Below are 230686 nucleotides of genomic sequence, written 5' to 3'. Positions count from 1 at the left end.
ATCGTCGACAGCCTGGAGCGCGACGGGCTGGTGGAGCGAGTACGGCACCCGCACGACCGCCGCGCCTTCCTGCTGCGCCTCACCGAGCGGGGCGTGGAGTGCCACCGGGAGGCGGAGACGGTGGACCGCCGCGCCCTCGCCGAGGCCACGGCCGGACTGAGCGGCGAGGACCGCGACCGGCTGCGTGCGCTGCTCTCGCGTATCCGCGAGGCCACGGTCTGAGGGCGGGTCATCGGTACGGTGCGCGCCGCAGGGCGGTGCGGTCGCCAGGCACAACAGGGCCAGGGCGCATGCCATCCGTCGGGGGTGTGACGGCTGGACGGGGCGCGCGCGAAGGACGCGCTTGACGACGGCCGCGGTCTGACAGCGGTCATCATCAAGGCTGTGTGTTCGGCCCTGGCCATCTTGGTGTCGACGAATCCGAACCGGACCCTGGTGACACTCACCTCGTGCGGACGCAGGGCCAATCTGCGGGTGCCGATAATGATCCGCACTGGTCAAGCGACATGTCGGTATTCGTGAAGGACGCCGCCAGCGCGCGAACCGTGGCGCCTGGGAAGACGCAATAATCGCCCGAGAGGCGCTCCACTCGATGTATCGCCAGGCTGGTGAGGGCGGAGAGCCTGTGGATCCGACTTGGCGGCGGGTCCTCCCGGATGCGAGGACCATGGTGCTGGGCGCGCAGGGCGCCAGGCCGTCTACGCGGCATCGGCCCTTCGGTTTGCGGTCACGGCCGTCATCATGCCAGCCGCACACCTATGCAGCCAGGGACAAAAGCGAAGCTCAGGCTGACCGGGGTGGTGTGGCTCAATGAGTAGAAGTACTCATGACACCCACCGAGCTGCGGGGAAGGATCGGGGGGTGACGACACTGAGGAAGACGAGAGCCCGGCTCGGGATGCTGCCGTTAGCGGTGATGGTCCTGCTGACGGCGGGGTGCGGAACGCAGCGGGCAGGGGATACCGCCGACGCGTACCGGCGTTCGCATCCAACTCCGACCGGTATATCGACGCCGAGTACACCAGCGGACTTCACCTGCCCCGGCGAGAGCCCCAAGCCAACGGCGCCCACGGCCGCCACTACCCCCAGCTCAACCGTGCCGCCGACCGACCACTACGCCGAAAACCACGGCTTCAGAGTTCCCATCCCACTCCACGGCCAGAGCCGCTGCGACGGACTCACCGCCGTCGGACGCGTCAAGAGTGCACTCGAACTGCTGCGCCAGCGCGACGATTTCGCCCCGGACAGCGTCCGCAACGCGCTCGCTAGCCTCGGCTACTCCGCCGGGAAGGTGCAGGCGTACCAGGACGGGTCAGCCGGGGTCGGCTTCCTCATCGACATCGGCGCCTCTCCCTGGTGTGTGGAGGGCACGATGAGCAGTGACTCCACCAAGGCGGATGCCTTCGGCGGCTACCCGGACGGCACCGGCTGCGAGCCCCCGAGCGGCGGCCACTGACCATAGTGCTGCAGATCAAGGTTGGTCGTTGCCGTGATGGGAGGGCGGCGGGGTCGAATCCGGGTCGAATGTGCCTTCCTTTCGCTCCGTTCGGTGGGTTGTTGCAGGTCAACGGCATGATCAGGCGTCATGGCGCCGGGTCGCGTGAGCGGCTGCTGGACCCGGAGGGCCGAGGGGCGGTCGCCGGCAGGTTCTTCGTCTGTCGGCGGTACAGGCCGTGCAGGCCTTTGACCACCACATCGAACGTCGCCCCGGCCGGCACGGTGTCTCCGACGCCGTGGGTAGGTGACCTTGCCGCCCTGTACAGCGAAGCGCCCGGGCCGTCCACCGCGACGGACCCGGGCGCCTGCCGATGTCACCGGCTACTGGCTCATCGCACCTGCCGTGCGTACGGCGCCACGGTGATCCGGTCGATCAGCGGCGCGTAGCGGGAGCGGAGCAGCACCCCCGGGAAAGTGTCCGAGGCGTAGGTGGTGCCGTCGAAGTTCGGTAGTTCCTCGGAGCGGAAGGTGACCGTGTTCTGTCCCTTCTTGAGCTGGACCGGCACGGTCAGCTCCCAGAAGTTGTTTTGGTGGAAGGTGTGGGGGAAGCCGACGCGCTGTGTCCCGCCGCCGTTGACGCTGATGTCCGCGTGGCGGGCCAGCGGGTCCGGGTTGTAGTGGGTGGCCTCGGACTGCTCGGGGTTGGAGTAGCGGACGCGCAGCGCGTACAGGCCGGCCTTGTCCGCGGTCACCGTGAACGTCGCGGTGTTGCCGTTGCCCGGGTCACCGCCGACGCCGGTGATCGCCGTGCCGTCGGTGGCGAGGGACAACGGGGTGAGCGTGGCCGAGCCCGCGAGTACGGCGTCCTGTGCCTCGTAGACACGCGTCTTGAGCGCGCCCTCGGTCGGTGTGACCGTGAGGCGGTCGACGAGCGTGGGCGACGAACCGCCCGTCACGGTCACCTTGTTGATGCCGCCGGAGAGGGAGACCGCGACAGCGCTGCGGCCCTTGGCCAGGCGCAGCACCTCGTGCCCGTTGACGGACAGCCGTGCGCCGGCACCGCCGAGGGCGTCGACGTCGAGGGTGGCCTCGCGGTCGGCGGGGGAGTACACCCAGAACGTGGCGGTCTGGCCCTTGGCGACACGGGCCGCGCCGGAGCCGCTGGCCGCCTGCTTCGGCAGGTTGTAGACGGCCTGTGCTCCGCCCTCCAGCCAGGCCAGTTCGCCCTCGTCCACCTGGGTGCCGGCCGAAGCCGTGGGAAGGGTGAGGGTGAGGCGGTCGACGATGGCGTCACCCTTCGTGACCCGCTTGCCGTCGAGGCTCTTCGCGGCGAGCGTCAGGGTGTGCTTGCCCTTGGTGAGCTTCACCTTGGTGTCGGTGTGGTCCCACACCACCCACTTGTAGCCGACCGGCAGATACAGCTGCTGCTCGCTGTCGGCCTTGCCGTCCACGCGCAGGAAGACGTTGGTGGGCCCCTGCTCCTTGACCTTGTCGAAGGTGTTGAGGGAGTTGGCGAAGACGCTCAGGTCGTAGGTGCCGTCCTTGGGCACGTCCACCGTGAAGTCGAGCGTGACGTCCGAGCCGGTGCGCAGACCGCCCACGTCGTAGCCGCCGGAGGTGTAGAACTTCGACACGTCCGAGGTGGAGCCCTCGGGGCCGTTCTTGGAGTAGCCGGAGCCCGTGTGGGCCGCGTCCTCCGCCTCGTACGACGCCTGCCAGCTCACCGGCGGCGACTGTGTGCCCTTCGCCTTCCCGGCCGGGCTGAGCACGATCTCGTACGCCGAGGACTCCTTCAGCTTCGGCAGCACGCCGTCGCCGAAGTCGACGGTGACCGTGCCGTCCTGACCGACCTTCAGATTCTGCTCGGTCAGCAGCTTGGGGCCGGAGTTGTCGCCGACCTGCCCGCTCCACTCGATCTCCCGCACCCAGGCGTGCACTTGAGCCCCGAAGAGTTTCTTCGGGACGCCCGCGAAGGTGATGTGGCCCTTTCCGGTGGAACCGCCGAAGAGCAGCCGGGCCTGCTTCTTCTTCGGGTCGAGCGTGGCCACGCCCTGCATGGTGTAGTTCTGGCTGGGGAACGGCGGGGTCACCGCCACGGTGTGCCCGGTCATCGAGGCGTACGAGTTGAGCAGCCACCACTGGCCGTTGCCGCGGTTGGACTGCACCGCGGAGTCGGAGAGGTTGCCGTCGATGTTCCAGTACGCGATGTCCGCGTCGACCTTGGACTCCTCGATCGCGGAGACCCACTGGATCATCTGGCCCGGGACGGAGGTGTGGTAGTTGAACGCGTACTCGTTGATGTTGATGGGCAGTTGGGTGTCCTCGCGAGAGGTGCCCTTGAACAACTCCTTTTCCCACGCCCGGTACTTGGCCACACTCTCGCGCACCGCCTCCGGGTGGCTCAGCTCGTGCCAGGTGATGACGTCCGGGAGGGTGCCCGCGGCCAGGGCGTGGGTCAGGAAGCCCTTCACCTGGTCGTACAGGACGCTGGTGTTGGGGCCGGCGATACGAGCATCGGGCATCTTGCCCTTGATGAGCTTGTAGGCGGAGTCCCAGGCAGCGAAGTAGTCGTCCGGGTCGTTCAGCCAGCTGACCTTGTCGTAGCTCCAGTCGCCGGTGCCGAACATGTTGCCCTCGGGCTCGTTGAACGGCACGAAGACGATGTTGTCCTGGTACTGCTTCGGCAGCTTCAGGACCTGGTCGACCTGGGTCGCGATCTTCTCCTCGTACAGCTTGAACTTCTCCTGCGGAGTGCTGCCCGGCCACTCGTAGGGGAAGCCGCGGTGGATGTCGGTCATGTAGATGTACACGTCACCGTCGGTGGAGTCGGCCAGCGGCTTCACCACGTCCAGCGCGTCGGCACCGGGGTGCTGCGGGCCGTCCTGGGCCTTGGTGGAGACTGTGCGCAGGCCCATGCCCTCGATGAGGTTGTTGGTGGGGACGTCCGGTCCGTACACGCCGTAGAGGGTGCCGGAGGCGCCGCCGTGGAACGCGCCGGTGTCCGAGCCGAGATCGACGGTGAGCTGGCCCTCGCGGACCACGGTGACGGTGGCCTGCACCGCGCGCCCGGCCGCGGTTCCGGCCACCGTGAAGGTCCCCGGCCCGGCGTACTTCTCGGGCGGTACGGCGTCCCAGACGATGGAGGTGTCGCGGTCGTAGCCGTCGGAGAAGGAGGAGCGGACGGTGGAGGGGAGGGACGGGGCGGTCCCGTCGGTCGTGCGGACGTCGAAGGACGTCGCCGAGAGTGCCTGGAGGGTCGGCACGGGCCCGGCCAGACCGGCCACCTGCTCGGCGCTGAGCGCCGCGTGCCACACGGTGAAGTCGTCGATCGCGCCCTTCAGCAGCGGGTCCGGGTACAAGGACTTGCCTATGTAGCCGGCGGCGGTCGCCGAACCGTCCAGCAGGTCCTTGGCCTTGATGCCGGTCGCGGCGGAGGAGACCGCCACGCCGTCGAGGTAGGTGGTGAGCCGGCCGGCGACGGTGTCGAGGGTGACGGTGACCGTCCGCCACGCGTCCGCGGGCAGCGGCGTGTAGCCGCGGACCTGTGTCTCCGCGCCCCCTCCGCCGGTGGTCACGGAGGTCTGGAACAGCCCGTTGCTGTTGTACGGCGTGCTGAAGAGGTACTTGGTGGTGTCGGTGCCCAGATCGAAGATCCGCTGCCAGGACGACTTGTCGCCGCTCCACTTCACCCGGGCGGAAACCGTCAGGTCGCTCGAGTCGCCGACCACTTCGCGGGGCAGGCGGACGTAGGCACCGTCGGAGGTGGGCGCCCCGCCGGGCAGGGCCAGCGCCTTGCCGCCGTCAGTGCCCGCCACGGCCTGGGCGGTGGAGCCGTTCACCAGGGTCGCCGTCAGGCCGTTGCCGGAGCTGTCGGTGATCTGTCCGGAGGCGAGGTCGTCGTGATCGAAGGCGTAGTGGGCGGCGGGCTGGGGCGTATCAGCTGCCCGCGCCGGGACCGCCGGCACGGCCAGCAGGCCCGCCCCGAGAACCAGCGCCACGGCGGCCGGCACCCGGCGCCGGGCTGATCTGTCAGCGGATGGCATTGCGTCCTCAATCCTTGAGTGGCGATGTACATCGAACCGGTTCGGTGATGTGGCAGGAAGAAGCGGGGAAGGTCCAGGGCGGCGGGGTGCCGGCCCTGCGTGTCCTGGGGGAGGGTGGAGAGGGGCCTCTGGCTGCCGGAAGGATCGCTTCATCGAACCGGTTCGGGGAAGCTAGCACCGGGGCTCCCAGCCATCAATCCCTTGGGCAGAAAGTTTCCGCGGCGGCATCATGGGTCGGGAAAGTTCGTCCGGCGGTATTGACAGGGTTGGAGGCAGTTCCTACCTTCACTTCACGCGAACCGGTTCGACAGCCGGTCTCCGTTCTTCGTTCCAGCCCCTACCCTCACGACCGGCGGGCGCTTCCTCTTCCGAGGGGGCGAACCGGTTCGAGCAAGGAGTCGCCGTGAACATCGGTGAGATCGCCCGGCGGGCCGGTGTCTCGCGGAGCACGGTGTCGTACGCCCTGAGCGGCAAGCGCCCGGTCTCGGACGACACCCGCCGGAGGATCCAGGAGGTCATCGACGAGCTGGGCTACCGACCCAACGCCAGCGCCCGCGCCCTGGCCAACGGCCGGACCAGCACCATCGGCCTGGTCTTCCCGCCGGCCGGCAGCCACTACACCGGGATGCAGCTGGACTTCATCGGCAGTGTGGTGGAGGCCGCCGCGGCCCACGACTACGACGTGCTGCTCTCCCCGAGCGGCGTGGACAGCGACCGCTCCTTCCAGCGGCTGCTGGGGGAGCGGCGGGTCGACGGCGCGATCCTGATGGAGATCAGGCTGGCGGACGACCGGGTCGATCACTTGGCTGCCCTCGGCTTCCCCTCCGTCGCCATCGGCCGCACCGCCCATCCCGAGAGCGGCTGGTGGGTGGGCCTGGACCACACCGCCCTGGCGGCGGCCTGCGTCCACCATCTGGCGGATCTGGGCCACCGCCGGGTCGCCTTCGTCAACCGTCCCGAGCAGTTGCTGCGGGCCGGTTACGAGTCCGCGCAGCGGGGCCTCGACGGCTTCACCAAGGCCGCCGCCGAGCGCGGGCTCACCGTGCGGACGTACTGCTGCGGGGACGACGCGGCGTCGGGCCAGGCCTGCCTGGAGCAGATCCTGCACGACGAACCCGCCACCACCGCCCTGGTCACATTGAACGAAGCAGCCCTGGGCGGCCTCTACCGAGGGCTCGCCCAGGCCGGCCGCCATGTACCGCGCGACTTCTCCGTCACCGGAATCGTGGCCGGCCGCTGGGCGGAGACGGTGACCCCGCAGCTCACCGCGGCCGACGTACCGGCGGAGGAGATGGGCCGGCGCGCCGTCGACCTGCTGGTGGAGCGGCTCGACCATCCCGACGCGCCGCCCCGCCACCATCTCCTCACGCCCCCGATCTCCCTGCGGGCCAGCACCGGGCCCGCCGCAGCCGGTACGGCGTCCTGACCGCACCGACGTAACCCTCTTCACTCACACAGATCTCCTCACCTCACCGGCCGCTCGAACCGGCCCACAGCGCCGTTCGCCGTGTCCGTTTCTCCTCATCACCCCATGCCTCGGCACCCGCACGCCCAAAAAAGGAATCCCGCGATGAACGCCTCCTCCAGACGGCGCCGTCTGACCGCCGCCGCCCTCACCGCCCTGGCCGTCGCCGTCAGCGCCACCGCCTGCTCCTCCGGCTCGGGCAGCACCGACACCAAGGGAGCCGGCAGCGGCACGTACACCATCTGGGACCCCTACCCGCAGTTCGACAAGAGCTCGGCCTGGGCGAAGCTGCTCGACCAGTGCGGTGCCAAGGCCGACGTGAAGATCAAGCGGACCGGCTTCGACACCAGCGACCTCGGCAACAAGACGCTGCTGGCCGCGCAGCAGGGCAACTCGCCGGACGTCCTCATCGTCGACAACCCGGTCGTGTCGACCCTGGCCGAGGCCGGCGTGCTCACCACGACCGCGGACAACAAGCTGGACACTTCGAAGGCCGACCCCAACCTGCTGGCGGCCGGACAGTCGGGCGGCAAGACCTACGGCACGCCGATCGGCGCCAACACCCTCGCCCTCTACTACAACAAGAAGGTGCTGAAGGAGGCTGGCGTCGACATCGCCTCGGTCAAGGACTGGACGTCACTGACGGCGGCACTGGAACAGGTCAAGAAGGCGGGCAAGAAGGGCATCACCTTCTCCGCGATCGGCACAGAGGAGGGCAGCTTCCAGTTCCTGCCCTGGTTCTGGGGAGCGGGCGCCAAGCTGACCGAACTGGACTCCTCCCAGGCCGTGTCCGCGCTGTCGCTGTGGAAGGACTGGCTGAAGAACGGCTACGCCCCCAACTCGGTGCTCAACAACACCCAGACCACCAGCTGGCAGGAGTTCGCCAGCGGCGACTACGCGTTCAGCGAGAACGGCACCTGGCAACTCGGCAACGCCAAGAAGGCCGGCCTCGACTACGGGGTGCTTCCCATCCCGTCCGCCACCGGAGGCAACGCCTCGGCCCCGACCGGCGGAGAGTTCATGACCATCCCGGTCCAGCAGGACACCGGCCGCTACGCCACCTCCCAGAAGCTGGCGACCTGCCTGACCAGCACCGACAACCTGTACGACACCGACACCACCCTGTCCTACGTGGCTCCGACCGGCGAGGTCCAGGACAAGCAGGTGGCCGCGAACACCGAACTGAAGCCGTGGGTGCAGGCGGTCAAGGCGGCCAAGGGCCGCACCAGTGACGATCTGGGCACCAAGTACCCCAAGATCTCCGAGCAGATGTGGAAGGCCGTCCAGTCGGCCCTCAGCGGGTCCGAGTCGCCCAAGGACGCGCTCACTTCGGCGCAGGCCGCGGCCAAGTGACGTGCGTCCGATGAAACTGACGACACATCCGCCGGATCACCGGTCCGCGCACGTCCGGAACGGGACGGCCCCCGCCTCCCCGCCCCCGGCCCGCAGCGGGAAACGCCGCCGGCCCATCTCCACCCAGTGGGCCGCCTGGGGGTTTCTCGCCCCGGTGACCGTCTACCTCGCCCTCTTCTACGCCTATCCGCTCTACCGCAACCTCGACCTGAGCCTGCGCAACTACACCGTCCGCTCCTTCGTCCAGGGCGACGCCCCGTTCACGGGCCTGAAGAACTACCGCACCGTCTTCGATGATCCGACCTTCGCCCCGGCCCTGCTGCACACCGCCATCTTCACCGCCGTATGTCTGCTCTTCCAGTACGCCATCGGCCTGGCCCTCGCGGTCTTCTTCAACCAGCACTTCCGGCTCTCTGCCACCCTGCGCGCGCTGTTCCTCGTGCCCTGGCTGCTGCCACTGATCGTGTCGGCCTCGACCTGGTCGTGGATGCTCAACAGCGAGTCCGGCGTCGTCAACGCCACCCTGCACGCCGTCGGCATCGCTCCGGTGAACTGGCTGACCTCGCCGTCCTGGTCGCTGGCCTCGGTGATCATCGCGAACATCTGGATCGGTGTCCCGTTCAACCTGGTCGTGCTCTACAGCGGCCTGCAGTCCATCCCGGTCGGTCTGTACGAGGCCGCCGCTCTCGACGGCGCGAACGCCTGGCAGCGGTTCTGGCGCATCACCTTCCCGCTGCTGCGACCGGTGTCGGCGATCACGCTGCTGCTGGGGCTGGTCTACACCCTCAAGGTCTTCGACATCATCTGGATCATGACCAAGGGCGGCCCGGCGGACTCGTCCACCACCTTCGCCACCTGGTCCTACCAACTCGGCTTCGGCAACCTCCTGCCCGCCTTCGGCCCGGGCGCGGCCGTCGGCAATCTGCTCGTCGTCGCCGCGCTGCTCTTCGGCCTGGTCTACGTACGGGTGCAGAGAAAGCAGGCGCTGTCATGAGCCGAAACCGCAGGCGTACGTGGGGAAAGACCACGATCGGCGTGCTGCTGACCGCGATCATGCTCTTCCCGGTCTACTGGATGCTCAACGTCTCCGTCACCCGCGACCAGGACATGCGCAAGAGCCCGCCGGACCTGCTGCCGGTCCACGGCACCCTGGCCGGCTACCGCACCGTCCTCGACGAGCAGCTGCCCTACCTCGCAACCAGCCTCGTCGTCGCCCTGGGCACTGTCGCGCTGACCGTGGCACTGGCCGCCCCCGCCGGATACGCGCTGGCCAAGCTGCGCCCACGTGGCGGTGGCGTCCTGAGCTTCGTCCTGCTGGCCGCCCAGATGATCCCCGGCATCATCATGGCGATGGGCTTCTACGCCATCTACCTCAGCCTCGGCGTGCTCCAGTCCGTCCCCGGCCTGATCGTCGCCGACTCCACCCTGGCCGTTCCCTTCGCAGTGCTCATCTTCACCGCGTTCATGTCCGGCATCCCCGGCGAGCTGCTCCAGGCCGCCAGGACGGACGGCGCCGGGCCCCTGCGCACCTTCTGGTCGATCGTGCTGCCGATGAGCCGCAACGCCGTCGTCACGGTGTCGCTGTTCGCGTTCCTGTGGTCCTGGTCCGACTTCGTCTTCGCCGGCACCCTGGTCAACGGCGGCGCACACGAGCCGATCACCCTCGGCATCTACCACTACATCGGCAACAACAACCAGGAGTGGAACGCCATCATGGCCACCGCCGTCGTGGCCTCGCTGCCCGCCGCGGTGATCCTCGTCCTCGCCCAGCGCTACGTCGCCGCCGGCGTGACCGCCGGTGCCGTCAAGGACTGAGTCCCCCCGACCCCACCACGACGGCTCAACCCTCCGTACATCAGTCGACGTTGCCTCCTGCTCCAGAAACGAGTCACGCCACATGACCGCCGCCTCGTCCGGCCCGGCCTTCTCCGTCCACGACATCCCCTTCAGTACCTACGGATCCTGGTTCGACATCTCGCCCGTGGTGGCGGAGAAGACGTACGCCGAGGACCTCCACCTCGTCTCGCACCAGAACGGCATGCACGCCGTCCTGCGCCTGGCCCCCCTGAACACGACTTCGGGCGAACGTGCCGAGACCCGCGTCGAGGCGATACCGGGCCTGCTCAGCTGGATCGGCGAGAGCGGGCGCGTCGACCTCGCCTACGAGTCCGCGGACACCGTTCGTCTGCGGGGGAGCGGGCTGGGCGTCGATGTCTTCGCCGCCGCGCACACCCTGACTCCGTTCAGCGGCACGTACTTCTTCCACGACCCGGCGGCTCGGGCACACGTGTTCACCTCGTACGAGACCGGACGCCGTTACCGCGTCACCCTGCTGTCCGGCACCATCGCGGAGCCGGCCGGAGATCAGGCGCTGAGCAGCAGCGACCGCGGTCTCACCGTGACGGCACAGGCGGGCGGGACCTGGGAGATCGCGATCGAGGAACTCGACACCGCCCGCCCGCCGTACGCGTCCTCGGCGGCCTTCGACGACATCGTGGAGTCCGTTCGGGGCGCGTTCGCGGATTTCGTCGACGCGGTGGCCCCCTGGCGCTCGTCCGCCACACCGGCCGCCGAACTCGCCGCCTACGTCGTCTGGTCGGCGACCGTACGCCCGGCGGGCCTGGTCAACCGGCCCGCCGTGCTGATGTCCAAGCACTGGATGGACAAGGTCTGGAGCTGGGACCACTGCTTCAACGCCCTTGCCTTGGCATCCGGTTACCCCGAACTCGCTCTGGACCAGTACCACCTGCCCTTCGACCACCAGGACGACGGCGGCGCCCTGCCCGACTCGGTCACCCACTCCGAAGTGCTCTACAACTTCGTCAAGCCGCCCATCCACGGCTGGGCCTTCGCTCACCTGCGCCGCCTGTTGCCCCCTCCCCACCAGGACGAATTGGCCCAGACATACGCCCGGTTGGAGCGCTGGACCGACTTCTGGCTCACCGCGCGAAGAGCCCCCGACACCCAACTGCCCTACTACCAGCACGGCAACGACAGTGGCTGGGACAACGCCACCACCTTCGATCCCGAGCGGGTTGTCGTCACCGCCGACCTCGCCGCCTTCCTCGTCCTCCAACTGCACGAACTCGCGGCATTGGCTGAGGAGTTGGGAAAGTCGGAGGAGGCGCGCCGGTGGACTGCCGCAGCCGAGGCGACCCAGACGGCGCTGTTCGACCAACTCTGGACCGGCGACAGGTTCGTCGCCCGGTCGGTCGCCACCGGGGACACCTGGAGCAGCGCCAGCCTCCTCGACCTGATGCCCATCGTGCTGGGCGAGCACCTGCCCGGCGAGGTCGGCAGCGCGCTGGCCGATCACATCAAGGCCCATCTGACCCCGTACGGCCTCGCCACCGAACTGCCCACCTCACCGCACTATCTCGCCGACGGCTACTGGCGCGGCCCGATCTGGGCCCCCGCCACCGTCCTCGTCGAGGACGGCCTGCGCCGCGCCGGCCACCAGCGCCTCGCGGACGACATCAGCGCCCGCTTCCGCGCCCTGTGCGAAACCCACGGCTTCGCCGAGAACTTCGACGCCCTCACCGGAACGGGCCTACGCGACCGCGCCTACACCTGGACCGCCAGCAGCTACCTCCTGCTGGCCGAAGCACACGCCCACCGAGAGAGCCGCTGAGCGGCCGCCTCCCGTCGCCCCGGGGCCGTAACGAGTGAACGGTGAGCCTTGGTCGCTTGTCGGTGATGGTGCCGGCCCGCTGTCGGAAGATCGCGACGTCCACCGGTGACGGGCCGGCGCCCCGCTCAGGCGGGCACCGTGAGTTTCAGGTCCAGCACAGGGATGTCGACGCGGCCGTCACCGTCGGTGTACCAGCGCCAGTGCGCGTCCTGGGCTTCCCCGTAGACGAGTCCGGTCCAGCCCGCGCCGCCCGGGCCGCACAGGGCTGCCAGTTCGGCGGCCTCCCGCCCGTTCGGCGTACCCGCCACCACGACCAGGCCCCTGAGCGGCCGGCGCGCGGCGGCGGCGCGCACCGTTCCGTGTGCGGGGACCGGAACGGCCACGGCCTGGGGGGTGACCTGCGGCAGCTGCTGGAGGCTCGGCGATACGGCGAGCGGCGGAGCGTCGGCCGTTCCCCGCAGTACGGTCACCGGTGTGCCGGGGCGGGTGCGGGCGATCTCCGCCAGCAGGTTCTGTACGACGTCACGGGCCACTGTCTTCTCACCGGTCACGCTGAGGACGCCGTCCAGGCGGCTGAGGTCGACGAACACGGGCCGGTTGCCGTCGTTCGTGCCTGCCCGGACCAGACAGGCCGTGGTGGGAACAGCGGGTGAGGTCACGCCGCCGCCGTCGCCGGGGACCTGCAGGCCCGGCGCGGCAGCGGGGCCGCGGCGAGGGCGACGCGCTGGAGGTCCGCCCAGTCGTGCCAGTGCCCGAACCGTTCGTGCACCGGGTCCAGCAGCCGCGCCAGTTGCCACGCGTGGCCGCCGAGCCCGGCGTCCACCGACTGCCGCACCACTTCCAGCAGGACGAGCCGCTCCGCACTGAACCAGCTGAGGGCGGACTCGGCGTCCCCCAGGGCCACCGGGGTCCCCGTTGTCTCCGGCGACGGGGTCGGCGAGGGGAAGACACCCGCCGGATCGAGAAGGGGGGCGCTGGCATGCGCGGTGAGCAGATAGTGATCGAGCATGCGGCACAGTGCGTCGCGCCGTTCCTCCTCGCTGTCCCCCTCGCCGTCCTCGGCACGGGCGAGTTCGTTCGCATACGCGCGCAGGAGGTCATGGAAGCGGTATCGGCCCGGGGCCTCCTCGGTGAGGAGGTGCGTGCGCGTCAGTTCGGCCAGCAGGGAACGGACCCGGACGGTTGGGCGGTCCGCGAGTGCGGCGGCCGCGTGTGTCCCGATGTCCGGCCCGGGATGCAGGGACAAGAGCCGGAACAGCCGGGCCGCTTCGCCGGTCAGAGTGCGGTACGACCAGCCGAACACTGTCCGCACATCTGTCGCCGCGTCGAGGCCGTCGAAGGCGTCGAGGCTTCCGTTCGCCTCCATGAGTTCCGCTGCGATGCCGGACAGGGGGAACGTCGGGTTCATCAGGGCGCGGACCGTGATGATGGACAGCGCCAGTGGCAGCCCCCCGCAGAGGGAGATGATCGTGTCGACGGCAGCAGGTTCGGCGGCCACCCGGTCGGCCCCGAGACGTCGTACGAGTGACTGCCTGGCGTTTTTCGGAGACAGCAGGTCCAGGGTGAGGGGGTGCGCGCCGCCGGCCACCACCAGGCTCGTCAGCTGATTGCGACTGGTGATCAGGACCAGGCAGCCGGCGGCGCCGGGCAGCAGCGGACGTACTTGGTCGGCGTCGCGGGCGTTGTCCAGCAGGACCAGGACGCGTCGGTCCGCGAGGAGGCTTCGATACAGAGCCGCCTGGGCTTCCAGGCTGTCGGGTATCTGCTTGCGGCTGACTCCCAGGGCCTCGAGGAAACCGCGTACGGCTTCCGCCGGGTCCATGGCCGCGCCGTGGAGATCGAATCCCCGCAGATTGACGTAGAGCTGGCCGTCCGGGAATCGGTCCGCCACCCGATGGGCCACCTGGACGGCCAAGGTGGTCTTGCCCACTCCGGCCATGCCGCCGATCGCGTTGATCACCATGGTGGTCCCGGGTCCACCGTGGCCCTGGACGGCCGGAAGGCGGTGCAGCATGTGGTCGATCTCGGCCTCGCGACCTGCGAAGTGTTCGTAAGCGGCCGGGAGTTGGGCCGGCCGGGGCAGCGGCACGAGCAGGTCGTCACGAGCCGGGGAGGCCGTCTCGGGAGCAGCGGCCCGGCCGGTTGAGCCATCACTGTCCGAGGCCGCGAAGGGCGTCGGGGGAGTGGGTGCGGACCGCGCACTCAGCACTTCGCGGTGAGCGGCCAGCAACTCGGAGGAGGGCTCGACGTCCAACTCCTCGGCCAAAAGCACCCGGATTTTCTGATAGGTCTCCAGAGCCTGGGCCTGCTGGCCCGTCAGCGTCAGCGCCCGGATCAGCCGGCTGTGCAGCGGTTCGTCAAGGGGATGGTCGTCGGCCAGGCCCTGGAGTTGAGCCAGCACCGGTTCCGCGCGGCCGCAGCGCAGGGCCGCGTCGGCGGCCTCCTTGACCGTGGCCAGACGCTCGCCGTCGAGTCCCGCGAACACGGGGTGGCTGCGAGCCTGAGCCGGTATCCCGGCCGCCGCGTGACCGCACCACAGCGCCAGGGCTTGCGCGTACAGCTCGAGGGCGTACGCAGAACCGTCCACCCGGTCGGCCGCACGCGCCTGCGTGCGCAGGTCACGAGCGCAGCAGGTCAAGTGTGGTGACGCCGACGTTCAGCCGGTATCCGCCGCCCTCTCGGAGCAGCCATCTTCCGGTCGCCATCCGAGGCAGCCCCGGCTCCAGCACGCGGCGTAGCGCCCCCACATAGCGGCGTACGACATTGACCGCGCTCGACGGCGGATCCTGCCCCCACAACATGTCGACGACTTCCGCGACGGTGACGGGCCGACCGGCGCTCGCCAGCAGCAACGCCGCGAACGCCTGCTGCTGCGGGGGCCCCAGGCGCAGCTCGACATCGGCCCGCCAGGCGCGTACCGGACCCAGCACGGCGAAGTGCAGCGTCTCCCCCGGGGGGCGGTGCTCCCGACTGCCGGAAGGACCGGTCGTGGGCCTGGCTGAGGGTCTCCGCGTTTCGGCCGCGTGCGTCATATGGCGGTCGGCCGAGCACGATGACCGGCGAAGCCCGAGCCGGTGCCCGGACAGGCCCTTGCCCTGCTGAACGCGTAGAGCACCATGGTCATGAATCTCCCCATTTCGAGGCCCCGACCCGCCCTCACCGCCCGCGACCGATGCGCGTTCCAGCTGTGTCGTCTGGGACCTCCCCATTACCGTCTTCCTCTGCCCCGCAACGGGGTTCCCGGCCTCCGGGACCGGCATGACTTCGTCCCCCTGTCGTTGATGATCCGGGGGGTGGTGTCACCGGGCCCGGAGGCACTGGTAGACCGCTGATTAGGGGCATGACCACCGACTCCCTCCGGGGAGGCTGGGAGGCTCTTCGTAATGTGGATGCCGGCAACTGGTGCCGCAGGTGAGGCCGGGACGGGTACGACCGGAGAGTGCACGTGATCGACACCAGTGACATCGGCGCTTTCCTCGGCCTGGACGTCGGCAAGGGCGAACACCACGCCACCGCGCTGACCCCTGCCGGGAAGAAGGCGTTCGACAAGCGACTGCCCAACAGCGAGCCGAAGCTGCGCGAGGTCTTTGCCAAGCTACAAGCCAAGCACGGCACCGTACTGGTGGTCGTCGACCAGCCTGCCTCGATTGGTGCCCTGCCGCTGGCCGTGGCCCGCGACACGGGCTGCAAGGTGGCCTATCTGCCGGGCCTGACCATGCGGCGGATCGCCGACCTCTATCCCGGCGAAGCCAAGACCGACGCCCGCGACGCGTTCATCATCGCGGACGCCGCCCGCGCCATGCCGCACACGTTGCGGTCCATCGAGCTCGCCGACGAGACGATCGCCGAGCTGGAGATGATCGTCGGCTTCGACGACGATCTCGCCGGTGAAGCCACCCGCATCAGCAACCGGCTGAGGGGCCTGCTCACCCAGATCCATCCCTCGCTGGAACGGGTGCTGGGCCCGCGCATCAGCACCCGGCAGTGCTGCTGATGCTCCAACAGTTCGGCTCCCCCGCCCAGTTGAGAAAGGCGGGACGCCGTCGGCTGGTCAATCTGATACGCGCCAAGGCCCCGCGGATGGCCGAGCGTCTGGTCGACGACACCTTCACAGCCCTCGACGAGCAGACCGTCGTCGTGCCCGGCACCGATGCCGCGGCCCTGATCGTCCCCAGCCTCGCCGACCAGTTGAAATCCGTGCTCGACCAGCGCAAACTCCTCGCCACCCGCATCGAGGAACTGTGACCGGACACCGGGCCGAGGCACGGAACGTCTACCGGGACGTCAGTACGCGACTCGTCGATGAGCTGGGTCTGGACCCGGGCCCGGAACTCCTGGCCGCCGAGCAGCAGTTGCCGCGCAGCGCCGCCTCCACACCGCCGGGCCGGTCGGGGACCGGGAGCGGTGCTCGCCGAGAACAACGCCCCCCAACTGCCGTACGGCGGGGCCTCGGTGCCGGAGATCTCCACCGAGAGGACGGGTTCGCCAGACGGCATGACATGGGTCCGGCCCGCACAACTCCCGCCCGACGTGCGTATGTTCATCGGCCGCCGCGCCGAACTGGGCCGGGTGCACACCCTCTTGTCGCCGTCGGACGATCGGCCGAACGCCGTGGTGATCAGCGCGATCGGCGGCATGGCGGGCGTCGGCAAGACCAGCCTGGCGGTGCACTGGGCCCACCAGATCGCGGACCGCTTTCCCGACGGCCAGCTGTATGCCGACCTGCGCGGCTTCGACCCGTCGGGTTCGATCGCGGATCCCGCGGAGGTGATCCGCGGCTTTCTCGACGTCCTGGGTGTCCCCGCGCACCGCGTACCGGCCGGCCTTGACGCCCAGGCCGCCCTCTACCGGAGTCTGCTGGCCGGCCGCCGCGTCCTGGTGCTGCTGGACAATGCGCGCGACACGGAACAGGTCCGCCCGCTCCTGCCGGGCTCCGCCGGATGCCTGATCGTCGTCACGAGCCGCAACCACCTGCACGGACTGGTCGTCGTGGACGGCGCCCATCCCCTCTCGCTCGACCTCCTGACGGCCGCGGAGTCCGGGGAGTTCCTCATAAGGCGACTCGGCACGAAGCGGGTCGCCGAGGAGCAGGCGGGCGCTGACGAGATCGTCGCGCTGTGCGGCTCCCTGCCGTTGACACTGGCCATCGTCAGTGCCCGTACAGCGGTGCATCCTGGCTGGAGCCTCTCGTCCATTGCCGAGGACCTGCGCGAGACCCGTGGCAGCCTCGCCGGCTTCACTCACGATGATCCCGCCACCGACCCCCGCACGGCGTTCTCGTGGTCCTACGACGCTCTCACACCAGGTGCGGCGAGACTGTTCCGCCTCCTGGCGCTCCATCCCGGCCCCGACGTGTCCACCGCGACCGCGGCGGTTTTGCTGGGCCTGCCTCTCAAAGACATACGCCCTCTGCTCGCCGAACTGGTCGGCGCGCATCTGCTCACCCAGCGGTCCCCGGGCCGCTTCGGTTCACACGAACTGCTGCGGATCTACGCCGGGGACCTGGCGGAATCACACGACACCCCCGAAGAGCGGGACGCCGTACGGCACCGGTTGCTCGACCACCTCCTGCACACCGCTCACCGGGCCGACAGCCTGCTCGCACCCCACCGGGAGCGTCTCACCCTGTCACCGCAGGTCGCCGCCGGGGCCAGTCCGGTAGCGTTCAACAGCCAGGAGAAGGCGGCAAATTGGCTGGACGCCGAGCGTCCGGTCCTCCTCGCAGCCGTGCAGGAGGCGGCGCGATCCGGCTTGGGCGCCCACTGCTGGCAGCTTGCCGCGACACTGGAACTCTTCCTCGACCGGCACGGCCGGTGGCAGGACCAACTAGTCGTTCAGGCCGCGGCGTTGCATGCGGCCGAGGGACTGGGCGACCTCTCGGGACGCGCTCACGCGCACCGGGCCCTGGGCTTCGTGAACGGGCGTCTGGAGCGCCCCGCCGAGGCACGCGAGCACCTGTCCACCGCGCTGGAACTGTTCGCCGCCATCGGCGACTTGCCCGGCCAGGGGCGCGTCCACCGCTACCTGGCCTTCCAGGCCAACCGCCAAGGCCATCACCACGAGGCACTCGACCACTACCGCGAGGCGCACTCGCTGTACGAGGCGGCCGGTCATCGCAGCGGACAGGCAGGCATCTGCAACGAGGTCGGCTGGACCCACATTCTGCTCGGCGCGTACGAGGAAGCCCTGGCCGACTGCCAACGGGCGATCACCATGAACCAGCAACTCGGCGACCGCAACGGGGAGGCCGCCGCCTGGGACAGCCTCGGCTACGCCCACCACCACCTCGGCCAGTATCAGCAGGCCCTCACCTGCTACGAACACGCGTGACGGCATACCGCGAGATCCACGACGACTACCTGGAAGCGGACACTCTCGTCCACATCGGTGACGCGTGGGAGGCCGACGGCTGCCAGGAGCGGGCGGCGGGCGCCTGGCAGCAGACACTGGAGATCCTTGTGACCATTGCGCACCCCGATGCCGAGCACGTACGCGACAAGCTCCGGCGCCCCGACGTCACATGACTCGACACCGAGGCGTCCCTCCGCGGCCGAGAGCACACGTACGCGGGGCTCAGCAGCCGCACTCCGCCGGTCCGCCGCGGTCGCCGTACTGCCATGACGGCGACGCCGGTACTCAGGGGCCACGGCGAACAGCACGAAGCCTGCCGGCGGACCACCCGGCCGTGGAGGGGTACTGACGAGGCGGACGGGGCCTGTCCGCCTTCTCCGCAGCCTTGGGTCACCCCACGAGGTCAGCAGCACCCGGGGACGGCGCCGCCAGGGCATCGGGGCGAGTCTCACGGTGGCAGCGTCGAGGCGGGTCGCGACCGTGGCCTGCACGTGGTGACCCTGCAGGCCGGCACGGCGGGCGCGTCGGTGTACCGGCGCGTGGGGTTCGAGACGGTCGCCCCCTACCGGCTGTTCACGCTGCCGCAGGAGTGAACGCTCAGCCGAGGGGGGTGTTCACCTTCTTGGCACGCTTTGCACACTCCGACCCGCTTACCGTCACTCGACAGCACGCAGCCTTCCCCGAACGGCCCGGAACGCCGGAGGAAAGCACACAAGAGTTGATCAGGAGCCACCGCAGTAGAGGCGACCTGACACGGCTCACAGTGCACAGATAACTGATCGGTTGAATCCTGTGGGGGGACCGTGCCTACTTTGCCTGGTGGCGAGATGCCAGCCATGCGAACGAAGCATCTTCTGACCAGGGTGGAGGACGACCCGCACGTCCACCTCGGCGGCCGACTCCACTGGGCTGCGGCGCTGCTCTTCCTGTCGCCCCACACGGTGGATCACCACCTGCGCCACGTTTTCCAGAAGCGGGAGCTCAGGTCACGCGTGGAGCTTGCCGCACTGCTGACCAGGTTTGCACGGCCGAGTGTCAATCCCCTGGTTGCGTAGAGACGTTGGTTATGCGGCCCGGCCTTCCTGATCGGTCCGGGCTCGCGCTTCCTGGATGATCCGTTCGAACTCGACGGGCGGGTTCCCGCCGGCCGCGCTGTGACGACGTTTCGTGTTGTAGAAGTCCGCGATCCACGTGGCGGTCTTCAGCCGGGCCTCGGCGCGGGTGGCGAAGGTGTGCCGGTGGATGTACTCGACCTTGAGGACCGAGTGGAACGATTCCGCGGCGGCGTTGTCCAGCGCCGACCCGACGCGGCCCATCGACTGCACCACGCCCCAGCGGCCGCACAGCTGCTGGAACGCCTCGGAGGTGTATTCCTCAGGTTCAAGGAGTCGTTGCAACACTGTCTGTCAACAAGCGTAGCTGCTCGCTCAATGCCTCGCCGGGCGTCTTCCAGGCGAGGGTCTTGCGGGGGCGGCTGTTGAGCGCGAGAGCGACGGCGTTGAGCCGGATCGCGGTGGAAGAGGTGCGCCCCGCCCAGGAGGGCGAGGGGAAGCGCGCGGTGTGCACGGGTGGACGCCGGGCCATGCCCGCCGCCGAGGACCTCGGCGGCGTGTGGGGACTGGCCGAACTGCTCCAGCGATACGAGGACGGGGAACGCCCGCGCCCCGTGGTCGTCCAGGACGGGGGCGAGGACTGGGTCGAGTACGACGGCCTGCGCGACGAGGTGCTGGCCGGCCTGTACGAGGAGGGCTTCGACCCGGCCGCCTTCGACCCCGCCGAGGTCACCCGGGCGCTGGCCGGGGTCCGGCTGCGGCGGGTGCCGGGCACGCGGCGCGGCGTACCAGTGGGCATGTACCGCTGCGGGTGCGGCGAACTGCATCCCCTGACCGGCGGCGCGGGCCAGCCCGCCGACGCCGACCGGGAGGACGCGGTCGGCCGGGAGGACGAGGAGGGGGCGCTGTCCGACCTCCTCGGCGTCGCGGACGTCCGGTTGCCCGCCGTCCGGCTGCCCGGCGAGGCGGAGCTGGCCCGCGCGGTGCCCGCCTTCATGGCGGCGGTACGGCTCGGGCACTGGTGCGGCGGAGGGCAAGGGGCCCGAACGGCTTCCGCGGAAGGGCGGTCGCGGGAGACGGGCGGGCGGGAGCTGACCCCGAAGGGGCTGCTGCGGCCGAAGCTCGCCCGGCAGGCCGTGGAGGAGGCCGAGCTCTGGCGCATCGACCCCGAGGAGTGGGGCGATGCCGAGGTGCGGGCCGCGCGGCTGGCGAAGATCCGCAGCGCCGGCGACATGGAGGTGTTGGACCTGCCCTGGGAATGGGCATTGAACTGCGGCTTCGTCGAGGTGGACGGCGCTCGCGCACGCGCCGGCGCCGACCTGCCCGACGAGGACGACGACGCGGCGCTGCTGACCGCGTGGCAGGGCGCCGTGGCGGGCGCGGCGGCCGAGCTCTCCGTCGCTCTCCCCCTGCCGGCCGGGCCGCTGGGCGGGCTGCCGCAGCTGTGGGCACTGGCCGACGAGGTCCCGCCGCTGGTGTTCTTGATGCTGCTCACGGCGTACGGGCTGCCGGAGGGAGAGTGGCTGGACGTCGCCGGCTTCACCGACGGTCTGGAGGGGTTGCCCGAGGGTCCGGCCCGGATGCTCGTGTCGGCGCTCCTGGCCGAGCAGTACGAAGAGACCGCGGGGGTACTGGAGCTGTTCGGCGCCGCCGAGCGGGAAGGCGGCGAGACCGGGGAGGGCAGCGCCCTCACCCTGCTCCTCGGCGGCGGCGGGCCTGACCCGCTGCCGGCCGGCCGCTTCCGGCTCACCCCACTGGGCCGCTCCGGCCTGCACACGCTGCTGGTGCGCGTGGGCATCCCGGCGCCGGTGATCGGCTCGCTCGCCGAGGCCGACGCGCGCGAGCTGCTGGCCTCGCTCCCCTCCTACGCCTCCGAGACGGACGCGGCCAAGGAGGTGGCGGACTGGCTCGCGGCACGCTCCGCGGCGGACGCCGCCGTGCAGGTGGTGGACGCCTGCGTCGGTACGGAGCCGGCCGACGCGCTGCGCCGCCTGGAGGCTCCGCGGGTGCTGGCCGCCGTGCTGGAGACGGACACTGCCGGGCGGGCGCAGCAGGTCCTGCACAAGGCGGCCGTCTCCACGGTCACCGGTTGCTCGCACGCGGCGGCCTCGATGCTGCGCCGGATCGGGGAGCCCGCTGAGGGCGAGGCGGCGTGGGGCCTGGAGTGGATGCTGGTGGACGGCGCGCTGCCGATTGCCCGTCGGGGGGAACAGGCGTTGCGTGAAAGGTTGTTGACGGGCCCCGAGGACGGGCCGCGCCCACTCGGCCAGGTGGCGGAGCGGGCCGACGACCTGTGGCGGGCCGGCCACCCGCACGCCGGCGAGGTGCTCGGCGCGCTGGCCGACGCCGTCAAGCCGGTCGACCAGGCCCTGGCCAAGCGGCTGCGGAAGGCCGCGTTCAAGGCGGGGAGCGCCAAGTGAGCCTGCTCGTGAGGGAGATCACCGACGAGGCCGCGCCGCTCGCGGATCCCGCCGGCGCCGCCTGGGCGCGCGAGCACCTCGCCGACGGCGGCTGGGCCGCCGTGTTCGCCCCCGCCGAGGCGGGGCAGCCGGCCCGGCTCGGCCGCCTGGTGTTCTACCGGCCCTCCGCGACCGTCGGCCGCGTGCCCGCACAGGTCGCCGCGCCGGGGACGGTGGAACGGGTCCGGCTCGCGCTGGTCCTGCCGCACGGCCGCGGGGTGCGCACCCGCACCGTGGAGGGGTGGGCGCTCAGCCCCGGCAACGCGCTCGCCCTCCTGCTCGATCTGCCCGCCTCCGGCGTCCATCCGTCGCTCGCCGCGTGGGCTGCCGTCGCTCGCCGCGCGCTGGAACTGCTCGGCGAGGGGCGCCTGTATCCGGCGCTGACCTCCGACACGTACACCACCTGGCGGTTCGGGCCGCCCGGCGCGCGCGGCAAGCGGGACCTGGACGCGCTGGCCGCCGCCCTGCCGCCGTACGCCCACAACCTGCCTGCGCCCCCGAGCGGCGACAGGACACCGCGCATCGTCGAACCGGCCGCCCTGGTGCGGGAATTCTGCGACGCGCTCGCCGACACCCTGTCGCGCACCCCGGCGGCCGGGCATGCGGTGCCCGGCAACCCGTACGCCGACCGCGCCAGTGCCCTGCACCCGAAGCTCGCCCAGTGGGCGGCCGAAGCCGCGGCCGAGCGGGCCGCGCAGGTGAGCGTGGAGCTGAGGGTGGAGCCCTGGCCGGGCGGCGCCGCGACTTCCGGGCCGTGCTGCAGCTGCGTACCGCGGCCGACCCGTCGCTGGTCCTGGACGCGGCCGAGTTGTGGGCGGACCCGGTTCGCGCGCAGCGCCTGCTCGGCCCGCACGCCGAGGCCGAGGTGCCGCTCGCGCTGCGCCGCGCCGCCCGCGCCTGGCAGCCGCTGACCCGGCTGCTCGCCGAGGCCGCCCCGAGCGCGCTGGGGCTCGACGACGAGGAGGCCATGGAGCTGCTGGGGGACGCCACCGACGCGCTGCGCACGGCGGGTGTGCGCGTGCACTGGCCGCGGGAGCTGGTCAAGGACCTTCAGGCGCGGGGGGAGGTCGGAGCGGCCACCGCGCCCGGTGCGACCGTGGGCACCCTGCTGGGCCGCGATGCCCTGCTGGACTTCTCCTGGAATGTCGCGCTCGGCGGCGAGAAACTCACCGAGGCCGAACTCGAGCTCCTCGCCGAGTCCCGCCGCCCGTTGGTCCGGCTGCGCGAGCAGTGGGTGGTCGCCGACCCGAAGCTGGTGGCCCGCCTCAGGCGGCGGCGCACCGGCGCGCTCGCCCCGCTGGAGGCGCTCCAGGCGGTGCTGACCGGGGAGATGGAGTGGGCGGAGGACGGCGAGCGCGTCGCGGTGGAGGCGGCGGGCGCCTTCGCCGACCTTGTCGCCCAGCTGCGCGACCCCGAAAGCCGTGCCCCCGTAGGCGTACCGGAGGGACTGAGGGCCACCCTGCGCGGCTACCAGCAGCGCGGCCTGGCCTGGCTGGCGGACATGACCCGCCTCACCCTCGGCGGGATCCTTGCCGACGACATGGGCCTCGGCAAGACGATCACCCTGCTCGCCCTCCACCTGCACCGCCAGGAACAGCCCGACACCGCGGGACCCACCCTCGTGGTGTGCCCGGCCTCGCTGCTCGGCAACTGGCAGCGCGAGGCGGCCCGCTTCACCCCGGCCGTACCGGTGCGCCGCTACCACGGCGGCGAGCGCACCCTCGACCATCTCGCCGGAGACGAACTCGTCCTGGTCACCTACGGGGTGCTGCGCCGCGACCGGGAGCGGCTCGCCGGCGTCAAGTGGTCGCTCGTGGCCGCCGACGAGGCCCAGCACGTCAAGAACCCCTACGGCACGACCGCCCGCGAGCTGCGCGCCCTGCCCGCCCGTGCCCGCGTCGCCCTCACCGGCACCCCGGTGGAGAACAACCTCTCCGAGCTGTGGGCCCTGCTCGACTGGACCACCCCCGGCCTGCTCGGACCGCTGTCCGTCTTCCGCGACCGCTTCGCGAAACCCATCGAACGCGGTGTCCTCGGCGCCGACGGCGACGAGGAGGCCGCCGACCGGGCGCGGCAGGCCGCCGGGCAACTCGCCCGTCTCACCCGCCCGTTCCTGCTGCGCCGCCGCAAGTCCGACCCCGGCATCGCCCCCGAACTACCGCCCAAGACCGAGACCGACCATCCGGTCGCCCTCACTCCCGAGCAGGCCGCCCTGTACCAGGCGCAGGTCCGCGAGACCATGGCCCGCATCGAGAAAGCGGACGGCATCGCGCGCCGCGGACTGGTCCTCAAACTCCTCACCGCGCTCAAGCAGGTCTGCAACCACCCCGCGCACTACCTGCGCGAGACCGGCCCGCTGCCCGGCCGCTCCGGCAAGCTGGAACTCCTCGACGAACTGCTCGACACGGTGGTCGCCGAAGACGAGGGCGCCCTGGTCTTCACCCAGTACACGCAGATGGGCCGGCTGCTGGAGCGGCACTTCGCCGATCGCGGCGTCCGCGCCCGCTACCTGCACGGCGCCACGCCCGTGCCGCGGCGCGAGGAGATGGTCGCCGCTTTCCAGCGGGGCGAGTTCCCCGTCTTCCTGCTCTCCCTGAAGGCCGCCGGCACCGGCCTCAACCTCACCCGAGCCACCCATGTCATCCACTACGACCGGTGGTGGAACCCCGCCGTCGAGGACCAGGCCACCGACCGCGCCTACCGCATCGGCCAGGGTCGGCCCGTCCAGGTCCACCGGCTCACCACCCAGGGCACCGTCGAGGACAAGGTCGCCCGCCTGCTCGGCGCCAAGCGTGCCCTCGCCGACCAGGTCATCGTCTCCGGCGAGGCCGCCCTGACCGAGCTCTCCGACGCCGACCTCGCCGAACTCGTCGCACTCTCCAAGGAGTTCGAGGTATGACCCCCGCACGCAGGGCTCCCTCCCGCACGGCACCCCGCACCGGCAGCCGCGCCTTCGCCGCCACCTGGTGGGGGCAGGCCTGGGTGGACGCCCTGGAGGCCTCCACCCTCGACGCCGGCCGCCTCTCCCGCGGCCGCACCTACGCCCGCAAGGGCATGGTCGGCCCGGTCACCGTCGCCCCCGGCGTGCTGCGCGCCGAGGTCGAGGGCAGCAACCCCTGGCCGTACGACGCCGCGGTGCGCCTGCGGGTCCTCACCGACGCCCAGTGGGACGCCCTCCTCGACTCCATCGCCGCCCGGGCCGGCCGCACCGCCTCGCTCCTCGACGGCGAGATGCCCGCTGACCTCGTCGACGACGCCCGGGCCGACGGCGTGCCCCTGCTGCCCGAGCCGGCTGAACTCGATCCCGAGTGCTCCTGCCCCGACTGGGGCTACCCCTGCAAGCACGCCGCCGCCCTGTGCTACGCCACCGCCGCCCATCTCGACAACGACCCCTTCTGGCTCTTCACCCTCCGCGGCCGCACCAAGGACGCCGTCCTGGCCGCGCTGCGTGCCCGCCGCCAGGCCCACACCGACGCCATGTCGTCCACCGGCGACGACGCGCCACGCGACCAGGGCGTGCCCGCCCACGAGGCGTTCACCTCGTGGAACGGGGCTTTCACTCCGCCAGCCCCCCATACCGCCGAGAGTGTGCCCGGCGAAGGCGACACGGCCCCCGCCCCCCTCACCACCACGCCCCCGCCCGGCGCCCCCTTCACCCTCGACGACCTCGAAGCGCTCACCCGCGACACCGCTCAGCGGGCCCGCCGCCTCGCCGCCGGGCACACCGCCTCACTCACTGCCACCCCGCTCGACGACGCCGTACACCTCGCCGCGAGCGGCATCAGCGAGGACTGGTTCCACCGGCTCGTGCGGGCCACCGGCCTGCCCCCGCTCGACTTCGCCCGCCTGGTCCGCGCCCTGCGCCACGGCGGCCCCGCCGGCATCACCACCGCCCGCACCCCCCTGACCCCCGACCCCGCCGCCATGGCCGCCGCGCGCACCGCCCTCACCGAGCCCGACAACACGGACAACCCGGAAGACACCGGCGGCACCCCGCGGCTGCGTGCCTGGCGCAACCGCCTCACCGCCGACGACGAGGGCGTCCAGATCCGCCTCGGTCCCGACAACCGCTGGCACCCCTACCTCCGCGAAGGCCGCGGCGCCGACACCGCATGGTGGCCCTGCGCCCCCGCCACGGCCGACCCCACCGCCGCCCTCCTCGCCGCCCGCACCGCCGCCGCGGGCGCTGATCCGGCCACGACCGGAGCAGCATCCGCCTCGCCGCCCGGAAGCCCGGGGCCTTGACCGCCCGGGGCATGGACCGTGTGTGCGGTGGGCGCGTGACCCGGCCCGCGACGCCCCGCGCCGGACCGCCCGCTGGAAACAAGCCGCCACGCCGCCCGCTGCGCACCCTGGCTGACCGCCCGGTGGGCGGCGTGGGTGCGTGGGGTGCCCCGAAGCTGTCCGGACAGGGACCCAATAGGGTTGCCCTGAACAGGAAACGAAGAAGCAAGCAGTGGCGCCACCCAGCATGTATTCACCGGAGTTCCGCGAGGAAGCGTGCGACTTACCTGACCCGCGAGGCCGCTCGGTAGGACATCACCCGCTACATCGAATTCCGGTACAATCGCAAACGCCTCCATTCGGCCGTGGTTTACCGCCCTCCGTGCGAAGTCCACACCGAGTATGAGAAGTTGCGAATCTCTGCGTGAAATAGACAGTCAGACGCCTGTCCGGAAAACGCGAGGCCCCTCAGGAGTTGTCACAGATCGTATGGCTGCGCGGTCTTGGTTGATGATCTGACAGCAACGTGTGCCGCGGCAGGCGGAACGGTGTCCCTGCCGTCATCACCGCGCGGCAACGCTTCTTGCACGCCGACGTGCTTGCCCGTCCCCCTCGACAGCTGAAGTGAGACCATCCATGAATCACCCGGAACAGCTCGGGATCGCCGAGGTGCCTTCGACGGCAAGGATCGCCACGCTCGAAAGCCTTCGGGAGCATCTGCAGTGGGCGATCGAACTGGAACACGCCACTTTGCCGCCGTATCTCTGCGCGCTCTACTCGCTCGAACCGTCGCGGAACCCGGATGCCGTTCAGGTGATAGCCGGCGTCTTCGTCGAGGAGATGATCCACCTGTCGCTGGCGGCGAACCTCCTCAACGCGGTCGGCGGGCAGCCTCGCCTGGACACGCCGCAGATGCTGCCTCGCCACCCCCGGTCCCTGCCGCACGGCGACCGCTCCCTGGAGTTGTCACTCGTCCCGTACGGCGCGAAGGCACTGGAGATGTTTCTCCGCCTCGAACAGCCGGCGCTGCCTGGTGCTCCGGCCGAGGGCGACAACTACGAGACGATCGGGCAGTTCTACGACGCGATAGAGGAAGGACTGCGTCACCTGTGCGCCGAAATCGGCGAGCGGGAGGTCTTCTGCGGTGACCCTGCTCGCCAGGTCACCGCCGGTCCCTTCCTCCACACCGGCGGACAACTGGCTGCGATCACCGATCTCGCCTCGGCTTTGACGGCGCTGGAGGAAATCGTCGAGCAGGGCGAAGGTACGGCACGCGGCGAAGTCTGGGACGGCGACCAGGACATCTTCCACCCCGAGCGCGACGAGGTCTCGCACTACTACCGCTTCCAGGAGCTCAAGTTGGGCCGGCGATACCGGCGCGGTGACACGCCGCAGTCCGGCCCCACGGGTGCAGCGGTCGCGGTCGACCTCGCCGACGTCCGCCCGATGCGCCCCAATCAGCGCATGGCGGATCACCCTGTGGGCAGTCCGATCCGTACCGCCCAGGAGGAGTTCAACCGGACGTACTGCGGACTGCTCCATCTCCTGGATCAGGCCTTCAACGGCAGTCCGAAATCGCTCGGGGCCGCGACCGGCATGATGTATGCGCTCAAGGCGCAGGCGCAGGGCCTGATGGAGATGCCCGACGCGGACGGCACCACAGCCGGCCCGACTTTCGAGTACGTCGCCCCCGAGTCCCGCCGGTGAGCGGCGACGAGCGGCGCCGGATCGTCGTACTCGACAATGGCCCGTACGTGGTCTACGGGCGGATCCCGCTGAGACGCAAACGCAAGATCGTGTCCGAGCAAGACGATTCACTGGGCTGGGAAACACGTGAGACCCTCCAGACCGAGGAAATCTACGTGCTGTGCCGCTGCGGACGCTCGGGCTCGAAGCCGTTCTGCGACGGGACTCACGCCGTGATCGGCTTCGACGGCACGGAGTCGGCGGATGTCCGTCCCTACGAGGAAGTGCAGCACGTTCACGACGGAGTGGGCATCTCAGCCAAGCGAGTCGGCGAGCTGTGCATCCACGCCGCCTTCTGCATCGGCCGCACCAGGCCGATCGCCGAGATGCTCGCTGACACCGACGACAGCGACGTACGTTCCAACGTCATGGGACGGATCGGCGACTGCCCGTCCGGGTCGTACAGCTACGCCCTTCAGCGCGACGGCAACCCGATCGAGCCCGACCTTCCGCAGGCGATCTCGGTCCTCGAGGAGGAGAACGGTCAGGCCAGCGCGTTGTGGGTCACTGGCGGAGTGCCTGTGTTCAGGGCGGACGGTCAGCCACTGGAGACCCGCATCAGGATGACGCTGTGCCGCTGCGGCCACTCAGACAACAAGCCACTCTGCGACGGGACCCACCGCAAGATCGGGTTCCGCGATGAGAACACCGTGTCGGGAGGCACGCCCGAGTCCGACACATAGGGGCTTTGGCCTCTGGGGCCTTGACTCAAGGCCAGGTACTCACACAGCGTCAGGTGAACTGGCAGTTCACCACCCACGACGCACGCATCGAACTGCGCCACCTCTACCCCAGAAATTGGCCGCGACAGTCTACAAGGGACTGCCGTTGTAGGTTTTGGCCGTGGTGGTCCGATCAACTGCCTTGGTGGCCATCGTGTCGAAGGCGGTGCTACGACTCTCGGCGACGCCGATATGCAGCCACAGGGCTGAGCGACGCCTTGCAAGCCGCAAGGACTGTGCCCGACTTGGTGGCATTGCCGATGTGCAAGAAGCCGTACCCGTCCAGCCGCTGAAGTGCGGGCCAGCGCAAGCGATCTCACCCCCGCCATTGTCGGAGCGGACGCCGGAGGTCGTTGTCGACAGTGTGAACAGTGTGGTTCCGCTCTCGAACCCACCGTTGGTCATCGCAGATGCGACCACCGGCAGCGGGGACCGTCGTTCTTGAGTTGATGCAAGTTCAACTCCCTGTATGCGGGGGCGGCATGGCCTTCGTGGCAGACAAGTCGGGTGAAGTGACGGGTCGGCAGGGGATCGGATGGCCTGCCTTCCGAAGCGAGACGCCCTGCCGTCTACCCGGCCTGCTGCTGATCGTTCGAGAGATGGCAGAGCTTTGGTACTGGTGGCGCGGCTTACCGAGCCTGCCGGACGATTCGCTGCGCCGCGCCGCCGCGGATCCCCCTGCCGGGGATGGAGATCGCTCACTCGTAGCGGAGGTTCTGTGGGTACGAGGACCGCCAGAGTGTGGGGAGTGTCAGCATGGTCACCGCAACGCTGGCGACAGCGCCGATGCCGGCTATCGCCAGCATACTGCTCCAGTCGTACACCGCTGTCTTGCCGATGAGACTGAGCAGTGCGCTACCGAGGGTGGTTCCCACCAGCCCTGCGACGAGTAGTCCCATCGCGACTGGCAATGCGGTCTGCCAGAGGATCGAGCGGCTGAGGGTGCGCCGCGGGGTGCCGAAGGCGACGAGTACGGCCAGGACGCGTTTGCGGTCCCGGACTTGTTCGAGGGCCCCGAGCAGCATGCTTGCCGCGATCAGCAGCAGGACGGCGGTCACGCCGGCCAACAGGGCGCGCCTGATCCCGTCGAGGGCCGTGTCGCTCTTCGCCTGTGTGGGGAAATCGATGGTGAAGGAAGGGTCCAGCTCGGCGGCTGTCGTGCGAAGCCGGTCTTGGATGTCATCGCTGAACGCCGAGTACGTGATGCTGATGGTGCTGACAGCGTGTGTCATCGCCGTGGAGCCGGCTGCCTGGGGGGTGGCGAGCAGCATCTCCTCGGGGAACTCGCCTTGCAGACTGCTGCTCTTGGCCTCGGCGGAGGTGGTGATGTGTGGCACCTTCCACAGGGGGCCGTTCAGGTCCACGCGCATCGTCCTGCCCGACGTCCATACGGTCGTGTCGGCGGCACCGTCCGCACCGTGGGGGGTGACGGCGAAGGCGTCCCCGTCCGTGCAGGTGGGGAGCGAGGCAAGCAGCCTCAGTTGGGCGCATCCGGCGACGCGGACCGTCTCCGGGACACCGTCGTCGGGTGCGCTCACCGACAACTCCGCGTAACCGATCGCTTGTTGAACGCCGGGCGTTGAGGAGAACACTGAGGCATATCGCTCTGCGTGCCCCTTGCCGTCGTCGAGACGGGCGACGCCGATGTGCGTGCTCGACGTAGGACTGTTGCCAGCTGCCCGGCTGTCGCGGTTCTGGCCGTGCGCGATGCCGGTGAAGAGGGTCTGCAGTGCTATGGCACCGGCCACAGCGACCACGATCCCGTTGACCGAGCGGGTGGAGGCTTCGCCACTCAGCTGCAGTCGACGGACGGCCAGTTGCCAGGAGAGGGGACCGAATCCGCCGGACACCCTGGTGAGCTGATCCAGGATCCAGGGCAGAACGGCGGTCACGCCGATGAGCAACGCCAGCATTCCGACAACGACCAGGACGATGCTGGTGGCGTCGGGTATGTCAGATCCGTCCCCCACGGATGTTCGGAGCAGAAGCAGGCCGAGTACGGGCACGGCGATGCGCCACCACAGCCGTCTCCTGGCACCACCGGAATGGCGAACCACCCCGAGGGGTTCGACAGCCACCCCGTTCATCGCCAGCCTCGTGACGGCGAGAGACAACCCAACTACGCCGGCCACCGTGAGCGCCGCCAGGACAGGTTCCGGGGTGAGATCCACAGTGAACACACTGAGCCCCTGCAGGTCCACCAGCTCGATGAACTGGCGGCCGATCATGAACAGGACTGCGCCCAGAACGACGCCGATCAGCGCGCTGGCCAGCGTCTCACCTGCGGCGATACGGGCTGTCATCCGACGGTCCGCGCCTACCAACCGTAGCGCGGCCAGCCGCCGGTCGCGGTGTTCGCCGCCGAACCGGACGGCTGCGGCGATGAACACCGCGACCGGTGCGAGCAGTACGACTATGCCGACCACGCTCAGCAGCACGAGCTCGGGGGCGAGAGGTTTCTCCGAGTAGACCTTGCCGAAGTGGTCCAGCCGACGAGCTCCTGCGACACCGTCCGCCATGTGCTCGCCGCCCAAGTAGAAGACGTACTCGCCGGGTCCGAGCAGGCCCCCATCTGCGACTTCGCCCGTGATGGGATGGTCGAGGCGCTCGCGCAGCAAGTCAGTCCCGGGCGCGGCCAACAGCTTCCGGAGCGCCGGCGACACGACCATCTCCCCAGCACGCGGAAAACGGGTGACTCCGGGAGGCAGCGGCGCCGCAGGCCCCTCGGGTTCCAGCATCCTTCCCCGGATTTCCCTGCCTCGGAACACGGTGTCGATATCACTGACCAGCACTGTCCTGCGCGAGGGCGTGATGACCCGGTCGTCGAGATTGGTGTCGATCCGGTGGTGAATCCGTTCGTCACGGTGGTATCTGGCGGTGGGCACGCACGAGGCCACCAGCAGCAGGGCGACCCCCAGTCCGATGCCTGCGGCCATCAGGACGGTGCGCACCAAGCCGTCCCGGCCGCCGGTCACGGCGAGCCGTGCTCCGAAACTGAGAGCACGAAGACTTCCGAATCGCCGTCGACGACTCGGAGCTGATGGGGGGGCAGTCTGTCGTGCGTTCTGCCGGCGTGGGTTCACTGGCATCCTCTCGTGCTGGGCGCGGAGCGCCGACGGCCAAGCCCCTGGGCCGTGGGGTGACAAGCCACCCAAGGTGTGCCCGCCAGGACAGTGTGCAGGACAGTGTGAAGGACCGATGCCTGAGGCTTCTGGCCCACAGGCCACGCTGTACAGCAGCTCACCTTGTGCGCATCGAGGCATGCAGCAGCCGGCGACCAAGAGCGCCGCCTGGCATGCTCCTGACCATACACTGAGGGTATAGATGTTGTTGTGAAGCTTGCAGTGCCTGTGTGGCGCTTCTATCGACCATGGGTTCAACAGGGCGTTGCCAAGTTGACTGGGGGTGTCTGGCTGATGGGTGCGCCAGGGTGTGGTGGGGCCGGGTGACTGGTCTTGGCTCAGGCTGCCGTGGGCAGGGTGGTGACGCCGGTGATGCGGTCCCGGACGGCGAAGCGGGCGGTTGACAAGGCCCCGGCAGACCTTGCGGCGCTCAGACCACGATCTTGCGCGGGTTGAAGTTGCCGCCCGGGTCGGCAGCGTCGAAGAGGCCCGCCATGACCGCGACGCCCTGCGCCGAGATGTCCTCCTCCAGCCACGGCGCGTGCTCCAGTCCCACCCCGTGGTGGTGCGAGATGGTGCCGCCGGCGTCGATGAACGCCTGCTGGATCGCGCGCTTGACCGTGTCGTACTCGCCGAGCGGGTCGTCACCGAACACGAAGGCGAAAGTGAAGTAGAGGCAGGCTCCAGAATGGTACGAGTGCGACATGTGCGACATCGTCCAGCCCGTGTGGCCGATCTTCTCGTAGGCACGGTCGGCCGCCTCGTAGACCGCCGCGTGGATGCCACGCAGCTTCGACCACGGACCGGCGGTCTCGCTCACGTCGCCGGCGGCACCGCGGTCGAGCAGGAAGTCGCGGATGTACGGCGTGTCGAATTTCTTCTGGTCGTAGAGCGCACCCGGGCCCTTGCCGACGCCGATGCCGTGATGCTTGCGCACGATCCGGTCGACGAGCGACTTCTGCCGTTTCGCGTGCGCCTCGCCGCCCTCGAAGCCGATGAAGGAGAGACACATCTCGTCGAGGTCCCAGCCACGCCTCTTGAGATACGCCATGAGGCCGGCCTGCGCCTTCTTCTGAATGCCCTTCGACTCCTTGCCCGTCGCCAGCGAGAAGCCCGTCTCGTGCGCGTCCGAGATACGGGTGACCGAGGGCGAGACGTCGCTCTCGGCGATCTCCTGCATCGCGGCGAGGCCGTGGTCGAGATTCTTGAAGAAGTAGGCGTAGATGGCACGCTTCTCGGGGAGCCGGCGCACCTGCACCGTGACCTCGGTGATGACGCCGAGCCGCCCCTCCGAGCCCACCACCATCTCCCGCACGCTCGGCCCGGTCGACGCACTCGGAACGGCACGGATCACGAGGACCCCACCGGCCCGCACGACACGCAGTCCCTTGACGATGTCCGCGATGTCGCCGTACTTGTCCGACTGCATGCCGGACGAGCGCGTGGCGACCCACCCGCCGAGCGTCGAGTGGGTGAACGAGTCGGGGAAGTGCCCCATCGTCCAGCCGTCCCGGTTGAGTTGAGCCTCAAGATCGGGGCCCAGCGCTCCGGCCTGGATGCGCGCCAGGCCGGAGTCGGCGTCGATCTCCAGCACCCGGTTGAGGCGGCCGAGGTCGAGCGAGACGACCACCCGCGACTCGTCCGGGTGCGGTTCGAGGCTGCCCGCGATATTGCTGCCTCCCCCAAAGGGGATGATCACGGCGTCCGCCTCGACGGCCGCGTCGACGACGCTTTGCACCTCCGCCTCGTCGGCCGGGTAGACGATCACATCGGGACTGCGCGCGATCTCGCCGGCTCGGATCCGGACCAGGTCACGCAGGCTCTTGCCGTACGTGTGGACGACCCGGGACAGGTCGTCGACGACGGTGTTCTCTGCTCCGACGATGCCGCTCAGGACGGTGACGAACTCCTCCGGTGCCGTCGAATCCGGCACCTTCAACTGCGAGAAGTCGGGCCGTTCGGTGCGCTCTCCCGCCAAGAGGTCGAGACCGACGGCCTTCTGTACGAACGGCGCGAACCCGGGCTTGTCCTCGTGATGGAAGCCGACGCCTTCTACGCCCCAGCCCCACCACTTCATGTGTTTCACCTCACCGGTGCGCATCGCGTCGGTGCGGCGGGGGGATTCGGTCACGAACGGTCTCCTTCAAGTACACGACGGGAGGTGGTATTCGAGCCGAGGATATGGTCGGAGTGCTCCTCGGCCAGGGCGACGATCGCCGAGCGGATGCGTTCGGTGAAGTCGCTCCTCAACTCCCCGGGATGGGCAGTGAGCGGTTCGCCGAAGACAACCCCGACCGGCAGGCGGCCCGGTTTCGGCCAATTCGATCCGCGAGGATGCGCCGCATGCGCGCCGATGACCGCGACGGGGAGCACCGGCACCTCGGCCGACGAGGCGAGCGCCGCCACCCCCGGCTTGAACGCCCCGAGCGATCCGTCGCGCGAGCGGGTACCTTCGGGAAAGATCAGGAGCGGCACTCCCCGGTTCAGCAAAGCCTTGGCGCTCACTCCGCGCGTGTTCGCTCCGCTGCGGTCGACCGGGAAGGCGTTGAAGAAGAGAGCCGTGAGGCCGCGCCGCCGCCACACGTCGAAGAAGTAGTCGGCGGCGGCTCCCACCGCGAGGTAGCGCGCCAATCGGCGGGGCAGCGCGCCCATGATGAGCGGTGTGTCGAGGTGCGAGCTGTGATTGGCGACGACGACATAGGCGTCCTCGACGTTCTCCAAGCGCTCGCGCCCCAGTACCGTGACGCTGGTCACGCTCCAGACGACGGGCTTCAACAGCCCCCGCTGCGCGACGAAACGCGCCGCGGCGTGAGAGCGTGACGTGAAACGGTCGCGCATCGTCGCAGGCATCCGCTTCCTTCCGGTGCGGGCTCGCCCGCACTGATTCTTTCAGTGAGTGAGACTGTCGTTGCGGCTGGAGGAGATCCGTCGCGAGATCCACCGCACCGTGTGGCGCGGAAGGTGACGTGTGAACCAGATGAGCAACCGGTACCGGAAGCTCGGCATGGAGATCACCCGTCCGCGGCGCACGTCGCGCAGACTCGCCTCGACGAGTCGTTCGGCGTCGAGCCAGAGGAAGTTCGGAATGCTCGACGACCGGATTCCGGCCCGCATGTGGAATTCCGTGCGGACCCAGCCCGGACAAAGGGCCGTCACGGTTACGCCCGTTCCATGGAGCTCGTTCGCCAGCCCCTCCGTGAGCGAGGTCACGAAGGCCTTGACCGCCGAATAACTCCCCATCGTGACGAACCCAGCCGTGCTCGACACATTGACGATCGCACCGTGTCCGCGTTCACGCATGGCCCGCCCAGCGGCGCCGGCGAGCACCAGCACCGCGCGCCCCATGACCTCGATCGCCCGGTCGTGCGGAGCGGTGTCGGCCGAGGTTATCGGCGCGTGCACGCCGAAACCGGCGTTGTTCACGAGCATGTCCACCGGACGGGCGGGGTCCTCCAGCCGGGCGACGACACGCTCGACGTCGGCGCGATCGGACAGGTCGGCGGGCAGTACCTCGACGGCACGGCCCCGGGACTCGAGCTCGACCGCCATCCGGCCGAGCCGCTCCCTGTCGCGCGCCACCAGGACAAGGTCCCATCCACGGTCCGCCAGAGCGCGCGCGAACGCCGCTCCGATACCCGACGTAGCGCCGGTGACAAGTGCGACCCCCATACGGCTCAGCACAGTTTCATATGCCATCCACTTGACATCCGAGTTCCCCGCTCACAGCTATTACGTGGGGTGGCGAGCGGGTGCACGTCGCCGAGCCCGACACCGGCCTTCCGAGTTCGCCGACCGACGAGCCAACTCAGGTGAATCGCTACGGTCGTGCAGCAGCCGACGGCTGAGTCCTCGCGCATGACACACCTTTCATTACTCGGCTCATTCCCTTAGACCGGGCACGCATCCGTCTTGTGACACCAGATTCCGCACGTGCTCATACGGACTCAGGAATCGCCCTCTGACCTCGATCCGTCAGCTGGGGCGGGTAGTTGATCGGCTCGGCGGTTCGCCCGTAATGTCCTCTGCCGTTCGAGAGTGGGCCGTCGCGTGACGCTGCGGGGTGCGCCGGGGTTCCACGTCTCCCGGGCTGGTGCGGTCCTCTCCTTTTCGGTCCTCGTTGGGGCGGATGTGGGTGGTCAGGTGATGGCTGGGAGGGCGGTCAGTCGTCCAAGGCGGTGGTGAACGCGTCGGCCCATGGCCAGGTGTGTTCGATCCGCGGCCATCGGCGACGGGCGTGTTTCGCGAGGCGGGCCGGGAGGTGGTAGAGCCGGAAGCACATGGTGTCCGGTACGACCTAGACACTCGCATCCATGCAGGTCAGCGGCACCTTTCTGCTACCGGGGCGTCAGATAACCCAATTTAGGCCTCAGGCCACGTGTCACACATGCGCCGGTTGCTCGGTCTGACGTGACGGCCCCCGACAGTTTTTCGCACGTTCCGGGGCCTCTGCAGAGTCCCCCCCAACTCCCGCCCCAGAAAGCCGGCGCATGAACTCAAACGACGAGGCGACGACCGCGCCGCCCGAGACAGCGGGCTTCGACGTGCGTGAGTTCGCCCGTACGGCACACGGCAGCCACCGCGAAACGCTCGATCTCGGGGCGCTCGCCGAAGAGCCGCTCGACGCCGAATCCGTCCGGCTCGTCCGCGCGCTGCGCGACATGGAACGTGCGACGCTGCCCCGCATGAGCGACCTGCTGCTCACCGCGACTCACAGGGACGCCCGGGTCACCGCGTTCCTCACCACGTGGATGTTCGAGAGGTTCTGGATCGCCGACGCCCTCGACGCCGTCCTGGATGCCTCTCCCGCCACCCGCGACCTCCCTTCGAGCGCCGGTCCGGCACGGTGGGTACTGGCGGAGCGCCGCAAGCGCCGCGGCCCGATCCGTCACGCCCTCATCGCCAACATCACTGGTACGCAGATCGTCGCCGCACACGTGACGACGGGCCTCGTGGACGAATGGATCACGCAGGCGGCCTACCGGCGGCTGGCCGGCGCCTCCCGCGTCATGGCGTCGATCATCAACCCCGTGGTGGAGATCAAGCATCGTCACATCTACTTCCTCGCCGAGGAGACGGAACGGCGACTCCGATGCTCGGCCCGCGCCCGGCGCATCACCCGTCGCGCCCTCCGGCACGCCGCCTGGCCGCTCGGCTCGGTCGATCGCTCCAAGCACGAGCGAACCTTCTTCGAACGCCATGTCTTCGGCGACCAGAGCGGACGGGCCGAGGCGGGCCGTATCCGCGCGATGGTCGCCGCGCTCCCCGGCATCCGTCCCGGTGTCGCATCCACCGTGGAATCGAGGCTCCTTCCGTGACACTGCACAACGCGAAGACCGAACTCGGCAACGCACACGTCCTGTTGACGGGCGTGACCGGCTTCGTCGGGCAGGCCGTCCTTGAGCGGCTGCTCACCGATCACCCCGCCACCCACATCTCGCTCCTCGTGCGCGGGAAGGGCACCCAGACCGGGCAGGACCGACTCCAGCACCTTCTGCGCAAACCCGTGTTCGAGCGCTGGCGGGATGCCGTGGGCGCCGAAGAGGCGGAGCGCATCGTCCGTGAGCGGATCACCGTGCTCAACGGCAGCATGACCAGCATTCCCGAACTGCCTTCCCACCTCGACGTCGTCATCCACTCGGCGTCGACCGTCTCGTTCGACCCGCCCATCCACGAGGCGTTCGACACGAACGTCAACGGCACCGTAAACCTCTACGAGGCCCTGCTCGCCTCCGGATCCGACCCGCACGTCGTCCATGTGTCGACCTGCTACGTCGGGGGACTGCGTCGCGGCGTGGTGCCCGAGGCCAAGCTCGAGCACGACGTCGACTGGCGCACCGAGTGGACCTTGGCGACACAGACCCACGAGCGCACCGAACTCACCTCGCGGGAGCCGGCGATGCTCGAGCGTTTCATGTCCCGCGCCCGCGGAAACCACGGCAAGGAGGGCCCGATCGCGGCGGCCCGCGCCAGCGAGGACGCGCGGCGCGAGTGGGTGCGTTCCCAGCTCGTCTCCGCCGGCCGGCGGCGCGCGCAGAGTCTGGGGTGGACCGATGTCTACACGCTGACGAAGGCACTCGCGGAACGTGCCGCGGAAGACCTCTGGGGCGAGGCCGGACACCGGCTTTCGGTGGTCCGGCCCTCGATCATCGAGAGCGCCCTCCAGCATCCGTTCCCCGGCTGGATCGACGGCTTCAAGGTCGCCGATCCGCTGATCTTCGCCTACGGTCGCGGCCAACTGCCGGACTTCCCGGGGCTGCCCGACTCGATCCTCGATGTCATCCCCGTCGACTTCGTCGTCAACGCCATGCTGGCCGCGGCGGCCAACCCGACACCTGTCGACGAGCCGAAGTACTTCCACATCGCCTCGGGCGCGTCGAATCCGCTGCCCTTCCACCGCATGTACGAGAACGTACGCGACTACTACACGCAGCACCCGCTGCCCAAGGGCGACGGATTCGTCAAAGTACCGACCTGGAAGTTCTCGGGCGAGCGCAAGTTCAACCGAGGTCTGCTGCTGGCGAAGAGAAAGGCCGACCTGTGGGACGCCGCTCTGCGGCTGATGCCGAACGACGAGCGTAAGCGCGCTCTCGCGGCCGACAACGCCAAGCTGCGCGCCGGCATCGCCACCCTCAGTAACTTCATCGACCTCTACCGCGCGTATGCGCAGACCGAGATCATCTTCGACGACCGCAACGCCCGCGCGCTGAACAACGCGCTTCCGGCCGCGATGCGCGAGGACCGCGGCTTCGATGTGGAGCGGATCGACTGGGAGGAGTACCTGCAGAAGGTGCACCTCCCCGCCATCAGCGAGCTGACAGCGGCCTACCTTCGCCGGAAGGCCGCGACCGCCCGGTCGGCGAACGCCCACCCGAAACGCGAACTGCCGCAGCGTACCGACGTGCTCGCCGTCTTCGACCTCGAACGGACCGTCGTCGACTCCAACATCGTCGAGCAGTACCTCTGGGTACGCACCTCGGGCTTCCGTAAGGCGGCCTGGCCGAAGGAGGCAGCGGACCTGCTCGCCTCGCTGCCCGGCTACCTCCGGGCCGAGAAGCGTGACCGCGGCGAATTCATCCGTGCGTTCCTGCGCCGCTACCGCGGCATGCCCATCGCCCGTCTCGAGGAGGTCGTGAGGCGCGGCTACGCCGACACGATGCTGCGGCACACGAGCGCGGACGCCCTGGAGCGCATCCGCGAGCACCGTGCGGCGGGTCACCGCACCGTCCTGGTCACCGGCTCCATCGGCCTTCTCGCCTCTCCGCTCGCCGACCTGTTCGACGAGGTCGTCGGGAGCTCCATGCACATGAAGGACGGTGTGCTCACCGGCTACCTCGCGAAGCCGCCGCTCGTCGACGAGGCGAGGGCCGCGTGGCTCCGCCGGTACGCCGAGGAGGGCGGCTACGACCTCGCGGCCTCCTACGGCTACGGCGACAGCCACTCCGACCTGCCGTGGCTGTCGCTGCTGGGCAAGCCCTCGGCGATCAACCCCGACGCCGAACTGGCCCGCGAATCGCACAAGAGGAACTGGAACATCTACCGCTGGAAGAGCGGCGGTTCGGGGGTGCGCCGCGACGTCATCGCGGCACGGGCGACGATTCCGACGCGCACCGACGAGAAGAGTGTCTGATGGCTTTCGACATAGACAAGTACACGAAGAACTCCACCGGCGTGCAGTGGGCCGACCTCGACTTCGACGAGTTCGAGCGCGACCCGCTGTCCGAGGAGACGCTGCGCACACTGCGCTACATGTGCGACGTCGAATACCACACGGTCTGCTACATGCGTAACCTGCTGACGACCCCGTCTCACAACGAGCCCGCGGTGGGCGCTTTCATGACGATGTGGAACCGCGAGGAGTTCTGGCACGGCGAAGCGCTCGCGGCCGTGCTGGGGCGCCACAGCATCCGAGTCGACTTCGACGAGCTCAAGGCGACCCGACTGAAGCTCGGCTGGAGGGATCGCTTGGCGCCGGTGAAGCTGACGGCGATAGGTCGACTGGTCGGAAACGACTTCGTCGCCGTGCACATGGCGTGGGGCGCGGCGAACGAGTGGGCGGCGACAGCGGCGTACCACCGGCTCGCGGCGCTGGAGACCCACCCGGTGCTGGTACCGCTGCTGAGGCGGATCGCGCAGCAGGAGACGAAGCACGTCGCGTTCTACGCGTCGCAGGCGCGTGACCGGCTCGCGGCAAGCAAGAAGGCCCGCGTGATCGCCCGCTTTGCGCTCGAGAAGGCCTGGGGCCCGGTCGGCTCGGGCGTCATGTCCGAGGACGAGGTCACCCACGTCATGACGCACCTCTTCGCGGGTTCCGAGGGCCGCAAACTCATCCGCGACATCGACTCGCACATCGCGAAGCTGCCGGGTATGGACGGGCTGCGCATAGTCGAGGACTCCATGGACAACCGCGGCATCGCTGCCTGACGCCGCTGGCAGAACGGTTTCGGTCACCGAGGGCATGACTTGGCACCACCATCGGTCGCGGACCGGGCCCGCTGAACTCGCCCACCGGCCCTGGGCCCAGCGGGCCATGACAGCACGTCGCACGTCACGCCCCACCGTGAGGAGACCGCCCTCCTCGTTCAAGGCTGCCTGGAGCTCCTTGACCGCTGCCTGGGGAAGGTCTCTCACACGCCCACTGTTGGGCCGGTACCGAAGGTGGTATGTGCCACGCGGTCCGCGTGCTCCACGATGACGGTCGTCAGATGACGACGATGCCGCACCTTCCCGCACGCCCCCTCCGCACAAGCTCTGCGGAGCCGGGGAGGCCGCGTCGTCCGACACAAGGGGCAAAAAAGCATCGAGCATGCGGCCCCGAGCGCACCGGGCAACGCCGGCCCTTCCGACCGAGGCCCTGGTTCCGCCTGAGTGCGGATACTCAGGCGCGATGGTTGCTGGTGCGGATGAGGCACGTGATGAACGAACGCTACGGTGCTTCTCGATCACCAAAAGGATGCTGTCGCACCTTCACATCCGCTCGTCGGTGCACGACGAGACACCGGGAGGGGGCCACGCATGGCGTGGGACGAGTGGGAGCAGCTCAAGACCGCGGCGTCCGAGCGACACACCACACGGATGCAGCTCAACCAGCTGTCCGCCGGCCCCGGAGGCTCCACCCCAGGGGGCAGCGGCGGGGGTATCGACAAGCTGAGGTCCGACAAGGCCGCGTGGACCAAGGCGGGGGAAGGCGTCGGCGATCTGCGGGACAAGATCGGGCGGGGACTTTCGCGGGTACGCGCTGCGGCCGACTGGATCGAGAACGCCGTCACCCGCGGCGAGGTCGACCTCGACGAGCAGCTTCAGAAGCCGCTGAAGGGCGTCTCCCGCTCGCCGTCGTCGTAGTGCTCGCCGCGCAGGTTCGGAACGATCCTCCCGGCCGTCGCGACGAACTGCGCGCAGGCCGCGACCAGGTCCGTGAACTGCGCGCTGTGTTCCATGCGCCGCAGCTGACCAGGGACCTCCTCGGAGACGACTGCGGCACTCGCGTCCGCGCCTTCGCGCCGACTCGGCAGGCGTCACGAACGCAAAGCGGCGGCCTCGGCGATCGATGCGAGCTGCTTCATGGACAACGGCGGATTCGCCCGGTTTGCCGGGAGGCCGAATGCCATTGCATTGAGCTCGCTGACTACAACGCGCCGTCCGTCGCCGTAGAGGGCGTCGGCATCCCACTCGACGGCGTTGCGACCGCCGCTCGTGGTCGGGTACTGGCGAGTGACCAGCCTGTTCCCGGACCTGTCGGGTTTGGCGTTCTTGAAGATCTCATTCAGTTGTTCCTGCTGGGGAGGCCAATCCTGGACGGTGATGGTCAACAGGGCTTCTGTACGGCCGTCGTCGAGCAGAACGTCCACATATCCCTTTTCGGAACCGCCCTTCCGCACCGCGTGAACGCCGCTCGGCAGGGCGCCGTCGAGAGCGTCGAGAATGGTCTGCTTGCCCAGCACCGCTTGGCTCGGGGCCGCGGGGGGCTCGGCGGGGCGAGAAAGCCCGTCGATCAGTGACGCCCAGCCCGGGGCGGAGGCGAGTGAATCGCCCCGGGTTCGATAGAGATCTCAGATTATGGTTGTGACCTGGGGTTTCGTGGATTCCATGTAGTGGTTGGCTTTGTACTCGACGGGCGGAACGTGCCTTATCTCACCGTGGAGTCGGCGGTGGTTGTACGAGTCGACCCACTCTGCGGTGGCCGACTCGACCTGGGAGAGCGACTTCCAGGGCCGTTGGGGCTTGATCAGTTCGGTCTTGTACAGGCCGATCGTGCTCTCCATCAGGGCATTGTCGTAGGCGTCGCCGACCGATCCGATCGAGGCGGCGATGCCGGCGGCGTCCAGATGCTCGGCGAGCCGGAAACTCGTATATTGCGACCCGGCATCCGAGTGGTGGATCAACTCGCCTGGCTGAACTGGGTGTTGGTCGCGGTCACGTTGCCACACGGCCATCTCAAGGGCGTCCAGGACGAAGACCGTTTCCTTCACGGTGGCCGCGGACCAGCCGACGATCCGGCGGGAGAAGGTGTCCACGACGAAGGCGACGTAGACGATACCGGCCCAGGTTTTCACGTGGGTGAAGTCCGCGACCCAGCAGCGGTTCGGGGCGCCGGCGACGAAGTCGCGGTCCAGCAGGTCCGGCGCCCGTTCGGCCTGCCCGCCGGGCAGCGTGGTGATCACGCGTTTACCACGGACCGCCCCAGCGATGCCGAGTTCGCGCATCAGGCGTTCGACGGTGCAGCGGGCCACGCGGCGGCCCTGCCGGTTCAGCTCACGCCAGATCTTCCTCGCCCCGTAGACGTGGTAGTTGGCCTCGAAGACCTCGCTGATCTGTTTCTTCAGTTCGGCATCCCGCACGGTCCTGGCCGACGGCGTGCTCCGACGTTTGTGGTGGGCGTAGTAGGTGGAAGGGGCGATCCTGCAGTCGTGCTCGGTGAGCGTCCTGCAGATCGGCTCGACGCCGCCGAAGCGGTCCCGGTGCTCGTCGATGAACGCTACGAGCGTGTGTGTGGCCGGTCGGGCTCGGCCGCGAAGAAACTCGCCGCGGCCTTCAGGATCTCGTTGGCCCGCTTGAGTTCGGCGTTCTCCTTCTTCAACGCCTTGAGCTGGGCGGACTCCTCCGTCGTTGTCCCCGGACGTGTCCCCGCGTCGATCTCGTGCTGCTTCACCCAGTTCCGCAGCGTCTCGCGGGAGCTGATGCCGAGCTTCTCGGCCACCGCCTGCAGGGCGGCCGTCTCGTTCGGGTAGTCGTCGCCTACCTCGGCGACCATGCGCACCGCGCGACGGCGGAGCTCAAGCGGGTAACGGGAAGGTCGTGCCATGACTCGATCCTTTCATGAAATCGAGTCTCCATTCGAACCGGGGCGATTCAGTTATTGAAATACGGGCCCCCGGGCGGACAGAAAATTGCCAGATCGGTGTCTTCGCCGCCTACGCCACCACCCGCGGCCATGCCCTGATCGATCGCGAGCTCTACCTGCCCAAGTCCTGGACAGGCGACCGGGAACGCTGCCGAGCGGCCCGCATACCCGACGAGCGCACCTTCGCCACCAAGGGCGAGCTGGCTCGCGACATGATCTTGCGCGCCCTGGCCTCCCCGCTGCCCGTCGCCTGGGTCACTGCGGACTCCGCCTACGGACAGGACTCGTGCTTCCGGCGTTTCCTGGAAGACACCAAGCTCTCCTACGTTGTTGCCGTCCCCAAGTCGCAGCAGGTGAACGGCCCGCGCATCGACCATCTCATCACCCAGGCCCCGCCCGAGGCGTGGCAGCGTCTGTCGGCGGGGCCTGGAGCCACGGGCGAACGGTTCTACGACTGGGCCGGTGCCCGTCTGCCCGCCGTGGCCGAGTCCGACGGCGGCGAGCCGACTCGGCAGCGGTGGATACTGGCCCGCCGCAGCATCAGCAAGCCCGACGAGATCACCTACTACCTCGCCTGCGCTCCACTGGACGCCACCGTCGCCGACCTGGTCCGAGTCGCAGGATGCCGATGGAAGATCGAGGAGTGCTTCCAGAGCGCGAAGAATGAGTGCGGACTGGACCAGTACGAGGTCCGTCGCTACGTGGGCTGGTACCGGCACATCACGCTTGCCATGCTCGCCCACGCGTTCCTCGCGGTGATGGCCGTGCAGGAGCGCGAAAAAGGGGTGTCGAGGCCGACACACCCGACCTCGTGGACCTCACACCAGCCGAAATCCGTCGTCTGCTGGCAGCTCAACCCGGCCGCCATCCTGCACGCCGCGACCACGCGGTGAACTGGTCCCGATGGCGGCGTCGCCACCAGGCACGTGCCCGACGCTGTCATTACATGCGGCGCGGGCACTCGTTGGGGGGACGGTCGGCCCAAGACCGACCCACCCATGCCAAACCCTCGCTACACTCCCCACCGCCAGACCGTTGAGCAGGAGAAATGCAGAAGTCCGGCTGGAGTACTAGCCGAAGAGCCTGTACGACGCGCGGTAGACGGGGTCTGTCTGCGCGAGGATGTCCCGGCGCACCTCGTGCATCTGCCGGTAGAGACGGTGGTTGTCGGCATCGGGGCGGAAGACCGCTCCGGGGCGGACCATGGCGTCGACGGCGTCCTCGAAGGTCGCGTACAGGCTCACGCCGACCGCGGCGCAGATCGCCGCGCCGAGGCCGGCGGCGTTGTTGACCGCGGCGCGCAGGGCGGGGACGCCGAAGACGTCCGCGAAGATCTGCATCATCAGGTCGGAGTGGGAACCGCCGCCGGAGACGATGGTCTGCCGGTAATCCGTGCCGAGCTCGGCGGCCATCGTCGTGCTGTGCCCGTGCACGGTCAGGGCCAGTGCCTCCAGGATCGAACGGTAGATGTGGAACCGGCCCTGCCGGCCGTCGAAGCCGAGGATCGAGCCCTTGCGGTACGGGGCGTCGGTGGGGGCGAGCCAGTCCAGCATCGTCATCAGGCCGTCCGAACCGGCCGGAACGGCGGCGGCTCCGCGGTTCAGAGCTTCTTCGACCGACATCCCGTCGCGGGCCGCGGCCTCGGCCGCCTCTTCACCGAGCAGGTCGCGGAACCAGCTGACGGTCCACATCCCGCGCCGTACGCCGAAGCTCTCGTAGAGGTACTCGTGGGGCCGGCTGGCGTAATTGGTCCAGAAGCCGGTCGCGTCCTTGACGTTGCGGGCGCCGGTGGCCATCCCCGTCACGTAGGTGCCGAGGGACACCAGCAGGGTGCCGGGGTCGCTCAGACCGCAGCCGAGTGCCTCGACGGCTTTGTCGTTGGCGGTGGCGACGACCGGCAGGCCGGCCGGGATCCCGGTGTGCGCGGCCGCCTCGGCGGTGACCTGCCCGAGTACGTCGCCGGGCTGCACCGTCTCGAAGAGCATCTCCCGGGGGACGCCGCACTTGGCCAGCTCGGCGTCGTCGGTCGTCCACCGCCAGGTGTCGGAGTCCATCGGCCACATGCCCGCGTAGTTGGCCGCGGTGTCCTTCCACTGACCGGTGAGTCGGCGGGTGATGTAGCCCGAGGAGGTGGTGACGTAGCGCACCTGCGGGTCGGTGTGTTCGTACGGGCGCGAGACGCGCTCGTCCATCCAGCTCATCACCGGGCTCGCCAGGGTGCCGTCGGCGCGCAGCAGGGCGCGGCAGAAGCGGATGGTGCACAGGCCGACACCGACGATGTCCGCGGGGTCGCCGGGGAAGGCGGCCAGGGCGCGCCGGCTGGCCTCGCCGATGGAGGTCCACAGGTCGTCCTGCGGGTGTTCGACGACCCCGGGGCGTGGGGTGTCGTAGGGGCGCAGTGCCTGACGGCCTTCGCACACGGCGGTTCCGGACTCGTCGAAGATGGTGACCTTCGAACTCTGCGAGCCGTTGTCGATGCCGATGAGGTAGCGCGCCATGCCTGTGCTCCGTGTGCTTCCTGGGCCGTGTGCGGCCGCCGGGCCTGTGGGGACGGCGCTCCGCGGATGCGGGGTGCCGCCGTCGGGGGCCGTGCGGACGCGGCCCGGTCGCAGCGTCCGCACGGCGTGAGGGCCGGACCGGTCGGCCGGTCCCGGCCTCCGTCAGCCGCCGATCGGGAAGATCGTCCCCTTGTTCATGATCCCGTTGGGGTCGAAGGCCGCCTTGAGCTTCGCCAGTATGTGGTACGCGCTGCCGTGCTCCTGCTCGGTCCAGGCGGTGCGGTACTTGCCGATGCCGTGGTGGTGGACCATCGAGCCGCCGACCTTGAGGGCCTCCTCGACGATGATGGCGTTGATCGGGATGTGGTACTTCTCGATCTCCTCGCGCGGCTCACAGTCGATGGAGTAGTCGTACACGAAGTAGAGGTTCGTGCCCGTCTGGTAGCTGTGGGACGAGTGGGCGCCCAGCATCGTGAGGTCGCCGGCGTGCGGGTACTCGGTGCGGATGCGGTGCATCACGTTGTTGTAGAGCTCGACGGTGCGCGACCAGTCGGCGGAGACCTCGGTGGTGTAGCCGAGGTGGTTGTCGGCGAGCATGCTCGCCTTCTCCGCCTCGATCTTGTCCGTGCCCCAGTTGAGGTTGTCGAACCAGGCGCGGATGAGCTCCGGATCGACCTTCTCGTGGGGGTGCCGGCCGATGACGCGCTCGATCTCGTCGCTGGTGGCGCGCACGATGCCCTTGGGGCCCTCGGCGACGAAGACCACCACGCACTTGCCCTGGTAGAAGTGGGCGAAGTGCTGGCGGGCGTCCTCGGGCGAGTACAACCGGACGACCGAGGGCCGGAAGCCGTTGGTGACGACCTCCCGGATGACCGCGACGCCGGTCGCCACGTCGTCGACCAGGAAGCCGTGGAACTCGTTGTTCTCCGGCATGTACTTGAAGACCTTGACGGTGACCTCGGTGACGTAGCACAGGGCGCCCTCGTTGCCGATGACGATGTGCCGGATGTCCGGGCCGGTCGAGCGGCGCGGGACGTTCTTGATCCGGCTGACCGTGCCGTCGGGGAAGACCGCCTCCAGTCCGACGACCATGTCCTCGATCGCGCCGTAGAGGGTTGAGAACTGGCCGATGGAACGGGTCGCCACGAGGCCGCCCATCTGGGCCAGCGGCTTGGACTGGGGGGAGTGGCCGGTGGTGAGGCCCTGCGCGCGCAGGGTGTCCTCCAGCACCTGGAGCGGCACTCCGCACTGGGCGGTCACCTGCATGTTCTCGGCGTCGATGGACACGATCCGGTCGAGTCCGGAGCCGTCCAGGACGATGGTGTCCTCGACGACGGTCTCCAGACCGCCCTCGGTCCCCGTGCGGCCGGTGCGCGCCACCACGTTGATGCGGTGCTCGTCGGCGAAGGCCAGGACGGCCGCCACGTCCTGCGTGCTGGTCGCCTCGACGATCGCGGCCGGGATCGGCCCGTCGAAGATGCCATGCACCGACTGGTACTTCTTGAACCGGTCGACGCTCGCCAGGCGCAGCTGCTCTTCGTCGGTGACCACGCGGGAGGCGTCGACCAACTCCCTGAGGCGGGCGACGATCTCGTCGCGGCTCAGCTTCGATGCGGACTGGACCATGTGGATCTACCTCGTTCTTGCGGGGAAAGCCGGGGAGCCGGGGGAAAAGGGGGTGCTGAACCGCTCAGCGGACCAGGTATCCGCCGTCGACGGCCAGGACGTGGCCGTTCACGTAGTCGGAAGCGCGGCTGGCGAGGAACACGGTCGCGCCCATCAGGTCGGCGACCTCTCCCCAGCGGCCGGCGGGGATGTGGTCCAGGACGCGCTGGTTGGTCTCGGGGTCGGACCTGGTCGCTTCGGTGATCTTCGTGGCGAAGTAGCCGGGGGCGATCGCGTTGACCTGGATGTTGTGCTGGGCGAGTTCGTCGCAGTACGCCTTGGTGAAGCCCACGATGCCGTGCTTGGTCGCCGCGTAGGCGGGCGACCACTGGCCGCCCAGGAAGGAGAACATCGACGCGATGTTGATGATCTTCCCGGAACGCTGCGGGATCATGTGGGCGATGGCCTCGTGCGCCAGCTCGAACGCGGCCGTGAGGTTGACCGAGATCATCGGGTCCCACTCGGCGCGGCCAAAGTCCTCGACCTTGGCCAGCTTGGAGATCCCGGCGGAGTTCACCAGGATGTCGACCGATCCGAAGGCGTCCACGCAGCCCTGGACGACCTGCCGGGGGACGCCCGGGGCGGTGATGTCCGCCTCCAGGAACTCCATACGGCGGCCTTCGGCCTCGATGAGCTGGCGGGTCTCACCGCCGTCCTCGGCCAGGGCCGGTACGAAGATGTTCGCGCCGGCCTTGGCGAGCGCGAGGGAGAACGCCTGCCCGAGACCGGTGTTGCCGCCGGTGACGATCGCGTTCTTGCCGTCCAGGGAGAAGAAGTCCCGGGAGAATTCCGTGATGTTCATGAGTGCTGCACCTCGTCGTGCTGGTGGGTGGACCGCTGGTGACCTTCGCCGCCGCGTGCGGCGCCCGGCGTCAGCCGGCGGGCCACTCCACGGCCAGGTACTGGGTCTCCAGGAACGCCTCGATGCCGTCCGTCGCACCCTCGCGGCCCAGGCCGGACTGCTTGACACCGCCGAAGGGGGCGGCGGGATCGGACAGCAGGCCGCGGTTGATCCCGACCATGCCCGACTCGATCCGCTCCGCCATCCTGACGGCACGGCCGAGGTCGCGCGAGTACAGGTAGGCGGCCAGCCCGAAGGGGGTGTCGTTGGCGGCGGTCACCACCTCGTCCTCGTCGTCGAACACGGCGATCGGGGCGACCGGGCCGAAGACCTCCTCGTGCATGATCCGTGCGTCCGGCGTGACGCCGGACAGTACCGTCGCCGGGTAGAAGTAACCCGGTCCGCCGGGCGTGGGGCCCTGGGCCGTGACGGTCGCACCCCGCTCGACGGCGTCGGCCACGAGCGAGCGGATCTTGTCGATCGCTGCCTGGTTCACCATCGCGCCCAGCTCCACGCAGTCCTCCAGGCCGGGGCCGATGCGCACCGCCTCCATCGCCTCGCCGAACTTGCGGGTGAACTCCTCGACCACGTCCTGGTGCACGTAGAAGCGGTTGGCGGCGATGCAGACCTCGCCCCCGCCGCGCATCTTGGCGTCCATGGCACCGCGCACGGCGGCATCGACGTCGGCGTCGGCGAGAACGATGAACGGCGCGTTGCCGCCCAGCTCCATCGTGGTGTTCTTCACCGTCTTGGAGGCCTGCTGCAGCAGCAGCTTGCCCGTTCCCGTGGATCCGGTGAACGAGAACTTGCGCACCCTCTCGTCGTCCATCCACACGCCGACCACCTCGGCCGCCCGGTCGGTGGGCACCACGTTGAACGCGCCCGCCGGCAGCCCGGCCTCGTGCAGGATCGCCGCGATCGCGATCGCGGTCAGCGGGGTCTCGGGGGCGGGCTTGAGCACGACCGTGCAACCGGCGGCCAGGGCCGGCGCGGCCTTGCGGGTGACCATGGCGGCAGGCAGGTTCCACGGGGTGACGTGGGCGGTGACGCCCACCGGCTGCTTGCGGATCAGATGCCGGAAGCCGCCCGCGGGAGCGTCGCCGAATCCGGAGCCGATGCGCACGGCCTCCTCGGAGTACCAGCGGAAGAACTCGGCGGCGTAACTGACCTCGCCCCTGGCATCACGCAGGGACTTGCCGTTCTCCGCGACCATCAGCGTCGCCAGCTCGTCGATCCGCTCGTGCATCAGGTCGTACGCACGCCGCAGGATCTCCGCCCGCTGCCGTGGGGCGACCGCGCGCCAGACGGGGAACGCCGCGGCGGCGGCGTCCACCGCGGCGGCGGCGTCGGCGGCCCCGCCGGAGGAAACCTCGCGCAGGAGTTCGGCGGTGGCCGGGTCGACGACGGGGTAACTGCGGCCGTCCGCCGCCTGCGTCCAGGCCCCGTCGATGAACAGGTCGCGGACAGCGGCCGGGGCCGTGACGACGTTGCTGATTTCCATGGGGTGTTCCTCGCTCGTTGGCTGTGCCGTGGGGTCCGGGCGGTCGTGCCGCGCTGCCTGTGCCGGGATGCGGCCGCAGCGCCGCCGCCGCATCCCGGAAGGCCAAAAGGCCCGGTCAGCGCGGCACGGCGGGACCCGCAGGTCGTGCCGAATGTACGGGCGGCGCGACGAGGCGGACAAGGCGCCGTCGGAGATCGCAACAATGGTTGCGCTCCCGACAACCGCCCGTGAGCAGCGCCCTGTCGGCACGCCCTCGTCGGCTGCTCACATGACCGGAGCGGCCCTGGGCGCGGACGGCACCCAGCCCAGTTGGACCGAGAGCCGCAGGGCGGTGCGAGCGGTGGCGCGGCCTGCCTCGGCAGTCCGCGGACCCAGCCGCCCGACGGGCCCGGACACGTTGACCGCGGCGATCACCCGGCCCCGGAAGTCGCGCACCGGTGCGGAGACGCCGACCAGCCCGGGTTCGAACTCCTCGTACTCCTCGGCCCAGCCGCGCCGCCGGACGGCCTGGATCTCCGCCCACAGCTGCGGCAGGGTGTGAACGGGTGAGGCGGGCCGTTCCGGGGAGAGGTCCGGCTCGGGGCCGAAACGCACGTACAGCTCGTCGGGTGTGGCGTCGACCAGCAGGGCCCGCCCCGAGGACGTGCAGACGGCCGGCACCCACTGGCCCTCCCAGTCGTGGGCACGGTAGGAGTGCCCGGACAGGGACAGCAGGGTGAGTACCTGCCGGTCGCGCAGGACGCACAGGTGCGCGGTCTCCTCCAGGTCCACGGCGAGGTCCTGCACCAACGGCTGGGCCAGCCGGAACAGGCGCTGCTCGTAGGTGCGCCCGACCAGCGAGAACAGCCGCCAGCCCACCCGGTACTCCAGCGTGCCGGGATCACGCTCGACGATGCCTTCGTCGGCCAGCGCCCGCAGGGCACGGGAGATCTGGCCCTTGTCCCGGCCCACGATCTGGGCGATCCGCACCACGCCGAGACCCCCGCCGTTCGCGCGGGCCTCGTCGGAGGCCAGCGCCTCCAGCAGTTCGAGGTCCCGGCGCAGTCCGCGACCGCGGCCGTCGGAGACCGGGCCGCGCGGGTCAGGCAGGCCCGCGGACGTTGTGGCGGGGATGGTGGGCGGGCTCTCGCCGGCGGACACGGGGTCCGACTCGCCCGAAATGGAAGTTGTCAACACGGGGCCAGGGTAAATCCACCACGAACCGTTCCAGGTTGTCGCCAGCGCAACTGTGATTGCGATTACCGGCCCCGCCTTGCCGCTGTCTCCCGCACCGACCTACATTCCGAAGCAGGCCCGGCCCACGCCCCCGCGGGCGTCGGCGGCCGAGTCGTCGTACGCCTCCGACCTGCGTGTCCGCCGGGCTCGGGGGTTTCTCGCGGATGCGTTCCGCGTCACATGGACACCACCCGTACCGCCTGTCGAGGAGCTTCGACATGACCTTCGCCCGCACCGCACTGATCGGCGAGTCCTTCGTCGGCCAGGGCCCCAACGCGGCCCACACCAACATCGTCCTCGGCCGCCGCGGCGGTCCCGTGGAGGGTGCCTGGGCCACGGCTCTGGCTTCACCCAGCGCCGGATACGCGCCGTTCGTGACCGTGGTGCGGCCCTCCGTCCCGGTCAAGCCCTTCACGCTCTTCGTGAACAAGGCGGAGGCCGAGGGCGAGCTGCACCAGCGCGCCACCTGGGGCTCCGCACAGGCCGGTCTCGCCGCCGGTGTCAGTGACGCGGTCGCGCAGGGCCTGATCCCGGCGGAGGAGGTCGAGGAGCTGCTGATCATCGCGGCGGTCTGGGTCAATCCGCAGGTGGACGACCTGGACGAGTCCTTCCGCAACCAGCGCACCGCCGCCTACGAGGCCATCGCGGCCGCCGTGCGCTCCCTGCCCGGCATCGACGAGATCCTCGACATCGCCGCGTCGGGACCGGCCAACCCCTTCTACACGCCGAGCGCCGAGCAGTTGGCGGCCTCCGCCCCCGGCACGGCCCACCACTGAGCCGTCGCCCGTGCGGCCGGACCACCCGCCCCCGGCGGCTCGTCCGGACCTTCGACCCCATCACACAGCAGCGAGGGAACACTATGCAGATCGGATTCATCGGCCTCGGGAACATGGGCGGCCACATGGCCCGCAACCTCATCGAAGCCGGCCTTCCGGTCGTCGTGCACGACGTCCGGGAGGCCAGCGCCGCCCAGCACATCGCTCTGGGCGCCACCTGGGCGGCGAGCCCGGCGGACTGCGCCGCGAAGGCCGACATACTGATCACCATGCTGCCCAACCCGCGCATCGTGGAGGACGTCATGCTGCGCGGCGGCGCCGCTGCGGCACTGCCGGAGGGGGCGCTGTGGATCGACATGTCCACCTCCACTCCGGAGGCCGCCCGCAGGGTCATCGGCGAGGTCCTGGAACCCAGGGGCCTGCGGATGCTCGACGCCCCGGTGAGCGGCATGGCCAAGGGCGCCCGCACGGGCACCCTGCAGATCTTCGTCGGCGGCGCCGAGGCCGACTTCGCCCGCGCGCTGCCGGTCCTGGAGGTCATGGGGGACCCGCAGAAGATCATGCGCGTGGGCGGTCAGGGCAGCGGCTACACCGTCAAGCTGATGATCAACCTGCTCTGGTTCACCCACCTGGTGGCCTCCTCCGAGGTGCTGGCGATGGGCGTCAAGGCCGGTGTCGACCTCGGGGTGCTGCGGTCGGCGCTGCTGGCGAGCCCCGCCGCGTCCAACTTCCTCGAGAACGACATCATGGGCATCCTGGAGTCCGGCGACTACGACGAGTCGTTCGCGATGGTGCTGGCCTGCAAGGACCTCGGCCTCGCCGTCGACCTGGGCCGGGACGTGGGCGTGTCCACCGAGCTGTCCGCCCTGGTCGAGCAGATCTACCGGCGGGCCAAGGCCCGCTACGGCGACCTGTCCGGTGAGATGGTCCCGGTGAAGCTGTACGAGGAGCTGGCCGGCCAGGACTTCCGGCTGCCCGGCACCGAGACGGCGGAGGCCTCCTGAACCCCTCCGAGCCATCGAGATCCCTACGCGCGTGTTCCCCGACCGGGGGCACGCGCGTTCTCGTTGCGCAGGCGCGGCGCCCACGGGTGATCGCATCTCGGCCGGGACCAGGCAGCGGAACCCACTTCACTGCCGGGGCGGCCCTGGAGCGGCCTCCGCACGGACTTCCCGCGCGGACACGCAAGGGTCCCCTTGACCCGACGTGCGGCGCACCAGCCTCCGCGCCGTCCCGAGGCGCTCGGTACGCGGCGCCGCTGCTGCGGGAGCCGTGGCGGGGACGGGACCGGTCCTGGACGGCCGTCCACGTGCCCGTACGGGCCAAGCCCCACCGGTGAGCGCCATGGCGCAGATTCGTTCCGCGGACTCGCTCCGCAGATTCGCTCCGAGGGCACCCGGTGCGGCCCGCGCACCGGACACTGTTCGCCCCCCGTGAGCGCCCCGCACGGCACGAGAAAGCCTGTGGCCACGACGGAAGCTTCCGTCGTGGCCACAGGCGTCGTCGGGGCCCCGGTGTGCCCCGGAAGGGTCAGTCCTGGTGAGAACGCGCGCTCCGCGCGGCCTGCGCGAGGTCCATGTCCGTGGTCTCCGGTGCGAGGAACTGGGAGACCAGACCACCGAGGGCCAGGACACCGGCTCCCGTCCACATCACGAAAGCGACGCCGAAGTGGTTGAGGCCGATGGGCAGCAGGAAGGTGCCGATGGCGGCGCCGACACGGCTCATGGCGGCCGCGAAGCCCACGCCGGTGGTGCGGACGGAGGTCGGGAACACCTCAAGGGGGTAGACCGCCGTCAGCGCGCTGGACGCGGCGTTCAGGAAGATGAAGAAGAGGAAGCCGATGACGACGACCGGAGTGGAGTCGGGCCACAGGGCGACCACTGCCAGGCTGGCGGCGGTGATCCAGAACGGCGGGATCAGCAGCTTGCGGCGGCCGATGCGGTCGACGACCGCGGTTCCCAGCGCGACGCCCAGCACCGCGGTGACCGCGTAGACCAGCAGCGCGGCGGTCGCGTCGTTGCCCAGGCCGAGCGCGTCGAAGACCTTGGTCCAGAACGTGCCGATGGCGAAGTAGGGCAGCACCAGAAAGGCCCAGAAACTGCTGGAGAAGATCGTGCTGCGAATGTGCGTACGGCTGAACAGCGCCCGGAAGCTGTCCTTCTGCTCCGCGTCGGCCACCTCGGCCTCGACGTCGACCTCCAGGCCGTACTTGGCGATCAGTTCCTCGGCCTCCGCGCGCCGGCCCTTGCTGAGCAGCCATCGCGCCGACTCCGGAACCCCTCCTCGCAGCGCCAGGCAGATCGCGGCGATGATCGCGCTGCTGCCGAGCGTCCAGCGCCAGCCCCCGTCCACGTGGGCCAGTCCCGCGCCGACGATGGTCGCCACCATGTAGCCGACGTACCAGCTGACCTCCAGGCTGGCCAGCAGGCGGCCGCGGTTGCGGCGCGGAGCGTACTCGGACAGCAGCGGGGCACCGATCGCGTACTCACCGCCGATCGCGATGCCCATGACCAGCCGGATCACGAACAGCTGCAGCCCGTCGGTGACGAAGAACTGCGTGACCGACCCCACAAGGAAGATCACCATGTCGACCAGGAAGACCGGCCGACGTCCCATCCGGTCGGCCAGCCAGCCGAAGACCGGGCCGCCGACGAAGATGCCGATCAGCGGAGAGGCTCCGACCAGGCCCTGCCACAACGTGGAAAGGTGCAGGTCAGCCGTGAGCGCGGCGAGAGCCATGCCGATGCCGCCGATGATGTAGCCATCGAGGCCTTCGCCGATCTGTGTCGCGAGCTTCAGCTTGATCAGCAGCCGTCTGCGGTTACGGTCCGCGGTACTGGCCTGTAGTTGAACGGGTGGTTGTTTGACGGGCGTCATTGCCATGTCAGGCCGTCCTTGTCATCGAAAGTTCGATTGCCCTTGGTGGCGCTGGGCGGACGGTGACGCAAGACGCGAGCTACCCGTCCGGGCTGTCATGAAAGTAAGGTCGGCCAGGGGCTAGAACAAGATCGAGCCGCAGATCGCAATCATGGTTGCGCCAGCGGCAACCCCGCAGGGTTCCCGGATGCCTCGGATCCGATTATGCGCGCGAGCGAAACGCCGATCGAAAGTCGTAGACTCGCTGTGGGCATGTGTCCGCCTTCCTCGACAGTGGCGCGTCAGCCGTAGGGCGGTCGTCCACCGAGGCAGGCCGGACCGCCGGACGGAATCGACCGCGTCGTCCACGGAGGCAGGCGGGCCGTCGACGCGGTGAAATCGCAGGGCACCCTTCAGGCCCACCAGGGCCCCGGACGGAGGTGACCTATCGCAACGAAGTTAGGCGGCTGGATCGCGTTGACCTGCGTGGACTGGATTGGGTGAGACGGCTGCGGGACCACGATTGCCCCGTGACGTTAGATCTTGACCGTCTGTCTGACTACCTCGTTAGCCTGTGCGGGTGACGCCCACCGATGATCGACAGTTCCCTGCTGCGCTCGCCGCTGCGATGGCCGTTCCCTTCGACTACGCAGGCGGTGACGGGGTCGACTTCGAGCCCTTCGCGACTTTCCTGTCCGCTGAGGAGACCACCGACTGGTTCCAAGCATGGACCGGGAACGGCGAACTGGACGGCGACGACTTCCGCGTGTTCGGCCAGGACGGCTCGGGCGGGTATGCAGCGTTCTGGCTCGTCCGCCCGAGCCAGCCGCTGGCCGATCAACCGGTCGTCTTCCTCGGGTCGGAGGGGGAGACCGGTGTTGTCGCGCGCGATCTGGGCGACTTCCTGTGGCTGCTGGCTGGCGGCTTCGGCCCCTGGGAAGCAGCCACCTCATACGAGCCCGCCTGGACCCCGCGCCCCAACCAGGAGCTGACGGCCGTCGCTGAACGGTTCGCACCGGGCTGGCGTCGGTCACCCGCTGCAGTGATCGAGCTGGCCGCCCAGGAGTTCCCCGAATTCGATGACACCCTCATGGAGCTCTGTCGCTGAACCCGGCAGATCCACTGTCAGGGGCCGCGACTTCCTTTGCGGGGTCGCCCGGGATTTCAGCTGCTCTGGGCAGGATTTGCGGCGTCGTCAACTTGGCTGAGATCTGGGATGATCTTGGGGTTGTGATCGCGGGGAGGGCAGTCTTGGACGCGGGGTCGCCGTCGTATAAGTGCGTTGTGGCAAAGGAAGTCCCTGTTCGATGAACAGGGACTTCTTCGTGTGCGGGGCATGATCGTCCTGGGGTAGGGGCAGGCAGCGGACGGCTTGTTGTGGATCGAGGAGGGTGCGATGCCGTCGGTGCTGGGGTTGATGGAACAGCGTGAGGCGCGGGCGAGGCAGGATCTGGAGTCCTGGACGGAGGTTCTGGAGCAGGTTCAGGCGGAGGTGGATGCCGCGCGGGAGCGGGTCGAGCGGGCCCGGGTGGGGCGTGAGGAGCTCGTGTCGGTGCTGGCCGGGGAGAGCCCGGGGAATACGCCGGTTTCCGTGCCGTCTGGTGGTGAGATGGCTGCCGCCGTGGGATCGGGCGGCCCGGGCGCGGGGCATGGCGAGCGGCCGCCGGTGTGGCGGTCGGGCATGGGCGAGGAGGTGCTCAGCGGCCTGGATCGGGAGGTGTTCGCCGCGGTGGTGGCCGCTTCGGGGCCGGTGAACGGGGTGGAGCTGACGCGGGCGGTGGGCCGGGAAGCGGAGATCAAGAACGAGGTGGAGAAGATCCGGCACCGTGCCTACGTGCTGGAGAAGCGGGGCTGGCTGGTGCGGGCGACGGACGGACGGTTCACACCCGCGCCCGGAGCAGTCGGCCGGGACGCTTCTCCGGCCAGCGCGGAGCGTCCACGGCCAGGCGCCGGGACAGCCTGATCACGGCGGCCCACCACACCATCTGGGCGTGGTGGTCGGGGCGGCGTTCGTGGTCGCGGTTGAGGCGGCGTGAGCGGGAAAGCCAGCTCAGTGTTCGCTCCACCACCCACCTGCGGGCCAGTGCGACAAATCCGCGCTGTCCGTCGGAGCGGCGCACGACCTCGGTCCGCACTCCGTGAAGTGCCAACGCCTCTGCCAGCGCCGGCCCCTGGTAGGCACTGTCGGCCCACACCAGCTTCAGCAGCCGGCCCGGCTGGTCCATGAAGGTCTCCAGCAGCGCGGGGGCGGCCTTGGAGTCGTGCACATCAGCCGTGGTCACGGTCACCTCCAGGAGCAGACCGTCGCTATCGGTCAGGATGTGGCGTTTGCGCCCGTCACGCGACTTCCCGCCGTCATATCCGCGACTGTCCTCACCGACGGTCTCGGAGGCATCCACCGACTGGCTGTCGATGATCCCCGCGCTGGGCTCGGTGTTGCGGCCTTTCCACGACACCCCCGAGCGCCCCAAGGCGTTCTCCATGGACTCGCTGGAGTTCTTCTTCCTGATCGCGCAGTACTTCCGTGAGGCCCTGCCGCTGCGGCTGATCCTGCTGATGATCGCCTGCCAGAAGGCTGGCGGGCAGATCCGGCTGACCCAGGAGGAGATGTCGACGGTCCTGGACGTGCAGCGAGCGAAGATCAACGAGGCCCTCGGGGAAGTGATGTCGCACGGCATCGTCTTCAAGGTGCGCCGGGGCGTCTACCAGTTCAACCCGCCCTACTCGTACCGTGTAGCTGAGTTCATCCCGGGCACGGAGCTGGTCGAAGCCGAGTACGTCCAGGTCGACCAGGACAAGACGATCGCGAACATCCGCAAGGATGAGAGCCTGCCGCAGCTCGTGCGGTTCCCGTCGCTGGAGCACATGCGCGAGGCGATCGAGGAACTGCGCAAGAAGCGGGCCGAAGAACGCGCTGAACGCCGGTTGGCCCGTGCCCAGCGCCAGGAGGAGGGAACAGCCCAGTGAGCACCTTGAAGTGGGCGGCGACCAACGCCGACAGCCTTCTCGCCGACCTGGACCTGCCGCCCGCCGCCTACCGCGCGCTGCTCAAGCTCCGGGGACGCAGCGAGGCCGGCGGCCGCATCAGCATCGACCAGGCCGCCCTCGGTGAGCTGCTCGGGCTCAGCCGCCCCAGCGTGAACGCCGCGCTACGGGAGCTCGAGCTGGCCAAGCTCGTTAAGAAGGTCCGCAACGGCGTCTACCAGATCAACCCGATGCTGGCCGGCTACGCCTGTCCCGAGGACGCCGAAGCTGCCGTGAAGGCGATGCCCAAGGCGGACCGCCTGGACAACAGGAACTACGTGGCGAGCTACCACAAGGCCGTCGCCGCTTACCAGGACCAGCTCGCCGAACAGCGCAAGAAGCGGGCCGCCCTCGCCGCCGCCAAGAAGGCCGCCGCAGGCAAGCGCCGCGGCTCGCTGCACGCCGTCGGCTGACCCGGTCGTCGGCCTCGTACGGACATCGGCGCTGCACCTCCGGGTGCAGCGCCGATCGCGTGCTCGGTGTCGATGCCGACACCAGAGTTCCCCGCGTAGGTGGGCAAAGATCCATCGGCACAGGGCCAACAGCTCGTCACCCACCTCATTTCGGTCCCGACGGCGCCGCACCCCACGGCGTGGCGCTGCTTCACTGTGGTGCTGACGAAGGCGGGAAGTGCTTCAGCCAGCTGACGAGTTCCGCTAGTTCGGCATGCGGGACATCACGATCAACCCGCTCGGCGGCGGCCAGGAGCCCTGGCACCAAGATTTGCAGGGTCCGTCGGATCTCCTCAGCGATGTACTTGTGCCTTTTTGTGTCCCCGGCTGCTGAGCGCAGCTGCTCCTCCAAAGGCTGGCGGTCTGGGCGCCGACCTCGGAATGTCATCGCTCTCCGGCATCCCGGCCTCCCGTACCCACCCACCGAGACAACACCACCGACCGCCCTTCACTGCACACAGCAGCGCCCCGGACCGATTGCTGGTCCGGGGCTCTGCACGGGTGCTCGGGAGGCTCCTACGCCTCAACGTACGCGACGATCGTGATCGTTATCTGCGGTCCTGATCTTGCCCTTGTTGTGTGAGGCACATGGGCTCATCAGTCCGTGTGACTGTGAGATATCTGTTGGTTGTGAGGCACGTCTTGACGGTCAGTCATCGGTGTCATGAAGTTCCGTGCTGCATGCGCCGAGTCCCCGGTCGACGGGGGCCCGCTGTGGGTCGTGGTCGATGAGTCGTACCGGCTTCACCATGAGTCCTGCCTGTTCCTGGCTTCGTTGCGGGACATGGGTCGGTCGTTCAACACCGAGAAGGCGTACGGCATCCGTTCCGCTCTGCTGCTGACCTGGTGCTCCGAACGTGGCCTCGATTGGAAGTCGATCACGCTGCTCGACCTGGCCCGGTTCCTGCGTTGGCTGGTGGACGAGCCGCTACCTCCACGCAGCCCGCGGTTGTCGTCCCCGCCGCGCTTCCGGATGGAGAAGTCCGCGAACGCGGTGATGACCGGGGTCTGCGAGTTCTTGCGGTTCTGCTCGCGCAATGAGTGGGTGGACGCGGAGCTTGTGGGCCGGCTGTCGGAACCGAAGTACCTGAGCTGGCTTCCCCCGGGCAAGGATGCGGGCGAGGACGGCCAGTTCCGCACCGTGAGGACGAAGATCCTCAAGCTGCCGGAGCCGTCCGAAGAGGCCGTGGAGTATCTGCCTCCGGAGGAGGCTGACCAGCTGTTCCAGGTCGCCACGCGGGCCCGCGACCGGTTCCTGATCGCCCTGCTCGGCTGCACTGGAGAGCGGATCAGCGAGGCACTGGGACTACGCCGTCAGGACATGCACCTGCTCAGCGACTCACGGATGCTCGGATGCCGGGTCGAGGGCCCGCACATTCACGTCCGGCGGCGGGCGAACAACGCCAACGGAGCCCTGGCCAAGTCCCGCTTCGCCCGGGTTATCCCGGTGACCGAGGACCTCGCCGGGCTCTATGCGGACTACCAGCTCGAACGGGACGAGGTCCCCGAGGCGGCCGATTGCGACATGGTCTTCGTGAACCTCTTCCACGTCCCGCTCGGGCGACCGATGCGCTACGGCACGGCGAAGGAGCTCTTCGACCGGCTGGCGAAGAAGACCCAGCTCACCGCACGTCCGCACATGCTGCGGCACGGGGCGGCCACGGCCTGGGTCCGCGCCGGCGTCGACGAGGACGTGGTCCAGGACCTGATGGGGCACGTCTCCCGGTCCTCGCTGACTCCCTACTTGCACGCCAGTGACGCGGACAAGCGGGCGGCAGTCGAGCTGGTGGCAGCAGGGAGGCGCTCGTGACCAGTCCCGCCCCGATCACAGCGGAGCCGCACTCCGACGTCGTTCCCCTCGACCTGACGGCCTGGACGAGCTGGCTGCAGGACCAGGTCGATCCTCTCTGGCGGCCGGGCGAGTGGTCCCAGCAGGCATGGTTCTTCGACGGCGACGTGGACAACCCGCGCACCTCGGCCTCGAAGTGCGCCACCACCTCGTGCTGGACCGTGATGCCCTCCCGCAACCTGCTCTGCCGGCACTGCCTGGATGCTCACAGGATCAGCACGCTGAGCCGGGAAGAGTTCGTCGCCACCTACCAGCGGCCCCGACGGATCCGCACGAAATGGGGGTCCGAACGCGAGCCATGCGCTCTGGAAGGTCTCTCCGGCAGATGCGAACGGCCGGCCTACAGCGGCAAGATCTGCCGCACCCACTACTCGCGTTGGCGCCGGCGCCGGAATCCGGAAACCACAGTCGAGGAATGGCTGGCTGTCACCACTGCGGAGCCGCTGGAAGCAAGGCCGACCTGCATCGTCCGGGGCTGCTTCAACCAGCGAGTGGTCGCGGGACTCTGCGGCACGCACGTCCAGCGGTGGGACCGTGACAAGAGGGCGGGCGCGACCCGCGACCCCGAGCAATGGGCCCGGCAAGTGGCCACACGTCTGCTCACCCACCAGTTCACCCTGCGGGACCTGGAGGACCCTGTCCGCTGGGAGCTTCTCTACGCACTGCAGCAACGGGATGCCCGCGGCGGCATCATCGAGCCGATGGCCACCCGCCATCTGACCCGCCGGCTGGAGGGCGTCCCGAGCCTGCTGACGGTGGACGTCGCGGCCTTCATCGAGGGGATCTACCAGCACCACAACCTCGCGGCCTTGATCCGGGAGACCGTTCGAGGCCTGCGCCGAGCCTCTCTGTCGTTCCGCGGCCTGACGCCCACCGATGCCGACACGTGGGACCTGGGCTGGATGAATCTGCGGTCCCCGGCGCTGGGCGGGCGCCGCAGCCGCCCGGGGCAGGTCGACGCTTCCGCCATCCGCCAGCCGTGGCTCCGAGAGGTGATCAAGACATGGGCCACCACGGTCAGCTTGGACAGTGGCAAGTTCAAGCAGGTGTTCGCTGCTTGCGTCGTCGCTTCCGATGCACTGCATGCACGGCCCGGCGGGGGCCAGGACTACACGAAGCTGCGGTTCGCCGACATGCAGGCGGTCTTCACCGCGATGAGCCGCATCCGACGCACCACCGATGACGAACTCGCCAGCCGAAACCATCGCCAGCAGTCGTTCGGCTACTTCATGGAAATCGTCGACTTCGGCCGCAAGACGGACATGCTGACCGGCATGCCCGGCAGCTTCGACCGGGACAAAACACTGGTCCTGCCGCCCGAGGAGACGAGCGAGGACGCCGCCGGCCGGGCCGTCCCTGAGCCCGTCATCGCCCAGCTCGATGCCCACCTTGCCCTGATGGGAGCCGGCTTCCGCTACGGCGAGATGGAGCCGGCCGACGTCGAGCTGATGATGCAGACGGCCTACTTGGTCCTACGTGATACCGGCCGCCGTCCCGTCGAGATCGCCAGCCTGCGGCTCGAGTGCGTGGAGACCCACGGAGTCGAAGACACCCTGATCTGGGACAACGTCAAGAAGCGCCGCTACGGCCGCAAGCTGCCGATCACCCGCGAGACCGCCGCGGTGATCAGGACCTGGCAGTCCCGTCGACGTCAGCTGGAGGTTCCCTCCCGCAGCCGGAAGTACCTGTTCCCGTCGATCACTGGCCGCAGCGGGATCGCGCACATGGGGTCCAACCTGGCCAACGCGATGCGGGACTGGGTCGCGGCCATCCCGGTGCTGCTGAGCGACGAACTGGACGAGCACGGCAACAGGCTGCCGTTCGACCGCTCGCTGATCTTCCTCTACGCGTTCCGGCACGCCTATGCCCAGCGTTACGCCGACGCCGGCGTCCCCGTTGACGTGCTCAAAGAGCTCATGGACCACCGGTCGATCGTCACCACGATGTCGTACTACCAGGTGTCCCTGAAGCGGAAACGCGAAGCGATCACGACCATGCGGCAGCACACCATCGACCGTTCCGGACGGCCGGCACCGTTCACCAGCACCGCCGACTACGAGGCGCAATCGGTCGCCGTCCCGTTCGGCAACTGTCGCGAGCCCAGCAACGTCAAGGCGGGCGGCAAAGCCTGCGCGATTCGCTTTCAGTGCGCCGGCTGCGGCTTCTATCGCCCCGACCCGTCCTACCTGCCCGCGATCGAAGAGCACGTCAACGACCTGCGGGCCGACCGCGAGACTGCCAAGGCCATGGACGCCGACGACTTCGTCGTCCGCAACCTCGCCGACCAGATCACCGCCTTCACGACCGTCGCCGACACCATGCGTGACCGGCTCAGCAAGCTCCCCCAGGACGAGCGCGAGGAGATCGAGGAGGCCAGCGCGGTCCTGCGGAAGGTTCGCGCGACCCGGGACCACAAGCTGCTGCCGCTGACCGTGATCCGCAAGGACGCCCCGGATGCCTGCTGAGACATCCGAGAAGCCCTCCAGGACACCCGCAGACATCCTCAAGGCCGCACGTCAACGGGACAGTGCCGACAAACGGGGACGCGTCCTCAAGGCCGTCCAGGACATGCTCCGCGACAACCGCCGGATCACCTTCGCCGCGGTCGCCCGCGAAGCCGGCGTCTCCAGCTGGCTCGTCTATGCTCCTGGCCTGCGCGAACGCATCGATCAGGCACGAGCCCGACAGGCTGCCCAAGGCCACCAGGACCAGCGGAGCGGGCGGAAGGTCTCCACCGCCAGCGAGCAGACCGACCTGCTTCTCGCCCGACAGGAGATCAAACAGCTCCGAACCGAGAACGGACAGCTACGGCAACAAGCCCGCATTCATCTGGGCCAACAGGTCGAACAGCTAGGCAACCACGACCTGGTCAACCGCATCAGCGAGCTCACCGAGGAGAACCTACGACTCTCCACGGCGGAACGGCAGGCGACCACAGAGAACACACAGCTCCGGCAACGAGTCACCGAGCTCGAGGACGACCTGGCAGCTGCCCGCACAAGCCTCCGCCGCATGATCCGCAACGAGAATCGGTTGCCACCAGAGCGCTGAATCCCGCCGATCATCGGTTCTGGAATCATTCGCTCATGGAATTCGAACTCACGCCGCCCACCGGTCTCGGCGCCCTGGTCATCGGCATGCCCCGCGAGGCGGCAGACCAAGCGCTCGCCTCGTTCCGCGATTCCTCAGCGATCTCGGAATCAGACCAATTGGGCAGGTTCGTCTTCCGGCCAAGCGGCCTGATGGTCAGCATTCACTGCTCGCGCGGCAAGCTGGAAGCAATCGAGCTGGGCCGACCCGCCAGCGGCCAAGACATCGTCCGGTTCCGCGGCATCGATGTCTTCGGTCTGCCCGCTGCCGAGGTGGTCACCCAGCTGCGAGGGCTCGCCACGATCACCGAGGCCGAGGACGACCCGGCCTCCTTCATCGCACCAGACCTTCTTCTCAGCTTTTGGCGCCCCTTCGAAGCGGACGACAAACCCGACGAAGAACAGGGCTACTACTTCAGCTCGGTCCTCCTGGCTCGCCCCGGCTACTACGACACACCCGCTGAAGCCGCTGCCAGACTCCGCGCAGCTGGAGACCAGGAGCGATGACCTGACGGAGCTCGACTGGTGACGATCCAGCGTTGCCGCCCATCAGAGTGGAAGGGCCTCATTAACCAAGGTCTTCAACTCTGCCGGCAGATCAGGTGAGTCCCGCCAGTTCTGGGCGATCAGCAAGAGCGCGACCCACGCGCCTCAGCGTTCGGCTGCCCGGAGAAAACCGCGTCCAGCACCTGCCTAGCGAGACCGTCGACAACCTCATACAGGGCATCGGAGACCTTGCTCACGTCATCCAGAGGCGAGCCCGCAGCATGAGACGGTGCACCGTCGAGCCGGATGGTGACTGAGGCAGCCGAGTACGTCCTTCCATGGAGGAAGTCACGAAGGCTGCCAACTTGATGACGAGACGGCAGAAGCGGCTGATCAGGACTCTGAGACACCCCGTCACCCTATTTGAAGCGGGACCGTGGCTAACGTCCCTCACACAGCAGCGAAGCTCTGAGCTGCAACGACGCCACACAAACCCGAGATAACGCCAGACCCCAGAGCCGTCACATAGAAGATCACCCGCACGCCGTCGACCTCGTCGACGTAGTCGCGCAGCAGGGTGCCGGGCACCTCGGTGCCGAGCTCTGGGTTGACGCTGATCGCGACGATCGCGCGGTCCAGGCGGTGCGTCTCGTCCGCGGTGAGCTTCGCCAGCTGGGTGAGCGCGGGCTCCACCAGAATGACCCGGGAGCGCCGCGCACCGTGGTCAAGCGACACGGGGCTCCCCGTCGGCGAGACGGGCTAGGTGGGCGTCGCGGGCGACCTCCCACGGCACGCCGGACTCCGGCGAGGGGTAGCCGTTCTCAGCGATGTCCTCCAGGACGGAGGCGAGGACGTCGACCCGCGCGCGCTGGTCGGCCGCGTACCTGCGGACCGATTCGGCGGCGGTCGCATCGAGCGGCTGGCGGTCGGGCGCGGTGGCCGGCTCCTGGCTCATCGAGGGCTCCTGGGGCGTCATATGGCGTGTGTCATCACGGTATCGCCGGGGCGCGGCATTGGTCTGCGGTACGGACGAAACCCGGCCCGATGACACAGCTGAACAGTGGCACAGGTCGCCGCGACCACCTGGGAGAACAGGGGGTTGATGACACAGATCGGCGCCGATGACACAGATCCCGGACCCAGCTGGACCCAGGACCCAGGACCCAGGGATCAAAGCAGACCCAGGTTCGGGCGGCGGGCTGGGTCCCGCCGGACGGGTCAGGCCGGGATGCCGGAGCGGCGTTGGCCGTCGGTGTCTGGACGCGCGGGCGGCGATGGTGCCCGGCGGGGAGCACCCTGGAGGCATGCGCACCAAGGACGTCAGGGTGGGGCAGACGTACCGCTGCGAGGTGCCGTTCGCGCTCCCGTACCGGCGATACCGACCGGAGACGATGGGCGACTCCTGGTGGGCCCTGAGCTGGCTGCGCGGCACGTACTTCCCGTTGTCCGTCACCGACGTCGACACCGAAGCCCGTACCGCCCAAGGTCTGCGGATGGCCGCCACCACCCGCATCACGGTGGAACTCACCGAGGACCAGGTCGAGGCCGCCGGCTTGCCGCCCGGCCACGGCTACCAGGTCACCGGCATGCTGCTCGATGCCGACGGCGAACCCGTGGAGCTCCCTCGGGTCGCCGCGCTCACCGTCCCGGTCCGCTGGCTGCACCCGATGGACACGCCCGTCTCCGCTGGTGTCCCGTCTCAATTGATCTGGTCCGGACCTGGAGCTGTGAGCTGGGGCGACCAGATGGGTTGAGACGGCTGCCTGACGCGGATCTCATTTGATGTGGTCCGCCGGGGCTGTTCTCCTGAGTTGTCTCAGAGAATCTGGTCCGGCAGCGGCGGATCTGTTTGATACCGGTCTTGGCGGGCCTGGCGGGTCTTTTCGCCTCAACGGGTAGGCGGTGTAGAGCGGGCGTAGCGGTCGGCGAGTCGACGGAGGTAGGTGACCAGTTCCACGGGCTCGGTGACGTCGAAGTCGAAGTCGAGCATGCCCAGGTAGACGGCGAGGGTCTGCACCGTGTCTGCACCGGTGATCAGGGCGCAGCTGTCGGCGTCGAGCGCCTCGACTGTGCCAACTGCGGGGTTGATCTGCTCGATCACCGCCGTCGCCGGGGCATGGACGGTCACCCGCGCGCGGTAGCGCCAGGCCGCGCTCGACACCCGTTGGGAGACGTACGCCGCGATGTCGCCGCCGGGCGGTTCGCGCGGGGCGAAGCGCGGTCCGGTCGGGGTGGAGGGCTGGATTCGGTCGACCCTGAAGGTCCGCCAGTCCTCGCGCTCGACGTCCCACGCCACCAGGTACCAGCGCCGTCCCCAGTTCACCGCCCGATACGGCTCCACCACACGGCGGGTGGGCGATCCGGCGTGGGCCAGGTAGGCGAAGCGCAGCCGTTCCCGGTCGCGGCAGGCGGAGACCAGGGCGGTCAGCACGTCCGCGGAGACGGTCGGGGCCGGACGGTCGGCTGGCACGGCCACGGTGTACGCCTGGATCGTCCGCACCCGTCGGCGCAGCCGCGAGGGCAGCACCTGCTCCAGCTTGGCCAGCGCCTGCAGCGAGGTCTCCTCGGTGCCGGGGACGGCGCCCTGCGCCGCGGTGCGCAGCGCGATCGTCACCGCGACGGCCTCCTCGTCGTCGAGTAGCAGCGGGGGCATCGCCGCCCCGGCGCCCAGCCGGTAGCCGCCGGTGGCTCCGCGCGTGGCGTCCACGGGATAGCCGAGCTCGCGCAGTCGGTCGATGTCATTGCGGACGGTACGGCCGCTCACCCCCAGGCGCTCGGCCAGTTCGGATCCCGGCCAGGCCCGCGGGGTCTGCAGCAGGGAGAGCAGACGCAGCAAACGCGCGGAAGTATCAAGCATGAAGCCAGCCTGAGGTGTCATTAGGAACGTAGCGTGCCTATATTGAGAATACTGTCTTACCCATGGAGAGCAGCAGCAACACCGACGCCCGGATCCACCCGTACCGCATCGACGTCGCGCAGGACGAGCTCGACGACCTGCGCGACCGGCTGGCGCGTACCCGCTGGGGCAGCGAGATCCCCGGCACCGGCTGGAGCCGGGGTGTACCCACCGACTACCTCAAGGCCCTGGCCGCGTACTGGGCCGACGGTTTCGACTGGCGCAAGGCGGAGGCGGAGCTCAATGAGTTCCCCCAGTTCACCACCGAGATCGACAGCCAGAACATCCACTTCCTACACGTCCGTTCGCAGAACCCGGCGGCCGTCCCGCTGCTCCTGCTGCACGACTGGCCCTGCTCGTTCGTGCAGTTCGTCGAGGTCATCCGCCCGCTGACGCAGGACTTCCACGTCATCGTGACCTCCACCCCCGGCACCGGCTTCTCCGGTCCGCTCGGCGAGGCCGGCTGGAACACCGGCCGCATCGCAGGCGCGTTCGTCGAGCTGATGAGCCGGCTCGGCTACAGCGCCTACGGCGTTCAGGGAACGGGCGGCGGCGCTTGGGTCGCCGCCGAGATGGGGCGCCAGGCACCCGAGCGGATCGTCGGCATTCACGTCAACGGCCTGGTCACCTTCCCCTCCGGGGATCCCGCCGAACTCGAGGGGCTGACCGGGCCCGAGATGGAGCGGCTGGCCCGGCTGGAGAACTTCCAGCAGGACAAGATGGGCTTCAACGCCATCCAGTCCACCCGCCCGCAGACCCTCGCCTACGGCCTGCACGACTCGCCGGTCGGCCAACTCGCCTGGATCGCCGAAAAGTTCAAGGAGTGGACGGACCCGGCCGCCGAGCTCCCCGAGGACGCCGTGGGCCGCGACCGCCTGCTGACCAACATCAGCGTCTACTGGTTCAGCGGCACGGCCGGCTCCTCGGCGAACCTCTACTACGAGGCAGGCCACGACGCCAGCGCCTGGGCCCCGAAGACGCGCGGCACCGTCCCGACCGGCGTGGCCGTTGCCTTGCACACCGACATCGCCATCCGCCGCTTTGCCGAGCGGGACCACTACATCACCCACTGGAGCGAGCTGGAGCACGGCGGCAACTTCCTCGCGCTGGAGCAGCCAGAGGCGTTCGTCACCGACGTCCGCGCCTTCTTCCGCACGCTCGGCGCCTGACACCTACGGTGGGCACCCCGAGAATGCCCGGGCAGCCCACGGCCTTGAATCGCCAGGTCGAGACTGCCCGGGCTGAACCACTCCGGGCTCCCTCTGACCGGCGGCAGTCTCGGATTCCTCAACTTCACCGCACAGCAGTCACACCGACCAGATCGCCTGAGACGACGGGCGAATCGGACCAGATCACCTGAGATTGGGACCAGGTCGACTGAGACCGGACAGCTGGCCTGGCGCCGGTCAGCGCGTCCAGCAGCCACGTGCCGCACTGCCCGTCGGCGAGTGCTTCGAGATGGCCGGTCTCCAGGTCGTCGTCGGCCATCTTCAGCAGCTCGGTCACCGCGTCGGCCTCCTCCGGTACCGCGTACCGGATCCGTACGCCGTCCGGCCCCGGTAAGCCGTCGACGATCTTCTGCTTGGTCAGCCGCACCAGCCCGGTGGAGGAGCGCGCCTTCGTCCTTCTCTTCTTCGCCATCCCCATGAGCTACCCACCGCCCGTACAGAAGGCACCGGACTCCTTCACGGTGGCGCGAAAGAGGCCGCCGTGGCCCCGGTACCGTCCATGCCGTACTCGCCGCTCGGGTTGCCCAGGTTGCGTGCAATATCCCCAAGCAGAGACCCGGTGCAAAGGGGTGAGCGGTCTGGACCGGGTTGCGGTGGATGGGCCGACACGATCGCTTCTTCGGGCAGGACACCTAGGCTGTTGAGACGTGGAACTCCATGACGTCGATCTTGGTAATCGCCTGCCAGTCGACCGCGCTGTATCCGTCCCAGTTTTTTGCCTTGGAGTCGACCGGGAACTTCGCGGCCTCGTCGGAACCCACGAGGACGAGCAGGTAGTTCACGCTGATTCCCTCGACGCCGGGATAACCGACCGAGTGGTTGTCGTCCTCCCAGCAGCCGCTGGACGTGGGGCTGATGGGTGCGCCCGGATAGAAATGGCCGTTTCCCGGGTGTCCGTACTCGTCTTTCGAGTCCGGGTCGGGCCGGGTGATGAGATAGAGGACCTGGCCTGCCGGGATGTCGAGGCTCAGCTGCCCCTTGACGCTGATTTCGGGGTTCCCCGCCGGGCCACCCACCTGCGTGTAGACACGTGGCGCCTCGCGGTTCCCGAACAGCGTCTCGTTGTAGCGCTGTGACGGCGGCTGATTCCAGGAGTCGGCGAGCCGGTGCAGATCGCAGGGGTCATCAGTCCCGGCCGAGGATGAGACGGGTGGGGAGACTGAAGCAGGCGGTGCAGCGCTCTCACCATTCTGAGCGAGGAAGGATCCGGTGGCCGCGGCGGCGATGCCCGCCAGCGTGCCGATGGACGCGATTAGGATCCTGGTCCTGTTGGCGCTCTTGTCACTCCACCCTTCAGCTGGGTCCTCGGGTTGATCGGTATGCCGTACCTCGGTGGCACGCGAGATTTTGCTGACCCGCGCGTGCAGGACCTTAGCCCTGTTGTCGGTTTCGCTGCCCTGACGGGGAGCCGGGGTTGCGGTGCGTTCGGCATGCCGCACCTTGGTGGCGGGCGGGCCTTCTTTGACCAGGTTGACGTCGAGTAACGAGGCGAGATACCTGCGCCATAAACTCTGGTCTTTGCGGCGCCCTCGCTCGACTAAATCATCCAGCGCTACAGGAGTTTCACCTCTGGAATCGGTCAATGATATCCAGTATCGGCGACCGGAAATGTTCATGATGTAGATCCTTATTCGGCTCGTACGGTGACGTGCGTGTCACTGGCCAGAATCCGAAGTGCCAGGAGAGCTCTCGCTGATCGCCGCCTGGGCTGCCTTAAGGCCACCGAATTGCGTTAGCAGTGCCGGAGCCGATGCTCCGACCGCTATTGCTGCTGAAATCCCGTTGAGCTGAGAGGATAAGGCCACTCCCGCAAATGCGCCGAGGGCGAGCCGCGTCAATGCTGCCAGAATATCGGAAGGGAGATCGATATACTCACTGAACTCTTCTCGGTAACGCCTCGTGACGTTTTGTGATCTTCGTTCAGGCGGTGCGGCCGTGCTCGAGCTGGAGCAAGACGAGGGCGGCTCGGGCGATGCGGGTGATGGCCGCAGGGTCGAGGCTGACCCTGCGCAGGGCCTTGAAAGTGACCTTCAGCAGGGCGTTGGCACGTTCGGCGACAGCGTGGACGCCTCGGATTACGGCGTTGAACGCCTGGTCGGGTTCGGCGAGTTCACCGCCGTTGGGCTTCTTGACCGGGTGGCGGAAGCCGGGCCCGGCGTTCTCGTAGCCGAGGTCGGTCAGGGTGGGGACGCCCAGGGTGGCGGCGAGCCGGTTCAGGGTGTCGACCAGTCCGTGGGCCCGTGCGCAGGTGGTGTCGTGCTCGCGGCCCGGGCGGACCGGGGAGACCCAGATGGGCCAGCCGTCCGGGGCGGCGATGACCTGCACGTTTCCTCCGTGGTGCTTGTGCTTGCCCGACCACCACAGGTCCGCGCCGTTGGGGCCGGCGGCGGCCACTCGGTCGGTGCGTATGACCGTGCCGTCCAGGTTGAGGTGGGTGTACCCGGCTGCCGCTGCCCTCTCCAGCGCGGTGGACAGATCGGGAGCGTGGTCGGCGAGCACCGTCAGCCCTTCGTGCAGGTAGCGGTAGGCGGTCGGTACCGAGATGCCGTTGTCCCGGGCGAGTTGGACCAGCCGGGTACCGTCGACGAACCAGCGCAGCACGAGCACCGCCTGCCGGAAGACGCCCAGCGCGCGAGTGCCCTTGCGGGTCCCGAGCTGTTCGCGGTGCCCGCGCAGCAGCTTCGCGAGATGCTCGGCGGTCGCCCTGCGGACATCGAGCACGGCGGTGTAGGTGATACTGGACGCCACGTGGAGCCTCTGGTTGTGCGGAACGTGATCTTCGCAGACCCGTTCCTACCAGGGGCTTCACTCATGTCTGACGCCGAGTCACCATCCCGCGCCGTCCGGCAGCGTCACACACCGCAACCGTCACGTTGCTGAGAAGACTTCACTGAGACCATCGGGGTCATTCGTTTCCGGCGGCGCGGACACTTCAGACGGAGGCGCGGCCGCCTTCGGCGGGCCCGTTTCGTTCTTCGAGGCTGCCCCTTTTGACCTGGCCTTCTCCTCCTCGGTGGCGGCCTTCTCCAGGGCGGTGAGGACTTCCTCTCCTCGCGGTCAGGCAGAAGGGGCTATGCCCCCTGTGCCGTCAAGCCCTGATCGTCGGAGCCGAATACGAACCGGACAGCCCACGCGAGTGGATCGAATGGTTCGCGGCCTCGAAGAAGATGCTCAACAAGCATCACTTCGTTTACCGGCGCGATGGCGGAGCGGACAGCAGAACGAACCTTCGTCTCGTACACGCCGACTGCCATCGCCAGCACCACGCCAGCGACGGGAAACGGCCTCGTGAGCAGGAACCCGCGTAGCCCATAGGGGCTTGCTTGAGCCGGATGCGGTTAACGTCGCACGTCCGGTTCTGAGGGGGCCGGGGCGCAGCAATGCGCTCCGGCTACCCGACCGAGGGACAAGAGTCGGGCCCGGGGCGTCGCCTACGCCGCTTCCAACGTCGGCACCCTCAGCACGCCGCCGGCGCTCATGGAAGCGGGCGGCGGGGACGCACTGGAGATGCGGCATGTTCGGCGGCCGGCCAGGCGTCCGGCCGGTTCTGTGGGAGGGGGACGTGTCCGCACTGCGCGGAGAGATTGGAGAAAGGCTTACTGACCAGAAGTTACAGATCAGCAGATTCGGTCAGTTCATGCGATTAGGTGGTTTAGCTCAGGACAGTGCGCGCACTGCGACTGGCATCTGTTTCCTGGTGGCGAGACGCGGGGGTGGTCACAACAGGGAGCGGGTGCTGCGACGCCCTGCTGCTACGTGTCGGCTGTCCTCCCGCTCGTTGAACACCGACCAGTGTCAGGAGCGCAACATGCCACCTTCTGGGATTGACCCTGCCGTTTTCCCGTGTCTGGAGGCGGACTTGGACAGGGTCCGTGACGCTCTTGGACCGGTGCGTATCCAGGGCAGGCCCGAACTCGACGCGCTCACGCGGGAAGGGCCCGGTACGTCCCGCGGCCTGGTCCGTCCCACCCTTGCTCTGCTCTCGTACTACGTTCTTACGGATCCTTCGGCGCCGGCCGATGACCGGGCAGTGCGCGCCGCCGCAGCCGTCGAGCTGCTGCACCTGGGCGCGCTCTACCACGATGACGTCGTGGACCATGCTCACGAGCGCCGGGGCCGCCCCAGCGCTAACGCGGTATGGGGTGAACACCTCGCCATCCTCGCCGGGGACTGCGTGATGCTCACCGGCCTGAACATGCTGGCGCAGCTTGGTCAGCGCGAAGTCACCGAGGGGACGATGGCGAACGAACGCATGTGCGCCGGCATGGTGATGGAGGCGGCCGACCTGTATTCGGCCTCGCGCAGCGAGCAGGCCTACCTCGACGCGATTGGGGGCAAGACGGCGCATCTGTTCGCCCTGGCCTGTCGGCTGGGGGCGATGCAGGCGGACAGGGCCGACGGTCGGCAGGAGAGCCGGGAGGAGGCGCTGGCCGGGTTCGGTTGGCAGTTCGGGTACGCCTATCAGCTACGCGATGACATTCTCGATCTGACGTCCACAGCCGAGGAGCTGGGCAAGCCCGTCAACACGGATCTGTCCGAGGGCGTCTACACCCTGCCTGTGATCCGCGCGGCTTCCCGCGACCGTGACCTTGGCCGTCTTTTGGGCAGGGAGCTGACACAGGAGGAAGCCGCACGGGCCCGGGACCTCGTTGTCGCCTCCGGGGCCGTGCAGGAGGCACAGGCGGTGGCCGACGCGCACATGGCAAAGGCCACCGATCAGCTCTCCGATCTTGCCGATCACCTCCCTGCGCTCGACGGGCTGACGGCCTACGCTCGGGCCGTACTCGACCGGCCCATTGCTTCCCGCCCCGCGGCCATTCCCCACCAGGTCCGGCAGGCACCTCAGCCCCAGGACAACGCGCAAGCTCAGCAGGTCACGCAGTGGCTGAAGAGCTGGCTCGTGGACACCGGCATCGCCGCCACCCCGGCCGAGGCCGACCACCACCGGCTGACGGGCACCCTGTCGATGATCGAGCGGATCCTTCCTCGGGTGGCGGAGGGGGCCACCAACGCCGACGGCAGCGACGATGACCTCTCCGAAAGGAAACAGAACAGCGCAGCCCTGGGCACGCTGTTCGCTGTGTGGGACGACCTGTTCGAGGATCCGCAGCTGACGGACCCGCAAGCCGTCACCGCACTGCGGGAAGGCCTGGTGGCAACACTGCGCCAGGACCTGGGCGAACCCTCGACGCACGGCGCGATCCCGACGGCCTGGGCGCAGTTGTGGCCGCGCCTGTGCAAAAGCAGGACAGTGCGATGGCAGGAGGCATTGCTCGACAACATCGAGGAATGGCTCCACGCCTGCGAGCGTGAGACGCGCCACCGCATCAGCGGCTACATCCCCTCAACAGCGGACTGGCTGCCGTTGCGGAGGTCGACCGGTGGATTCGAGGTCGGCATGGCGTGCTCGGAGATTGTGCAGGACCGGGAGATGCCGCCGGCGGTGCGCAGCCACCGCATGGTCCGACGTCTTGAGGATCTCGGCTTCTTCGTCATCTTCGCTGAGAACGACATGGCGGGAGTGGACCAGGACGAGGCAGACCAGGTCCCCTACAACCTGGTCAGGGCGATCCGTCACGAGATGGGGTGCAGCCGTGCGGAAGCTATCGAGCGGGTGGAGCGCCAGGTGGCGGAGAAACGTGCCCAGTTCAACGCGGTATTCACGTACGTGCCCGTACTCTTCCGCACGTTGCCCGGCCTCTCCGGCCAGGGCAACCGGTATGCGGCGATCTACGACATGTTGAAACTGTTCCTCGATATGCGGCAGGAAGAGTCCGAAAGGTATCAGCCCGATACCGCAGCGGAGGGACCGGACCTGGAGCGCCTGCGCCGTGAGATCAGCCGGCCTGCCGCCCCGGCCCCGTCCACGCGGTAGTCCCGGGGCTGGAGGAACACAGTCTCCCCGCGCGGGCTGCTTGCGCAGGACACCGCCCTCATCGATTCGCCGTCTTCCCGAACGGCACCGGGTCGGCATCCGCCTGCCGGCCGATCCGCACAGCGGCTGCCAGAGCGGACCGGGTACGCCGGTGGAAGGCCAGCAGCCCGATGAGGCCGACGGCGGTGAACCAGGCCAGCTGGACGGCAAAGTCCACGGCGGGCACGGTGGAGGAGAAGCCCGCCGCCGTCGCAGCCTGCATGGCACCGTACGAGGGCAGCCAGCGCACCACGCCGCTGCCCGCACCTCCGCTGGCGAGAGGATTCTGCAAGCCCAGGTCCACGACACTGATCATCACAACGGCGAACATGCCCTCCACCTCACGGCGCAGGAGCGTGCCGAGGGCGACCCCCAGCGCGCCGTAGGTCATCGCCGTGCAAAACAGCGCCGCGCCGAGCAGCACGGGCTGCCTGGGCGACCAGAAACAGCAGATGACCGCGGTGGCGTAGGAACAGACGGCCACCGACGCAATGACCAGGCAGGCGACCTTCGCCAGCCCCAGCGGAACCCGGGGGAACCCGGCCATGGACAGACGCCGGTCGAATGCCCCATTGCTGAAGGTCGCCGCGAACATCATGAATCCGGTGATGAGCGTGACCCCGTTCAGCGCCCCGGTAATCTGGGTGATCTTGTCACCGTCGGCGGTCAACACGCGACCGGTGCTGTGCAGCCGGAACTGCACCGGCTCCTTGGCGATGGCCCAGCCCGTCATGATGACCCATACAGGGAGAAACACCGCCACGAGCAGCATGGCGAACCGGTTCCTGGCGTGCTCCACCAGGCCATAACGCGTGGCGATCTTGAACAGCCGCACCCCGCGCCTCACCGCACGTCCTCCTGCCGTCCGTGCAGCGCACCGTCCCGCAACCGCCACACCTGATCGAGCCGATCGGTGTCGTAGGCCAGGTGCGAGACGACGAGGACCGATCGGCCAGCCGCACGCAGGTCTCCGACCAGATCCCAAAACCGCAGGTAGGTCTCCCAGTCGAAGCCCTGGTACGGCTCATCCAGCAGCAGCACCTGCGGATCGTGCATCACCGCGAGCGTCAGATTCAGCTTCTGCCGCGTGCCGCCACTGAGCGCCCCCACCAGGGCACCGGCGTACTGGGCGAAACCCAGGATCGCCATGACCTCCTCGGCCCGCCGCAGATCGGCAACGTCATAAGCCGCAGCGAAGAACTCCAGGTGCTGACGCACCGTGAACACGTCGTTGAGCACCACCTGCTGAGGGCAGTACCCGAACCGCCCACCGTGCCGGACCACGCCCCGGTCCGGTCGCAGCTCTCCCGAAAGGATCTTCAACAGCGTCGACTTGCCCGCCCCGTTCTCGCCGACAATGCCCACCACCGACCCCGCGGGCAGCGTGACATCGACACCTCGCAATACCCGCCGAACGCCGTAGGAATGATGGACTCCCTCTGCCTCCATCAACGCCCCCTCTCCCTCAGCCCCCCGATGCAGGCCATGTAGATGTCCCACAACTGCCAACGAACCAACAGCCGCAAGGAAACGAGGCGAGGCAGGACGAGCCGTCACGGCTGGTTTGCCGCCCGGCAGTTTGCCGATCTCCACCCGGCGTCCGTATCGCTTGGCCCACTCGGGCTCGATCAGCGGCGTCAGCCAGGCGGGCGCGGCTTCGGCCAGTTCCTCCAGCGCCGCCCGCAAGGTCTCCCCGACCAGCTCCCCTTGCTGTGCTGAGTGTGGTGGCGCACGCTCATGCGCCGGTTGCAGCGTCCGCAGTGCACCAGCCCGGCCGCAAGCGCGGGGCCGCCCCGGACCGCGCCCATGGCATCGGCACGGGCACGGTTGGCCGCCAGCTTTGCCTCGTTCGACTCGAACTGGGCGACGGTGATGTAGGCGGGCAGGACATTCGGGATCACCACATGCCATCCGTCCCGGGAGCGGACGACCCGCCCGGTGCTCGGCCGGGCCGGGTCCTGGCGGCGCGGGTCGACCCGCGCCGCCCGTAGGCGTAGATGCCGGCATAGGCGGGATTGTGCAGCAGGGTCTGCAGCGTCATCCGGTTCGGCCTGCGCCATTCCCGGGTGCCCTTGTCCGGACCCTCCCGCAGCCGGATGCCCAACTGGACGTCGTTCTCGACGAGATAGCGCAGCACACCGTGCAACGTGCCGAGCCGCTCGAACTGCGCGAAGATCAGGCGGACACGCTCTGCACCTGCTCGTCCGGATCGAAGGCGACCTGCCCGGACGGGCGGCGGACATTTCTCAAGGTCAGGGCCATCACTTGGCTTTGACGCGGCTCGAATCGCCGCCTGAGGCGGCCAGGCTGCTCGGCGCTGTCGGCGATGCTCGATGCCTGCTCTGGGTGACGCAGCGAGCCCCTCGGCCGCAGAGCTCTGCCTGGTCGCTGTCGGCAGGCTCCCGGCCGACGCCGTCTGATGGCGTGCTCACCTCGACTGCGGATCCCGCGCCGAGTCGGTCGCGTCGACGGATGTCGAGGTGGTCGAGTCGGTCCGGTTCGGTCAGGCCGCGTGTGCGTACTCGTGGAAGAGGCCGCCGAGTCGGTCGCGTCGACGGATGTCGAGGTGGTCGAGTCGGTCCGGTTCGGTGATCGGTTCGCGGAGCGGCCGAAGGGGAGCTGCGCTGTGCAGGGTGCGGTGAGGCCGATGCTGGTTGTAGATCGACTCGAACTCGCCGAGCGCGTGGAGCAGGTGGGCCTGGTTCAAGATCAAGGTGCGGTCGAGGAGCTCGTGCCGGCAGGTCTGCACCCAGCGCTCCATGATCGAGTTCATGCGGGGAACGCGGATGCCGGTGGTGACGATCTCGATGCCCTCGGCCTCAAAGACGGCATCGAACGCGCCAGTGAACTTGCTGTCGCGGTCCCTGATCAGGTATCGGACGGTGGCGCCGGCATCCTGGAGGTCCATGACCACGTTCCTTGCGGTCTGGGTGACCCAGTCCGCAGTGGGGTGGGCGGTCGCGCCGAGGATGCGGATGCGGCGGTTTGCGTGCTCGATGACGGCGAAGACGTACAGCGTCGCACCGTTGAGGGTGGTGGCGGTGAAGAAGTCGCAGGCCAGGATGGGTGCAGTTCCTGTGAGGGTCCTTCGTTGGGGTGATTCGCGGGGGTTTGGTATATGCATGGCGGGTCGGGCTTCTACCTTCGGCGGTGGGTCATTCGCTGTCGGGGTGGACGCCGGGGGAGGGTGGGTGGTGTCGTGCCGTCGTGGATCGTTGCGTTGGAGACCAGGGAGAGTGCGGCCCGGTCGCGGGCCGAGGGGTTGCGTGAGCAGATCGGCGGGCTCTCGGAGGCGTTGGCGCAGGTCGAGATCGAGTTGTCCCGGTTGCAGATCACGCGGGAGACGATGAGCGAGGTGCTGTCCGCCACGGCCGCGTCGTCTGCGGAGGTCCCAGAGGTGTTCGAGTCCCTGGGGCCGGTGCCGGTGGCCGTGTTGATGCAGGCCGCGGCGCTGCTGGTGGCCGCCGAGGCGGGCGGGGACCAGGCGGTGACTTCGCCAGCCTACCGGCAGATTGCCGCGGTGTTCGCCGAGCAGACCGGTGCGAAGAGGTGCAAGGACGTGTTGGCCGCGATCGGGGTGCCGGAGGCGACGGACTCGCAGCGGGAGTCGATGCGATCGAAACTCAAGCGCCTGGTCGCCCGGGGTGTCCTGGTCGAGGCCGAGCCGGGGCTGTTCGAGCTTTCCGCCGCGGGTGTCCGGTGAGCGCGGCTGGGGCCGCCGGTGGCGCGCTCGCCGCGGCCGAGGACGTGTTCGCCGACTCCACCGGTTTGTTCGAGCATGTGAAAGCGGACCTCGCGGGTCCCGGCACTGCGGCGATGACGCACTCGCAGTTGGAGGACATGCTGGGTGCGGCGATGCGGGAGGTGACCCGGTCGTTGTTCCAGGACCATCTGCGGCTGCGGGCACTGACCGAGGTGCGGGTTGCGGATGTGGTGGACGCGCACGGCGTGGAGCGCACCCGGATCGAGCGGGGCCGGACCCGGATCCTGGGCACGGTGTTCGGGAAGGTCACCCGCGACCAGGATCGCCTACCGCGGGAGGGGCGTGGCCGATCTGCACCCCGCGGACGCGGTGTTGAACATGCCGGGCGGCATGTATTCGCACGGGGTGGCGAAACTGGCCGCGATCGAGGCCGCCCGCGGCTCGTTCGCCGAGGCCGCGAAGCGGGTCAACGCCCTGACCGGGGCCGGAGTCGGGTACCGGCAGGTCCTGGAACTGGCCGTCGACGCGGCCGCAGACATCGACGCGTTCTACGACGCGCTCGTCCCGGCGCCGTGCACGACCCAGACGCTGCAGGTGCTGTCGGTGGACGGCAAGGGCGTGGTGATAAGGCCGGAGGCGCTGCGGGAGGCCACCGCGAAAGCCGCCGCGGCCAAGGGCGGCAACAAGCTGGACAAACGGTTGTCCTCCGGGGAGAAGAACGGCCGCAAGCGGATGGCGACCCTGGGCACCGTCTACGACGCCGAGCCGGCCGTGCGCGGCATCGACGACGTCATCGCCGACCCCGACCGCGCGGGCGGTGAGGTCGACCCCGAACGCCGGAAAGGCCCGAAGGCCCGCTCCAAATGGCTGTGCGGCTCGGTGAACGACACCGCCGCCGAAGTCGTCGCCGCGGTGTTCGACCAGGCCGAGCACCGCGACCCCGAACACGCGCGGACCTGGGTGGTCCTGGTCGACGGCGCACCCCACCAGATCGACCTGATCAACGAGCAGGCCGCAGCCAGGGGAATCGGCGTGCACATCGTCATCGACATCATTCATGTGCTGGAGTATTTGTGGGGCGCAGCCCACGCCCTGCACGCCACCGGCGACAAGACCATCGAGGCATGGGTCGCCCGCGTCGGCCGCACCATCCTGGCCGGCGGCGCCGTTCAGGCCGCCGAGCAGATCAGAGAGGCCGCGACGGCCGCCGGCATCGCCGTGGGCAACAACAAGGGCATCGACGACGCCGTGGCCTACCTCACCAACAAGGCCGCATACCTGCGCTACGACACCGCGCTCGCGGCCGGCTGGCCCATCGCCACTGGAATCATTGAAGGGGCCTGCCGCCACCTGGTGAAAGACCGTCTGGACATTACCGGGGCCCGCTGGGGCCTGGCCGGGGCCGAGGCCGTGCTGAAGCTTCGCGCGCTGCGCAGTAACGGCGACTTCGACGCCTACTGGACCTGGCACGAGGAGCAGGAGTTCACCCGCAACCACCAAGCGCGATACCGCCTCACAGCATGATCAAAACAGAACCCTCACAGGAACTGCACCCATTGTGGTCCAAGCCCGTGCGTCCAAGTGATCAAGCTGCGTGGAGAATAGCCATGATCACCCGCGATCACGGGCTTCCTGCATCCAGGGCCCAATTCGCCCCACACTCACCACCAGTGGCGGCAGGGCAGGCCGATCGACGCCAGACCCTGCTCAAGCTCGGAGACCCGACAAGGCTTGACTGCCGTGACCTTGTACCTCCCGGCTTCCTCGTCCGGATGCTTCGCCCGGGGGTCCACGACGTTGGCCAGGTGTTGTTCAGGTCGGTGACCGCTGTTGCCAGACGGAGGTGAGCGCTGCGACGGGGTCGGTGTCGGCTGGTGCCGCGGGCCACCATTCGCCGTCGTCGTCCTGGACGTAGGGGTACCAGCAGGCGTCGGGGCCCAGACGCAGCTGGATGCCCTGGCCGGGGAGGGTGAGGCGGTTGCGCCAGGCCCTGAGGGGGACACGGCCGGTGGCCATCTCAGCGAGGGCCATGTTCAGGGCGGTGCGGGCGGCTGCCATCACCGCTGGGCCGGGGGTGTGGGGCTGTTCGGCGACGGTGAGGCCGGTGGGACCGCCGTGGCGCCAGGCGCGGACGAGGCGGGCGAACGCGGTCGGTTTGGTGCCGGTGTTGTGGATCAGGTTATGGAACCACTCGGGCCCGGGGCTGCTCGCGGCGATCCGTACGGCGTCCTGGTGCTGGGCCAGGTGCAGGCAAGTGGTGTCGCCGGACAACAACTGCGTTGCGCGCGCCGCTGCGTCGGCCATGAGCCGTTCCAGGTCCGTGAGGGACAGGCCGCTATCGGACGGTGGGGGGACCGGCAGTGCGGCGGCGTGGGGGGATGGTGCGGGGAGGTCGGGCAGCCCGGGGGTGTGTTCGGCCCAGGCGGCGTAGGCGCTGGCGGCGGGGATCCCGGCCGAAGCCGGCGGGGTGTCCGCCGCCGGGCTCGCGGTGCGGCGTGCGCGCAGTTGGGCGAGGACCTCATCGCGGCTGCGACCGCGCAGCGCGAAGAGCACGAACGGGTCGGTGTCGATGGTGGCGGCGATGGCGTAGCAGAGCGCGGCGGCGTGCTTGCAGGGATATCCCCAGTCGGGGCAGGAGCAGTCCGGGTCAAGTTCGGTGGGCTGCGGCAGCAGGGGGACACCTGCCTGGCTGGCGTCGTCGACGAGTTGGGCGGGCATCTCGCCGTCGAGGAGCGCGGCGAGATGCCCGGCACGGGCCGCGACGGCATCCAGCAGTGTGTCCCACTGGGCGTCGGTGAGGACGGGCAGGTGGACCGAGGATCGGTAGGGGCGCGGCTGGCTGCCCTGGACAGAGGCCTTGATACGGCCGGGGGCGACGGTGGTCGGGCCGACCATGCCCTTGCGGGCGTAAGTGCGTCCGCGGGACAGACGCCCGGCGTCGAGGGTGGAGTCCTCCAGGGCCGTTACCCACGCCTGGCCCCACCAGGTTGCGGCGAAGGCGTGCCTGCCACGGGCGGGCGCACGGCGCTGGCCGGGCAGCGAAGGGCTCATGACTGCCTTCCCAGGGCGACGAGTTCGGCGAGGTCGGCGTCGGACAGTTCGGTCAGGGCGGCCTCGCCGGAGCCGACGACGGCGTCGGCGAGCGCGCGCTTGGATTCCAGCAGCTTGGCCACCTTGTCCTCCACGGTGCCCTCTGCGAGGAGCTTGTGGACCTGGACGGGTTTGTCCTGGCCGATGCGGTAGGCGCGGTCGGTGGCCTGGTCCTCGACGGCAGGGTTCCACCAGCGGTCGTAGTGCACGACGTGGGCGGCGCGGGTGAGGTTGAGGCCCGTACCTGCCGCTTTCAGCGACAGCAGGAATACCGGTACTTCACCGTGCTGGAAGCGGTCCACCATGTCCTCGCGTTGCGCAACGGGGGTGCCGCCGTGCAGGAGGAGGGTGGCGATGCCGCGTTCGGCGAGGTGTTTCTCCAGGAGGGCCGCCATCTTCGTGTACTGGGTGAAGACCAGGACCGACTCGCCCTCGGCGGTGATCGTGTCGATCAGCTCGTCGAGCAGGTCCAGTTTGCCGCTGCGGCCACGCAGCGGCGTGGACTGGCGCAGGTACTGGGCCGGGTGGTTGCAGATCTGCTTCAGAGCGGTGAGCAGCTTCAGCACCAGGCCGCGCCGGGCGATGCCCTCGGACTCCTCGATCTTCGCCATGGTCTCGCGGACCACCGCCTCGTACAGGCTGGTCTGCTCGGCCGTCAGCGACACGACGCGGTCGGTCTCGGTCTTGGCCGGCAGCTCGGGCGCGATCCCCGGGTCGGACTTCCTGCGGCGCAGCAGGAAGGGACGGACGAGACGGGACAGGCGCTCGGCGGCCTCGGGGTCCTCGCCCGTCTCGACCGGGCGGGCGTACCGGTCGCGGAAGGTGGAGAGCGGGCCGAGGAGTCCGGGGGTGGTCCAGTCGAGCAGCGCCCACAGTTCGGAGAGGTTGTTCTCCACCGGGGTGCCGGTGAGGGCGACGCGGGCGAGGGCGGGCAGGGCGCGCAGCTCGCGGGCGGTGACGGCGTAGGGGTTCTTGACGTGCTGGGCCTCGTCGGCGGCGAGAAGCGACCAAGCCGTCTCGGCGAGGGCTTCGCGGTCGCGGCGCAGCACCCCGTAGGTGACCAGGACGATTTCATCGCCGGCCAGGTCGTCGAGGTGGCGGCTGCCACCGTGGTAGCGGCGCACGGGCGTGGACGGCGCGAACCTGGCCGCCTCGCGCTGCCAGTTGCCGAGCAGGGAGGCGGGGCACACGACAAGGGTGGGGCCCGCGGTGGCGGGGTCGGTCTGGCGGTGCAGATGCAGGGCGAGGAGGGTGATGGTCTTGCCCAGGCCCATGTCGTCGGCGAGGCAGCCGCCGAGGCCGAGCTCGCACATCTCGGCCAGCCAGGCAAGGCCCCGCTTCTGGTAGTCGCGCAACGTGGCCTTGAGCGCGGTCGGCTGCTCGGCGGAGGTACGGGATTCGGGATCGCGGATACGAGCGACGAGGTCGCCGAACTGGCCGACCGCCGCGCAGGGGATCGGCTCGCCCTCCCTTTCCACCTCGCCGGTCAGCGCGGCGCTCAGCGCTTCCATGGGGGTGAGCGGTTGCATCCGGCGGCGCCTGGCGCGGGCGACCAGCTTCGGGTCGGCGACCACCCACTGGTCACGCAGCCGGACGAGGGGACGGCGTGCCTCGGCGAGGGCGTCCATCTCGGCGTCGGTGAGCGGCTCGCCGCCGAGCGAGATCTGCCAACGGAAGTCGAGGAGGGCGTCGGCGTCGAGAAGACCGCCGGCGCTGGAGCCGGGGGCGGTGCGCTGCCCGATCTCCCCGGTCGCGGTGAGTGCCTTGACCAGCTCGCGCGGCCAGTGCACGTCGATACCGGTCGCGCGCAGCGCGTCGGTGGCGTCGCCCAACAGGTCGAAGGCTTCGTCGTCGGTCAGCCGGAGTTCGTCGGGGGCGGCGTCCTTCAGCAGCCGCTGCAGCGGGGGCCAGACGCGGGCAGCGCGGCGCAGCGCGAGCAGCGTTTCGGTCTCGGCGCGCGGGCCGAGCAGCCGCTCGACCTCGGCCGGCTCGCTCCACAGCCGTGCGGCCTGGACGAGGAGCGCCGGATCCGCCGCGGTGTGCAACTGCAGGACGGCCCGGAACTGCCGGCGCCGACCCTCGGGCAGGTCGACGCGCAGCGAGACACCGACCTCGGCGGTGAGCGCAGCGGTGGTCTCTTCGGACCACTCGCGCAGGGCGGGCACGGCACGCACCTCACCCCAGGCGTACGGCAGTGCTCCCACGGCGAGTGGCGCGGCCGGGGTTCGGACCAGGCCGTCGGCGACCGCGTCGCAGAACTGGCGTACCAGGGCCGCCGGTTCGGCGATCCGCAGCGGCGGCGGACCCGGCTGCGGCAGGCAGTGGGCATGCGGCGGGAACGCGGCGGCCAGGGAGTCCAGCGTCTGCCGCTGGGCGGCGGTGAAGGGGCCCACCTGCCAGGTGTCGTAACCGGCGGGGGTGAGGGCCGGGTGGAGGCGGCCGTCCGCGAGCAGCCGCAGCGCGAACCGGGCGGCGGCCTGCCAGGCGGTGGCGGACGGATGCGGCGGCCGCGCCCCATCCAGGGCAGACACGGCGACAGTGACGGGCAGCGCGTAGCCCTCCACCCTGCGCCGTCTGACCGAGCGGCCGTGCGGCAGCACCAGTTCCACCGAGTCGGTCTCCACACTCGGACGCATGCCATTGTCCTCGGCGACCGCCCCGGCAGGCTGCCAGAGCAGCACACGCCCGAGACGGGCCGGCTCGCCGGGCAGGAACACCGCCGCCCAGCCCCCGTCGAGCAGCCCCCGTGCCCAAGTGGCAGCCTCGGGGGCGGCCGGCGCCGGTGCGCTCATCGTGCCCGTGCCCGGTTCTCGTACGACGATCCGTGCCACGCTCTTCCGCTCCATCGCCGTCCGGGGCGGTCCTCACCGCTCACGCCCACCACCGGACTTCACCACGCACTGTCGCCCACCGGCAAGTTCGGGCCATACCGTCACGGGTGGGGAGGAGAGTTTACCGGCCGCGGGCCCGTAGAGGTCGGGCGGATGGGGACACGCTCGCCAAGTGGGCCGCCCCCGTCTCCGACACCCTGGCGCTCGGCCTGATCAACGAGGGCATCGGTATGGGCCTGCCGATCGTTGTCCTTCCCCACTTCAACGACGCCCGGGCCGCATTCGGGCGTCGCCACGCACGTCGACGTCCTGTGTGAGGGGGGCGTCACCGTGTTACTCGGAGAGGGCGGCTTCACGCCGCGCAAGCCGTGTAATGGCGACCTCGACGCGTACCCGTGGCAGGTTACTCTCCCAGCCTGATCACGCGGGAAGTGGCTGTGTGCGCGAGAAGAACGGGAGTCGTTTGTCGACGACTTCGGGAGTCACTTCGCACACCGCAGCCGTGATCGATGTCAACGAGTTCGGAAGTCACTGAACGACGCCTGAGCGCCGGGGGCCCGGGCGCCGTTGCCCCAGCGGCTGCGCAGGCGCCGGGTCAGTGACACACCGGCCATACCGGCCAGGCCGGTGCCCAGGCACGAGGCGCCCACGACGACGTCCTGGTGCTTGCCCCGCTGAAAGTCCCGCTGCTGCTCATAGGTTCGGTAATCGTCCTCGAACCTCGGGAAGCACCGGTCGTCGCCGTCCATCACGGGCCCGACCTCCTCGTGCTCGGGGTCGATGTCGGACCCGTCGCAGATCACCTCCTTGGACAGGCCGTGGTTGATGATCCCCCCGGTGGACTGGACAGCCCCCCACAGCGTCAGGACCACCAGACACGCCGTCAGGACGCCGCGCACCCGCATTCGTCGCCTCTTCCCGCATTCCGTCACTGCACGGGGAGTTGACGAACGAGGAAGGTGTTCGGTTGCCCCGTCCCGCGCGCCCCGATCGTCAGCACGACCACCCACAAGTCACTGCGCGGCCCACGCGACCCTCATGGCCTGGCTCGCAGACATCAGCGCTCAGGACCCCGACCGGCCGGCGTGAACCCTCGCCCGGGCTCTCCTCTCCCTGCGCGGGCAGCCCAGTTCGGCGGTGATGGCGATGTGTTCACGTTCTGTGAGCCGTACGGGCGCTGGTGTGGGGTTGTTCGTCGCCGTAGCGGCAGGAACGCCATGGCCGAGGTGCTGAACGGCACCTTCAAGGCCGAGCTGATCGAGATGCAGGGCCCCTGGAGGGACGTCGGCCAGGTCGAACGGACGATCTTCCAGTGGATCACGTGGTACAACGAAGAACGCCTCGACTCCGCGCTCGGCTACGTACCGCCCACCGAGTACGAACGGGATTTCTGGCGGAGCCAGGAGCAAGTCGCGCAGTCCGCCTGAACCTTCAAGATCGGACTCTACGAAACTCGGGACAGCTCAGGCTCGCCTGGAGTTGAACACGTGCATTCGGGTGAACTTGACCAGCGGAAACGTCCCTTCCCGTGGGCGGATTGTGGTCAGCCTCCATGCTGGTGGGCCATCGACGAAAGGCTCTCCCATGCGGGGTCGTGCTGTGATCGCCACTGCTCTTGTGTCAGCGGCCGCCGTCGCTTCGGCAGCGGCCATCGCTGTGGCCGCGGGCGCCGAGTTGCCCGTTGCCGGAACGGTTACCTGGTGCTTGTCTCCAGCTGCTGCGCAGCATCTTGCGGCGGACGGCGTCGTGGTATCGGCCGGTGCCCCGGCCGTGCTCGACTCCTCCGGGTCGACGCCGTGCGTGCAGTGGCCGATGAAGGGCAAAATCAGCCTCGATGTGTCATCGGGGTCGTGGGCGTCGGACGGCGATGTCTCCTTCACCAGGGCATCGGACGGACGCAGTCTGCGTCTCGGTCAGGCTCACGGTGATTTGGCGCGGCGGACGATGACTGTGGAGGCAGCGGTCGGAGGCGAAGCGGCACGGTCTGTCGATCTCTCCACCTATTCGATCGACATGAAGGACATCACGGTCACCATGCCGTCTCTCAGCTCCCCTGGTTCTGTCGAGGCGAAGCCCTTTGCCACCGTGCTCACCGCAGACGGTGCGGCTGTCTTCACCAAGGCGTTCGGTGCACCGCCAGTGCCCGCCGGAGACAGCCCGGCCACAGTCGCGGGCCGTGTCGACGTTGTTCCGGCCTTGGGCTGAGTGCCGTGTTACGAGGCGTCGGCTCAAGCTTGGCCGGTGCGGGGGTTCCGGCTGACGCGCGGGGTCATAAGGAGAGCGGTCCGGTGCTCGCATGGGCTCGGGATCTGCGCTTGGTCGTCGACGCAGGCGAGGAGGAACGTCTGGCTGCCATGCGGTTGGACGAGTTCGCCTCTTTCATCGTGCCGGGGGCCGATGCGGCAAAACGGGACCTGACGGCGCAGTGGGCTGCGTTCATCTGCCTGGTCGACGATCGATTCGACCGTAGTGGGCGCGGCTCCCAGCCGGATGAGGTCCGTGTGCTGTTCGGCCGGCTGCTGGGAGTGCTCACCGCGGGCGGTACCGCTGACGTGCACAGTGGGCCCGCGGCGGCCTTGGACGACTTGTGGCGGCGTACGGCTCCGGGCATGCCCCCGCAGTGGCGGGAGCGGTTCGTCGCCGATTACCGCGATTTCGCTCTGGCCACATGTGAAGAGGCCGCAGGCCGCAACGACCGGGGTCGGCTGGTGCTCCGCGACTATCTTGCGCTGCGCCGCCGGACCATTACCGCATTGCCGATGGCGGACATCGTGGAGTGCACCGCCGGCGCTCCGTGGCCGGACCTGCCTGGCGGAGACACCAGGTTGAGGACTCTGCGTTTGGCTGCGGCTGATGTGGCGGCTTGGACCAATGACCTTGTATCGGCCGAGGAGGACCTGCGGACAGGGCAGGAGAACCTGGTGACCGTATGGGGGCGTACACACGGCTCTTCCTTGTCTACTGCGCGTGAGCGTGTGGTGCGGATGCGCGACAGCCGGCTACGGGACTTTCACACGCTGGCGGCCGCACTAACTGCGGGTGAAGGGGTGCCCGGCCCTGATCGGGTTCCGGTGCGGCGCTACGTGAGGGCGCTGGAATCCTTCGTGTCCGCGACGCTGCTCTGGCTCGGCGTCACGGGGAGGTTCGAAGCGCGATGGATGCCGACCCGCCACGGCGTGCCCACCCCACTGGATCGACCCGACCGCTCTGCCCGCCTGTCCTGAAGGACCGTACTGCTGATGAGACCGCTCGCTCCCGAGCAGCTGCCCACCAGATGGCCGGCGTCACTCCTGGCCGCCGAGCTGCTGGCCGGACAGAGCCGACTCCTGACAGGACTGCTGAATCGGGTCGGAGCCGACGGTGCCGTTCGTGATGCCTGCCGCAGCCGGATCCTCGAATCCGCGCTCACCCTGGCGCTCGTGATACGGCACGGGCAGCCTCACCAAGGCGCTCGCTCCCGCATCATGCGCTACCTGGAACGCCACCGGCACACCGGCAACCCGCTAGAGGCGGCCCTGGCGGACACCGCTCTGCGACGGGGCAACGTGCCGGTGAGACACGAGATGCTCGCGGAGATGACAGCCCGGGTGCCGGAGTTCGCCGGGGTCCGCAAGCGAGCCCTGCTCCACGCTGTGTTCATCATCCTCGGCGCAGATCCCGCCTACGACACTTCGGGCCCGGATGCCTTCGCTGTGGATGCGCTGCACCCTTGGGCCGCCGTGCAGGTCACTGCAGTCAAGGCTGTTCTTGGCCGGGCCGCCGGCAAAGCTCCGCTCGGCGCCGGTGATCTCGCCCTACTGGCATCCACCCAGCGGCGGGGAATCGTGTGGGAGGGAAACCTCTTCATCCATCTCCTGGTCCTGCACGCCCTCGCAGATGTGCCAGGCATGCAGGCCACGGTCGACGAGGGTCTGGGCACCGCCCTCATGTACCAGCGTGACGACGGCGGCATGCCGTTCGTCACCGACACCGATACCTGGTCCACGGTCACCGCGGGACTTGCCCTCCACGCCGCCGGCGCACCGCGCCGTGTGCTGCACCGCGTCGGCCGCCACCTCCGGCATGTTCAGCACGAAGACGGCGGCTGGTCGTACACCGACCGCGCGCAGTTGCCCGATACGGACTGCACCACCGTTGCGCTCGAATTCCTGCACCAACTCGACCCATACGCCTACCGCGACCCGATCCGGCGTGGCCTGGATGCCCTGCTCGCCGTGCGCGGCGCCGACGGAGGGTTCCCCACCTACGGCGCGGGCACTCCTTCCGAGGCGTGCATGACCGCCGCGGCCGTCAACGCGCTCAGCACGCAGGGCCGCCTCCACCACGGCATCATCCAGTCGGCCCTGCACTTCCTCGCAGGCAGTCAGCTCCCGGATGGTTCCTTCCCGCCCGGCTGGAGCAGCAGTCGACTGCACACCCTCTTTCGGGCGCACCTCGCCGCCAACCACTCTTTCCTGACGCCTCCTTCTCCCATCCGCGACATGAACGAGCGGATCCTTTCCCTGGTGCTCGCCGCCCAACGGGCTGATGGAGGTTTCGGACAGCAGGAGGGCAGCCAGAGCGACGCGATCAGCACCTCCTACGGCCTGATCATTCTGACCGGCCAGGGCGCCCCCGCCCCGGCAGCACGTGCCACCCGCTACCTGCTCGCCCAGTTGCATCATGACAGCGGCGGCGGCATTACCTCGCCTCCCGACATACTGGGCCCTCGCCCGTTCCCGTATCACGTCCCGGTACTCGCCGACGCCTTCGCCCTGCTCGCGCTGGGCCACCTCAGCCGCCGTATCCGGCCTTGCCGAGCCGCTGTGCCGCGGCCGTCGGCACAGCGGCTCGCGACCCGTCGACATCGACCCAGCCCGGCACCATGACGCTGTCGCGGCCCACTCCACGGAGAGCACCACGTGAACCTTTCTCAGCCACCTACCCCCATGGATCTGACCATGCACCACATGGCTCAGACCCAGCCTTCGATTTCCCAGACCATCGGAGTGCTCCTCCACCTCGAAGGCACCCCGCCCACCGTCGGCGAACTCCGCAGCCACATCGCCCACCACCTGCACCGCGAGCCTCGCCTCACCCACTATCTCCACGGCTTCGGGCTCAAAGCACGCTGGCAACACGACCCCGCCCCGGACCTACACACCCGCGTCCGTGGACGCCGCGTCCCGACCGGCGACGGTCACCTTGACGCCTCCCTGCGCGACCTCATGTCACATCCGCTGCCCGACCAGGGGCCCCTCTGGGACGTATGGCTGGTGAGCGGCTATGCCCCGGACCGCTATGCCATCTGCTGGCGGGCACATCACAGCACCCAGGACGGCATGGGCCTCATCAACACGCTGCACACGCTGTTCGGTGCCGCAGAGCCGCCCGCCGTCCAAGCCGTCGCCCGACCCACTGCCGGGAGCTACCTGCGCACGGTGCGCAGCACCTTCGCCGCCTGCGCCGCCAACAACATCTGGAACGATGCCGCGCGACCCCTCGACGGCACTCGTGTGGTCAACTGGGCGCACCTGCCCACGCAGTGGCTGCGCGGCCAGGCAACCCAGCGCGGCGGCGACACCAACGACGCCTTCCTGGCCGTCCTGAGCGGAGCCCTGCGCACGTGGTCCTCCGAGAACTGGCCCCGAGGCGTCGGCAGGCCCTTGCCCGCCCTCACGATGGTCAACCTGCGCCGAGCGGAGGAGCACCAACGGCCTGGGAACCTGATCACGTTCGCCCCCATCCCGCTTCCGTGCCACGACCCAGCAGTCGACAGCCGCCTCGATCGCGTCATCGAGGCCACCCGGGGCACCAAAGACCCTGCCCGGCGCAGGGCCATGCGCGTCCTGATGGACCTCACCCCGACTCAAGCTTTCTACAGCGTGGCCAACCTCCTCACCACACCCGACCGGGCAGCGATCATCACCTCATACGTCGCGATCCACCGGCAGCTGCACTACGGCCACCACCCTGTCACGCACATCCAGCCGTTCAACTGGCTCCCGCACAACCAGCCGGCGTCCATCGTCGCCTGCAGCTACAACGGCACGACGAGCGTCTGCTTCGTCACCGACGCAGCTCTTCCCGGACTCCACCGGCTTCCCGAGCTGTTCAGCGACGCCGCGGAAGAACTCTCCCCGCCAAAGAACGGCGGCCAATCGGAACCGCCGAAACAGCCACAAGGCCCTGAAGAGCAGCGCTCTTCGCTCGCAGCAGTCAGCGAGGACACCTCAGCCGTCGTCGACTTCACGTTCATCAAGAACGTCCTCGTGCACCATGCCGCCCTGCCCGCGGCACCGATCACTCAGAACGCAACCCAGACGCAGGCCGGCATCGATTCCATGGCAGTAACTGTGCTGTCCATGGCCCTCGAAGATCAGTTGGGTCTCCTCATCACCGAACACGACCTCGCGCAAGCCCCCACAGTCGCCGACCTGGTCGACCTCGTAGCCCAACGCGCCGCTGCCCAGCTCAGTCGATGACCGCATCCGCCCTGCCACCAGCGGCAATCACCGCACTGCGGAGACCACCCGAAGCCAGGCAAGCCTCCTGTAGGGATCTGCCAACACGAACGGGTGACACCGAATGAAACGACCGATTGCGCCCACCCGCCTGTCTACCGTGAGCCCCGTGACCGCACCTGATGCCCTCTCCCCACTGCCCCCACGGGCTGCCCGACTGATCGGCCTGGGCAGCTGGCTGCCACCACGCCAAGTCACCAACACGGAATTGTGCTCACGCCTGGACACCTCCACGGAGTGGATCCAAACGCGCATCGGCATCACCACACGACACATCGCCGACCCCGCCACGGCGACCAGCGACATGGCAGCGGAAGCAGGTCTGCGCGCGATGAAATCGGCGGGAGTGGAACACGTCGACGCTCTGGTACTGGCCACCACCACACCCGACCACCCGGTACCCAGCACCGCGCCGGCGGTGGCCCACAGACTCGGCCTGCACCAAGTGCCCGCATTCGACGTCGCCGCCGGCTGTTCAGGATTCGTCTACGCAACGTCCGTCGCAGCAGCACTCATTCAGGCGGGCACCGCCCATACCGTCCTGGTCGTGGGAGCAGAGACAATGTCGGCCATCATCGACCCCGCCGACCGGTCCACGGCGCCGATCTTCGGGGACGGAGCGGGCGCGGTCGTGCTGGAGACAGGACGGGCAGGCGAACCCGGGACGCTCGGGCCGGTCGCCTGGGGCAGCGACGGCGAGCACGCCAGCGCCATCTACGTCCCCGAAGGAGGCTCCCGTCGATTCCCAAGCGACCTGACGGGCGACGAAGCGGGCCGGTACGTACACATGCGGGGCAACGTCGTGCTCCGCCAGGCGGTACGCCACATGAGCCAAGTAGCCCGAGAAGCAGCCGCTGCGACTGGTTGGACCGTGCAGGACATCGACCGACTGATCGTCCACCAAGCGAACGCGCGCATCAGTGCAGCGGTCGCCGACGCTCTGGGCATTCCGCCAGAGGGGGTGCCCTCCAACATTGCGCGCGTCGGCAACACCTCCGCAGCCTCCATCCCCCTGCTGCTGGCCCATGCCACAGCCAACGGACAACTGACCGCCGGGCAACGAGTCCTGGTGGCCGCCTTCGGCGCCGGATTCACCTGGGCAGCCACCACGCTCGTGTGGCCAGCTGGTCTGCAGGCCCTCACCTGACCCCACGCAGCCAGACACCCCGTGTCGTTTCAGCGTCTCTAGTGTGATGCGCGGGTCTATCAGGAATGAGGCTCTTACAAGATTTTCGTAGCCGGTGATCGCTTCAACTTGCCTGTGGCGTCGGCTGGTTGACGGTGTCAGGCTGGCTGTGTGTCTTGTCGCGGTGGGGGACCTGCTACCGAATCTGGCCGCGGTGCAGGTCGAGCGCGTGGAGGCCAACGGGAACTTGCTGCGGATCACTGCCCGGACCAGGGATGACACCCCGGCAGCATGTCCGGGGTGCGGGCAGGCGTCGGACTGGGTGCATTCGCGTTACGTGCGGCATGTCGCGGATGAGGCGGTGGGCGGGCGCTCGGTCGTGATCGACTTATCGGTGCGCCGCCTGTACTGCGAGAACTCCGCCTGCGAGAAGACCACCTTCGTCGAGCAGGTCGCGGGGCTGACCCGACGTTACCGGCGCCGCACTCCAGCCCTGCAGAAGGTGGTCGACGCGGTCGCCGTGGCGCTGGCCGGATCGGCCGGAGCCCGCCTGCTGGGCGTGCTGCACCACGTCCTGTCCTGGGCGAGCGTGCTGAACTGCCTGATGCGCATAACGGTGCCTGCCCGATCGGCTCCGCGGGTCCTGGGCATCGACGAGTTCGCCCTGCGCAAGGGGCACCGCTACGCCACCATCCTGATCGACGCCGAGACCGGCGAGCGTGTCGAGGTACTGCCGGACCGGAAGACACAGACGGTCATCGCCTGGCTGAAGGCCTACCCCGGCATCGAGGTGGTCTGCCGGGACGGGGCCGGGGCTTCGCCCAGGCCACCACCGACGCCGACCCCACGATCGTGCAGGTCTACGACCGCTGGCACCTGTGGCACGGCCTGGCCGAAGCAGTGCTGAAGGAAGTCGGCGCCCACAGCGCCTGCTGGGCCAAGGCCGGCCCGCCGCTACGGGAGGGCACGCGTGCGCAGACCACACGCGAGCGGTGGCAGCAGGTCCACCAGCTGCTGGACGCCGGCGTCGGCCTGCTGGAATGCTCCCGCCGACTGGACCTCTCCCTGAACACCGTCAAGCGCTACGCCCGCCACAGCGAGCCCGAACGCATGGTCCGGGCACCGCAGTACCGGCCCACCTTGGTCGACCCCTACCGCGACCACCTGCGCCGGCGTCGAAGCGAGGACCCCGCGGTGCCCGTCACCCACCTCCTGCGCGAGATCAAGGAGCTGGGCTACACCGGCAGCGCGAACCTCCTGGTCCGCTACATCACCCAAGGGCGGGTCGAGGCCGACCACGCCACCCTCTCCCCGCGCCGGGTCGCCCGGCTCCTGCTCACCGCCCCCGCCGACCTGCGTGAAGACAAGCTGCTGCTGCGTGACCAGCTCACCGGAGCCTGTTCGGAGATGACCGCCCTGGCCACCTCGGTGCGCGACTTCGCCACTCTGCTAACTCCAGACGAGGCCAACGCCGTGGCGCTGACCGGCTGGATCGCCCAGGTCCGGGCAGCGGACCTGCCCTTCATGCATTCTTACGGCGTTGTCACGTTGTTGGGTGTGTGGGTGCCTGATGGCGTGTCGGGGCGTGGTGGGGCCCGGGTGCCGGCCTGTGGTCAGGCCATGGTGGGCCGGCTGGCAGCGCCGGTGATCTGGTCCCAGATGGCGAAGCGGATGGTCATTTCGGCTCGGTGTTGGGATGCGGTCATCAGGTGGCGGTGGGGTCGGAAGTGGGGTGAGATGCCGCTGAATGCGGACAGGAACTGCTGGGCCGCGCCGACGGAGCGGAAGCCCTTCATCGCGCGTTCGCGTTGCCTGGTGGGCTGGTGGGAGTTCTCGGCCCGGTTGTTCAGTCCCTTATGGGAGCGGTGCTCCACCGAGTGCATGACCTCGCGGTGGGCCGCGCCGTAGGAACGCAGCTTGTCGGTGACGATCACCCTCGGCACCGCCCGGGTCTTCTTCATCAGACGACGGAAGAACCGTCTGGCCGCCGCCTTGTCCCGCCGGTTCTGTACGAGGATGTCGAGCACGTTGCCGTCCTGGTCGACGGCCCGCCACAGGTACTTTCGTACCCCGTTGATCTTGATGAACACCTCGTCCAGATGCCACTTGTCGCCGGGCCGGGTACGGCGGCGGCGCAGTCCGTTCGCGTAGGCCTGGCCGAACTTGGCGCACCAGCGGCGGATCGTTTCGTGAGAGACGATCACGCCGCGCTGGAGCATCAGCTCCTCGACCTCGCGGTAGGACAGAGGGAAGCGGAAATACAGCCACACGCAGTGAAGTCTTCTCAGCAACGTGACGGTTGCGGTGTGTGACGCTGCCGGACGGCGCGGGATGGTGACTCGGCGTCAGACATGAGTGAAGCCCCTGGTAGGAACGGGTCTGCGAAGATCACGTTCCGCACAACCAGAGGCTCCACGTGGCGTCCAGTATCACCTACACCGCCGTGCTCGATGTCCGCAGGGCGACCGCCGAGCATCTCGCGAAGCTGCTGCGCGGGCACCGCGAACAGCTCGGGACCCGCAAGGGCACTCGCGCGCTGGGCGTCTTCCGGCAGGCGGTGCTCGTGCTGCGCTGGTTCGTCGACGGTACCCGGCTGGTCCAACTCGCCCGGGACAACGGCAACTCGGTACCGACCGCCTACCGCTACCTGCACGAAGGGCTGACGGTGCTCGCCGACCACGCTCCCGATCTGTCCACCGCGCTGGAGAGGGCAGCGGCAGCCGGGTACACCCACCTCAACCTGGACGGCACGGTCATACGCACCGACCGAGTGGCCGCCGCCGGCCCCAACGGCGCGGACCTGTGGTGGTCGGGCAAGCACAAGCACCACGGAGGAAACGTGCAGGTCATCGCCGCCCCGGACGGCTGGCCCATCTGGGTCTCCCCGGTCCGCCCGGGCCGCGAGCACGACACCACCTGCGCACGGGCCCACGGACTGGTCGACACCCTGAACCGGCTCGCCGCCACTCTGGGCGTCCCCACCCTGACCGACCTCGGCTACGAGAACGCCGGGCCCGGCTTCCGCCACCCGGTCAAGAAGCCCAACGGCGGTGAACTCGCCGAACCCGACCAGGCGTTCAGCGCCGTAATCCGAGGCGTCCACGCTGTCGCCGAACGTGCCAACGCCCTGCTGAAGGTCACTTTCAAGGCCCTGCGCAGGGTCAGCCTCGACCCTGCGGCCATCACCCGCATCGCCCGAGCCGCCCTCGTCTTGCTCCAGCTCGAGCACGGCCGCACCGCCTGAACGAAGATCACAAAACGTCACGAGGCGTTACCGAGAAGAGTTCAGTGGGAGATCACCTCGACCGGGTACCGGTGACCCTTGTACGCCGACGGCACAGGCGACACCAGCGATCCCCTCCCAGCATGATCAACACAGAGATCATCCCACCCAGTCAGCCAACGTGACAGTGCCTTCGAGGATGTTGCGCCAGGCGCAGAAGAGCCGGTCCGAGCCGCAGAACGCTCGGCTGCGAGCTGTCAGCTTGTGGATCAGCAGGTAGAGACCGCCAGGGGTGTGCAGGGCTCGGTGCGGGGGACCGATCTCCCAGGTGACCGTCTCGAACCATCGCCGCGGGCCGCGACGCCGCTTGATGAGGGTGAGTTCGACAGCCCGTCCGTCAAGGATCTTGTGCTGTGCCGGCAGTTCCTTGATCGTCTCGCCGTTGCGTTCGGTGAGAGCACACAGCAAGACCATCAGCGGTGCGAGGTCCCGCAGGTGCAGAAACAAGTGCTGGGCCAGCTCGATCCGTCGCGTCAGATGGTCATGACGACCGCCGTCGTTCAGGCGCGGAACCCTTCCACTGGCAGCCATGTCAGCCAGCAAGGCCGCCTTCTCATCGCCAGCGCCGTCGCAGTGCCGACTTACGAGGTCTTCTCCGGACCTGATCCGGTCGCGGATAAAGGCAACGTCGGCTCGGGCCGCCGCCAGCAGTTGCTCGAACTCGCCGTCGGAGTAGCCGGCCTGACCGAAGCCACGGGATCGTGGCTGGCGCCGAACCAGAGAGTCCTGAGCTTCGGGTGCCAGGAGCGAGACGATCGCGTCCATGTCGAGCAGGAGCTTGATGTCCTGCACGTCCTTGAACGCTGTTTCCTCGCCCGCCTGGGCCGTACGGAACCGTACGAATCCTTCGACGTGGGCGGCGGTGAGCCGGCCGGGATCGGCGGGCGGGGCGGGAAGTCCGGCCAGGAACCGCATCCAGCGGCCCAGGCACCACCAGGCTCCTGACGCTGAGGTTCGAGTGCGCAATCCGCCGCTGGGGCCCGTCCGCTGGGCGAAGGCCCCGGCCAGCGGAATCCACCAGCCTGGCAGCGGCAGCCGGGCCATGTCGAAGACGTCGTGGCGACCGTCGTCACCGTGGAAGAACACCACGGTCGCGCCCGCAGGACCTGCCCCCACCGGGCCCGGCGGGTCGTACTCGTCCGGCGGTAAGGCCGACGGACGGCCTGGCCCCGTGCTGCCGCGGCCCCGGCGGGTCACCGCACCACTTCCTGTTCAGCGTCAGCTGGCACCGCGTCGTCGCCGAGCTGGGTCAGTGAGGTGTCTCTCGGGTCGTCCCAGGTGTCGGGGACCAAGGCCATGCGGGTTTCCATCTCCAGCTCCTGGAGGGCGTGCAGATAGATCAAGGTCGTCAGGATCGACCGGTGTCCGAGCCTGCGGCGAACCCAGTCCAGTGGGTCGCCGAAGATCCGGGTGTAGTGCCCGCGCTGCTGGGGTTCGAGTTCGGCGAGCTGAGCGATGTGGGCCCGCTGGAGCTGTTCGAGGGTGACCACCGCGAACGTGTGGCGCAGGAGGTGGGCGTGTGCTTCGACCAGCACGTTGGCCTTGTGGCAGCGGTCGTTGGCCGTGGAGAACATCGCCTGCCAGCCGGAGACCGACATCGGCAGCCCGTTCTCGTTCAGCCAGAGCATCGCGGGTTCCAGGCCGCTCTCGGTTTCCCGCAGAAGCCGCCGCCGCTCGACCGGCCGAAGGTCTTGCAGCCGCATCCGGTGGACACCGCCCGCGCTGAGCCGGTGCACCACATGCGGGCGCGCCGGGTCGGCGATGACCAGGGGCTGGCGGATGCGCTGGTAGCGGCCCGCTGCCCGGGCCTGCTCGACCACCTCGGCCCGGTCCCATTCCACGTAGGCGGTCACCTCCTGGACGGTGCTGTGCGGGACGTAGACCCACCGGGCGGAGAAGTTCTTCGCGATCATCCCGGGCAGCCAGAACCGCTGGTATCCACCCAGGGCAGTGCTGGTGGGAATCTCGAAGACGGTGATGCTGACCTGCTCGGTCAGCCGCAGTCCCGTGCGGACCATGAGGTCGCTGAACGTTGCGTTGCGGGCCGCCCACCGGCCGCGGAACCGGTCTGAGGGCAGTCCGTTCGGGCCGTAGCCCCGAAGCCCCACGTCCCGCCAGATCCGGTAGGTCGCCGGCGGCATCCACTCGATGCGTTCGCCGTTCTCGTCATGCGCATAGGTCGCCGGAACCGTCGATGAGTCGAAAGCCCGGATAATTGAACCCACCGGCGCAGGGCGGCGGGTGCGGTGCGGGATCGGAACCGCCGCGACGTAGCGCTGCCGGACGGCCCACTCGTAGAACTGATTGACCAGCGACACCTCCTGGTTCCAGGTGCTGCCCTCGACATGCGGCCCGGCCTCATCCCGACGGCGCCACTGGTGGAACGCCAGATGATCCGCCTCCGTGGCAGCCCGCCACGACTTCCCACCGCGCGCGGTATGCAGGAACGTGAAGAATCGGGCCAGGGCTCTGGCCCGGTTGGCGTTGCTGTTCCACGGTGCCGTCAGATTCGCCTGAAGGAAGTACGCGTTGAGCTCGACGTCGTACTCGAACCGCGGCGAGAGCAGGAACGGCAGGCCATCGGGCAGACCCGCCTCGTCCAGCCACGCCACCAGCTCACCAGGCACTACGCCCAGGAAGGAACGCGTCGTGGGCACGGGTAAGTCACGGCTCACGAAGTGCACTGTCCACCTGGGTCTGCTCAACACCCGCGGACCCTAACCGGTCAGTGGTCAACTACTCGCTCCTGACGCCTGTCCTGAGTCGACGCGCGACTACACGTAGGTGCCGGACCGGAAGGGATTTGAGAGTCGCGGACCGTGACCGCCTACCGCCGGGCCTCGACTGGCGCCGCTTCGGCCGCGGGGGCGTCTCGCAGGCCCAGGCGCAGGTGCTCGACGTGGAAGAGGGCCTGTTCCAGGAGTTCGGCGACGTGGTTGTCGTAGAGGGCGTAAACAATGGATCGGCCCCGGCGTTCTCCGGTGACGAGCCCGAGATTGCGCAGCAGGCGGAGCTGGTGGGAGCAGGCGGAGGCTTCCATGCCCACGGCTTCGGCGAGGTCGCCGACCGCGCAGGGGCCTTCCTGGAGGCGGGCCAGGATGTACAGCCGCGAGGGGGTGGCCAGGGCCTGGAGGGTGGCGGCGACGTCGGTGGCCCCCGCTGCGTCCAGGCGCTCGCGGGGGGTGGCGTGGTTCTTGTCGTCGGCTCCGTGACCCATGGCGCCCATCCTACCGGTCACATGTGAAGACCTGTTCAGATGTTCCTGTACGGTGGAGATGTCGCCCCGCTTCCGCCCTGAAGGGTTGTTTTGTCATGTCTTCTGATCTGCTCCAGCGGTCCGGACGGGCGGCTCCGGCCGCTTCGCGTACGGCGCCGAAGCGCCGTACGCGGGTGTTCGCCCTGGCGGAGGCGCGCTGGGCCGCCGCGGCGCTGGTGCTGTTCCTGATCGCGCTGCCGCTCCAGCTGTCCGGCGCACCCGCCTGGGCGTGGGGCCCGCTGTACGCCGCCGCGTACGTCACCGGTGGGTGGGAGCCGGCCTGGGCGGGGCTGACGGCGCTGCGGGAGAAGACCCTGGATGTGGATTTGCTGATGATCGTGGCTGCGATCGGTGCGGCCTCGATCGGGCAGGTGATGGACGGTGCGCTGCTGATCGTCATCTTCGCGACCTCCGGCGCGCTGGAGGCCCTGGCGACCGCCCGTACCCAGGACACGGTGCGCGGTCTGCTCGACCTCGCGCCGACCGTTGCCACCCGTCTGGCCGACGACGGGAGCGAGTCGCCGGTCCCGACCGAGGACCTGGTGGTCGGGGACACCCTTCTGGTCCGCCCCGGTGAGCGGGTCGGCGCGGACGGTCGCGTCCTTGCGGGGGCCAGCGAGGTGGACCAGGCCACCATCACCGGGGAGCCGCTGCCGGTCGCGAAGGGGATGGGGGACGAGGTGTTCGCCGGCACGCTCAACGGGACCGGCGCGTTGCGGGTGAAGGTCGAGCGGGACGCCTCGGACTCGGTGATCGCCCGGATCGTGGCCATGGTCGAGGAGGCTTCCGAGACCAAGGCGCCCACCCAGCTGTTCATCGAGAAGGTCGAGCAGCGGTACAGCCTCGGCATGGTCTTCGCGACCCTGGCGGTCTTCCTGGTCCCCCTCGCGTTCGGCGGAGACCTGACCGGCTCGCTGCTGCGGGCGATGACCTTCATGATCGTGGCCTCGCCGTGCGCGGTGGTTCTGGCGACGATGCCGCCGCTGCTGTCGGCGATCGCCAACGCCGGACGTCACGGCGTCCTGGTGAAGTCCGCTGTGGTGATGGAGCGTCTCGGGCAGGTCGACGCGGTCGCCCTCGACAAGACCGGCACCCTGACCGAGGGCACCCCCCGCGTCACCGACATCCGCCCCTTGGACGGTTCCGGGCTGACCGAGGACGCCCTGCTGGCGCTGGCGGCCGCCGCCGAGCACCCCAGCGAACACCCCTTGGCCCGCGCCGTCGTCGACGCCGCCCGCGCCCGCGGCCTGGCCATCGCCGACATGCAGGACTTCACTTCCGCTCCCGGCGTCGGGGTCACCGCCACTGTGGGCGGTCACTTGGTCGCGGTCGGCGCACCGGCCCGCCTCCTCGACGGCAACGACGACAGCGGCTCGGCCCGAGTCGCCGTGGTCGCGGCCGACCTGGAGGACGGCGGCCGCACGGCCGTCCTGGTCCTGCGCGACGGCGTCCCGGTCGGGGTGCTGGGCATCGCCGACCGGCTGCGTCCCGATGCCACCGCGACCGTTGCCGCCCTAACCAGGCTGACGGGCAGCACTCCGATGCTGGTGACGGGCGACAACCCGCGCGCCGCTTCCCGCCTGGCCGCCGAGGTCGGCATCACCGGCGACGAGGTCCACGCCGGTCTCCTGCCCCAGGACAAGGTCGAAGCTGTACGGCGCTTGGATGCCCGGGGGCGCAAGGTGCTGGTTATCGGCGACGGCGTCAACGACGCCCCCGCCCTAGCCGCCGCCCACACCGGCATCGCGATGGGCCGCGCCGGCTCCGACCTCGCCCTGGAGACCGCCGACGCCGTCATCGTCCGCGATGAACTCGCCACCGTCCCCACCGTGATCGCCCTCTCGCGGGCGGCCCGGCGTCTGGTGGTGCAGAACCTGGTGATCGCCGGGGTGTTCATCTCCGGCCTGGTCATCTGGGACCTGGCCGGCCACCTACCGCTGCCGCTCGGTGTTCTCGGCCACGAGGGCTCGACCGTCATCGTCGGCCTCAACGGGTTGCGCCTGCTGCGCGACGTCGCCTGGAACCGCGCCGCGAAGGACATGCGGTGAGCCGCCGTACCAAGAAGGCCGCCCCCGCTTCGGGGGCGGCCCGGCCCACCGTCACCGTCTGCCGCGGCTGCTGCTGCGGCACCCCGGCCAAGGTGCCCCGCCTAGACCACGAAGCCCAGCTCACCGATCTGCGCGTCCAGCTGGCAGGAGTCGCGATGGTCCGGCGTACCGACTGCCTGGATGCGTGCGAGCGCGCCAACGTCATCGTCATCCAGCCCTCCGCCGAAGGCCGCACGGCCGGCGGACGCCCGGTTTGGCTCGGGCAGGTCAACGACCCCGGCGCCGCTGCCGACATCACCACCTGGGTTAAGAACGGCGGCCCCGGCCTTGCCGAGGCACCCGACATCCTCGACCTCTACACGTTCAGCCCGTCCCGCCGAGTCCGCCACGAACTCGAAGACTGACCAGCCCCGGCCGGTGCGCGGCACTGACCACTGCCGCGTACAGACGCCGCTCCGCCCCCTGCGCCCGGGACACCGAGCACACCGCCTCCCAAACCGGTCACTGACCGCTTATGCACAAGGGTGCGGGTGCCGTAAGAAGACGCCGTGTGTGTGGACGGCACGCGGGATGCGGGGGATGAGTACTGCGGGGTCGCCGCCCGGGTACAGACACTGGTGGACCGTCGGTATTCGAGGGTTGCAGTATTCGCCGTAGAGCGAGCAGTTCCGTACCCGGCTCGGTCACGTCAGCGGTGACAAGGTGTAAAGCTCTCGCCGAACGGGCGCTGTCTGCGCGAAGACGCCGAATCAAGAACAAGACCGGCCTCTTGCGGTGAACCCGCCGGCCGCCCGCGCTCCGGTGCGGGCCTTCGCCCTCTGCCGCAGCGCCGTACGGCCCCCTACCGGCATCGGCAATCCCGCGCGGCAGAAGGCTCACCCGGCGCTACAAGGTTCACGGCGCCGGTACGGCACCGATCTGCTGCATCACCCCGAGGAGGTCGGGCTGGCCCCGTTCGCCGACGATCCGGCCGTCGGCCAGGTAGTAGAAGTTCATGGCCTGCACCGAGATCTTGTTGCCGCTCGCCGGGATCCCGAAGAATTCACCGTCGTGGGTTCCCCGCATGGTGAACCGCGCGGCCACGGTGTCGCCTTCGGTGACTGTCTCCTCCAGCGTCCACTGGACGTCGGGGAAGGCGCTGCGCATCATCCCGATGACTTCCATGTACCCATCGGGCCCTCGCAGTGGTTCCGGGTGGCTTGGCGCGTGGAACACCGCGTCCGGAGAAATGACCTCGCGGGCGAGATCCTCGTTGCCCGTGTTGATGAACTCGACGAAACGGTTCATCACTGACTCGGTGGACTGCGATGGCATCTTGCTGTGCCTCTCCAGAGACGTTTGGGCGGGTACCTGCGAGCGTAACATCGAATCGATGTCCACATCGATTCGATGTTCGCGTGCGAAGATGGACTCATGCTGGAACTCGCGATACTCGGCTTCCTCGCCGAGGGACCCCTGCCTGGACACGAGCTGCGCCGCCGCATCTCACAGCTGACCGGCTATACGCGGCCGGTCAGTGACGGCAGCCTGTATCCGGCGATCAATCGCCTGACCAGGGCGGGCTTGATCGAGCGGCGCACAGACCCGGCCGCGGGGGCGGCCCGATACGTGCTCAGCCTGACCGCGGCCGGACGGGCCGACATGCTTCAGCGCCTGCGCAAGCCCGCCGACCACGAGATCACCGACTTCACCCGGTTCTACGTCGTCCTGGCCTTCCTCTCCCACCTGCCCGCCGTGGCCGAACAGCACGCGGTGCTGCGCAGACGGCTGGAGTTCCTGGACGAACCGGCGAGCTTCTTCTACGACAACGAGCGGCCCCTGCGTGCCGAGGAGGTCGCCGACCCCTACCGGCGGGGCATGCTGCTCACCGCCCGCGCCACCAGCCGCGCCGAACGGACCTGGCTGCGCGAGACCCTCGGCGAGGAACCGCCCGTATTCGACGCCGCATGCATCGACAGCGATCCGCATGCGCCCGCCGCTCCCGCGAGCTGACTGTCCACGGAGGTACCCCCATGCTTGCTTCCTGGTACGACGCCCAGGGACCCGCCGCCGATGTCCTGCACGTCGCTGAACTCCCTGATCCCGTCCCCGGCCCCGGCGAGGTCCGCGTCCGTGTCACCGTCTCGGGCGTCAACCCAGGCGACACCAAGAAACGGCGCGGCTGGCACGGTTCGTCCATGCCCTTCCCGCGGGTGATCCCGCACAGCGACGCCGCCGGAGTCATCGACGTCGTGGGCGCCGGAGTCGACGCCCGCCGCGTCGGACAGCGGGTCTGGGTATACGGCGCCCAGTCCTACCGCCCCTTCGGCACGGCCGACCAGTACACCGTCGTACCCGACCACCAGGCCGCACCTCTGCCCGACCACCTCAGTGACGAGTTGGGCGCGAGCCTCGGCATCCCCGGCATCACCGCCCACCGCGCCGTCTTCGCCGACGGCCCGGTCGACGGCCAACTGGTCTTGGTCCACGGAGTTCTCGGCGGCGTCGGCTCCCTGGCGATAGCGGCCGCCAGGAGCACAGTGGCGTCGGTCTCGTACGGGTCGTCGTAGCTCTCGTGGTCGCTGACGTCGAACGGCGCGGCCTTCGCGGTGACCGTGAATCCGGGGACCACGGTGGCCGCCTTGCCCGCCAGCTCGGTGTTGAGCCGGTCGGCGTCGTGGCCGGCGAGCCAGGTCTGGTTATAGGGACCGAGGCGGAGCAGCGTGTACCCGGTGCCGTCGCTGCGGCGTGCTTCGACGTGGACGCCGTAGTTCGCCGGGACCATGCCGACGTCGTCGGGGAGGTCCAGGCCCGCCGCGGCGTGGGTGAGCGGCTCGTAGGCCGGACTCCACGCACCGAGGATCTTGTCCGTCTCGCAGCGCAGCCAGCCCAGCCGCCGGTAGCGGGCGCCGTATGGCGCATACGAGCCGCTGGGGTGTTGCAGGGCGACGGCGATGATGTCGGGCCCGCGGTCGTCACCCGGGCGCGGGTGGGCGCGCTCCACGAAGGGGCCGATCCGGACGGCGACGTCCTGGCAGCGGCCGGGGGTCCAGGGTTCCGGGTCGCGGAGGGCGGCAAGCATCGCGCGGAACACGTCGACGGCGGCCTGGTCCTCGAGGGAGAGGGCGCCGGGCGCGTGCCCGCAGCGGCGGAAGAGACGCTTCATCGGGTGGGCTCCTGCTCGGGGTTGGTGTTGGCGGGGCTTGTGGCAGGCGTTTTCAGCACGCGCGGGAGGTGGACGTGGAGGTGCTCGACTTCGACCTGGCGGCCGCGGTCGCGGAGTGCTCGGGCAAGGAGTTCGGTGAGACCGCTTGCACGGTGCCGGCCCTCCGTTCTCTCGCCTATCCCGAGTTGTTGCTTCCGGCGTTAATCGATCACGGTTCAGCGGCCGTCCCCGCGTAGCCCGGCGGTGCCGAACTCGCCCTTGTTATGGCTTGAGGGCGGTAGGTCCTGTGCCAGTGAACGCCCGACTCCTGGAAAGTAGTTGAGGTACAGGAAATCCCGGTGAGATTGATCTGCACACCGGCGAGCCGCGATTGTGAGCCGCCTCCACGGCCAGCACCCGCACGGACAAGCCGCTGCTGACGTTCAAGCAGATCGCCGTGGTGGTCGCGTGGACCGTGGACGCAGGAGTGACGCAGCCACGGCGCCGACTACGACGCTCCTCACAGGGCCAGCGCGGTTCGCGCCAGTCCGCGGAGCCAGGCGTGGGCGTGATCGGTGTCGTAGCGCTGATGCCATGACAGGTATATCGGTGCCGACGGCAGTTCGAGCGGGAGGGGGAGCACGACCAGGCCGAGGTCGGCGACCGCTGACCGCGTGGTGGCTTCGGGGACGCTGATCAGGATGTCGGAGCCGCGCGCGAACTCCAGAGCGGCCCCTTCCGTGGGCGCGGTCGCCACCACACGGCGGGTGAGGCCGAGCCGGGCGAGGGCGTCGTCGATGGCGTTGGTGAGGTTTCCACGTCGCGAGACGGTGACGTGTTCAGCGTCGGCGTACTGCTGTGCGGTGAGGGTCCTGACGCGGGTGAGGGGGTGCCCCTGCCTCGCGACGACGACGAGGCGGGTCTCGCCCACGTTCTCGGCACGGATGTCCGGTGCGCTCGGGCGGTTGGAGTTCGCCTCCAGGTCGACCTCGCCGCGCCGCAATTCGGGGGTGTCGATGCTCGATTCCGCGACGAAGCGCAGTCGCACGCCTGGCGCCTGTCCGCGCACGGCCGCGAGCAGTGCGGGGCCGCTCAAGGCGACGAGGGAATCGTGCCAGCGGAGTGTGAACGTGCGCTCGAGCGTTGCCAGATCGAGTTCACGGCTCGGTGCCAGCACCCCCTGGACCTGGTGCAGCAGCTCGTGCACCTGTTCCCGGACGGCGATCGCATACGGCGTCGGGGTCATCGTGCGGCCGGTGCGCACGAGGATCTGATCCCCGGTCGTGCGCCGGATCCGGCCCAGACTCCGGCTCATCGCGGGGGCGGTGACGTGCAGGCGCGCCGCCGCCCCGGCCACACTGCCCTCCTCCAGCAGCGCGTCGAGCGCGGCGAGCAGGTTCAAATCCAATTGCATGTGAGTAATTCTAACCGTGCCTGACATGCATTTGAAGTTAATCGCCGGGCTGCCTACCGTTGAGGCGAAAGCGCAAGAAGTAACGCGCAGTTCGGCCCTCGACCGGCCTCAGCACCCCTCCTCAGACGGGAATACCGCCATGTCCGAAACGCTTCAGACCACCGACGTCGCCGCCTCCGACGCCGACCTGCTCGCCCAGACCGCGATCGCCGTGCGTGAGGCGGGTTCGGCGCTGCGCGAGCGCTTCGGCGAGGTGGTCCGCTACCAGAGCCGCGAAGAGCTGATGCGCGCGCTGGCCGTCAACGACGACGCGGCTCTCGACATCCTGCGTCCCCGTCTCACGAGCCTGCGTCCGCAGGCCGGCTGGGTGGAGGACGAACTGGACGGCGGGGCGCTGCCGGCCGGCGAGTGGTGGGTCGTGGATCCGGCCGAGGGCAACGTCAACCACCTGCACGCCCTGCCGGAGTGGGCGGTGACCGCCACCCTCGTGCGGGAGAATCAGCCGGTGCTCACCGCAGTGCACCTGCCGTTGACCGGCGAGACCTACACCGCGCTCACCGGCGCGGGCGCCCACCTCGACGGCCGGCCGCTGCACGTCTCCCAGACCGCCGACCTCGGCCTGAGCATCGTGGCCACCAGCCAGGCCCGGCCGGACGAGGACGAAAAGGTCGTGCGGCGGGTCGGCTCCTCGATCACCGCGATGCTCTTCGACGCGCTCGTCGTCCGCGTCGCCGTGCCCGCGACCCTGCACCTGCTGAACGTAGCCGCCGGCCGGATCGACGCCTTCTGGCAGTTCGCCGGCGCCCGCGCGGACCTGCTTCCCGGAGCGCTGCTCGTCACCGAGGCCGGCGGACGGATCTCCGACGCCGAGGGCCGCCCCTGGACCCCCCAGAGCCAGAGCTTTGTGGCCGCCGCGCCGGGCGTCCACGCCGAGGCCGTGTCCACGCTCTCGCGCTGACCGCGCACTACAACCCGCACGCCCACGGAAGGACCAGATCATCATGACCAAGATCGCAGTTCTCGGAAACGGCCGCGTCGGCGGCAACCTGGCCGCAGCCCTCGCCCGGGCAGGACACGAAGTAACAGTGGCGGACCGCACGCCGGGCACCGCCGCCGACGCCGCCCGGACTGCCCGGATCGTCATCAACGCCACCCCGGGCGCCGGCTCGCTGGACCGGCTCGCCGCTCTGCGCGAAGAACTCCGGGACAAGATCCTCGTCGACGTCTCCAACGCCACCACCGACGGACCGGACGGACTGCCCGCCGATCTGATCTACCCCGGCTCGAGCCTGGCCGAACAGCTCCAGAAGGCGCTCCCCGAAACGCGCGTCGTCAAGACACTCAACACCATGCTCTTCCCGGTGATGACCTCGCCGGACACGCTCGCCCAGACACCGACCGTGTTCCTCTCCGGCGAGGACGCGCAGGCCAAGCAGAGCGTCCGCGAACTGCTCACCGACCTCGGCTGGCAAAAGGAATGGATCACCGACCTCGGCGGGATCCAGACCGCCCGCGCCACAGAGGCCGCGATCCTGTTCGTACCTCACGTCATCCGTTCCACCGGATTCACACCCTTCGCGATCTCAATCGCCCGCTGACTGTCGAGCTGCGCCGGCTGGAGGTAGCCGGAGCCGGCGCGTGGCATGGATGGGTTCCCGGTGGGACACGATCGTGGGATGTACTGCCCGACTTGGTGGCGGAGTCGACGTTGACCCAGGGGCGTCAGGCACAAACTCTCGCCTCGTCAGTCATCCGCCAGAACTTGAACCCGGCGACGTCCTCTTCGCCGGCGTAAGTTCTTCTGGAGCGTCGCGGAGACCTGGCGGCTCTCGGCGTCCTTGGGCAGCACGCGTTCGTCCGGGGTGCCGAAGGTGATGCCGAGCAGCGGGCTCGCCGCCACCAGCAGGACCGCGAGGACGGGCAGCGCGGTGAGCGCGGGCCGCCGCATGACGGTACGCGCCAGCCGCGCCCATATGGAGACGCGCGTGGTGGCGTTCGCGGTCTTCGCCCAGGGCATCTGCCCCTTGTTGACCCGGTGCCCCAGGACGACGAGCAGCGGCGGCATGACGAACAGCGCGCTGACGGCCGCGATGGCGACGACGCCGACCCCGGCGAAGCCGAACGACCGCAGGAAATACTGCGGGAAGACGAGAAGCGCCGCGAGTGCGGCGGCCACGGTGGAGGCGGAGAACGCGACGGTGCGGCCGGCGGTGTGCACCGTCCGGCGGACGGCGTCCTCCACGCTCGCGCCGGTCGCGAGCTGTTCCCTGAACCGGCTGATCATCAACAGGCCGTAGTCGATGCCCAGTCCCAGGCCGAGAGCCGTGGTGAGGTTGGTCGCCGTGTTCGAGACGCTGGTGACGTCGGCGAGCAGGGACAGTTCGGCGAACGAGCCCAGGATGGCGATGACGGCGATGGCCAGCGGCAGCAGCGCGGCGACCACGCTGCCGAAAACGAACAGCAGCAGTATGAGGGTCAGCGGGATCGCGATCAGCTCGGCCAGCTCAAGGTCCTCGACCACCTGCGTCGACATGTCGTTGCCGACGGCGGCCACCCCACCGGCCCGTACCGTGAGGGCTTTGTTGTACGTGCCGTCGTAGTCGTCGAGCAAGCTCGTGGCGTTCTTCTGCTGCTGGGTCGGGTCGCCCTTGACGTGGGCGAGGACCATGGCCTCGCGGCCGTCCTTGGACAGGAGTTGGGCGCTCCGCGTGTCCCAGTAGGAGACGACGTTCGCGAGCGTCTTCTCCTTCTTCAGGCTCGCGACCAGTGCCTTGCCGTTCTGCTCGGCGGACGGGGTGTCGACCCGGCCGTCGCCGGCGCGGACTAGCAGCACGAGGTTGGTCTCGCCGCCGAATTTCTTGTCGATGAGATCGCGTGCCCGGGTGGACTGGGAAGCCGGGTCATCGAAACCGCCTCCCAGCAGCTTGGTGAATGCGCCGCTACCGAGGGCACCCATCCCTGATCTTGCGTGGGTATCCCCGGCTTCAGCCGGGGAGGGAAACGCATCCTCGGACCGGAGGCGCGCAGCGCCGGAGTTCGCTGCGCCTCTTCGGTGACGGTCAGGTGGGCCGCTTCTGGCCCTCGATGTACTGACGGACGATGCTGAGCGGTGCGCCGCCGCACGAACCGGCGAAGTAGGAGCGCGACCAGAACACGGAGCCCAGCCCGATGCGGTTGATGCGGCCGGTGTACTCGGCGCGCAGGTAACGGGAGCTGACGCCCTTCAGGCTGTTGATCAGCTTGGACAGGGCGACCTTCGGCGGATAGTGCACGAGCAGGTGTACGTGATCGGCTTCGCCGTTGAACTCCTTCAGCTCCGTCTCGAAGCTGCCGCACACCTCCCGCATGATCTCCTCGCACCGCTTCAGCATGGCGTCATCAAAGACGTCCTTGCGGTACTTAGTGACGAACACCAAGTGGGCGTGCAGATTGTAGGTGACGTGACGGCCGGTACGGATATCGGGGTTTGGTTCCCAGCGCGGTGACATACACCAAGGGTAGTATGATCTTCGAAGCTGACCAGGAAAGGGGGTGGGCCGGATGATCCGTGCGTACAAGTTCCTCATGCGGCCCACCGTGGGCCAGGCGGCAGCGCTCAGTGAGATGCTGCGTGATCACTGCTCCCTCTACAACGGGGCGTTGCAGGAACGCCGCGACGCCTACCGGCACGCCTCGAAGACGACGATCCGGTATGGGCAGCAGTCGGCCCAGCTCAAGGACATCCGGGCCTTCGACCCCGAGCGTCAGGGCCGCTGGTCGTTCTCCAGCCAGCAGGCGACCTTGCGCCGGCTGGACAAGGCGTTCGCCGCGTTCTTCCGGCGCGTGAAGGCAGCGGACAAGCCGGGGTATCCGCGTTTCCGGTCGCGCAAGCGGTTCGACACCGTGGACTTTCCCAAGGACGGTGACGGCTGCCGCTGGGACTCCACCCCGCACGACCCCGTCACCCGCGTGCGCCTCCAAGGCGTCGGCCACGTCAAGGTCCACCAGCACCGGCCCGTAGTCGGCAAGGTCAAGACGATCAGCGTCAAGCGTGAAGGGCGCCGCTGGTACGTCGTCCTGACCGCCGAGCAGCCCCAGCCCGAACCGCTCCCGGCAACCGGGTCTGTGGTCGGTATCGACATGGGCATAGCCAACTTCCTCGCTGACTCCAACGGCGAGTTCGTACCCAACCCCCGCCACGGCGCGAAGGCCGCCGCGAAACTCGAAGCCGCCCAGCAGGCTCTCAGCCGCTGCAAGCGGGGCTCCAAGCGCCGCCGCAAGGCCGTGGAAGCCGTGGCCCGGCTGCACCGCAAGGTCCGCCGTCAGCGCCTGGACCACGCGCACAAGACCGCGCTCGGTCTCGTCCGTGAGCACGACTTCATCGCGCACGAAGACCTCAAGATCCGCAACATGAGCAAGGCCCCCGCACCCAAGCCGAACCCTGAACAGCCGGGCAGCTTCCTGCCCAACGGGGCCAGCGCGAAAGCGGGACTCAACCGCTCGATCGCCGATGCCGGATGGGGGGTGTTCCTCGCGATCCTGGCCGCCAAGGCGGAAGGAGCCGGACGGCAAGTGATGGCGGTGGACCCCCGCAACACCTCCCGGCGGTGCCCCGAATGCGGGAACACCACCAAGGAGAACCGGACAACCCAGGAGAAGTTCCACTGCGTCTCGTGTGACCACCAGGCACACGCGGACACCGTGGGTGCGATCAACGTTCTACGGGCCGGGCTGGTCCGCCGCGACGCCAACCCGGCATAGCGAGAAGCCCCCTCGTTCACGAGGGGGAGGAGTCACTACGACACCGCCGGAGCAGACGCCGTCGGCGCCTGCCGTGCGGCCAGCACCACCGGAAGCTGCCCCTGCCCATTCCCCTGCCGGCACCGGAGAAGCTGGACCTGCCGTACCGGAGCCGCCGCGATTGCCGGAACCGGAGGCCGGTGTGGCGGCCACAACCGGAAACGACGTGAACACTGCGGACGCCGAGGACACCGCCCCGAGCCGCACCGGCCACGAGCGTGCCGTGCCGCCTCACCCGAGCATTCCGCCGATCCCCGCGCAGCCGCTGGCCCCCGCGAACCAGATCCCACCTCAGCCGGCGCCGGACTGGCCGCCCCTGCCATCCTTCCCGCCGCCCGACCCGGGCGAAGGCGGACGTCGCTCGGCACTGGGACGGTGGCTGCACCGGGTCCGGCGGTCCCGCCCCAGCCGGTGATCGTCGACTCCCGCGCAACAAGCTGGATCGGCAACAAAGGGAAGGCCGTTACCCGAAGGATGCCGTAACCCGTGGGCATGCGAGCTGGCTGCCGTTACCGAGGCCCACGCCGCGAACACGACGCCGAGAATGAGGAGGGACCATGGCGCACGTCTGGGTGCTCCACGACAACGGGACGCTGCAGGTCGAACTGTTCCGCGCGGACGCCATCGAACAGCCGTGTTCCGACGACAAGTAGGTGGACGCCCGCCGTATCGGGGCGGAGGCATGGTCGACGCTCCTGCACATTAGCGGCCGGCCGGACCCCCCGGTTGGATACGCCCTGGACCTGCTCAAGGCGATTGCCAGAGCGTGCGCCGAGCGTCCCGATGAGGACACCGTTGCGGGCGCCTGAGGAACCGGAGAACCCCACGTCCGGCTGGAGTTGGACCATCCACCAGCTCGCCGACTACCGCCTTCCCCAGGACTGAGCCGAGGCGGCGGCCGTCCGTAGCTGTCACACAGCCGGGGGTACCGCAGATGGGGCGCGCGCCCCATGTCGTACGGGCACGGGTCAGGACTCGTACGACGCGGGCTCGTCGAGCTCTTTGAACTGGCCGATCCAGATCCGCCAGGCGAAGGTCAGGCTGTAGAGGCCACCGCTGAAGACGACGGGCCACAGGATCCAAGGCGGCCACGGCGGTGGCAGGGGCAGGTCGGCTATCAGTGCGGACAGTGTGGTCATGGCGACGACGAAGGGCGGGCCGATCCAGGTGAAGAAAGCGGTCTTGTCCACCTGATGGCTGCCGTAGAGGCTGGCGATGGCGAGGTTCGCGCTGAAGATCATCAGTGGGAACATCCACCTGCTCCAGCCGGCTTCGTGCAGGCCGGGGGAGCCGCCGGCAGTGAAGGCGACGCCCCCGACCAGTATCAGGTGGCAGAGTGCAACGAGCGTGATGACAGCCCGGGCCGGCCAGCTCACCTGGTCTTTGACCAGAACGCGATGCGGTCGGGAAGCGGGCGCAGGGGACTCGCCTTCGCCTTCGCCGCTGGCAGGCTCCCGCTGACTCTCAGAGTCCTCCTCCTGCTCGCCGTGGGAGAGTTCGTCGACGAGCTCCTCCAGGCCGCGTGCGCCGGAGGCAGCCCGGGTTTGTGCGTCGGCGATGAGATCGCTGGCCCACTCGTAGGTGTCGGGGTCCGCGTTGGGCTGCGTGGCCCGGTCGGCGACCGCGTCCTCGAGCTCCGCCAGCCACTGGCGGGTGTGCTCCACGTCGAGTTCGGTGGCGATGGTCTGCACGGCCAGCGGCAGCAGTAGTTCCGGGTTGGCGGCAACGGCGCGGAGCGCGCCGTCGGCGAGGTCGGGCTGTTCCCCGGCGGTCCGTACGACGGTGCTGAGAGCCTGGTGGCACTGGTGCTGGGTGAGGCGGTCGTGCTGCAGGAAGTGTTCGACGAACTCGTTGCCGCTGTCGGTTTCCACGTCGGCGAGCAGAGCGGTGGCCAGCGGCTCGCCGATGGCGCCCCAGTGCGCGCCGTCGGTGGCCGGGTAGGCAGCGGTCAGGACGTCGTCGAGCGCGGCGAGCTGACTCCGGTCAGGCAGGGCCGCGGTCCCGTAGCCATGATGGTGGACGTCGAAGCTGGCGCGGACGGCCGCCCGGCCGTCGCGGGCGGTGGGCGCGCCGGCGAGGAACTGCGCCACGACGAGGGTGCGCAGCAGCTTGGTGTCGACGGCGTCGGTGCCGAGCCGGGCTTCGGCGACGCGGCGCACGTAGTTCTCCTCGTTGGCGAGGAGGACCTCCATGGGGTGGTCGTTGCGGGCGAAGTCGGGGTTGGCGCGGGCCAGGACGTCGGCGAGCGCGGCGATGTGGTGGTAGATCACCGGCTGACTGCGGGCGGAGGTGATGTCGGCGCCGTAGCGGCGCGGCGCGTCGGCGACGACGGTCTCACGCCAGGTGTCGTCGCCGTGCCCGGCCTGCTGCAGCAGCCGGATGCGGTGGGCGAAGGCGGCTTTCGCCTCCACGTAGATGTCCTCCGGGCTGTGGTCGGCCAGCGCGTCGTCGGGGGCGAGCAGGAAGGTTTCGTTGACCGGGCCGACCTGCTGGGCGCGCAGGTCGCGGCGCAGCCTCGGCCACCAGATGCCGTCTGTGCGGGCCAGGAGCAGGACGCGGACCGTGGCCCCGTCGTTGCCTTCGGCCAGCGCGCGGGCGACGTCGCGGATCTGAGCGTCGCGGGCTTCGGCGACATCGACTGCGATGAACAGTGGGTACGGCGACGAGGCGAGCATCCCGTACTCCGTGTGCACGGGCGTCTCGGCGAGGAATCCTCCGCTCCACGGCCGCTGGCGGGCGCGGGCGGCGGTGAGACGGGCGAGGACCTCGGTGACCAGGCGGGACTTGCCGGTGCCGCCCAGACCGGTCACGGCGGCCACATCCACCCGGGGCGTGCCCTGACACCAGCGCTCGATCTGGTCGATCAGGCCGGTCATGCCGGTGAGACCGACGACCTGGGAGCGCGGGTCGAGCAGGTGAGAGGAGGACAGCGTCGGCGCGGGTGGAAGGGTGAGCAGCCCTGTGAGGTCGGCGGGGAGCAGGCGCGGGGGCATGCCGGTGTGCGCGGTGACCGCGGTCGCGAAGTTGTCGGCCGTCAGAAGGTGAGACAACGGTCGTGCCAGCACGCTGCGGTCCCACTGCTGGTCGACGAGGGTTGCGATGCCGACGAGCAGGCCGTCGCAGAACACCCCGGCCCCTGAGAGGCCCTGCCAGTTCTTCACCTCCGTCGGGACGGCGCCGTCGACCTCGAGCGCGTACACCTTCGAGCGGGAGCCGGTGTGAGGGGCGATGCGCCCGTCCACGGTCTTCAAGTCGTCGACGTACCGGTCCGGGTTCGCGGACATCCTGCGGCGCATCGCTTTGGGGAAGCCTGTCATCGTGCACACCGGCCGACGGTCCGGATAGTCGCAGACCAGCTCGCCGAAGCGCACCACACGGACGTCCGCGCCGACCCGGGCGCGGTCGGCCGTCAGCAGTACCGCGTCCAGCTCGGAGCTCTGCCACACCGCCACGGCCTCGGTGAACGTCGCGCTCGCGGTGTCCCGGACCTTGACCACGCTGCCCCCGCCCGGTTTGGCGACGTGAAGGGCGGTGAGGACCAGGCCGGGTGCAAGCAGGCAGCCAGTGCCGTACGACTCCTTGTCCTGGTTGATGACTTCGACGGCGCGAGACGCCGTTCCTCCTGCCATCGTCTGCGGCCTACGCCAGCTCGTCGACCGGTCCGCCCCGGCCGCGTGCCGAGTCGCCGATGAGCAAATCGCGCCCGTCCTCGTCGGGGGCAACCTGCAAGGTGACGGTCATCCGGTGCGTGGCGGTCTTCGCCCGCTCACCTTTCGCCTCCGCGGACACGACGAAGGCCTTCACCCCGCCGCCGGCCGTCGCGGTCTGCCGCAGCTCGATCCCGAGGTCGAGCACGACCTCCTTGACCGTGAACCGGATCGGTGATCCGTCCCCGTCTTGCTGCGCCGCGGCCAGCCCGCTGCGCACGGCCTTGATCGCCTCGGACAGTTCGGTGGGCTCTAACTCCACGTTCCCCCCTTGATCAATTCAGTTGCGGGGCCAGTCTGCCGGGCAGTTCCACGGGGCGGAAGTGGGCCCGGCGCCACACCCGGGGGTGATCCGGGCCAACAGGCGGGGCATGCTGCCATCCGGGCGGGAGTGGTACCTGATCACTTGCCGGGGCCAGCGCGCTGTTCGCCCGAGCCCGGCCTGCTACGGACGGCCTTCGGTGAGCTGGCTGGCGGTGTTCTCGATCCACAGCAGCGTCCACTCGACTCCCGACTGCCATCCGGGTTCCGCGCCGGGGTACCGGCCTTCGGCTTGGATCCGGATTTTGGCCGCGAGGGTGCGCAGGTCCTTTTGCAGTCCTTGCCGCCGGGCCGTGTCCATGGCTTGGCGCATCTCGTCAGTGACCTCAATGTTGTGGTTCTCGTTCACCGCCCCACCTTGGCCGACCATCCCCACTGATGGCCATACCGCGTGGTCACCCGGCTGAATGAGACATCTCCGAATGTCTGGAGAACCGTCGAGTTTCACCTCGTAGCTCCAGTCCGTGCCGGTGGGCAGTTCCGGTACGGACTGTGCGAGGGCGATGGAGGCGGGCCAGCTACCCGTCCAGCCTGCGGCGGCCGTGGCCGCGGCGCCCGGTCGGTGCCGTCGGGAAGCGGGCCGTGCTGGGGGCTCACAGGCTGGTTGTAAGCTCTCGCGCTTCGCTGCATACACCAAGGCTGTGACCTGCGGCTTCTCGCGGTGCCTCACGCTGCTTCATCTGCCCTCGCTCTCCGTCGCCTAGCCGCCCGGGAAGAGCAACGGCGCCGCGATGAGCGGGAAGCCGCGGCGCGGGAGGCGCGGCGGCCGGTGTGTGCGGACTGCGGGCGGAAGTTCACCGACGACCGATGGGCGGCGGTCGACCGGCGGGACTGGGGCCAGTCGCGCGAGTCGCACCCGCACCTGTGTGAGGACCGCCAGAGCCGGGCCGTCGCAGCTCAGCAGCAGGCCGAAGCCGCCGAACGCGAGCGCCAGGAGCAGGAGAGCCTCCACCAGGAGCAGGAAGCCGAGCAGGCCGCGCAGAATGCCGGCGGCTGGTTCTCCCGCTTCCGCACCTGACCCGGGCAAGCCCTTCCGCCGGCGGCGCGGGCAAGCCCACGATGCTCCTGCGTGAGCCCGCGTTGTCGGTGGCGGCTGGAAGGCTGGTCGGATGAATGGCGATGAGCAGCTGCTGCGCGGCCGGGTGTACGGCCACGATTACGATGCCCCCGACCCCGGCCCGCTGCCGTGGCAGACGTACGCGGCGCTGATCGGCGGGCCACTGGATGGACTGCTGCTCGACATCACGGGCTGGCGGTCGGAGGAAGTCGACGACGGCGCCGCCCTGTCCACCGAGCTCGGGCAGTTTCCCGGCGGCCGCGCGCTGTACGACCCGCGCCCAGATGAACCGCGCGTACCAGGCCCCGGAGTGACGTGCCGCTTCTACTACTGCGGCGACACGCCCTGACCGGTGCTCATCCGGTTCACGGCCTCAACCAGGCCGGGTGAAGAGGGCTGCGTCGCCGGGGAAGAGGCCGGGGCGCGCGGTGCCGGGGGCCGGCGCTGTCGAGGGCGACGTCGACCTCCACGACCATACCGGGCAGGGTCTCCGAGGCCAGATCGTGTTTGTGCCATGTCTCCCTGCCTTCGACGGAGAGGCACTCAGGGTTGCCATTTGTGTACTGTGGGTAACTATCGGGTGATTCGGTCGCGATCATGACGTGGCCGGACAACGACAACCTCGGATGGAGAACTCGTGCCGCTGCCTTCAATCGGTCAGGAAATCCCGGTCGCTTGCCATGCGTCGGATACGCCGCTGCGAGTGGATGCCCTGGGGCTCGTCACCGTCGACATCAAGGGCGGTTTCAGGGCCCGGGTGGAGCAGGAGGTTCAGGCCGGGGTGAAGCTGAAGGTCGTCGGGTTCGAGATGAGCGGCGACAGCCCGGTGCTCGGCAGGGTCACTTTGGCCTGGGCGGACCTCGGCACCAGCCCGCTGAGTGCGGTGGAGGTCAACGGCAGCTCCAATTACCGCAACACCATGTACTTCGACTGGACACTGACCATCGAGAAGCCCCCGAGCGGGGGCGGCCCGATGACGCTGTCGGGCACGAAGACGGCCGTCCTGATCGGCGACCAGCTCACCAACTACCCCCCGCAGGGGGTGGGCTACCAGCTCCAGCAGCCCGTCGATTTCGCTCCGGCCGGTAACCCTGGCCAGGTCGTCGCCAGCCTGCAACAGCTCTCTGCGACGGTCAGCTACGTCCCCTGACCCGCAAGTTTGCTACAGCGGGCCGAAGCCACCGACGGATTCGGCCCGCTCGTGGACGGCCCGCCTGGGGGAACTGGGCGGAGCACCCAGGTCGGCCCCGGCCTGCTGAGCAGCTCTCGTCGGGCGGGTGATCGGCTGCCCGGCCGCGCTGCAGGGCGTCCGAAGCCTCGGGACTGGGCACAGTGCGGTTGCACGGCCGCGAGCGGGGTCACAGCGCCCGTCTGCGGCCGTGCGGGTGTGTCTTGTCAGGGTTCAGTTGCCGCGGTGTACGCAGAAGAGCTGGTTCTCGGTGCCGTTGCGGTCGCGGTAGTTGACGATGGTCGGTCCCTGCGCGCTGAAGTGGTCAGTGAGCTGGGTGTCCGGGTGCCAGGTGCTGCCGTTGAAGCGGGTCCACCACAGGCTGCCGCCGCTGGCCCCGCCGCGGTGCACGCAGTACAGGTGGTTGTTGTAGACGGCCAGGGCGGGGCCTTCCTTGCTGTGGTGGTTGGGCAGCTTGCTGTCGCCGTGCCAGCCGTTGGTGCCGTTGAACCGCGCGTAGTAGAGGGCGGTGGTGCCGACGCCCTTGTAGACGGCGTAGAGGGTGTTCTTGTAGACGGCCAGGGCGGGGTTGGAGTCGGTGCGGTGGGAGCCGAACTCCTTGTCGCCGCTCCAGCTGGTGCCGTTGGTGGTGGTGCACCACCACAGGTTGTTGTTGCTGCCGGTGCCCTTGTAGGCGCAGTACAGCTTGCCGCCGAAGACGGCGAGGGCCGGACCCCGGCTGGTCTTCTGGCTGCCGAACTTGGTGTCGGCGCTCCAGGTTTTGCCGTCGAAGCGGGTCCACCAGAGGTTGTCGTCGCTGCCGCCGCGGTGCGCGCAGTACAGGTGGCCGTTGAAGACGGCCAGGGCGGGACCGTCCTGGCTGTAGTGGTTGGGGAAGGCGGTGTCCACCGACCAGCCGTTGCCGTCCGGGTCGTACACGGTCCACCACAGCTTGCCGTCCCCGTCACCGCGGTGGACGCAGTACAGCTTCCCCTCGTACTCGGCCATGGCCGGGTTGGACTTGGAGCGGTGGTCGGTGAACTTCTCGTCGTCGCTCCACTTGTGCGAGGTGTCCATGACCGTCCACCACAGGTGGGTGTCTTCCCTGGGGCGCAGCGAGATCGGGATGAGCATGCCCGGTGCGATCCACGGCGAGACGAGCTTGCAGCCGTATCCGTTGGACACAGCCTTGATCCACTCTGACTTGACCTTGCAGAACAACTCGACGATCTCGCCGTAGGGTGACGGCAGGAACTCGCCGGTCACGTCGCCGATCAGCTCAGCGATGTCCGCTGCCATGTCGGCGGCTTCAGCGTTGAGATGGATCTCGAAGCCCCACCACTTCGTCTTGGGGTCGACCTCATACCCACGTGCGGCCAGCTCCTCCTGGGCCCGTTGCGCACGCGCGATGTCCTGCGATGTCGGTTCCGCGTGGTCGGTGCCCAGTACGTGGCTGGGGCTTTCCGTCGCCGCTGATTCCTCGTCAAGCGCCATCGAGCACTCCCTGATGCGGTGGTGGCGCCCAGGGCCCCATAGCGGCGGCTCCGGGCATATGCAGGAGACTCCAGATGACCATGAAGACATCGACGCGGATAGTGACCTTTAGGTCACACGGAGTAATCATATAATCGGCGTCGCCGCGAAGGGCGACACCCATGCGCCTGCTGCCCCCAGCGGCGTGATGTGCCGCTTCTTTGCTACACCGGCGACACGCCCTGACCACAGGCCCGACCACCGCACCGGCCGACCCGACCATGACCCCGACCACGGCAGGTCAGCGCGCTGGCGTACCTCGCCGACCATTCGCGCGCCCGGCGTTCCTCGAGGAAGCCCTCCGGGAGGGCGCCTTCTTCGCAGACTTGGCCGGCACCTCGGGCACCTCCGTCTCGCCGCGCGCCGCCCGGGCCCTGCCGACGGACTCCTGCAGCGCGGCCATCAGGTCCACCAGCTGCTCCGGCCGGGCAGCCGGCTCGGGGGCCTGCGGCAGCTGGCGGTCTTCCTGCTTGGCCTCGACCACCGCCTGCAGAGCCTCGGTGTACCGGTCGGCGAACTCCGGGCCGGTGAGGTCCTCGCGGGTCATGGCCTCGATCAGCGCCACTGTCCAGCTGGACCGGAGGCGGGACCACAGCGGCGGGGTCGCGGATTTCGTCCGGCCACAGCAGGCCGTGCAACGCGATCACGTCACCCCGGACCCGCAGCAGACCCAGCCGCTCGCGGCCGTGCCACGCATACCGTGCGACCGCGACCCGTGAGGCGCGCTCCAGAGCGTGCCGGAGGACCAGGTACGGCTTGGCGGCGATGGTGCCCTGCGGCTGGAGGTAGTAGCCGGGGCCGATACGGAGCGGGTCGACGGCGGAGGCCGGGATGAACGCAATCAGCTCGATGGCGCGCGCCGTGGGAAGCGGCAGGGCCCGCAGCTCTTCGTCCGTGACCGGGATGACCCGGCCGTCCGGCAGTTCATAGCCGCGCCCTATTTGTCCGAAGGTGACCTCACGGTCCTCCGCGTCGCAGCAGTAGCGGTTGCGCACCAGACCGTTGTCGGCGGTGTGGATCCTTCGGAAGCGCACGCTGTGGTCTTCGGTCGCACTCAGGACCGTGATCGGGACGCTGACGAGCCCGAACGAGATAGCGCCGTTGAAGATGCTCGCGGGCAGGGCACACCTCCGGGGCCTTGAGCACTTCCAGCGTAGGAGCCCCGTCACGGCCGGGCACGAGCACGGCCAGGCGCCCGCCGCAGGCCTATGTGTCGGCGTCCTGGTGAAGGTTCAGGAAGAACCGCAGCCGCACGCCCGGTTCGCCGGGCACCCGGGTCGTACGGTCCGCCGGCGCGATGGCGCACCGCGCGGCGAGTAGCTCGTGGACCGCGAACGCGGTCTCGTCATCAGCGGCCGCGACCTCCACCACGGCCAGGCCAGGCACGGCCACATGCGCGTCATTGATCTGCCTCATGCCTGGCACGACGTGCCGGCGCCCCCGGAAGTTCTCTCGTCCGAACGGCTTCACCCGACCGGTGCGCAGCTACGCGCGCGTGCTGACGTAGCGCACGGTCGGACCCCACTGCTCCATCACGGGCGCCATGCACCACTGGCACAGCGGACAGCCGCCACTGCCGTACTTGTGTGTTTTGCGCTGGCACCCGGCGCAGAGGCCGACCCGGTCACCGGGGCAGGTCAGCGCGGACGGATCGGGCTCCGTGATCGGAGGTGCGGGATTTGTCATCATGGATCCTGTTCCGGGTGACGATTTCGGGTCACCTCACCGACAGAATATCGGCCGGGCTGGCACTGTTGTTCGAGCCGTGCCCGGCCCGGGCGGCAACATCTCCTGCGTCACCCCTTGCTGTCAGTCGAGGATGCGGAGCTGGGCGTCGGGCTTGCAGTGCGTGCAGGCGCGCACGCCCGAGGTGAGGAGGCGGCGTGCTTCGTCGCGCGGGACGGGGGCGCCGTCGTTTGCCCGCGGCGTAGCAGCCGCCCACGTGCACCTCGATGGGCGGGCGTCCGTTGCCGATGCCGAGTTCGACGATCCAGTCCGGCTCCTGAGGCCGGTTCTTCCGGCCCTGTTCCTGTTCGGCTTCCCGCTCCTGAAGGTCGGCGATCTTGGTGTTGATGCGCTGCGGCCACATGGCGTGCCACACCCGCATTCTGTGGAATCAGGGTCTGTCAAGCAGCTCGGCATGCAGTGCGGGGCCGCCATACGGACGGAAGCCAGTCTGCGTGGGCGGCTCCGACGGGATGGTCGAGGGTGCGCTAGAGGCAGCTCAGAGCGCGAGTCGCTGATCACGTGGGCTGCCACCACCCTGATGACCAGACACATCACCCGCCGGACTTCCCGCCGCACCGGCCACGCCGGGCCGAAGGCCGCGAAGCCGAACAGCAGGCGCTGGAAGCCTCCTGGCGCGAGCGAGCTCTGAACAGTGAGGTCGCGCTCAAGACCGCGCACAGGGAGATCCTGCGCCAGCGCGAGCAGATCGCCGAGCTCCTCGGCCAGATCCGCGAACTGGACACTGACTGGACTGAAGAGGACCGCATCCGCATGACCGGCGAGAACCTCGCGCTCAAGCGTGCCGTCCGCGATCAGGAGACGGAGATCCGAAACCTCACCGACAAGCTGGCCGCCGCCCGCGAGAACAACCGCTTCGCACACCGCAGCATCGCCGACCTCGAAGCCCGCGTCGTGGACGTGCAGCCGTGACCGGGGGCGTTTTCTGTCAGCATGCCGATCTACTGTGCTGGCATGAACCTGAACCTACGTCCCTCCGCCCGTGCGATCATCCTCGATGAGAACGATCGAATCCTGCTCTGCCGGTTCGTCTTCCCTCACCCGGCAGTGCCTGGGCAGGCGAAGGTCGTGTGGGCAGCTCCAGGCGGCGGCATCGAACCCGGCGAGGACCCGCTGACGGCCTTACGCCGCGAGCTCCGCGAGGAGACCGGTCTGGCCATCACCGCTGACCTGCCGCACGTCTGGCAGCAGGTAGTCGTTGCCGCCGACTACGCGCCCGGCTTCGACGGCATCATCAACGGCTATTTCCTCGTCAGGGCGAACCATTTCGAGCCCCGAGGCGAGCTGACAGACGACCAGCTCGCCGCCGAGAACCTGGCCGCGTTCCGCTGGTGGCAGTTCTCGGAGATCGCCGGTTATACCGGACCTGACCTGTTCTCGCCCCGCGACCTCGCAACGCTCTTGGCCGAACTGCTCACCACAGGGACGCCGGCCCAGCCGGTCCAACTCGGCCTCTAGGCAGGGAGCTGCCGATCAATAACTCCTCGATCTTGGTGAGGATTACGGGAGCGTGAGGCTGTGCCCGGCGATCGCGGCGAGCTGTTGTGCCGTGATCACGGTGAGGGCGCCGGCCGGGACCGTGTACCCGAGTGCAGTGAGCACGGGGGTGACCTCCTGGAGGGTCGCGCCGATTCTGCTCTTGGCCAGACTGGTCGCCTCGGCGAGAACGGCGTTCGTCATGGACCAGCGCTTCTTGAGGAGGAAGACGACAAGCTGGTCGGAGACGGAGAGCCGTCTGCTGCCGGCGCCAGGGCCGCCGTCGGGGCGTTTCCCGGGCAGGAAGATCGGCGGGTGCTCACTCCACCAGGCTTGGTAGCGGACGGCGAGATCGTCGAGGGCGGCGGGCTCGAGTCCGGTGAGGCTGGGGTGCCGCAGCCAGGCAGGCAGCTTGTCCCCAGTGGGGAAGCGCCCGAACTCGGCACTGGGCGGGGGTGGTTCAGGGGCGAGCGGTTCGGGGCGCACCGTGTAGTTCCACGTGCCGTGCCACTCGTGCGGCGTGACGGGCAGACGCTCCATGACGGTGTCGGGGACGGTGACACCAGTGGGGTAAGCGCCGGGGTCGAGCTCGGCGTGGACGGACAGTCCGCTGTGTGTCGTGGTCGCTCCGATGGTACTGACGACGACTTCGTGGCTGGTCAGGGGCCTGCCACGCCAGTTGATGCTGATCTGTGAGAACAGTCGGTGCTCTATTTTGTTCCACTTCGATGTTCCCGGCGGAAAGTGACAGACAGTCACATCAAGGCCCGACTCATAGGCGAAATCGGCGAGTTCCTTCTTCCAGGCACGCACACGGTAGCCGTTGGAACCTCCGGCGTCGGCGGTGACCAGCAGACGGGAAGCGTGCGGGTAGCGGCGGCACCCTTCACCGTTCCACCAGCGGCGCAAAGTGGCCACCGCGAAGGCGGAGGTGTCCCCGTCACAGCCCACCGATACCCAGCCCGCGTCCGCGCCGATGTCGTAGATCCCGTACGGCACCGCTTTCTGGGCCCCTTTCTCAGGGAAGTCGTGCGCGCGGACCTGCACCGGCTGCCCGGCGCGATGCCACTCGCGTCCGGTGACCGCGTAGTTGCCCAGCGTCTCCTTCTTCTTGGCATCCACGCTGATGACCGGCTGCCCGTCGGCGAGGTACGCCGTGACCTGATCGTTGATGTAGCGGAACTGGGCGTCCCGGTCCGGATGCCGGGCCCCCTCGGTGGTCCTCGAGGTGCCCTGCAGGGAGAAGCCCTCCGCCTTCAACAGTGCGGCCACCGTGTCCGGACCGACCCGATGCCCCTGACGTGTCAGCTCGGCCGCCAGATTCCGGGTGGACTTCACCGTCCACAGCAGCGGAGATTCCGGGTCGCCTCGCTGGTCCGGCTCGACCAGCGCCAGCAACGCGGGCACCAGCTCCGGATCCACCTCCCGCAAGGACTTCCGACCCGCGCCCGGTGCCCGGACCCGACCCGCGGGCTCCTCCGCATGCTCCAGCTCCCGCTTCCCGCGCGACACCGTGGACTCCGCCACCCCGGCCGCCCCGGCCACCATGCGGATCCCGCCATGGCCCAGGACACGGGCCGCGGCGCCCAACGTCAGGCGCTGCTGCCGCTCATCCAGATGCGGCAGCAACAGCCCGAACACATCCACCAGTTCAGCCATCGTCCCCTCCGACACATCGGCATCCTACGACCCAACAGCCCATAGAAACCGACGAGTTATTAATCGGCAGCTCCCAGGGCTTCGGCGTAGTCGCGGGTTGAGCGGGGTCGTCCCGATATGGGCCCGGAACGTAGGGGGGGCGCGAGCTTCCAAGATCATGTGGGTGTCGAGTCCAGTGATCCCTACGGAAGTCCGTGCCCGCCGTCGTATCTTCTCCGATCCCGCCCGTCCTTGACCAACTCCGTGATCAGCCTGACGCCGCAGAGGTTGAACTGCCCGGACTGCTGGCCCGGTTGGCCGAGGTTCCGGCGCATCGTCCTGAGCCTGGGATCGGCGTCATCAGCCGGGGCTGGAGATCTCTGACGTGGGGCGGGACGGGCCCTTGCCCGGCGGATGACAGGTGGTACGCAGGGCGTTCATCTTCTCCGAGTCGGTGGTCCCGGCCTCGGCCGTGTACGTGACGATCCTGAGGTCGGTTCCGGCGGCCATTAGCACGTCGAGGTCGAGGGCGATGTCGCCCACCAGCGGATGTTCGATGGTCTTGCGGTCACCGACATGGGTTCGGGCGGTGCCGTTGGACCACAGGCGGGCGAAGCGGGGGTTGGTCCGCCGCATGTGATCGACGAATGAGACGAGTCGTCCGTCGTGGGGATGGGCGGCCGCGGTCTCCCGCAGGTCGGCGACGAGTTCCTCCTCCTCCACTTCGTCGCCCGCCCAGGACAGAACGGGCCATGCCGCGATCGGTTCCCGCGCTCGTCCGCCGCTCGACCGGAACATCCCGGCGACGAGATTGTGCTCGTCCCAGCCGTACGTACGGGGATCGCCGACCGCGGCGGACCACATCGCGTTCCATCCGATGAGGGTCCAGTCGGCGGCGAAGACCGCGGTGGGGTTGTCTCCCAACTGGCTAACCAGTCGGTGCACACGCGCGGGTGCCTGCCGGGACACAATCCCGGTGGCGGGCGGTGCGAGACGGGCACAGCGGAACAGATGATCACGCTCGGACGGGTCGAGGCGCAGCGCCCTGGCCAGGGCTGCGACCACCTGGGCCGAGGGGTGCCGAGCGCGGCCCTGTTCCAGCCGGACCACGTAGTCGACGGACAGCCCGGCCAGTCGGGCCAGCTCCTCCCGGCGCAGCCCGGGGATGCGCCGGCCCCCGCCCGCCTCCAGCCCGCTGTCCTGCGGTGACGCGCGCCCGCGCCAGCCCCGCAGAGCGATGCCGAAGTGGTTCGTCGTTGCCATGCAGGTCATCGTCGTCCAGACGGCATGGACCGCAGGGCGCTTCTACTGCGGCACAACGGACTCTTTACTCGCAGGCAGTTCCTCGTCGGTGGCGTCGGTGGTGGCCCAGTGTGCGAGGGTGAAGGCGGCGGCGGCCTGCAGCGCGGCGTCGGCCTCGTCGAGCATCACGGCGAACGCCTGGAAGACGTGCGGTACTTGGGGCCAGACCTGCAGTTCGACGTGGACGTCGTGTTCGGCGGCGCGGGCTGCCAGCCGTACGGCGTCGTCCAGCAGGATCTCGTGCGAGCCGACCTGGATGAGCAGGGGCGCCAGACCGGTCAGATCGGCGAAGACGGGGCTGGCATGAGGCGTGGCGGGATCGGTGTCCCGCAGATAGTCGCGGGCGCGTGTGCGCAGCCCCTCGGGGGTCAGCGCGGGATCGACGGCGGCTTTGCCGACCACGCTGTGGCCGGACACGCTCAGATCGGCCCACGGGGAGAAGACCGCGGCCGACGAGGGTTGGGGCAGGCCCGCGTCCTTGGCTGCGACCAGCGTCGCGACGGCGAGACCGCCGCCCGCCGACTCGCCGACGAAGGCGATGGCGGAGCTGGGAACACCGTCGTCGAGCAGCGCGCGGTAGACGGCCAGGGCGTCATCGACGGCTGCGGGGTAAGGGTTCTCGGGGGCCAGCCGGTAGTCCACGCACACGGCGCGTGCACCGGTGCGCCGGGCGACGTCCCCGGCCAGGCCCGCTGCGTCGGCCGCCGAGCCGATGGCATAGGCACCGCCGTGCAGGTACAGCAGCACGGTCGCCGGGTCGTTCGCCGGTGTCTCCACGGTGACGACGGGTACGCCGCCCAACTCGCCTGCCGTGGTCGAGACGTCGGGGGGCAAAGGTAGGGACGTCATCATGTCGTGGAAGATGGCGCGCTGTTCGGCGACGTCGCCTCCGAGGTCGAGCGGGCCGTGCCGCAGCAGGTCGTCGAGGGTTTGGCGCTGTTGCCGGGACATGGCAGTGCCTTTCGTGGTTCCGGTGAGTGCCGTACGGCGGAGCGATGATCGCTGCGGACCTGCCGACGCTCAGCGCGGCGGCCCGACGATGATCTGGCCGTACATGTCGGCGGCTTCGGCCATGAGGTCCCGTGAGATCTCGAAGCCTTCGGGGCGCGGGGTGGCCAGGTCACGTCCGGCGTGGCGGAACATGCCTTCGATGCCGCCGGGGGTGCAGATCATCAGCAGGTCGGCGGTGTCGGAAGTGATCCGGTAGCCGTGGGGGACGTTTCGGGGGAGGTAGACGATGCCGCCCTCCGACAGTTCCATCTCCTGGTCGTCGCACCACAGCAGCGCACTGCCCTTGATCAGCATGAAGATCTCGTCCTCACGGGTGTGCGTGTGGTAAGGCGGCGCCTCGCCCTTGCAGACGGAGAACCGTCCGACGGTCAGTTGTCCGCCGGTGGCCACGCTGTCCAGGAGTACGGCGAACTCGCTGCCGTCGAGCCATTCGAGCCTCTGCTGCTGCTCGGGCTGGGCGAGGTAGGCCATGGTCATGACGGTGTCCGTTCTGCGTGATCGGTGGACTCGGCGCCTTCGCCGAGGGGAATGAGCGCGATCACGGGGATGACCCGCTCGGTCTTGCTCTGATAGCCGGCGAAGCCGGGATAGCGGCGGGCCTGTTCGGCGAACGCCGTGTCGCGCTCCGTGCCCCGCAGTTTGACGGCGCGCACGGCGAGGATCGCGTCGTCCACCTCGATGCGTGCCTCGGGGGATGCGCGAGCAGGTTGTGGTACCGGTCCGGATTGCGGTCGGAGCTGGCCTTGGAGGCGAAGACGAGGAAGCGGCCTCTGTCGGCCAGGTACATCATCGGATTGACGCGGGACCTGCCCGAGCGCGCGCCGACGGTGTGCAGCAGGAGTAGGGGCGCCCCGCTGAAACCACCACCGACCCCTCCCTTGTTGGCACGGAACTCGTGGATGATGCGTGCGTTCAAGTCCGGTTTGCCAGTCATGACTGTCTCCGGTTCGGACTGTGCCGTGCCTGTGGCGCTGCGGACCCGGGCCGCAGTTCGCTTGTTCGATCGTCCTCTGGGCGATACGTCAGCCGCCAGTCGCGAGGGTAGGAACAGCAGTACCACTCCCCTCGATTCGTCTTCTACGCCACCGTGCAGTTCGCCGCATGCGTGCTGTTCGTGCTCATGGTCCGGGAAATCCGCGGTGACGGCCTTTACCCAGGGTTTCGGCTTAGTCGCGTGACGCCCAGTTCGTGGCGAACTACCAGCTCAGCGGTGCTCTCGGAACGTGACAGGCACGGCTCCCAAGATCATGGAGTTCTTTACGCCCCGTGATCCGAACGGAAGACCGTGCCTGCCGACGCACCATCGCCGATCCCACGCGCTCTTGACCAACTGCGCGGTCATCCTGAGGTCGTATGCGATGAGGTGCCCGGCCTGCTGGAGCGGCTGGCGGAGGTACCCGACCCGCGTGATCCTCGCGGAGTGCGCCACACGTTGACTGTCGTACTCGCGCTCACTGCGTGCGCGGTTCTGGCCGGCGCCAGGTCGCTGCTGGCGGTCGGCGAGTGGATCGCCGACGTTCCGCCGCAGGTGCTCACCACGGTCGGAGCACGTCCCGATCCCCTGTTACCGCAGTGGCGCCTGCCTGCGGAAACGACGGTACGCCGACTCTTGGCCCGGATCGATGGCGACGCCTTGGACCAGGCCGTGGGCCGCTTCCTCGCCGACCGCCGCCGCCCCCACGCTGCAGGAGGATTGCGCGCGCTGGCGGTGGACGGCAAGAGCCTTCGCGGCGCCGCGAAGGCACACGGCCGGAAGATCCACCTGCTCGCCGCCCTGGACCACACCACCGGCCTGGTCCTGGCCCAGCTCGACGTGCAGGAGAAGACGAACGAGTCTCTGTATCCGGCATACCGGACGTCGGCGCAGCCGTGAAAATGGGGTCGTGTGGTGGCTGCCCGTCCGACGCCGATGATCTGTGGGCCTGGAGCCCGTAATGAGTCTGGTGCTGGAGCCGGCCCAGAGGGGCTGCGCATTGTTGCTTCGAGCACGCGGGTTAGATTCTCGTTTTCCCTCGCCGGCCCCCGGGTGGCTGCCACCGCTCCGTGCGACCGGGTGGTGGGGAGGCGAGGGTGAGGGCGAGCGAAGAGACCGATCTCGAATCGGAACTGGTGGAGAGGGTCGCGGCGATTGATGTTGCCAAGGCCAGCGGCATGGTGTGTACCCGGGTTCCGCACGAGTCCCGGGCCGGGAGGCGAGTCCAGGAGGTCTGGAACGTCACCTCCACTACTACGGGCATCCTGGAACTCGGGGCACGGCTGTCCAGCCTGGGGAGCACTCGCGTGGTGATGGAGGCCACGGGGGTGTACTGGAAGCCGTTCTTCTTCCTGTTGGAGTCCTGCGGGTTGGAGTGCTGGCTGGTCAACGCCCGTGACGTGAAGAACGTCCCGGGCCGGCCGAAGACTGACAAACTGGATGCCATCTGGCTCGCCAAGCTCGCGGAACGGGGCATGCTGCGCGCCTCGTTCGTCCCGCAGCGTCCGCTGCGGAAGATCCGGGACCTGACACGGTTGCGGTCCGCGCTTACGCAAGAGCGCACTCGTCATAAACACCGAGTGGAGAAGGTCCTGGAGGACGCTCAGATCAAACTGTCGTCGGTCCTCACGAACATCTTCGGCCTCTCCGGGCGCATGATGCTCGACGCGCTGGTCGCCGGAGTACGCGATCCGCAGCAACTCGCGGAGCTCGCCCAGGGCAAGGCGAAGGCCAAGCGGGAAGCCCTGGTCGTGGCATTGACCGGACAGTTCGACGAGCACCATGCCTATCTGCTGAACATGCTCCTGGAGGCGATCGACCGCACCCAGGCCCAACTCGATGATCTCACCGGTCACATCGAAGCAGCACTCGCCGACCTGGCCGAGCCAGATGGGGTTGAAGCGGGCAAGGCCGGCGAACTGACACCTCAGGAACGCCTGGACGAGATTCCGGGGATCGGCCCCGCCACCGCGCAGGTCATCCTGGCGGAGATCGGTCTCGACATGGCCATCTTCCCCACCGCGGGTCATCTGGTCTCCTGGGCCAAGCTCTCCCCGCGAACCATCCAGTCCGCCGGAAGGAATCTCCCTGGCGGCATCGGGCAGGGCAACCCCTGGCTGAGGGCAGCGCTGGGTGAGGCCGCGATGGCTGCCGCCCGGACCGACACGTTCCTCGGGGCCCGTTACAAACGGCTCGTGAAGCGCCGAGGACACGGGAAGGCCCTGGTGGCCGTCGCCCGCTCGATGCTCGTCATCGTCTGGCACCTGCTCAGCGATCCTGATGCCCGCTTCCACGACCTCGGATCCGACTACCACCTGCGGGTTCTCGATTCCGCAGCCCGGACCAGAGGGCTCGTGCGTCAGCTCCAGGCTCTCGGCCACGAGGTGACCCTCACCACGAAGGCCGCATAGCTGGAGAACCCAACGTGTTCGATCTCGGGAGTAAGACCGCGGTAAAGGTGGGCATTTTCGGGTTAGATTACGTGCTTCCAGCCGCTGCTGAACACCGTCGCCGACCTGGCCGGCACCGTGGTCACCAGCGACGCGATGCACACCCAGCGCGAGCACGCCGACTACCTCCTCGCCCGGGGCGCTCACTACATCGTGATCGTCAAGGGCAACCAGAAGAAGCTGCGGCGCCAGCTCAAGTCCCTTCCCTGGAAGGACATTCCGCTCCAGGGACGCACCCAGGGCATCGGTCACGGCCGCTCGGAGATCCGCCGGATCAAGGTCGCCACCGTGAACAGCCTCCTCTTCCCCGGAGCCCGCCAGGCCGTCCAGATCAAGCGCCGGCGCACCGACCGCAAGACCGGCAAGACCACCGTCACGACGGTCTACGCCGTCACCAGCCTGACCGCCGAGCAGGTCACCGCGGCCCAGCTCGCCGAACTCGTCCGCGACCACTGGAAGATCGAGGCCCTGCACCATGTCAGCGACACCACCTTCGCCGAGGACGCCTCTCAGCTGCGGACCGGCAACGCGCCCCGTGCGATGGCCACCTGGCGCAACCTTGCCATCGGAGCCCTCCGCACGGCCGGAGTGAAGAACATCGCGGCCAGCCTCCGCCGCAACGCTCGCGACCCTCGCCGCCCCCTGGCACTCCTCGGTCTCGGATGATCACGAACCGGACGTCACGCGACTACGCCGAAGCCCTGGGCCTCTAGGGGCTGGCTTCCATCACCGATATCTCTGATATAGCCGATATCGCTGATATCACCGATGGAGCCCAGCCTCTTTCCCTTGCCTCGGCGATCCTTCAGCCGGTGCTGCCGTCCTCCAACTGCTCGGTGACGCTGCGGGGTTCGCGGCCGAGCAGATTGGCCAGCAGAGGGTCGACCCCGGCGAAGCGGCCTTCGCGAGCGGCCTGGTATCTGGTGAGCATCATCCGTGCCATCCCCTCCGGCATGCCATCCGCGACCTTGTCCGCGATCCACTTCTCGTCGTCCAGCACGACTCGCTTGACCTCGCGGCCGCTGATCTCGGAGGCCATCGCGGCGACGTCGGCGAGGGTCACGGCCTGCCGCGCGGTGAGGGTGACCGGCCCGTCGAACCTCCGGTCACCGGCCAGGATGACCGCTGCCGCTTCGGCGGAGTCGGCGCGGTCGGTCCAGGAAATCGGGCCATCGGCCGGAGCTGCAATCTCGCCGGTCTGCCGCCAGGGGCTGAGCAGCCAAAGGACGCTGTGGGCGTAGTAACCGTTGCGCAGCGAGGTCCAGGCGACACCGGATTCGGCGAGGAGCACCTCGGTCGCGGCGTGATCGCGGGCCGGGTGGAAGGGACTGTCGGCCCCGGCACCCTGATGGCTGGTGTACAGGATGCGCCGGGCTCCCGCTGCAACGGCAGCCTCGATGCCAACGCGGTGCAAGCCAACATGGTCGGCATGCGGGTCACTGGAGGACACGAGCAGGACCTGCTCAGCACCCTCGAAGGAGTGGCGCAGTGCGGCCGGATCCGCATAGGAGCCCTGACGCACCCGCACCCCGCGTTCGGCTAAGTGCCGCGCCTTGCCGACGTCGCGCACGCTTACGCCGATCCGCTCCGCAGGAACATGCTTGAGAAGGTGCTCAACAGTGGCGCCGTTCAACGCGCCCGTGGCCCCGGTGACAACGATCATGATGAATCCCCTTTCACTTGTCACACCTGCCGCACTCAGTACGCACGGAATTGGATTGCCTCAGCGGCCCTCAAGCAGCAACGGCAGAAGAATGTCGTCGACGAGGTGCTCGACGAAGCGTTCATCGCACGGCTCGCCCGCGACGACCACACGGTGCACGATGACCGCCGGAGCGATCTCGGCAAAGAGCTCGGCGGCCCGGGGAGTCAACCGCTCGCCGTCCCCGATCGCCTTGCGGAACGACTCATCAGTCATCGCCGCCTCGTCCCGGCGCAAGATTCGACGCATCTCCTCAGCAAGCCGCAGGTCCCCACGCATCCCCGCAAACAGCGCCCCAAGCAGTCCGATCTCCTGCTCAGCAATCTGCCGAGCCAGCCACCCGGCAAGCGCAAGCAGGTTCTCCCGCAGGTCGACCGCAGCAGGCGAGGGCGGCGTGGCATGCGAGCGATATTCCACCGCCGCAGCAACCAGGTCGGCCTTGTCCCGATAACGACGGTAAATCGTCGTCTTAGCGACCCTTGACCGCCCCGCAACCGCCTCGATCGACAACTGCTCGTACCCAAGCTCCGTCAGCAGCGACAACGTCGCCTCCAAGATCGCCGCATCCCGACGAGCATCCCGCGGCCGACCCATGCCGGCCGCCACGTCCGCCCCGCCGCTACGCGGCCCGCTCGATGCCTCGGCCAAGAGTGACCGCCCCACTTTCGCTACGCTACCGTTGCGTATCGAAAGTATCCCTTGATCGCCGACGAGGTCAACCCGGACGGCGGGCGGTCAGTGCTTTCCGGCTATCGGTGCGACGCTCTTCTTCGGAGTCGGGCCCGGCGCGGCCGGGCACCTGCTTGCAGGTTTGGGGCTGGCCCTTGTACTGCTTGCCGCTCTCGGCCGTCACGCCGGCGCCTTGTGGCGCGCCCCGTCCGGCCCCGAGGACCGGGCACCCCACATGCTCGCGCTCATCCTCGACGGACTCCGCACGCACCCGTAAACGACGGGCGCGCGACAGGGCCCGCCAGATGTAGGACTCTTCTGTGCAATCAGGTTTGTCATGCTTGCGCCGCTTTGCCCTGTCGGACGCCGACGATCGGTAGGAGCTGAGCTGTGCCGGGTGCCGTGATCTGCCGGGGTGTCGGCCCGGCCGGGGTCGGGGTATCGGCGAGTCTGCCGAGGAGTTCGTCGATCGCGTTCTGACCGTCGGTGAGAGCGGCCTGTTCGTCCTCGGTGAGCGGGATCGAGATGGCCATCTTCTGCAGGTTGCCTTTGGCTTCGAGGAGTTGGGCTCTCGTGGAGTCCTTCGGGGTATAGAAGTCGCAGCGGGCGCAGGCCATGCGGTGCTGGCACTGTTCGAAGAAGGTGTAGGTGCAGTAGCCGTGTCCGAGGTCGTAGTGCTGCCAGGGTTCGCCGGCCGCGGCGGCGCCAGAGGCGACCGCGTCGCGGTCGACGAGGACCTCGATGGTGCGTACGTTTCGGGCGAAGTACCCGGCGTCTTCGTATGCCTTGGTCAGTTTGTTGGGGCTGATCTTCGCGTAGTGCTGGGTGGACTCCGGGGACCGGTGTCCGAGCCACGCCTGCAGCTCGAACAGGGTCATGGGCTCTTTCGCGTTGTACAGCTGGCTGGCGATGGTGGAGCGGGCGCGGTGGCTGGTGATGCTGCCGGGGGCATCGACAGCCGGTACGCCTGCTTTGCGGCAGAGCATGGGGATGATGGTGCTGTTGATGTAGCCGCTGGAGACGGTGCGCGCGCGGTAGGAGAACAGGAAGTCGATCTGTTCTCCCGTGCGCTTGTCGGTGCGTTTGGGCTGGCTGGGGCGGAGTGCCTGCCAGACGTTGATGGCCTGCCCGAGCAGCGGGTCCACTGGCTTGGTGAACGCAGTGCCGGTCTTGTGAGCGGGCACGTCCAGGAGGCAGACGGCGTCGCGGGCGAGGATCTGTGTGGAGTTGCCGGCGACGGGGTCCCCGTCGTGCTGCCAGCGGACGCAACCCAGGCGCAGGCGCGCGATCTCGTTGCTGCGCTGGCCGGAGAAGAGCCAGGTCAGTGTGACAGCGCGGACCAGTTCCACGGGGTAGGTGGGACCGCCTTTACCGCGCGGGACGTCGTGGGCCTCCAGATTGAGCCCGGCCCACAGCAGTTTTGCCCAGACGTCGTCGGCGATGACGCGCGGTCGGGGGCCGATGAGGGCGTTGATGCTGCGCGGCAGGGCGAGTGCGCGCTGGGGGTCGAACCGGCGCGGCAGCCATTCCCAGTCCTGGATATCGCGGAAGAAGACGCGTACGGCACGTATGAGGCCGGCTTTCGATTCGGCTTGGAGCGGCTGGCCGAGGCGCTCCTGGAAGCTGCTGGTGCGCAGGACGTAGTCGCCGATCTTCATGCGGTCGACGGCCGCGATCCAGGCCGCGCAGGTCTGCCGCGTCCATGCGGCCGGATCAGCGGCTTCCGGCTGCTGATCCGCAACCCACCGGCCGGCTTTCAAGAGCGCGGCCCGGCTGTGGAGACGGGGCCGGTGCGTCATGGTCGTCGTGGCCGTCCACCGTTCCACCCACTCACCCCATGTCGGTGGGACCCCGGCGTGGCCGGCCCGCTCAGCCCCGGAGCGCAGGGCGGGCGCCTCGCAGTGGCCGAGCGCGGCAACAGCCCGCTGCACCGCGAACAGGACCCTCGTGCCCCCATCGGTCAGGAGGTCTTCATGCCGGACGCGGTCGAAGAACGAGGTGGTGAGGTCGCTGCTGTGGGGGCTGCGGTTGAGGAGGAAGAGCTGGCTCATTACGGAGGGCACGCTCTTGTCGTGGTCCTGGCCGTACTGGTAGCCCCAGCCGGTCAGCACGGTACGGATCTGTCCGATCTCCGCTTCGACCAGGCGGCGGCCGAAGATGCGGCATGCGAGTGCCAGCCGGTCGAAGTGCCCCAGCCGATTGAAACCGGTGAAGCCTGCCAGGTGGTAGGCGTACCCGCACAGAGCCGGACGCACGGCTCCCGCGGTCCAGTCGGGTACCTGCCCTTGAAACGCCCTGTGATTGTGGCCGAGGAACCGTAGCCATTCCTCGTCGTCCCAGCCCCAGAACGCACGGCCCGTATCCGCGCACCGCAGCAGCACCACGGCGACAGCGTCGTTCGTGGCCCGACGCACATGCTCGGTGGGAGGCACTTCGAAACTGGCGTTGACGTCCTGCAGCGGGCGTGTGAGACGGCTGATGTCAGCCCACTGCGGGGCGTCGGGGTCGTGGTAGCGCTGTCGTCGCAGGTTGCGCAGGCCCAGCTCGCGAATGGCGCGCTGCTCCACCCCGGCCAGCGCCGACGAACGGTCGTAACGGCGCAGGTCGATCGGGGAGTGCCAGGGCCCATGCGTGTCCTCGGGCAGGGAAGCGACCGTTATTGCCTCCCACCGTGGCCTGGGGTATGTCGGCGCCAGTGAGCATCTGGACCCGCCAGGAGTGGATGTGCTCCATCCCGCTCTTCAGCTTTTCGGCGAGGTCACGCCCAGAGAGGTGGATGTACTGGAGAGTCGTTTCGGTGTGCCGGTGACCGGCGAACGAGGCGATGGCGTGCAACTCCCAGCCCATACGCGCGAGATCGGTCAGGCACAGATGACGGGTGGTATGGGTGGAGAACCGCTCGGCACCGGCCGTCAGCGCCAGACGCCGGACCACCTTCGACCACGTCCACAGACTCAGCGGCTGACCGTGGTTGCGCCGCGACTCCGACAGGAACAGCGGCCCCCGTGCCCGGCTGACCGTCGCACGATGCACGAGGTACTCACTCAGCAGCACCCCCGTCGACACCGAGTACGGCACCACCCGTTCGAGCCGGTTCTTCGTCGTCTCCGCCCGCACCCGCACCGTCCGGTGCGCCGGGTCCAGATCATCGGTCCGCAGCGAGCACAGCTCCTCCCGCCGCAGTGCCGCGTCATAGGCGAGCGCCAGCATCACCCGGTTGCGCACCGGCTCACACCGCGCCACATCCAGAAGATCCCGCCACTGCTGCTCGTCGGGGATCCACGGCAGTTTGGAAAAGCGCGGTACCAGGCCCCGCTGCTGAGTGCTGCCGCGTCGGCCTGGCGTGTACCGCCCGCGGCCCACCGGGTTCGAAGCACGCAGCCCTTCCTCCATGAGGAAGTCGTAGAACAGACGCACCGGCACCAGGCGCTGCTGGACCGTCGCGTTCGCCAGCCCCGCCCCGGAAGTGATCGAGACGACGTTCGCCCCGCGCCGGTGAGGCCGCGACGTCAACTCGCGAACAAACACCCCCACATGCGCCCGGCCGGCAGCCAGCGGATCGACGCCCTCCCGCTCGCACAACGCCAGATACTCCGCCAGCCCCCGTGCGTACGCGTCCAAGGTCCGCGGCGCACGACCGAGGTCCTCCCACGCCTGCAAGCAGGTTGCTGCATGCTCATGCCGGGCCAGTTCCGGCCACTTGGCCACGAGTGCCGATGTGCTCCTCAAGCTGTTCCCCAGGATCGTGGACGAAGCCGGGCTACATGATCACCCAGGCAGATTCCACGTAACTTCTAGGGTGAGCAGTCGTGCCAGGTCAGGTGGCAGATAATCGAACATATTTCCGATTATAGATCCGCGGGCGATAGGGTTCGCCGTCTCGCGTGTTCGAATCCTAGTTCGATAATGTGGGGTGGAGGAGGTGGGTGCTGTCGAGGCAGGGATGGAGGCACGGCGCGTGGCGAGTGTGATGCATGTGCGCTGCCCGGACGGGTTGCCGGAGGACGTCTACCGGCAGGTGCTCGAGCAGCTGGCGGAGCTCTCCCCGGTCGTTCAGGCGCTGCCCCCGTCGGCGGCCTTGGTGGAGCTGAAGGGGGCGCTGCGCTATCACGGAGTGGATGCGCGGCGGCTGGGGGAGGTGCTGCGGGTGCGGACCATCTCCCGGCTGGGTGTCGATGTGCGGGTCGGGATCGGCCCGTCCATCACGGTCGCGGCCACCGCCTCCGGCCAGATCACCGAGCCGGGCGGCGTCCTCGCCGTCGACCCCGGCCAGGTCACGGACTGGCTCGGGCCGCTGCCCGTCGAAGCCCTCTACGGCATCGGCCCCCGCCAGGCCCACGCCCTGCGCGACTACGGCGTGCACTGCGTCGGCCTGCTCGCCGCCGTTCCGCCGGCGACGGTGCAGCGCCTCCTGGGCGGCCGGGCCGGATGCCAGGCGGCCGACCGGGCCCGCGGCATCGACCCCCGCCCCGTCACCCCGCGCGCCCTGCCCGCCTCCGCGAGCGTGAGCCGCACCTTCCCCCGGCACACCCTGGACGGCGCCGCCGTCCGCGCGGCCCTGCTCGACCTGGTCGTCACCCTCGCCCTCCAGCTCCGTGGTCGGGGCCAGGCGGCCCGCGGCCTGACCCTGACCCTGCGCTTCGCCGGAGGCACCACGTGGGAGAAGACCCGCCGGCTCCCGGAGGCCTCCGCCCACGACGACGACCTGCGCACGCCGGCCTACCGGCTGATCGACGCGGCAGGACTCCAGCGCGGCCGCCTCACCGGGATCACGCTGAAGGGCGAGGACCTGATCGCCGCCGGCCAGGTTGCCGAGCAGATCAGCTTCGACCAGGCACGCGAGGCCCGGCTGGTCGCCGAAGAGGTCAGCGACCGCATCCGCGCCAAGTTCGGGCCCGGCGCGATCCGCCCCGCCACCACACTCCTGCGCGTCTCCTGACCCGACCGACCCCGCCGCGGAGGCGAGACTAGTGCTGCTCCAACCGCCAGGACTTCCCGGCCTGTTGCCCCACACCCTGCCGCACTGGCCGTATGCCACCGCGGTGGACCAGGCGCTCGTCGACCGCGGTGTCCCGCCGGGCACCGTCCGCGTCGAACGGGCTTTTGGGCGAGCGGATGTGCATCCGGCTGCGGTGGGATGTGAGCCGCTGCGTCGGTCCGGGCGGAATCCGCCTACTCTGGGGCGAGGACACTGGCTGGGCGTACGCCTACGTCGGCCCCGGATACTCGATGCCCCGCGGCCCGGTCGCCTCACTCCAGCGCGTCTACGCGACACCGGAGTCGGTCGCCGCCGCGGCCGACTCCCTCGTACACACCGGGCGGCCGCCTGCCGAAGTTCACGAAGAGGAGTGGCCGCAGGCGGACGCGGTACGCGCCGCGATCGACGCTGCCGCCTGTGCTGAGCAGAGACACCCAGCAGCGACGGTGGGGCGTCCGCCGACGCGGCCGCGGCCCCGGGCGGCGGCCAGGCAGAAAACGTCCTCTGGGCGGCTAGTTATCCTCCGGGGGCAACCCGGCGTTTTGCCGGTCGAATGCCCGCTGGCGATCGGCGTAGGACCGCTCAGTGTTCGCGGGTTCCTGCGTCCGGGTGGGCTCGGTCACCTTGTCTGTGCCGTAGACGTAGTACGTGGACTCACGGTCGTACGTCGGCTTGTACAGCGTGACGGCGTACAGGTTCTGGTCGGGGTTCGCGCACGTGACCGCGCGCACGATCCCGTCGTAGTACACGCCGTTGCTGCTCTCGCGGTGGCTGACGATGCGCACGGCCCGACTCGGGTCAGGCTGGAGCTCTGCAACCGTGGCCATGGAGAATCTCCTTCACTGCGGGGGAAAAAGGGGGAAAACACCCTTTCGCCACCCTCGCATGCCGGCCTTCGACCCGAAAGTTACTCGCGGGTTATTTGTCGGTTGGCAGGTCGATCGTCGGCGCTGTCATTGAGCGAGCACGCTGTCGCGGAGTACAGAACGACACCACCCCGTGCGGGCGTGGTCGGGGGACCTCCACCACCAGCCGGACGGTGCACAGAAAATTCTTGGCTCTGGGCACGAGCGGTGTGGCGGGGCGTTGGCCTGCTGTGGTGGGGGTTGTGGTCGGGGTCTGGCGGACCGTGGTTGGGGGGTTGGGCCGGGAAGTGATGTGTCTGGTCGGGGTGTTGTGGTGGGGGCGGTCGTGTCTACGGTGAAAGTCGTTCGGACGCCCTCGCTCGCCCCGGTGGGGCCGTCCGCACATCCCCAGTGGCGGCGGGTCCGGCTGGTGTTCTCGGTGAGGACGTGGTGGGCGCCCGGCTGCTCGACCCAGTTCTCGCCCTGGTGGTAGGTGGTCACGGGCTTGTCGTCGAGCTTGCTGCGCACGGTGCGTTCGAGGACGTAGGCGTAGACGAACGCCTGGCCGTGCCGGTGCGGCAGCGCGCTTGCGTTGGGCGGGAAGTCGACGACGGCCGAGGTGAACGTCTTGCCCTTCACATTCGGAAGGGCCTGCTGGAGCAGCGGCTTGAGGGTTTCGGTGGGGCGCGTCGATGGCATGGCCGCAGGCGATGCCACGGCCGCGGTCGGCCTCTTGGCGTGGGCGGGCTGGTTGGAGGTCGAGCAGGCCGTGGCCGTGGCCAGCGTGGCGACGGCCAGCAAGCCGCCGTCGGCGATCCGCATTTCGATCACGATGGGTCTCCTGATTCAGTCTTCCGTGACGCGGATGATCGTTTTGCCTGGGGTGCGCTTGCCGGGGGCGAACGCGGCGGGTGCCTCGGCGAGCGGCCGCACAGCACCGACGACCGGCTTGAGCCGGCCGTCCCTCAGCCGCGTGGCGAGGTCGGCGAGTTGGGCGCGGTCGGGTTCGACGACGAAGAAGATCGCCCGCCCGTCCTTGGGCTGGACCCTGGGCGGCATGACGATGGTGACGAGCGTGCCACCGGCCCGGATGAGGGCGGCTGAGCGGTCGAGGATGTCGCCGCCGATGACGTCGAACACGACGTCGGCCTCGCCGGCGTCCTCCAGCTTCTCGGTCTGCAGGTCGATGAAGGTGTCGATGCCGAGTGCGAGTGCCCTGTCCCGGTCGGAGGCCCGGCCGGTGCCGATGACGCGGGCGCCGGCCTCGCGGGCGAGCTGTACCGCGATCGAGCCGACGCCGCCCGCGGCACCATGGATCAGGACGGTCTGGCCTGTGGTGAGGCGGCCGTGGTCGAACAGGCCCTGCCAGGCGGTCAGCCCGGAGATCGGCAGTGCGGCGGCCACGGTGTGGTCGATGTCCGCCGGCAGCGGGGCGAGGTTGCGGGCCTCCACCGCGGTGTACTCGGCGAGAGTGCCGTTACGGGTCCAGTCGGCCAGACCGAACACCCGCTGTCCGACGCTCAGGCCGGTGGTGCCGTACCCCAGCTCTACGACGACACCGGACAGCTCGTGCCCGGGCACGCTCGGCGTCCGGTCGCGGCCGGCGCGATCGGTCCACGTGGCGGGCCAGTCCAGCTCGCCACGGGTGAAGCTGGCGGCGTGCACCCGCACGATGACGTCGTTCTCGGCCGCATGGGGGTAGGGGATGTCCGTCAGGGACATCCCGGCAAGACCGGCGTTACGGTCTTGCACAGTGATGGCTTGCATACAGGTCCTTACTGGGGAGGGGCGACCCGAGCGCACAGCCCGCTCGCGCGCAGCGCTCGTCGCGGCTGCAGGTGGATGTATGCCGTTCTGCATGATCGATCTCACCTGCTCGCGCGGATTCCTTCGTCGCCCTTTTGCGTTCTCATCAGGGAGACGAGGGAGGCCCTCCGGGTGTGACAGCTCAGACGCGCACGAGTTTGTCGGGATTGAGGACCCTGCGGTATGCGGTGATCAGACCGTCTGTGATCTGGACCGTGTCGACGGAGTAGACCCGGCTTTCCCGGTGGAACACGAGGGCGAGCTCGCCGCCGACCTCAGCGAAGTCGATGCGGTCCGGGTGCCACTGGCGCCCCGTACGCACCATGACCTCGGCGACGCGCTCGCCGCCGTGGATGAGCTTGCGTGCCGCGGAGACCTTGCCGCCGCCGTCGGTGACGTAGACGGCATCCGGGTGTAGGAGCCTGACCAGGCCGGCCAGGTCCCCGGCCTCGTAGGCGGCGCGGAAGACCGTGAGGACGCGTTCGCGTTCCGCCTTCGACGCCTGCGGCGTGGACTGCTTCGCTTTGGCCACCCGCCGTCGTGCCCGCGAGGCGAGTTGCCGGGCAGCCGGCACGGAGATGTCCAGCACTTCGGCGATCTTGCCGAACTCAAGACCGAAGACATCGTGCAGGACGAAGGCCACCCGCTCCGGCGGGCTCAGCTCTTCCATGATCAGGAGCATCGCCGAACTGACGGACTCGTCGACGAGTACCGGCTGCGACGCGTCCGGCCCTGTCAGCAGCGGCTCCGGCAGCCACGGCCCGACATAGGTCTCCCGGCGGAAACGGGCACTCTTGAGAATGTCGTACGTCCGTCGCGCGGCCACCGTCACCAGCCAGGCCCGCAGATCACCGATGTCCTGCAGATCCGCTCCGGCCGCCCGCAGCCACACGTCCTGGGTGACATCCTCGGCATCGGCCACACTCCCCAGCAGCCGGTAGGCCACACCGAAGACCGCGGGCCGGTGCCTCTCCCATTCGGCTCCGAGCGGGTCCTCCTGCTCAGACCGTCCGGGCCCGTGCCCGTCACCCATACAGATCGCAACCTCCTCCAGCTTGCGGATCCAGCGTAGCTATTTCGACTCAGGATCTTCCAAGACAGCTCCGCGGAAGCGAGCCAGCCCGCTCTGACAGGCAGCCGTAAGTCGTGATCAAGCTCCTTTGGAGATGGTGTCGGCGTAGGGCGTGCGGCGCGCTCGGCAGCGGGTCCGTTCGCCGTGAGGTCCGCTTTCGCAGCCCGTGCGTATCGGATCGCCGGTGGGCCTGTGAGCGCGTGATCGTCCAGCGTGGAGGGCCGCACCAACTGACAGCGCTCCGACGAAGCTGACGTACAGGTAGCTTGTGGTCTCCAGTCCCCATGAGGGCGCTGCGAGCCCGGCCGCGAGGGCCGGAAGACTGAACGCCGCGTAGCTGATCACGTAGACGGCCGAGAAGACCTCCGACCGCGACTTCGCGGGGGTGACCGCGCTGATGGCGCGGAGGTTGCCGTTGAACGTCAGGCCGACGCCCAGCCCTGCGACGACCGATCCGCCCATGTATATGGCGGGCGACGCAACAGCGATGGCCACCGCCAGTCCGGACGCACCCAGAGTCAGGAGAACCGCCCCCAGCAAGGTGGCGAGCCGAGCCGTGTGCCGAACGGACCACAACCCGCCCACGCTGTTGGCCAGGAACAGCGCCGCGATGCTGAGCCCGCCCGCAGCGCCGGATCGCACATGAAGGACATTGCTCACCAGGGACGGAGTGAGGGCGAGGAACAGGCCCGTGACGGACCACCCCGCGACGAGGGCGGGAACGGAGGCGAGGAACTCCGGCCGGGCTTCCCGAGGAACCCGGACTCTGGGTCGCAACGACGCCAGTCCCACCGCTCGCGGGGCGAGTGTCTCAGGGATCGTGAGGATGACCGCGGCCAGAACGACGAAGGTCAGCGTAAGTACGGGGAAGACATATGCATCGGGGCGTGAGGTCGACTGAACCAGCAGCCCCACCGCTCCTGCACCGGTGGCCATGCCGATACTCGTGCTCACCACTGTCATCGTGGGCCCCAGATGCGGACGTCTCTTGGGTGAGAGCTCGACCAGTCCGGCGGCAAGAGCGCCCGTGGCCGTCCCCGTGGCGATGCCCTGCACCACCCGGGCGATCACGAGGGAGACGACACCGTCGGCCGTCCAAAAGATCGCCGTGCTGGCCGCCGCCACCAAAAGGGCGGAGACCAGCAGCGGGCGGCGACCCAGGTGGTCGCTCAGCGATCCGACCGTCAGCAACGCGCCGAGCAGACCCACGACATACACGGCGAAGATCACTGTCAGCATCGTGACCGACAGGCCCCAACGCTCCTGGTACAGCGGGTAGATCGGTGACGGTGCGCTTGCCGTGGCCATCATCACCACATTGGCGCAGGCCAGCACGGCGAAGGCCGCACCTCGCCCGAGAGGACGCCCCTCGCGAGGGCCACTCACACGTTTCATCACGTTGCCTTTTACGGCGCCTTGATCAGCTCGGCCAGGGAGCGCCCATGATGCGCTCGACCGTGGTTGTGCGCTGGAAGCCGGGAATGAAATGCTCCAGCACATCCGAATTCACGGTTCCGTTCGTGGTCTCCGGGCGGTGCTTGAGTCCCTCGACGAAGGCCTGCAAAAACTCGTTCTTGAAGTCACCCCGCGGATGGACGGCAGTGATCTCGTCCACCTGGCTGCGATCCAGCTCATCCAGGCCCAGGCCGAGCACGTCGGTCAGAACCCCCAGATTCGTGATGGCGATCTCCGGGCCCATCCGCCCGGGAATTCCCGGCGTCGTGTGCAGCGCGATCGCCGTCCACACCACGTCGGCGGCCGTGGCCGGGAAACCGCGGTCGAGCATGAACTTGCGTGCGTGGTCGGCTCCATCGACCTCGAAGCGCTGCTCAACGTCGGAAAACGGCGTCAAGAGGCCGGTGTCGTGAAACATGGCGCACAGGTAGAGAAGCTCCGGGTCGGGCTCCAGGCCGAGCCTGTGAGCATGCATGGCGCCGAAGACGAAAACGCGCCGGGAGTGGTGGTAGATGAGGGGGCTGGTCATCTCCTGCATGAGGCGGGTGGCCTCGGCGACCGCCGCCGTTTCAGGAATCTCTACCCCCGCGATGATCTCGCTCATGACCTCTGCGCCTTCCGATATCGGTGTGTTACGAATGGACGGTGCGTCCGTCTTCCACACTGCCAACCACCCGGCGTCCGGCGCCCCCTCGGTCCGGCCATGAGTCACCCGAATCCGGACAGGCGGGCAGCGGGGGTGTGGGCTCCGCCACGCATCGGGTCGCGATCCTCGTCTATGACGGGGTCAAACTCCTGGACATGGCCGGCCCCGCGGAGGTGTTCGCGGAAGCGAACCGGCTCGGTGCCGACTACAAGATCGTGCTGGTGTCACCGACCGGTGCCGATGTCACCTCGTCCATCGGGATCCGGATCGCGGTCGACGCCGCCGCTACCACGGAGCCTGCTCCCGACACGTTCCTGGTGGCCGGCGCAGACCTCTACCCGCGCACACCTGTCCCCCGTGATCTGATCGAGGCCACGCGAACGCTGGCGGGCCGGGCCGACCGGGTCGCGTCCATCTGTACCGGAGCATTCATCCTCGGCGCCGCGGGCCTCCTGGACGGCAAGCGTGCGACCACGCACTGGAAGGTCGCGCACGAGCTCGCCGCCCGCTGCCGGGCCAGCCGCGTCGAACCCGACGCGATCTACGTCCGTGACGGCACCACCTACACCTCGGCGGGCGTGACCGCCGGCATCGACCTGGCACTGGCACTCGTCGAGGAGGATCACGGCCCTGATCTAACCCGCGACGTCGCCCGCGCCCTGGTGGTCTATTTGCAGCGTTCGGGCGGCCAGTCACAGTTCTCCGCCCCACTGCAGGGCCCGCCGCCCCGATCTCCGGCCCTCCGCAGAATCACCGACTTGATCACGGCGAATCCCGGTGGAAACCACTCACTCGGCGAACTCGCCAAGCACCTCAATGTGAGCCCTCGGCATCTCACGCGACTCTTTCACGACGAACTTTCCACCACACCGGCCCGGTACGTGGAGATGATCCGGTTCGACATGGCAAAAGCTCTACTCGACCAAGGGCATACCGCAACGCAGACGGCATCCCTTGCCGGATTCCCGAATTACGAGAGTATGCGGAGAGTTTTCGCAAGGAAATTGTCGATCAGCCCCGCCGCCTATCAGCGCCGCTTCAGCACAGCACGCCGAGCCAACGCGGAGCAGCAGTAAGGCGAAGTTATCACTGCACGGACGCCGATGCGTTACAGGCGGTTGCGCTGCCTGGGTGCGATTTTGTTCCACACGACGGGTTCGGTCCACTGCATAGGAGACACAGGCCGACTTGAGGGACGGGACAGGCAGGCGTCAGCCCGACGCCGACCAGCTCTCCCGACGTCAAGGACACGCCCGCGATCGGAGGCTGCCCCCAGAACTCACCGGCGATCCGCTCCAAGCGCGCTCACACCCCCCGTACACACGGGCTCCGCGCACTACATCGCCATCTCCCTGGCCGTTTACTGACCGTACGTTCTGGCTCGCGCCGCTCGCCGCATGGCCGCCGGGGTATCGCGCCATTCGCGCAAGCCGTCCGCCCCGCCGCTTTGCCCGCCCGAGGGCCGCCGAAGCGGGGTATCGGGGCAGTCCTCGAGTCATTGCCCGGGAGTGGCCCGTTGCGTCCGCGAGGGGGCGGAGGCGTCGGTGAGGTCGGCGCCGGTGTCGGCGTCCCGTCGGGAGTGGCCGACGCCGTGCCAGTCCAGGCACATGACGGTCGCGTCGTCCTGCAGGTGACCGTGGTTGGCGTCAAGGACCGCCGTGATGAGGGTGCGGGCGGCCTCACGGGGATGCAGCGCGCGGGTGCGGACGATCAGGTCCGACAGATCAAGACTGTGGGCGTTGCGCTCCAGCATGCCGTCGGTCAGCATCACCAGCCGGTCACCTGGCCGCAGGTCCAGGGACTGGACCCGGTAGCCGTGAGGGGCATGGAAGCCGAACGGCGCGTCGATCTTCGGAGTGATCTCCCGCACCTGTCCGTCGCGCATCAGCAGCGGCCAGGGGTGCCCGGCGTTGATGAACTCGGTTGTGCCGTCGATCAGGCTGATACGCAGGACCTGGCCGGTGACGAAGCCGTGGCGGCCGTGCTCGCGCACGGCCTGGTCGGCCTGGCGGCCTTGTTCGGCGAGGTCGGCACCGGCCCGCCGTGCCCGGCGCAGAGCGCCCACCAGGAGCGTGGCCAGCAGCGCGGCGTCGACATCGTGCCCCATGGCGTCGGTGACGGAGAGCTGGACCGTGTCCCGGTCGACCACGTAGTCGAAGGTGTCGCCCCCGACGTGGTCGGCCGGCTCCAGCGCCCCGGCCACCGCGAACTGCGCCGCCTCACACGCCAGCGACACCGGGAGCAGCCGGTGCTGGATCTCCGCGGCCAGGCTCAGCGGGACGGTACGGCGGCCCCACTGGTACACGTCGGTGAAGGACCGGTTCGCGATGACAATGTAGGCCAGGGCGTGCGCGGTCTCGCCGACTTCCCGCATCACCTCCGCGTCCGGCGCTACGGGCAGGAACAGTTCCAGGAGCCCGATGGCGTCCCCGCGGTTGGTCACCGGGGCGACGATCCGCACCAGCGTGCCCTCCCCTTTGTCCTCCACGCTCGGCCGCTGGGTGCGGATCACGTCGTCGTACAGGGTGCCCCGCAGCATGATGCGCCGGGCGGGTTCATCGGTCTCGATGCTGCCCGCCGCACCCATCCGTACGACTGAGCTGCCGGTGAAGTCGGTGATCAGGAACGACACCGACGCGGCCCCGAGGTGTTCCTTGAGCATGCGCGCGACCACGTCGAGCGACTCCACGGGCGCCGCGGCCTCCGCCGTCGCCAGCGTCCCCGCCAAGGTCATCGCCCTGCGCCCGCCGCTCCCGTGCTCGGGAGGACGATTGGTCGGCCCACCCTCCCCATCAGGCCCGCATACGGTCACGGTGTCTCCTCGCTCCTCGCTCCTCGCTCCTCGCTGGCGCTCAGGGCTCCGTCCCGGGTGGGTGAGGAGTCGGCGCCAAGCCCGGGGCCAAACAGTGCCATTGCACCACAGAGCCCCTGAACGGTCGCCTGGGCTCGCCCCGGACCCGGCGGTCCGTACGCCCTCCGCCGTTGCGGCACCCCACCACGTCACCCGCAGCCCGCAGCAAGGTCCTCATCGACCAGCAGATGAACGGGTGGGTGTGGCGTTGACGCTCATTGTGTGGTCACCCTGGCCTTTGGATCCACATGCCCGCTCCTCTGACCGCCGCACAGGCCCCGGCTGCCACCCGTCAACCCTCACAGTGACAGGCGCTGGCCTCCGTCCACGTTCGAGGCCGATTACCTCACCGTCGAACACGCGGAAATCTATGTTGGCCAGAGTAGACATTGGGAGATCGTGTGGTTATGGTTTCTCTCGTAGCCGAGATTGAGCAGGGCCCGGCAGACACGAACTGCCGGGCAGCAGTATGCAGTTGCAGTGCGCAGGACGGTGCGGTGGTGGAGTTCCGGAGCCAGGGTTGTTGCTTGACGGCGACGGGGCTGACGACCGGACCGGGTGGCCCGCAGTGATCAGGGGCCGCCGTGAGCAGGACCGCAGTTAACGCAAGTGCAGTACCGGTAAGTGCAGGTCGCAGTACCAGCAGTGCGGTTGTCAGTGGTTCCTCGGTAAAGGCGTCGGCTGCGGGCGCGCGTGCCGGGAAGTTCGGCAGTGGGGTTCCAAGCCAGAGCAGACGCAGGACGGGCGACGGGGCTGGCTGCCGAAGAGTGGCGCTCACTCAGGTCACCAGCAGTTCGCATCACCAGTAGTACAAAGCAGTACGCAGGACCAGCAGTACGCAGGACCGGCAGTACGCAGGACCGGCAGTACGCAGTCCCCCTTCGGTAAGTGTTGATCAAGAGGGAAGAACGGAGGAGCCCCGCGCCATCAGGATCGCCCGGGCAGAAATGCTGAGCCCGGGTACCGCAGGACATCGATAGTGAGGTGGTCTCCGGTCGAGCAACCGCGATCCCTGCACACGCCCCCACCCCCCGTGGGCGAGTGCGGAAACAGAAGGCCGGCGCAGTACCAGGGCCGGCAGATGGTGTAGCAGTTCCTTCGGGGCCCTGGTGCCATATGGCACCAGGGCCCCTCCAGGCGTTCCACAGAGAGGTGCGATGACAGCAGACGACTCGCTCGACCGGCTCGATGACGACTACCCCGCCTACACGATGGGCCGGGCCGCTGACATGCTCGGCACCACCCAGGGCTTCCTGCGCGCCCTCGGCGAAGCCCGCCTCATCACCCCGCTCCGCTCCGAGGGCGGACACCGCCGCTACTCCCGCTACCAGCTGCGCATCGCCGCCCGCGCCCGGGAACTCGTCGATCAGGGCACCCCCATCGAGGCCGCCTGCCGCATCATCATCCTCGAAGACCAGCTCGAAGAAGCCCAGCGCATCAACGCCGAATACCGCCACGCCGCCGAATCGGCGAACCCAACGGCCGCGGCCTGAAGAGGCTGGGCCCCGTAGGCCTTCCCGCATCTTCTTCGCTGATATTCATCACTTTCTGTGGATTACACATGCACATGGGTAATCCACCCTGGCAGGCCGCGACGGTGGGGAGCCTGCTGTGACCGCACAACTCGCTGTGGGCACCTACCGGTGCCGGGCGGTCCCGGAGGCGGCTGCCGGCACAGACCCTGCTGGCCCCGGCCCTGGCTGCCCACCCGTCCCTGAACGTCTCCACCAAGACGGGGTACTTCACCGCGGCCACCGGCACCGACGCCGTGAACGCCGGCGTCCTCACCGAGGACCAGGCCGGTCACAGCCTCACCCCCGACTACGTGCGCTGGCAGACCAGTCGCAACCGAGCCCAGCTCGGGCGCGACCGGCTGGACCTGACCCTGCTCCACAACCCCGAGCGCACCCACCCCGGCGACCGCCCAGCCCTCCACTGTGCGATCCGGGACGCGTTCGAGGTCCTCGAGGGAGAGCCGGCGGCCGGGCACGTGGCCGCTTACCCCTGCTCGGCGGTGTCCGGATCGCGTAGGGGCCGCACCCCGTATGTCCGCGCACGGCGAGCCGCTCCTCCGGGCATCGACCTGTGTCGAGAACCTGGACTCCGTGCGTGCGCGATGCGTGAGCGGACGGTCCAGCACGCGGCGTCATGAGCGGGATCAAGCCCGCAGCCACGTGGCGCTGATCCTTTCGGCAACGGGCACCACGCGGCAGCGCCAGGCACTACCCGGCAAGGATTCGATCCCACTCCTGAAGCGGGTGTCGCAGGTTCGAATCCTGCCGAGGGCAGGCCGTCGGGATCGGTCGCTGGATCGGCTCCCGTACCGCGCTCACCACCGGTCGGCCCGCAGGGAGGCCGTCAGACGGGCCGGGCCAGGCGGCGCTGCTGCCTCCGCCACCACTGCTGCCGTAGTCACTGCTGCTTCCGCTGGAGTCGCTGTTGCTGTGTGAACATGTGCAGAACTTTGTATGTTGCTGCTGTGGAGGGGGTGCCCGAGGGACTTGTCACGCTGTGAGCTGCCCACCTATGTTCGATCACTGTGCTCGCTTCCCCGATGATCAGTGTCATAGTCGCCGCGCACGACCTTCAGGGTCAGCTGGAGGTCTGCCTGAATTCGATACTGAACCAGTCCTTCCGGGACGTGGAGGTTGTCGCGGTCCTGGACCAGTCTGCTGAATGCCCTGCGGACTTGGTGGATGACTATGCTCAGCGCGATGGGCGGGTCTCGGTCGTGCGACTGACGGGCGTCGTCGGCATCGGCCGGATACGCAACGCGGGGGCGGAGCGCGCCGCCGGTGACTACCTGCTGTTCCTGGACAGCGATCACATCATCGGGGGTGAAACACTTCAGGCGATGGGCGATGAGCTGCAATCGGCAGACGAGCCGGATGTTCTTCTCTTCGGGCACACTCGCCTCCATCGCGGCCGCGCCTGGCCCGGTGCCGCCGTCGGCCTGCTTGCCCGGCAGGGACGTGAGCCCTTCGCCTCGATCGACCAGCCAGAGTTGTTCGGTGCTCCCGCCTACTCCTGGGACCGTTTGGTCCGCCGCGACTTGTGGATCCGGCAGGAACTCGCGTTCCCTGACGGTCTCCACGAGGAGGTCACAGTCGTCCATCGCGCCATGCTCGCCGCCGACCGGGTCGCTGTCCTGAAATGGAACTGCGTCCAGATCCGTCGTCGGCACACTCAACACCCCGCAGGCTCACCGGACGGCACCCACTTCGACGTCTTCGGCCGGTACGAAGAGAGCTTCGACTTGCTCAAGGAGCGCGACGCGCTGGACGTTGTGGCTCCGTTTCTCTTCACTCGTATGATTCGTCATTACCTCTTCCTTCTCAATCTCGAGGGATGTCTCTCCCGCTCCGAGCGCCCGCAGTTCTTCGAACGCGCCAGCGAGCACTACCGGCGGTTCCTCCCTGACGGCTACGAGCACCCCGAAGGCCGGGAGGGTGTCAAGTTCCAACTCGTGGCGAGCGGGAGATACAGTGCGCTGAAGGCCGCCAGTCTCCCTCAGCAGGCGCGGAGTTTCGTCTCCCGAAGCGCTGCCGTCCGCGGACGGCAGCCCCAGGCCGGGTGACTTCGACCGTTACTGCCGCCGACACAGCGGCGTGCGTGTACCGCACGCTGCACCAAGACGGACAAGAAGTACGTGCAACGGCTCCTGGAGTTCAAGGGCAGGCGGATGACGTGATGCACCGACAGATTCGCACCATCCGTGGCGTCATCACCAAGCACGACCTCCCCAACTCGGGGTACGTCAACGCCCTGTTGCGAGAGTGCATTGACCGGCTTCAGTGAGGCCGACACTCGCCATCATCGGCTTAGTACTGCAACGGTCTATGTCGTGACTGTTGGCCAGTGAGGCGAGGGGAGTTACTCGGACTCTTCCCGCGGAAGAGCACGGCTGTTGATCGCGTCGGCGATGGCATAGGCGATACGGACGAAGGACTCTGCCTGCTGCGCCGACAGGTTCAGCGCGGAGGTCTCCTCCAGGGCCCGCCACATGGCTGCCAGGGGCTCGCGCATGGCACGGCCCTTCTCGGTGAGGTGGACGACCATGACCCGCCGGTCGTGTTCGGCCGGCTCGCGGATGAGCAGGCCGGCGTCCTGCATGCGGCGCAGGGACTTGGAGACGGTGGAGTGGTCCAGGCCGACGCTTTCGAGCAGCTCGGACTGGGTCTGGCCGTCCCGGTCCAGGAGGTGCATCAGCAGCAGTTCCTGTCCGGGATGCAGGTCCATCTCCCGGAGCATGGCAGCGGCGCGGGCGCGGTGAGCGCGGGCGAGCTGGAAGATCGCGTAGCTCATCGGCCCCTCGCTGGCCGTGCTGGGGGTGTGGGGTGTGGGGGCGGGCATGGTTCGGTTCCTCAGACGGTGTGGGTGGGGTAGTCGGTGTAGCCGGCCACTCCGCCGCCGTAGAAGGTCGCCGGGTCGGGGGTGTTCAGCGGCGCGTCAGAGCGTAGCCGCTCGACCAGGTCCGGGTTGGCGAGCGCGAGGGCGCCGACGGAGACAAGGTCGGCCGTGCCGTGGTCGATGTCCTTGGCGCGGGTGGGCAGGTCGGTGCCGGCCCGGTTGAGGATCAGCGTGGTCGGCCACAGCGCGCGCAGGGTGCCCAGCAGCTCCTCGTCGCCCGCGTGCATCACGTGGAGGTAGGCGAGGCCGAGCGGGCTGAGGGCGCGCAGGAGTGCCGGATACAGGTCGGCGGTGTCGGACTCGGCGATGTCGTTGTAGGGGTTGCCGGGGGAGATGCGCAGGCCGGTGCGGTCGGCGCCGATCTCGTCGGCCACGGCAGCGGCGATCTCGACGGCGAAGCGGATTCGGTTGTCGAGGGAGCCGCCGTAGCGGTCGGTGCGCTGGTTGGTGTTGTCGGACAGGAACTGGTGTACCAGGTAGCCGTTGGCGGCGTGGATCTCCACACCGTCGGCGCCTGCCGCGACGGCAGCCGCTGCGGCGCGGCGGAAGTCGTCGACGGTCGCGGCGACCTCCTGCGTCGACAGCGCACGGGGTGTCGGCATCTCCTGGGGTCCGGACGCGGTGAACATCTGGCCCTGCGGCCGGATCGCCGAAGGGGCGACCGGCTGGCGCCCGTGGGGGGTGTTGTCGGGGTGGGCGATGCGTCCGGTGTGCATCAGCTGGATGACGATCCGGCCGTCGGCCGCGTGCACGGCGTCGGTGACCTTGCGCCACCCGGCGATCTGCTCGTCATTGTGGATGCCGGGGGTGAGGAGGTAGCCCTGGCCGTCGGTGGAGGGCTGGGTTCCCTCGGTGATGATGAGCGCGTGCGAGGCCCGCTGGGCGTAGTACTCGGCGTTCAGCTCGGTCGGTACGCCTTCAGGTGTGGAGCGGTCACGGGTCATGGGGGCCATGACCAGGCGGTGCGGCAGGGAGATGCCACCGACGGTGGTCGGTGTCCACAGAGCGTTCAGCATGAATGGTCCTTCGGTGCGGTGATGAACAGGTGGTGATCGGTAAAGCGGGAGGGCGTGGCGGAAGGAGAGGCGGGCGTGATCAGTCGAGGGTGAGGACGAGCTTGCCCCGCACATGCCCGGCGTCGCTGACCTGCTGGGCCGTGGCGGCCTGGTCGAGCGGGTAGGCAGTGACGGTGGTGACGACCTTGCCGGTCGCGGCATCCTGCGCCAGGGCGGCCAGACGGGCGGCCGAGCGTTCCTGGCCACCGCTGGCGAAGGTGATGCCGAGCTGGTGCGCGCGGAAGTCGGCGATGGTGACGATGCGCTCGGTGCCGCCGCGCAGGGCGATGGAGTCCTCCAGGGCTCCCTTCCCGGCCAGGTCGAACACCGCGTCCACGCCGTCGGGGGCGAGCGCCCGGACCCGCTCGACCAGGCCCTCGCCGTACACGGTCGCGGTGGCGCCGAGCGAGGCGAGGTAGTCCTGGTTGGCGGGGCCGGCGGTGCCGATGACACGCGCTCCGCGGGCCGTGGCGAGCTGGACCGCCAGGGTTCCGACCGCTCCGGCCGCGCCGTGCATCAGCACGGTCTCCCCGGCCTTGACTCCGAGCAGGTTCAGGACCCGCTCGGCCGTCTCGCCCGCCACCGGCAGCGCGACCGCGTGCTGCCAGTCGAGGCCGGCGGGCTTGCGGGCGACGATGGTGGCCAGCGCGTACTGGGCGTACGAGCCGGTGTCCGACCAGCCCAGCACCTCGTCACCCACCTGCACGTCCCGCACGCCCACCCCCAGGGCGTCCACCACGCCGGCGAGCTCGTGACCGGGGACGGAGGGAAGCGGCGTGGGGAACACGGCCTCCAGGGCCCCCGAGCGGATCTTGCCGTCCAGCGCGTTCAGCCCGGCCGCCTTGACGCGGACGCGGATCTGCCCGGGGCCGGGCTGCGGGACCTCGATGTCCGCCTCGCGCAGCACTTCCGTGCCTCCGAAACGGTCGAACAGGATGGCTTTCATGACGACTCCTCTCATGCCCCCACCCATTTAGGTGGCTGGACACATAACCAACGTAACAGCAAACATGTGGCTAGCCAAGTATTTGCTGTCGCTCGGGCCACGCAAGATCGGTCGTGGTCGCGTCGGTCTCCCTGGGGCGGAGGTCGAAGCGGGAGGCGCCCCGCCGGAGCGCGCCTTCCTCAGCCAAGGGCTGCCTCGGCCGGAAGCCGGACGACCGGGCTGGCCAGACCTAGCGGTCCGCGGCCCCCTTCTGGTGCAGGGCCCGGGTCAGCTCAAGGATGGCCGCCCGGGCAGCCTCCAGCTCCGCGTCCCTCTCCTCCAGCCGCGCCAACAGCTCGGTGTTCGCCTGTTCCAGGCGGGAGCCCTGGCGCTGAAGCTCTTCCTGGTCGGCGGGGGCACCGAGGCCCGACTCCCGCCACGCCTGCTCGCCCATCAGCTCGGCCAGCCGACGCTCCAGGCGCTGGGTCTGGATGACGAGCCGGGTGTTGCGGGCGTGTGCGTTGGCGGCGTACCAGCGCTGCCGCCTCGTGCCGATGCGTGCACGAGAGCCGCCTCGGGTGACTCAGCGGTGGGCGGCGCGGTTCATCTCGACGACGTCGTCGACGGTGGGGTTGGCCGGGAGGGCGGCGAAGCGTTCCGGGAGGCTGTCGCGGATGGCCGCGTCCTTGACGCGGTCGGCCGCGGCCAGGGCCGTCGGCAGCTCGTCGAGGGTCAGCTCGGTGCAGTAGGCGGGGCCGTTGGGCTGCTGGCGCCAGGAGTCGGCCAGTGTGCCGGCGTCGTAGGGGTCGAAGCCGGTGTCGTCCACCAGGCTCATGGCCACCTTCCGCGCCTCCTCGGAGTCTCCGGCGACGGGGATGGCGAGGCGGCCGGGTGTTCCGGCCGGAACACCCTTGGTCCGCTGGGTTTCGGCCAGCGCGGCGTTCCACGCCTTGACCACGGGGCGGCCGAGCAGCTCGGCGGTGTACACGCTCTCCACCTGGCCGTTGTCCACCGCCTCGATCGGCTCGCTGAGCATGCCGGGGTAGTAGTTCGAGGTGTCGATGACCACCGTCTCGTCGGGCACCGACGCGAACAGGTCCGCCAGCTGGCCCGCCACCCCGAACGGGATCGACAGGACGATGACGTCCCGGCCCTGGACGGCGTCGGCGAGGTCCGCCGCGCGGGCCCCGGACTCCAGCACCTCGGCCCGGACAGCCTCGGGGCCGCGGGCGTCGGCCACCTGGACGTCGTGACCGGCCGTGCTGAGCTTGGCAGCGAGGTTCCCGCCGATGGCGCCGGCGCCTATGACAGTAATTTTCATGATTTGTTCCTTCGGAGGTTGTGCTGCCCCTGAGGGCAGCGCGATGTGATGGCCGTGTGGTGGTGCCACCTGGTCTTGCGGGCGTCGGGGCGGGGTGTTTGGCGTTTACGCCTGGGTGTCCCTCTGGCGGTAGCCGCTCGCGATGAGCGTGCGGAGCCGGTCCAGCGGCTCCTCCTCGGTACCGGTGCCCTTGATCCAGGCAATGGAACAGGCCGCGAGGAAGAGGTCGTGCCCCCGCACCGACGCGCGCACGCACCCCGCGAGCTGCGCGGCTCGCACGTACTGATCGGTGGCGGCGATGAGGATGTCGCAGGGAATGGTGAGCGGGTTGTCCGGCTCCTGTGCCCGGGCCGCGGCCATGAGCGGGTCCGGCAGCCCGCTGAAGGCGCTGAAGTACTCCTCCATCGCGCGCAGCCACTGTTCCAGCGCCTCGGCCGGGTCGCCGAGCTGCTCGATGTCCGCCTGGCGGGCCACCAGTTCCTCGGAGCGCGTCTGCAGCACAGCCGCCAGCAGCGCCTCCCGGGTGGGGAAGTGCCGGTACAGGGTGCCGGGCCCGACGCCCGCCTCCCTGGCCACCGCCTCAAGGGAGGTGCCGACCCCGTGCTGCAGGAAGTGACGCTGCGCGGTCTCCAGGAGGGCAACGCGGTTGCGCTGGACGTCCGCTCGGGGCTTGCGTCCCCGCAGTTCACCGGCGCTCATGCGCCCTCCTGCCTGCCGTGATCCTGCGGCCGCATCAAAACGGATGCTGCCTCCGTATTCATTCGAGAGTAAAACGGAGGTAGCATCCGGTCAAACCGGCGGCCCGACCACGGAGCCCGGACAGCGCAGGGGACCGACATGTCTGGCCATAGAGCGCAGGTCAAAAGCCGTACGGGCTGCACCATTCCAGGGTGCCCTTGTCCGGCCCTCCCGCGCCGAGCCTGGCCCCGTCCCCCGGTCCAGGACGTCAGGGGGTGAGCTGCTGGTGTCCGATGACGGAGAGCAGTTCGAGTTTGCTGTCGCTCTCCGTGCCGGGGCGAGTGGTCAGCACTACCAGAGTCTGGGCGCGGTTCTCGGTGAACAGGACCTGGCCGTCGACATCGATGCGGCCGAGTTCAGGATGGAGGATGGTCTTGCAGTCGTCGTAGCGTTGAGCGACCTCCTGAAGTTCCCACATGCGGACGAACTCGGGGCTGTGTTCCTGGAGTTCGGCGAGGATCAGAGCGGCTCGGGGGGTGTCGCTGCCGGACGTCAGCGCGGCCCGCAGGCGCGCTGCCTGAGCACGGCCGTGGCGTTCGTGGGTCTCCTCGGGATATACCAGACGCTCGGCTGGATCCATGAACCAGCGGTAGTAGCCGCTGCGGGCGAGACCGGTGTGGCGGGTCTGGTCGCCGAGCAGCGCGACGGCCAAGGGGTTCATCGCGAGGGTGTCGAGCAGGTCGGTCTGCACCAGGGCCGGGGAGTCGTCCAGGCGGTCCAGGACCCGCATCAGCGTCGGGCTGACATGTTCGGAGCGCTGGAAGCGGGCCGGGGCGTTGTGGCCGATGAGGACGAAGAGATGGTCGCGTTCGTCCAGGGTCAGCCGCAACGCCCGGGCGAGAGCCGTGGTGATCTGGACGGAGGGCTGCGGAGCACGCTGCTGTTCCAGCCGGGCGTAGTAGTCGGTGGACATGGCGGCGAGCTGCGCGACTTCCTCGCGGCGCAGTCCCTGCGTACGCCTGCGCGGCCCCTCGACCAGCCCGACGTCGCGGGGGCGCAACGTCTCACGCCGGTGGCGCAGGAATTCCGCCAGTTCCTTCTTGTCCATGCCGTCCATCCTCGCCGCATCCCGCCCGGCTATCCAGAGACCGCCGATCCATGGCTGAGCACTCCTCTCCCACCCGCGTGAAGCCGCTCATGGGGCCGACGCCGAGGGCGCTCGCAGCCAGACGACCCGATGATCACTCGACCTGCATGACCCGCTGGGAAATTCGCCGACCGTCGGCGGTGTGCCGCAGGCCGACGGCCTGGAAGACGGCCTGCGGCGACGGTCCCCCGTCGACGACGTCCAACGCTTTGGACCGGCCCCGGGCCTCGTCGCCCGGCCCGGCCTACACGACGATGTCCGCCGTGTCAGACGGGCGCTCGTGTGCCCCTCGGCACTCAGGACGGAGTCGGTCGCCTCCAGTGCGACGAGCGAGATGCAGCCGAAGACGCTTCCTTACCGTTCCGCGTCCTCGGTGAGGACCACCCCGAGGCGGTCCAGCTCGCGTTCTAGCTCGCGTTCGCCCATGAGGCGACCCCACAGGGTCCGCCCGCGTGCTGTTGTTCCGCGTCGGTCATTACAGGTCGGTCAGCTGCCGCTGATCATGGCGAGGACGTTGTCGTAAGAGCCGGTGGCCTCCGCGTCGCGGATGAACCTGGCGCGCTCGACGACCAGCTCCCTCGCGTCGGGCTTCTCGCGCAGCAGGTCGAGGGTCTCGGTGAGGAAGTCGTCCAACGGCATGGCATGGTCGTCGTCCTGCTGGCCCAGCAGGGTCGTGCGCACGCCCGGCGGGACCACCTCGATCACCTGGACGCCGGCGTCAGCACCGGCGAGTTGGAGGCGCAGGCTCTCGGAGAAGGAGTGCAGCGCGGCCTTGGTCGCGCTGTAGGTCGGGGTGCTCGGGAACGGTACGAACGCCAGCGCGGAGGTGACGTTCAGGACGACCGCGTCGTCCTTGCCCGCGAGCAGGGGCAGGAAGGCGTACGTCATCCGGATCGTGCCGAGCAGGTTGACCGTGACGTGATCCTCGGCGGCCGGGAGTCCGGCGGGGTCGAGGAGGTTCTCCCGCAGCATGATGCCGGCGTTGTTGACCAGGACGTTCAGCCCCGGGTGGCTCGCTGCCACGGTCTCGCGGGCTCGGGCGATCGAGTCGGGGTCCGCGACATCGAGGACGAGCGCGTCGATGCCCGGGTGCTCGGCCGTGATCTCGTCGAGGAGTTCCTTGCGCCGGCCGGCGACGATCACCTTGTTGCCGGCCTCGTGCAGGCGCAGGGCCAGGCCGAGGCCGATGCCCGAGGTGCCGCCGGTGATCAGGATCGTGTTGCCGGTCATCTTCATGGGGGTCTCGCTCCTTCGTTGCGGTGGGGCGGTGAGCGCCCGCGGCCTCGACCGTAGGGGCGCCCGCGCAGGGGCGGGAGAGGAAGGTTTATCCATGGATCGGCGGTCTCTGCCTGGTGAAGTGGCCCCGCCCAGCGGATCCGGTGTCGTGGGCGGTGGAGGTGGCGGCGATGGTGACGTTGATGCCGAGGCGGTCGGCGTCGGATGAGATGACGTCGAGGGCGGTGACCGAGCCGCCCAGCGCCTCCATCGTGGCTGTCAGCTGAAAGACCGCGTTGCCTGCCGCGGGACTTCGAGCCGGATAAGGGTCCTCACCTGTCTGGTGCACGGCGGCCTGGAGGATGCCGCCGGTGGGCGACGTATATGCCGTCGAGGGGTGAGCGCTCTCGACGGGCACGGCTACTTGTCGGCGCCGGCGCGACGGTGAGATCGAGCACCGCCGAATCCGGTTCGATCATCTGCACGCGCGGCGTGATGTTCTCGAGCAGGCGGCGCAGCCGCTCGGGAAGGTCGGGGTCGTGGCCGGCCGGGAAGTCGAAGCGGAGGTGCAGAATGTGTCGGCCCATGGCGATTGGTCCTCGGGACTGGTGAGATCGCATGGTGAGGCGCCGATGTGGAGTCACCCAAATTTGGGTGACTCCACAAAGCTGAGAGGCGACCGCCCCGAACCACGGTCGGGCGCCGCTTTGTGCGTCAGGACTCGTGGAGCAGCATGCGGATCAGTCGTCGCGGCGACGTCGCCGCACAACATGGTTCCTGCAGGGCTTCAGGAGGCTTCGGCGTGCGGTGGTGCGGCGACCGGGGAGCGGGAGCGGGTGCACCTGATCGCGACCCTCGACGGCTCCACGGGTGTGCAGCCCGCCACCCGGTAGCCGCACCGCCTGCGTGCGCTGTGGGTCTGCATGCCCGCATAGTGCCGGGGTTCAGCCGTCGGAATGCCGTCCTTTGTCTTTTCCGTCGCCGTGCTTGCCTGACCGTTTGTCGCTCTCTTTGCCACCGTGCTCCTGGGCAGGCGGCGTGGTGGCGGACTGAGTGGCGGACGGTGGCGTGGGGGCCGGGGTCTGGCGCGCGGGTGTTGATGTGACGGTGGTGGGGGAGGTGGGTGACGCAGGCGCGTTGTCGCCGGAGTTCAGCGATGCTCCGAGGGCTGCGGCCCCGGCGAACAGCGCGAGGCCGACGCCGCAGACAACGGCTCTGGATGCCAGTTTGCGGCGTCCCCGGGGGCGGGAGTGTGCGCCGGTGCGGGACTCACCAGTGGGTGGGGCCGGGGGTGGTGGAATCGTCGGGGTGGGCGTGAGGGTGGTGCCGTCGGGCTCGGCCGGTCGCGGCGTGCCGTGCTGCGCGGAGAGCCAGTCGGCCGCCTGCTCGGCGGTGGGCCGGTGGGCCGGGTCCTTCGCGAGCAGGTGCAGCACGTAGTCGGAGAGCGGCTGCGGTATGTCGGGGCGCAGTCGGTCGGGCGGCGCTGGTGTGGCACCGACGTGCTGCTGGACTACGGCCAGCGAGGTGGCTCCGCTGAACGGAGGCCGTCCGGTGAGCAGTTCGTACAGCACGCAGCCGAGGGAGTAGACGTCGGAGGCGGGCTGCGCGGGACGGCCCAGAGCCCGTTCGGGCGCGAGGTAGTCGGCGGTGCCGAGGATCTTGCCGGTGGCGGTCAAGGTGCTGGCGGCATCCTCGGCAAAGCGCGCGATACCGAAGTCGGCGATCTTCACCGTGCGGTCGGCGGTCAGCATCACGTTGGCGGGCTTGATGTCTCTGTGGATCACTCCCTGCTGGTGTGCCGCTGAGAGGCCGGCGGCCGCCTGGGCCGTGATGGCTGCCGCCTCCGCCGGGGCCAGGGCGCCGCGCAGGGAGCGTTCCTGGGCCAGACTCCAGCCGTCGACGAGTTCCATGACCAGGTAGAGCTGGTCATGGTGCGAGCCGAAGTCGTACATGCCCACGACGTTGGGGTGGTTGAGCCGGGCCGCGGTCTGGCCCTCCAGGCGGAATCGCTCGGCGTCCGCTGCCTCTTCGGCACGCAGCAGTTTGACCGCCACGGGGCGCCCGAGGACCTGGTCGGACGCCCGCCACACCTCGCCCATCGCGCCGCGCCCCAACGGCTCCTGCAACTGATAGCGGTCCGCCAGCAGACCCTGCACACCCACCCCGATCATCACGATGCTCGTACACCCCCCTCAGACCCGATTATCGCGGGTTGTGATCATTCGGGCCGCGAGTGCCCGGGCCAGTGCGCACACCCTCTCGGACCGGACGCCTCGCGAGGGGCACGCACGGGGCAGGCAGACGACGGGGGACTCGCCTGCCTGCCCCTCATTGCGCGACCACCCACTCGAAAAAGGGGGCGAGCGGGCACCACGGGACCCCTGGGCCATGGGTCCACCCCCTACAGCGCACTGGAGCGCCGGGCTGTCACACCGTGAGGCACCCAACGTCATACCGCTCTCGACGCATCGGCCCCGGCGTAGGCCCGCAGCAAACGCGCGCCGTGAAGTCCAGGGTCGGACAGTGAGGTTGCGGAGCTGTGTGAGCAGGGGCAGACCCGGTCACGGGGGGAAACCGAGCCTGCCCCTGCATATCGGCGCCTGCATACCTCCCCCCGGAGGATGGGCGCCATGACCCCACCCGGGGGTCACTTCCAAGAGCGCGCCGCACCTCAGGAGTGTCACGGGTGGACGGAGACGGCCGCGAGACCGACACCCTTATGAAGGCGCGCACTTGTTGCCATCATTACTTGGTCACGAATTCCACACATGCCGGGCCCCGGGCCGTGATGGCACCTCCGGTCAGCCTTCTACATTCCATCCGGAAAAGTGCCCTGTCGCCTGAACATTTCGCCAAGTGCCTGAGTAGGCAGCCATATTTGGGTCATCGCGGGCGCCGGTGTAACACGGCAGCGCACACGGAACGCAGAAGCAGACAGAAGCGGGGCGACGACCCGGGCTGAATTTCGACCCCGGGAGCGAGCGCGCCGACATGGCACTACGTCGATCGGATTTCCTGTGAGCAACATCGACCCGGTTCCCGGATACCAGACGTACAACCAGCCCCCGGGCCCGGACCGCTCCGCGCGCAACCAGGCCGCCGCACGGCGCACGGCCCTCACCGTCAGTGCGATCGCCGACATCGCCGCAGGTCTGCTCGGCCTGTGGATCCTGTTGTTCCTGCTCGACGCGAACCAGGCGAATGTGTTCGTCGAATTCGTGCGGGGAACGGCCGACTGGCTGGCCTGGTGGTCGCAGGACATTTTCACGATGGACACAGAGGGTCTACGCGTTGTCCTCAATTACGGTCTCCCGGCTGTCATGTATTTGCTGATCGGCCATGGGATCGCCGCCCGGCTCAACAGAGCCTGACAGCGGACCGGCCTTTATCGATCGCCACAAACCGCTGCCGCCAGCGCCTTCCCCGCCGACGAAAATGCAGGGACGTGCGGGCAGCCGAAGGGTAAACCGTGATAAGCACCTCCACTGAAAACGATCACCTGCCGATCTATGAGGACCTGGTACGCGAACGTGGTGACGCCGTCGCCGAAGCTCAGCTGGCGGCCGATCACACGCAGCATCAGGCAGCGGAACTACTGACCGGACGGGATGCGGCCCGGCAAGCCCATCGCCGGGACGACAACACCACCGCCGCGGCGGGTGGTCAGCCGCAGTGGGGCGGATCGCTGCCGTAGGTGACTCGGCGCGGATACGTCCGTCTGTCCCGTCCGCACCCAAAGAATCCCCGCAGGAGCATCACACAGGCTGCACACAGCCTTTCGAAAGCCTCGTTAGCGTGGCTGGCTGCTCGATCCCGTGCGCGAATGTGACCAGGCCGTGGCCCAGGCGGGCCGACGGCGCAGTCGAACCAGGAAGACCGGAAAACCGCAGATGGATTACTGCTCCTCGTGTCGTCGGCATCTCAACGGCGCCCTGGTGTGTCCCGGGTGCGGCGCGTACGCCCCGGACATCGACCCGCACGCCACCGATGGCCGCAGCGGTCCGGCCCTGGCAATGACGCCCGCCCCAGCGGCCACAACGGCCGACACGTGGCACGACAGACCCCTCGGCAACGACGCAGAGTTCGACGCTGGCACGGACGCTGCCTCGTACGCCCACGCCGCCGAGGCAGAGGAACTGCCGCCCGCCCGGCAGGGGCGGGCGGCACGCCGTCACCAGCTGGCCCGTTGGAAGAAGAACAAGCGCCGGGCAGCGGTCGCGAGCGCCGTCGCGCTCGTCGGAGGCGGCCTGACCATCGCCACGATGGAGCGGCACTCCACCGACCAGGCACAGGCGGCCACAGCCCCGGACGACCGGAGTATGGGCGTCGCGCAAGAGCAGCCGCCTGAGCAGAACCGTCCGGCGTCCACACCAGCCACCGCTGAGCGCCGGTCCTCACACACCCCTTCCCAGCCACAGCCGCAGACGACCAACTCCCCGCGGCAGCAGTCCCTCACGGCCCCGCCCCGCGCTACGCCGCCGATCGCCCGGCCGGACGCCGCCGCGCCTGCCCGTCCAGCCGCGATCCCGACCCGGCAGGCGCAGAGCACCGCCCCGTCCGCCGGCGACACGGCCCCCGACCGCTCCGATACGGCGACGGAGCAGCCGTCGGCGCCCGCGACCTCCGGCGGCACGGACTCGGGCACGTCCCAGACCGGCCCCGCACTGGTATCGACGTCGCCGACGGAGGTCTGCCTGCTCGTGGTGTGCCTCGGCTGACCTATCGGCACACGGCCGTTCCCGGATCGACGAGCAGGACGGGTGGCGCACATGACGAATGGACGCCCGCAGCGGATCGCACCACTCGTCGACGTCGTACGGCCAGGGCACGCGCCTACCGTCGTATGTCCTGGCTCTTCACCGACGGCGACCGACCCGACCGCGGCCTCGGCTCCCGTCGTCGTACGGCGCGTGGGTGAAGCGGAGCGGAGTTCGCGAGCCGTGCGTCAGCCCGTGGGCAACGGCCACAGCCCAGGGAAGGGAGAGGAGGCAGAGCCCGTGAGTCCCCGCTACGAGGTCCAAGTCCTGCTGCACCGCATCGGGCGGTGGTGGGCCGTCGACGTCCCCCGCCTCGCCCTGCACACCCAGAGCCGCACCCTGGAGGGTGCGGAGGATTTGGCGCGCGGCCTCGTCGCCGAAGCCGTCGGTGCCCCTCCGGACGTGATCGTCCTGGACATGGTGGTGCCCGAACTCGCGCCCGTGCTCGGCCCGGTGGCGGAAGCGCGGCGCCGCCGGGCGGCCGCGGTCGCCGCCGAGGATCAGGCGATCGCCGCCGCCATTCGCGAGCTCGTGGACGAGCTGCGCGTGAGCCAGGGTGACGCCGGACGTCTGCTCGGCATGTCCCCGAGCGAGGTGGCCCGCTTCACGCCACCAATCGGCTCGGCAACCGCCGGTACAGGGCAGAGCCCAGGGCAGCTCGCCCCCGTGCCCGCGCCGGGTCCGCCGCGACCGGCCCTCGCTCCTGCACCCCGCTCACACCCCGGCCCGGCCGGGCGGCCGCGACCGGCGATCTCCCCCGCCCGTCCCGCCTGGGTGATCCCGGACGACGGCGCCGAAGGCCGGGGCTGACAGAGCTTCACTTCCAGGTGAGTCAGCGGACATGCCCAGGTGTTGCTTGGTCGCACACTGGCGGAAGTGACCTGCAAGGGGGTCCCGGGGCCCACCCTCTTGCGGGCACACGGGCACGGGCGTGCTTGCGTGTGCCGGTTGTGTGCAGTGGCCACCGATTATTTGGGAGGCCGGTGTGACGTGCCGAACTCTCCGGGGCGTTGCTCGGCCAGTGGGGGGACGGATCGTGGGAATGGGAGGGCACGCGCAGCGCGCGTCGGCCGACGATCTGGCGCTGGGCGCGGCGGTTGCCCAGGCCCAGGACGGTGACGAGGCCGCGTTCGCGGTGCTGTACCGATTGGTCCAGCCGGGCCTGCTCGGCTACCTGCGGGGGACCGTGGGTGAGGGCGCCGAGTTCGCCGCCGCCGCTGCCTGGCGGGAGATCGCCCGCGAGTTGCCACGGTTTCGTGGTGACGGGCACGGATTCCGAGGCTGGACGGCGAGCATCGCCCGGCGCCACGCGCGCGGGCCCCGCGTCGACGCCGTGGCGCATCGCCCCGCTCGGCAGGAAGTCCCGGGACGCCGCCGACCGGGGACCACCTCGACCACATCCTGCCCGGAGCCCCATTGTCCGCCGAGGCGGCCCAGGCCCTGGTCGCCCGCTTGCCCCGCGCCCAGGCCGAGGTGGTCCTCCTCCGCCATGTCGTATGTCTGGACGAGTCCGCGGTCGCCCGGGTGATGGGCAGGCCCAGCGCCGTGGTACGGGTCCTGGCCCGCCGTGGGGTGAGGAGCCTGGCCCGCCTGCTCGGCCCCGACGACGTGACACATGATGTCGCGGGGACGCTGGGGGAATCGAGATGAACACCCGTCGAAACGGAGACGAACGGTTGAGCGGCGAGGCCCACCAGCCCGAGGCCGCCCCACGCCTCGGCCACACGAGCGAACGTGACGACGCGTCCGGCCTGGACAGCACGGCCGAGCAGATCGGGGATGCCCTGCGGCGGCAGCCCGTGGACGACGGTGCGGAGCAGGCCGCCCTTGCCGCGTTCCGAAGCGCACGCACGGCGAGCGACGAGGCCCTGCGTACCCGGCGCCGGGACGACTGGCGCCCGAGGACCCGGAAGCAACGCTGGGCGCGCGGCGGCGCACTCACCCTCGTGTCGAGCACGCTGCTGGGCGGCATCGCCTTCGCGTCCATCGGCGTGGTGGACAGGGGGCAGCACCACGCTCCCCAGGCCGGCACCAGCCACAGCACGCGTCGGCCGCCCACGCTCACGCCCAGCGAACAGGATGCCCCTTCCGCCGCGTCCGGCACGGCACCCCACGCCTCGTCCTCACACCCCGGCGCGGCAAAGGACGTTAAGGCGCACTGTCGCGCCTACGAGAAGGTCAAGGACCGCGGCCACGCCCTGAACGCCACGGCATGGCAGCGACTCGTCCGCGCCGCGGGCAGCGAACAACAAGTCGCGGCCTACTGCGCCCAGCTGACAGGATCAGCGGACAAGGCCACCCCGGCGCCGACGAAGACGAACAAGACGGAGAAGACAGAGAAGGCAAGGAAGGCGGGGAAGACCGGGAAGGGTCAAGGCAAGCCGAGCGCCGAGGCCAAACCGTCCAAGGGTCCCTCCAACCAGTCCTAGGCAGCGCCCCTTTCGAGGCGGAGGCGTCACGTAATTCCCCACCTCGGCTGGGGCCGTGACGGGTGAACCGCTTCGGGATCGGTGGAGCCTCCATCAGCCCCGGAGCGGTTCAGACCGCGGGCGCAGGCGACCTCGATGGCCACTCAGAAGGAAGCACTCCCCGCGGATTCGGGTCAGTGCCGTTCCGGATCGAACTCCAGCACCTGTGTGAGTCGGATGTTGTTGCCCGACGGGTCCCGGAACGATGTGTCGATCCCATACGGCTGCGCCGTAGGTGGGTCGTTGAACTCGACACCACGGGCGGACAGCTCGTCATACGCGGCCTTGCAGTCGTCGGTCTCCAGGAACAGCGTGCCGCCCGCGCCCTTGGCCACCAGATCCGACAGCTGGGCACTGCTCGCCTCGTCCAGCATCGGCGGACTCGGTACCGGCATCAGCACAAGCGCCGGACCGTCCCCGCCGGGCGGGGCGACGCACACCCAACGGAAGCTCCACGCCTCCATCGTCACGTCCGCCCGAACCTCCCACCCGAGTTTCTTGGTGTAGAAGTCAAGCGCCTCGTCCTGGTCGTGCACCCAGAACTGCGCATTGGCGATCTTGATCGTCGTCATGGACGCTCCCCGGTCGGTTGCCTGGAATCGACGCTAAACAGCCAGCAACCTCGTGTCTTCTCGAAACGTGCGGTTCCGCGGCCGCCCGTAAGCCATCGCCACACAGCGGGGGATGCGCACATGCCGTGCAGCGGGCGGGTGCGCCGCCCGGTACGCCTGCGGGGTCATCCCATACATCCTGCGGAAACTCGTCGTGAACGAACCGATGCTCCGCACACCGACGGCGACGCCGATCGCGGCCACCGTCCAGTCGGTCGCGAGCAGCAGGGCGGCGGCCCGCTCCAGTCGACGGGTCAGCAGGTACTGGTGCGGCGACTCCCCGAACGCCGCCTTGAAGCAGCGGCTGAAGTGGGCCGGGGACAGCGCGGCGGCCGCGGCCATGTCAGCCACAGTGAGTGCCTCGGAGTAGCGGACGTCCACGAGATCCCTGGCGCGGAGCAGATGACGAGCAATCGGAGCATGGGCCACGGCCCCATTGTGCGGTTACCAGGACCCGCCGCCCCTGACGCGCGGTCACCGTCCCCTTGTCCACGACGAACGCCACGCCGCTGTCCCCCTGTCCCATTGCGTGACGTTCGGGGTGGAATTGTGTGACCGTCGACACCCCTCCACCTACACCTGTTCGTAACATGGGTGCGCTGTATGAGAGTCGACCAATGAACACTCCCATCAGCTCCCCGTGATCTCAGAATCTGTGTGGCCAGAAGAACGAGTCAGGGATACGAACGGCGGGCGGCCGCCGGGGGGTGACGACGCCGATGGCGTCTTCGGCCGCCCGCAAGGCCTGTTCGTGGCTGCCGCTGCCGAGGTGATGAGCAGGGCAGTTTCTGCAGTCCCCCGTCCGGGCGTGCGCATTGGGGCTGCCGTTGAGGCCCCGTACGTGGGTGAAGGCGTGTTCGGGGAAGTCGGCCCGCACCGTGTGCCAGGTGCCGTGTTGCTCTCCTTCGGTGAGGCCGGCGGCCACTTCCGGGTGCATCGGCGGGTACAGCTGGCCGTCGTGCTCGCGGAGCATGAAGACGCGGTCGACGTAGTCGACGGTATCCCCCTTCGGTTGTTCTGCGTCTAGCCAGGCCAGGGCGTCGCTGCGGCTCCCGGGCCCCCAGAGGTACTCCGCGGGGAACTGCGTGGTCTCGAACCGGGCGTCGAACTCTGCCCAGTACGCGTCCTCGAACCGGCTTCCGGGGCAGGAAACGCTGCGGATGAGGAGGTAGAGGTATCCGTCGGCATCGGTGTCGTCGCGCAGGGCATCGGCCTGGGCCATGTGGACGCTTCCCTCGTCGTTCCAGGCCATGACGACGATGTCGCGTTCCACCGGGGCGGGGTACAGGCGCCCGCCAGGGGTCGGGTGTCCCCACAACTGGTTGATCAACTCTGCCAGGTCGTGCAGGGTCCGTGCCGTCTCCACGGGCATCCTGCGGTGGTATCCGGTCGGGTGGGCGACAGCATTGCGCAGATTCGACATCGCATGCTCGATGCCACGCGTGCGCTGGCCACGAAGCAGACCGGCCGCTCGGGCCCAAGTCCGCAGCCCGGCGAGCATCCCGTTGAAGTCGATCAGGGTGCTGCCGACCTTCAGCCGCCAATGCGGCGACGGCTGCTGCCGAGGTATCCGCCGGCTCCTCCTGCCCAGCGTCTTTACCGCGGCGAGCACATCGTCGTAGGTGCGCACGTCCTCGGATCTCGGAGACTCCAAGCCGTTGGCGTCCTCGAACGTGACCGCACCGGCGCACCACTGGACGAACCGCTCGCGCAGCGCCTGCTCCATCACCAGCAAGGCGCGGTCGTCGACGACGGTGAAGACGTCATAGTCGAGCAGGCCATATGGGAAAAGATGCTGAAGCCGATCGAACTCCCGGCGCGTCCCCTCCGCCACGTCCGGAGCAAGGACGCAGTCCGCGACCAGCCGTTGTAGGAACTCGGCGGACCTCTCGGGCGGCATCGCGCCGCCCAGCCCGAACGGGGTGAAGATGAGCGCTGTGCTGTCCGGCGTCTGCAGCTCTTCCAGCGAGCGGATCTCTGCCACGGTTACGACCTCCTGTGTGGGCAACCCATCCCTGATCTTGCGTGGGTATCCCCGGCTTCAGCCGGGGAGGGAAACGCATCCTCGGACCGGAGGCGCGCAGCGCCGGAGTTCGCTGCGCCTCTTCGGTGACGGTCAGGTGGGCCGCTTCTGGCCCTCGATGTACTGACGGACGATGCTGAGCGGTGCGCCGCCGCACGAACCGGCGAAGTAGGAGCGCGACCAGAACACGGAGCCCAGCCCGATGCGGTTGATGCGGCCGGTGTACTCGGCGCGCAGGTAACGGGAGCTGACGCCCTTCAGGCTGTTGATCAGCTTGGACAGGGCGACCTTCGGCGGATAGTGCACGAGCAGGTGTACGTGATCGGCTTCGCCGTTGAACTCCTTCAGCTCCGTCTCGAAGCTGCCGCACACCTCCCGCATGATCTCCTCGCACCGCTTCAGCATGGCGTCATCAAAGACGTCCTTGCGGTACTTAGTGACGAACACCAAGTGGGCGTGCAGATTGTAGGTGACGTGACGGCCGGTACGGATATCGGGGTTTGGTTCCCAGCGCGGTGACATACACCAAGGGTAGTATGATCTTCGAAGCTGACCAGGAAAGGGGGTGGGCCGGATGATCCGTGCGTACAAGTTCCTCATGCGGCCCACCGTGGGCCAGGCGGCAGCGCTCAGTGAGATGCTGCGTGATCACTGCTCCCTCTACAACGGGGCGTTGCAGGAACGCCGCGACGCCTACCGGCACGCCTCGAAGACGACGATCCGGTATGGGCAGCAGTCGGCCCAGCTCAAGGACATCCGGGCCTTCGACCCCGAGCGTCAGGGCCGCTGGTCGTTCTCCAGCCAGCAGGCGACCTTGCGCCGGCTGGACAAGGCGTTCGCCGCGTTCTTCCGGCGCGTGAAGGCAGCGGACAAGCCGGGGTATCCGCGTTTCCGGTCGCGCAAGCGGTTCGACACCGTGGACTTTCCCAAGGACGGTGACGGCTGCCGCTGGGACTCCACCCCGCACGACCCCGTCACCCGCGTGCGCCTCCAAGGCGTCGGCCACGTCAAGGTCCACCAGCACCGGCCCGTAGTCGGCAAGGTCAAGACGATCAGCGTCAAGCGTGAAGGGCGCCGCTGGTACGTCGTCCTGACCGCCGAGCAGCCCCAGCCCGAACCGCTCCCGGCAACCGGGTCTGTGGTCGGTATCGACATGGGCATAGCCAACTTCCTCGCTGACTCCAACGGCGAGTTCGTACCCAACCCCCGCCACGGCGCGAAGGCCGCCGCGAAACTCGAAGCCGCCCAGCAGGCTCTCAGCCGCTGCAAGCGGGGCTCCAAGCGCCGCCGCAAGGCCGTGGAAGCCGTGGCCCGGCTGCACCGCAAGGTCCGCCGTCAGCGCCTGGACCACGCGCACAAGACCGCGCTCGGTCTCGTCCGTGAGCACGACTTCATCGCGCACGAAGACCTCAAGATCCGCAACATGAGCAAGGCCCCCGCACCCAAGCCGAACCCTGAACAGCCGGGCAGCTTCCTGCCCAACGGGGCCAGCGCGAAAGCGGGACTCAACCGCTCGATCGCCGATGCCGGATGGGGGGTGTTCCTCGCGATCCTGGCCGCCAAGGCGGAAGGAGCCGGACGGCAAGTGATGGCGGTGGACCCCCGCAACACCTCCCGGCGGTGCCCCGAATGCGGGAACACCACCAAGGAGAACCGGACAACCCAGGAGAAGTTCCACTGCGTCTCGTGTGACCACCAGGCACACGCGGACACCGTGGGTGCGATCAACGTTCTACGGGCCGGGCTGGTCCGCCGCGACGCCAACCCGGCATAGCGAGAAGCCCCCTCGTTCACGAGGGGGAGGAGTCACCAGAATGCATGAGGAGTTCGCACAGCGCCATTGCTTTGCTGTTGCTGGATGAGGGTGCGATTCGCAAGTCCCGCTTGCCCCGCGGTGTCCGCCAGTACGCTCGCTGCGTGGTCGGGACGAGAGACGCACGCTCCTGAAAGTCAGCCTCCGTCGTATGACCGCGCACGGCGGTGAGTTGCGCGGCGGGGCGTTCTCAAAGAGGTGGGGAAGGTGAAGCGGGAGCGGGCCACCGCGTTGGTGGAGGGTCCCGCTGGAGCGACGACGCTTCACCAATACCGGCCAGCAGTTGGAACTGCCATTCCGGGTCGGCTTGGCCGATGGCCAGACCGACCCATCGCTCCGAGTTCGGCAATTGCCATATCTGCATGCGGCTGGCGACACCGCATAGGAAGCTGAGCGGTTCGCGGGCCGTGGCGTCTGGGTCGGGGGCGTCGAGTTCGAGATAGGGCCACAGGTCAACCGTTTCCGGGGCGCCCCAGCGGCCCGCGAGGATGACAGACAGCGCGGTAAGGTCGGCTTCCAGCTCCCGTTCGGCTGCCTCCACGATCTCGATGCTTCGATCCTCCCAGAAGTCCTGGCTCTCACGGAGCACGGCCAAGTGAAAGCCAGGCCCACTCCACTGACCGTTCACTCCCGGCCGGCTCTTCTCTCCAGGGAAGGGTCGGGAGCTCAAGCTGTCGATGATCGACAAATGCTCGCCAGCGCGGTCTGCGGACTGGTGCTGAAGAGGCATGGCCGAAGCCTAGCTTCGCATTTCCAGTCGGTCTTTCCGAGTCGCATGATCCTCGTGCTGCTGATGTTGGTGACAGGTGCGGCGCACAGGTGACAACTATCGCGCTACCCCGACCACACATTGATACTGCTACTTCGCCCCGAGGATCGCACTGTCAGTGGCCGATGGCAGCATGGTCGGTTCGTCCCGCCTGCACGCCGCAGACCGGGACCATCCAGGAATATGGAGCAAAGCAATGAACCGGAGCGAACTGGTGACTGCGCTGGCGGAGCGCGCCCAGGTGACCCGCAAGGACGCCGATGCCGTGCTGACCGCCCTCGCCGAAAGCGTCGGCGATGTCGTCGCCAAGGGCGACGAGAAGGTGACGATCCCGGGCTTCCTCAGCTTCGAGCGCACCCATCGGGCCGCACGTACGGCGCGCAACCCGCAGACCGGCGAGCCGCTGGAGATCCCGGCCGGATACAGCGTGAAGGTCTCCGCCGGCTCCAAGCTCAAGGAAGCCGCCAAGGGCAAGTGACCCCCGGCTCCCGGTGTCCTGCGGGGCACCGCGGAGCACGGATCGGGTGGGAATTCCGGCAGGATTTGAAGGACATCAGCATGGCCAGCGGCACCGTGAAGTGGTTCAACGCCGAAAAGGGTTTCGGTTTCATCGAGCAGGACGGCGGCGGACCGGACGTCTTCGCCCACTACTCCAACATCTCCGGCAACGGCTTCCGGGAGCTCCTTGAGGGCGAGACGGTCACGTTCGACGTAGGCCAGGGCCAGAAGGGTCCCCAGGCCGAGAACATCGTCCGCGGCTGACACGAACATCGCAGAGTGGAAGTCCGAGGCCTTCGAGAGCCTCAGGGTGAATCCCACCGTGTGAAGAGGGGTCCGGCGCAGCCGGGCCCCTCCTCTGTTCCCCCGCGAACCTGGTCAGCCCGGGCAGCGCCGAGAAGTGGTCAGCCCGGCCCCGCCAGAGCGTTACGGGACCGGGCTGGAACTGCGGACCAGCAGCCCGTTGGCGCCGGGACCTCAGCCTTCGCGCATCCTAGAACGCACCCGTCCGGCGAGGGTCCTCAACGAGACTCAAGCCCCGAAGTGGTGATGGGCGCCTGCGGTTCAGTACATGACGAGAGCGTAGAACCTCGTGCGGAGGGCCGGGCGCCGACTTCCGAGTGTGCTCGTACCCGTCGGGCGGGGGCGTTTCGTGCATCGGCACCGGACGTGGCGGGCGGACCGGTACGCTGCGCAGCAGTGGCCGGCGCATCGGCCCAAGCCCGCTCCCTGGCCCATGACCGGGGTGCACCACGGCGAAGGTGCCCGCGGACCCCGCGCACGAGGGTCCGGTCTGTGAGCATCAGTGTGAGGCGTACGTCTTCCGGCGGCCACAGGGCCGTTGAGCCTTCCGCATGCTGCTCTTCGTCACGCGCATCGGGTCATGGGGCCGGGGCGCGGGAAATGCGAGAGCCGTATGACCAAGAGCCACGGCCGTAAGAGCCGGGCGAGAAACAGGAGCCGCCGATCCGGCGTCGCCTACGCGGCCGCCAATGCGGGAACCCTTCACGTGCACGCCAGCGGCCCGTCGGCCACGGACCTCCAGCCTGACCCCGGCCGGTGGGGAGTCGAGACCGTGCCGGACCTGCGAACCGCGGCCGCGCTGATCGGCGCCAGCATTGAGCGGTGCGCGCCGTGCCGGCAGTCCCTCACGGTGAAGCTCCTCGAGGAGGACCCGATCGTGCTCGCGGTGACCGCGGGCACCGCCTACCGCCTGCACGCGGCGGCCCGCGTACCCGAAGAAGAAGGCCCTGTCGCCGGGCCCGCCCAGGCGTTCTCGTTCCTCGTTGAGCACGCCCGCGCTCACGGTGGAGATGCCCGACTGCTGCTCGCGGGAGTCGAGCGGATGCCCGCAGCGGACCGTGCGGCGCTCCTGGGCGACGCGCTGGACCTCTTCCGTGTCCCCGCTCCCGCATATGGGGGCGGGGGTGCGGCGGCCATCGCCGTCTCGTCGGATGAACGCGGCGTGATCCGTACAGGACCGCTGGCCACATCACCAGCTGCCCGCGCCTCTTCAGCCCAGCAAGGAGAACCGGATCCGTATGAGCGAGAACACCGAAGACGTCATCCGGCACGCGGAAAGTGCAGCCCGGTCCCTCGCCGAGTTCGTCACCGACCTCCAGTACCGGGGGAGGAAGATCGAACATCCTGCGGAGGCCTCCTTCATCGACAGTCATCTCGCCCGCGCCGCAGGCGAGATGACGACAGCCCTCACCCTGCTCAGCACCTTCGTGGAGGGCCTCCGGGAGCAGGACCGCCTGATGACCGACTACCGGGGTGAACCGCTCGGCGAGGTGATCCAGCGCTACACCGACTCATCCCTTGAGGCGGAGCAACTCGCAGACGCGCTGGGCAAGGCCCGCCCGGTCACCGAGCACCCGGCGTACGAGGAGGTGCCGGGTGGCGAGCAGGGGGCGGCGGCCGCGGTCCGCTCCCTTGCCGAGCTCGTCACCGGTCTCAAGTACCGGGGTATCGAGTACCCGGTGGAGGCCTACCGCATCTACAGCTTCCTCACCCGCGTGGCGGGGGAGATGAGGACAGCTCTGCCCCTGCTCAGGACCTCCGTGGCAGGCCTTCGAAACAAGGAACTCCTGAGGGACGAGACGCTCGACGAAGCGATCCAGCGGTACACCGACGCGTCCCTCACGGCCGCGGAACTCGCGGGAGTGCTGGGCAGGGCGTACTCCGCCCTCGGGCACCTCGCATACAGGGAGGCGCCCAGCGGACAGGAGCCGGGCAGTGCGCGGCTGAGTCTGTCTGTTCGGCGGGTGTGCGTTCGTCGGCGGACGCGGTGGGTCAAGGCCGGGGCCGGTTGGTAGCCCCGGCCTTGGTCATGTTGTCCGGCCGTGCGAGGCTGCCGTCCGTGAGCACCCAAGCCGTCAACCCACACCGAAACTCCTCACGAGTGAGTGAGATTAACCAAGGCAATGTGTGACTTTGGCCAATTAGGTGAGTGACTCCTGATATCCTGAAGGGGAGTTGAGTACCGGGAGGGTGAGTGAGTCAGTCGCCACAGGCAGAGCACGCGATGAACGCGAGCGACGCCCGCAGGGACCTGTACGCCTTGGTCAAGCACGCCGAGGACGACGGGGTCACCACCCTGATCCACCGGATGGGCTCCAAGCGGGAGGACCGTGTTCTGCTGGCCCCGCTCGACCGGTTCCCGGCAGCGCGGAAGGCCGGCGCCTTTCCTTCCTGGGCGCTGAGTGCGGCACAGAAGGAGTTCGGCACCCTGGTCAGCCAGGCGGCCAGCGGCCAGCCCCAGGTGCTCCGCAGGAACACCACGTCCGTCGCCGTACTGCTCCCCGCCGACCCCCACACAAGTGTTCCCTCGTCCGACCCGGCCGCGCCCTCCGGCGCGGCGCCCGCAGGAGGTGCGGTGAACAGCCAAGGACAGCAGGACCGGGAAAGCGCGCCGCGCAGGCTCGCGACACTGGGCGACGCCATCGGTTCCGTGCTCACCACCGGCCCCGCCGACGGCCCAACGTTCGGACTGCCCGGCCTGGACGCCGCGACCGGCGGTCTGCAGCCGGGCCGGCTCACCTTGGTGGCGGCCGCCCCGAACGTCGGCGGAAGCCTCCTGGGGCTGGCAGCCGCCCGCACGACCGCGCTCGTCGACCACCGCACGGTCCTGTACGCGGCATCCGGACCCAACCGGGACGACGTCTTCCGCCGCATCCTCTCCGCGGAGACCGGAGGCGACTACCCGCGCCTGAAGCAGGGACGCCTCACCGACTACGAGCAGGACGTCGCCCGCCAACTGATGCAGGCCGGCGACGTCCTGCTCATCGATGACGGCAGCAACCTGACCGCCGAGGACATCGCGGAGACCGCTCCCCATATGGAGGGCCTGGCCCTCGTGGTCGTGGACCGCCTCCAGGCCGCCCACAGCGCCCGCCTGCCGCTGTCCGGGAACCGGCTCCCCGACGCCTCCCAGATCCTCTCCACCCTCGCGCGCACCCTGCACGTGTCGGTACTCGCCGTCGTCGACAGTGACGACCCCACGCTGCTCGGGCTCCTGGACGCTGATGTCCTGCTGACGCTCACCGCGACCACGGACCCCGGCAGGGTCCAAGTCACGGTGGCGGAACGTGACTTCGGCGTGATCGGCTCCGCGTATCTGCGCCCCGACCTGTTGCACGCCCGCTTCGGCGACGCAGAAGCCGTGCCCGTCGCCGGGACCGGCAGCGAAGAGTGGAGGCTGCACACCACGCCGGTGGAGCGGGAGCTGGCCGACGCGGCGCTGCCCTACACTTCCGGCGCCCAGAAGGGACTGCCGTCCGCGCTCACGCACCTGCTGGCCGCGCTGCGCACCGCACTGGCAGCCGGTGACCAGGCGGCGATCGACGAGCTCGCGGCGTCCCTGGCGCAGGCTGCTGCCGCGCCGCCGCGGCTGCCGGACACCGCCGAGGGCCGTCGTCTCGCGGCCGCGCTGCACGCCTACAACGCGGCCGCGGCCGCCAGCGTCACCGCGCAGCCTTCTGCCCCGGAATCCGCCCGACCTGCCGCCGCCAGCGGCGCCGCCTCGGACGCGGACGAGGAGGTCCGGCGGGACGACGATGACGGCCTGGTCCCGGGCGACGAGGAGGACGAGCCGCAGGGAGCGATCTTCCCGGCGTTGCGGATCCTCAAGGACTCGGTGACGCGTTCGAAGATGCACCCGGTCCCGGTCATCCGCCTTGAGGACCGGGAGGACGGCCCCTGGCCGTTGATCAGCGAGGACATGGACGGCGAGCCGCGCTGGGTCCACCCCGACGTCACCAGCACCCGCGTCGCCCACACCCGAGAGAACGGCAAGCGGGTCCGGCGCGACCAGCTCGACGTGCCCGCCTCCTTCGGGGACGGCGTGCTGTGCCTGATCGACCGCAACGGCTCCTTCCCCTCCGCCTGCTCGGCCGTCCCCCTCGCCCCGAACAAGCTCCTGCACACCGGCCCCCTCGACGCCTTCGACAAGACCAAGGCCGGGATCTACCAGATCGACATCCCGGACTGGGACTACCCGGGCATGCCGCACCCGCTGGGGCGGCTCATCGACCGGCCCGACGACGAGGGCCGCGTGTGGGTGACCACCCCGCACATCAAGCAGCTCGAACGCCTGCACCGCGACGGCCACCTCACCACGCCCGTCACCATCCACGACTCGTGGACGGGGAAAGCGAACGAGTCGCTGTTCAAGCCGTTCTACACCGCGGCCCGCGAGGCCCGCACCGAGCTCATCCAGGCCGGCGGCGAGCCGTACAAGAACTACAAGACCCGCCTGTCGATCGCACTGCGCCTGCTGTGGCCCAAGCGCCCCTCACAGCGCTCCCCGTTCTGGCGGCCGGACTGGCGCATGAGCATGGTCGCCGAAGCATCCGTCCGCCACTGGCTCAACGCCTTCAAAGCCGTCCAGGAAGGCCACACCCTCATTGCGCTGCGCAACGTCGACGCCGCGATCTTCTGGACCCCTGACGAGACCCCGCCCGGCACGTACCGGATCGGGACCGGCTTCGGTCAGGTGAAGGCCAAGTTCATCCAGCCCGGCGAGTTCATCCCCGAAGGTGACGACTGATGGCAGGCCCCACAGGCCGCGGCAACTCCCTCGGCGCCGCCCTGGGCGACCTCCTGCGCGCCCAGGTCACCCCCCGCCACCGACTGTCGACGTACAACGCCAAGCACTGGCACGCCCAGCTCAGCCAGCTCACCGGGACCAGACGCGGCTACGAGGCCCTGGAGAGCGCCGGCCTCGACGTCAAACCCGACACCCTCTTCAAGTGGCTGTCGGATCCCGAGTACAACGTCCGCCGCAGCTACCGCGACCTCATCCACACCGCCTACGAGAACGCCGCCATCGTCCCCGCCGACCCCATCCCCGACCATGTCAAGAACGGCCAGTTCGAGATCAGCGGCCTCGTCAAAACCGGCGCCGACGAACGCGAACGCGGCACCCGCCGCGCCGCCCCCCTGCGGATCGACGGAAGCCGCGGCGACTGGAGCGACATCGAGGCGCTCTGGCTGGCCGGCGACCTGCGCGACGACGACTTCGAGGACCGCTTCATCGACGACGTCATCGTCGCTGACATCGGCGAAGGCACCGACGGCTGGGAATTCAACGGCGGCTCCTACGCTGTTGAGCTCAGGTGACCTGCCGCCGAGCATGAAGCTCCCGACCTGGGGACGCGGCCGGGGGCTTCATGCGGACTGGGATCTACCGGTACCAGCACCTGACGCCCCGGTGGTACGAGCAGGTGCCGCGGGCGTGGGCGCTGTGGGACCAGGTGCCATCCTTGCACTTCGCCCTTGCCCCGCGCGGATGCGGCGAGTTGGCCTTGCAGACGCCCGTGGTGTGCGGGCGCACGTCGCCGCTGCTGCGTCGGTCGCCACCGCGACCGGGGCAACGAGCGCGGCCGCTAGTACAACTGCCGCAACTGCGCTCCGGAATGTGGTCAGCATCAGAGCTTCCCCTCCTGTGGATTCCAACACCATTGCGTTTACGTCCGTGCGCGGTTCGCGAGCCCGTGTTCGAAGAACGTGACGGTGCTGTGGACGGTGTAGTTCTGGCTGGTCGTGGGGTGTTGCCCGGCGTTCGGTCCGTACTTGCTGGTGGGGTTCTTGCGGGTGCGGGCCTTGACGCGGTGTCGGCGCCGGGCGGGGTGCAGGGCGTCGAGGACGGCCCGGCCGATGGTGCCGATGAGCTCGGCAGGTCCTGCCGGGGGCAGGATCCCGGTCGCGGTGACGACCGTGTCGACGGCGGTGGTCTGCAGGACGGTGAAACTGATCCGATCCATGTCCACCTCCGGACGGGAGTAGACGGTGTCGGCGGCAGCACGGATCAGGGCCTGGTAGGTGGTCAGCAGGGCGTAGACCTCCTGGTCGAGCCCTTGCAGGCTGCGGGAGCGCAGAACGCGGCCGTCGAGCATCGTCGCCTTGATCGAGAAATACGTCGTCTCCGACTGCCACCGCTCATGGTAAAGATCAACAAGCTCGGCGGCCGGGAAGGCGACCGGATCGAGCAGGCTGGTCAGCAGTCGCCACTGCTCCGTGCGGATCGTGCCGTCGGCCAGAGTGACCGTGATGGAGGCCTCGATGACACGGACGGTCAGCAGGGCGGGCAGTACGCCGTAGCCGATCCGGGCCAGGTAGGAGCCGTCGCCCAGGTGCGTCAAAGGCGTGGGGATCCGGCGGGCGGAGGAGCGCACCAGGAGCTGTGCGCCGTCGGCGGCCACCTCGTTCAGGAACTCAGCCGCGTCGAAGACGGCATCGGCCAGCAGGAGCATCGTGCTGTCCAGGGCACCCAAGAGGCGTGTGGTGTAGGCGAGTTCGCCCTCGGACTCGGGGCCGAAGGCGGCGGCCAGAATCGCGCGGGTGCCGCACTCGACCAGAACCAGCAACCGCAGCAGCGGGTAGCCGAACTCCACGCTCTCGCCCGAGCGCTTGGCATAGCGCCAGGTGAGCGCCTCCTCGTCGGGCACGTGCAGCAAGGTGCCGTCCACGGCCACGGTCCGCAGCCCGCGGTAGAACGAACCGGCCTGCCCGAGGCGGGCGACAGGCCCGGCCAGGATCTCGAACAGCCGCCGCAGTGGCGCTACCCCTATCCGCCGCCGGGCCCGGGAGAGCGAGGAGGCCGCCGGGCGCACCAGGTCCAGCCCCGCCAGCCCGGCGACCAGCTTGCCCCACACACCCCGGTAGGAGCAGTCCTCGAACAGGGCCAACGCGAGGACGAAGTAGACCACCACCCGAGACGGCAGCAGCCGCAGCCGCCGCTCGACCGCCCCGGTCTCCTCGATGACCGCGTCCACCAGCACGAAGTCCACGATCTGGGTCAACTCACCCAAGTGACCGGGCGCGTACACACCCCCGGCTACCTCGACTGTGCGCGTGATGACAGACTTCTCCTGCAACGGGACTCCCGATGATCTTCATGCTCGACACAAGTTGATCTATCAGGACGTCCCGTTGCGTCGTTCACCAGGGCTTGACCTGCGACTCAAGACTCAAACGCAACGGTGTTGCTGTGGATTCGGAGAGGCGATCATGGACCTGGCTGCCGGGAAGAGGCGGCCGGCCGGGTGAGCGGTCACCAGGCTGTGACGGTTGCGGCCCGGTCGTAGCCGCAGGTTCGAGTCGTGCGTACATGTGCGCGACCTGCACGGTTGGCGATCAGGCGCTGTACTGCTCGGGCTTCGGCGTCCGTGCCATGAGCGCGGCGGCCGCGTCCGGGACGCTGGTAGTGCCGTCGATCACCGCGGCGACGACCTCGGTGATCGGCATCTCCACCCCGTGGACCCGCGACAGGTCCAGGATGGCCCGGCACGACTTCACGCCCTCAGCCGTCTGCCCGGTCGCCGTCGTGGCTTCCTTCACGCTCATTCCCTGCCCGAGATGCTCGCCGAAGGTCCGGTTCCGGGACAGCGGCGAGGAACAGGTGGCGATGAGGTCTCCGGCCCCGGCGAGGCCGGAGAACGTCAGCGGGTCGGCGCCCATCGCCTGGCCGAGCCGCGCGGTCTCCGCGAGGCCGCGGGTGACGAGGAGGGCGCGGGCGTTGTCGCCCACGCCCAGACCGGCCGCCAGGCCGACCGCGAGGGCGATGACGTTCTTGATCGCCCCGCCGAGCTCGCAGTCCGCCACGTCCGTGCCCGTGTAGGGGCGGAAGCACGGGGTGTGGCACGGCTTCTGCAGCGCGGCGGCCGCCGTCTCGTCGGGGCAGGCGATCACGGACGCGGCGGGCTGCCCACCGGCGATCTCCCGGGCCAGGTTCGGCCCGGACAGCACCGCGATCCGCTCGAACGGGACGCCCGTGACCTGGTGGATCACCTCCGACATCCGCAGCCCGGAGCACGTCTCGACACCCTTCATCGAGCTCACCACGACCGCGTCCGGCTCGATGTGCGGGGCCCAGGCGGCGAGGTTCGCCCGCAGCGCCTGCGCCGGGATCGACAGCACGACATGCCGGGCCCCAGCGAGTGCCTCGACCGGGTCTGCTGTCGCGCGGAGCCGGTCGGGCAACACGACGTCTCGCGTTCCGTCATTCCATCCCCATCTTCCCCCGCGCGGTGCGCCAGGCTGAGTCCGGCCGGTCGTCTGGCTGACCGACGGGCGCGTGAGAGAGTTGCGGTTCCGACCGGCGCGGTTGGGGTGTTCGGCCTGTGGGGGCGTTGTTGTCCATGCGTGTTCATCCTGCGCGGCCTGGTGATCCGGGCCGGACCGTTTCGTACCGGCTCGTCGGCCGACTGGGTTCGGGCGGCATGGGAACGGTCAAAGCCACGCTGTCCCTGTCGAGCGTTCTCGGTGCGGGCGGCGTACAGCAGATGCACGAGCCCGTCATGACGCCCGAAGAGCATCAGGCCCTGGCCGAGAGCGCCAAGGTCCTGCGCGCAGCCGCCGAGCGGGCCATTGCCTTCGGGACGACTTGAGCCGCAACAGGCCAAATGAGTCGACGTCTGAGTAGGGGGGACCGGCGCGGTGGCCTGAGACGATGCTGCTGACCACGGCCGTGGCGTCGTTGCTCCACGCGTGTGTGAAGAGCGCCCGATTGGCCGTGCGTTGTCTGCCCGGAGTTTCTCTGCCGCTTCCGAGCCGAAAGGATTGCGGATGGATGACGTCATGGCGGTGCTGAACCGCGAACTCGGGAGACACGCGACTTGTGAGCATTCTCAACGAACCCGGGAGGCCGGCCGCCGCCTCCTATGACAGCGAGTTGCCGGTGAGGCGCAAGCAGCCCGGCAATGTCGTGGTGAAGTGGCTGACGACCACCGACCACAAGACCATCGGAACGTTGTATCTGGTCACGTCGTTCGGGTTCTTCTTGGTCGGCGGCGTGATGGCGCTTCTCATGCGCGCCGAACTGGCCCGCCCGGGCCTGCAGATCGTGTCGAACGAGCAGTTCAACCAGGCGTTCACGATGCACGGCACCGTGATGCTGCTGATGTTCGCGACGCCGCTGTTCGCCGGTTTCACGAACTGGATCATGCCGCTGCAGATCGGCGCGCCCGACGTGGCGTTCCCGCGGCTGAACATGTTCGCCTACTGGCTCTACCTGTTCGGCTCGACCATCGCGGTCGGTGGCTTCCTCACCCCGCAGGGCGCGGCCGACTTCGGCTGGTTCGCCTACAGCCCGCTGTCGGACGCGGTCCGCTCGCCGGGTGTCGGCGCCGACATGTGGATCATGGGTCTGGCCTTCTCCGGCTTCGGCACGATCCTCGGTGCGGTCAACTTCATCACCACCATCATCTGCATGCGCGCCCCCGGCATGACGATGTTCCGCATGCCGATCTTCGTGTGGAACGTGCTGCTCACCGCCGTCCTGGTCCTGCTCGCCTTCCCCGTCCTCGCGGCCGCGCTGTTCGCGCTGGAGGCGGACCGAAAATTCGGCGCCCACGTATTCGACGCGGCAAACGGCGGAGCCCTGCTCTGGCAACACCTCTTCTGGTTCTTCGGCCATCCAGAGGTGTACATCATCGCCCTGCCATTCTTCGGAATCGTTTCCGAAGTCATCCCGGTGTTCTCGCGCAAGCCGATCTTCGGCTACATGGGCCTGATCGCCGCGACCATCTCCATCGCCGGTCTGTCTGCCACCGTGTGGGCGCACCATATGTACGTCACCGGCGGTGTGCTGCTGCCGTTCTTCTCCTTCATGACGTTCCTCATCGCCGTACCGACCGGCGTGAAGTTCTTCAACTGGATCGGGACGATGTGGCAGGGCTCGCTGTCCTTCGAGACGCCGATGCTGTGGGCGGTAGGTTTTCTCGTCACCTTCCTCTTCGGTGGTCTGACCGGTGTCATCCTGGCCTCGCCGCCATTGGACTTCCATGTCTCGGACTCCTATTTCGTGGTGGCGCACTTCCACTACGTGGTGTTCGGTACGGTCGTGTTCGCGATGTTCTCCGGATTCCACTTCTGGTGGCCGAAGTTCACCGGCAAGATGCTCGACGAGCGCCTCGGAAAGATCACCTTCTGGACGCTGTTCACCGGCTTCCACGGCACCTTCCTGGTCCAGCACTGGCTGGGTGCCGAGGGCATGCCGCGTCGCTACGCGGATTACCTCGCCGCCGACGGCTTCACCGCGCTGAACACGATCTCGACGATCAGCTCGTTCCTGCTCGGCCTGTCGATGCTGCCGTTCTTCTACAACGTGTGGAAGACCGCCAAGTACGGCAAGAAGGTCGAGGTCGACGATCCGTGGGGCTACGGCCGCTCGCTCGAGTGGGCCACGTCCTGCCCGCCGCCGCGCCACAACTTCGTGACGCTGCCGCGGATCCGCAGCGAATCCCCGGCGTTCGATCTGCACCATCCGGCGATCGCATTGGCCCAGGCCGAAGCACAGGGAACCCGGGAATGAGCCACCGGAGACGCAGGTGAGCGATCTGTCGAAACAAAAAGCCGAGGGAGTCGGCCTCGGAAACCAGGTGGAGGGATACCTTCTGTGGCAGGCCACGATCACGGTGGCAGAGCAGCGCGCGCGTGAGTTCGTCCAGCCCATGGAGTGGCTGACCACGGCACAACGAACAGAGATCGAGCAGCAGTACGTCGCTGACAGCCTCCACCACGCTCAAAAGGACCTTGAACGCATCGCGGCCCGCTGTCTGTCCCTGCGTGGCGAGTACGAGCGGCGCTATAGAAGCCTGCGCCTGCGCTGCGTGGGATGGGCACTGGCCGCCTGCGCAGGGTTCATCTCCGTCGCCGCCCTGTCATTGATCCGGTGATACCCGCCCCACTACCCCCCCGATCGACGTCAGCGTGGGCGGCGCCCCTTTTACTGGCGAAGGTACGGGCCAGGTGGTGCCGCATGGGACGGGTCACAGGCCGGGGAACGGCGCTGCCAGTGGTCCCAGCACGTGGCCGGCCAGAGCGGCGATGGCGGAGACATCGGCTCAGCCGGCGACCCTCGGTACGCCCGGCCCACGCGGGAGCCACGACACCGGCGCGAAGGCGGACGACAGGCGACTGGTCCTCGTGGGCGAACCCGGGGTGGGCACGTACGCTGTCGCGGCACGGCGCCGCCTCAAGTTGCTGTCCGAGGCAAGCACGCGCATCGGCACCACCCTGGACGTGACCCGCACGGCTCTCGAACTCGCTGAGATGGCCGTCCCGCGCCTGGCCGACCACGTCGCCATAGACCTGCCCGAGGAAGTGCTGCGCGGCGAGGAGGCAGCCGACCCGCGGACCGGCGTGATGCGTGTGGTGATGCACGGCATCCGCGACGACTTCCCCTTCTACCCGGTCGGCCGACGGGTCGACCCACGCCCCGCGACGCCCCAGTTCCAGTGTCTGACCCGCGAGCAAGCAGTACTGGTACCCGACCTCAGGGTTGCCACCGGCTGGCTCGCCCAGGAGCGTGAGCACACCGAGCGCCTGGTCGCCCAAGGCGTCCACTCATTGATCACCGCCCCTCTGCTCGCCCGTGGCGTCGTCCTGGGCGTCGCCAGCTTCTACCGCTCCCAGGACCCCGCTCCCTTCGGCGACGACGACCGTTCCCTGGCCCAGGAACTCGCCACGCGCGCCGCCATCTGCATCGACAACGCCCGCCGCTACACCCGGGAGCACACGATGGTCCTGGCCCTCCAGCGCAGCCTGCTCCCGAACCGCCTGCCGGAGCAGAGCGCCGTCGAGGTCGCACACCGGTATCAGCCGGCCGAGTCGGAGGTCGGCGGCGATTGGTTCGACATCATCCCGCTCTCCGGCACCCGCGTCGCACTCGTCGTCGGCGACGTGGTGGGCCACGGCCTGCATGCCACCGTCACCATGGGCCAACTTCGTACGGCCGCACGCAACTTCGCGGAGCTGGACCTCGCCCCCGACGAAATCCTCACCCACCTCGACAATCTGGTGGCGCGCCTGGATCAAGACGAGGGGAGTGAGGAGGAGGCTGCCGGAACCGCCGGAATCATCGGCGCCACCTGCGTGTACGCCATATACGACCCCGCCTCGCAGCAGGCCACGGTGGCTCGCGCGGGCCACCTCCCGCCCGCGCTGGTCCACCCCGACGGCACCGTGACCTTCCCCGACCTGCCCGCCAGACCGCCCCTCGGCCTGGGCGGCCTGCCCTTCGAGTCCACCGAGATCCACCTCCCCGCAGGCAGCCAGCTCGTCCTCTACACCGACGGACTCGTCGAGGACCGCCACCGCGACCTCGACACATCCTTCGACCTGCTGCGCCGGGCCCTGACTCACCCCGACCGCCCACCGGACGACGTCTGCCGGGCGATCCTGGAGACCGTGGCACCGGAGCACCCCAACGATGACATCGCGCTGCTGGTCGCCCGCACCCTCGCCCTGGACCCCGACCGCATCGCCCAGTGGGAACTGCCCGCCGACCCGGCCCGTGTCTCCGAGATCCGCGCCGCTGTCACCCGCCGTCTGAGCGACTGGGGCCTCGACGAGGTGGCGTTCACCGCTGAACTGCTGCTCAGCGAGCTGGTCACCAACGCCATCCGCTACGGCAGCGGGCCCATCCAGGTACGTCTGATCCACGACCGCACCCTGATCTGCGAGGTCGCCGACACCAGCAGTACCGCCCCGCGCCTGCGCCGCGCGGCCACCTACGACGAGGGCGGCCGAGGCCTGTTCCTCGTCGCACAGCTCGCCCAGACCTGGGGCACCCGCTACACCGCCGACGGCAAGGTCATCTGGGCCGAGTGCGCCCTGGAGACGCCCGGCGGTCTCTCCGAGGTGGCGAAGACGGACTGGGAGGACCTCCCTGGCCTCGAATGACTCGACAAGCGCCGCCGGCCGCAGCGACGAACCCCTCGTCCGTATCTAGGGTCTCATCAAGCGGTTCGGCGGCACTCTCGCGCTGGGGAGACACCGCTGGTGCTCAGGCTCGCCTGGCGACTACCAAATTGGTTCTGGCCGGTGTAGTGGGGGACGGGTATGCGCGGCGGAGGTCGGCGAGTAGCTCCTCGATGAGTGCCTCCTCGTAGGCGGGTCGGCCGGATGCGCGCATGGCGGTGGCGAGCGCGGGGTCCCACGGGGTCTCGCCGAGACAGTCGGCGTCCAGGACGCCTGGTTCGAAGGGTGCTGGGTGCAGGCTGGCGGTGTAGTCGTCGGCTGTCATGCGCCACACCACGGCTTGGGGGACGGTGGCGAGGACGGCGCGTACGAGAGCGAGGCCCGCGCAGTCGAAGTCGGCCCGCACGGCGATGCGCCACCCCGCCGCCGCCAGGCGTGCGACGGCGTCCAGTTCCGTACGCGATGGCGTCCCCACCGTGCACAGCAGCCGTACGGTGCCCGGGGCGCCGTTCAGGGCCGCGGCGGCGACCGAGGGGTTCTCGGTGAGGAAGACCCACCGGTTCTCGCTGTGCCGGGGGGCGGGCCAGACGGCGCGGTGCAGCACCCACGGGATCAGGAAGTTGGGCTGGCCGGGGGGTGCCTCTATGTCCTTCGTCAAGGCACCCCTGTCGGGTTTGGGATGGTTCGGTCTTGCTGGGGTCATGCGGCGAGCTCGACGTCCGCGGGCGTGCGGGATTCGTAGAAGGTGCCGTCGCGGAGCATGGCGAACAGGACGCTGATGCGTTGGCGGGCGAGGCGGAGGAGGGCCTGGGTGTGGGTTTTGCCGCGGGCTCGCTGGCGGTCGTAGTAGGTGCGGGAGGCGGGATCGGCGTTCATGCAGGCGAAGGCGGAGAGGAACATGGCGCGCTTGAGCTGGCGGTTTCCGCCTCGGGGTGCGTGTTCGCCGTGGATCGAGGTTCCCGACGACTTCGTGGTCGGGGCGAGTCCGGCGTAGGAGGCCAGGTGGGCGGCGCTCGGGAAGCTGGTGCCGTCGCCGACGGTGACGAGCAGGACTGCGGCGGTCCTGACGCCGACGCCAGGCATCGACGTCAGGACGGGGGAAAGAGGGTGGGCCTCCAGCAGGGCGTTGATCTGGGCTTCCAGGGCCCGGCGCTGTTCGTGGACGGCGGCCAGGGAGTGGGCCAGGGACGGGATCACGATGTCGAGGGTGCCGGTCCCGGGCACGACCACGGTCTGCTCGTCGAGGGCGTCGAAGACCTCGTCGATCAGCCGCGCGGCCATGCGCGGGGCCTTGGGCCGGATGACCTCGACGAGTCTGCGGCGGCCGGCCTTGCGCAGTGCGGCGGGGGAACCGTAGCGCTCCAGCAGCCAGGTGACGGCCTGGTGGTCGAGGCGAGGGCCCAGGACGCGCTCCAGGCTGGGGTGGAACTGGGTGAGCAGGCCGCGTATCCGGTTGGACGTGCGGGTGGCCTCGGCCGCGAGGTCCTGGTCGAAGCCGACGAGGACCGTGAGTTCGGCGGTGATCGCGTCGGTGAGTTCCAGCGAGCGCAGGGTGTGCGGCATGGTGCGGGCCGCATCCGCGATGACCGCAGCGTCCTTCGCATCGGTCTTGGCCTCGCCCGGATACAGGTCGGCGATCCGCCGCATTGCGAGTCCGGGCAGGTAGGCAACCTTGCAGCCCGCGTCCCGGGCGACCGTGAGCGGGAGGGCTCCGATGGATGCGGGCTGGTCCACGATCACCAGTACGGTGCCGAACTTCGCGGCCAGTTTGTCGAACACGGCCCGCAGTTTCGGCTCGCTGTTGGGCAGCTGCTTGTCGAAGACCTTCTTGCCGGCCGGAGTCAGCCCGTGCCCGTGATGAGAGCTCTTTCCGACGTCCAGGCCGAGGAACACGCCCACGTCTTCGGTGTCGAACATCGCGCCCTTCCAGGAGAGTTGAACGTGCCGGCCTCGGCGGTGGTGTCGTACGCGCGCATCCACGTTATGCAGACCTGCCGCCCGCGAGCTGTCCGGCATTGCGCCGGACCGGGTGGTGGCCGGACCTCTCATCAGCGTCTCCGACGGCACCTCCCGGGCCCGGTGACACCACCCCCCAGGTCATGCCTTCGACAGGGGGACACAGTCATGCCGGGCCCGGAGGCCAGCGGCCCTCTTGCAGGACCGCGGAAAACATAACGGGGGCTCGCTCCAGCGGAGCTTGTGCCGTTCGGGAGCTTCAGGTCCCGGGTGTGATGCCGATTGTCGGAGGCGGGGTTCGGGCGGCGATGCGGTGGGTTTCTTGATCGGCCAGTTCGGACAGGGCCGTTGCCCCGCAGCCAGTGAACAATGCTTTCGCTTGTTCCAGCTGAGCGAGTCCTTCGGGCTGACGGTCGACGACGGACAGCGCGATGCCAGCCGTTAGCCGAGCGGTGGCTTCATAGAGTGGCATTCGTGCTGCGCAGAACGCGGCAGCGGCCTCGCACGCAGCCTCTGCCGCCGCCGCGTCTTCCCTTGTGAGGTGTACCTCAGCGCGAGCCAGCAAAGCGAAGCCGAGCTGTCCGGGCGGTCTGTCGGAGCTCACAGCGGACGCTGCGCGGCCAGCCCACATCTCGGCAGCCGCCACATCGCCCCGGGCCAGTTCCGCACCAGTCAGCAGCCGCAACCACAATGGGCGCACGGGTGCTTCGAACGCAGACATTTCGGGGCCACCGCCCGCTTCGATCACCCTGCGGACGCAGCCTGCCGGATCACCGTTGAGCAGCAGCGCATTGCCGAGCATCCCGAGGATTGCCGACCGGTACTGGGTCGGTTCGGGGCCGGCCTGGGAAAGCGACTCCTCGCAGATCTTCAGTGCTCCGGCGAAGTCTCCCCGCCACATCGAGACCGCCGCGTTCACCGCCTCGGCCAGCGAGCGTGGCTCGTTGCTGCCGACGAGTGATGCCGCCTCCAGCGCGTCGTCGGCGTACGTCGCTGCCTCGTCCAGCTGCCCGAGCCACATCAGGACGTATGCGGAGGCAGCGAACAGATCGGCGAGCATGAGGCTTTGGCCGGTACGACGGGAAAGGTTCAGGCCCTGACCGAGGTGCCGGAGCGCGGAGTCGTAGTGTCCCAGGAACATTTCCGTCCAGCCGATCGTGACAAGGGTGTCGATCTGGCCGACCAGTTGCTGGTCATCGGTTTCGTCGAGTACTTCCAGGACCAGGTCGAAGTAGTCGGTCGATCGGGCGGAGTCCCCGGCCAAGGTATGTGCCAGTGCCAGCAAAGCCCGGACAGCGGTGATCTGCAACGGGTCGCCGATGGTTTCTGCCGAGTGCAGCGCGCGTTCGCCCCAATCGATGGCTGTGGGGAAGTCGGCTGTGCGAAGCGCCACCGTCGCAACCCCCATCTGCAGAGCCGCGGTCTCGGATTCCGGCCGGCCGTCGTGGTCCGCCAGTTCCCGGAGCAGCAGCGACGTCGCCTCCTTGTACCGGCCGAGCTTCCACTCCATCGTGGCTCGGGAGACGGTCAGCCGAGCCCGCTGAGCCCATGCCTCCGCAGGCAGGAGAGAAGCGGCCGTGCGCAGGATGTCGCGGCTTTCCAGCAGTCGTCCGGCCATGCCCAGCGCATCGGCCCGCTGGAGCCACAGTTCGGGCCGCAGTCGACTCTGCTCGCCGAGCAGTCGCAAGGCTTCCTGTGTCCAGTGTGCGGCAGCGGCTGGTGCGATCGTCATCACCTGACGGGCAGCCCGTACAAGTACGTCGACGGCATGTTCATCTCCTACGCGCGCCGAACGCTGAACGTGTGACGCCTGGGCAGTCAGCGGTGCGCCGCGCAGCGCCAGGCCGTCCGCGGCCCGGGTGTGCGCCTCGATCCGCCAGCCGGCGCCCGCCCCCTGGTACACCGCTGCCCGCACCAGCGGATGGCGGAACCGGAATTGGCGCGTGGAGCCGATCTGGCGTACCAAGTCCCGCTCCGCAGCCTCGTCCAGGGCGGCGAGGGCCTGTGCCTCACCGGTTCGGGCCACAACTGCCACCATCTCGGCTTCGAAAGAGTCGCCGAGCACCGCGGCCGCCTGTGTACAGACCCTCGCAGTGGCCGACAGACCTCCCAGCTCCTCCAGCAGCGCGGCACGCACCGATTGCGGCAGATCGTCGGCGACGGGCACCGAGTCAGCCGGGACCGCCGGCGGGCTTTCGTTCCCGGCGCTTCGGGTCAGCGCCTCCAGGTAGAACGGGTTGCCGCCGCTGGCCTCGTACTGCCGTTGGAAACGCCAGTGATCCGTCCTGGCCCCGCACAGCTCCGCTCCCTCAGCCGGGGACAGCGGACCCAACTGGACCCTGGCCACTCTTCCCTCCGTTCCTGCCCGGGCCAGTGCCGCGGCCAGTCGCGGCGGGGCCTGCCGGGGACGGTAGGCGAGGGCGAGGAGCAGCGGTGTCCTTGGCGGGTGCCGTACGAGGTGGTCGATCAGCTCGGCTGTACCGTCATCCGTCCACTGCAGGTCGTCCAGGCTGAGCACGAGCCCGCCGTCGGCACTCAGCGTCTCCAGCAACGTCCGCACCGCCCGGTGGAACCAGTACCGTTCGACCGTCACCGGCTCCGGCCCGGTCGGGAAACGGTCGCAGAGCGCGGGGAAGACCGTACTCAGCAGAGCGAACGCGCCGGGCGGTGATCCATCAGGCCGGAGCCGGAGGAAGTCCACATTGCCAAGGTGGTCGTCCAAGGCGTCCACGAACGCACCGTAGGGAGCCCGGTCGAACTCCACGCTGCGTCCGGCCAAGGACACGAAACCGCGCTGTCTCGCGCGCTCGCCCAGTTCGCCGAGCAGCCGTGTCTTTCCGATCCCGGGTTCCCCGACCACCTCGACCACCCCTGGCACACCGGCCAAGGCATCCTCGATCGCACTGTCGAGGACCGTCAACTCCGCTGCCCGCCCGATCAGGCGGCTCCACGTCCGGGGCCGCCGCGGTGTCAGCGGAGTGGGCAGGGCACCACCGTCCCGTGCGGTGGGCACCGGCGGGGGCGTGGGTAACGGGCGCGGCACGAGGGCGGGTGCGGATCCCGGAGCGCGCCTGGCGGCGGGGCCGGCGGCCGGGACGTTCAGTGCGGGATCGGTGGTGAGGATCTGCCGGTGCAGTTGCCGCAGCGGGAGGCTGGGGTCACAGCCGAGTTCTTCGGCGAGCAGCAGCCGGGTTTGCTGGTACTGGTTGAGGGCATCGGCTGGGCGACCGCAGCGGTACAGGGCGAGGATGAACTGGCCGGCCAGTCGTTCGTCCAGTGGGTGTATCTCGACCCGGGCGGACAATTCGGCCAACAGTCCGGTGTGGTGACCGCAGCGGAGCCGAACGTCGGTGTGGTCCAGCTCGGCCGCAATCCGTTCTTGGTCCACGGCGTCGCGGAGGGCGTTGATCCAAGGGGTGTCCAGACCCGCGAGGGCATCTCCCCGCCAGAGGCCGAGTGCCTGCCCGAACAGGGTTGCAGCCTGCTCGTCCTGCTCGTTCTGCGCGGCCGTGCGGGCCCGTGCGGCAGTGTCATGGAAGCGGTGCAGATCCACTGCCTTCGCCTCGACGTTGAGGACATAGCCACCGGATCGCCGGACGATATCCGCCCCCTCAGCGATGGCCAAAGCTTGCCGCAGACGGGAGAGGTAGCCGTAGAGCGCGTTCCGGACCCGCTGTGGAGAACGATCGGCCCAGACGCGCTCGACAAGCTGGTCCACCAGAACCACCCGGTTGGCGTCCACAAGCAGCACTGCGAGCACACACCGCTGCCGGGCATGGCCCAAATCAAGGGTTCGGCCGTCCACACGCGCCTCGACGCTGCCGAGCAAATCGAACTCAACCGTCACCGCACCCCCCCGAGTCTCAAGTCCCCACCCTGGCATAGCGCCTTCGACCAGCCAATTCAACGTTTACCCAAGGTTCGCCGACGGTCGGCCGCGCACCGTGGTCCAGGACAGGGAACAGCACGACACGCAAACCGGGAGGATTGTCATGTGCCATGCAAATGCATACCTCCCCGTTTTACCCGCGAGAAGACAGCCACGGATCTCAGGACGAAGGAGTCACCATGGGAATGCAGCGGGTCAAGCACAAGGCCGGGGTCGTGCTCGCGGCCACCGCGCTACTGACGGGCGGGTCCGGGTTCGCCGCGGCAACCACGGCGCAGGCGGCAGCGGCCGCGACCTGCTGGGGCACGAACCAGACGAACAACTCCTCCCTCGTGACCACGCTGAAAGGCACGTACAACCTGAAGGTCGGTGTCGGCTCGGTCTGTGGGAACGTCCGTTCAGTGAGCAGCGGCAGCACCTTCTATGTGTGGTGCGGGGCCATAAACCCGGACTCGGGTGTGCTGTGGTTCCTCGGCAGGGTCAAGGGGGACTCCGTTGCCAACATCGGCTACATGTCCTCGGACAATCTGAAGTACGTCAGCGGCACCTGGGACTACTGCTGAGCCAGCCCCTCGGTGGGCGGCGCGGCGGTGCCGTCCGCCCGCCGAGGGCGCGCACGACCCGGGCCGGTTTGCAGACCGCATTCCAGCCTGGTCCGGGGCGCCCAGGGTCCATTCCGAATTGGTCGGGTAGCCCGAGGGGATCTCACCCAATGCCAGCAACTTAGGGAGATCACTGTCCGTGTTGGTCCCTGATCGGCTGGCAGTCCGGTGTTCCGCCGGACGCGACGAAGCTCCTCGGCTACGACTGGTGATTGTCGAGATCAACCAGGTAGTCGAGGAGCTTCGTTGTCGGGTCATGGTGCCATGGACAGGGGCTGGTCTTCCAGCGTGGGGCGGCTGTTGAACGGGGTGGGAGGCGGTGTGCTGGCCTGCTATGTCCCGCCGGGCCTGGTCGATGAGGCGCTGGCGGTGACCGGCCGGGCTCACCGGCGTTTCCGGTCGCTGCCGGCGCGGCTGGGCGTCTACTTCGTTCTGGCGTTGTGCCTGTTCAGCGGCGCAAGCTACGGGAGTGTGATCGCCAAACTGGTCTCGGGGCGCCGGGGCGGCCTCGGAGCTGCGGGCTGGCGCCTGCCGTCGACGACGGCGCTGACCAAGCTGCGTCGCCGGCTGGGGGCAGCCCCGTTCGAGCTGCTGTTCCAGCGCCTTTCCGGCACGTCGGTGTGCCGCCGTACTCCGTGGTCACATGCGTTCGGGCTACTCCTGGTCGCGTGGGACGGCACCAACGTGGATATGGCCGACTCGCCGGCGAATGCCGAAGCGTTCGGCCGCCCCAGCTGCAAGAAGGGAGCGGCCGGGAATCCGCAGTCACGCCTGGTCGTGCTGATCGCGTGCGGCAGCCGCCGGATCATCGACGCGGCGTTCGGCACCTACCGGACCGGCGAACGAGCCCTGGCCGAGCGGATATTGCCCGCCCTTCGGCCCGGCATGCTGGTGCTGGCCGACCGGGGATTCTTCAGCTACCGCCTGTGGTGCGCAGCTCAGGCGACCGAGGCCCACCTGCTGTGGCGGGTTCAGGCCGATCTGCACCTGCCCGTCCAGCGGGTCCTGCCCGACGGGTCCTTCCTGTCCCGGCTGACCGACCCCGCCGACTCCACCCGCCATGCCAAGAAGAGGGCACGTCGCCGCAAGGCCGGGCAGGCACCGCCGCCCCCGCTGGCGCCCCGCGGCCCCGTGGTGCGCGTAGTCGAGGCCGTCATCACCGTGCGCACCGATGACGGCACTGCACGGACCGGCCACTACCGCCTGGTCACTCTTGGCATAGGTGGCAGCGAGTTCGGCGGCGGGTGCGGTCCGCGGGCCGAGCAGTGGGCATGCGAGACAGGATTCCGAGAGATCAAGACCTAGCTGCGCGGCACGCGCCGCGCTCTGCGCGCCGCCGACCCTGAAGCCGCCCGCCAGGAACTGTGGGCCTACCTCATCGTCTACCAGGCGATCCGGCACATCATCTGCCTCGCCGCCCTGCGCGGGGACGACCTCGAGCCCGCGAGGATCTCCTTCACCGCCGCCCGCGACGCCGTCCAGGACGCCATCACTATCACGCCCCGGTGCGCCGATGCGCACGCCGAACAGATCTACCGGGACTTGTCCCGGCGCCTGATCACGAAACACGTCACCTGCCGGACGTGCCCGCGCATGGCCAAACGGCCCCTGTTCCATTTCCCCTCGCGGCAAGCCTCCATCGCTCCGGCCTCGCAGAACGCCACCTACCACCTCGCCATCGTCACCCCGGACATCGCGAACGCGCAGACTCAGCACCAACATGAACATGATCAGGGGCGCACCGCGACCCAACCCCGCGCTGCCTAAAGTTGCTGGCATTGGGTGCGATTCCCCCGGGCCACCCGACCCTCCGGCCCGGGATCGCTCCATGAGCGTCTCGGGTCGTTTGACGGTTTCGCCGACCGACGATCCGGACAGTCGGCCGCATTCCACGCGAGCGGATAGAGAACAGCCCGTCAAAGACGTGTTGCTACGCGGATCAGGTCGGCGACTGCGCGAAGTCGGCTCTGCGACGGCCAAGCGATCACCGTTGTCACGGGCGGAGCATCCAGGACCGGCACGGCGGCGAGATCCCGGCGTAGGTCGGTGCTGGCGGACTCGGGCATGATCACGGTGGTACGGCCGAGCGCGATCAGCTGGAAGAGCTGTGTCAGGTTCCGTACCTCTGCTCCTGATCCCTCCGGGTAGTTGCCGCCAGGACCGGGCCAGCGAGCCATCGGGAGTTCCGGCAATGCGGTGATCTCGGCCACCCGGATCTGAGAGCGGCCAGCAAGTGGGTGTGAGGTGGGCAGGATCGCCACCTGTCCCTCGGTGTGCAGGGTTTCGGTGTCTAGTCCGGCCGTCGAATCGAATGGCAAGTGCAGCAGAGCCACGTCGGCTTGCCCGTCCTGCAGCAATTTCTGTTGCTGATGCGCCTCGCAGAGCAAGAGATCGACGGTGGCCGCGCCAGGCTCCGCGCGGTAGGCATCGAGCAGTTTGGCCAGCAACTCGCCGGCGGTGCCGGATTTGACGGCGAGGACGAGGCGGGGGCGCCTTTGTGCAGCCTGCTGGGTACGCCGCTCAGCTGCGGCTACCGCGCTGAGGATCGCGCGCCCCTCGGACAGCAGCACGGCTCCGGCCTCGGTGAGCGTGACCTTGCGGCTGGTGCGCTCCAGCAGGGTGACCCCGAGCTGTCGTTCGAGCCGGGCGATGGCTCGGGACAGGGGCGGCTGGGCTATCTCCAGACGCTGGGCAGCCCTGCCGAAGTGCAGTTCCTCGGCGACGGCGACGAAGTACCGCAGCTCGCGTATCTCCATCCCTGATCTTGCGTGGGTATCCCCGGCTTCAGCCGGGGAGGGAAACGCATCCTCGGACCGGAGGCGCGCAGCGCCGGAGTTCGCTGCGCCTCTTCGGTGACGGTCAGGTGGGCCGCTTCTGGCCCTCGATGTACTGACGGACGATGCTGAGCGGTGCGCCGCCGCACGAACCGGCGAAGTAGGAGCGCGACCAGAACACGGAGCCCAGCCCGATGCGGTTGATGCGGCCGGTGTACTCGGCGCGCAGGTAACGGGAGCTGACGCCCTTCAGGCTGTTGATCAGCTTGGACAGGGCGACCTTCGGCGGATAGTGCACGAGCAGGTGTACGTGATCGGTTTCGCCGTTGAACTCCTTCAGCTCCGTCTCGAAGCTGCCGCACACCTCCCGCATGATCTCCTCGCACCGCTTCAGCATGGCGTCATCAAAGACGTCCTTGCGGTACTTAGTGACGAACACCAAGTGGGCGTGCAGATTGTAGGTGACGTGACGGCCGGTACGGATATCGGGGTTTGGTTCCCAGCGCGGTGACATACACCAAGGGTAGTATGATCTTCGAAGCTGACCAGGAAAGGGGGTGGGCCGGATGATCCGTGCGTACAAGTTCCTCATGCGGCCCACCGTGGGCCAGGCGGCAGCGCTCAGTGAGATGCTGCGTGATCACTGCTCCCTCTACAACGGGGCGTTGCAGGAACGCCGCGACGCCTACCGGCACGCCTCGAAGACGACGATCCGGTATGGGCAGCAGTCGGCCCAGCTCAAGGACATCCGGGCCTTCGACCCCGAGCGTCAGGGCCGCTGGTCGTTCTCCAGCCAGCAGGCGACCTTGCGCCGGCTGGACAAGGCGTTCGCCGCGTTCTTCCGGCGCGTGAAGGCAGCGGACAAGCCGGGGTATCCGCGTTTCCGGTCGCGCAAGCGGTTCGACACCGTGGACTTTCCCAAGGACGGTGACGGCTGCCGCTGGGACTCCACCCCGCACGACCCCGTCACCCGCGTGCGCCTCCAAGGCGTCGGCCACGTCAAGGTCCACCAGCACCGGCCCGTAGTCGGCAAGGTCAAGACGATCAGCGTCAAGCGTGAAGGGCGCCGCTGGTACGTCGTCCTGACCGCCGAGCAGCCCCAGCCCGAACCGCTCCCGGCAACCGGGTCTGTGGTCGGTATCGACATGGGCATAGCCAACTTCCTCGCTGACTCCAACGGCGAGTTCGTACCCAACCCCCGCCACGGCGCGAAGGCCGCCGCGAAACTCGAAGCCGCCCAGCAGGCTCTCAGCCGCTGCAAGCGGGGCTCCAAGCGCCGCCGCAAGGCCGTGGAAGCCGTGGCCCGGCTGCACCGCAAGGTCCGCCGTCAGCGCCTGGACCACGCGCACAAGACCGCGCTCGGTCTCGTCCGTGAGCACGACTTCATCGCGCACGAAGACCTCAAGATCCGCAACATGAGCAAGGCCCCCGCACCCAAGCCGAACCCTGAACAGCCGGGCAGCTTCCTGCCCAACGGGGCCAGCGCGAAAGCGGGACTCAACCGCTCGATCGCCGATGCCGGATGGGGGGTGTTCCTCGCGATCCTGGCCGCCAAGGCGGAAGGAGCCGGACGGCAAGTGATGGCGGTGGACCCCCGCAACACCTCCCGGCGGTGCCCCGAATGCGGGAACACCACCAAGGAGAACCGGACAACCCAGGAGAAGTTCCACTGCGTCTCGTGTGACCACCAGGCACACGCGGACACCGTGGGTGCGATCAACGTTCTACGGGCCGGGCTGGTCCGCCGCGACGCCAACCCGGCATAGCGAGAAGCCCCCTCGTTCACGAGGGGGAGGAGTCACGCAGTCACAGTAAGTCCGGCGGACGGTCGATTGATGTCGTTCGGGTATTGGTGCGTTACCGAGGAGGTGTTGGTGCCTGGTCGAAGCGCGGCCATGCTCGCTGTCATGAGTGAGAAGACAATCGCACTGGTCACCGGTGCGAACAAGGGAATCGGGTACGAGATCGCGGCCGGGCTGGGTGCATTGGGCTGGAGCGTCGGTGTCGGCGCTCGGGACGAGCAGCGCAGGATGGACGCCGTGGCGAAACTGCGCGCGGCGGGTGCCGACGCGTTCGGCGTGCCCTTGGACGTGACCGACGACGAGAGCGTGACCGCCGCGTCGCAGCTGATCGAGGAGCGAGCGGGACGCCTTGACGTGCTGGTCAATAACGCCGGCGTCGCAGGCGGCTGGCCAGAGGTGCCTACAACCATCGACCTGGAGACCGTGCGGCGGCTGGTGGAGACCAACGTCATCGGCGTCATCCGGGTCACCAACGCGATGCTGCCGCTGCTGCGCCACTCAGCGCACCCGCGGATCGTCAACCAGTCCAGCCATGTCGGCTCTCTGGCCCTGCAGACCACGCCCGGTGTCGACCTCGGAGGGATCAGCGGGGCTTACGCGCCGACGAAGACCTACCTCAACGCCGTCACCATCCAGTACGCCAAGGAGCTGAGCGGCACCAACATTTTGATCAACAACGCTTGCCCCGGCTACGTGGCTACCGACCTCAACGGGTTCAGCGGTACTCAGACCCCTGAGCAGGGCGCGGTGATCGCCATCCGGCTGGCAGCTCTGCCCGACGGCGGCCCCACCGGTCAGCTGTTCGACGACAATGGAGTCGTGCCATGGTGATGTTCTGATGTGTTCCTGCTCGCCTGGGCTGCGGTTCAACGCGCCCCACCAGCGCCCTGTGAGCAGCCGTCACCCACGGCTGAGCTTGTTCTTTCGCCTCCGGACTCGACGGGTGGGGTCGGAGTTTTGAAGATCCGGAAGTCGGCCTGGGTTCATGACTTGTGTGGATTGGTAGTGGTGAGGTGCCGTTCGGAGCCGCTTTAGGGCCGAACGGCACCGTTCGTCGGGTGTGGGTGAGAGGAAGATGGCGGCCGACTTGACCTCGTGACGCCGGGCCCTCGGCCGCGCAATGAAGCCGCTGCCAATTGCCCACAACCCCGCGTCGAGTACCCCCTTGCGCGCTGGACGCAGCGGTCACCGCCGCGGTCGCGCAGGTCATGAAGCGGTACGGCCGGATCGATCTGCTGGTCAACAACGCCGGTGTCGGCTCGGCCGGAGCCGCCGAGGAGGGTTCCGAGAAGCTAGATACTCATGTAGTATCTGAACATGCCTGGCGCGAACACCCAATTTTCGATCGCTGTCCACGTGCTGGCGGCGATCGCACACAACGATGGAACCTTCACGTCTGAACATCTGGCGGGCAGCGTGAATGCGAACCCTATTTTCGTCAAGAGAATCCTGGTCAAGCTCTCGAAGGCGAAGCTGGTCGCTTCGACTGTTGGCAAGTCGGGCGGTTATGCCCTGGCGCGAAGTCCGGAGAGCATTTCTCTTTTGGACGTCTACTCTGCCGTCACTCCACCAGAACCGTTCGCGATCCACACCTATCCCGAAAAGGAGGACTGCGTCGTGAGCCGCAACATCAAGGAAGTCATGAGTGACGTGCGGGCTGAGGCTCAGAAGGTCCTGGAAGGGGAGCTGAGGCGGACATCACTGGCGGACGTGGTGCTCCGAATTAGGGCTAGGTCCGTCTAGCTTCATGACCAAGATCAGGGCCAGACCGGGTTTTTTTAACCCAAATAGATACGTTTGTGGTAACTAATGCTCAACGAAGGGAACACAAGATGGCACGCTCATGCGGTCCTCCAGGAGGCGCTGGTGGCTCCTGTGAGGCGACGGCTCATGACGGAGGCCATCGCCCACAGAACGCGGGAGCGGGAGGAGGCGGGGCGGTGTTCGTAGTCGCGTACGAGACGGCGGTAGAACATCAGGATCCCGTTCGTCTGCTCCACGATCCACCGTTTGGCCTGTGGAACGAAGCCCTTGTCGTCCGGGTTGCGCTCGACGATCTCGACGTCGATACCCACGTGTCTGCCGTGCTCGACGACCTTCTTCTTGAAGCCCTGGTCGACCAGGGCCTTTTTCACCGTGTCGCACTGCTCGGTGACAGCGTCCAGCAGGGCGATGCCGGCGGTGTTCTCGTGCGCGGAGGCGGGCAGGACGACGCAGTCAATGACGAGGCCCAGCACGTCCACGGCCAGGCATCTCTTCCTGCCCGGCACCCGTCCCGGCCCGTCGTCGTGGCCGGGACGCCGACGGCCACGTGGATGCTCTGCGTGTCCAGGACCACCAGGCTCGGGTCGGCTAATCGTTTCCGCTTCTCCCGCAGCTGCCAGCGCAGCACGTCGTGAATGTCCTGGTCGGTGCCCTCGTCGCGCCAGAGGTAGAAGTAGTACTTCACCGCTCCGGGCGGGGGCATGTCTTGGGCCCGAACTCCCACTGACAACCCGTGCGGTTCTGGTAGAGGATGGCGTTCACGATCTCCCGCATCGCGTACTTCCCCTGATGCCCGCTGACCGACGGATGCCGGGCCTTCCATGCCGTGATCACGGGTTCGACGAGCTCCCACTGCTCATCGGTGAGATCGCTCGGGTACGGCTTGCGCATGCTCATGCCACAACTCAAGCGAACCCCGAACTCCTGACCACCAGCGATGCCCCAACATCACACCATCGAGCGATGACAAGACCGACGGAACGCCACATCCCGCACTCTGAGAAGCCGTATCTCAACCGATCTTGGAACGTGCAGATCGAACAGGCGTCTCGGCCGGGTGATCTTCCTACTGCGCGCGCATGAAGGCAGGGCCTCTTGGTAGCTCGGGGGTGCGACCCCATCCGAGCGGTTCCAGGAGGCCCTGTTGTCGTTGTTGTACGCGCCCGAGCCCACCGAGTTCAACTCGTCCGCCATGTCGTGCGATTGTCTCGCGCACGTGTACGGCAACGCGGCCGACCATCCTGACCGGGTGCGCCGGTACCCGTCGGACATGAGCGACGCGGAGTGGGCGGCCATCCGGTCTTTGTTGCCGGTGCCGGCCTGGCTTCAGGGCCGGGGCGGGCAGCCCGAGGGCTACTGCCACCGCCAGCTGATGGACGCGATCCGTTACCTGGTCGCGGGCGGGATCTCCTGGCGGGCGATGCCCGCGGACTTCCCCGCCTGGGGCCGGGTCTACGCCTTCTTCCGCCGCTGGCGCGAGCACGGACTGATCTCGGAGTTCCACGACCGACTGCGCGGGAAGGTCCGCGAGCGCGAGGGCCGCGAGGCGGAACCCTCAGCGGGGATCATCGACGCGCAGTCGGTCAAGGGGGCCGCGTCGGTGCCCACGGTCTCGCGGGGCTTCGACGGCGGGAAGAAGATCAACGGCCGCAAAAGGCACATCGTGACCGACACGCTGGGCCTCCTGCTGGTCGTCGCGGTCACCGCCGCGAACATCGGCGACCGGGACGCCGCGGCGGGCCTGCTGCAGCGGCTGCACCGACTGCACCGCGACATCACGCTCGTCTGGGCCGACGGCGGCTACACCGGCGGCCTGGTCGGCTGGTGTCGTCAGAAACTCGCCCTGGCCTTGGAGATCGTCAAGCGCACCGATGACGTGGAGGGGTTCGTGGTGCTGCCGAGACGGTGGGTGGTCGAGCGCACGTTCGCATGGTTGCTCAGCTCCCGCCGTCTCGCCCGGGATTACGAGACCCTGCCCGCTACCAGCGAGGCGATGATCCGGTGGTCGATGGTCACGCGGATGGGCCGGCGTCTGGCACGGCCACGGGCCGCCGACCGGCGCTGAACATTCCCGACGTCTCCTGCAGGAGCCACCCTCGCTCCGCCAGGCGCCTGGCCTTCGAGCGCACCCCCTCGACCTTCGCCGGCGTCGTCCGAAGGCCCAGCCCCACCGCGATCTCCTTGGCCTTGAGCGGTCCTTGGCCCGCCGGGGCCCGCTCCTCCACCACACCAAGAATCCGCTGGTAGTCCGACGTCAGCGCCGACACCGGCAGCCCGTCCCGCCACGGCGGCACCGTCGAGCCCGGCATCGGTGCTGGCGAGGGCGCTGTCGCCTGCTCGGCCTCGGTCAGGGGTTCGCTCACGGCAGTTGTCTCGCCCGCAGAGGCGGCCAACGCCTCGACCAGTTCCTCCCGCGCGATCACCCGCCGGTCCAGCTCGATCTCCGCAGCCTCCAACACCTCAGCCAGCCGCGCGACTTCCTCCCGCAGCCCCTCCACCCGCACACGGGCAGCCGTCTCCCGCTCCTCCAGCATTCCCAGCACCGACGCCACCGCGCACCCCTCGGTCATGAAGCGGACACAAGACGCCGCATCCCTCCCTCACTCCGAGCGAAACCATGCTTGACCAGCAAGAATCAACCGATCACGTTCGGTTGAGATACGGCTTCTGATGCCAGCGGAGCGGGGCGGGATTGGGTGTCGGTGAGATTTGACTCCACTGAGGGCCTTGCGGTGGGAGGATACGGAGTGCATCAAGTAGCCCTGGGTGGCCCAAGTGCCCCTTTCGAAGGTCGAGTTGTGCGCGGCGATCCGCCATGACGCTCGGGTCGAAGGGCTGTCCAGCAGGGCGTTGTCGTCGACGATGCACCGCGTGCTGTCGGGCCGGGCCTCGTCCTCGGCGAGGGCATCGAGGAAGAGCGGCACGCACGCGAGCCCGCCGTGCGCGTCGGGGCACCGGACGGCCGCGTTGAACTCGTCGAGCACGCATGCGTGTTCCGCCTCGGTGAGCGGGGTCCGGCGGCGAACCGTACGGGGGATGCTCCGAAGAGACAGCGTGCCGACCACCTTGAGCCGTTGCCGTCCGCCTGTCCACCCCGTACTTCATTTCGCTCAAACCGCCAAGGCCCGGGTCGGTTCAGCAGTGATCGCCAGGGGCGGGTTCGGGACTCTTGCCGAGGTCCGCGAGGAGGCTCCGGATGCTGTCGGCGATGGCGGTGTGGTGTTCGACCTCGCGGGGCCAGCCGCGTTCGATGGCGTCCTGGGCGAGCTGCTCCTCTCGGGAGAGTCGGGTTCGCAGGCGTGGTGCGTACTCGTTGGTGGTGAGGAACTTCGAGCAGCGGAGGTAGAGGTCGCACTCGCAGGGTCCATCGGCGGGTGCCCGTAGGCAGGGCCCAGTTCGAGCTCGGTCTTGAAGAAGTTGGTCTTGAGCCGGTTCAGAGTGTTCTCGCCGATCCGGCTGCTGAGCAGTTCCTCCGCGGCCGGGCCCGCGATCCGGCCGCCGGCGGCGATGACCTTCTCGTACTGTTCCTTCAAGACGGGGTCGCTGATGGGGGAGTAGGCGGCCGACATCTGCGCGCTGCGGTGCCCGAGGATCGCCATGATGGTCTGGATCTGGGCCCCGGCTGGCCAACGTGGCAGCGCCGTTCAGGTGGCTGTCGTACTACATCCGGCGCCGCCGCCTCTCATTCAGTCAGCCACGCCACCACCACCTCCAGCTTCTGCCGCAGTGGACCGATCAGCTCATCAAAACGCCCCGTACCACATCAACGGGCGCAAGTCCCGGAAGGAACTCATAGATTCCCGACGGGCCCCCGGAGGCCAGCGGCATGGGGACCCCGACCGTATGAATCCGGCCAGTCGGCGATGCGCTCAGTCGGCGATCCGCTCCGGATCGAGCACCACGGGCAGCTCGGCAAGTCCGCGGAACGCCGGGAAGGGCACGGTCAGCCAGCGCACCTCGTGCGGAGGCACGGCCAGCGTGATCTCGGGATACCGGCGGAACAGCGTGGTGAGCGCGATGTGCATCTCCAGGCGGGCCAGCGGCGCCCCGATGCAGTGGTGGGGGCCGTGGCCCAAGGCCAGGTGGGGCTGGCTTCTGGTGCGCGTGACGTCGAGCCGGTCGGGTTCGGGGTACGCCTGCGGGTCGCGGTTCGCGGAGGTGATGGCGACCTGGACGAGGGCGCCCTTGGGGATCACCACACCGCGCATCGGGATGTCCTCGGTGGCGTGGCGGAAGGTGGAGCTCTCCACCGACCCCTCGTACCGCAGCAGTTCCTCGATGGCCTGCTTCAGGGCCTCGGGGCTCGCGAGGGCCGCGCGGCGCTGGTCCGGCTTCGAGAGCAGGTGGTACACGGCGTTGCCGATGAGGTACGCGGTGGTCTTGTGTCCCGCGAAGAACAGCACCCACGCCGTCGAGACCAGCTCATGGTCCGTCAGGGCGCCGTCCTGGTCCTGGGCCGCAATGAGCGCGCTCATCAGGTCGTCGCCGGGCGTGCTGCGCTTGCGCGCCACGAGGTCGACCAGGAAGTCGCGCAGTTTCCCCTCGGCCTCCTCCAGTGCCTTCTTCGCCTCCGGGCCGAATCCGGTCTTCGCCACGGTGACCGCCCACTGATGGGCGCGCTCGCGCTCGTCCTCCGGCACGCCGAGGAGCTCGCAGATGACCTGGAGCGGCAGCGGGAACGTGAAGTTCGGGAGCAGGTCAACGGACGCGTCGGTCGGACAACGCTCCAGCAGTTCCTCGGTGACCTGCTGGATACGCGGGCGCAGCAACTCCACGCGGCGCGAGGTGAAGGCGCCCTGCACGATCCGCCGGAGCCGGGTGTGCTTGGGCGGGTCGGAGAACAGCATGTTGTCGTCGAGCGCGATGGAGGAGTCGCCGAAGATGCGGTGGTACGCGTCGAGGGCGCCGTACATGTCCTTGCTCAGCCGGGGGTCGGCCAGCGCGGCGCGCGCGTCGTCGTAACGGGTGATCAGGTAGGTCTCCACGCCGTGCGGCGGCTGCAGCGGGCACACCGGGGCGGTCTTCCTCAACGCCGCGTACACGGGGTGCGGATTGGCGCGGAAGTCGGGTGTGCATCGGGAGGCGGCGGCCACGGGGTCCGTGGATCCGGGTTCGGTTTGCATGGGTGTTCGCGTCATGGCCTCGACGGTTCCCGGCGGGCGGCCACCAGCAAACGTCCTTAGCCTGTCCAGGGCAACGCCGGGACGCGGTGTCGCGATCGGAGCAACAGGAGGTGCGGAGCCCGTGAAGCGGGCGAAGGATGCCGAATGGAACTGCCCCGAGTCGCCGTTTCCCACGGCTTTCGGGCGTTCGGCTTCGGACGACAGACGATAGGGGACCAGCCGATGAGCAGACGAGCCGTGGAATCCGTACCAGTCCTGGTGGTGGGCGGTTCCCTGGTGGGCCTGTCCACGTCAGTGTTTCTCGGCCGCCTCGGCGTCGAGCACCTTCTCGTCGAGCGTCACGCCGCGACGTCCACCCACCCCCGCGGCCGTGGGAACAACCTGCGCACCATGGAGCTGTTCCGGACCGCGGGCGTCGAGCAGGACATCCGCGCCGCGGCGGGCGCCCTGGCCGGAAACGACGGCGTCCTCCAGGCGAGCACGCTCTCCGGCGGCGACCGCCGGTGGATCGTCAAGGCCATCGACACGGGTCCGGCCCTGTCGCAGATCACCTCGTCCGGCTGGTGTCTGTGCAGTCAGAACGACCTCGAGCCCGTTCTCCTGCGCTACGCCGGCTCCCTGGGCGGAGACATCCGCTTCGGCACCGAGCTGGTCTCCTTCACTCAGGACGACGAAGGGGTGCACGCGGAGGTACGGGACCGTGACAGCGGCGAGACGCGCATCGTGCACGCCCGATACCTGGTGGCCGCCGACGGGCCCCGCAGCCCGGTGCGCGAGCGGTTGGGCATCACCCAGTCGGGACCGGGCGCGTTGTTCCACAACGTGAGCATCACGTTCCGCAGCAAGAAGCTGCAGGACATCGTCGGCGACAGGCGCTTCGTCGTCTGCTACATCACCGATCCCGCCGGAGAGGGTGCGCTGCTGCCGGTGGACAACCGCGAGCAGTGGGTCTTCCACGCCCCCTGGGCCCCGGACCGGGGCGAGACACTGGACGACTTCACCGACGCGCGCATCGCCGCCCACATCCGCGCCGCGGCGGGCGTCCCCGACCTCGACATCGAGGTCACCGGAAAGGCCCCCTGGCACGCCGCGGACCGCGTGGCCGACAGCTATGGCGAGGGCCGGGTCTTCCTGGCCGGTGACTCGGCGCACGAGATGCCCCCCACCGGGGCCTTCGGCTCCAACACCGGTATCCAGGACGCCCACAACCTCGCCTGGAAGATCGCAGCCGTCCTGCGCAGCTGGGCCGGACCGGGGCTGCTCGACACCTACCAGACAGAGCGTCGGCCGGTCGCGCTCGCGACGACCGCCCGCGCCCTGTTCCAGGCGGGCGAGGAAGAGCATCCGGGCTACACCCCGGAGAAGAAGCGCAAGGACGATCCGGCCGACGCGTTGACGGTGGCCCTGTGCTATCGCTACCCGTCGGGCGCCGTCGTCGGCGCCGACCCGGACGCCGCGATCGTGCCCGACCAATTCCAGTTGGGCGGCGCCCCCGGGAGCCGCGCCCCGCACATGTGGCTGACCACCCGGGACGGCCGGCGGATCTCCACCCTGGACCTGTACGAACGGTCCTTCGTCGTCCTCACCGGCCCCGGAGGCGAGGCCTGGCGCACTGCGGCCCGCGGTGTCGCCGCACGCCTGGGCATCCCGGTGGAAGGCTACGTCGTCGGCGCGGACCACGACCTCGTCCCCGAGGACGGGGCCGACTGGGCGGCGCAGCACGGCACGGCGGAGTCCGGTGCCGTCCTGGTCCGCCCCGACGGCTTCGTGGCATGGCGGTCGCCCAAGCTCGTACCGGACCCGGAACGGGCCCTCACGGACATGCTGATGACGGTGCTTCGCCGCGCGACGCCACCGAACGCCGCGGCCAAGCCGCGGCGGACGACCACGACGGAGCAGCCGCTGGCGACGACATCCGACGGGCGCGTCTGAGCGCCTCCACTGAAAGCCACTTCTGAACGAAGAAAGAGCCCGCAGTGATATCAACTCACCCTTCGGCGTCCGCGCCGGCCGACGACGACGCCCGAACCTCCCGCGTGGACGTCCACCACCACTTCACCGCGCCCACCTGGCTCGACTGGGCCGAGGCGCAGGGCGTGGTCCGGCGCGACAGGCTGCCCTGGTGGACCCGCTGGGACCTCGACTCCGCGCTCGCCCTCATGGACCGTACGGGGATCCGCACCACCGTCATGACCGTGGCCATGCTCGGCCGCATCCAGGAGCGCAGCAAGCGCGAGGAGAGCGCACGGGTCGCGCTGCAGGCGGCGGCGGAAGTCGCCGCGAGCCACCCCACCCGCTTCGCCTTCTTCACGCCGGTCTTCCTCGACGACCCCGACCTGTCGAGCTGGTCGATGAAGTACGGCCTGGACGACCTCGGCGCCGTCGGAGTGAGCACGCGTACCAGCGCGGGCGGTGTCTATCTCGGCGCCCCCTCCCACGACCGCCTCCTCGCCGAGCTGAACGACCGCTCCGCGGTCATCAGCACGCACCCGATGGACGTACCCGGTGGCAACGCCGACGAGGTGGGTGTCCCGGGCCTGCCACCGTTCATGTGCGACTTCCTCATGGACACGACTCGCGCGGCGATCAACCTCATCCTCAACGGCACCCTGGACCGCTACCCCAACCTCACCTTCGTCCTCCCGCACGGCGGCGGCTTCCTCCCCTACATGGCCACCCGCCTGGAGCTCTTCAGCAACCACCTCGCCCCCGAGATCGAACCGTCCCGAATACGCGACTACCTGCACCGCTACTACTACGACACGGCGGGCCCCATGTCCCTTTCCTCGACCCCGACCCTCATGGCCACGGTCGACCCCGCCCGGATCCTCTACGGCACCGACTGGCCGCCGACCCCCGCCCACATCGTCTCCGACATCGCGGCACCGGCCCTGGACAGCGACCCGGCCATCGCCGACCACCAGCTCCGCGGCATCAACCGGGACAACGCGCTACGCCTGATACCGGCGCTTGCACGGGCTTGAGCCGGTCAGGCTCGCGTCAGGCGGGTGAACATCTGTTCCGTATCTTCTAGTCATAAACAGGGCGTTGTCACCCTGGTTGGCTGGGAGGATGCTCTTCGGGTTGATCATGCCGGAGGGGGACTTGTCCGTGGAGAGCGCGCCGCCGTCGTACAGGGGTCATCGGTCTCCGGTGGCGGGCCGGTTCGCCAGCGCGCTCGAGGACATCGCGGCCAACGGACTGCCGGTGGTCGAGGAATGCACGCCGTGGGAGGAACTGCGCGAGGCGCACCTCGCCCGCCTCGCAGCCCAGCGCCCGGCTGTCGCCTGATGACAGGACGGCGTCGCGCTCAGGTCGCCTTCAGCGACTCCGCTGCGAAGCAGCTGGAGAACCTCACCGACGAACACCAGATCCACGCCCTGGACCGCGCCCTGGTCGCCATCTCCGTCGACCCCGAGGTCGGTGAACCGATCCCCGGCGACGCCACCCACCCCGAACTGCGCCAGTATGCAGACGAGATCGAACGAGTCCGCGTCCTGTACTTCGTCACCGCACTGCGCACCGTCGTGGTCGTCGCCTCGACCTCGAACAGCCCATCCCCACCACGCATACCGGTATTATCCCGCACGAAAGATCACGAGACGCAGGCGGGTTGCCCGTTACCGAGATACGCTCCTAGCTGACCTGCTGCAATGCCCAGTAGTGCGGCTCGATGGGGGCCTTCCTCACCACAATTCGACCGGTTACGTCGGGACTGTCCACCAGCTTCCCCCACGAGTTGGATTGGTCGCCGGGGGTGTGCTCGATGTCGGCCCACACCACGCTGCCGGGCCCAGCGGAGCCGTAGGAGACGGTCCACTCGGCGTACTTGTCAGCGCAGTCGTTGACCATCACTCTGTAGTCCGTCGTCAACTTCAGGCAGGTGCGCGGGTTGGAACCCGGCGTGGAGACTTCCATCGTTCCGTTGGGGCGTTGCCGTACCTGCCAGTTCGCCGAGGTGGACCCGTTGTCCGTGCAGGCGCCCAGCGACACCATGCCGATACTCGCGTGCGTTTTGGGCCAGACCAGGCACTTGCCGTCGCTGAGAGCCGCGAACCGGTAGACCCCGTCGGCGAGCGGGGCGGCGTAGGCGGGGTGCGCGAGTGCGGCAGTGGCCGCAACCGCGGCGGCCATGACAGCGATGACGCGTGAACGCATAGGATGGGACTCCTCGAACAGTCGTGGTCGAGCCGATCGCACGGCACAGACGCTGTCGATGCACATTCCGCCGGAGACAGCGGCGGCACCGATCCTGGAACACCGGCCCGCCCCGTGGGGGCCTGCGGTGGCCGCTGTCACTCGCCTGGCTGAGCCGCATCACCCGATGGCGTGGCGGCTCGGGGCTGTGGCCTCGCCGATGAGAACCCCATGAACAGCGGGGACGGATGTCAGGGCGATGTGCCGGGTTCGGCCGACTGCTCGCGCTGCTTGTAGACGATGCGGGCCTCGTTCACGGCGCGCTGCCAGCTGCGGTCGATACCGCCGGTGGTGAGTCAGCCGCTACGCAGCCGCGCGTTGTCCGTCGGTCGGTAGGTTCCCCGTGTCAGCATTCCGGTAGGCGTCCTGCCACGCACAGCACAGGGCGCTCCTGCCGTGCGCGGCCGCCCGCCCCCCGCTCCGTGACGGCTGCGCACGGCGTCCCGCTCACCGAGCCCCGCTGGCGCCGAGGATGCGCCCGGCCTCGATCCGATACCTCCAACCTTGACCGGGTCGACGGCGCCACCATGTCCCGGTTGGCGGCAGTATGTACGTGGGTGAGGGCCCGAGACCGGGCGGGGCTCGGGCCCTCACGGGATCGCGTGCCTATCCGTGGGGCGTGCGATGTCGTGTCAACGATTCGAACGAATTGTCGCGCCCTTCACAGACTGCATCTCCCGGCGGCGAGTGCCGTGATCGCGCACTCCGCGGCGTGCCGTGCCGCGAGCGCGGAGGGGAAGGGCCCGCAGCCGTGGGAGGCACGGCTGGCCGGTCCGTTCGTGATCCGCCACTGCCAGGCGGTGCTTGCGGCAGGGGCCGAAGGGTGGTGCCAGACAGGGTGTGCGGCGGAGGGTGAGTTCTCCGCCTGCTGGACCACCACGTCGTGGACCACTCCGCCGATCAGGGCCGAGGCGCGCCCTGCGTCGTCGTCGGTGGTCCAGTGGAGGGGGGTCGGGGTGGACTCCGACACTTCCAGGAGGACGTCGGTGAGGTCGGCCAGAGTCCGGTACAGCGCGGCACGAACCGCGTCGGTGTGCTGGCGGCCCCACCGGCATGGGGTCCGTTCGGCGACTTCGTCCACGATGGCCTGCGCGGCGAGTTCGTCGAGAGGGTCGGGCTGTGCGAGGCGTTCCCGCGCCAGGGTTGCGGTAGCGCCCCATGCGAGGTCGTCGCGGGTCATGCCGGTGTTGCGGGCCAGCGTCCAGAGGCCCGTTGGGCCCAGGTCGTCGACCGTGTGCTGGATGCAGCGGGCGCCCGCGTCGGCCGCGGGCGGTACGTCGGCGTTCAGGAGGCCGGCGCGTACCTCGGTGGCCGCGCTCACGTCGCCCGGTTGCAGCGCGCCCGGCGGCAGCGCGGCCGCTGTGTGGAGCACGCGCTCGTGGACGCGCCGTGCCGGATGAGCGCCTGGGGGCGGCGAGGGCATCCTGACAGGGAGCACAGGGAGCACAGGGAGCACAGGGAGCACAGGGAGCACAGGGCGTCCAGCAGGTCCGTCGGCACAACTCTCAGGTTGATGCACGCCTTCGACAGACGGCCGTCCATCCTGTCCTCCCCCTTTGCGCTCTCTGGGATGGCTGGCTGGTCCGGCGCGGTTCCCCTTGAACCGCGCCGGACCAGCCTTGTTCTGTGGCTGTGTCAGTCGTCCAGCACGGCCAGGGCGTCGATCTCCACGAGGAGTCCCGGCGGGAGCTGCATGTAGACGGTGGTGCGGGCGGGGAAGGGCTCGCCGACGGCCGCGGCATACGCCTCGTTCAGCTCGGGCAGGTGGGCGGGGTCGGTGAGGTAGACGCGGAGCATGACGACGTCCTCCAGGCCCGCGCCGGCCGCCTTGAGTACGGCGGTGACATTGCGCAGGACCTGTGCGGTCTGCTCGGCGACGGTGGTGCCGACGACCGCGCCGGTGTCGGGGTCGAAGGGGAGCTGTCCGGAGACCTGCAGGACGGGGCCCTTGCGGATGCCCTGGGAGAGCGGGGCCGGGAGAGAGGGGGCGTTCTCGGTGGTGATGACGGTTCTGGTCACGGTGTTCCTTGAAGCGGTGGTGATCCCTGAAGGGGGTGAGCAGGCAAAACACATACGGGCGTCAGCTCCAGGCCTGTCGTTCCCGGCTGCGGGGGTCGTCGATCTGGGTCCACTCGGCGTCGATGTGCATCGTGGCCCTGCGCTCGGTGTCGTAGGGGTCCCAGCCGGGGTCGCCGGTGGCGGCGAACCGGATCCAGGTCTCGTGCATGCGGTCCGCAAGATCCGCGGGGGGCTTGTCGGGGCCGAGCAGGGCGCTGGGGCCGTTCAGCTCGGGCCGGTCCGCGAGGTCGAAGACGAAGGGCAGCTCGACCGCGTGGGTGGCGCCGAGCTCTCCGTCCAGGGCTCGGGAGCGCCAGGCGAACTCGTACGCGTAGGTGGCGGACTCCGGATGGGCGGCATGGGCGCCGGCCAGAGCGCGGCTGCCCGCGCCGAACAGGGCGTCGGCCATGATTGCGGACCGCAGTTCCGCGTAGGAGGCCTCGGGGCGGGACTTGCGGTAGGTCTCGACGAGCCGCGCCGGATCCGGGTGTGAGCGCGTCGCCGCCTCGTCGACGTCGGCTGCGGTCGAGGTGGCGTACTTGCCCACCGGGACCAGGTAGAGGTTGCCCTCCTCAGTGTTGGTGCCGACGAGCAGGTCGACGTCGGCGGCGAGGCCGGCGGCGACGGATGCGGCGGGCTGAGTGTCGAGGACGAGGCTGAAGGGGCTGAGGCCGATCAGCGGGTCGCCGTGGGTCTCGGTCTGCAGGTCGATGCCCGCGAGCTGGGAGGCGACCTCGACCAGGCGCTCGTCGGAGATGTCCGCGAAGGCGCCGACGTGGGGTTCGATGCTCAGGGCCTCGGCGGCCGCGGCGGTGACGCGGGCGGCCTGCTCAGTACTGAACGCGCCCAGGCCGCTGCCGCTCTGCACGATCGCCCTGCGGAACAGACCCGTGGCCTCCGCGGTGGCGAGGACGCCGCCGACGACGGTGGCCCCGGCCGACTGGCCGAAGAGCGTGACGTTGTCCGGGTCACCGCCGAACCCGGCGATGTTCTCCCGCACCCAGCGCAGCGCGGCGACGACGTCGAGCAGACCGCGGTTGGCGGGGGCCCCGGGCAGGTCCAGGAACCCGGCGATGCCGAGCCGGTAGTTGAGCGTGACGAGGACGACGCCGTCGCGGGCGAAGGCGGAACCGTCGTACATCGCGGACCGCGTCGATCCGGCGACGAATCCGCCGCCGTGCACGAACACCATGACCGGCAGGTCGCTCTGCGCGACGGCGGGCGTCCACACGTTGACGGTGAGGTAGTCCTCGCTCCGGCTCCAGCCGGTGCCGAAGTAGGGGGCCATGTCGATGCTGCCGAGCTTGCGCTCGGACTGCGGCGCGTTGGGTCCGGGGACAGTGGCGTCCCGTACGCCGCCCCACGGCTCATGCGGCTCGGGCGGCGCGAAGCGGCCGGCGCCCAGGGGCGGGGCGGCATAGGGGATGTTCAGGAAGGCAGCGGTGCCGTCCTCCTGGCGCAGACCGCGCACGGCTCCCTGCGCGGTGGTCACGACGGGTTCGGGGTGGTGGTTCATCTCTGGTGCCTTTCCCCGGGCTTCAGCCCTGCTCGGTGTATGGGGTGAAGGGCGCCCAGCCCTTGATGGCGAAGGTGCTTCCCTCGCGTACGACTTCGGTGGCGCCGTGCCCGCCCAGGTGCGCGGGGATCACGAGCGCGTTGTTGTCGGCGGCCCAGCCCAGCACCTTGCGGCGGGTGGCGCGGGCGCCGGCGGGGTCCTCGCAGAAGCAGCTGTTGGCGTCCGGCTCCAGGATCTGCACCGGGCTGTGCAGCATGTCGCCGACGAACACCGCGCGGTCCGCGCCGGAGGTGAGAGTCAGCACGGAGGAGCCGGGCGTGTGCCCGGGAGCCGTGTCCAGGCGCAGGTTCGCGTCGATCTGGTGGCTGTTCTCCCACAGCTGCGTCAGGCCGGCCTGGTGCACCGGGGCCACGCTGTCCTCGAAGACGTTCTGGTTGCCGCGGCCGAGCAGCGGCTGGTGGCCGTTCTCGGGGTTCCAGAAGTCGAAGTCGTCCTTCGGCATCAGGTAGGTGGCGTTGGGGAAGGTGGGCACCCAGCTCCGGCCGTCCAGGTAGGTGTTCCAGCCGACGTGATCGATGTGGAGATGCGTGTTGATCACGATGTCCACGTCCTCCGGTTGGACACCGGCCCGGGCGAGGTTGGCCAGGAAGTCCGTTTCGCGGTGGCTCCAGACCGGGGCGTAGGGACGCTCCTTGTGGTTGCCCACGCCGGTGTCGACCAGGATCGTCCTGCCCTCGCTGCGCAGCAGCCAGGTCTGGATCGCGGAATTGACGATGTTGGTCTCGGAATCCAGGAAATGCGGGGTCAGCCAGTCGGTACCGCCCTCCCATACTTCCTTCGAGCTTTCCGGGAAGAAGGTGTCGGGCGTCATTTCGACGGAACCGTAGTATTCCCATACCCGGGTGATGGAGACATTGCCGAGGGTGATCTGTTCCATGGGATTTCCTTGGAATTCGGGGGATTTACTCAACCGTACGAGCGACCCCGGTGGGCACGGTATCCGTCACGTGACTGCACCTGTGTGTACAGCTCTGAGAACGGGTCTTTCCCCCTACAGGCCGGCGAAAGGCGGCTCCCGTTCCGGGTTCCATTCATGGATGCCTCTTCAACGGGCACATGGCGACCTCTCTGCGGTCACGAGGCCGGAGCCGGGTCCGTATCGGGCCGCTTGCCGGTCGTGTCCTGCGCGGGTGGCCGCCCCGGTTTTCACGTCGACGGCTTCGACGACCTGCCGATCAGCGAAAAGCAAGGATGTCCGGCTGCCCGGTAGTGCGTGTGGTCGCATCCGTCTGCGACCGGGCGGCCACGGAAGACGTGTGCCCCCGTGTTCCGACGGCCCCTACGTCTGTTACGTCTACGAGTTCGTCCCCGCTGCGACTGCCGGCCGACGCCATCGGCCTCCGGCTGACCGACCGCACCGTGCGCGTGGTGCAGGACACGGTTCTCCAGCAGTTGCTGCTCTGGTCCGGGATCGAGCTGGCACTGATCGCCCTGCTCACCGGATTCATGGGCTGGTGCCTCGCCGGCCGGGCACTCGCACCGGTCCCCGCCATGACGGACATCGCCCGCCGGATCAGCGAACAGCACCTGCACGAACGCCTCGCGCTCACCGGCCCCGACGACGAACTGCACAGGCTCGCCAGCACCTTCGACAGCATGCTCGACCGGCTGGAGAAGTCCTTCGAGAGTCAGCGTCGCTTCGTCGCCAACGCCTCACACGAGCTGCGCACCCCGCTGGCCGTGCAGCGCACCATCCTGGAAGTGGGGCTCGCCGACCCGCTCCCGGAAGGTCTGGCGGACATACGCCAGGACCTGCTCGCCATGAACCGCGACACGGAGAAACTGATCGCCTCGCTGCTGCTGCTCGCCCGCAGCGACCTCGGCCTCGACGAGGACGAGACCGAAGAGAGTGATCTCAGGGACGCCGCACATCAGGCGGTCGGGAAACTGCTGCCCCAGGCCGAGGAGAAGAAGGTCTCCCTCGAACTGGCAGCCGAGGGGCCGATGCCGGTCATCGGAGACCCGGTACTGCTGCTCCATCTGGTGACGAACCTGGTGGACAACGCCGTGCGGTACAACCGGCCCGGCGGAACGGTGTGGGTCCGGCTCACCGGCCGGACTCTCACCATCACCAACACGGGGACACCCGTGGACCCGGACCGGGCGGACGGTCTCTTCGAACCGTTCCGGCGCCTCGGCCAGGAGCGCACCAGCACCTCCGCGTCCATCGTCGCATCGATCGCACAGGCGCACGCGGCCCGCGTCACCGCCCGCCCGAGACAGGGCGGCGGACTCACCGTCTCGGTCACGTTCACCGGCACCTGACCACCACTTGGTCTATCCGGCTAGGCGCGTTCGCACCGGTCGGTGAGGACGGCGCAGCTCACTGCGGCAGCCTGGGCCGGGCCGTGCGGCAACGGGATGTCCACTCTCTCGGAGGGAACCACGGTGGTGCGGTCGGGGTCCGAGGCGAGTGGGTCCAAGGCTCGTACGAGCGCGGTCAGGGTCGCGTCGAGGCGATCGATGTGCAGCAGCAGGCGGTGCTCCGGCGACGGCCAGTTGCGGCTCACGCGTTGCTCCTCCGAAAGCCGGGACAGCGCCCTGATAGCCGTGGGGCGTGCCATGTGGGAGGCGGCGCCCGGTCCATGACCGGCAACGCGGATCAGGTGGGTCACGGTCTCGTGCGCGCGTTCGGCCGCGGCGGTGAGGCTGGTGGCGCACTCCGGGACGTGGCCCGCCGGCAGACGTTCGGCCGTGGCGGCCAGGCTCCGTGCGTGGTACGCGCCGGCTTCAAGAAGTTCCAGCAGGTGGCGGACGTGGTGACGGCGGCGGCGCTGCGGAGTGAGCGGATGGGTGAGGGGCAGGCAGGCCTTGCGGAAGGATTCCAGTGCCTGGTCGAGGTCGTGTGCCGCGCGGACCCAGCTCGTCGGCGCTTCCGTGTTCGTGCTTCCTGCCGCGACGGTCCGAAGGAGGCGGTCGAGGACGCGCAGGAAGCCGACCAGTTCCTCGTCACTGGCCCGGCGGACCGTGGTGGGAAGCACGAGGACGGCCGCAAGGATCCCGCAGGACACTCCCAGCGCGGTCTCCTGGACACGCAGGAGCAGCACGTGCGTCGAGAAGGTGTCCATCAGCGCGAGCAGCATGCCGAGCGTGCCGGTGATGAAGAACGTCACGGCCCAGTAGGCGTGCGACGGGGTGTAGAACATCCCGAACATGCACAGCAGGAGCAGGACCAGGAGGACGGAGCCGTCTCCGCCGACCAGGGCGGCAAGGCCGTAGCCGAACACCACGCCGAGGACCGTGCCCGCCAGCCGCCGGAGGCTCTGCAGCAGTACCTCGCCGGTGCTCTCGTTCTTGATGAACACGACCCATGCGGCCGCGACGGCCCAGTACCACAGGTGCGGCGACAGGAGATGGCCGCCCGCGATGGCGAGGGCCGAGGCAGCCGTCACCTGAAACGCCTGGCGGGTGGCTCCCCGCTTCAGGCTTTCGGTGTCCGTGTCCCTGTGCGGCAGCGCCCCGAAGGTGGGTGAGGCGTGCTTGCGTGGAGGTGTCCGGCGTCCTGCCGGGCGGTCGCGTGGGCCGAGAACCCGCAGGGCTTCGGCGAGTTCGTCGACCGCGGGGAAGCAGTCCAGCACGAGTGCGGAGCCGGTCGGCCGGTTCGCCGGGCCGCCTTCGTACCCCTCTGCGCACCGCTCGGCTGCGCAGGTAGTTCCCACGGTGGGCTGGTGCCGGAGAGCCCGGATCCGCTGGGCGAGCCGCTGTCGCGCCGTCCGTTCCGCCAGATCGTTGCGTGCCGCCGGCGTGCGCATCGCACGGACCGCCAGCACGGCCAGGCGCTGCGCGGCCACCTCCACCCGGCTGAGGTGCGGCAGCAGGGCCTCGGTGTCCTCGTCGGCGGCTCGCTCGTCGAGAAAGTCCTCGATCAGCAGCACAGACGCGTGCAGTGTGTCGAGGCGGTCCTGCAACGATCGGCTCCGGGTGTCGATGTCCTGCCCGGTGGCGACCATCGCAGCCGTGTCCCGCAGGACGTTGTGCAGACGCACGTCGAATGCGTGCCGCAGCCGCCTCAGGGCTTCGGACGCCGTGATGGGGCCGACGCAGCACCAGACGGCCGTGACGGCCGCGAACGCCACGAGTACCGATGCCCCGAGCTGCGGAAGGCGGTCTGCCCGGGCCTGGGTGAACTGAGACAGCAGGAAGGCCATGAAACCGAAGATCCCCAGGCCCAGCCCGCGCGGGCCGAACCGGCGGGCCTGAACGGCAAGGTGGATCACCACCAGGAAGATCAGCTCGGCTGCTGTCGGGTACGGCGTCAGCGCGGCTCCGGCGGACAGAGACGCGAGGGAGAGCGGAACGCCGAGTCCGAGGGTGATGAGCTGGTTGCGCGGGTGCAGGTCGCTGATGGCCAGTGAAGTCGTCATCGCGGTGAAGCCGCCGACCACCAGCGCCGTCTCTGGCTCTCGCAGCGCTGTCAGCACGGCAAGGGTCGCTGCGGTGCCGAGTACGGCGCGCATCGCGGAGGTCAGACGCATGAGCCCGGGGTCGAAGGCGGCGAAGCGGTCCCACAGCGATGTCGTTGTCCTTGCCACCATGGGGATCTCCGGAGGTCCTTTCGCGTGTGCACGGCCGTGCGGGAGCCTTCGGGTTCTGACCGGCCACCGCCCGCGTCACCAGTCTCGGCATGCGGGGTTCCGTCCGGTATGCGTCAGGTGACTGCTTTCGGGGGTTTTGCAGCACGTGGGCGTCCATTGCTGGCGTCGGCGACCGCGCAGCGCTTACAGGCCTGCACCCGTCGACGATGGCTTACGGGTTCAAGGGGCTACGCAGTGCACGGACTTGGGACGGACAGCCGCCAGGCGCCCAGAAGGTCACGCGACATTCGACGCATCTCGACACAGCCGTCATCCGGCCGCAGGTTTCCGTGCGCCGCGCGTTCGCTCGGGTCGTTCGCCAGCTCAAGAGCAGCCTCATGGGCCTGCTCCGGACCAGCCATGCCATCGACGACGTAGAAGTGGCGTACAAGCCGACCGCATGGAGTGCGGAACCCGAGTCCCACCAGCCACGAGCGTCCAGTAACCATGACAACACCTTCCGGCCGAGATGTACGGCTTCCGCGATCCCCGTCTGTGATGGCACGACGCCACCGGCGACGCACGATCGTGCCTGCCCGCCGACCCGGAAAGGCGCGACCGTGCTCGCTTCACGATTCTGTGGCCGGACGAACAGCCGGGGGTATGCGTCACGTGACTGCATCGGTGCTGGTCGGCCACCGGATGGGGCGTTTGCGCCTGCCGGCCGGTTGTCCCGCCGTGCGATCCCGAGGCCGACGGTGCGGAGATATACGGCTCGAGGCGTGCGGAGGTCTGCAGTCGCCTCGCCACGATGTCCGCGCGGCGCGCGACTCCGCGGGCGAAACCAGGCCTCCGGGAGAACTCCATGGATGCCATGGCCGGAATATCCCGGACCACGACTGGTGTTGCCGACAGACTGCGCTCGGATGTGCCTCTGACCGGCTTCGAGGCCGCTCCCTCAGGCGCTGCCGCGGTTCTGCCACGCTACTATCTGGGGTATCTCAATTCCCTGGAGCATCCGTGGAAAACGATGGAAAGGCTCGTGGGGACCAGCGCTCGACGCGGAATTCCGGTCTGGCACTGGTCGGCCGGGAAACCGAGACCGCAGAAATAGTCCGGCGGGTCGGCGCCGATCGGTCGCACAGCGACGTGTTGATCCTCACGGGTGACCCCGGTGCCGGAAAGAGCACGCTCCTCGGCATCGCGGCCGATAGCGCACGGAGTGCGGGTGGCCGAGTGCTGCGAGCGGTGGGGAGCGAATCCGAGGCCCACCTTGGATTCGCGGGTCTTCATCAGCCCCGGTACTCGGTGAGGCGGAGGGTCTGCCGTCGCGGCAGCGCGCCGCGCTCCGCGCGGTCCTGGGGCTCGACGAGTGCGCGGAGACTCCCGACGCGATGGTCGTGGGTCTGGCGGTTCTGACCTTGTTGTCGGACCTGGCGGAGACCGCCCCGCTGCTGGTGGTGGTCGACGACGCGCAGTGGATCGACCGCGGATCCCTGGACGCTCTCTCCTTCGTGGCGCGGCGCATGGACAGCGAGCCCGTCACGCTGCTGCTCGGAGTCCGCACCGCGGCCACGCTGCCGGGTTTCGACAAGGGGTACGAGCGCCTCGAACTCGGCCCGCTGGACAGTGCGGCGGCGAACCGACTGCTCGACCGGCAGCCCACGCCGCCCACCGGCCGAACCCGGGTGCGGATCCTCGAGGAAGCGGCAGGCAACCCGCTGGCCCTGGTGGAACTCGCCCACGCCACCGCGGTCCGCAACCCCGAGGGCAGCAGTGTGGAGGGCCCGCTGCCGGTCACCGACCGACTGGAGCGGATCTTCGCAGGGCACGCGGCCAACCTGCCGGCACCGACCCGCCGCGTCCTGCTGCTGCTCGCGGCCGCCGACGCGGCGGACGCGCAGGCAGCCGCCATGGGGCTAGCCGAGGCGGACGACAAGGCATGGGACCCCGCGGACCGGGCCGGTCTCGTACGCCAGGACGGATCCGGGATCGTTTTCCGTCACCCGCTCGTCCGCTCCGCCGTCTACCATGCCGCGCCTTTCGAGGAACGCCGCCAAGCGCACCTGGCTCTCGCGGAACTGCTGCGCGAGGAGCCCGACCGGCGCGCCTGGCATCTGGCCGCCGCGACCGTACGCCCCGACCTGGACGTATCGGCCGCCTTGCAGCAGACGGCCGACCGGGCCCGGCGCCGGGGCGGCTTCGCGGCCGCCGCCGCGGCCCAGGAGCGCGCCGCGGAACTCAGCCCGCACCGCGAGGACCGGGCGCGCCTGCTGGCCGAAGCCGCTGCCAGCGCCGTCTTCACCGGTCAGCTCGGCTGGGTGGAGCACCTGGCCGCCGCAGTCCGCGAGTGCACCGACGACCCGTCACTGCTGGGCAAAGCCGCGCTGGCCACCGGCCGGCTCATGTCTCTTGGCCCCCGTCACACAGCAGCCTTCGCGCTGCTCATGCGCGTCGCCGACGAGGCGGCGAACGCCCGGTCACCCCTCGTACTCGACGCGCTGGCCGCAGCAGCGGTGGTCCGCTACTACTCGGGCGCGGAGTCCCAGCAGCGACAGATCCAGAGCCTGCTCTCCGGCATGCCCGACGATGCCGCCGGAGCGGCGCTGCACGCATGGGTCATGGCCGTCTCCGACCCCGGCGGCGCAGGAGCGTCCCTCGCGCCGGTGCTGCCCGAGCTCATCGCCGAGGCCAAGGGCGACGCCCAGCGCCTGACCGCGCTGGCCATCGTCGCCTGGCTGCTCGACCAGACCACCCTCGCCGCCAGGACCTTCGACGAGGCGTTCGACCAGTGGCAGGCCCACGGCCCGCTCCCGGACGGACTGGGATGCGCGGCCGGCTGGACCCGCCTGGAGCAGGGCCGATGGGCCGAGGCCCGCTCGGTGGCTGCCGACATCGCAGCCATGGCATCGGCCGCCGGACTCGACCACGCCGAGGCGTGTGCTCAGGCACTCGACGCCACAGTGGTCGCCCTGCTCGGCGACCCGGCCGCCGCACGCCGGCTCGCCGAGCGAGCCCTGTCTCTCGTCGATCCGCTGGAGAGCCGCTCCGTCGCGGTCTTCGCCCGCCGGGCCCTGGGAATGGCGGCCGTGGCCGAGGGCGACTACGACACCGCATACACACAGTTCCGCTCCGCGTTCACCGACGACGGCGATCCGGTCCACTACCACGTCTCCTACACCGTCCTGGCCGAACTCGCGGCTGCGGCCGTCCGCCGAGGACGGCAGGAGCACGCCGCACAGCTACTGGAACGCTCGGCACGGCACCTCGGTACGGGCATGTCCGCACGGGTGGCCACGCTGATCGACCGTGGCCGCGCCCTGCTGGCGGATCCCGAACACGCGGAGCCGTTCTTCCAGGCCGCGCTCGCGCAGCCCGCGGGTGAGCAGTGGCCGTTCGAACGGGCGCAGACCCGGCTCGACTACGGGGAATGGCTCCGGCGCCGGCGCCGTATCGCCGAGGCCCGTCCGCTGCTGAGCGCCGCCCTGGAAACCTTCCAGCGCCTCGGCGCGCGGCCGTGGGTCGAGCGGGCACAGGCAGAACTGCGCGCCGCCGGCATCGAGGCGACCGACGTCGTACCCAGTGCCTTCACCGAACTCAGCCCCCAGCAGCAGCAGATCGTCCAACTGGCCGCCCGCGGCCTGACGAACCGTGAGATCGGGGAAAAACTGTTCCTCTCACAGCGCACGGTCGGCTCCCACCTCTACCGGGTCTTCCCCAAGCTGGGCATCACCGCCCGCTCGCAACTCCGCGACGTACTCGAAGGCACCCTGTCAGATACCGGCGTCCAGAGCTGACAGCCGAATCCGCCGCGGATCCGCGCTGACGCGCGTGCCGCCTGCCGGGCGTCTCCCGACACGGCGACGGCCGTCGCTGTGCAGTCGGCTGACAGATACCGCGACCGGAATCCGCGTGACAGATTCATAGAGCGCGACGACGAGAGACCGCACAAACTCGTCGAATCGCACAAGGGATTCACCCGGGCGCCCTACCCCTGCGCCCGTGCCCTTGGGGGGCGTGAGAGCCGTCCAGCCCTGGCCTGCCTTTCACGCCCCCGGACCTGCGACCGCGACCGTGTCGAGAACTCCGCCCACCGGCGCCGACGAGACGGCACAGAGGACCGGATCGACATACTCGATCCGGTCCTGGACGAACACCACGGGACACCGAGCCGACACAGCCGACATGACCGAGTCCGAACCCTGTTACGCCTGCCCTTGCCGACAACCTCATCCGCCCTGGTCAGAGCCCATGTGTCGTGATCTTCGTTCCGTCGGATGCTGAGGCCGACGCAGTGCTCTGGCGGAGATGACGATCACCTCGGCATGATCGTCGCTCGTGCTGTTGAAACTCGCCTACCTGAGCGTGACCAACATGTTCGCGATGCTGCGACTGCTGCCGGTGAGCACCCAGGACAAGGATGTAGAGATCCTGGCTCTACGCCATCAGATCACCGTGCTGCAACGGCATCTGAACGGGCGGCGAGTCCAGTTCGCACCGGGGGATCGGGCGTTCGTGGCGGCGCTGCTGCATGACCTCCCGAAGGAGGCGCTGCTCCGTATGCGGTTGCTGGTGCGGCCGGACACGATCCTGCGTTGGCACCGTGACCTGGTCGCCCGCCGGCACGCCGCCCGATCCCGGCCCCACTGCGGAGGCAGACCCCGCACCGTCCGCTCCATCCGGGCCCTCGTACTGCGCCTGGTCCGTGAGAACCCGAGCTGGGGGTACCGGCGCGTGCACGGCGAACTGCTGGTACTCGGAGCGAAGGTAGCCGCGTCCACGGTCTGGGAGATCCTCCAGGACGCCGGCATCCCGCCGGCCCCCGAACGGGCGTCGAGCACCTGGTCGGACTTTCTGCGCTCCCAAGCGGACGTCCTTCTGGCGTGTGACTTCTTCGAGACCGTCACCTTGTCCGGGGCGCGGTTTTACGTCTTCGCGGTGATCGAGCACGCCAACCGGCGAATCCGGGTCCTGGGCGCCACTGCGCATCCCACCGCCGCCCGGGTGACCCAGGCGGCGAAGAACCTCGTCATGGACCTCGAAGACGCCGGCTGCCGGGCAAGGTTCATGATCCGGGACCGGGACGGGAAGTTCCCCGCACTGTTCGACACCATCCTCACCAACGCCGGCATCGAGGCAGTCCTCAGCGGCGTGCGAATACCGCGCATGAACTCGATCATGGAACGGTGGGTGCAGACCTGCCGCCACGAACTCTTGGACCGCACTCTCATCTGGAACCATCACCACCTGCTCCGCGCGCTGAGGGAGTTCGAGCAGTTCTACAACGGGCATCGACCGCATCAGGGCATCGCCAACGCCCGCCCACTGCACCCGTTGCCCCCACCGATCACCGATCCGAGGCAGATCGCCCGCCTCGACATACGAAAACGCGACCGACTCGGCGGCATCCTCCACGAGTACCAACATGCCGCGTGACCTGTACGGACGAAGTTTTCGGCAAGGACAGGGCCAGCAGCAATAACAGGCTCCCGCTCCTGACGGGGCGGTGGCTACCAACTGTTCGTCTGGAGCCAGCTGCCCGAGCGCGCGGCCGCGGCGGTGTACCGGCCAACTTGTAGCGCGGCGTCGATTGCTGGTTCACCTGTCGCCGACAGTGCCTAACCGGACGATATAGACGCCGCTACCGGGGGCACTTTCTGACGAGCGGGCTTTGAGTTCTTCGACGTCTAGGGTTGCAGGCCATCGCGTTAACGGCGACCAGCGGACCCGGACCATGTCGATGCCGGTCAGGTCGCTATTGGTCAGGTCGACGTTGGTGAAGTCGTCGAGGATCTTGTGCAGCAACTCCTCGTCGAGTTCGGGCGGTTCCCGGCGAAGTGCTTGGCCGATGGTGTTCCGCAGCTGGCTGGTGCAGGCAACGACGAAGTCTTCGGCGAGTTGATGGGCACCGGTGATCGTGTCGGCGAGCGCGTTGACAGCGTCCATGAATTCGCCGCGGTCGGTGGGACTGAGCGGGTCGTTGAGGTGTCTGAGGCCGTGGCGGACATCGTCAAGGAGATCTTGTCCACGCTTGAGGCTGCGGGTGAGCATCTTGGGGAGGTCAAGGCCACTGCGGGCGAGCTCCTCAGCGAGGCCGAGGGGGTGGTCGAGTTCGTCGGCGTGTTCGAAGTCGCGGATGCCGGCTGGGTTGCATGCAACAGCGGAGTCGAGGGCGCGGGTGAGTCCATGGGCGACTTCGAGAGCGTGGCGTGCGGTCAGGACAGCGGGGAGGCGCCGCATGGTCATACGCATCTCCGGAGGGACCGACTTGAAGAAGTGCCACGCGGGTACGAGGCGGTTCAGGAGCTGCTCGGCGCCGGTCCGGGTGGTGGGGTCGATGACGAGCGGGTGGAGGGGCCTGAGGAAGGCGGGAAGGTCTTCGCTGGTACTGCCGGGCAGTAGCACAGGCAGGATTCGCTGGCTTCCGTCGGCCGGGGTATGGGCGAGTTCGCTGCGGAGCAGGCGGGCTTCGAAGGCCACGCCGGCCGAAAGATCGGCTTCGGGTCCTTCTGCGCGGCGCTTGTACGCGGGGGAGGCGATCACCAGGATGACGTCGGCAGTCTCGATTTCCTGCCGCATCCAGGCTGTCCAGTCCCGGGAGACTTCAGCATCGATGTGGTCGAGACGGACATCGATGCCTTCAGCGCGCAGCACCTGTCCCAGGCTGCGGACCTGTTGGGCGCGGGCGCCGTTGTCGTCTTCGTGGGCGTAGGAGATGAACACCCGTGGCGGTCGGGGTCCGGCCGCCGGCCCGTCGCTTGTACGGCCGTCCCCGGCTGGAGCGGAAGAGGGAAGGAGGTTCAGGCGGGGGACGCGCGGCATGTACTGGCTGCAGACCTCGGTGAATGCGGGGTCGCTGGCCAGAGTCGCGATACTGGCGACAGTGAGGTGGGGGCGTCTGGAGCGGTCGGTCCGCGCGACGACGAGGCCCAGGAGGAATTCCCCGAAGAAGACGGGGGCTCCGGACATGCCTCTTGCGAACGATCCGGGCTGCGGCAGGGCAGTGGCGGGTTCGAAGTCGTATGGGGCATCAGGGTGGCTGGAGGTGGGGAGCAGGGTGCCGGTCAGATATCCGCTTGCTTGCGGGGAGGCCGCGCTCGCAACGGTGACTCCGGTGATGTGGCAGGGGGTGAGTGGTTCGCTGCTCGGCTGTGCCCAGCGGGGGGTGGAGAAGTGGCTGTCGGTGGCGTCCTCGGCGAGGTCGTGCTCGGTGAGGAGCAGGGCTGCGTCATAGGTGTCGTGCCTCCACAGCACGCGGCAGTCGACCCAGGCGTCCGCGGTGACCGTGCCCGGGCTGTTGCGGACCTTCACGGTCCACGATGGGCTGCGCCGGTCCAGGATGCGCGCGGCGGTGAGGACCAGGCGGGGACCCAGGAGGAAACCAGTACCCAGGTGATCGAACTTGCTCCCGGCGCGCACTGGATCCCTGGCGCTGGCGATCATGACGAGCCGTGTGCGGGACGGTTCGCCTGGCCATCGCTGGGAAGCGGCGTCCGCTGCGTCGACGGGGTGGACGCGGATGACCTCGGCACGGGCGATCAGGTGGCGGCAGTTCTCGTAGTCGCCGGGTGGGCTCTGTTGGGCCATGGCGACGAGGCTGTCCCAGGCCGAGGGGGTGAGCATTCCGAGGACTATGACGGGTGCCCGCTCGGTGTCCTCGATCAGGTCGCGCACCACGCGTGCCATGGCCTCGATGGGAAAGCCGGGAGTGGTCGTGTACTTCTCGAGATCGCTGAGCATGACGACCGTTCGGGGACCGACCAGTGGTGCTCCCCGATTCAGCGTGAGCGAGAGGTCGGGTGACCATGCACTCCAATCGTCCGGGATCTGTCGGAGGGCGCGTGTGGTGGCGTAGGTCTTGCCTGAACCGGGCTCTCCGACCAGCAGGACGAGGCTGCTGCCGCCGTTGATTGCCCGGTGGATGGCCCCGCGCAGCTGAGCGTCCACGTCGCGCTCGGGGGGCAGCGGGTGCCCCTTGTACGGGGCCAGGACCTCCCGGACGGGGCGCCCCACAGGGCTCGGCGTGCTCGCCCGGTCGGCGAATGGCAGCGCGTCCTGGGCCATGGTCCGGCTGCCGTCCTCGCCCGCTGCACCGCGCGCGGCGAGGAAGTCACCGGCCGGGCCTGAGCCCCGCTCGGTGACGTAGGCCCCCATCTCGCGGCGTACGACTTCTTGCACCGCCGTGATCTTGTCCCGCCGCTGGGAGCCGAGCAGCGCCTCGCGCACGCCCGCACGGAAGCGGAACGGCATCCGCTCCAGGTCCGCGCGCATTCCGCTGGCTTCGTGCTCCCATGGTTCGAAGAGTCCGCCGAGGGCGACCTCAGCCAGATGTCCGGGATCCGATTTGGGCAGCATGATCTGCCGCACGAGGTTCATCACCGGCAGATTCAGCGGCACGGCAGACAGGTAGCCGGCCAGGGTCTGGGCGAGCGGAGACGCGCCGGCCCGGAAGCGGCGAAGGCTTTCGTCCACAGCGACCGGCGGTTCCAGGGTTGGACGCGGCGGATCCGGCCGAGGCATCCGTTGGCCTTCCGGCCTGCGCGGAATGGTCAGACACGGCAGGCTGCTCCAGCGGCCGCCGCCTGCCACCAGCTCGGCCAGTGCGGACATGGAGTCGGGGCTGGCCTCGACGACCGGGATCGCGATGCTCTCGTCCAGGGCAGCACGATCCCGATGACGGCGGCGGCTCCCTGCGGCATGTCCCAGCCGCCAGGACGTATTGGGCGCGGCTGGTCTGGGTGCCCTGACCAGATAAGGCTGGGGCCGCACGGCGCCCCGGTCCCACAGCCTGCGCGGCAGGACGTTCAGCAGGGCGACGGGGCCGTGCGACGCCCAGTGCCGCAGAACGTCCCGGAGCCCGGAAGCGCCCCAGCCGCCCGACACCGTGTCCGTGACGACCAGTACCAGCCGGTGGCCGGACGGGTCGGTGATTTCCTGGACACTGCGCGGCTCGCCACCCGCTCGTGCCACGCACGGGGCGTCGTGCTGTCCCGTGCCGCTCAGATACCAGGTCCGCACGTCCCGGAAGATGCCGCTCTGGGCGACAACGCGGCGGAGCTCGGTCACCAGGTCGTGCCAGAGCAGCATCGAGTTGTGGGTGTCCACGACGAGCGCGAGGTCCAGCCAGCGGCCCCGGCGGGGGCGGAAGACCGGGACCGGGAGGCACTGTTCGATGGTGCTGCGGACGGTGAGTTCCTCGTCAAGTTCGCTGCGTGCGATGTCGCCGGGCACGCCGGTAGGCCGTCCGAGAGGCCGCAGGGCCCGCATCACGGCCAGGGGGTCGTGCACTGATGCGGCACGCCGGATACGGACCAGATCGACGTTCCTTGCGGCAGAGGCCGAAGCGTCGGCCACGTCGGCAGCGCTGTAGAACTGTTCGGCAGGCCGCGGATCGCCGGCGCCCGCTGTCGACGAAGACTCCAGCGCACCGGGCGGAGGAGCGCTTTCGCCGTGAGGCGCGCCCCTCAGGCCGTCGGGCATGTGGATGCCGGCGCCGTCGATGCGGGCGGCCAGCCACAAGATCTCCGCCAGTTCCTCGGGACCGGCGTTGGCGCCGGACTCCTCAAGGGCCTCGAACAGTTCCTCGATCATGCCAATGGACCGGTCAGCCGTTGCAGGACGGTGTCGAGGAAGTTGGTGCGGTCGCTGTCATCGGACCAGGCTCCGCTAAGCCTGAGCTGTACGGCGTTGAGGAGCTGGTCGGTTGCGAGATCGCCTTCCACGCGCCGCTCGAGGAAGGCCTCGATGAGGTCGCGGTACGGCGCATCGCCAGCTCCTTCGTCCAGGGCAAGTCGCTGGCGGACGATCTGCGTCAGTTTCGCGCGGCCTGGTGGCTTCAGGTTCAGCCGGATGCAGCGGCGCAGGAACGGCGGTGGGAAGTCGCGCTCGCCGTTGCTGGTCAAGACGACGATCGGGAAGGCGAGGCACTGGACGCGGCCGCGTTCGATCTCGGCCTGAGGTTCCGGGTCGTCGTGCGTACCGATCTTCACCTTGGGGTGGCGCGCGGCGATTCGCGCGAGCTCGGGGATCTCGAAGGCGCCTTCCTCGAAGACGGTGAGCAGATCGCCGGGAAGGTCGATGTCACTCTTGTCGATCTCGTCGACCAGCAGCACGCGGGGCCGTTCCTGGGCCACCAGCGCGGTGCCCAGGGGGCCAAGTCGCAGATACGGCGCGATGGGGCCGCCCGGCGGACCGACGGCGGAGGCGGGCAGCGGTGGGGTGACGGATGCGGGCTGCCGGGGTGCCACGTCTCCAGCGGAAGGCTGCTCCTTGGCGAGTGCGGCGGCCGAGTCGAGGTGGCGCAGGTTGGCGTCGTGCAGGCGGCCGATGGCGTCGTACTGGTAGAGGCCGTCGCGCAGCGAGCTGCGGCTGGTGATCGGCCAGTGCAGTACCGGGCCAAGTCCCAGGTCGGCAGCGATGCTGTGGGCGAGCGTTGACTTGCCGACGCCGGGCTTGCCAGTCACGAGCAGCGGCCGGCGCAGATACAGGGCCGTGTTGACGGCGTCTTTCTCCTCTCCGTCGGGGACGTAGCCGGCGCCGCGGCGGTGGGTCTCATCCCAGGCGGCCCCAGAGGTGCCTGGCGGGGTGTAGCCCGGGTCGGGTGTGCCGTTGAAGGACCGCCATGGCGGGCGGTGTTCGGCCAGGCGTGCCTGTTTCTCAGCAGCTGCGCCCGCGCCCTGGTAGATCCACCAGTCCTTGACAACCTCGGTTGCCGCCACCGTGTCCTCGTTCATGAAGTGAGCGTCTGCCTTTCGGGAATGCGCCCGGGGTCGTCCCACATCAGGGCGAGAGGGCGACGCTGGATCCGTGCCGTGCGAAGCCGGGCGGGCAGCGTCTGCACCTCGAACGGGCCAGGGTCTACCGCCAGCGCCGTGCGGATCGGCTCGGCCGTCCCTTCCTGGGAGTCAGACCGCCGCCGCCAGATGGCAATCGGCACTCCGCCATCGAGTACGGCGTCCAGCGTGTTCATGATCATTGGTTCGGTGACCTCGGCGAAGACGACGACGGGCGGCTCGCTTTCCTGGAGAGAGTCGCCGAGTTCCTCGGACACGTCACTGTCGCAGACCTCGAGTACGGCCTGCGGGTGCCGGCCACCCTGGGCCTTCAGCCACGCCCATTTGCGGTACCAGGGAGCCTCGGCGAGCCCCTGACGTTCGTCTGGGCAACGCAGCACAACCTCGAGGCAGCAGCCGAGCTCCTTCGTTTTGCCGACGCGCCAGGGGATCTGCCAGGACTCGAAGGGCACGTCCAGGAGTTCATACGGGACATGGAACTCGACGCGTCTCGGAGCGTGCGAGTGGCGCGCGGTCAGCTGTTGGCCGAGCGCGTCTCGGACGGCTTCAAGCTCCAGCGGCTGACCGGACTCCCAGACGCTCTCGAACTCATTCTGGTAGAGCCACATGCGGGTCCAGTACCGGTTGTTGTCATCGGGCGTGAGCCGGATGTGGAGGGCGGGACTTTCGGCTGCAGGTTCCGGCGGAGGGGGGACAGGCGCTGTACCGAGCCGTACGCGGGTGCGATCCACCCAGGCATCGGCTTCGTCAGCCCAGTTGGCACTGCTCCTTCTGGACCGGGCGGCCAGAAGGTGTACGAAGGGCAGAGCGAGCGGGAGGTCGTCACGTCTGCCCTGCCGGCTGTCGAGGTCGCGGAGGACATCCAGAGGGTGTGCCGCGGGGAGCGCATCACCGGGCGGAACGGCGCAGCCGGTGACCTCAAAGGCCCACCGGTAGGCGTCATAGGAGTAGGCAGGCAACGGACGGCCCTGGAACAGTTGCCCGAGTTCGGTCCAGGCGTCCTGGTCGAGCACGGGAGCGCTGGCCGACTCGGCGGCGATGCCGGTCGTCTCGTCGGCCCAGTGGTTACCGAAGAGGGCCGACCCGTCCCAGCCTTGATTGAGGACAAACTCTGGCTCCTGCCAAGCCTCGCCCTTCGCACGCATGACGCTGAAGTCCGCCTGGACAGTACGGGCGATGCCGACCAGACTCTCAACGGTTTCGCCGACGGGCCGGCCGGCCAGGCGCTTCAGGAGCGCGTGCGTGAACTGGCCAGCCTGTAGCTCCGCTTCGTTCTTGGCCGCCTGACCGGGGCGTGCTGCGTAGAGGACGAACTGCTGTCGCTCGGGAGTGAGATCACCGGCTTCGGGCTCGATGGTGCCGAACTTGAATTTGTGTGCTCGCTTGGTCTCGATGCGGCAGGTGTCTCCCACGGCGACGACACGGCGGAACCGCCCCCCGGGGACGTTGCTCGATCGCCACCAGCGAAGGGCCGCCTGGAGGTTGAGATGGCGGGTGTAAGGAATCGTGGCATCCGCGTAGGGGAGGAGCAGCTGATATCTGGAATCGATGAAGCCATGTCCCGCCCAGTAGATCCACAACAGATCCCCGTCACATTTGGGGAGTACTTCGAAGAGCACCCGGTTGACGTTCTCCGAAGTAGCCGACGGACGTGTTTCAGCATGGCCTTGGTCCAGGGGGGACAACAGCACATGCACGTGGTCCTGCGGCACGCCCGCGGGGCCGGTTAGCCAGTCGGCGAAGCGGACCGCGTCACGTGCTGGGCCAGGAAGTGACCAACCTGGGCCCACCTGGTAGGACTCGATGCCTACAACCAGTGCAAAGACCCTCTCGGGATCGAGGGCGGGCATCACTGCAGTGCCTCACCGATCCGGTCGTAGACGGCACCGAGCTTCCAGTACGCGCTGTGCGAGACGGGGAAGGGCTGACGGCTGTACACCTCGTGATCGCTCACCCGAGGGTCGCCGGGGAAGACAGGCTCGGCCAGGTAGGAGAGCAGGTCCCTGCGGTCGTAGATGTTGAGCCAGCGCGGGAAGCCGGGTGGCAGGGTGGCGCTGGGCGGGAGGCCGGCGAGGGCACCGAGCTCGTGGAGGAACGGGGCCTGGGAACCGACCGTGACCAGCAACCGCACCGGCAAGGGTTGCTGGCGGACGGCGGCCAGGGCGAGAGCGTCCACGAGGGCGATGCCGCCGAGGCTGTGGCCGATCACGACGGGCGGCTCGGGGCTCTGACTGATGAGCTGGGCCAGGTAGTCGCGGAGGGGGCCGCCGCGTGCCTGGTAGCGCAGGATGTCACCGACCTCGGATGCACTGCCCGAGGTGAACTTACCCCGCTTACGATCCAGCACGGACTGGGGAGTCCAGCGCAGCCCCAGCTGGAGAAGCACGCCCGCAGCCCGGAGCACAGGGCCGCGCGCCGTGCCGCCGATCCGGCTGCTCAGCAGGTCGACCATCCGGTCCCGTTCGTCGCCGGTGCACAGCACCATGTCTCCGGCACCGGCGAGCAGGAGCGCGACGACGGCACGGCTCGCGGCAGTGGTGAGTTCGGCCGCTGCAACGTCATCTTGGGCGGCCATGCACGCGTCACGGAACTCGTCGGAGTCCGTGAGCGCATCCAGTGCGTCGTTGTAGCCGTCGATGAGGCCAGCGTCACCAAGCAGGCTGGCCAGTTCGTCCGAACTGTAGGAACTGAGCGTGAGGTCTCTGGGCAGCTTTCGGAGACTATCGGCGACCCGCTCGCCAGCCGATTGCACGCCCGGCATCCCGAGTCCGTCATCCGCGGCGCCCAACGCTGCGAGGACCCTCAGTTCGCAGAACGGGTCGGTGAGAAGCAGCAACCACTCGGCCGCATCCGCTTCCTCGGGATCGACAGCGCCACGTGTTGTCGCCATCCCCGGGACAGAAGCGCCGCCCGCGCTCAGCGTCGAGCCGAAAGCGTCGCCCCAGTAGTACGGCACTACGTCCGCACCCTGGAAACGCTCGGTCAGCCCTTCGCGAACCCACCGGAACAAGTCATCAAAACGCTCCCGGCGCACCCCGGTTCCGTGCACGAAGATGAACCGCATGCCGCCCCCCAACTTGCGATGTTCTGTAGGGAGGATAGGGCGCACGGCGATGCCAAGGCGCCAGTTCAGCCAAGTAAGGACCATGACCATTGCAATTGCTTGGCGGCGCCCGGGTCCGAGACATGGTGGGCGCCGACGCCTGCGCCCGCGGTCGGGCTGTTGGTTCAGATGGCCAGCGCGGGCGCCTTCGCCGACGCCGCCATCGACGCGGCCGTGTGGCTGTCCCTGGCGCGGGCGAGCGCCGAGCAAACCCCGGTCCCGACCGACGCCGACGTGGTTGCCGAGCACGCAGCCAGCCACCCGGGATAACGAGGAGCGGTACCTCATCCGCTCGGCCAGCCGGGACGACGACCCCGCCGCGGTGCGCGCCCTCCTGAAGCCGGTCGACTTCCTCGACGCGGCCATGCCTGAGTAGATCGTCGACCGGATGCGCACCGACTGGCGGCTGCCGGCCCAGTTCGGTTGCGGTGTGCCACAGCACGGTTCTGTGGCCGTCAATGTTTGCGTTTGATCGACATGCATGCTGCGAAGGTGGCATATCGGGGCGCGACGGCTCTTGGTGCGTTCGGGGCACATTATTCGGTTACTTCGCGTTGCCTTGCTGTATTCGGGATACTTCTACGGCCCACTGGGCGAGTGCTTCCAGGCGTCCTCCCGGGACCGGCTGTCCGAGAGCTGCCGCCACTCTTGGGTAGGCGGGGTGCATGTCGTGGTCCGCGCCGGTGACGAGCGCGGACAGCAGTCCGGCGCGTGTGTCTCGCGTGCTGCGGCCGCGGTCTACCTGGATCAGGACCGCTGTCTGGTCGGTGCGGGCCAGGGGCGGCAGCCCTGCCGGGAGTTGGCTGCGGACCTGCGACCAGGTGAGAGTCCTTCTCTGGGACGCTGCCTTCTGCAGAATGGTCCTGACCGCGGCGGCCAGGCGCTCCAGGTCTGAGTCGCCTGCCCCGGCTCGCCTCTTCGGAGGGCTTCCCGCGGCGTCGGTGCGCCGAGCTGCGGGGGCTGTGGCCGGTCCGGGCCCAGCAGGCTGCCGGGCCCTTCGGGTCCACTTGTCGATGGCCGCACGCTCGGATGGTCCGATCTTGTCGCCCGCGGCCGCGGCTGCTTTGGACAACGTGACGGTGACGGACCGCAGGTCGGAACGACTCATGGTGTTCCTTTGACGGCGGAGCTGGCCGAGGAGCGCCCGGACTTCGCCGGCGGCTGTCTCGCGGGCCTTGGCTGCCTGCTTCCGGCCTGGCCGCGTCCGGGCGCGTTTCCGGACCGGCGCCGGGCGCACGGAGGCGGCCTGACTGGGGCGGTCGTGGTCGCGGAGGAAGCCGCGTGCGGCCGAGAGCACCTGCTGCTCGGCCGGGCTGGCACCGCGCCGGGGTGAGCGCGGAGGCCTGCTGAAGAGCGAGGCGGACGTCCCAGGCACGTTTCTGAGTGACGGCCTGGGCAAGCTCGGCGAAGATGCGGCGTTGGTAGTCCTCGTGCGCGGCCAGCCAGGTACGTGCCTGATCGAGCGCCTGCTCGGCCTCTTCGCGCGCTGATGCTTCCAGGTGTGCGAGGAAGGAGGTGCTGCCTGCGCACAGCCGGCGGACGTGCTCGACCGATCCGGTGCGCTGGGCTGCCTCGAGCCCGCGGATCAGGGTGGCGACACTGTCGGGCACTGGATGGGAGCGGGCCGGCGAGCTGGCGGCTGTACCGGGCGACTCGGTCCCAGCAACGGGCCGTTCGCGCAGGATCTGTGCTGCGGCCGGGGTGAGGAGGCCGTCCGAAGTCCAGGTGCAGTCGCTCAGCGGCACCCAGTCGGTCGTGTGACCGAGGCTCTGGGTGCCGATCCAGACCCGGCGGCCGGTCCCGTCGCTCTCGCACCGGACCCGGTGGATATACGGGCAGCCCGGCCAGCACGCCCGGTTCGAGCACAACTCCCGGCCCCAGCACGACGGCTCGCCCGCCCGTCCAGTTGGGCGGCACCGCGCTGTCCATGTGTACCCGCAGGGAGGTGCCGTCCTCCAGGTCGACATCGACGAGCGACCCGATCGGTGGCGGGAAGGCGAAACGAGCCGCCCGGCCGTACTCCAGCAGCGACTGCGACATCGCCGACTTCACATACAGGTGGTCCGCGCTGGCTTCACCGACGGCGGGGCGGCGGCAGACATGCGGCACCCCACTCGGTAGAGGGACGTGCGAGAAATGGCACTGCCGGTCGAGATACCGCTTGGTCGTCAACTCGCTGCCGCAGCCTCCCAAGAGCAGCCCGCACCAGTATGTGTCGTGCTCGTGGACGTGGCGGAACTGGTCGAGCTCGATCGCTTCCTGGGGCAGAACGACTGGCACGTCCGAGTGCTCATCGCCGAGGACGGCGGTCTGTACCAGCCTTGTATCCCGCACCATCTCGGCCTCCTCGTGTCGAACCCCCACCATCCGGCTCGCCTCAGCGGATCATCCCGTGCGCCGATGCTGTCGGGGACGTGACCGTTTCTCGACGTACATCTGTTCGTCGGCGGATTTCAAGACCTCGTCCGCGGTCATTCCGCAGCGTGCCCATCCGATGCCGAAGCTGGCGCCGACGCGGACGGCGCGGCCGTCGACGCGGATGGGCGGGATGATCGCGTTCCGCAGTCGTACGGCGAGGTCAGCCGTATCGGCCCGGGTGAGCCCGTCAGCGAGCACAGCGAACTCGTTGCCGCCGACGCGGCCGACAACGCCCCCGTCTGGGATCCTGTTGGTGAGTCGTTGCGCTACTTCGACGAGCACCATGTCGCCTGTGTGGTGTCCGAAGCGGTCGTTGATCGATTTGAAGCCGTCGAGGTCGCATACGAGGACAGCGAGGCCTTTGGCGCCGTCACCAGCATCGTCAGCGGGCGGCTCGAGGTGTATGTGGGAGAGGGTGCCGTCCTCATGCGGGGCTGCATCAGCTGGCCGGTGAGCGTCGATGCACAACCGGGAGTTGAGGCGGGTACGCAGCTCAGTGACGTTGGGCAGACTGGTGAGCGGGTCGTGACTGACCTGAGAAGCCGTATCTCAACCGAACGTGATCGGTTGATTCTTGCTGGTCAAGCATGGTTTCGCTCGGAGTGAGGGAGGGATGCGGCGTCTTGTGTCCGCTTCATGACCGAGGGGTGCGCGGTGGCGTCGGTGCTGGGAATGCTGGAGGAGCGGGAGACGGCTGCCCGTGTGCGGGTGGAGGGGCTGCGGGAGGAAGTCGCGCGGCTGGCTGAGGTGTTGGAGGCTGCGGAGATCGAGCTGGACCGGCGGGTGATCGCGCGGGAGGAACTGGTCGAGGCGTTGGCCGCCTCTGCGGGCGAGACAACTGCCGTGAGCGAACCCCTGACCGAGGCCGAGCAGGCGACAGCGCCCTCGCCAGCACCGATGCCGGGCTCGACGGTGCCGCCGTGGCGGGACGGGCTGCCGGTGTCGGCGCTGACGTCGGACTACCAGCGGATTCTTGGTGTGGTGGAGGAGCGGGCCCCGGCGGGCCAAGGACCGCTCAAGGCCAAGGAGATCGCGGTGGGGCTGGGCCTTCGGACGACGCCGGCGAAGGTCGAGGGGGTGCGCTCGAAGGCCAGGCGCCTGGCGGAGCGAGGGTGGCTCCTGCAGGAGACGTCGGGAATGTTCAGCGCCGGTCGGCGGCCCGTGGCCGTGCCAGACGCCGGCCCATCCGCGTGACCATCGACCACCGGATCATCGCCTCGCTGGTAGCGGGCAGGGTCTCGTAATCCCGGGCGAGACGGCGGGAGCTGAGCAACCATGCGAACGTGCGCTCGACCACCCACCGTCTCGGCAGCACCACGAACCCCTCCACGTCATCGGTGCGCTTGACGATCTCCAAGGCCAGGGCGAGTTTCTGACGACACCAGCCGACCAGGCCGCCGGTGTAGCCGCCGTCGGCCCAGACGAGCGTGATGTCGCGGTGCAGTCGGTGCAGCCGCTGCAGCAGGCCCGCCGCGGCGTCCCGGTCGCCGATGTTCGCGGCGGTGACCGCGACGACCAGCAGGAGGCCCAGCGTGTCGGTCACGATGTGCCTTTTGCGGCCGTTGATCTTCTTCCCGCCGTCGAAGCCCCGCGAGACCGTGGGCACCGACGCGGCCCCCTTGACCGACTGCGCGTCGATGATCCCCGCTGAGGGTTCCGCCTCGCGGCCCTCGCGCTCGCGGACCTTCCCGCGCAGTCGGTCGTGGAACTCCGAGATCAGTCCGTGCTCGCGCCAGCGGCGGAAGAAGGCGTAGACCCGGCCCCAGGCGGGGAAGTCCGCGGGCATCGCCCGCCAGGAGATCCCGCCCGCGACCAGGTAACGGATCGCGTCCATCAGCTGGCGGTGGCAGTAGCCCTCGGGCTGCCCGCCCCGGCCCTGAAGCCAGGCCGGCACCGGCAACAAAGACCGGATGGCCGCCCACTCCGCGTCGCTCATGTCCGACGGGTACCGGCGCACCCGGTCAGGATGGTCGGCCGCGTTGCCGTACACGTGCGCGAGACAATCGCACGACATGGCGGACGAGTTGAACTCGGTGGGCTCGGGCGCGTACAACAACGACAACAGGGCCTCCTGGAACCGCTCGGATGGGGTCGCACCCCCGAGCTACCAAGAGGCCCTGCCTTCATGCGCGCGCAGTAGGAAGATCACCCGGCCGAGACGCCTGTTCGATCTGCACGTTCCAAGATCGGTTGAGATACGGCTTCTGATGCATCAGCTGGAGTTCACGGTGTTTGCGCTCTTCGATGTCCTCAATGTGCGTGAGAATGAAGCGGGGGCCGTCGGGGGCGTCGGCGACTACGGAGTTGCGCAGGGAGACCCAGACGTAGGTGCCGTCGCGGCGGCCGAGTCTGAGTTCGGCACGCCCGCCTTCCGCTGACGTGCGGAGCAAGATGCCCATGTCTTCGGGGTGCACGAGGTCAGAGAAAGCGAGACGGCGCAGGCCAGAGGCAGAGCGGCCGAGCAGGCGGCACAGGGCGTCGTTGGTGCGCAGGATGCGGCCGTGCTGCTCGCCGCCCAACTCGGCGATGGCAAAGCCCGACGGGGCGTACTCGAAGGCTTGGCGGAAGGACTCCTCGCTGGCCCGCAGGATCTCCTGTTCCCGCTCCAGGCGGACCAGGGCGCGCTGCATGGTGGCGCGCATTCGGGCGCTGCCGACGGCGATAGCGGCGTGGAATGCGTAGGACTGCAGGGCCTCGCGCTGGTCCGGGCTGGGCGGGCGATGGTTGCGCGGGCGGGCTACGGACAGGACGCCGATGAGCTCGCCGCCGCTGCCGCCAGAGGTTCCGGGGGTGTACATGGGGGCGTAGAGGCGGTCGGAGGGGTGCCAGCCCTCCTTGAAGCGGCGCGCGGGCCCGTCCTCCTTGTTGTGCCACTCCGGTACGTCGTCGTCGAGGATCCAGCCCTCAGTGTGCGGTATGAAGCGTAGGTTGCCCCAGGCCTCGCCCATGTTGAGCCGGCGGTCCCAGGAGGCACGGGAGCTGACGCGGCCGGTGATCAGTGCCTCGGCGGAGTCGCCCGCGCAGGAGGCGAGCACGAGATCGCCGTCCGGGCGTACCAGGTGCATGAACGCCAGTTCGTAACCGAGACCGTTGACGACACCGTCCACAACGGATTGGAGCGTGTCGGCCAACATCCCCGCGACGTGCAGACCGTGGATTGCCTCGTCCAAGTTGTAGGCCTGATCCGGTACGTAGGCAGGGTTCTTGGCGAACGCGGTGCGTCCGATCTGGTTGCGACCCAGGCACTGTGGATCCGGTCGGCCCTGACGTTTGAGGATGGACTGCACCCCCATGAAGACGGTGTCCAGATCCAGGAGTTCCGGAGCGTCGGCTATGCCGTCGCTCAGCACGCCCACCAGAGCTCCGGTGAATGCTGTGTAGGCCTCGCCTGGCGGGGCCAGGGCGAAGGCGTTCTCCGCGGCGGCCGCGAGGACGTATGTTCCCTCGGCCTCGGCCAGTTCCACCAGGCTCGAAGGAGACGACTGCAGCCCCATGGCGCGGGCGCTGAAGCAGCAGTCCAGGATCACGATGCACCGCTGGGCCCTGCTGGCTGCCAGCCCCATGCGTACCCAGTCGTAGGGAAACGCCGTCGAGTGCACGGAACGCTCGTTGCTGTCGGGCAAGGCCAGGTGCAGGCGGCCCTTGCGATCGAGCAGTCCGTGCCCGGCGTAGTACAAGAGCAGAGTGTCTGACGCCGCCTCCGCAGTGCGGAAGATCGCCTCATCCACCTCGCGCACCGAAGTGGGATTCAGCAGCTGCGTGCAGTGGGAGGCGCCCAGCCCCCACACGTCCTCGGCGAAGAGGTCGACGAGGGTCGACAGATTCCGCCCCACCGCTGGCAAGTCCTCCAGACTTTCGAACCGGTCCACCCCGATAAACAAGGCCTGGGACTTCTCGGGCACGGGAAGCCTGCTCACACCCGCCCCTACTGCTGCTCGCCGAGCAACTGTTCCAGCAGACGCTGCGCTTCATGAGGCGATGCCCCAGTGATCGTCACCTTGCTGCCGTTCGTCCGCTCGACGGTGACTGTGGGCTGCTGGGGTCGGGTTGTCCGCCATGTAGCGATCGAGACGCCCAGGGAGGCGGCGCTGATTCCGTTGCCCAGTACCAGCGACACCAGGTCGAGAATCGCCGCTCCTTGCTGGCCAGGGGCCGACGGTGATGACGAAGCCATCTCGATGCGTCCGGCACGGCGAACATTCCGGTCCAGAAGCAACCAGTCGTGCAAGGACCGAGCCTCGTCCTCAGCCAGGCCCCCGGCCACTCGAAGGATCACCTGCACGCCCCCACCTCCACGCCGCATTTGACACCCAAGAAGCCAGCTTAGAGATGGCCTCCGCCGTGATCTGACTCTTTGTGAGAAATCTAGGGAGTGCCCTGTTACATACCGATCGCGGCTGCAAGTTCGTCGTATCGATAGGGTTC

Annotated in this window: 195 protein-coding genes and 23 pseudogenes (1 of these 218 only partly in view); 104 read left to right on the top strand and 114 right to left on the bottom strand. The window is 68.9% G+C overall.

The genetic code is table 11. From position 1 onward, the window contains the following. Nucleotides 1-222, top strand: partial view of a MarR family winged helix-turn-helix transcriptional regulator gene (locus OG819_RS47760; RefSeq protein WP_266421148.1) — the 3' portion only. The gene continues 210 nt to the left of window position 1, outside the view; 222 of the gene's 432 nt are visible here — the last part of the coding sequence; its start codon lies off the left edge, out of view; it ends in the stop codon at nucleotides 220-222. 873 nt (nucleotides 223-1095) lie between these two features. Beyond that, entirely contained in the window at nucleotides 1096-1455 is a 360-nt protein-coding gene (locus OG819_RS47755; protein WP_266637782.1) for a hypothetical protein, read from the top strand. Between the two features lie 370 nt (nucleotides 1456-1825). Here the strand turns inward: OG819_RS47755 and OG819_RS47750 are convergent, their stop codons facing one another. Continuing rightward, entirely contained in the window at nucleotides 1826-5479 is a 3654-nt protein-coding gene (locus tag OG819_RS47750) for a LamG-like jellyroll fold domain-containing protein (protein WP_266655985.1), read from the bottom strand. A gap of 403 nt (nucleotides 5480-5882) precedes the next feature. Here OG819_RS47750 and OG819_RS47745 point away from each other — a divergent pair, with 403 nt between their 5' ends. The 5 genes from OG819_RS47745 to OG819_RS47725 all read left to right on the top strand — a co-directional run bounded on the left by OG819_RS47745 (nucleotide 5883) and on the right by OG819_RS47725 (nucleotide 11928). Continuing rightward, the gene (locus tag OG819_RS47745) at nucleotides 5883-6905 is read left to right on the top strand and encodes a LacI family DNA-binding transcriptional regulator (protein WP_266637705.1); all 1023 of its coding nucleotides are present in this window, start codon (nucleotides 5883-5885) and stop codon (nucleotides 6903-6905) included. A gap of 144 nt (nucleotides 6906-7049) precedes the next feature. Further along, nucleotides 7050-8297, top strand: a complete 1248-nt coding sequence (locus tag OG819_RS47740; protein ID WP_266637703.1) for a sugar ABC transporter substrate-binding protein — start codon at nucleotides 7050-7052, stop codon at nucleotides 8295-8297. Nucleotides 8298-8307: 10 nt separating this feature from the next. Next, nucleotides 8308-9291 carry a carbohydrate ABC transporter permease gene (locus OG819_RS47735; RefSeq protein WP_266637701.1) on the top strand — a complete coding sequence of 328 codons (984 nt, stop codon included), beginning with the start codon at nucleotides 8308-8310 and terminating at the stop codon, nucleotides 9289-9291. Further along, the gene (locus OG819_RS47730) at nucleotides 9288-10112 is read left to right on the top strand and encodes a carbohydrate ABC transporter permease (RefSeq protein WP_266637699.1); all 825 of its coding nucleotides are present in this window, start codon (nucleotides 9288-9290) and stop codon (nucleotides 10110-10112) included. The genes OG819_RS47735 and OG819_RS47730 overlap by 4 nt, the downstream gene beginning before the upstream one ends. 82 nt (nucleotides 10113-10194) lie before the next feature. After that, nucleotides 10195-11928: an amylo-alpha-1,6-glucosidase gene (locus OG819_RS47725; RefSeq protein WP_266637697.1), complete on the top strand. Its 1734-nt coding sequence runs from the start codon at nucleotides 10195-10197 to the stop codon at nucleotides 11926-11928. A 125-nt stretch (nucleotides 11929-12053) separates the two neighbouring features. On the opposite strand, the gene OG819_RS47720 is transcribed toward OG819_RS47725, so the two are convergent. From OG819_RS47720 to OG819_RS47710, 3 genes are read right to left on the bottom strand one after another with little or no spacing between them, the layout of a single operon-like run. After that, a complete protein-coding gene (locus OG819_RS47720; RefSeq protein ID WP_266637695.1) occupies nucleotides 12054-12587 on the bottom strand; it encodes a hypothetical protein in 534 nt (177 codons plus the stop codon). After that, complete coding sequence (locus OG819_RS47715; protein ID WP_266655983.1) at nucleotides 12584-14515, bottom strand: BTAD domain-containing putative transcriptional regulator; 1932 nt, start codon at nucleotides 14513-14515, stop codon at nucleotides 12584-12586. The genes OG819_RS47720 and OG819_RS47715 overlap by 4 nt, the downstream gene beginning before the upstream one ends. A 31-nt stretch (nucleotides 14516-14546) precedes the next feature. Next, complete coding sequence (locus OG819_RS47710; RefSeq protein ID WP_266637691.1) at nucleotides 14547-14858, bottom strand: winged helix-turn-helix domain-containing protein; 312 nt, start codon at nucleotides 14856-14858, stop codon at nucleotides 14547-14549. Between the two features lie 515 nt (nucleotides 14859-15373). Between OG819_RS47710 and OG819_RS47705 the strand changes: the two are divergent. The 5 genes and pseudogenes from OG819_RS47705 to OG819_RS47690 form a co-directional block, all read left to right on the top strand. Further along, nucleotides 15374-16164: pseudogene (locus OG819_RS47705) on the top strand (IS110 family transposase); the annotation flags it as partial. Nucleotides 16165-16169: 5 nt separating this feature from the next. After that, a pseudogene (locus OG819_RS59280) lies at nucleotides 16170-16268 on the top strand (BTAD domain-containing putative transcriptional regulator); the annotation flags it as partial. A 64-nt stretch (nucleotides 16269-16332) separates the two neighbouring features. Continuing rightward, nucleotides 16333-18258 (top strand): tetratricopeptide repeat protein, encoded by a 1926-nt coding sequence (locus OG819_RS47700; RefSeq protein ID WP_266655981.1) that lies wholly within the window; start codon nucleotides 16333-16335, stop codon nucleotides 18256-18258. Beyond that, the gene (locus OG819_RS47695) at nucleotides 18255-18452 is read left to right on the top strand and encodes a hypothetical protein (protein WP_266637687.1); all 198 of its coding nucleotides are present in this window, start codon (nucleotides 18255-18257) and stop codon (nucleotides 18450-18452) included. Before OG819_RS47700 ends, OG819_RS47695 begins: the two co-directional genes overlap by 4 nt. 654 nt (nucleotides 18453-19106) lie before the next feature. Next, nucleotides 19107-19334, top strand: a complete 228-nt coding sequence (locus OG819_RS47690; RefSeq protein ID WP_323139448.1) for a LuxR C-terminal-related transcriptional regulator — start codon at nucleotides 19107-19109, stop codon at nucleotides 19332-19334. A 9-nt stretch (nucleotides 19335-19343) separates the two neighbouring features. Here the strand turns inward: OG819_RS47690 and OG819_RS47685 are convergent, their stop codons facing one another. Together OG819_RS47685 and OG819_RS47680 are read right to left on the bottom strand one after the other, a co-directional pair. Continuing rightward, nucleotides 19344-19676 carry an integrase core domain-containing protein gene (locus tag OG819_RS47685; RefSeq protein WP_266637683.1) on the bottom strand — a complete coding sequence of 111 codons (333 nt, stop codon included), beginning with the start codon at nucleotides 19674-19676 and terminating at the stop codon, nucleotides 19344-19346. Next, nucleotides 19660-19782, bottom strand: a pseudogene (locus OG819_RS47680) (IS30 family transposase); the annotation flags it as partial. The gene OG819_RS47685 and the pseudogene OG819_RS47680, both read right to left, overlap by 17 nt. On the opposite strand from OG819_RS47680, the gene OG819_RS47675 reads away from it, so the two are divergent. From OG819_RS47675 to OG819_RS47655, 5 genes and pseudogenes are all read left to right on the top strand, one after another. Next, a complete protein-coding gene (locus OG819_RS47675) occupies nucleotides 19757-21751 on the top strand; it encodes a hypothetical protein (protein WP_266638791.1) in 1995 nt (664 codons plus the stop codon). The pseudogene OG819_RS47680 and the gene OG819_RS47675 sit on opposite strands and share 26 nt — an antisense overlap. 101 nt (nucleotides 21752-21852) lie before the next feature. After that, nucleotides 21853-24689: pseudogene (locus tag OG819_RS47670) on the top strand (DEAD/DEAH box helicase). Continuing rightward, nucleotides 24686-26035 (top strand): SWIM zinc finger family protein, encoded by a 1350-nt coding sequence (locus OG819_RS47665; protein ID WP_266655979.1) that lies wholly within the window; start codon nucleotides 24686-24688, stop codon nucleotides 26033-26035. Before OG819_RS47670 ends, OG819_RS47665 begins: the two are co-directional and overlap by 4 nt. Nucleotides 26036-26650: 615 nt before the next feature. Beyond that, complete coding sequence (locus tag OG819_RS47660) at nucleotides 26651-27721, top strand: ferritin-like protein (RefSeq protein ID WP_266655977.1); 1071 nt, start codon at nucleotides 26651-26653, stop codon at nucleotides 27719-27721. Then, nucleotides 27718-28443: a CDGSH iron-sulfur domain-containing protein gene (locus OG819_RS47655; RefSeq protein ID WP_266637675.1), complete on the top strand. Its 726-nt coding sequence runs from the start codon at nucleotides 27718-27720 to the stop codon at nucleotides 28441-28443. Before OG819_RS47660 ends, OG819_RS47655 begins: the two co-directional genes overlap by 4 nt. Nucleotides 28444-29180: 737 nt before the next feature. Here OG819_RS47655 and OG819_RS47650 read toward each other — a convergent pair. From OG819_RS47650 to OG819_RS47635, 4 genes are all read right to left on the bottom strand, one after another. Continuing rightward, nucleotides 29181-31457, bottom strand: coding sequence for an FtsX-like permease family protein (locus tag OG819_RS47650; RefSeq protein WP_266637673.1), 2277 nt, complete (start codon nucleotides 31455-31457; stop codon nucleotides 29181-29183). Between the two features lie 577 nt (nucleotides 31458-32034). After that, nucleotides 32035-33735, bottom strand: a complete 1701-nt coding sequence (locus OG819_RS47645; RefSeq protein WP_266421209.1) for an FAD-binding oxidoreductase — start codon at nucleotides 33733-33735, stop codon at nucleotides 32035-32037. Continuing rightward, nucleotides 33732-34454: a 1-acyl-sn-glycerol-3-phosphate acyltransferase gene (locus OG819_RS47640; protein WP_266421211.1), complete on the bottom strand. Its 723-nt coding sequence runs from the start codon at nucleotides 34452-34454 to the stop codon at nucleotides 33732-33734. The genes OG819_RS47645 and OG819_RS47640 overlap by 4 nt, the downstream gene beginning before the upstream one ends. A gap of 39 nt (nucleotides 34455-34493) precedes the next feature. Next, nucleotides 34494-35273 (bottom strand): SDR family oxidoreductase, encoded by a 780-nt coding sequence (locus OG819_RS47635; protein WP_266637670.1) that lies wholly within the window; start codon nucleotides 35271-35273, stop codon nucleotides 34494-34496. A gap of 818 nt (nucleotides 35274-36091) precedes the next feature. On the opposite strand from OG819_RS47635, the gene OG819_RS47630 reads away from it, so the two are divergent. The 4 genes from OG819_RS47630 (at nucleotide 36092) to OG819_RS47615 (ending at nucleotide 40943) form a co-directional block, all read left to right on the top strand. Further along, nucleotides 36092-36919 carry a hypothetical protein gene (locus OG819_RS47630; RefSeq protein ID WP_266637668.1) on the top strand — a complete coding sequence of 276 codons (828 nt, stop codon included), beginning with the start codon at nucleotides 36092-36094 and terminating at the stop codon, nucleotides 36917-36919. Next, nucleotides 36916-39231 (top strand): HAD-IB family hydrolase, encoded by a 2316-nt coding sequence (locus OG819_RS47625; RefSeq protein WP_266637666.1) that lies wholly within the window; start codon nucleotides 36916-36918, stop codon nucleotides 39229-39231. Before OG819_RS47630 ends, OG819_RS47625 begins: the two co-directional genes overlap by 4 nt. Continuing rightward, entirely contained in the window at nucleotides 39231-40025 is a 795-nt protein-coding gene (locus OG819_RS47620) for a ferritin-like domain-containing protein (protein ID WP_266637664.1), read from the top strand. Before OG819_RS47625 ends, OG819_RS47620 begins: the two co-directional genes overlap by 1 nt. A gap of 591 nt (nucleotides 40026-40616) precedes the next feature. Next, nucleotides 40617-40943 (top strand): DUF6192 family protein, encoded by a 327-nt coding sequence (locus OG819_RS47615; RefSeq protein WP_266637662.1) that lies wholly within the window; start codon nucleotides 40617-40619, stop codon nucleotides 40941-40943. Here OG819_RS47615 and OG819_RS47610 read toward each other — a convergent pair. The 3 genes from OG819_RS47610 to OG819_RS47600 all read right to left on the bottom strand — a co-directional run bounded on the left by OG819_RS47610 (nucleotide 40901) and on the right by OG819_RS47600 (nucleotide 42903). Then, a complete protein-coding gene (locus tag OG819_RS47610) occupies nucleotides 40901-41038 on the bottom strand; it encodes a DUF6192 family protein (RefSeq protein ID WP_266637660.1) in 138 nt (45 codons plus the stop codon). The genes OG819_RS47615 and OG819_RS47610 overlap by 43 nt on opposite strands. A 78-nt stretch (nucleotides 41039-41116) precedes the next feature. After that, nucleotides 41117-41542, bottom strand: coding sequence for a hypothetical protein (locus tag OG819_RS47605; RefSeq protein WP_266637658.1), 426 nt, complete (start codon nucleotides 41540-41542; stop codon nucleotides 41117-41119). Nucleotides 41543-41650: 108 nt separating this feature from the next. Beyond that, a protein-coding gene (locus tag OG819_RS47600; protein ID WP_266637656.1) for an IS3 family transposase occupies nucleotides 41651-42903 on the bottom strand; the annotation gives its coding sequence in 2 pieces (ribosomal slippage) (nucleotides 41651-42621 and nucleotides 42621-42903; 1254 coding nt in all). A gap of 14 nt (nucleotides 42904-42917) precedes the next feature. On the opposite strand from OG819_RS47600, the gene OG819_RS47595 reads away from it, so the two are divergent. Continuing rightward, complete coding sequence (locus tag OG819_RS47595; RefSeq protein ID WP_266655975.1) at nucleotides 42918-43835, top strand: IS701 family transposase; 918 nt, start codon at nucleotides 42918-42920, stop codon at nucleotides 43833-43835. 177 nt (nucleotides 43836-44012) lie between these two features. Here OG819_RS47595 and OG819_RS47590 read toward each other — a convergent pair whose 3' ends face one another. From OG819_RS47590 to OG819_RS47570, 5 genes are all read right to left on the bottom strand, one after another. Continuing rightward, a complete protein-coding gene (locus OG819_RS47590) occupies nucleotides 44013-45440 on the bottom strand; it encodes an FGGY-family carbohydrate kinase (protein ID WP_266655973.1) in 1428 nt (475 codons plus the stop codon). 162 nt (nucleotides 45441-45602) lie between these two features. Then, entirely contained in the window at nucleotides 45603-47066 is a 1464-nt protein-coding gene (locus OG819_RS47585) for an FAD-binding oxidoreductase (RefSeq protein ID WP_266655971.1), read from the bottom strand. Between the two features lie 64 nt (nucleotides 47067-47130). Then, nucleotides 47131-47907, bottom strand: coding sequence for an SDR family NAD(P)-dependent oxidoreductase (locus OG819_RS47580; RefSeq protein ID WP_266655969.1), 777 nt, complete (start codon nucleotides 47905-47907; stop codon nucleotides 47131-47133). Between the two features lie 70 nt (nucleotides 47908-47977). Then, a complete protein-coding gene (locus tag OG819_RS47575; protein WP_266655967.1) occupies nucleotides 47978-49447 on the bottom strand; it encodes an NAD-dependent succinate-semialdehyde dehydrogenase in 1470 nt (489 codons plus the stop codon). 264 nt (nucleotides 49448-49711) lie between these two features. After that, entirely contained in the window at nucleotides 49712-50623 is a 912-nt protein-coding gene (locus OG819_RS47570) for an IclR family transcriptional regulator (protein WP_323139447.1), read from the bottom strand. A gap of 257 nt (nucleotides 50624-50880) precedes the next feature. Between OG819_RS47570 and fae the strand changes: the two genes are divergently transcribed. Both fae and OG819_RS47560 read left to right on the top strand, forming a co-directional pair. Beyond that, on the top strand, nucleotides 50881-51438 hold the full coding sequence (gene fae, locus OG819_RS47565) for a formaldehyde-activating enzyme (RefSeq protein WP_266655965.1): 558 nt from the start codon (nucleotides 50881-50883) through the stop codon (nucleotides 51436-51438). Nucleotides 51439-51521: 83 nt separating this feature from the next. Continuing rightward, nucleotides 51522-52442, top strand: coding sequence for an NAD(P)-dependent oxidoreductase (locus OG819_RS47560; protein ID WP_266655963.1), 921 nt, complete (start codon nucleotides 51522-51524; stop codon nucleotides 52440-52442). Between the two features lie 526 nt (nucleotides 52443-52968). Here the strand turns inward: OG819_RS47560 and OG819_RS47555 are convergent. Continuing rightward, nucleotides 52969-54321, bottom strand: coding sequence for an MFS transporter (locus OG819_RS47555; protein ID WP_266655958.1), 1353 nt, complete (start codon nucleotides 54319-54321; stop codon nucleotides 52969-52971). A gap of 553 nt (nucleotides 54322-54874) precedes the next feature. On the opposite strand from OG819_RS47555, the gene OG819_RS47550 reads away from it, so the two are divergent. Continuing rightward, nucleotides 54875-55402: an SMI1/KNR4 family protein gene (locus tag OG819_RS47550; RefSeq protein ID WP_266655956.1), complete on the top strand. Its 528-nt coding sequence runs from the start codon at nucleotides 54875-54877 to the stop codon at nucleotides 55400-55402. Between the two features lie 288 nt (nucleotides 55403-55690). Continuing rightward, nucleotides 55691-56257 (top strand): hypothetical protein, encoded by a 567-nt coding sequence (locus OG819_RS47545; RefSeq protein WP_266655954.1) that lies wholly within the window; start codon nucleotides 55691-55693, stop codon nucleotides 56255-56257. Here the strand turns inward: OG819_RS47545 and OG819_RS47540 are convergent. Continuing rightward, on the bottom strand, nucleotides 56175-56804 hold the full coding sequence (locus OG819_RS47540; RefSeq protein ID WP_266656513.1) for an IS5 family transposase: 630 nt from the start codon (nucleotides 56802-56804) through the stop codon (nucleotides 56175-56177). The two genes, OG819_RS47545 and OG819_RS47540, sit on opposite strands and share 83 nt — an antisense overlap. Between OG819_RS47540 and OG819_RS47535 the strand changes: the two genes are divergently transcribed. From OG819_RS47535 to OG819_RS47510, 6 genes are all read left to right on the top strand, one after another. After that, entirely contained in the window at nucleotides 56776-57261 is a 486-nt protein-coding gene (locus tag OG819_RS47535) for a hypothetical protein (RefSeq protein WP_266656561.1), read from the top strand. The genes OG819_RS47540 and OG819_RS47535 overlap by 29 nt on opposite strands. Beyond that, nucleotides 57258-57731, top strand: coding sequence for a helix-turn-helix domain-containing protein (locus tag OG819_RS47530; protein WP_266655953.1), 474 nt, complete (start codon nucleotides 57258-57260; stop codon nucleotides 57729-57731). Before OG819_RS47535 ends, OG819_RS47530 begins: the two co-directional genes overlap by 4 nt. Before the next feature lie 703 nt (nucleotides 57732-58434). Next, the gene (locus tag OG819_RS47525) at nucleotides 58435-59580 is read left to right on the top strand and encodes a tyrosine-type recombinase/integrase (RefSeq protein ID WP_266653358.1); all 1146 of its coding nucleotides are present in this window, start codon (nucleotides 58435-58437) and stop codon (nucleotides 59578-59580) included. After that, nucleotides 59577-62084 carry a tyrosine-type recombinase/integrase gene (locus tag OG819_RS47520; RefSeq protein WP_266653360.1) on the top strand — a complete coding sequence of 836 codons (2508 nt, stop codon included), beginning with the start codon at nucleotides 59577-59579 and terminating at the stop codon, nucleotides 62082-62084. Before OG819_RS47525 ends, OG819_RS47520 begins: the two co-directional genes overlap by 4 nt. Beyond that, the gene (locus tag OG819_RS47515; RefSeq protein WP_266653362.1) at nucleotides 62074-62670 is read left to right on the top strand and encodes a DUF6262 family protein; all 597 of its coding nucleotides are present in this window, start codon (nucleotides 62074-62076) and stop codon (nucleotides 62668-62670) included. The genes OG819_RS47520 and OG819_RS47515 overlap by 11 nt, the downstream gene beginning before the upstream one ends. 35 nt (nucleotides 62671-62705) lie before the next feature. Beyond that, entirely contained in the window at nucleotides 62706-63215 is a 510-nt protein-coding gene (locus OG819_RS47510) for a hypothetical protein (protein WP_266653364.1), read from the top strand. Nucleotides 63216-63644: 429 nt separating this feature from the next. Here OG819_RS47510 and OG819_RS47505 read toward each other — a convergent pair whose 3' ends face one another. Both OG819_RS47505 and OG819_RS47500 read right to left on the bottom strand, forming a co-directional pair. Beyond that, nucleotides 63645-63929 carry a hypothetical protein gene (locus OG819_RS47505; protein WP_266655952.1) on the bottom strand — a complete coding sequence of 95 codons (285 nt, stop codon included), beginning with the start codon at nucleotides 63927-63929 and terminating at the stop codon, nucleotides 63645-63647. Next, the gene (locus OG819_RS47500) at nucleotides 63919-64149 is read right to left on the bottom strand and encodes a hypothetical protein (RefSeq protein ID WP_266637652.1); all 231 of its coding nucleotides are present in this window, start codon (nucleotides 64147-64149) and stop codon (nucleotides 63919-63921) included. Before OG819_RS47500 ends, OG819_RS47505 begins: the two co-directional genes overlap by 11 nt. A 349-nt stretch (nucleotides 64150-64498) precedes the next feature. Here OG819_RS47500 and OG819_RS47495 point away from each other — a divergent pair, with 349 nt between their 5' ends. Beyond that, on the top strand, nucleotides 64499-64948 hold the full coding sequence (locus OG819_RS47495) for a hypothetical protein (protein WP_266637650.1): 450 nt from the start codon (nucleotides 64499-64501) through the stop codon (nucleotides 64946-64948). Between the two features lie 134 nt (nucleotides 64949-65082). On the opposite strand, the gene OG819_RS47490 is transcribed toward OG819_RS47495, so the two are convergent. Beyond that, entirely contained in the window at nucleotides 65083-66051 is a 969-nt protein-coding gene (locus tag OG819_RS47490) for a YafY family protein (RefSeq protein WP_266637648.1), read from the bottom strand. Between the two features lie 62 nt (nucleotides 66052-66113). On the opposite strand from OG819_RS47490, the gene OG819_RS47485 reads away from it, so the two are divergent. Continuing rightward, on the top strand, nucleotides 66114-67259 hold the full coding sequence (locus tag OG819_RS47485; protein WP_266637646.1) for an epoxide hydrolase family protein: 1146 nt from the start codon (nucleotides 66114-66116) through the stop codon (nucleotides 67257-67259). A gap of 124 nt (nucleotides 67260-67383) precedes the next feature. Here the strand turns inward: OG819_RS47485 and OG819_RS47480 are convergent, their stop codons facing one another. The 3 genes from OG819_RS47480 to OG819_RS47470 all read right to left on the bottom strand — a co-directional run bounded on the left by OG819_RS47480 (nucleotide 67384) and on the right by OG819_RS47470 (nucleotide 70067). Further along, a complete protein-coding gene (locus OG819_RS47480) occupies nucleotides 67384-67731 on the bottom strand; it encodes a hypothetical protein (protein ID WP_266637644.1) in 348 nt (115 codons plus the stop codon). 220 nt (nucleotides 67732-67951) lie between these two features. Then, nucleotides 67952-68935 (bottom strand): hypothetical protein, encoded by a 984-nt coding sequence (locus OG819_RS47475; protein WP_266637642.1) that lies wholly within the window; start codon nucleotides 68933-68935, stop codon nucleotides 67952-67954. A gap of 304 nt (nucleotides 68936-69239) precedes the next feature. Further along, entirely contained in the window at nucleotides 69240-70067 is an 828-nt protein-coding gene (locus tag OG819_RS47470) for a transposase family protein (protein ID WP_266637640.1), read from the bottom strand. A gap of 419 nt (nucleotides 70068-70486) precedes the next feature. Between OG819_RS47470 and OG819_RS59275 the strand changes: the two genes are divergently transcribed. Both OG819_RS59275 and OG819_RS47460 read left to right on the top strand, forming a co-directional pair. Continuing rightward, nucleotides 70487-70627, top strand: coding sequence for an HNH endonuclease (locus tag OG819_RS59275; protein ID WP_331761339.1), 141 nt, complete (start codon nucleotides 70487-70489; stop codon nucleotides 70625-70627). 581 nt (nucleotides 70628-71208) lie between these two features. Continuing rightward, nucleotides 71209-73194, top strand: a complete 1986-nt coding sequence (locus OG819_RS47460) for a polyprenyl synthetase family protein (RefSeq protein ID WP_266655951.1) — start codon at nucleotides 71209-71211, stop codon at nucleotides 73192-73194. Between the two features lie 58 nt (nucleotides 73195-73252). Here OG819_RS47460 and OG819_RS47455 read toward each other — a convergent pair whose 3' ends face one another. The 4 genes and pseudogenes from OG819_RS47455 to OG819_RS47440 all read right to left on the bottom strand — a co-directional run. Further along, nucleotides 73253-74080, bottom strand: coding sequence for an ABC transporter permease (locus OG819_RS47455; RefSeq protein ID WP_266637634.1), 828 nt, complete (start codon nucleotides 74078-74080; stop codon nucleotides 73253-73255). Continuing rightward, nucleotides 74077-74682, bottom strand: coding sequence for an ABC transporter ATP-binding protein (locus OG819_RS47450; RefSeq protein ID WP_266638725.1), 606 nt, complete (start codon nucleotides 74680-74682; stop codon nucleotides 74077-74079). Before OG819_RS47450 ends, OG819_RS47455 begins: the two co-directional genes overlap by 4 nt. A gap of 448 nt (nucleotides 74683-75130) precedes the next feature. Continuing rightward, nucleotides 75131-75520 carry a recombinase family protein gene (locus tag OG819_RS47445; protein ID WP_266638724.1) on the bottom strand — a complete coding sequence of 130 codons (390 nt, stop codon included), beginning with the start codon at nucleotides 75518-75520 and terminating at the stop codon, nucleotides 75131-75133. Between the two features lie 216 nt (nucleotides 75521-75736). After that, nucleotides 75737-76297 (bottom strand): annotated as a pseudogene (locus OG819_RS47440) (integrase core domain-containing protein); the annotation flags it as partial. 156 nt (nucleotides 76298-76453) lie between these two features. Here OG819_RS47440 and OG819_RS47435 point away from each other — a divergent pair. Together OG819_RS47435 and OG819_RS47430 are read left to right on the top strand one after the other, a co-directional pair. Further along, complete coding sequence (locus OG819_RS47435; protein ID WP_266637630.1) at nucleotides 76454-76936, top strand: hypothetical protein; 483 nt, start codon at nucleotides 76454-76456, stop codon at nucleotides 76934-76936. A gap of 44 nt (nucleotides 76937-76980) precedes the next feature. Further along, nucleotides 76981-78460 (top strand): annotated as a pseudogene (locus OG819_RS47430) (ISKra4 family transposase). Nucleotides 78461-78748: 288 nt separating this feature from the next. On the opposite strand, the gene OG819_RS47425 reads toward OG819_RS47430, so the two are convergent. The 3 genes from OG819_RS47425 to OG819_RS47410 all read right to left on the bottom strand — a co-directional run bounded on the left by OG819_RS47425 (nucleotide 78749) and on the right by OG819_RS47410 (nucleotide 83762). Continuing rightward, entirely contained in the window at nucleotides 78749-79987 is a 1239-nt protein-coding gene (locus OG819_RS47425) for an SWIM zinc finger family protein (RefSeq protein WP_266637627.1), read from the bottom strand. After that, the gene (locus OG819_RS47420; RefSeq protein ID WP_266638723.1) at nucleotides 79984-82818 is read right to left on the bottom strand and encodes a DEAD/DEAH box helicase; all 2835 of its coding nucleotides are present in this window, start codon (nucleotides 82816-82818) and stop codon (nucleotides 79984-79986) included. The genes OG819_RS47425 and OG819_RS47420 overlap by 4 nt, the downstream gene beginning before the upstream one ends. Nucleotides 82819-83369: 551 nt before the next feature. Then, the gene (locus tag OG819_RS47410; RefSeq protein ID WP_266637625.1) at nucleotides 83370-83762 is read right to left on the bottom strand and encodes a hypothetical protein; all 393 of its coding nucleotides are present in this window, start codon (nucleotides 83760-83762) and stop codon (nucleotides 83370-83372) included. 54 nt (nucleotides 83763-83816) lie between these two features. On the opposite strand from OG819_RS47410, the gene OG819_RS58860 reads away from it, so the two are divergent. The 7 genes from OG819_RS58860 to OG819_RS47375 all read left to right on the top strand — a co-directional run bounded on the left by OG819_RS58860 (nucleotide 83817) and on the right by OG819_RS47375 (nucleotide 91393). Continuing rightward, nucleotides 83817-84284 carry an integrase core domain-containing protein gene (locus OG819_RS58860; RefSeq protein ID WP_323139446.1) on the top strand — a complete coding sequence of 156 codons (468 nt, stop codon included), beginning with the start codon at nucleotides 83817-83819 and terminating at the stop codon, nucleotides 84282-84284. A 172-nt stretch (nucleotides 84285-84456) separates the two neighbouring features. Next, a complete protein-coding gene (locus tag OG819_RS47400) occupies nucleotides 84457-85062 on the top strand; it encodes a hypothetical protein (protein WP_266637621.1) in 606 nt (201 codons plus the stop codon). A gap of 110 nt (nucleotides 85063-85172) precedes the next feature. Further along, complete coding sequence (locus tag OG819_RS47395; protein ID WP_266637619.1) at nucleotides 85173-86081, top strand: hypothetical protein; 909 nt, start codon at nucleotides 85173-85175, stop codon at nucleotides 86079-86081. Between the two features lie 15 nt (nucleotides 86082-86096). After that, nucleotides 86097-87725, top strand: coding sequence for a prenyltransferase/squalene oxidase repeat-containing protein (locus OG819_RS47390; RefSeq protein ID WP_266655949.1), 1629 nt, complete (start codon nucleotides 86097-86099; stop codon nucleotides 87723-87725). 81 nt (nucleotides 87726-87806) lie between these two features. Then, on the top strand, nucleotides 87807-89321 hold the full coding sequence (locus OG819_RS47385) for a wax ester/triacylglycerol synthase domain-containing protein (RefSeq protein WP_266637615.1): 1515 nt from the start codon (nucleotides 87807-87809) through the stop codon (nucleotides 89319-89321). Between the two features lie 148 nt (nucleotides 89322-89469). Beyond that, entirely contained in the window at nucleotides 89470-90507 is a 1038-nt protein-coding gene (locus OG819_RS47380) for a beta-ketoacyl-ACP synthase III (RefSeq protein WP_266637613.1), read from the top strand. Nucleotides 90508-90601: 94 nt separating this feature from the next. Next, the gene (locus OG819_RS47375; RefSeq protein ID WP_323139445.1) at nucleotides 90602-91393 is read left to right on the top strand and encodes a transposase family protein; all 792 of its coding nucleotides are present in this window, start codon (nucleotides 90602-90604) and stop codon (nucleotides 91391-91393) included. Between the two features lie 706 nt (nucleotides 91394-92099). Here the strand turns inward: OG819_RS47375 and OG819_RS47370 are convergent. After that, nucleotides 92100-92777 (bottom strand): IS6 family transposase, encoded by a 678-nt coding sequence (locus OG819_RS47370; protein ID WP_266655948.1) that lies wholly within the window; start codon nucleotides 92775-92777, stop codon nucleotides 92100-92102. Between the two features lie 125 nt (nucleotides 92778-92902). On the opposite strand from OG819_RS47370, the gene OG819_RS47365 reads away from it, so the two are divergent. Beyond that, complete coding sequence (locus OG819_RS47365) at nucleotides 92903-93730, top strand: transposase family protein (RefSeq protein WP_266655947.1); 828 nt, start codon at nucleotides 92903-92905, stop codon at nucleotides 93728-93730. Nucleotides 93731-93868: 138 nt separating this feature from the next. On the opposite strand, the gene OG819_RS47360 is transcribed toward OG819_RS47365, so the two are convergent. The 3 genes from OG819_RS47360 to OG819_RS47350 form a co-directional block, all read right to left on the bottom strand. After that, nucleotides 93869-94966, bottom strand: a complete 1098-nt coding sequence (locus tag OG819_RS47360; protein ID WP_266655946.1) for a hypothetical protein — start codon at nucleotides 94964-94966, stop codon at nucleotides 93869-93871. Next, nucleotides 94963-96444 carry a site-specific integrase gene (locus tag OG819_RS47355; RefSeq protein ID WP_266655945.1) on the bottom strand — a complete coding sequence of 494 codons (1482 nt, stop codon included), beginning with the start codon at nucleotides 96442-96444 and terminating at the stop codon, nucleotides 94963-94965. The genes OG819_RS47360 and OG819_RS47355 overlap by 4 nt, the downstream gene beginning before the upstream one ends. Before the next feature lie 152 nt (nucleotides 96445-96596). Beyond that, nucleotides 96597-96986, bottom strand: coding sequence for a metalloregulator ArsR/SmtB family transcription factor (locus OG819_RS47350; RefSeq protein ID WP_266655944.1), 390 nt, complete (start codon nucleotides 96984-96986; stop codon nucleotides 96597-96599). A gap of 95 nt (nucleotides 96987-97081) precedes the next feature. On the opposite strand from OG819_RS47350, the gene OG819_RS47345 reads away from it, so the two are divergent. Further along, nucleotides 97082-99073 carry a heavy metal translocating P-type ATPase gene (locus OG819_RS47345; RefSeq protein WP_266655943.1) on the top strand — a complete coding sequence of 664 codons (1992 nt, stop codon included), beginning with the start codon at nucleotides 97082-97084 and terminating at the stop codon, nucleotides 99071-99073. Continuing rightward, nucleotides 99070-99477, top strand: coding sequence for a (2Fe-2S) ferredoxin domain-containing protein (locus tag OG819_RS47340; protein WP_266655942.1), 408 nt, complete (start codon nucleotides 99070-99072; stop codon nucleotides 99475-99477). The genes OG819_RS47345 and OG819_RS47340 overlap by 4 nt, the downstream gene beginning before the upstream one ends. A 490-nt stretch (nucleotides 99478-99967) precedes the next feature. Here OG819_RS47340 and OG819_RS47335 read toward each other — a convergent pair whose 3' ends face one another. Further along, on the bottom strand, nucleotides 99968-100453 hold the full coding sequence (locus OG819_RS47335) for an ester cyclase (protein WP_266655941.1): 486 nt from the start codon (nucleotides 100451-100453) through the stop codon (nucleotides 99968-99970). Between the two features lie 33 nt (nucleotides 100454-100486). Between OG819_RS47335 and OG819_RS47330 the strand changes: the two genes are divergently transcribed. The 3 genes and pseudogenes from OG819_RS47330 to OG819_RS47320 all read left to right on the top strand — a co-directional run bounded on the left by OG819_RS47330 (nucleotide 100487) and on the right by OG819_RS47320 (nucleotide 102454). Next, complete coding sequence (locus OG819_RS47330; protein WP_266655940.1) at nucleotides 100487-101065, top strand: PadR family transcriptional regulator; 579 nt, start codon at nucleotides 100487-100489, stop codon at nucleotides 101063-101065. 20 nt (nucleotides 101066-101085) lie between these two features. Beyond that, nucleotides 101086-101571 (top strand): annotated as a pseudogene (locus tag OG819_RS47325) (alcohol dehydrogenase catalytic domain-containing protein); the annotation flags it as partial. Between the two features lie 721 nt (nucleotides 101572-102292). Then, nucleotides 102293-102454, top strand: coding sequence for a hypothetical protein (locus OG819_RS47320; RefSeq protein ID WP_266655939.1), 162 nt, complete (start codon nucleotides 102293-102295; stop codon nucleotides 102452-102454). 263 nt (nucleotides 102455-102717) lie between these two features. Here OG819_RS47320 and OG819_RS47315 read toward each other — a convergent pair whose 3' ends face one another. Further along, nucleotides 102718-103611, bottom strand: a complete 894-nt coding sequence (locus tag OG819_RS47315) for a LysR family transcriptional regulator (protein WP_053747144.1) — start codon at nucleotides 103609-103611, stop codon at nucleotides 102718-102720. A 139-nt stretch (nucleotides 103612-103750) separates the two neighbouring features. Between OG819_RS47315 and OG819_RS47310 the strand changes: the two genes are divergently transcribed. After that, nucleotides 103751-104569 carry a 3'(2'),5'-bisphosphate nucleotidase CysQ gene (locus tag OG819_RS47310; RefSeq protein ID WP_053747145.1) on the top strand — a complete coding sequence of 273 codons (819 nt, stop codon included), beginning with the start codon at nucleotides 103751-103753 and terminating at the stop codon, nucleotides 104567-104569. A gap of 43 nt (nucleotides 104570-104612) precedes the next feature. After that, nucleotides 104613-105209: an NAD(P)-binding domain-containing protein gene (locus OG819_RS47305; protein WP_266655938.1), complete on the top strand. Its 597-nt coding sequence runs from the start codon at nucleotides 104613-104615 to the stop codon at nucleotides 105207-105209. A 200-nt stretch (nucleotides 105210-105409) separates the two neighbouring features. Here the strand turns inward: OG819_RS47305 and OG819_RS47300 are convergent. Together OG819_RS47300 and tnpA (OG819_RS47295) are read right to left on the bottom strand one after the other, a co-directional pair. After that, a pseudogene (locus tag OG819_RS47300) lies at nucleotides 105410-106573 on the bottom strand (MMPL family transporter); the annotation flags it as partial. A 97-nt stretch (nucleotides 106574-106670) separates the two neighbouring features. Next, nucleotides 106671-107099, bottom strand: a complete 429-nt coding sequence (gene tnpA / locus OG819_RS47295; protein WP_266655842.1) for an IS200/IS605 family transposase — start codon at nucleotides 107097-107099, stop codon at nucleotides 106671-106673. 52 nt (nucleotides 107100-107151) lie between these two features. Between tnpA (OG819_RS47295) and OG819_RS47290 the strand changes: the two genes are divergently transcribed. Then, complete coding sequence (locus tag OG819_RS47290; protein WP_266655814.1) at nucleotides 107152-108351, top strand: transposase; 1200 nt, start codon at nucleotides 107152-107154, stop codon at nucleotides 108349-108351. A 1007-nt stretch (nucleotides 108352-109358) separates the two neighbouring features. Here OG819_RS47290 and OG819_RS47285 read toward each other — a convergent pair. From OG819_RS47285 to OG819_RS47275, 3 genes are all read right to left on the bottom strand, one after another. Then, nucleotides 109359-112019 (bottom strand): hypothetical protein, encoded by a 2661-nt coding sequence (locus OG819_RS47285; RefSeq protein WP_266655936.1) that lies wholly within the window; start codon nucleotides 112017-112019, stop codon nucleotides 109359-109361. Between the two features lie 10 nt (nucleotides 112020-112029). After that, on the bottom strand, nucleotides 112030-112359 hold the full coding sequence (locus OG819_RS47280) for a trypco2 family protein (protein WP_266655934.1): 330 nt from the start codon (nucleotides 112357-112359) through the stop codon (nucleotides 112030-112032). Between the two features lie 183 nt (nucleotides 112360-112542). Further along, on the bottom strand, nucleotides 112543-112767 hold the full coding sequence (locus OG819_RS47275) for a hypothetical protein (protein WP_266655932.1): 225 nt from the start codon (nucleotides 112765-112767) through the stop codon (nucleotides 112543-112545). A 420-nt stretch (nucleotides 112768-113187) separates the two neighbouring features. Here OG819_RS47275 and OG819_RS47270 point away from each other — a divergent pair, with 420 nt between their 5' ends. The 3 genes from OG819_RS47270 (at nucleotide 113188) to OG819_RS47260 (ending at nucleotide 114625) form a co-directional block, all read left to right on the top strand. Continuing rightward, the gene (locus tag OG819_RS47270; RefSeq protein WP_266655930.1) at nucleotides 113188-113436 is read left to right on the top strand and encodes a hypothetical protein; all 249 of its coding nucleotides are present in this window, start codon (nucleotides 113188-113190) and stop codon (nucleotides 113434-113436) included. 91 nt (nucleotides 113437-113527) lie between these two features. After that, entirely contained in the window at nucleotides 113528-113824 is a 297-nt protein-coding gene (locus OG819_RS47265; RefSeq protein WP_266655928.1) for a hypothetical protein, read from the top strand. 354 nt (nucleotides 113825-114178) lie between these two features. Continuing rightward, on the top strand, nucleotides 114179-114625 hold the full coding sequence (locus tag OG819_RS47260; RefSeq protein ID WP_266655926.1) for a hypothetical protein: 447 nt from the start codon (nucleotides 114179-114181) through the stop codon (nucleotides 114623-114625). A 252-nt stretch (nucleotides 114626-114877) separates the two neighbouring features. Here the strand turns inward: OG819_RS47260 and OG819_RS47255 are convergent, their stop codons facing one another. Beyond that, nucleotides 114878-116137 (bottom strand): hypothetical protein, encoded by a 1260-nt coding sequence (locus tag OG819_RS47255; protein WP_266655924.1) that lies wholly within the window; start codon nucleotides 116135-116137, stop codon nucleotides 114878-114880. 280 nt (nucleotides 116138-116417) lie between these two features. Next, entirely contained in the window at nucleotides 116418-116723 is a 306-nt protein-coding gene (locus tag OG819_RS58855; protein WP_323139464.1) for a hypothetical protein, read from the bottom strand. Between OG819_RS58855 and OG819_RS58850 the strand changes: the two genes are divergently transcribed. Continuing rightward, the gene (locus tag OG819_RS58850) at nucleotides 116722-116895 is read left to right on the top strand and encodes a hypothetical protein (RefSeq protein ID WP_323139463.1); all 174 of its coding nucleotides are present in this window, start codon (nucleotides 116722-116724) and stop codon (nucleotides 116893-116895) included. The two genes, OG819_RS58855 and OG819_RS58850, sit on opposite strands and share 2 nt — an antisense overlap. Here OG819_RS58850 and OG819_RS58845 read toward each other — a convergent pair. The 4 genes and pseudogenes from OG819_RS58845 to OG819_RS47235 form a co-directional block, all read right to left on the bottom strand. Further along, a pseudogene (locus OG819_RS58845) lies at nucleotides 116836-117210 on the bottom strand (Ku protein); the annotation flags it as partial. The gene OG819_RS58850 and the pseudogene OG819_RS58845 sit on opposite strands and share 60 nt — an antisense overlap. 172 nt (nucleotides 117211-117382) lie before the next feature. After that, on the bottom strand, nucleotides 117383-117592 hold the full coding sequence (locus OG819_RS47245; RefSeq protein WP_266655922.1) for a DUF6207 family protein: 210 nt from the start codon (nucleotides 117590-117592) through the stop codon (nucleotides 117383-117385). A 301-nt stretch (nucleotides 117593-117893) separates the two neighbouring features. Further along, entirely contained in the window at nucleotides 117894-118151 is a 258-nt protein-coding gene (locus OG819_RS47240) for a hypothetical protein (RefSeq protein WP_266656509.1), read from the bottom strand. After that, a pseudogene (locus OG819_RS47235) lies at nucleotides 118040-118318 on the bottom strand (hypothetical protein); the annotation flags it as partial. The gene OG819_RS47240 and the pseudogene OG819_RS47235, both read right to left, overlap by 112 nt. A 105-nt stretch (nucleotides 118319-118423) precedes the next feature. Here OG819_RS47235 and OG819_RS47230 point away from each other — a divergent pair. Continuing rightward, nucleotides 118424-118834, top strand: coding sequence for a hypothetical protein (locus OG819_RS47230; RefSeq protein WP_266655920.1), 411 nt, complete (start codon nucleotides 118424-118426; stop codon nucleotides 118832-118834). 42 nt (nucleotides 118835-118876) lie between these two features. Next, entirely contained in the window at nucleotides 118877-119380 is a 504-nt protein-coding gene (locus OG819_RS47225) for an NUDIX domain-containing protein (RefSeq protein ID WP_266655918.1), read from the top strand. 42 nt (nucleotides 119381-119422) lie between these two features. Here OG819_RS47225 and OG819_RS47220 read toward each other — a convergent pair whose 3' ends face one another. The 6 genes and pseudogenes from OG819_RS47220 to OG819_RS59270 all read right to left on the bottom strand — a co-directional run. Further along, nucleotides 119423-121057: an ISAzo13 family transposase gene (locus OG819_RS47220; protein WP_266655916.1), complete on the bottom strand. Its 1635-nt coding sequence runs from the start codon at nucleotides 121055-121057 to the stop codon at nucleotides 119423-119425. Between the two features lie 339 nt (nucleotides 121058-121396). Further along, nucleotides 121397-122299 (bottom strand): helix-turn-helix transcriptional regulator, encoded by a 903-nt coding sequence (locus tag OG819_RS47215; protein ID WP_266655914.1) that lies wholly within the window; start codon nucleotides 122297-122299, stop codon nucleotides 121397-121399. A gap of 42 nt (nucleotides 122300-122341) precedes the next feature. Then, nucleotides 122342-123289, bottom strand: coding sequence for an alpha/beta hydrolase (locus tag OG819_RS47210; protein ID WP_266655912.1), 948 nt, complete (start codon nucleotides 123287-123289; stop codon nucleotides 122342-122344). A 69-nt stretch (nucleotides 123290-123358) separates the two neighbouring features. After that, nucleotides 123359-123826, bottom strand: coding sequence for a cupin domain-containing protein (locus OG819_RS47205; protein ID WP_266592390.1), 468 nt, complete (start codon nucleotides 123824-123826; stop codon nucleotides 123359-123361). Continuing rightward, nucleotides 123823-124023 (bottom strand): nitroreductase/quinone reductase family protein, encoded by a 201-nt coding sequence (locus OG819_RS47200; RefSeq protein ID WP_266655910.1) that lies wholly within the window; start codon nucleotides 124021-124023, stop codon nucleotides 123823-123825. Before OG819_RS47200 ends, OG819_RS47205 begins: the two co-directional genes overlap by 4 nt. Before the next feature lie 89 nt (nucleotides 124024-124112). Continuing rightward, a pseudogene (locus tag OG819_RS59270) lies at nucleotides 124113-124283 on the bottom strand (nitroreductase/quinone reductase family protein); the annotation flags it as partial. A gap of 486 nt (nucleotides 124284-124769) precedes the next feature. Between OG819_RS59270 and OG819_RS47195 the strand changes: the two are divergent. The 3 genes from OG819_RS47195 (at nucleotide 124770) to OG819_RS47185 (ending at nucleotide 127438) form a co-directional block, all read left to right on the top strand. After that, entirely contained in the window at nucleotides 124770-125222 is a 453-nt protein-coding gene (locus tag OG819_RS47195) for a transposase family protein (RefSeq protein ID WP_266655908.1), read from the top strand. A gap of 197 nt (nucleotides 125223-125419) precedes the next feature. Continuing rightward, the gene (locus OG819_RS47190; protein ID WP_266655906.1) at nucleotides 125420-126733 is read left to right on the top strand and encodes an IS110 family transposase; all 1314 of its coding nucleotides are present in this window, start codon (nucleotides 125420-125422) and stop codon (nucleotides 126731-126733) included. Nucleotides 126734-126799: 66 nt separating this feature from the next. After that, nucleotides 126800-127438, top strand: a complete 639-nt coding sequence (locus OG819_RS47185) for an ISAs1 family transposase (protein ID WP_323139459.1) — start codon at nucleotides 126800-126802, stop codon at nucleotides 127436-127438. A 139-nt stretch (nucleotides 127439-127577) separates the two neighbouring features. Here OG819_RS47185 and OG819_RS47180 read toward each other — a convergent pair whose 3' ends face one another. The 4 genes from OG819_RS47180 to OG819_RS47165 form a co-directional block, all read right to left on the bottom strand. After that, a complete protein-coding gene (locus OG819_RS47180; protein WP_266655904.1) occupies nucleotides 127578-128435 on the bottom strand; it encodes an SDR family oxidoreductase in 858 nt (285 codons plus the stop codon). A 60-nt stretch (nucleotides 128436-128495) separates the two neighbouring features. Further along, nucleotides 128496-129068, bottom strand: a complete 573-nt coding sequence (locus OG819_RS47175; protein WP_266656505.1) for a TetR/AcrR family transcriptional regulator — start codon at nucleotides 129066-129068, stop codon at nucleotides 128496-128498. A gap of 410 nt (nucleotides 129069-129478) precedes the next feature. Beyond that, nucleotides 129479-131710, bottom strand: a complete 2232-nt coding sequence (locus OG819_RS47170) for a tyrosine-type recombinase/integrase (protein WP_266655902.1) — start codon at nucleotides 131708-131710, stop codon at nucleotides 129479-129481. Then, nucleotides 131625-132851: a site-specific integrase gene (locus OG819_RS47165; protein ID WP_266655900.1), complete on the bottom strand. Its 1227-nt coding sequence runs from the start codon at nucleotides 132849-132851 to the stop codon at nucleotides 131625-131627. The genes OG819_RS47170 and OG819_RS47165 overlap by 86 nt, the downstream gene beginning before the upstream one ends. Nucleotides 132852-133086: 235 nt before the next feature. Between OG819_RS47165 and OG819_RS47160 the strand changes: the two genes are divergently transcribed. Then, the gene (locus tag OG819_RS47160; protein ID WP_266656503.1) at nucleotides 133087-134082 is read left to right on the top strand and encodes a hypothetical protein; all 996 of its coding nucleotides are present in this window, start codon (nucleotides 133087-133089) and stop codon (nucleotides 134080-134082) included. 28 nt (nucleotides 134083-134110) lie between these two features. Here the strand turns inward: OG819_RS47160 and OG819_RS47155 are convergent, their stop codons facing one another. The 7 genes from OG819_RS47155 to OG819_RS47125 all read right to left on the bottom strand — a co-directional run bounded on the left by OG819_RS47155 (nucleotide 134111) and on the right by OG819_RS47125 (nucleotide 139903). Next, nucleotides 134111-134266, bottom strand: a complete 156-nt coding sequence (locus tag OG819_RS47155; protein ID WP_266655898.1) for a hypothetical protein — start codon at nucleotides 134264-134266, stop codon at nucleotides 134111-134113. A gap of 367 nt (nucleotides 134267-134633) precedes the next feature. Next, the gene (locus OG819_RS47150) at nucleotides 134634-134948 is read right to left on the bottom strand and encodes a hypothetical protein (RefSeq protein ID WP_266655895.1); all 315 of its coding nucleotides are present in this window, start codon (nucleotides 134946-134948) and stop codon (nucleotides 134634-134636) included. A gap of 126 nt (nucleotides 134949-135074) precedes the next feature. Then, a complete protein-coding gene (locus tag OG819_RS47145; protein WP_323139458.1) occupies nucleotides 135075-135788 on the bottom strand; it encodes a cupin domain-containing protein in 714 nt (237 codons plus the stop codon). A 24-nt stretch (nucleotides 135789-135812) separates the two neighbouring features. After that, a complete protein-coding gene (locus OG819_RS47140; RefSeq protein WP_266655891.1) occupies nucleotides 135813-136733 on the bottom strand; it encodes an NADP-dependent oxidoreductase in 921 nt (306 codons plus the stop codon). Nucleotides 136734-136914: 181 nt separating this feature from the next. Then, a complete protein-coding gene (gene sigJ, locus OG819_RS47135; RefSeq protein WP_266655889.1) occupies nucleotides 136915-137805 on the bottom strand; it encodes an RNA polymerase sigma factor SigJ in 891 nt (296 codons plus the stop codon). 117 nt (nucleotides 137806-137922) lie between these two features. Beyond that, nucleotides 137923-139230: an MFS transporter gene (locus tag OG819_RS47130; protein WP_266655887.1), complete on the bottom strand. Its 1308-nt coding sequence runs from the start codon at nucleotides 139228-139230 to the stop codon at nucleotides 137923-137925. Nucleotides 139231-139264: 34 nt separating this feature from the next. Further along, nucleotides 139265-139903: an HD domain-containing protein gene (locus OG819_RS47125; RefSeq protein ID WP_266655885.1), complete on the bottom strand. Its 639-nt coding sequence runs from the start codon at nucleotides 139901-139903 to the stop codon at nucleotides 139265-139267. Nucleotides 139904-140040: 137 nt separating this feature from the next. Here OG819_RS47125 and OG819_RS47120 point away from each other — a divergent pair, with 137 nt between their 5' ends. Continuing rightward, nucleotides 140041-141021 (top strand): GlxA family transcriptional regulator, encoded by a 981-nt coding sequence (locus OG819_RS47120; RefSeq protein ID WP_266655883.1) that lies wholly within the window; start codon nucleotides 140041-140043, stop codon nucleotides 141019-141021. A 419-nt stretch (nucleotides 141022-141440) separates the two neighbouring features. Here OG819_RS47120 and OG819_RS47115 read toward each other — a convergent pair whose 3' ends face one another. After that, entirely contained in the window at nucleotides 141441-142679 is a 1239-nt protein-coding gene (locus OG819_RS47115) for a PP2C family protein-serine/threonine phosphatase (protein WP_266655881.1), read from the bottom strand. Nucleotides 142680-143953: 1274 nt separating this feature from the next. Here OG819_RS47115 and OG819_RS47110 point away from each other — a divergent pair. The 3 genes from OG819_RS47110 (at nucleotide 143954) to OG819_RS47100 (ending at nucleotide 146373) form a co-directional block, all read left to right on the top strand. Further along, nucleotides 143954-144289, top strand: a complete 336-nt coding sequence (locus OG819_RS47110; RefSeq protein WP_266655879.1) for a MerR family transcriptional regulator — start codon at nucleotides 143954-143956, stop codon at nucleotides 144287-144289. Between the two features lie 275 nt (nucleotides 144290-144564). Continuing rightward, nucleotides 144565-144948, top strand: coding sequence for a hypothetical protein (locus OG819_RS47105; protein ID WP_266655877.1), 384 nt, complete (start codon nucleotides 144565-144567; stop codon nucleotides 144946-144948). 402 nt (nucleotides 144949-145350) lie between these two features. Continuing rightward, nucleotides 145351-146373, top strand: a complete 1023-nt coding sequence (locus tag OG819_RS47100; RefSeq protein WP_266655875.1) for a glycosyltransferase family 2 protein — start codon at nucleotides 145351-145353, stop codon at nucleotides 146371-146373. A 296-nt stretch (nucleotides 146374-146669) separates the two neighbouring features. Here the strand turns inward: OG819_RS47100 and OG819_RS47095 are convergent, their stop codons facing one another. The 12 genes from OG819_RS47095 to OG819_RS47040 all read right to left on the bottom strand — a co-directional run bounded on the left by OG819_RS47095 (nucleotide 146670) and on the right by OG819_RS47040 (nucleotide 155718). Next, nucleotides 146670-147149 carry a MarR family winged helix-turn-helix transcriptional regulator gene (locus OG819_RS47095; protein ID WP_266637076.1) on the bottom strand — a complete coding sequence of 160 codons (480 nt, stop codon included), beginning with the start codon at nucleotides 147147-147149 and terminating at the stop codon, nucleotides 146670-146672. 11 nt (nucleotides 147150-147160) lie between these two features. Next, complete coding sequence (locus tag OG819_RS47090; RefSeq protein WP_099918060.1) at nucleotides 147161-148222, bottom strand: alkene reductase; 1062 nt, start codon at nucleotides 148220-148222, stop codon at nucleotides 147161-147163. Between the two features lie 79 nt (nucleotides 148223-148301). Beyond that, entirely contained in the window at nucleotides 148302-149207 is a 906-nt protein-coding gene (locus OG819_RS47085; RefSeq protein WP_266655873.1) for an NADP-dependent oxidoreductase, read from the bottom strand. 229 nt (nucleotides 149208-149436) lie between these two features. Next, nucleotides 149437-149640: a hypothetical protein gene (locus tag OG819_RS47080; RefSeq protein WP_266655871.1), complete on the bottom strand. Its 204-nt coding sequence runs from the start codon at nucleotides 149638-149640 to the stop codon at nucleotides 149437-149439. A gap of 129 nt (nucleotides 149641-149769) precedes the next feature. After that, a complete protein-coding gene (locus OG819_RS47075; RefSeq protein WP_143600143.1) occupies nucleotides 149770-150507 on the bottom strand; it encodes an NADPH-dependent F420 reductase in 738 nt (245 codons plus the stop codon). Nucleotides 150508-150612: 105 nt separating this feature from the next. Next, entirely contained in the window at nucleotides 150613-151206 is a 594-nt protein-coding gene (locus tag OG819_RS47070; protein WP_266655869.1) for a TetR/AcrR family transcriptional regulator, read from the bottom strand. Between the two features lie 247 nt (nucleotides 151207-151453). Then, the gene (locus OG819_RS47065) at nucleotides 151454-152293 is read right to left on the bottom strand and encodes a helix-turn-helix transcriptional regulator (RefSeq protein ID WP_266655867.1); all 840 of its coding nucleotides are present in this window, start codon (nucleotides 152291-152293) and stop codon (nucleotides 151454-151456) included. Between the two features lie 525 nt (nucleotides 152294-152818). Beyond that, nucleotides 152819-153568, bottom strand: coding sequence for an SDR family NAD(P)-dependent oxidoreductase (locus OG819_RS47060; protein ID WP_266655865.1), 750 nt, complete (start codon nucleotides 153566-153568; stop codon nucleotides 152819-152821). A gap of 88 nt (nucleotides 153569-153656) precedes the next feature. Further along, nucleotides 153657-153896 (bottom strand): hypothetical protein, encoded by a 240-nt coding sequence (locus OG819_RS47055; RefSeq protein ID WP_266656559.1) that lies wholly within the window; start codon nucleotides 153894-153896, stop codon nucleotides 153657-153659. Then, nucleotides 153880-154134, bottom strand: coding sequence for a hypothetical protein (locus tag OG819_RS47050; RefSeq protein WP_266655863.1), 255 nt, complete (start codon nucleotides 154132-154134; stop codon nucleotides 153880-153882). Before OG819_RS47050 ends, OG819_RS47055 begins: the two co-directional genes overlap by 17 nt. A gap of 200 nt (nucleotides 154135-154334) precedes the next feature. Then, nucleotides 154335-154472: a hypothetical protein gene (locus tag OG819_RS47045; protein ID WP_266655862.1), complete on the bottom strand. Its 138-nt coding sequence runs from the start codon at nucleotides 154470-154472 to the stop codon at nucleotides 154335-154337. 19 nt (nucleotides 154473-154491) lie between these two features. Beyond that, nucleotides 154492-155718 (bottom strand): serine/threonine-protein kinase, encoded by a 1227-nt coding sequence (locus tag OG819_RS47040; RefSeq protein WP_323139444.1) that lies wholly within the window; start codon nucleotides 155716-155718, stop codon nucleotides 154492-154494. An 846-nt stretch (nucleotides 155719-156564) separates the two neighbouring features. Between OG819_RS47040 and OG819_RS47035 the strand changes: the two genes are divergently transcribed. The 6 genes and pseudogenes from OG819_RS47035 to OG819_RS47010 all read left to right on the top strand — a co-directional run bounded on the left by OG819_RS47035 (nucleotide 156565) and on the right by OG819_RS47010 (nucleotide 160733). After that, nucleotides 156565-156918, top strand: a complete 354-nt coding sequence (locus OG819_RS47035) for a hypothetical protein (RefSeq protein WP_266655858.1) — start codon at nucleotides 156565-156567, stop codon at nucleotides 156916-156918. Nucleotides 156919-157016: 98 nt separating this feature from the next. Next, complete coding sequence (locus OG819_RS47030) at nucleotides 157017-157241, top strand: hypothetical protein (protein ID WP_266655856.1); 225 nt, start codon at nucleotides 157017-157019, stop codon at nucleotides 157239-157241. 196 nt (nucleotides 157242-157437) lie between these two features. Further along, complete coding sequence (locus OG819_RS47025; protein ID WP_266655854.1) at nucleotides 157438-158265, top strand: hypothetical protein; 828 nt, start codon at nucleotides 157438-157440, stop codon at nucleotides 158263-158265. Nucleotides 158266-158544: 279 nt separating this feature from the next. Next, on the top strand, nucleotides 158545-159114 hold the full coding sequence (locus OG819_RS47020) for a hypothetical protein (protein WP_266655852.1): 570 nt from the start codon (nucleotides 158545-158547) through the stop codon (nucleotides 159112-159114). A 226-nt stretch (nucleotides 159115-159340) separates the two neighbouring features. Continuing rightward, nucleotides 159341-159954, top strand: a pseudogene (locus OG819_RS47015) (RNA polymerase sigma factor). After that, entirely contained in the window at nucleotides 159951-160733 is a 783-nt protein-coding gene (locus tag OG819_RS47010) for a hypothetical protein (RefSeq protein ID WP_266655850.1), read from the top strand. Before OG819_RS47015 ends, OG819_RS47010 begins: the two are co-directional and overlap by 4 nt. A gap of 173 nt (nucleotides 160734-160906) precedes the next feature. On the opposite strand, the gene OG819_RS47005 is transcribed toward OG819_RS47010, so the two are convergent. The 4 genes from OG819_RS47005 to tnpA (OG819_RS46990) form a co-directional block, all read right to left on the bottom strand. Beyond that, nucleotides 160907-161344: a VOC family protein gene (locus OG819_RS47005; protein WP_266655848.1), complete on the bottom strand. Its 438-nt coding sequence runs from the start codon at nucleotides 161342-161344 to the stop codon at nucleotides 160907-160909. Nucleotides 161345-161377: 33 nt separating this feature from the next. After that, on the bottom strand, nucleotides 161378-161812 hold the full coding sequence (locus tag OG819_RS47000) for an AraC family transcriptional regulator (protein ID WP_266655846.1): 435 nt from the start codon (nucleotides 161810-161812) through the stop codon (nucleotides 161378-161380). Nucleotides 161813-162029: 217 nt separating this feature from the next. Then, a complete protein-coding gene (locus OG819_RS46995) occupies nucleotides 162030-163367 on the bottom strand; it encodes a hypothetical protein (RefSeq protein WP_266655844.1) in 1338 nt (445 codons plus the stop codon). 132 nt (nucleotides 163368-163499) lie between these two features. Further along, a complete protein-coding gene (gene tnpA, locus OG819_RS46990) occupies nucleotides 163500-163928 on the bottom strand; it encodes an IS200/IS605 family transposase (RefSeq protein ID WP_266655842.1) in 429 nt (142 codons plus the stop codon). Nucleotides 163929-163980: 52 nt separating this feature from the next. Between tnpA (OG819_RS46990) and OG819_RS46985 the strand changes: the two genes are divergently transcribed. Continuing rightward, complete coding sequence (locus OG819_RS46985) at nucleotides 163981-165180, top strand: transposase (RefSeq protein ID WP_266655814.1); 1200 nt, start codon at nucleotides 163981-163983, stop codon at nucleotides 165178-165180. A 229-nt stretch (nucleotides 165181-165409) separates the two neighbouring features. Here OG819_RS46985 and OG819_RS46980 read toward each other — a convergent pair whose 3' ends face one another. Continuing rightward, nucleotides 165410-165949, bottom strand: coding sequence for a hypothetical protein (locus tag OG819_RS46980; protein WP_266655840.1), 540 nt, complete (start codon nucleotides 165947-165949; stop codon nucleotides 165410-165412). A gap of 129 nt (nucleotides 165950-166078) precedes the next feature. Next, nucleotides 166079-166306, bottom strand: a pseudogene (locus OG819_RS59265) (hypothetical protein); the annotation flags it as partial. Here OG819_RS59265 and OG819_RS46975 point away from each other — a divergent pair. The 5 genes and pseudogenes from OG819_RS46975 to OG819_RS46955 form a co-directional block, all read left to right on the top strand. Continuing rightward, a pseudogene (locus OG819_RS46975) lies at nucleotides 166197-166466 on the top strand (HU family DNA-binding protein); the annotation flags it as partial. The pseudogenes OG819_RS59265 and OG819_RS46975 sit on opposite strands and share 110 nt — an antisense overlap. Nucleotides 166467-166546: 80 nt before the next feature. Beyond that, nucleotides 166547-166750, top strand: coding sequence for a cold-shock protein (locus OG819_RS46970; RefSeq protein ID WP_266655838.1), 204 nt, complete (start codon nucleotides 166547-166549; stop codon nucleotides 166748-166750). Between the two features lie 1277 nt (nucleotides 166751-168027). Then, on the top strand, nucleotides 168028-168804 hold the full coding sequence (locus tag OG819_RS46965; RefSeq protein WP_266655836.1) for a hypothetical protein: 777 nt from the start codon (nucleotides 168028-168030) through the stop codon (nucleotides 168802-168804). Between the two features lie 179 nt (nucleotides 168805-168983). Further along, nucleotides 168984-171536 (top strand): DnaB-like helicase C-terminal domain-containing protein, encoded by a 2553-nt coding sequence (locus tag OG819_RS46960; protein ID WP_266655834.1) that lies wholly within the window; start codon nucleotides 168984-168986, stop codon nucleotides 171534-171536. Next, complete coding sequence (locus tag OG819_RS46955; RefSeq protein ID WP_266655832.1) at nucleotides 171536-172108, top strand: hypothetical protein; 573 nt, start codon at nucleotides 171536-171538, stop codon at nucleotides 172106-172108. Before OG819_RS46960 ends, OG819_RS46955 begins: the two co-directional genes overlap by 1 nt. Before the next feature lie 64 nt (nucleotides 172109-172172). On the opposite strand, the gene OG819_RS46950 is transcribed toward OG819_RS46955, so the two are convergent. The 3 genes and pseudogenes from OG819_RS46950 to OG819_RS46940 all read right to left on the bottom strand — a co-directional run. After that, nucleotides 172173-172322 (bottom strand): DUF3761 domain-containing protein, encoded by a 150-nt coding sequence (locus tag OG819_RS46950; RefSeq protein ID WP_266655830.1) that lies wholly within the window; start codon nucleotides 172320-172322, stop codon nucleotides 172173-172175. Between the two features lie 133 nt (nucleotides 172323-172455). Further along, nucleotides 172456-173865 carry an IS4 family transposase gene (locus OG819_RS46945; RefSeq protein ID WP_266637590.1) on the bottom strand — a complete coding sequence of 470 codons (1410 nt, stop codon included), beginning with the start codon at nucleotides 173863-173865 and terminating at the stop codon, nucleotides 172456-172458. A 259-nt stretch (nucleotides 173866-174124) separates the two neighbouring features. Continuing rightward, nucleotides 174125-174976: pseudogene (locus OG819_RS46940) on the bottom strand (NAD(P)H-dependent glycerol-3-phosphate dehydrogenase); the annotation flags it as partial. A gap of 233 nt (nucleotides 174977-175209) precedes the next feature. Between OG819_RS46940 and OG819_RS46935 the strand changes: the two are divergent. The 4 genes and pseudogenes from OG819_RS46935 to OG819_RS46920 all read left to right on the top strand — a co-directional run. Continuing rightward, nucleotides 175210-175377 carry a hypothetical protein gene (locus OG819_RS46935; RefSeq protein ID WP_266637588.1) on the top strand — a complete coding sequence of 56 codons (168 nt, stop codon included), beginning with the start codon at nucleotides 175210-175212 and terminating at the stop codon, nucleotides 175375-175377. 230 nt (nucleotides 175378-175607) lie between these two features. Beyond that, nucleotides 175608-177302: a cytochrome c oxidase subunit I gene (gene ctaD / locus OG819_RS46930; RefSeq protein WP_266637586.1), complete on the top strand. Its 1695-nt coding sequence runs from the start codon at nucleotides 175608-175610 to the stop codon at nucleotides 177300-177302. 16 nt (nucleotides 177303-177318) lie between these two features. After that, the gene (locus OG819_RS46925) at nucleotides 177319-177666 is read left to right on the top strand and encodes a cytochrome C oxidase subunit I (protein WP_266420719.1); all 348 of its coding nucleotides are present in this window, start codon (nucleotides 177319-177321) and stop codon (nucleotides 177664-177666) included. Nucleotides 177667-177907: 241 nt separating this feature from the next. Next, nucleotides 177908-179674 (top strand): annotated as a pseudogene (locus OG819_RS46920) (SpoIIE family protein phosphatase); the annotation flags it as partial. A gap of 103 nt (nucleotides 179675-179777) precedes the next feature. On the opposite strand, the gene OG819_RS46915 reads toward OG819_RS46920, so the two are convergent. From OG819_RS46915 to OG819_RS46905, 3 genes are all read right to left on the bottom strand, one after another. After that, nucleotides 179778-180350, bottom strand: coding sequence for a DUF2399 domain-containing protein (locus OG819_RS46915; protein WP_266655824.1), 573 nt, complete (start codon nucleotides 180348-180350; stop codon nucleotides 179778-179780). 41 nt (nucleotides 180351-180391) lie between these two features. Next, a complete protein-coding gene (locus OG819_RS46910) occupies nucleotides 180392-181609 on the bottom strand; it encodes an IS110 family transposase (protein ID WP_266655822.1) in 1218 nt (405 codons plus the stop codon). A 298-nt stretch (nucleotides 181610-181907) separates the two neighbouring features. Continuing rightward, complete coding sequence (locus tag OG819_RS46905) at nucleotides 181908-185495, bottom strand: BTAD domain-containing putative transcriptional regulator (protein WP_266655820.1); 3588 nt, start codon at nucleotides 185493-185495, stop codon at nucleotides 181908-181910. 221 nt (nucleotides 185496-185716) lie between these two features. Between OG819_RS46905 and OG819_RS46900 the strand changes: the two genes are divergently transcribed. Together OG819_RS46900 and OG819_RS46895 are read left to right on the top strand one after the other, a co-directional pair. Then, the gene (locus tag OG819_RS46900) at nucleotides 185717-186100 is read left to right on the top strand and encodes a hypothetical protein (protein WP_266637579.1); all 384 of its coding nucleotides are present in this window, start codon (nucleotides 185717-185719) and stop codon (nucleotides 186098-186100) included. A 327-nt stretch (nucleotides 186101-186427) separates the two neighbouring features. After that, nucleotides 186428-187444 carry an IS4 family transposase gene (locus tag OG819_RS46895; RefSeq protein ID WP_266655818.1) on the top strand — a complete coding sequence of 339 codons (1017 nt, stop codon included), beginning with the start codon at nucleotides 186428-186430 and terminating at the stop codon, nucleotides 187442-187444. A 611-nt stretch (nucleotides 187445-188055) separates the two neighbouring features. On the opposite strand, the gene OG819_RS46890 is transcribed toward OG819_RS46895, so the two are convergent. Both OG819_RS46890 and tnpA (OG819_RS46885) read right to left on the bottom strand, forming a co-directional pair. Then, complete coding sequence (locus OG819_RS46890; protein WP_266637577.1) at nucleotides 188056-188895, bottom strand: LysR family transcriptional regulator; 840 nt, start codon at nucleotides 188893-188895, stop codon at nucleotides 188056-188058. 103 nt (nucleotides 188896-188998) lie between these two features. Next, nucleotides 188999-189427: an IS200/IS605 family transposase gene (gene tnpA, locus OG819_RS46885; protein WP_266655816.1), complete on the bottom strand. Its 429-nt coding sequence runs from the start codon at nucleotides 189425-189427 to the stop codon at nucleotides 188999-189001. Between the two features lie 52 nt (nucleotides 189428-189479). Between tnpA (OG819_RS46885) and OG819_RS46880 the strand changes: the two genes are divergently transcribed. The 4 genes and pseudogenes from OG819_RS46880 (at nucleotide 189480) to OG819_RS46865 (ending at nucleotide 192458) form a co-directional block, all read left to right on the top strand. Then, nucleotides 189480-190679: a transposase gene (locus OG819_RS46880; RefSeq protein WP_266655814.1), complete on the top strand. Its 1200-nt coding sequence runs from the start codon at nucleotides 189480-189482 to the stop codon at nucleotides 190677-190679. A gap of 129 nt (nucleotides 190680-190808) precedes the next feature. Continuing rightward, complete coding sequence (locus OG819_RS46875) at nucleotides 190809-191546, top strand: SDR family oxidoreductase (RefSeq protein ID WP_266638721.1); 738 nt, start codon at nucleotides 190809-190811, stop codon at nucleotides 191544-191546. A gap of 344 nt (nucleotides 191547-191890) precedes the next feature. Continuing rightward, nucleotides 191891-192001: pseudogene (locus tag OG819_RS46870) on the top strand (SDR family NAD(P)-dependent oxidoreductase); the annotation flags it as partial. 31 nt (nucleotides 192002-192032) lie between these two features. Then, nucleotides 192033-192458, top strand: coding sequence for an Rrf2 family transcriptional regulator (locus OG819_RS46865; protein ID WP_266637575.1), 426 nt, complete (start codon nucleotides 192033-192035; stop codon nucleotides 192456-192458). Between the two features lie 98 nt (nucleotides 192459-192556). On the opposite strand, the pseudogene OG819_RS46860 reads toward OG819_RS46865, so the two are convergent. Beyond that, nucleotides 192557-193376 (bottom strand): annotated as a pseudogene (locus tag OG819_RS46860) (IS5 family transposase). 295 nt (nucleotides 193377-193671) lie between these two features. Here OG819_RS46860 and OG819_RS46855 point away from each other — a divergent pair. Continuing rightward, nucleotides 193672-194544 (top strand): IS5 family transposase, encoded by an 873-nt coding sequence (locus OG819_RS46855; RefSeq protein ID WP_323138223.1) that lies wholly within the window; start codon nucleotides 193672-193674, stop codon nucleotides 194542-194544. On the opposite strand, the gene OG819_RS46850 is transcribed toward OG819_RS46855, so the two are convergent. Then, nucleotides 194492-195049 carry a hypothetical protein gene (locus OG819_RS46850; RefSeq protein WP_266637567.1) on the bottom strand — a complete coding sequence of 186 codons (558 nt, stop codon included), beginning with the start codon at nucleotides 195047-195049 and terminating at the stop codon, nucleotides 194492-194494. The two genes, OG819_RS46855 and OG819_RS46850, sit on opposite strands and share 53 nt — an antisense overlap. Before the next feature lie 30 nt (nucleotides 195050-195079). Further along, the gene (locus OG819_RS46845) at nucleotides 195080-195463 is read right to left on the bottom strand and encodes a hypothetical protein (protein ID WP_266637565.1); all 384 of its coding nucleotides are present in this window, start codon (nucleotides 195461-195463) and stop codon (nucleotides 195080-195082) included. Between the two features lie 439 nt (nucleotides 195464-195902). Here OG819_RS46845 and OG819_RS46840 point away from each other — a divergent pair, with 439 nt between their 5' ends. Beyond that, on the top strand, nucleotides 195903-196037 hold the full coding sequence (locus tag OG819_RS46840) for a hypothetical protein (protein WP_266637564.1): 135 nt from the start codon (nucleotides 195903-195905) through the stop codon (nucleotides 196035-196037). A 311-nt stretch (nucleotides 196038-196348) separates the two neighbouring features. Here the strand turns inward: OG819_RS46840 and OG819_RS46835 are convergent, their stop codons facing one another. Further along, the gene (locus tag OG819_RS46835; protein WP_266637563.1) at nucleotides 196349-197617 is read right to left on the bottom strand and encodes a cytochrome P450; all 1269 of its coding nucleotides are present in this window, start codon (nucleotides 197615-197617) and stop codon (nucleotides 196349-196351) included. Between the two features lie 207 nt (nucleotides 197618-197824). Here OG819_RS46835 and OG819_RS46830 point away from each other — a divergent pair, with 207 nt between their 5' ends. The 4 genes and pseudogenes from OG819_RS46830 to OG819_RS46815 form a co-directional block, all read left to right on the top strand. Then, complete coding sequence (locus OG819_RS46830; protein WP_266637561.1) at nucleotides 197825-199534, top strand: FAD-dependent monooxygenase; 1710 nt, start codon at nucleotides 197825-197827, stop codon at nucleotides 199532-199534. A gap of 44 nt (nucleotides 199535-199578) precedes the next feature. Continuing rightward, entirely contained in the window at nucleotides 199579-200586 is a 1008-nt protein-coding gene (locus tag OG819_RS46825) for an amidohydrolase family protein (protein WP_266637559.1), read from the top strand. A gap of 121 nt (nucleotides 200587-200707) precedes the next feature. Then, entirely contained in the window at nucleotides 200708-200893 is a 186-nt protein-coding gene (locus OG819_RS46820) for a hypothetical protein (protein ID WP_266637557.1), read from the top strand. Then, nucleotides 200893-201141, top strand: a pseudogene (locus tag OG819_RS46815) (hypothetical protein); the annotation flags it as partial. The gene OG819_RS46820 and the pseudogene OG819_RS46815, both read left to right, overlap by 1 nt. Before the next feature lie 97 nt (nucleotides 201142-201238). Here the strand turns inward: OG819_RS46815 and OG819_RS46810 are convergent. The 5 genes from OG819_RS46810 to OG819_RS46790 form a co-directional block, all read right to left on the bottom strand. Then, nucleotides 201239-201760, bottom strand: a complete 522-nt coding sequence (locus OG819_RS46810) for a hypothetical protein (RefSeq protein ID WP_266637555.1) — start codon at nucleotides 201758-201760, stop codon at nucleotides 201239-201241. A 700-nt stretch (nucleotides 201761-202460) separates the two neighbouring features. Further along, nucleotides 202461-203171, bottom strand: coding sequence for a hypothetical protein (locus OG819_RS46805; protein ID WP_266637553.1), 711 nt, complete (start codon nucleotides 203169-203171; stop codon nucleotides 202461-202463). 263 nt (nucleotides 203172-203434) lie between these two features. Next, nucleotides 203435-203818 carry a RidA family protein gene (locus tag OG819_RS46800; protein WP_266637551.1) on the bottom strand — a complete coding sequence of 128 codons (384 nt, stop codon included), beginning with the start codon at nucleotides 203816-203818 and terminating at the stop codon, nucleotides 203435-203437. Between the two features lie 61 nt (nucleotides 203819-203879). Continuing rightward, nucleotides 203880-205373 carry a carboxylesterase/lipase family protein gene (locus tag OG819_RS46795; protein WP_266637549.1) on the bottom strand — a complete coding sequence of 498 codons (1494 nt, stop codon included), beginning with the start codon at nucleotides 205371-205373 and terminating at the stop codon, nucleotides 203880-203882. A gap of 22 nt (nucleotides 205374-205395) precedes the next feature. Beyond that, nucleotides 205396-206310 (bottom strand): MBL fold metallo-hydrolase, encoded by a 915-nt coding sequence (locus tag OG819_RS46790; RefSeq protein ID WP_266420479.1) that lies wholly within the window; start codon nucleotides 206308-206310, stop codon nucleotides 205396-205398. Between the two features lie 491 nt (nucleotides 206311-206801). Here OG819_RS46790 and OG819_RS46785 point away from each other — a divergent pair, with 491 nt between their 5' ends. Next, complete coding sequence (locus tag OG819_RS46785) at nucleotides 206802-207698, top strand: cell wall metabolism sensor histidine kinase WalK (protein ID WP_266637545.1); 897 nt, start codon at nucleotides 206802-206804, stop codon at nucleotides 207696-207698. A gap of 20 nt (nucleotides 207699-207718) precedes the next feature. Here OG819_RS46785 and OG819_RS46780 read toward each other — a convergent pair whose 3' ends face one another. Further along, entirely contained in the window at nucleotides 207719-209968 is a 2250-nt protein-coding gene (locus tag OG819_RS46780; RefSeq protein ID WP_266637543.1) for an FUSC family protein, read from the bottom strand. A gap of 999 nt (nucleotides 209969-210967) precedes the next feature. Between OG819_RS46780 and OG819_RS46775 the strand changes: the two are divergent. Then, nucleotides 210968-213744 (top strand): annotated as a pseudogene (locus OG819_RS46775) (AAA family ATPase). Between the two features lie 541 nt (nucleotides 213745-214285). Continuing rightward, nucleotides 214286-215383, top strand: a complete 1098-nt coding sequence (locus tag OG819_RS46770) for an integrase core domain-containing protein (RefSeq protein ID WP_266637539.1) — start codon at nucleotides 214286-214288, stop codon at nucleotides 215381-215383. 162 nt (nucleotides 215384-215545) lie between these two features. Here OG819_RS46770 and OG819_RS46765 read toward each other — a convergent pair whose 3' ends face one another. The 4 genes from OG819_RS46765 to OG819_RS46750 are packed head-to-tail and all read right to left on the bottom strand — an operon-like array spanning nucleotide 215546 to nucleotide 223894. Further along, a complete protein-coding gene (locus tag OG819_RS46765) occupies nucleotides 215546-219538 on the bottom strand; it encodes an SAV_2336 N-terminal domain-related protein (RefSeq protein WP_266655811.1) in 3993 nt (1330 codons plus the stop codon). Further along, nucleotides 219535-220680: a MoxR family ATPase gene (locus OG819_RS46760; protein WP_266637535.1), complete on the bottom strand. Its 1146-nt coding sequence runs from the start codon at nucleotides 220678-220680 to the stop codon at nucleotides 219535-219537. The genes OG819_RS46765 and OG819_RS46760 overlap by 4 nt, the downstream gene beginning before the upstream one ends. Continuing rightward, the gene (locus OG819_RS46755; RefSeq protein WP_266637533.1) at nucleotides 220677-222590 is read right to left on the bottom strand and encodes a caspase family protein; all 1914 of its coding nucleotides are present in this window, start codon (nucleotides 222588-222590) and stop codon (nucleotides 220677-220679) included. Before OG819_RS46755 ends, OG819_RS46760 begins: the two co-directional genes overlap by 4 nt. Further along, a complete protein-coding gene (locus OG819_RS46750; RefSeq protein ID WP_266655809.1) occupies nucleotides 222590-223894 on the bottom strand; it encodes an alpha/beta fold hydrolase in 1305 nt (434 codons plus the stop codon). The genes OG819_RS46755 and OG819_RS46750 overlap by 1 nt, the downstream gene beginning before the upstream one ends. A gap of 69 nt (nucleotides 223895-223963) precedes the next feature. On the opposite strand from OG819_RS46750, the gene OG819_RS46745 reads away from it, so the two are divergent. Beyond that, nucleotides 223964-224113, top strand: coding sequence for a hypothetical protein (locus OG819_RS46745; RefSeq protein WP_266655807.1), 150 nt, complete (start codon nucleotides 223964-223966; stop codon nucleotides 224111-224113). Then, nucleotides 224082-224219, top strand: a complete 138-nt coding sequence (locus tag OG819_RS46740) for a hypothetical protein (protein WP_266637528.1) — start codon at nucleotides 224082-224084, stop codon at nucleotides 224217-224219. Before OG819_RS46745 ends, OG819_RS46740 begins: the two co-directional genes overlap by 32 nt. Before the next feature lie 168 nt (nucleotides 224220-224387). Here the strand turns inward: OG819_RS46740 and OG819_RS46735 are convergent, their stop codons facing one another. Further along, a complete protein-coding gene (locus OG819_RS46735; RefSeq protein WP_266637526.1) occupies nucleotides 224388-224951 on the bottom strand; it encodes a hypothetical protein in 564 nt (187 codons plus the stop codon). Nucleotides 224952-224960: 9 nt separating this feature from the next. Between OG819_RS46735 and OG819_RS46730 the strand changes: the two genes are divergently transcribed. Further along, nucleotides 224961-225176: a hypothetical protein gene (locus OG819_RS46730; protein ID WP_266637524.1), complete on the top strand. Its 216-nt coding sequence runs from the start codon at nucleotides 224961-224963 to the stop codon at nucleotides 225174-225176. An 884-nt stretch (nucleotides 225177-226060) separates the two neighbouring features. Continuing rightward, nucleotides 226061-226261: a hypothetical protein gene (locus OG819_RS46725; protein WP_266637522.1), complete on the top strand. Its 201-nt coding sequence runs from the start codon at nucleotides 226061-226063 to the stop codon at nucleotides 226259-226261. On the opposite strand, the pseudogene OG819_RS46720 reads toward OG819_RS46725, so the two are convergent. Then, a pseudogene (locus tag OG819_RS46720) lies at nucleotides 226229-226804 on the bottom strand (GGDEF domain-containing protein); the annotation flags it as partial. The gene OG819_RS46725 and the pseudogene OG819_RS46720 overlap by 33 nt on opposite strands. A 93-nt stretch (nucleotides 226805-226897) precedes the next feature. Between OG819_RS46720 and OG819_RS46715 the strand changes: the two are divergent. Continuing rightward, the gene (locus OG819_RS46715; RefSeq protein WP_266637567.1) at nucleotides 226898-227455 is read left to right on the top strand and encodes a hypothetical protein; all 558 of its coding nucleotides are present in this window, start codon (nucleotides 226898-226900) and stop codon (nucleotides 227453-227455) included. Here the strand turns inward: OG819_RS46715 and OG819_RS46710 are convergent. From OG819_RS46710 to OG819_RS46695, 4 genes and pseudogenes are all read right to left on the bottom strand, one after another. Continuing rightward, nucleotides 227403-228275: an IS5 family transposase gene (locus OG819_RS46710; protein WP_323138223.1), complete on the bottom strand. Its 873-nt coding sequence runs from the start codon at nucleotides 228273-228275 to the stop codon at nucleotides 227403-227405. The genes OG819_RS46715 and OG819_RS46710 overlap by 53 nt on opposite strands. A gap of 190 nt (nucleotides 228276-228465) precedes the next feature. Further along, nucleotides 228466-229431 (bottom strand): annotated as a pseudogene (locus OG819_RS46705) (PAS domain S-box protein); the annotation flags it as partial. 105 nt (nucleotides 229432-229536) lie between these two features. After that, nucleotides 229537-230163: pseudogene (locus tag OG819_RS46700) on the bottom strand (caspase domain-containing protein); the annotation flags it as partial. Nucleotides 230164-230186: 23 nt separating this feature from the next. Continuing rightward, nucleotides 230187-230543, bottom strand: coding sequence for a hypothetical protein (locus OG819_RS46695; protein ID WP_266637520.1), 357 nt, complete (start codon nucleotides 230541-230543; stop codon nucleotides 230187-230189). Nucleotides 230544-230686: the final 143 nt, after the last annotated feature.

Origin of the sequence: Streptomyces sp. NBC_01549 (genome assembly GCF_026339955.1) — a bacterium.
In the GTDB taxonomy this organism is placed as follows: domain Bacteria; phylum Actinomycetota; class Actinomycetes; order Streptomycetales; family Streptomycetaceae; genus Streptomyces.
Note: the sequence above shows the minus strand (reverse complement) of the source record. Positions and strands in the feature narration are given on the sequence as shown.

Bases quoted from the DNA above. Each gene is read 5' to 3' on its own strand.
- OG819_RS47750 (WP_266655985.1), bottom strand. From the start codon at position 5,479: ATGCCATCCGCTGACAGATCAGCCCGGCGCCGGGTGCCGGCCGCCGTG.
- OG819_RS47740 (WP_266637703.1), top strand. From the start codon at position 7,050: ATGAACGCCTCCTCCAGACGGCGCCGTCTGACCGCCGCCGCCCTCACC.
- OG819_RS47735 (WP_266637701.1), top strand. From the start codon at position 8,308: ATGAAACTGACGACACATCCGCCGGATCACCGGTCCGCGCACGTCCGG.
- OG819_RS47730 (WP_266637699.1), top strand. From the start codon at position 9,288: ATGAGCCGAAACCGCAGGCGTACGTGGGGAAAGACCACGATCGGCGTG.
- OG819_RS47725 (WP_266637697.1), top strand. From the start codon at position 10,195: ATGACCGCCGCCTCGTCCGGCCCGGCCTTCTCCGTCCACGACATCCCC.
- OG819_RS47690 (WP_323139448.1), top strand. From the start codon at position 19,107: ATGCCAGCCATGCGAACGAAGCATCTTCTGACCAGGGTGGAGGACGAC.
- OG819_RS47665 (WP_266655979.1), top strand. From the start codon at position 24,686: ATGACCCCCGCACGCAGGGCTCCCTCCCGCACGGCACCCCGCACCGGC.
- OG819_RS47660 (WP_266655977.1), top strand. From the start codon at position 26,651: ATGAATCACCCGGAACAGCTCGGGATCGCCGAGGTGCCTTCGACGGCA.
- OG819_RS47640 (WP_266421211.1), bottom strand. From the start codon at position 34,454: ATGCCTGCGACGATGCGCGACCGTTTCACGTCACGCTCTCACGCCGCG.
- OG819_RS47635 (WP_266637670.1), bottom strand. From the start codon at position 35,273: ATGGGGGTCGCACTTGTCACCGGCGCTACGTCGGGTATCGGAGCGGCG.
- OG819_RS47630 (WP_266637668.1), top strand. From the start codon at position 36,092: ATGAACTCAAACGACGAGGCGACGACCGCGCCGCCCGAGACAGCGGGC.
- OG819_RS47620 (WP_266637664.1), top strand. From the start codon at position 39,231: ATGGCTTTCGACATAGACAAGTACACGAAGAACTCCACCGGCGTGCAG.
- OG819_RS47615 (WP_266637662.1), top strand. From the start codon at position 40,617: ATGGCGTGGGACGAGTGGGAGCAGCTCAAGACCGCGGCGTCCGAGCGA.
- OG819_RS47610 (WP_266637660.1), bottom strand. From the start codon at position 41,038: ATGGAACACAGCGCGCAGTTCACGGACCTGGTCGCGGCCTGCGCGCAG.
- OG819_RS47595 (WP_266655975.1), top strand. From the start codon at position 42,918: ATGAAATCGAGTCTCCATTCGAACCGGGGCGATTCAGTTATTGAAATA.
- OG819_RS47590 (WP_266655973.1), bottom strand. From the start codon at position 45,440: ATGGCGCGCTACCTCATCGGCATCGACAACGGCTCGCAGAGTTCGAAG.
- OG819_RS47585 (WP_266655971.1), bottom strand. From the start codon at position 47,066: ATGGTCCAGTCCGCATCGAAGCTGAGCCGCGACGAGATCGTCGCCCGC.
- OG819_RS47580 (WP_266655969.1), bottom strand. From the start codon at position 47,907: ATGAACATCACGGAATTCTCCCGGGACTTCTTCTCCCTGGACGGCAAG.
- OG819_RS47575 (WP_266655967.1), bottom strand. From the start codon at position 49,447: ATGGAAATCAGCAACGTCGTCACGGCCCCGGCCGCTGTCCGCGACCTG.
- fae (WP_266655965.1), top strand. From the start codon at position 50,881: ATGACCTTCGCCCGCACCGCACTGATCGGCGAGTCCTTCGTCGGCCAG.
- OG819_RS47560 (WP_266655963.1), top strand. From the start codon at position 51,522: ATGCAGATCGGATTCATCGGCCTCGGGAACATGGGCGGCCACATGGCC.
- OG819_RS47555 (WP_266655958.1), bottom strand. From the start codon at position 54,321: ATGGCAATGACGCCCGTCAAACAACCACCCGTTCAACTACAGGCCAGT.
- OG819_RS47545 (WP_266655954.1), top strand. From the start codon at position 55,691: ATGCCGTCGGTGCTGGGGTTGATGGAACAGCGTGAGGCGCGGGCGAGG.
- OG819_RS47535 (WP_266656561.1), top strand. From the start codon at position 56,776: ATGGACTCGCTGGAGTTCTTCTTCCTGATCGCGCAGTACTTCCGTGAG.
- OG819_RS47525 (WP_266653358.1), top strand. From the start codon at position 58,435: ATGAAGTTCCGTGCTGCATGCGCCGAGTCCCCGGTCGACGGGGGCCCG.
- OG819_RS47515 (WP_266653362.1), top strand. From the start codon at position 62,074: ATGCCTGCTGAGACATCCGAGAAGCCCTCCAGGACACCCGCAGACATC.
- OG819_RS47510 (WP_266653364.1), top strand. From the start codon at position 62,706: ATGGAATTCGAACTCACGCCGCCCACCGGTCTCGGCGCCCTGGTCATC.
- OG819_RS47500 (WP_266637652.1), bottom strand. From the start codon at position 64,149: ATGAGCCAGGAGCCGGCCACCGCGCCCGACCGCCAGCCGCTCGATGCG.
- OG819_RS47495 (WP_266637650.1), top strand. From the start codon at position 64,499: ATGCGCACCAAGGACGTCAGGGTGGGGCAGACGTACCGCTGCGAGGTG.
- OG819_RS47490 (WP_266637648.1), bottom strand. From the start codon at position 66,051: ATGCTTGATACTTCCGCGCGTTTGCTGCGTCTGCTCTCCCTGCTGCAG.
- OG819_RS47485 (WP_266637646.1), top strand. From the start codon at position 66,114: ATGGAGAGCAGCAGCAACACCGACGCCCGGATCCACCCGTACCGCATC.
- OG819_RS47480 (WP_266637644.1), bottom strand. From the start codon at position 67,731: ATGGCGAAGAAGAGAAGGACGAAGGCGCGCTCCTCCACCGGGCTGGTG.
- OG819_RS47475 (WP_266637642.1), bottom strand. From the start codon at position 68,935: ATGAACATTTCCGGTCGCCGATACTGGATATCATTGACCGATTCCAGA.
- OG819_RS59275 (WP_331761339.1), top strand. From the start codon at position 70,487: ATGCTCAACAAGCATCACTTCGTTTACCGGCGCGATGGCGGAGCGGAC.
- OG819_RS47450 (WP_266638725.1), bottom strand. From the start codon at position 74,682: ATGGAGGCAGAGGGAGTCCATCATTCCTACGGCGTTCGGCGGGTATTG.
- OG819_RS47425 (WP_266637627.1), bottom strand. From the start codon at position 79,987: ATGAGCCCTTCGCTGCCCGGCCAGCGCCGTGCGCCCGCCCGTGGCAGG.
- OG819_RS47420 (WP_266638723.1), bottom strand. From the start codon at position 82,818: ATGAGCGCACCGGCGCCGGCCGCCCCCGAGGCTGCCACTTGGGCACGG.
- OG819_RS47410 (WP_266637625.1), bottom strand. From the start codon at position 83,762: ATGCGGGTGCGCGGCGTCCTGACGGCGTGTCTGGTGGTCCTGACGCTG.
- OG819_RS47390 (WP_266655949.1), top strand. From the start codon at position 86,097: ATGAGACCGCTCGCTCCCGAGCAGCTGCCCACCAGATGGCCGGCGTCA.
- OG819_RS47385 (WP_266637615.1), top strand. From the start codon at position 87,807: ATGGCTCAGACCCAGCCTTCGATTTCCCAGACCATCGGAGTGCTCCTC.
- OG819_RS47350 (WP_266655944.1), bottom strand. From the start codon at position 96,986: ATGGGTCACGGAGCCGACGACAAGAACCACGCCACCCCCCGCGAGCGC.
- OG819_RS47345 (WP_266655943.1), top strand. From the start codon at position 97,082: ATGTCTTCTGATCTGCTCCAGCGGTCCGGACGGGCGGCTCCGGCCGCT.
- OG819_RS47330 (WP_266655940.1), top strand. From the start codon at position 100,487: ATGCTGGAACTCGCGATACTCGGCTTCCTCGCCGAGGGACCCCTGCCT.
- OG819_RS47315 (WP_053747144.1), bottom strand. From the start codon at position 103,611: ATGCAATTGGATTTGAACCTGCTCGCCGCGCTCGACGCGCTGCTGGAG.
- OG819_RS47310 (WP_053747145.1), top strand. From the start codon at position 103,751: ATGTCCGAAACGCTTCAGACCACCGACGTCGCCGCCTCCGACGCCGAC.
- OG819_RS47305 (WP_266655938.1), top strand. From the start codon at position 104,613: ATGACCAAGATCGCAGTTCTCGGAAACGGCCGCGTCGGCGGCAACCTG.
- tnpA (WP_266655842.1), bottom strand. From the start codon at position 107,099: ATGTCACCGCGCTGGGAACCAAACCCCGATATCCGTACCGGCCGTCAC.
- OG819_RS47290 (WP_266655814.1), top strand. From the start codon at position 107,152: ATGATCCGTGCGTACAAGTTCCTCATGCGGCCCACCGTGGGCCAGGCG.
- OG819_RS47285 (WP_266655936.1), bottom strand. From the start codon at position 112,019: ATGGCAGGAGGAACGGCGTCTCGCGCCGTCGAAGTCATCAACCAGGAC.
- OG819_RS47265 (WP_266655928.1), top strand. From the start codon at position 113,528: ATGAATGGCGATGAGCAGCTGCTGCGCGGCCGGGTGTACGGCCACGAT.
- OG819_RS47255 (WP_266655924.1), bottom strand. From the start codon at position 116,137: ATGGCGCTTGACGAGGAATCAGCGGCGACGGAAAGCCCCAGCCACGTA.
- OG819_RS58850 (WP_323139463.1), top strand. From the start codon at position 116,722: ATGGCCTCGATCAGCGCCACTGTCCAGCTGGACCGGAGGCGGGACCAC.
- OG819_RS58855 (WP_323139464.1), bottom strand. From the start codon at position 116,723: ATGACCCGCGAGGACCTCACCGGCCCGGAGTTCGCCGACCGGTACACC.
- OG819_RS47245 (WP_266655922.1), bottom strand. From the start codon at position 117,592: ATGAGGCAGATCAATGACGCGCATGTGGCCGTGCCTGGCCTGGCCGTG.
- OG819_RS47225 (WP_266655918.1), top strand. From the start codon at position 118,877: ATGAACCTGAACCTACGTCCCTCCGCCCGTGCGATCATCCTCGATGAG.
- OG819_RS47220 (WP_266655916.1), bottom strand. From the start codon at position 121,057: ATGGCTGAACTGGTGGATGTGTTCGGGCTGTTGCTGCCGCATCTGGAT.
- OG819_RS47215 (WP_266655914.1), bottom strand. From the start codon at position 122,299: ATGGCAACGACGAACCACTTCGGCATCGCTCTGCGGGGCTGGCGCGGG.
- OG819_RS47210 (WP_266655912.1), bottom strand. From the start codon at position 123,289: ATGTCCCGGCAACAGCGCCAAACCCTCGACGACCTGCTGCGGCACGGC.
- OG819_RS47205 (WP_266592390.1), bottom strand. From the start codon at position 123,826: ATGACCATGGCCTACCTCGCCCAGCCCGAGCAGCAGCAGAGGCTCGAA.
- OG819_RS47180 (WP_266655904.1), bottom strand. From the start codon at position 128,435: ATGATCGTTGTCACCGGGGCCACGGGCGCGTTGAACGGCGCCACTGTT.
- OG819_RS47175 (WP_266656505.1), bottom strand. From the start codon at position 129,068: ATGGGTCGGCCGCGGGATGCTCGTCGGGATGCGGCGATCTTGGAGGCG.
- OG819_RS47160 (WP_266656503.1), top strand. From the start codon at position 133,087: ATGGAGGCACGGCGCGTGGCGAGTGTGATGCATGTGCGCTGCCCGGAC.
- OG819_RS47155 (WP_266655898.1), bottom strand. From the start codon at position 134,266: ATGCACATCCGCTCGCCCAAAAGCCCGTTCGACGCGGACGGTGCCCGG.
- OG819_RS47150 (WP_266655895.1), bottom strand. From the start codon at position 134,948: ATGGCCACGGTTGCAGAGCTCCAGCCTGACCCGAGTCGGGCCGTGCGC.
- OG819_RS47145 (WP_323139458.1), bottom strand. From the start codon at position 135,788: ATGCGGATCGCCGACGGCGGCTTGCTGGCCGTCGCCACGCTGGCCACG.
- OG819_RS47140 (WP_266655891.1), bottom strand. From the start codon at position 136,733: ATGCAAGCCATCACTGTGCAAGACCGTAACGCCGGTCTTGCCGGGATG.
- sigJ (WP_266655889.1), bottom strand. From the start codon at position 137,805: ATGGGTGACGGGCACGGGCCCGGACGGTCTGAGCAGGAGGACCCGCTC.
- OG819_RS47125 (WP_266655885.1), bottom strand. From the start codon at position 139,903: ATGAGCGAGATCATCGCGGGGGTAGAGATTCCTGAAACGGCGGCGGTC.
- OG819_RS47115 (WP_266655881.1), bottom strand. From the start codon at position 142,679: ATGACCTTGGCGGGGACGCTGGCGACGGCGGAGGCCGCGGCGCCCGTG.
- OG819_RS47110 (WP_266655879.1), top strand. From the start codon at position 143,954: ATGACAGCAGACGACTCGCTCGACCGGCTCGATGACGACTACCCCGCC.
- OG819_RS47100 (WP_266655875.1), top strand. From the start codon at position 145,351: ATGATCAGTGTCATAGTCGCCGCGCACGACCTTCAGGGTCAGCTGGAG.
- OG819_RS47095 (WP_266637076.1), bottom strand. From the start codon at position 147,149: ATGCCCGCCCCCACACCCCACACCCCCAGCACGGCCAGCGAGGGGCCG.
- OG819_RS47090 (WP_099918060.1), bottom strand. From the start codon at position 148,222: ATGCTGAACGCTCTGTGGACACCGACCACCGTCGGTGGCATCTCCCTG.
- OG819_RS47085 (WP_266655873.1), bottom strand. From the start codon at position 149,207: ATGAAAGCCATCCTGTTCGACCGTTTCGGAGGCACGGAAGTGCTGCGC.
- OG819_RS47080 (WP_266655871.1), bottom strand. From the start codon at position 149,640: ATGGGCGAGCAGGCGTGGCGGGAGTCGGGCCTCGGTGCCCCCGCCGAC.
- OG819_RS47075 (WP_143600143.1), bottom strand. From the start codon at position 150,507: ATGAAAATTACTGTCATAGGCGCCGGCGCCATCGGCGGGAACCTCGCT.
- OG819_RS47070 (WP_266655869.1), bottom strand. From the start codon at position 151,206: ATGAGCGCCGGTGAACTGCGGGGACGCAAGCCCCGAGCGGACGTCCAG.
- OG819_RS47065 (WP_266655867.1), bottom strand. From the start codon at position 152,293: ATGGACAAGAAGGAACTGGCGGAATTCCTGCGCCACCGGCGTGAGACG.
- OG819_RS47060 (WP_266655865.1), bottom strand. From the start codon at position 153,568: ATGAAGATGACCGGCAACACGATCCTGATCACCGGCGGCACCTCGGGC.
- OG819_RS47050 (WP_266655863.1), bottom strand. From the start codon at position 154,134: ATGGGCCGACACATTCTGCACCTCCGCTTCGACTTCCCGGCCGGCCAC.
- OG819_RS47045 (WP_266655862.1), bottom strand. From the start codon at position 154,472: ATGCAGACCCACAGCGCACGCAGGCGGTGCGGCTACCGGGTGGCGGGC.
- OG819_RS47040 (WP_323139444.1), bottom strand. From the start codon at position 155,718: ATGATCGGGGTGGGTGTGCAGGGTCTGCTGGCGGACCGCTATCAGTTG.
- OG819_RS47025 (WP_266655854.1), top strand. From the start codon at position 157,438: ATGGATTACTGCTCCTCGTGTCGTCGGCATCTCAACGGCGCCCTGGTG.
- OG819_RS47010 (WP_266655850.1), top strand. From the start codon at position 159,951: ATGAACACCCGTCGAAACGGAGACGAACGGTTGAGCGGCGAGGCCCAC.
- OG819_RS47005 (WP_266655848.1), bottom strand. From the start codon at position 161,344: ATGACGACGATCAAGATCGCCAATGCGCAGTTCTGGGTGCACGACCAG.
- tnpA (WP_266655842.1), bottom strand. From the start codon at position 163,928: ATGTCACCGCGCTGGGAACCAAACCCCGATATCCGTACCGGCCGTCAC.
- OG819_RS46985 (WP_266655814.1), top strand. From the start codon at position 163,981: ATGATCCGTGCGTACAAGTTCCTCATGCGGCCCACCGTGGGCCAGGCG.
- OG819_RS46980 (WP_266655840.1), bottom strand. From the start codon at position 165,949: ATGCCTCTTCAGCACCAGTCCGCAGACCGCGCTGGCGAGCATTTGTCG.
- OG819_RS46970 (WP_266655838.1), top strand. From the start codon at position 166,547: ATGGCCAGCGGCACCGTGAAGTGGTTCAACGCCGAAAAGGGTTTCGGT.
- OG819_RS46965 (WP_266655836.1), top strand. From the start codon at position 168,028: ATGAGCGAGAACACCGAAGACGTCATCCGGCACGCGGAAAGTGCAGCC.
- OG819_RS46955 (WP_266655832.1), top strand. From the start codon at position 171,536: ATGGCAGGCCCCACAGGCCGCGGCAACTCCCTCGGCGCCGCCCTGGGC.
- OG819_RS46935 (WP_266637588.1), top strand. From the start codon at position 175,210: ATGGGAACGGTCAAAGCCACGCTGTCCCTGTCGAGCGTTCTCGGTGCG.
- OG819_RS46910 (WP_266655822.1), bottom strand. From the start codon at position 181,609: ATGTTCGACACCGAAGACGTGGGCGTGTTCCTCGGCCTGGACGTCGGA.
- OG819_RS46900 (WP_266637579.1), top strand. From the start codon at position 185,717: ATGGGAATGCAGCGGGTCAAGCACAAGGCCGGGGTCGTGCTCGCGGCC.
- OG819_RS46890 (WP_266637577.1), bottom strand. From the start codon at position 188,895: ATGGAGATACGCGAGCTGCGGTACTTCGTCGCCGTCGCCGAGGAACTG.
- tnpA (WP_266655816.1), bottom strand. From the start codon at position 189,427: ATGTCACCGCGCTGGGAACCAAACCCCGATATCCGTACCGGCCGTCAC.
- OG819_RS46880 (WP_266655814.1), top strand. From the start codon at position 189,480: ATGATCCGTGCGTACAAGTTCCTCATGCGGCCCACCGTGGGCCAGGCG.
- OG819_RS46875 (WP_266638721.1), top strand. From the start codon at position 190,809: ATGCTCGCTGTCATGAGTGAGAAGACAATCGCACTGGTCACCGGTGCG.
- OG819_RS46865 (WP_266637575.1), top strand. From the start codon at position 192,033: ATGCCTGGCGCGAACACCCAATTTTCGATCGCTGTCCACGTGCTGGCG.
- OG819_RS46855 (WP_323138223.1), top strand. From the start codon at position 193,672: ATGTCGTGCGATTGTCTCGCGCACGTGTACGGCAACGCGGCCGACCAT.
- OG819_RS46850 (WP_266637567.1), bottom strand. From the start codon at position 195,049: ATGACCGAGGGGTGCGCGGTGGCGTCGGTGCTGGGAATGCTGGAGGAG.
- OG819_RS46835 (WP_266637563.1), bottom strand. From the start codon at position 197,617: ATGACGCGAACACCCATGCAAACCGAACCCGGATCCACGGACCCCGTG.
- OG819_RS46830 (WP_266637561.1), top strand. From the start codon at position 197,825: ATGAGCAGACGAGCCGTGGAATCCGTACCAGTCCTGGTGGTGGGCGGT.
- OG819_RS46810 (WP_266637555.1), bottom strand. From the start codon at position 201,760: ATGCGTTCACGCGTCATCGCTGTCATGGCCGCCGCGGTTGCGGCCACT.
- OG819_RS46795 (WP_266637549.1), bottom strand. From the start codon at position 205,373: ATGAACCACCACCCCGAACCCGTCGTGACCACCGCGCAGGGAGCCGTG.
- OG819_RS46790 (WP_266420479.1), bottom strand. From the start codon at position 206,310: ATGGAACAGATCACCCTCGGCAATGTCTCCATCACCCGGGTATGGGAA.
- OG819_RS46780 (WP_266637543.1), bottom strand. From the start codon at position 209,968: ATGGTGGCAAGGACAACGACATCGCTGTGGGACCGCTTCGCCGCCTTC.
- OG819_RS46765 (WP_266655811.1), bottom strand. From the start codon at position 219,538: ATGATCGAGGAACTGTTCGAGGCCCTTGAGGAGTCCGGCGCCAACGCC.
- OG819_RS46760 (WP_266637535.1), bottom strand. From the start codon at position 220,680: ATGAACGAGGACACGGTGGCGGCAACCGAGGTTGTCAAGGACTGGTGG.
- OG819_RS46755 (WP_266637533.1), bottom strand. From the start codon at position 222,590: ATGCCCGCCCTCGATCCCGAGAGGGTCTTTGCACTGGTTGTAGGCATC.
- OG819_RS46750 (WP_266655809.1), bottom strand. From the start codon at position 223,894: ATGGTCATGGTCCTTACTTGGCTGAACTGGCGCCTTGGCATCGCCGTG.
- OG819_RS46735 (WP_266637526.1), bottom strand. From the start codon at position 224,951: ATGAGTCGTTCCGACCTGCGGTCCGTCACCGTCACGTTGTCCAAAGCA.
- OG819_RS46715 (WP_266637567.1), top strand. From the start codon at position 226,898: ATGACCGAGGGGTGCGCGGTGGCGTCGGTGCTGGGAATGCTGGAGGAG.
- OG819_RS46710 (WP_323138223.1), bottom strand. From the start codon at position 228,275: ATGTCGTGCGATTGTCTCGCGCACGTGTACGGCAACGCGGCCGACCAT.